At 64.9% G+C, this 227,107-nt stretch carries 209 protein-coding genes, 3 tRNA genes, 1 pseudogene and 1 riboswitch (2 of these 214 only partly in view); of the genes and pseudogenes, 114 read left to right on the top strand and 99 right to left on the bottom strand.

What is annotated here, in order from left to right; all coding sequences use genetic code 11:
• From KFK14_RS03625 to KFK14_RS03615, 3 genes are all read right to left on the bottom strand, one after another.
• Positions 1-968 carry the 5' portion of a homocysteine S-methyltransferase family protein gene (locus tag KFK14_RS03625; RefSeq protein ID WP_212611019.1) on the bottom strand. Its footprint begins 79 nt before the window's first position, so the window shows 968 of its 1,047 coding nt (coding positions 1-968); its start codon is at positions 966-968; its stop codon lies beyond the left edge, outside the window.
• A gap of 125 nt (positions 969-1,093) precedes the next feature.
• Positions 1,094-2,035, bottom strand: coding sequence for a methylenetetrahydrofolate reductase (metF, locus tag KFK14_RS03620; RefSeq protein WP_212609909.1), 942 nt, complete (start codon positions 2,033-2,035; stop codon positions 1,094-1,096).
• Positions 2,032-3,018: an ArsR/SmtB family transcription factor gene (locus tag KFK14_RS03615; protein ID WP_212609908.1), complete on the bottom strand. Its 987-nt coding sequence runs from the start codon at positions 3,016-3,018 to the stop codon at positions 2,032-2,034. Before KFK14_RS03615 ends, metF begins: the two co-directional genes overlap by 4 nt.
• Before the next feature lie 210 nt (positions 3,019-3,228).
• Between KFK14_RS03615 and KFK14_RS03610 the strand changes: the two genes are divergently transcribed.
• Both KFK14_RS03610 and KFK14_RS03605 read left to right on the top strand, forming a co-directional pair.
• Positions 3,229-3,432, top strand: coding sequence for a circumsporozoite protein (locus KFK14_RS03610; RefSeq protein ID WP_070157032.1), 204 nt, complete (start codon positions 3,229-3,231; stop codon positions 3,430-3,432).
• A gap of 112 nt (positions 3,433-3,544) precedes the next feature.
• Positions 3,545-3,742, top strand: a complete 198-nt coding sequence (locus KFK14_RS03605) for a hypothetical protein (RefSeq protein ID WP_212609907.1) — start codon at positions 3,545-3,547, stop codon at positions 3,740-3,742.
• A 56-nt stretch (positions 3,743-3,798) separates the two neighbouring features.
• On the opposite strand, the gene KFK14_RS03600 is transcribed toward KFK14_RS03605, so the two are convergent.
• Positions 3,799-4,215: a glycine zipper 2TM domain-containing protein gene (locus KFK14_RS03600; protein ID WP_070157034.1), complete on the bottom strand. Its 417-nt coding sequence runs from the start codon at positions 4,213-4,215 to the stop codon at positions 3,799-3,801.
• Between the two features lie 185 nt (positions 4,216-4,400).
• Here KFK14_RS03600 and KFK14_RS03595 point away from each other — a divergent pair, with 185 nt between their 5' ends.
• Complete coding sequence (locus KFK14_RS03595; protein ID WP_212609906.1) at positions 4,401-5,402, top strand: esterase-like activity of phytase family protein; 1,002 nt, start codon at positions 4,401-4,403, stop codon at positions 5,400-5,402.
• Between the two features lie 224 nt (positions 5,403-5,626).
• Here KFK14_RS03595 and rpmB read toward each other — a convergent pair whose 3' ends face one another.
• Positions 5,627-5,917, bottom strand: coding sequence for a 50S ribosomal protein L28 (gene rpmB / locus KFK14_RS03590; protein WP_070157036.1), 291 nt, complete (start codon positions 5,915-5,917; stop codon positions 5,627-5,629).
• 170 nt (positions 5,918-6,087) lie between these two features.
• Here rpmB and KFK14_RS03585 point away from each other — a divergent pair, with 170 nt between their 5' ends.
• Both KFK14_RS03585 and KFK14_RS03580 read left to right on the top strand, forming a co-directional pair.
• Positions 6,088-6,315, top strand: coding sequence for a hypothetical protein (locus tag KFK14_RS03585; RefSeq protein ID WP_070157037.1), 228 nt, complete (start codon positions 6,088-6,090; stop codon positions 6,313-6,315).
• Positions 6,316-6,361: 46 nt separating this feature from the next.
• Complete coding sequence (locus tag KFK14_RS03580) at positions 6,362-6,817, top strand: nucleoside deaminase (RefSeq protein WP_070157038.1); 456 nt, start codon at positions 6,362-6,364, stop codon at positions 6,815-6,817.
• Here KFK14_RS03580 and KFK14_RS03575 read toward each other — a convergent pair.
• Positions 6,785-8,668, bottom strand: coding sequence for a hypothetical protein (locus KFK14_RS03575; RefSeq protein ID WP_246524849.1), 1,884 nt, complete (start codon positions 8,666-8,668; stop codon positions 6,785-6,787). The genes KFK14_RS03580 and KFK14_RS03575 overlap by 33 nt on opposite strands.
• A gap of 67 nt (positions 8,669-8,735) precedes the next feature.
• Between KFK14_RS03575 and KFK14_RS03570 the strand changes: the two genes are divergently transcribed.
• Entirely contained in the window at positions 8,736-9,161 is a 426-nt protein-coding gene (locus KFK14_RS03570; protein WP_070157040.1) for a GtrA family protein, read from the top strand.
• 7 nt (positions 9,162-9,168) lie between these two features.
• On the opposite strand, the gene KFK14_RS03565 is transcribed toward KFK14_RS03570, so the two are convergent.
• The 4 genes and pseudogenes from KFK14_RS03565 to KFK14_RS23975 form a co-directional block, all read right to left on the bottom strand.
• The gene (locus KFK14_RS03565) at positions 9,169-10,080 is read right to left on the bottom strand and encodes an EamA family transporter (RefSeq protein ID WP_212609904.1); all 912 of its coding nucleotides are present in this window, start codon (positions 10,078-10,080) and stop codon (positions 9,169-9,171) included.
• 251 nt (positions 10,081-10,331) lie between these two features.
• A complete protein-coding gene (locus KFK14_RS03560) occupies positions 10,332-11,402 on the bottom strand; it encodes a phosphotransferase (protein ID WP_212609903.1) in 1,071 nt (356 codons plus the stop codon).
• Complete coding sequence (locus KFK14_RS03555) at positions 11,399-12,574, bottom strand: acyl-CoA dehydrogenase family protein (protein ID WP_212609902.1); 1,176 nt, start codon at positions 12,572-12,574, stop codon at positions 11,399-11,401. Before KFK14_RS03555 ends, KFK14_RS03560 begins: the two co-directional genes overlap by 4 nt.
• Before the next feature lie 11 nt (positions 12,575-12,585).
• A pseudogene (locus KFK14_RS23975) lies at positions 12,586-12,669 on the bottom strand (3-hydroxyacyl-CoA dehydrogenase); the annotation flags it as partial.
• A gap of 72 nt (positions 12,670-12,741) precedes the next feature.
• Between KFK14_RS23975 and KFK14_RS03550 the strand changes: the two are divergent.
• Positions 12,742-13,496, top strand: a protein-coding gene (locus tag KFK14_RS03550; RefSeq protein ID WP_425516635.1) for an IS5 family transposase whose coding sequence is annotated in 2 segments (ribosomal slippage) — positions 12,742-13,083 and positions 13,086-13,496 — 753 coding nt in all. Because the reading frame shifts where the segments join, the coding sequence is not laid out codon by codon here.
• Here the strand turns inward: KFK14_RS03550 and KFK14_RS03545 are convergent.
• Positions 13,480-14,187 carry an SDR family NAD(P)-dependent oxidoreductase gene (locus KFK14_RS03545; protein ID WP_212609901.1) on the bottom strand — a complete coding sequence of 236 codons (708 nt, stop codon included), beginning with the start codon at positions 14,185-14,187 and terminating at the stop codon, positions 13,480-13,482. The genes KFK14_RS03550 and KFK14_RS03545 overlap by 17 nt on opposite strands.
• Before the next feature lie 20 nt (positions 14,188-14,207).
• Positions 14,208-15,431, bottom strand: a complete 1,224-nt coding sequence (locus tag KFK14_RS03540) for an acetyl-CoA C-acyltransferase (RefSeq protein ID WP_212609900.1) — start codon at positions 15,429-15,431, stop codon at positions 14,208-14,210.
• 93 nt (positions 15,432-15,524) lie between these two features.
• Between KFK14_RS03540 and KFK14_RS03535 the strand changes: the two genes are divergently transcribed.
• A complete protein-coding gene (locus KFK14_RS03535) occupies positions 15,525-16,187 on the top strand; it encodes a TetR/AcrR family transcriptional regulator (RefSeq protein ID WP_212609899.1) in 663 nt (220 codons plus the stop codon).
• Here the strand turns inward: KFK14_RS03535 and KFK14_RS03530 are convergent.
• The gene (locus tag KFK14_RS03530) at positions 16,184-17,212 is read right to left on the bottom strand and encodes a COX15/CtaA family protein (RefSeq protein ID WP_212609898.1); all 1,029 of its coding nucleotides are present in this window, start codon (positions 17,210-17,212) and stop codon (positions 16,184-16,186) included. The genes KFK14_RS03535 and KFK14_RS03530 overlap by 4 nt on opposite strands.
• 193 nt (positions 17,213-17,405) lie before the next feature.
• On the opposite strand from KFK14_RS03530, the gene KFK14_RS03525 reads away from it, so the two are divergent.
• The 3 genes from KFK14_RS03525 to KFK14_RS03515 all read left to right on the top strand — a co-directional run bounded on the left by KFK14_RS03525 (position 17,406) and on the right by KFK14_RS03515 (position 22,117).
• Entirely contained in the window at positions 17,406-20,240 is a 2,835-nt protein-coding gene (locus KFK14_RS03525) for a TonB-dependent receptor domain-containing protein (RefSeq protein ID WP_212609897.1), read from the top strand.
• Between the two features lie 115 nt (positions 20,241-20,355).
• Positions 20,356-20,790, top strand: coding sequence for a protein tyrosine phosphatase family protein (locus tag KFK14_RS03520; protein ID WP_212609896.1), 435 nt, complete (start codon positions 20,356-20,358; stop codon positions 20,788-20,790).
• A gap of 136 nt (positions 20,791-20,926) precedes the next feature.
• A complete protein-coding gene (locus KFK14_RS03515) occupies positions 20,927-22,117 on the top strand; it encodes an MFS transporter (RefSeq protein WP_212609895.1) in 1,191 nt (396 codons plus the stop codon).
• Between the two features lie 65 nt (positions 22,118-22,182).
• Here KFK14_RS03515 and ppc read toward each other — a convergent pair whose 3' ends face one another.
• Complete coding sequence (ppc, locus tag KFK14_RS03510) at positions 22,183-24,864, bottom strand: phosphoenolpyruvate carboxylase (protein WP_212609894.1); 2,682 nt, start codon at positions 24,862-24,864, stop codon at positions 22,183-22,185.
• Between the two features lie 65 nt (positions 24,865-24,929).
• Positions 24,930-26,768, bottom strand: coding sequence for a methyl-accepting chemotaxis protein (locus tag KFK14_RS03505; RefSeq protein WP_212609893.1), 1,839 nt, complete (start codon positions 26,766-26,768; stop codon positions 24,930-24,932).
• 129 nt (positions 26,769-26,897) lie between these two features.
• Here KFK14_RS03505 and KFK14_RS03500 point away from each other — a divergent pair, with 129 nt between their 5' ends.
• Positions 26,898-28,355 (top strand): helicase HerA domain-containing protein, encoded by a 1,458-nt coding sequence (locus KFK14_RS03500; protein ID WP_212609892.1) that lies wholly within the window; start codon positions 26,898-26,900, stop codon positions 28,353-28,355.
• Between the two features lie 3 nt (positions 28,356-28,358).
• Positions 28,359-29,060 carry an NAD-dependent deacylase gene (locus KFK14_RS03495; protein WP_212609891.1) on the top strand — a complete coding sequence of 234 codons (702 nt, stop codon included), beginning with the start codon at positions 28,359-28,361 and terminating at the stop codon, positions 29,058-29,060.
• Between the two features lie 165 nt (positions 29,061-29,225).
• Here the strand turns inward: KFK14_RS03495 and KFK14_RS03490 are convergent, their stop codons facing one another.
• Genes KFK14_RS03490 through KFK14_RS03480 form a run of 3 tightly spaced genes read right to left on the bottom strand, consistent with a single transcriptional unit; the run spans position 29,226 to position 32,108 of the window.
• Positions 29,226-30,530, bottom strand: coding sequence for an MFS transporter (locus tag KFK14_RS03490; protein WP_070156744.1), 1,305 nt, complete (start codon positions 30,528-30,530; stop codon positions 29,226-29,228).
• Positions 30,531-30,586: 56 nt separating this feature from the next.
• Positions 30,587-31,585: a FecR family protein gene (locus KFK14_RS03485; RefSeq protein ID WP_070156745.1), complete on the bottom strand. Its 999-nt coding sequence runs from the start codon at positions 31,583-31,585 to the stop codon at positions 30,587-30,589.
• Complete coding sequence (locus KFK14_RS03480) at positions 31,506-32,108, bottom strand: sigma-70 family RNA polymerase sigma factor (RefSeq protein WP_070156776.1); 603 nt, start codon at positions 32,106-32,108, stop codon at positions 31,506-31,508. Before KFK14_RS03480 ends, KFK14_RS03485 begins: the two co-directional genes overlap by 80 nt.
• Positions 32,109-32,391: 283 nt before the next feature.
• Between KFK14_RS03480 and KFK14_RS03475 the strand changes: the two genes are divergently transcribed.
• From KFK14_RS03475 to KFK14_RS03455, 5 genes are all read left to right on the top strand, one after another.
• A complete protein-coding gene (locus tag KFK14_RS03475) occupies positions 32,392-33,573 on the top strand; it encodes a glycosyltransferase (protein ID WP_212609890.1) in 1,182 nt (393 codons plus the stop codon).
• Positions 33,574-35,184 (top strand): hypothetical protein, encoded by a 1,611-nt coding sequence (locus KFK14_RS03470; RefSeq protein ID WP_212609889.1) that lies wholly within the window; start codon positions 33,574-33,576, stop codon positions 35,182-35,184.
• A gap of 49 nt (positions 35,185-35,233) precedes the next feature.
• Positions 35,234-37,117, top strand: coding sequence for an ABC-F family ATP-binding cassette domain-containing protein (locus KFK14_RS03465; RefSeq protein ID WP_212609888.1), 1,884 nt, complete (start codon positions 35,234-35,236; stop codon positions 37,115-37,117).
• A gap of 39 nt (positions 37,118-37,156) precedes the next feature.
• Positions 37,157-37,924 (top strand): bestrophin-like domain, encoded by a 768-nt coding sequence (locus KFK14_RS03460; protein ID WP_070156748.1) that lies wholly within the window; start codon positions 37,157-37,159, stop codon positions 37,922-37,924.
• A gap of 212 nt (positions 37,925-38,136) precedes the next feature.
• Positions 38,137-38,784 carry a GNAT family N-acetyltransferase gene (locus KFK14_RS03455; protein WP_212609887.1) on the top strand — a complete coding sequence of 216 codons (648 nt, stop codon included), beginning with the start codon at positions 38,137-38,139 and terminating at the stop codon, positions 38,782-38,784.
• Here KFK14_RS03455 and queF read toward each other — a convergent pair whose 3' ends face one another.
• Positions 38,785-39,231 (bottom strand): preQ(1) synthase, encoded by a 447-nt coding sequence (gene queF, locus KFK14_RS03450; protein WP_212609886.1) that lies wholly within the window; start codon positions 39,229-39,231, stop codon positions 38,785-38,787.
• Between queF and KFK14_RS03445 the strand changes: the two genes are divergently transcribed.
• The 10 genes from KFK14_RS03445 (at position 39,230) to KFK14_RS03400 (ending at position 50,491) form a co-directional block, all read left to right on the top strand.
• Positions 39,230-40,555: a hypothetical protein gene (locus KFK14_RS03445; RefSeq protein WP_212609885.1), complete on the top strand. Its 1,326-nt coding sequence runs from the start codon at positions 39,230-39,232 to the stop codon at positions 40,553-40,555. The two genes, queF and KFK14_RS03445, sit on opposite strands and share 2 nt — an antisense overlap.
• 77 nt (positions 40,556-40,632) lie before the next feature.
• Positions 40,633-41,475 carry a 3-mercaptopyruvate sulfurtransferase gene (gene sseA / locus KFK14_RS03440; RefSeq protein WP_212609884.1) on the top strand — a complete coding sequence of 281 codons (843 nt, stop codon included), beginning with the start codon at positions 40,633-40,635 and terminating at the stop codon, positions 41,473-41,475.
• Positions 41,472-42,716 (top strand): cystathionine beta-lyase, encoded by a 1,245-nt coding sequence (gene metC, locus KFK14_RS03435; RefSeq protein WP_212609883.1) that lies wholly within the window; start codon positions 41,472-41,474, stop codon positions 42,714-42,716. The genes sseA and metC overlap by 4 nt, the downstream gene beginning before the upstream one ends.
• A 299-nt stretch (positions 42,717-43,015) precedes the next feature.
• On the top strand, positions 43,016-43,759 hold the full coding sequence (locus KFK14_RS03430) for a TorF family putative porin (protein ID WP_212609882.1): 744 nt from the start codon (positions 43,016-43,018) through the stop codon (positions 43,757-43,759).
• A 372-nt stretch (positions 43,760-44,131) separates the two neighbouring features.
• Positions 44,132-45,115: a sterol desaturase family protein gene (locus KFK14_RS03425; protein WP_070156755.1), complete on the top strand. Its 984-nt coding sequence runs from the start codon at positions 44,132-44,134 to the stop codon at positions 45,113-45,115.
• A gap of 128 nt (positions 45,116-45,243) precedes the next feature.
• Positions 45,244-45,903, top strand: coding sequence for a hypothetical protein (locus KFK14_RS03420; protein ID WP_212609881.1), 660 nt, complete (start codon positions 45,244-45,246; stop codon positions 45,901-45,903).
• A gap of 216 nt (positions 45,904-46,119) precedes the next feature.
• Positions 46,120-47,343, top strand: coding sequence for an IS256 family transposase (locus KFK14_RS03415; protein WP_066768497.1), 1,224 nt, complete (start codon positions 46,120-46,122; stop codon positions 47,341-47,343).
• Positions 47,344-47,976: 633 nt separating this feature from the next.
• On the top strand, positions 47,977-48,504 hold the full coding sequence (locus KFK14_RS03410; protein ID WP_212609880.1) for a sterol desaturase family protein: 528 nt from the start codon (positions 47,977-47,979) through the stop codon (positions 48,502-48,504).
• Between the two features lie 60 nt (positions 48,505-48,564).
• Positions 48,565-49,431: a prolipoprotein diacylglyceryl transferase gene (gene lgt / locus KFK14_RS03405; protein ID WP_212609879.1), complete on the top strand. Its 867-nt coding sequence runs from the start codon at positions 48,565-48,567 to the stop codon at positions 49,429-49,431.
• Positions 49,432-49,435: 4 nt separating this feature from the next.
• Positions 49,436-50,491: a class I SAM-dependent methyltransferase gene (locus KFK14_RS03400; protein WP_212611018.1), complete on the top strand. Its 1,056-nt coding sequence runs from the start codon at positions 49,436-49,438 to the stop codon at positions 50,489-50,491.
• Positions 50,492-50,656: 165 nt separating this feature from the next.
• On the opposite strand, the gene KFK14_RS03395 is transcribed toward KFK14_RS03400, so the two are convergent.
• The 3 genes from KFK14_RS03395 to KFK14_RS03385 all read right to left on the bottom strand — a co-directional run bounded on the left by KFK14_RS03395 (position 50,657) and on the right by KFK14_RS03385 (position 52,923).
• Positions 50,657-51,658, bottom strand: a complete 1,002-nt coding sequence (locus tag KFK14_RS03395; RefSeq protein WP_212609878.1) for an inorganic phosphate transporter — start codon at positions 51,656-51,658, stop codon at positions 50,657-50,659.
• A 13-nt stretch (positions 51,659-51,671) separates the two neighbouring features.
• The gene (locus KFK14_RS03390; RefSeq protein WP_212611017.1) at positions 51,672-52,787 is read right to left on the bottom strand and encodes a DUF47 family protein; all 1,116 of its coding nucleotides are present in this window, start codon (positions 52,785-52,787) and stop codon (positions 51,672-51,674) included.
• A gap of 62 nt (positions 52,788-52,849) precedes the next feature.
• Positions 52,850-52,923: transfer RNA gene (locus KFK14_RS03385), tRNA-Gly, on the bottom strand.
• Positions 52,924-53,165: 242 nt separating this feature from the next.
• Between KFK14_RS03385 and KFK14_RS03380 the strand changes: the two genes are divergently transcribed.
• Together KFK14_RS03380 and KFK14_RS03375 are read left to right on the top strand one after the other, a co-directional pair.
• Complete coding sequence (locus KFK14_RS03380) at positions 53,166-54,122, top strand: alpha/beta fold hydrolase (RefSeq protein WP_212609877.1); 957 nt, start codon at positions 53,166-53,168, stop codon at positions 54,120-54,122.
• 107 nt (positions 54,123-54,229) lie between these two features.
• The gene (locus tag KFK14_RS03375) at positions 54,230-54,451 is read left to right on the top strand and encodes a hypothetical protein (protein WP_212609876.1); all 222 of its coding nucleotides are present in this window, start codon (positions 54,230-54,232) and stop codon (positions 54,449-54,451) included.
• A gap of 5 nt (positions 54,452-54,456) precedes the next feature.
• On the opposite strand, the gene KFK14_RS03370 is transcribed toward KFK14_RS03375, so the two are convergent.
• Together KFK14_RS03370 and KFK14_RS03365 are read right to left on the bottom strand one after the other, a co-directional pair.
• Entirely contained in the window at positions 54,457-54,675 is a 219-nt protein-coding gene (locus KFK14_RS03370) for a hypothetical protein (RefSeq protein WP_212609875.1), read from the bottom strand.
• An 85-nt stretch (positions 54,676-54,760) separates the two neighbouring features.
• Positions 54,761-54,994 (bottom strand): hypothetical protein, encoded by a 234-nt coding sequence (locus KFK14_RS03365; protein ID WP_070156764.1) that lies wholly within the window; start codon positions 54,992-54,994, stop codon positions 54,761-54,763.
• A 225-nt stretch (positions 54,995-55,219) separates the two neighbouring features.
• Between KFK14_RS03365 and KFK14_RS03360 the strand changes: the two genes are divergently transcribed.
• From KFK14_RS03360 to KFK14_RS03295, 14 genes are all read left to right on the top strand, one after another.
• Entirely contained in the window at positions 55,220-56,704 is a 1,485-nt protein-coding gene (locus KFK14_RS03360) for a carboxylesterase/lipase family protein (RefSeq protein WP_212609874.1), read from the top strand.
• Positions 56,705-56,887: 183 nt separating this feature from the next.
• Positions 56,888-57,649 carry an SDR family NAD(P)-dependent oxidoreductase gene (locus tag KFK14_RS03355; RefSeq protein WP_212609873.1) on the top strand — a complete coding sequence of 254 codons (762 nt, stop codon included), beginning with the start codon at positions 56,888-56,890 and terminating at the stop codon, positions 57,647-57,649.
• Between the two features lies 1 nt (position 57,650).
• Positions 57,651-58,547, top strand: a complete 897-nt coding sequence (locus KFK14_RS03350; protein ID WP_246524844.1) for an ROK family protein — start codon at positions 57,651-57,653, stop codon at positions 58,545-58,547.
• A gap of 164 nt (positions 58,548-58,711) precedes the next feature.
• Positions 58,712-60,817 (top strand): TonB-dependent receptor, encoded by a 2,106-nt coding sequence (locus tag KFK14_RS03345; RefSeq protein ID WP_212609872.1) that lies wholly within the window; start codon positions 58,712-58,714, stop codon positions 60,815-60,817.
• A gap of 4 nt (positions 60,818-60,821) precedes the next feature.
• On the top strand, positions 60,822-62,225 hold the full coding sequence (locus KFK14_RS03340) for an FAD-binding oxidoreductase (RefSeq protein WP_212609871.1): 1,404 nt from the start codon (positions 60,822-60,824) through the stop codon (positions 62,223-62,225).
• A gap of 196 nt (positions 62,226-62,421) precedes the next feature.
• Positions 62,422-63,747 (top strand): MFS transporter, encoded by a 1,326-nt coding sequence (locus KFK14_RS03335; RefSeq protein WP_246524842.1) that lies wholly within the window; start codon positions 62,422-62,424, stop codon positions 63,745-63,747.
• 53 nt (positions 63,748-63,800) lie between these two features.
• Complete coding sequence (locus KFK14_RS03330) at positions 63,801-64,586, top strand: helix-turn-helix domain-containing protein (protein ID WP_212609870.1); 786 nt, start codon at positions 63,801-63,803, stop codon at positions 64,584-64,586.
• Positions 64,583-65,290, top strand: coding sequence for a FadR/GntR family transcriptional regulator (locus KFK14_RS03325; protein ID WP_212609869.1), 708 nt, complete (start codon positions 64,583-64,585; stop codon positions 65,288-65,290). Before KFK14_RS03330 ends, KFK14_RS03325 begins: the two co-directional genes overlap by 4 nt.
• A gap of 246 nt (positions 65,291-65,536) precedes the next feature.
• A complete protein-coding gene (gene kdpF, locus KFK14_RS03320; RefSeq protein WP_070156772.1) occupies positions 65,537-65,626 on the top strand; it encodes a K(+)-transporting ATPase subunit F in 90 nt (29 codons plus the stop codon).
• Between the two features lie 9 nt (positions 65,627-65,635).
• Complete coding sequence (gene kdpA / locus KFK14_RS03315) at positions 65,636-67,339, top strand: potassium-transporting ATPase subunit KdpA (RefSeq protein ID WP_212609868.1); 1,704 nt, start codon at positions 65,636-65,638, stop codon at positions 67,337-67,339.
• Positions 67,340-67,351: 12 nt separating this feature from the next.
• Positions 67,352-69,388 carry a potassium-transporting ATPase subunit KdpB gene (gene kdpB / locus KFK14_RS03310; protein WP_212609867.1) on the top strand — a complete coding sequence of 679 codons (2,037 nt, stop codon included), beginning with the start codon at positions 67,352-67,354 and terminating at the stop codon, positions 69,386-69,388.
• Positions 69,389-69,399: 11 nt separating this feature from the next.
• Positions 69,400-69,984 (top strand): potassium-transporting ATPase subunit KdpC, encoded by a 585-nt coding sequence (gene kdpC / locus KFK14_RS03305; protein ID WP_212609866.1) that lies wholly within the window; start codon positions 69,400-69,402, stop codon positions 69,982-69,984.
• Between the two features lie 116 nt (positions 69,985-70,100).
• The gene (locus KFK14_RS03300) at positions 70,101-72,653 is read left to right on the top strand and encodes a DUF4118 domain-containing protein (RefSeq protein WP_246525015.1); all 2,553 of its coding nucleotides are present in this window, start codon (positions 70,101-70,103) and stop codon (positions 72,651-72,653) included.
• Entirely contained in the window at positions 72,650-73,345 is a 696-nt protein-coding gene (locus KFK14_RS03295; RefSeq protein ID WP_212609864.1) for a response regulator, read from the top strand. Before KFK14_RS03300 ends, KFK14_RS03295 begins: the two co-directional genes overlap by 4 nt.
• Before the next feature lie 30 nt (positions 73,346-73,375).
• Here KFK14_RS03295 and KFK14_RS03290 read toward each other — a convergent pair whose 3' ends face one another.
• On the bottom strand, positions 73,376-73,777 hold the full coding sequence (locus KFK14_RS03290; RefSeq protein WP_212611014.1) for a hypothetical protein: 402 nt from the start codon (positions 73,775-73,777) through the stop codon (positions 73,376-73,378).
• A 103-nt stretch (positions 73,778-73,880) separates the two neighbouring features.
• Here KFK14_RS03290 and KFK14_RS03285 point away from each other — a divergent pair, with 103 nt between their 5' ends.
• Both KFK14_RS03285 and KFK14_RS03280 read left to right on the top strand, forming a co-directional pair.
• The gene (locus KFK14_RS03285; protein ID WP_212609863.1) at positions 73,881-75,320 is read left to right on the top strand and encodes an FAD-binding oxidoreductase; all 1,440 of its coding nucleotides are present in this window, start codon (positions 73,881-73,883) and stop codon (positions 75,318-75,320) included.
• Between the two features lie 78 nt (positions 75,321-75,398).
• Positions 75,399-75,938, top strand: a complete 540-nt coding sequence (locus KFK14_RS03280) for a hypothetical protein (protein WP_212609862.1) — start codon at positions 75,399-75,401, stop codon at positions 75,936-75,938.
• Between the two features lie 9 nt (positions 75,939-75,947).
• On the opposite strand, the gene KFK14_RS03275 is transcribed toward KFK14_RS03280, so the two are convergent.
• Positions 75,948-77,084, bottom strand: a complete 1,137-nt coding sequence (locus KFK14_RS03275) for a 2OG-Fe(II) oxygenase family protein (RefSeq protein ID WP_212609861.1) — start codon at positions 77,082-77,084, stop codon at positions 75,948-75,950.
• Between the two features lie 168 nt (positions 77,085-77,252).
• On the opposite strand from KFK14_RS03275, the gene KFK14_RS03270 reads away from it, so the two are divergent.
• On the top strand, positions 77,253-78,047 hold the full coding sequence (locus KFK14_RS03270) for a Rossmann-fold NAD(P)-binding domain-containing protein (protein ID WP_212609860.1): 795 nt from the start codon (positions 77,253-77,255) through the stop codon (positions 78,045-78,047).
• Here KFK14_RS03270 and KFK14_RS03265 read toward each other — a convergent pair.
• From KFK14_RS03265 to KFK14_RS03250, 4 genes are read right to left on the bottom strand one after another with little or no spacing between them, the layout of a single operon-like run.
• Positions 78,042-78,965, bottom strand: coding sequence for a DMT family transporter (locus KFK14_RS03265; RefSeq protein ID WP_246524840.1), 924 nt, complete (start codon positions 78,963-78,965; stop codon positions 78,042-78,044). The two genes, KFK14_RS03270 and KFK14_RS03265, sit on opposite strands and share 6 nt — an antisense overlap.
• A complete protein-coding gene (locus KFK14_RS03260; protein ID WP_212611013.1) occupies positions 78,962-79,963 on the bottom strand; it encodes a threonine aldolase family protein in 1,002 nt (333 codons plus the stop codon). Before KFK14_RS03260 ends, KFK14_RS03265 begins: the two co-directional genes overlap by 4 nt.
• A 59-nt stretch (positions 79,964-80,022) precedes the next feature.
• Positions 80,023-80,583, bottom strand: coding sequence for a peroxiredoxin (locus KFK14_RS03255; protein WP_212609858.1), 561 nt, complete (start codon positions 80,581-80,583; stop codon positions 80,023-80,025).
• Between the two features lie 34 nt (positions 80,584-80,617).
• Positions 80,618-81,007 (bottom strand): VOC family protein, encoded by a 390-nt coding sequence (locus KFK14_RS03250; RefSeq protein WP_070158175.1) that lies wholly within the window; start codon positions 81,005-81,007, stop codon positions 80,618-80,620.
• Between the two features lie 91 nt (positions 81,008-81,098).
• Here KFK14_RS03250 and KFK14_RS03245 point away from each other — a divergent pair, with 91 nt between their 5' ends.
• On the top strand, positions 81,099-81,713 hold the full coding sequence (locus tag KFK14_RS03245; RefSeq protein WP_212609857.1) for a hypothetical protein: 615 nt from the start codon (positions 81,099-81,101) through the stop codon (positions 81,711-81,713).
• A 176-nt stretch (positions 81,714-81,889) separates the two neighbouring features.
• Here the strand turns inward: KFK14_RS03245 and KFK14_RS03240 are convergent, their stop codons facing one another.
• Positions 81,890-82,027 (bottom strand): hypothetical protein, encoded by a 138-nt coding sequence (locus KFK14_RS03240; protein ID WP_171905947.1) that lies wholly within the window; start codon positions 82,025-82,027, stop codon positions 81,890-81,892.
• Positions 82,028-82,159: 132 nt separating this feature from the next.
• Between KFK14_RS03240 and KFK14_RS03235 the strand changes: the two genes are divergently transcribed.
• Positions 82,160-83,884: a tetratricopeptide repeat protein gene (locus KFK14_RS03235; RefSeq protein ID WP_212609856.1), complete on the top strand. Its 1,725-nt coding sequence runs from the start codon at positions 82,160-82,162 to the stop codon at positions 83,882-83,884.
• Positions 83,885-84,275: 391 nt separating this feature from the next.
• On the opposite strand, the gene KFK14_RS03230 is transcribed toward KFK14_RS03235, so the two are convergent.
• A complete protein-coding gene (locus tag KFK14_RS03230; protein ID WP_212609855.1) occupies positions 84,276-87,821 on the bottom strand; it encodes an autotransporter domain-containing protein in 3,546 nt (1,181 codons plus the stop codon).
• A gap of 119 nt (positions 87,822-87,940) precedes the next feature.
• Complete coding sequence (locus tag KFK14_RS03225; protein ID WP_212609854.1) at positions 87,941-88,744, bottom strand: SapC family protein; 804 nt, start codon at positions 88,742-88,744, stop codon at positions 87,941-87,943.
• Positions 88,745-88,953: 209 nt separating this feature from the next.
• On the opposite strand from KFK14_RS03225, the gene KFK14_RS03220 reads away from it, so the two are divergent.
• Positions 88,954-89,652 carry a GDSL-type esterase/lipase family protein gene (locus KFK14_RS03220; protein WP_212609853.1) on the top strand — a complete coding sequence of 233 codons (699 nt, stop codon included), beginning with the start codon at positions 88,954-88,956 and terminating at the stop codon, positions 89,650-89,652.
• 183 nt (positions 89,653-89,835) lie between these two features.
• Here KFK14_RS03220 and KFK14_RS03215 read toward each other — a convergent pair whose 3' ends face one another.
• The 4 genes from KFK14_RS03215 to KFK14_RS03200 form a co-directional block, all read right to left on the bottom strand.
• Positions 89,836-90,870, bottom strand: a complete 1,035-nt coding sequence (locus KFK14_RS03215; protein WP_212609852.1) for a sensor histidine kinase — start codon at positions 90,868-90,870, stop codon at positions 89,836-89,838.
• Complete coding sequence (locus KFK14_RS03210) at positions 90,870-91,313, bottom strand: response regulator (protein ID WP_070154432.1); 444 nt, start codon at positions 91,311-91,313, stop codon at positions 90,870-90,872. Before KFK14_RS03210 ends, KFK14_RS03215 begins: the two co-directional genes overlap by 1 nt.
• Positions 91,310-92,821 (bottom strand): sensor histidine kinase, encoded by a 1,512-nt coding sequence (locus tag KFK14_RS03205; RefSeq protein WP_212609851.1) that lies wholly within the window; start codon positions 92,819-92,821, stop codon positions 91,310-91,312. Before KFK14_RS03205 ends, KFK14_RS03210 begins: the two co-directional genes overlap by 4 nt.
• Before the next feature lie 146 nt (positions 92,822-92,967).
• The gene (locus tag KFK14_RS03200; protein WP_212609850.1) at positions 92,968-93,171 is read right to left on the bottom strand and encodes a hypothetical protein; all 204 of its coding nucleotides are present in this window, start codon (positions 93,169-93,171) and stop codon (positions 92,968-92,970) included.
• Between the two features lie 168 nt (positions 93,172-93,339).
• Between KFK14_RS03200 and KFK14_RS03195 the strand changes: the two genes are divergently transcribed.
• The gene (locus KFK14_RS03195; protein ID WP_212609849.1) at positions 93,340-93,585 is read left to right on the top strand and encodes a hypothetical protein; all 246 of its coding nucleotides are present in this window, start codon (positions 93,340-93,342) and stop codon (positions 93,583-93,585) included.
• A 342-nt stretch (positions 93,586-93,927) separates the two neighbouring features.
• On the opposite strand, the gene clpS is transcribed toward KFK14_RS03195, so the two are convergent.
• The 3 genes from clpS to KFK14_RS03180 all read right to left on the bottom strand — a co-directional run bounded on the left by clpS (position 93,928) and on the right by KFK14_RS03180 (position 97,205).
• Positions 93,928-94,263 carry an ATP-dependent Clp protease adapter ClpS gene (clpS, locus tag KFK14_RS03190; protein ID WP_425516679.1) on the bottom strand — a complete coding sequence of 112 codons (336 nt, stop codon included), beginning with the start codon at positions 94,261-94,263 and terminating at the stop codon, positions 93,928-93,930.
• Positions 94,264-94,476: 213 nt separating this feature from the next.
• Positions 94,477-95,322 (bottom strand): phasin family protein, encoded by an 846-nt coding sequence (locus KFK14_RS03185; protein WP_212609848.1) that lies wholly within the window; start codon positions 95,320-95,322, stop codon positions 94,477-94,479.
• Positions 95,323-95,441: 119 nt separating this feature from the next.
• Positions 95,442-97,205, bottom strand: coding sequence for a PHA/PHB synthase family protein (locus KFK14_RS03180; RefSeq protein ID WP_212609847.1), 1,764 nt, complete (start codon positions 97,203-97,205; stop codon positions 95,442-95,444).
• A gap of 123 nt (positions 97,206-97,328) precedes the next feature.
• Here KFK14_RS03180 and KFK14_RS03175 point away from each other — a divergent pair, with 123 nt between their 5' ends.
• From KFK14_RS03175 to KFK14_RS03165, 3 genes are read left to right on the top strand one after another with little or no spacing between them, the layout of a single operon-like run.
• Entirely contained in the window at positions 97,329-98,543 is a 1,215-nt protein-coding gene (locus tag KFK14_RS03175; RefSeq protein WP_212609846.1) for an LL-diaminopimelate aminotransferase, read from the top strand.
• 8 nt (positions 98,544-98,551) lie between these two features.
• Positions 98,552-99,031, top strand: a complete 480-nt coding sequence (locus KFK14_RS03170) for a DUF2721 domain-containing protein (RefSeq protein ID WP_070154417.1) — start codon at positions 98,552-98,554, stop codon at positions 99,029-99,031.
• Positions 99,015-99,476: a DUF4345 domain-containing protein gene (locus KFK14_RS03165; protein WP_070154415.1), complete on the top strand. Its 462-nt coding sequence runs from the start codon at positions 99,015-99,017 to the stop codon at positions 99,474-99,476. The genes KFK14_RS03170 and KFK14_RS03165 overlap by 17 nt, the downstream gene beginning before the upstream one ends.
• Here the strand turns inward: KFK14_RS03165 and KFK14_RS03160 are convergent.
• The 6 genes from KFK14_RS03160 to ptsP form a co-directional block, all read right to left on the bottom strand.
• Entirely contained in the window at positions 99,412-101,010 is a 1,599-nt protein-coding gene (locus KFK14_RS03160) for an amidase (protein WP_246524838.1), read from the bottom strand. The two genes, KFK14_RS03165 and KFK14_RS03160, sit on opposite strands and share 65 nt — an antisense overlap.
• Before the next feature lie 500 nt (positions 101,011-101,510).
• Positions 101,511-102,041: a hypothetical protein gene (locus KFK14_RS03155; RefSeq protein WP_212609845.1), complete on the bottom strand. Its 531-nt coding sequence runs from the start codon at positions 102,039-102,041 to the stop codon at positions 101,511-101,513.
• Between the two features lie 38 nt (positions 102,042-102,079).
• Positions 102,080-103,054: a tRNA lysidine(34) synthetase TilS gene (gene tilS / locus KFK14_RS03150; RefSeq protein WP_246524836.1), complete on the bottom strand. Its 975-nt coding sequence runs from the start codon at positions 103,052-103,054 to the stop codon at positions 102,080-102,082.
• On the bottom strand, positions 103,035-103,925 hold the full coding sequence (locus KFK14_RS03145; RefSeq protein ID WP_070154405.1) for a tol-pal system YbgF family protein: 891 nt from the start codon (positions 103,923-103,925) through the stop codon (positions 103,035-103,037). The genes tilS and KFK14_RS03145 overlap by 20 nt, the downstream gene beginning before the upstream one ends.
• A gap of 67 nt (positions 103,926-103,992) precedes the next feature.
• Positions 103,993-104,802: a helix-turn-helix domain-containing protein gene (locus KFK14_RS03140; RefSeq protein ID WP_070154403.1), complete on the bottom strand. Its 810-nt coding sequence runs from the start codon at positions 104,800-104,802 to the stop codon at positions 103,993-103,995.
• A gap of 108 nt (positions 104,803-104,910) precedes the next feature.
• Positions 104,911-107,184 carry a phosphoenolpyruvate--protein phosphotransferase gene (gene ptsP / locus KFK14_RS03135; protein ID WP_070154400.1) on the bottom strand — a complete coding sequence of 758 codons (2,274 nt, stop codon included), beginning with the start codon at positions 107,182-107,184 and terminating at the stop codon, positions 104,911-104,913.
• A gap of 126 nt (positions 107,185-107,310) precedes the next feature.
• Between ptsP and KFK14_RS03130 the strand changes: the two genes are divergently transcribed.
• Positions 107,311-108,486: a pyridoxal phosphate-dependent aminotransferase gene (locus KFK14_RS03130; protein ID WP_212609844.1), complete on the top strand. Its 1,176-nt coding sequence runs from the start codon at positions 107,311-107,313 to the stop codon at positions 108,484-108,486.
• Positions 108,487-108,532: 46 nt separating this feature from the next.
• Here the strand turns inward: KFK14_RS03130 and KFK14_RS03125 are convergent, their stop codons facing one another.
• Genes KFK14_RS03125 through KFK14_RS03115 form a run of 3 tightly spaced genes read right to left on the bottom strand, consistent with a single transcriptional unit; the run spans position 108,533 to position 111,823 of the window.
• Positions 108,533-109,540, bottom strand: a complete 1,008-nt coding sequence (locus tag KFK14_RS03125) for an NAD(P)H-dependent flavin oxidoreductase (protein ID WP_070154396.1) — start codon at positions 109,538-109,540, stop codon at positions 108,533-108,535.
• Positions 109,541-109,553: 13 nt separating this feature from the next.
• On the bottom strand, positions 109,554-110,513 hold the full coding sequence (locus tag KFK14_RS03120) for a hypothetical protein (RefSeq protein ID WP_212609843.1): 960 nt from the start codon (positions 110,511-110,513) through the stop codon (positions 109,554-109,556).
• Between the two features lie 56 nt (positions 110,514-110,569).
• Positions 110,570-111,823, bottom strand: coding sequence for an aspartate kinase (locus tag KFK14_RS03115; RefSeq protein WP_070154392.1), 1,254 nt, complete (start codon positions 111,821-111,823; stop codon positions 110,570-110,572).
• A gap of 94 nt (positions 111,824-111,917) precedes the next feature.
• On the opposite strand from KFK14_RS03115, the gene ubiG reads away from it, so the two are divergent.
• Together ubiG and KFK14_RS03105 are read left to right on the top strand one after the other, a co-directional pair.
• Complete coding sequence (gene ubiG, locus KFK14_RS03110; protein ID WP_212611010.1) at positions 111,918-112,658, top strand: bifunctional 2-polyprenyl-6-hydroxyphenol methylase/3-demethylubiquinol 3-O-methyltransferase UbiG; 741 nt, start codon at positions 111,918-111,920, stop codon at positions 112,656-112,658.
• Positions 112,659-112,661: 3 nt separating this feature from the next.
• Positions 112,662-113,258, top strand: coding sequence for a YdeI/OmpD-associated family protein (locus tag KFK14_RS03105; RefSeq protein WP_212609842.1), 597 nt, complete (start codon positions 112,662-112,664; stop codon positions 113,256-113,258).
• Between the two features lie 128 nt (positions 113,259-113,386).
• Here KFK14_RS03105 and ggt read toward each other — a convergent pair whose 3' ends face one another.
• Positions 113,387-115,090, bottom strand: a complete 1,704-nt coding sequence (gene ggt, locus KFK14_RS03100; protein ID WP_212609841.1) for a gamma-glutamyltransferase — start codon at positions 115,088-115,090, stop codon at positions 113,387-113,389.
• A 51-nt stretch (positions 115,091-115,141) separates the two neighbouring features.
• Positions 115,142-116,176 carry a quinone-dependent dihydroorotate dehydrogenase gene (locus tag KFK14_RS03095; RefSeq protein WP_212609840.1) on the bottom strand — a complete coding sequence of 345 codons (1,035 nt, stop codon included), beginning with the start codon at positions 116,174-116,176 and terminating at the stop codon, positions 115,142-115,144.
• A 437-nt stretch (positions 116,177-116,613) separates the two neighbouring features.
• Between KFK14_RS03095 and KFK14_RS03090 the strand changes: the two genes are divergently transcribed.
• The 3 genes from KFK14_RS03090 to sufB all read left to right on the top strand — a co-directional run bounded on the left by KFK14_RS03090 (position 116,614) and on the right by sufB (position 119,562).
• Positions 116,614-117,492 (top strand): helix-turn-helix transcriptional regulator, encoded by an 879-nt coding sequence (locus tag KFK14_RS03090; protein WP_212609839.1) that lies wholly within the window; start codon positions 116,614-116,616, stop codon positions 117,490-117,492.
• Positions 117,493-117,604: 112 nt separating this feature from the next.
• Positions 117,605-118,081 carry an RrF2 family transcriptional regulator gene (locus KFK14_RS03085; protein WP_070154382.1) on the top strand — a complete coding sequence of 159 codons (477 nt, stop codon included), beginning with the start codon at positions 117,605-117,607 and terminating at the stop codon, positions 118,079-118,081.
• Positions 118,078-119,562 (top strand): Fe-S cluster assembly protein SufB, encoded by a 1,485-nt coding sequence (gene sufB, locus KFK14_RS03080; protein WP_070154380.1) that lies wholly within the window; start codon positions 118,078-118,080, stop codon positions 119,560-119,562. The genes KFK14_RS03085 and sufB overlap by 4 nt, the downstream gene beginning before the upstream one ends.
• Positions 119,563-119,588: 26 nt before the next feature.
• Here sufB and KFK14_RS03075 read toward each other — a convergent pair whose 3' ends face one another.
• Positions 119,589-119,921 (bottom strand): SMR family transporter, encoded by a 333-nt coding sequence (locus tag KFK14_RS03075; RefSeq protein ID WP_070154374.1) that lies wholly within the window; start codon positions 119,919-119,921, stop codon positions 119,589-119,591.
• Between the two features lie 362 nt (positions 119,922-120,283).
• Here KFK14_RS03075 and sufC point away from each other — a divergent pair, with 362 nt between their 5' ends.
• The 5 genes from sufC (at position 120,284) to KFK14_RS03050 (ending at position 124,057) form a co-directional block, all read left to right on the top strand.
• On the top strand, positions 120,284-121,030 hold the full coding sequence (sufC, locus tag KFK14_RS03070) for a Fe-S cluster assembly ATPase SufC (protein ID WP_212609838.1): 747 nt from the start codon (positions 120,284-120,286) through the stop codon (positions 121,028-121,030).
• Between the two features lie 132 nt (positions 121,031-121,162).
• Entirely contained in the window at positions 121,163-121,915 is a 753-nt protein-coding gene (locus KFK14_RS03065) for a SufD family Fe-S cluster assembly protein (RefSeq protein WP_212609837.1), read from the top strand.
• A 116-nt stretch (positions 121,916-122,031) separates the two neighbouring features.
• Positions 122,032-123,216, top strand: a complete 1,185-nt coding sequence (locus tag KFK14_RS03060) for a cysteine desulfurase (protein ID WP_246524834.1) — start codon at positions 122,032-122,034, stop codon at positions 123,214-123,216.
• A complete protein-coding gene (locus tag KFK14_RS03055; RefSeq protein WP_212609836.1) occupies positions 123,213-123,698 on the top strand; it encodes an SUF system Fe-S cluster assembly protein in 486 nt (161 codons plus the stop codon). The genes KFK14_RS03060 and KFK14_RS03055 overlap by 4 nt, the downstream gene beginning before the upstream one ends.
• A complete protein-coding gene (locus KFK14_RS03050) occupies positions 123,698-124,057 on the top strand; it encodes a HesB/IscA family protein (RefSeq protein WP_212609835.1) in 360 nt (119 codons plus the stop codon). The genes KFK14_RS03055 and KFK14_RS03050 overlap by 1 nt, the downstream gene beginning before the upstream one ends.
• Before the next feature lie 107 nt (positions 124,058-124,164).
• Here the strand turns inward: KFK14_RS03050 and KFK14_RS03045 are convergent, their stop codons facing one another.
• Positions 124,165-126,456 carry a S8 family peptidase gene (locus KFK14_RS03045; protein WP_212609834.1) on the bottom strand — a complete coding sequence of 764 codons (2,292 nt, stop codon included), beginning with the start codon at positions 126,454-126,456 and terminating at the stop codon, positions 124,165-124,167.
• A gap of 108 nt (positions 126,457-126,564) precedes the next feature.
• Here KFK14_RS03045 and KFK14_RS03040 point away from each other — a divergent pair, with 108 nt between their 5' ends.
• The 5 genes from KFK14_RS03040 (at position 126,565) to KFK14_RS03020 (ending at position 133,525) form a co-directional block, all read left to right on the top strand.
• Positions 126,565-127,230 (top strand): pyrimidine 5'-nucleotidase, encoded by a 666-nt coding sequence (locus KFK14_RS03040; RefSeq protein WP_212611008.1) that lies wholly within the window; start codon positions 126,565-126,567, stop codon positions 127,228-127,230.
• A gap of 1 nt (position 127,231) precedes the next feature.
• On the top strand, positions 127,232-128,071 hold the full coding sequence (gene dapD, locus KFK14_RS03035; RefSeq protein WP_212609833.1) for a 2,3,4,5-tetrahydropyridine-2,6-dicarboxylate N-succinyltransferase: 840 nt from the start codon (positions 127,232-127,234) through the stop codon (positions 128,069-128,071).
• Between the two features lie 172 nt (positions 128,072-128,243).
• Entirely contained in the window at positions 128,244-130,073 is a 1,830-nt protein-coding gene (locus KFK14_RS03030; RefSeq protein WP_212609832.1) for an ABCB family ABC transporter ATP-binding protein/permease, read from the top strand.
• 252 nt (positions 130,074-130,325) lie between these two features.
• Positions 130,326-132,707 carry an HAD family hydrolase gene (locus KFK14_RS03025; protein ID WP_212609831.1) on the top strand — a complete coding sequence of 794 codons (2,382 nt, stop codon included), beginning with the start codon at positions 130,326-130,328 and terminating at the stop codon, positions 132,705-132,707.
• A 2-nt stretch (positions 132,708-132,709) separates the two neighbouring features.
• Positions 132,710-133,525 carry a class I SAM-dependent methyltransferase gene (locus KFK14_RS03020; RefSeq protein ID WP_212609830.1) on the top strand — a complete coding sequence of 272 codons (816 nt, stop codon included), beginning with the start codon at positions 132,710-132,712 and terminating at the stop codon, positions 133,523-133,525.
• Here KFK14_RS03020 and KFK14_RS03015 read toward each other — a convergent pair.
• Positions 133,483-133,680, bottom strand: coding sequence for a hypothetical protein (locus tag KFK14_RS03015; protein WP_212609829.1), 198 nt, complete (start codon positions 133,678-133,680; stop codon positions 133,483-133,485). The two genes, KFK14_RS03020 and KFK14_RS03015, sit on opposite strands and share 43 nt — an antisense overlap.
• Positions 133,681-133,747: 67 nt before the next feature.
• On the opposite strand from KFK14_RS03015, the gene recQ reads away from it, so the two are divergent.
• Both recQ and KFK14_RS03005 read left to right on the top strand, forming a co-directional pair.
• A complete protein-coding gene (gene recQ / locus KFK14_RS03010; RefSeq protein WP_212609828.1) occupies positions 133,748-135,514 on the top strand; it encodes a DNA helicase RecQ in 1,767 nt (588 codons plus the stop codon).
• A gap of 375 nt (positions 135,515-135,889) precedes the next feature.
• On the top strand, positions 135,890-136,201 hold the full coding sequence (locus tag KFK14_RS03005; protein WP_212609827.1) for a YdeI/OmpD-associated family protein: 312 nt from the start codon (positions 135,890-135,892) through the stop codon (positions 136,199-136,201).
• Positions 136,202-136,417: 216 nt separating this feature from the next.
• On the opposite strand, the gene KFK14_RS03000 is transcribed toward KFK14_RS03005, so the two are convergent.
• The 4 genes from KFK14_RS03000 to KFK14_RS02985 form a co-directional block, all read right to left on the bottom strand.
• Positions 136,418-136,957, bottom strand: coding sequence for a hypothetical protein (locus KFK14_RS03000; RefSeq protein WP_212609826.1), 540 nt, complete (start codon positions 136,955-136,957; stop codon positions 136,418-136,420).
• A gap of 102 nt (positions 136,958-137,059) precedes the next feature.
• Positions 137,060-137,206, bottom strand: a complete 147-nt coding sequence (locus tag KFK14_RS02995) for a hypothetical protein (RefSeq protein ID WP_212609825.1) — start codon at positions 137,204-137,206, stop codon at positions 137,060-137,062.
• The gene (locus KFK14_RS02990) at positions 137,196-137,912 is read right to left on the bottom strand and encodes a hypothetical protein (RefSeq protein ID WP_212609824.1); all 717 of its coding nucleotides are present in this window, start codon (positions 137,910-137,912) and stop codon (positions 137,196-137,198) included. Before KFK14_RS02990 ends, KFK14_RS02995 begins: the two co-directional genes overlap by 11 nt.
• Complete coding sequence (locus KFK14_RS02985) at positions 137,909-139,513, bottom strand: hypothetical protein (protein ID WP_212609823.1); 1,605 nt, start codon at positions 139,511-139,513, stop codon at positions 137,909-137,911. The genes KFK14_RS02990 and KFK14_RS02985 overlap by 4 nt, the downstream gene beginning before the upstream one ends.
• Positions 139,514-139,751: 238 nt before the next feature.
• Here KFK14_RS02985 and KFK14_RS02980 point away from each other — a divergent pair, with 238 nt between their 5' ends.
• The 9 genes from KFK14_RS02980 to KFK14_RS02940 all read left to right on the top strand — a co-directional run bounded on the left by KFK14_RS02980 (position 139,752) and on the right by KFK14_RS02940 (position 146,545).
• A complete protein-coding gene (locus tag KFK14_RS02980) occupies positions 139,752-139,979 on the top strand; it encodes a zinc-finger domain-containing protein (RefSeq protein ID WP_212609822.1) in 228 nt (75 codons plus the stop codon).
• A 172-nt stretch (positions 139,980-140,151) separates the two neighbouring features.
• The gene (gene tldD / locus KFK14_RS02975) at positions 140,152-141,594 is read left to right on the top strand and encodes a metalloprotease TldD (RefSeq protein WP_212609821.1); all 1,443 of its coding nucleotides are present in this window, start codon (positions 140,152-140,154) and stop codon (positions 141,592-141,594) included.
• A 178-nt stretch (positions 141,595-141,772) separates the two neighbouring features.
• Positions 141,773-142,345 carry a DUF924 family protein gene (locus KFK14_RS02970; protein ID WP_212609820.1) on the top strand — a complete coding sequence of 191 codons (573 nt, stop codon included), beginning with the start codon at positions 141,773-141,775 and terminating at the stop codon, positions 142,343-142,345.
• Positions 142,346-142,544: 199 nt separating this feature from the next.
• Entirely contained in the window at positions 142,545-142,883 is a 339-nt protein-coding gene (locus KFK14_RS02965; RefSeq protein ID WP_070154342.1) for a P-II family nitrogen regulator, read from the top strand.
• A 13-nt stretch (positions 142,884-142,896) separates the two neighbouring features.
• Positions 142,897-144,246: an ammonium transporter gene (locus KFK14_RS02960; RefSeq protein ID WP_212611007.1), complete on the top strand. Its 1,350-nt coding sequence runs from the start codon at positions 142,897-142,899 to the stop codon at positions 144,244-144,246.
• A 196-nt stretch (positions 144,247-144,442) separates the two neighbouring features.
• Entirely contained in the window at positions 144,443-145,222 is a 780-nt protein-coding gene (gene dapB / locus KFK14_RS02955; RefSeq protein WP_212609819.1) for a 4-hydroxy-tetrahydrodipicolinate reductase, read from the top strand.
• 4 nt (positions 145,223-145,226) lie between these two features.
• Positions 145,227-145,868, top strand: a complete 642-nt coding sequence (gene nth, locus KFK14_RS02950; protein ID WP_212609818.1) for an endonuclease III — start codon at positions 145,227-145,229, stop codon at positions 145,866-145,868.
• Between the two features lie 75 nt (positions 145,869-145,943).
• Complete coding sequence (locus KFK14_RS02945) at positions 145,944-146,357, top strand: hypothetical protein (RefSeq protein WP_246524831.1); 414 nt, start codon at positions 145,944-145,946, stop codon at positions 146,355-146,357.
• Positions 146,358-146,468: 111 nt separating this feature from the next.
• Positions 146,469-146,545 (top strand) — tRNA-Arg (locus tag KFK14_RS02940).
• A gap of 62 nt (positions 146,546-146,607) precedes the next feature.
• On the opposite strand, the gene KFK14_RS02935 is transcribed toward KFK14_RS02940, so the two are convergent.
• Positions 146,608-147,174 carry a DUF1993 domain-containing protein gene (locus KFK14_RS02935; RefSeq protein ID WP_212611006.1) on the bottom strand — a complete coding sequence of 189 codons (567 nt, stop codon included), beginning with the start codon at positions 147,172-147,174 and terminating at the stop codon, positions 146,608-146,610.
• Between the two features lie 222 nt (positions 147,175-147,396).
• Between KFK14_RS02935 and cobO the strand changes: the two genes are divergently transcribed.
• Together cobO and KFK14_RS02925 are read left to right on the top strand one after the other, a co-directional pair.
• Entirely contained in the window at positions 147,397-148,005 is a 609-nt protein-coding gene (gene cobO, locus KFK14_RS02930) for a cob(I)yrinic acid a,c-diamide adenosyltransferase (RefSeq protein ID WP_212609816.1), read from the top strand.
• A 157-nt stretch (positions 148,006-148,162) separates the two neighbouring features.
• Positions 148,163-149,182: a methyl-accepting chemotaxis protein gene (locus KFK14_RS02925; RefSeq protein ID WP_212609815.1), complete on the top strand. Its 1,020-nt coding sequence runs from the start codon at positions 148,163-148,165 to the stop codon at positions 149,180-149,182.
• Between the two features lie 8 nt (positions 149,183-149,190).
• Here the strand turns inward: KFK14_RS02925 and KFK14_RS02920 are convergent, their stop codons facing one another.
• Genes KFK14_RS02920 through KFK14_RS02910 form a run of 3 tightly spaced genes read right to left on the bottom strand, consistent with a single transcriptional unit; the run spans position 149,191 to position 152,540 of the window.
• Positions 149,191-150,174, bottom strand: coding sequence for a YihY/virulence factor BrkB family protein (locus tag KFK14_RS02920; protein WP_246524830.1), 984 nt, complete (start codon positions 150,172-150,174; stop codon positions 149,191-149,193).
• A gap of 51 nt (positions 150,175-150,225) precedes the next feature.
• On the bottom strand, positions 150,226-150,675 hold the full coding sequence (locus KFK14_RS02915; RefSeq protein ID WP_070156204.1) for a MaoC family dehydratase: 450 nt from the start codon (positions 150,673-150,675) through the stop codon (positions 150,226-150,228).
• Entirely contained in the window at positions 150,675-152,540 is a 1,866-nt protein-coding gene (locus KFK14_RS02910) for an acetyl/propionyl/methylcrotonyl-CoA carboxylase subunit alpha (RefSeq protein WP_212609814.1), read from the bottom strand. Before KFK14_RS02910 ends, KFK14_RS02915 begins: the two co-directional genes overlap by 1 nt.
• Positions 152,541-152,617: 77 nt before the next feature.
• Between KFK14_RS02910 and KFK14_RS02905 the strand changes: the two genes are divergently transcribed.
• The gene (locus tag KFK14_RS02905) at positions 152,618-153,040 is read left to right on the top strand and encodes an endonuclease domain-containing protein (protein ID WP_212609813.1); all 423 of its coding nucleotides are present in this window, start codon (positions 152,618-152,620) and stop codon (positions 153,038-153,040) included.
• 14 nt (positions 153,041-153,054) lie between these two features.
• Here KFK14_RS02905 and KFK14_RS02900 read toward each other — a convergent pair whose 3' ends face one another.
• Positions 153,055-154,656 carry a carboxyl transferase domain-containing protein gene (locus KFK14_RS02900; protein ID WP_212609812.1) on the bottom strand — a complete coding sequence of 534 codons (1,602 nt, stop codon included), beginning with the start codon at positions 154,654-154,656 and terminating at the stop codon, positions 153,055-153,057.
• Entirely contained in the window at positions 154,653-155,798 is a 1,146-nt protein-coding gene (locus KFK14_RS02895; RefSeq protein ID WP_212609811.1) for an isovaleryl-CoA dehydrogenase, read from the bottom strand. Before KFK14_RS02895 ends, KFK14_RS02900 begins: the two co-directional genes overlap by 4 nt.
• Positions 155,799-155,884: 86 nt before the next feature.
• Between KFK14_RS02895 and KFK14_RS02890 the strand changes: the two genes are divergently transcribed.
• Positions 155,885-156,787 carry a LysR family transcriptional regulator gene (locus tag KFK14_RS02890; protein ID WP_212609810.1) on the top strand — a complete coding sequence of 301 codons (903 nt, stop codon included), beginning with the start codon at positions 155,885-155,887 and terminating at the stop codon, positions 156,785-156,787.
• Here the strand turns inward: KFK14_RS02890 and KFK14_RS02885 are convergent.
• Together KFK14_RS02885 and KFK14_RS02880 are read right to left on the bottom strand one after the other, a co-directional pair.
• Complete coding sequence (locus KFK14_RS02885) at positions 156,760-158,454, bottom strand: M28 family metallopeptidase (protein WP_212609809.1); 1,695 nt, start codon at positions 158,452-158,454, stop codon at positions 156,760-156,762. The two genes, KFK14_RS02890 and KFK14_RS02885, sit on opposite strands and share 28 nt — an antisense overlap.
• Before the next feature lie 102 nt (positions 158,455-158,556).
• Complete coding sequence (locus KFK14_RS02880) at positions 158,557-159,747, bottom strand: GGDEF domain-containing protein (protein WP_212609808.1); 1,191 nt, start codon at positions 159,745-159,747, stop codon at positions 158,557-158,559.
• Positions 159,748-160,008: 261 nt separating this feature from the next.
• Between KFK14_RS02880 and KFK14_RS02875 the strand changes: the two genes are divergently transcribed.
• Both KFK14_RS02875 and KFK14_RS02870 read left to right on the top strand, forming a co-directional pair.
• Positions 160,009-162,135, top strand: a complete 2,127-nt coding sequence (locus tag KFK14_RS02875) for an autotransporter assembly complex protein TamA (protein WP_425516651.1) — start codon at positions 160,009-160,011, stop codon at positions 162,133-162,135.
• Positions 162,135-166,325, top strand: coding sequence for a translocation/assembly module TamB domain-containing protein (locus KFK14_RS02870; protein WP_212609807.1), 4,191 nt, complete (start codon positions 162,135-162,137; stop codon positions 166,323-166,325). The genes KFK14_RS02875 and KFK14_RS02870 overlap by 1 nt, the downstream gene beginning before the upstream one ends.
• A 557-nt stretch (positions 166,326-166,882) precedes the next feature.
• On the opposite strand, the gene KFK14_RS02865 is transcribed toward KFK14_RS02870, so the two are convergent.
• Positions 166,883-168,643: a DUF885 domain-containing protein gene (locus KFK14_RS02865; RefSeq protein WP_212609806.1), complete on the bottom strand. Its 1,761-nt coding sequence runs from the start codon at positions 168,641-168,643 to the stop codon at positions 166,883-166,885.
• A gap of 320 nt (positions 168,644-168,963) precedes the next feature.
• Between KFK14_RS02865 and KFK14_RS02860 the strand changes: the two genes are divergently transcribed.
• Positions 168,964-169,971: a helix-turn-helix domain-containing protein gene (locus KFK14_RS02860; RefSeq protein WP_246524828.1), complete on the top strand. Its 1,008-nt coding sequence runs from the start codon at positions 168,964-168,966 to the stop codon at positions 169,969-169,971.
• 58 nt (positions 169,972-170,029) lie between these two features.
• A tRNA-Val gene (locus KFK14_RS02855) sits at positions 170,030-170,105 on the top strand.
• A gap of 18 nt (positions 170,106-170,123) precedes the next feature.
• On the opposite strand, the gene glmS is transcribed toward KFK14_RS02855, so the two are convergent.
• The 4 genes from glmS to KFK14_RS02835 all read right to left on the bottom strand — a co-directional run bounded on the left by glmS (position 170,124) and on the right by KFK14_RS02835 (position 175,452).
• Positions 170,124-171,947, bottom strand: a complete 1,824-nt coding sequence (gene glmS / locus KFK14_RS02850) for a glutamine--fructose-6-phosphate transaminase (isomerizing) (protein ID WP_212609805.1) — start codon at positions 171,945-171,947, stop codon at positions 170,124-170,126.
• A gap of 112 nt (positions 171,948-172,059) precedes the next feature.
• Entirely contained in the window at positions 172,060-173,517 is a 1,458-nt protein-coding gene (locus tag KFK14_RS02845; protein ID WP_212609804.1) for a cobyric acid synthase, read from the bottom strand.
• On the bottom strand, positions 173,505-174,443 hold the full coding sequence (gene cbiB / locus KFK14_RS02840; protein WP_212609803.1) for an adenosylcobinamide-phosphate synthase CbiB: 939 nt from the start codon (positions 174,441-174,443) through the stop codon (positions 173,505-173,507). Before cbiB ends, KFK14_RS02845 begins: the two co-directional genes overlap by 13 nt.
• Positions 174,436-175,452 (bottom strand): aminotransferase class I/II-fold pyridoxal phosphate-dependent enzyme, encoded by a 1,017-nt coding sequence (locus KFK14_RS02835; protein WP_212609802.1) that lies wholly within the window; start codon positions 175,450-175,452, stop codon positions 174,436-174,438. The genes cbiB and KFK14_RS02835 overlap by 8 nt, the downstream gene beginning before the upstream one ends.
• Positions 175,453-175,542: 90 nt before the next feature.
• Here KFK14_RS02835 and cobU point away from each other — a divergent pair, with 90 nt between their 5' ends.
• From cobU to KFK14_RS02820, 3 genes are all read left to right on the top strand, one after another.
• Positions 175,543-176,055, top strand: coding sequence for a bifunctional adenosylcobinamide kinase/adenosylcobinamide-phosphate guanylyltransferase (gene cobU / locus KFK14_RS02830; RefSeq protein ID WP_212609801.1), 513 nt, complete (start codon positions 175,543-175,545; stop codon positions 176,053-176,055).
• A gap of 266 nt (positions 176,056-176,321) precedes the next feature.
• On the top strand, positions 176,322-177,014 hold the full coding sequence (locus KFK14_RS02825) for a Bax inhibitor-1/YccA family protein (protein WP_212611002.1): 693 nt from the start codon (positions 176,322-176,324) through the stop codon (positions 177,012-177,014).
• A 5-nt stretch (positions 177,015-177,019) separates the two neighbouring features.
• Positions 177,020-177,313 carry a TFIIB-type zinc ribbon-containing protein gene (locus KFK14_RS02820; protein ID WP_212609800.1) on the top strand — a complete coding sequence of 98 codons (294 nt, stop codon included), beginning with the start codon at positions 177,020-177,022 and terminating at the stop codon, positions 177,311-177,313.
• A gap of 134 nt (positions 177,314-177,447) precedes the next feature.
• Here the strand turns inward: KFK14_RS02820 and KFK14_RS02815 are convergent, their stop codons facing one another.
• The 7 genes from KFK14_RS02815 to petA form a co-directional block, all read right to left on the bottom strand.
• Positions 177,448-178,899, bottom strand: coding sequence for an efflux transporter outer membrane subunit (locus tag KFK14_RS02815; protein WP_212609799.1), 1,452 nt, complete (start codon positions 178,897-178,899; stop codon positions 177,448-177,450).
• Positions 178,896-182,072 (bottom strand): efflux RND transporter permease subunit, encoded by a 3,177-nt coding sequence (locus KFK14_RS02810; RefSeq protein ID WP_212609798.1) that lies wholly within the window; start codon positions 182,070-182,072, stop codon positions 178,896-178,898. The genes KFK14_RS02815 and KFK14_RS02810 overlap by 4 nt, the downstream gene beginning before the upstream one ends.
• Entirely contained in the window at positions 182,072-183,277 is a 1,206-nt protein-coding gene (locus KFK14_RS02805) for an efflux RND transporter periplasmic adaptor subunit (RefSeq protein WP_212609797.1), read from the bottom strand. The genes KFK14_RS02810 and KFK14_RS02805 overlap by 1 nt, the downstream gene beginning before the upstream one ends.
• A gap of 99 nt (positions 183,278-183,376) precedes the next feature.
• Complete coding sequence (locus tag KFK14_RS02800; protein ID WP_212609796.1) at positions 183,377-183,913, bottom strand: adenine phosphoribosyltransferase; 537 nt, start codon at positions 183,911-183,913, stop codon at positions 183,377-183,379.
• Positions 183,914-184,020: 107 nt separating this feature from the next.
• On the bottom strand, positions 184,021-184,884 hold the full coding sequence (locus tag KFK14_RS02795; RefSeq protein ID WP_212609795.1) for a cytochrome c1: 864 nt from the start codon (positions 184,882-184,884) through the stop codon (positions 184,021-184,023).
• Between the two features lie 15 nt (positions 184,885-184,899).
• On the bottom strand, positions 184,900-186,192 hold the full coding sequence (locus KFK14_RS02790; protein ID WP_070157657.1) for a cytochrome b: 1,293 nt from the start codon (positions 186,190-186,192) through the stop codon (positions 184,900-184,902).
• 11 nt (positions 186,193-186,203) lie between these two features.
• A complete protein-coding gene (gene petA / locus KFK14_RS02785; RefSeq protein WP_212609794.1) occupies positions 186,204-186,770 on the bottom strand; it encodes a ubiquinol-cytochrome c reductase iron-sulfur subunit in 567 nt (188 codons plus the stop codon).
• Between the two features lie 203 nt (positions 186,771-186,973).
• Between petA and KFK14_RS02780 the strand changes: the two genes are divergently transcribed.
• From KFK14_RS02780 to KFK14_RS02770, 3 genes are read left to right on the top strand one after another with little or no spacing between them, the layout of a single operon-like run.
• Positions 186,974-187,432 (top strand): tRNA (cytidine(34)-2'-O)-methyltransferase, encoded by a 459-nt coding sequence (locus KFK14_RS02780; protein WP_212609793.1) that lies wholly within the window; start codon positions 186,974-186,976, stop codon positions 187,430-187,432.
• Entirely contained in the window at positions 187,429-188,277 is an 849-nt protein-coding gene (gene hemF / locus KFK14_RS02775; RefSeq protein WP_212609792.1) for an oxygen-dependent coproporphyrinogen oxidase, read from the top strand. Before KFK14_RS02780 ends, hemF begins: the two co-directional genes overlap by 4 nt.
• A 6-nt stretch (positions 188,278-188,283) precedes the next feature.
• The gene (locus KFK14_RS02770) at positions 188,284-188,868 is read left to right on the top strand and encodes a GNAT family N-acetyltransferase (protein WP_212609791.1); all 585 of its coding nucleotides are present in this window, start codon (positions 188,284-188,286) and stop codon (positions 188,866-188,868) included.
• A 13-nt stretch (positions 188,869-188,881) separates the two neighbouring features.
• Here KFK14_RS02770 and KFK14_RS02765 read toward each other — a convergent pair whose 3' ends face one another.
• Positions 188,882-189,649 (bottom strand): DUF7847 domain-containing protein, encoded by a 768-nt coding sequence (locus KFK14_RS02765; protein WP_070157652.1) that lies wholly within the window; start codon positions 189,647-189,649, stop codon positions 188,882-188,884.
• Between the two features lie 95 nt (positions 189,650-189,744).
• Here KFK14_RS02765 and lipB point away from each other — a divergent pair, with 95 nt between their 5' ends.
• The 4 genes from lipB (at position 189,745) to KFK14_RS02745 (ending at position 192,174) form a co-directional block, all read left to right on the top strand.
• A complete protein-coding gene (lipB, locus tag KFK14_RS02760; protein ID WP_212609790.1) occupies positions 189,745-190,407 on the top strand; it encodes a lipoyl(octanoyl) transferase LipB in 663 nt (220 codons plus the stop codon).
• Between the two features lie 97 nt (positions 190,408-190,504).
• Positions 190,505-190,816 carry a hypothetical protein gene (locus KFK14_RS02755; protein WP_343227785.1) on the top strand — a complete coding sequence of 104 codons (312 nt, stop codon included), beginning with the start codon at positions 190,505-190,507 and terminating at the stop codon, positions 190,814-190,816.
• A gap of 200 nt (positions 190,817-191,016) precedes the next feature.
• The gene (locus KFK14_RS02750; RefSeq protein WP_246525013.1) at positions 191,017-191,673 is read left to right on the top strand and encodes a hypothetical protein; all 657 of its coding nucleotides are present in this window, start codon (positions 191,017-191,019) and stop codon (positions 191,671-191,673) included.
• A 117-nt stretch (positions 191,674-191,790) separates the two neighbouring features.
• A complete protein-coding gene (locus tag KFK14_RS02745; protein WP_212609788.1) occupies positions 191,791-192,174 on the top strand; it encodes a DUF2501 domain-containing protein in 384 nt (127 codons plus the stop codon).
• Positions 192,175-192,288: 114 nt separating this feature from the next.
• Here KFK14_RS02745 and dmeF read toward each other — a convergent pair whose 3' ends face one another.
• Both dmeF and KFK14_RS02735 read right to left on the bottom strand, forming a co-directional pair.
• A complete protein-coding gene (gene dmeF / locus KFK14_RS02740) occupies positions 192,289-193,269 on the bottom strand; it encodes a CDF family Co(II)/Ni(II) efflux transporter DmeF (RefSeq protein WP_212609787.1) in 981 nt (326 codons plus the stop codon).
• Position 193,270: 1 nt separating this feature from the next.
• Positions 193,271-193,546: a metal/formaldehyde-sensitive transcriptional repressor gene (locus KFK14_RS02735; protein ID WP_070157647.1), complete on the bottom strand. Its 276-nt coding sequence runs from the start codon at positions 193,544-193,546 to the stop codon at positions 193,271-193,273.
• 78 nt (positions 193,547-193,624) lie between these two features.
• Between KFK14_RS02735 and crtY the strand changes: the two genes are divergently transcribed.
• The 4 genes from crtY to KFK14_RS02715 all read left to right on the top strand — a co-directional run bounded on the left by crtY (position 193,625) and on the right by KFK14_RS02715 (position 197,934).
• The gene (gene crtY / locus KFK14_RS02730; RefSeq protein ID WP_212609786.1) at positions 193,625-194,803 is read left to right on the top strand and encodes a lycopene beta-cyclase CrtY; all 1,179 of its coding nucleotides are present in this window, start codon (positions 193,625-193,627) and stop codon (positions 194,801-194,803) included.
• On the top strand, positions 194,800-196,284 hold the full coding sequence (locus KFK14_RS02725; RefSeq protein WP_070157645.1) for a phytoene desaturase: 1,485 nt from the start codon (positions 194,800-194,802) through the stop codon (positions 196,282-196,284). Before crtY ends, KFK14_RS02725 begins: the two co-directional genes overlap by 4 nt.
• A 46-nt stretch (positions 196,285-196,330) precedes the next feature.
• Positions 196,331-196,912, top strand: a complete 582-nt coding sequence (locus KFK14_RS02720) for an LOG family protein (RefSeq protein WP_212609785.1) — start codon at positions 196,331-196,333, stop codon at positions 196,910-196,912.
• A 125-nt stretch (positions 196,913-197,037) separates the two neighbouring features.
• A complete protein-coding gene (locus KFK14_RS02715) occupies positions 197,038-197,934 on the top strand; it encodes a phytoene/squalene synthase family protein (protein ID WP_281417185.1) in 897 nt (298 codons plus the stop codon).
• Positions 197,935-198,024: 90 nt separating this feature from the next.
• Here the strand turns inward: KFK14_RS02715 and KFK14_RS02710 are convergent, their stop codons facing one another.
• The 4 genes from KFK14_RS02710 to mutY all read right to left on the bottom strand — a co-directional run bounded on the left by KFK14_RS02710 (position 198,025) and on the right by mutY (position 202,281).
• Positions 198,025-198,825, bottom strand: coding sequence for a 3'(2'),5'-bisphosphate nucleotidase CysQ (locus KFK14_RS02710; RefSeq protein WP_425516650.1), 801 nt, complete (start codon positions 198,823-198,825; stop codon positions 198,025-198,027).
• Positions 198,818-200,164 carry a TldD/PmbA family protein gene (locus KFK14_RS02705; RefSeq protein ID WP_212609784.1) on the bottom strand — a complete coding sequence of 449 codons (1,347 nt, stop codon included), beginning with the start codon at positions 200,162-200,164 and terminating at the stop codon, positions 198,818-198,820. Before KFK14_RS02705 ends, KFK14_RS02710 begins: the two co-directional genes overlap by 8 nt.
• A gap of 93 nt (positions 200,165-200,257) precedes the next feature.
• Complete coding sequence (gene nudC / locus KFK14_RS02700) at positions 200,258-201,172, bottom strand: NAD(+) diphosphatase (RefSeq protein WP_246525011.1); 915 nt, start codon at positions 201,170-201,172, stop codon at positions 200,258-200,260.
• Complete coding sequence (gene mutY, locus KFK14_RS02695; protein WP_212609782.1) at positions 201,172-202,281, bottom strand: A/G-specific adenine glycosylase; 1,110 nt, start codon at positions 202,279-202,281, stop codon at positions 201,172-201,174. The genes nudC and mutY overlap by 1 nt, the downstream gene beginning before the upstream one ends.
• A 26-nt stretch (positions 202,282-202,307) precedes the next feature.
• Here mutY and KFK14_RS02690 point away from each other — a divergent pair, with 26 nt between their 5' ends.
• The 4 genes from KFK14_RS02690 (at position 202,308) to KFK14_RS02675 (ending at position 207,869) form a co-directional block, all read left to right on the top strand.
• Positions 202,308-202,847, top strand: coding sequence for a DUF721 domain-containing protein (locus KFK14_RS02690; protein ID WP_212609781.1), 540 nt, complete (start codon positions 202,308-202,310; stop codon positions 202,845-202,847).
• A gap of 26 nt (positions 202,848-202,873) precedes the next feature.
• Positions 202,874-203,554: a DsbA family protein gene (locus KFK14_RS02685; RefSeq protein ID WP_212609780.1), complete on the top strand. Its 681-nt coding sequence runs from the start codon at positions 202,874-202,876 to the stop codon at positions 203,552-203,554.
• A 41-nt stretch (positions 203,555-203,595) separates the two neighbouring features.
• Positions 203,596-204,336 (top strand): DsbA family protein, encoded by a 741-nt coding sequence (locus tag KFK14_RS02680; RefSeq protein ID WP_212609779.1) that lies wholly within the window; start codon positions 203,596-203,598, stop codon positions 204,334-204,336.
• A gap of 92 nt (positions 204,337-204,428) precedes the next feature.
• Positions 204,429-207,869, top strand: coding sequence for an AAA family ATPase (locus tag KFK14_RS02675; protein WP_212609778.1), 3,441 nt, complete (start codon positions 204,429-204,431; stop codon positions 207,867-207,869).
• 155 nt (positions 207,870-208,024) lie between these two features.
• Here the strand turns inward: KFK14_RS02675 and KFK14_RS02670 are convergent, their stop codons facing one another.
• Together KFK14_RS02670 and ubiA are read right to left on the bottom strand one after the other, a co-directional pair.
• Positions 208,025-209,488 (bottom strand): phospholipase D-like domain-containing protein, encoded by a 1,464-nt coding sequence (locus KFK14_RS02670; protein ID WP_246524824.1) that lies wholly within the window; start codon positions 209,486-209,488, stop codon positions 208,025-208,027.
• Entirely contained in the window at positions 209,485-210,387 is a 903-nt protein-coding gene (gene ubiA / locus KFK14_RS02665; RefSeq protein WP_212610997.1) for a 4-hydroxybenzoate octaprenyltransferase, read from the bottom strand. The genes KFK14_RS02670 and ubiA overlap by 4 nt, the downstream gene beginning before the upstream one ends.
• Before the next feature lie 813 nt (positions 210,388-211,200).
• Here ubiA and KFK14_RS02660 point away from each other — a divergent pair.
• The 3 genes from KFK14_RS02660 (at position 211,201) to KFK14_RS02650 (ending at position 213,839) form a co-directional block, all read left to right on the top strand.
• Positions 211,201-211,539 (top strand): YciI family protein, encoded by a 339-nt coding sequence (locus KFK14_RS02660; RefSeq protein WP_212609777.1) that lies wholly within the window; start codon positions 211,201-211,203, stop codon positions 211,537-211,539.
• 81 nt (positions 211,540-211,620) lie between these two features.
• Positions 211,621-212,388, top strand: a complete 768-nt coding sequence (locus tag KFK14_RS02655) for a 16S rRNA (uracil(1498)-N(3))-methyltransferase (protein WP_212609776.1) — start codon at positions 211,621-211,623, stop codon at positions 212,386-212,388.
• A gap of 77 nt (positions 212,389-212,465) precedes the next feature.
• Positions 212,466-213,839 carry a glutamate--cysteine ligase gene (locus tag KFK14_RS02650; protein WP_212609775.1) on the top strand — a complete coding sequence of 458 codons (1,374 nt, stop codon included), beginning with the start codon at positions 212,466-212,468 and terminating at the stop codon, positions 213,837-213,839.
• A 138-nt stretch (positions 213,840-213,977) separates the two neighbouring features.
• On the opposite strand, the gene KFK14_RS02645 is transcribed toward KFK14_RS02650, so the two are convergent.
• Both KFK14_RS02645 and KFK14_RS02640 read right to left on the bottom strand, forming a co-directional pair.
• Positions 213,978-215,288, bottom strand: a complete 1,311-nt coding sequence (locus KFK14_RS02645; protein WP_212609774.1) for a methyltransferase family protein — start codon at positions 215,286-215,288, stop codon at positions 213,978-213,980.
• Between the two features lie 78 nt (positions 215,289-215,366).
• Positions 215,367-215,909, bottom strand: a complete 543-nt coding sequence (locus KFK14_RS02640; RefSeq protein ID WP_212609773.1) for a winged helix-turn-helix transcriptional regulator — start codon at positions 215,907-215,909, stop codon at positions 215,367-215,369.
• Positions 215,910-216,133: 224 nt separating this feature from the next.
• On the opposite strand from KFK14_RS02640, the gene KFK14_RS02635 reads away from it, so the two are divergent.
• Positions 216,134-216,511, top strand: a complete 378-nt coding sequence (locus tag KFK14_RS02635) for a VOC family protein (RefSeq protein WP_212609772.1) — start codon at positions 216,134-216,136, stop codon at positions 216,509-216,511.
• A gap of 3 nt (positions 216,512-216,514) precedes the next feature.
• Here the strand turns inward: KFK14_RS02635 and KFK14_RS02630 are convergent, their stop codons facing one another.
• The 6 genes from KFK14_RS02630 to KFK14_RS02605 form a co-directional block, all read right to left on the bottom strand.
• A complete protein-coding gene (locus KFK14_RS02630; protein WP_246524822.1) occupies positions 216,515-217,177 on the bottom strand; it encodes a DUF1345 domain-containing protein in 663 nt (220 codons plus the stop codon).
• A 110-nt stretch (positions 217,178-217,287) separates the two neighbouring features.
• Positions 217,288-217,623, bottom strand: a complete 336-nt coding sequence (locus KFK14_RS02625; protein WP_212609771.1) for a hypothetical protein — start codon at positions 217,621-217,623, stop codon at positions 217,288-217,290.
• 330 nt (positions 217,624-217,953) lie between these two features.
• Positions 217,954-218,607, bottom strand: coding sequence for a methyl-accepting chemotaxis protein (locus KFK14_RS24180; RefSeq protein ID WP_281417173.1), 654 nt, complete (start codon positions 218,605-218,607; stop codon positions 217,954-217,956).
• 86 nt (positions 218,608-218,693) lie between these two features.
• The gene (locus KFK14_RS02615) at positions 218,694-219,911 is read right to left on the bottom strand and encodes an argininosuccinate synthase (RefSeq protein ID WP_070157824.1); all 1,218 of its coding nucleotides are present in this window, start codon (positions 219,909-219,911) and stop codon (positions 218,694-218,696) included.
• 124 nt (positions 219,912-220,035) lie between these two features.
• Positions 220,036-220,611, bottom strand: coding sequence for a TMEM165/GDT1 family protein (locus tag KFK14_RS02610; protein WP_212609769.1), 576 nt, complete (start codon positions 220,609-220,611; stop codon positions 220,036-220,038).
• Positions 220,612-220,707: 96 nt separating this feature from the next.
• A riboswitch (yybP-ykoY riboswitch) is annotated at positions 220,708-220,820 on the bottom strand.
• Between the two features lie 286 nt (positions 220,821-221,106).
• On the bottom strand, positions 221,107-221,697 hold the full coding sequence (locus KFK14_RS02605; protein WP_212609768.1) for a TetR/AcrR family transcriptional regulator: 591 nt from the start codon (positions 221,695-221,697) through the stop codon (positions 221,107-221,109).
• Between the two features lie 73 nt (positions 221,698-221,770).
• Here KFK14_RS02605 and bdcA point away from each other — a divergent pair, with 73 nt between their 5' ends.
• Both bdcA and KFK14_RS02595 read left to right on the top strand, forming a co-directional pair.
• A complete protein-coding gene (bdcA, locus tag KFK14_RS02600; protein WP_212609767.1) occupies positions 221,771-222,487 on the top strand; it encodes an SDR family oxidoreductase in 717 nt (238 codons plus the stop codon).
• Positions 222,488-222,856: 369 nt separating this feature from the next.
• Positions 222,857-223,798, top strand: coding sequence for a DUF3011 domain-containing protein (locus tag KFK14_RS02595; RefSeq protein ID WP_212609766.1), 942 nt, complete (start codon positions 222,857-222,859; stop codon positions 223,796-223,798).
• Positions 223,799-224,038: 240 nt separating this feature from the next.
• On the opposite strand, the gene KFK14_RS02590 is transcribed toward KFK14_RS02595, so the two are convergent.
• The 4 genes from KFK14_RS02590 to KFK14_RS02575 all read right to left on the bottom strand — a co-directional run bounded on the left by KFK14_RS02590 (position 224,039) and on the right by KFK14_RS02575 (position 226,876).
• Positions 224,039-225,280: a murein hydrolase activator EnvC family protein gene (locus KFK14_RS02590; protein ID WP_212609765.1), complete on the bottom strand. Its 1,242-nt coding sequence runs from the start codon at positions 225,278-225,280 to the stop codon at positions 224,039-224,041.
• A gap of 4 nt (positions 225,281-225,284) precedes the next feature.
• On the bottom strand, positions 225,285-225,707 hold the full coding sequence (locus KFK14_RS02585) for a 23S rRNA (pseudouridine(1915)-N(3))-methyltransferase RlmH (RefSeq protein WP_212609764.1): 423 nt from the start codon (positions 225,705-225,707) through the stop codon (positions 225,285-225,287).
• Between the two features lie 138 nt (positions 225,708-225,845).
• Entirely contained in the window at positions 225,846-226,235 is a 390-nt protein-coding gene (rsfS, locus tag KFK14_RS02580) for a ribosome silencing factor (protein WP_070157428.1), read from the bottom strand.
• 2 nt (positions 226,236-226,237) lie between these two features.
• Entirely contained in the window at positions 226,238-226,876 is a 639-nt protein-coding gene (locus tag KFK14_RS02575) for a nicotinate-nucleotide adenylyltransferase (RefSeq protein ID WP_212609763.1), read from the bottom strand.
• A gap of 115 nt (positions 226,877-226,991) precedes the next feature.
• Here KFK14_RS02575 and KFK14_RS02570 point away from each other — a divergent pair, with 115 nt between their 5' ends.
• Positions 226,992-227,107, top strand: partial view of a M3 family metallopeptidase gene (locus tag KFK14_RS02570; RefSeq protein ID WP_212609762.1) — the start only. 1,900 nt of this gene lie beyond the right edge of the window; only the first 116 of its 2,016 coding nucleotides appear in the window; the start codon lies at positions 226,992-226,994; its stop codon lies off the right edge, out of view.

Raw genomic sequence — 227,107 nt, 5'->3', positions numbered from 1 at the left:
CCGGCGAGCGCCTTCGCCACCGCGCCGATATGCGCGGGCGTCGTGCCGCAGCAGCCGCCGACCATATTGACCAGCCCTTCGTCGACCCACTGACCGATCAGCTTTGCGGTGGTTTCGGGCAGTTCGTCATACTGGCCAAGCTCGTTGGGCAGACCGGCATTGGGATAGGCCAGGATCAGCGTGTCCGCATTCTTCGCCAGTTCACTGAGATAAGGGCGCAACAGGTCGGCCCCAAACGCGCAGTTGACGCCGATGGTCAGTGGCTTCAGGTGCCGCAGCGAATACCAGAAGGCGTTGACGGTGTGGCCCGACAGGTTGCGGCCGGACATGTCGGTGATGGTGAAGGACAGCATCAGCGGCACGGAGCGGCCTGACGCCTCCTCCGCCTCCCGCGCGGCCATTCCCGCCGCCTTGGCGTTCAGCGTGTCGAAGCAGGTCTCGACGAGGAGGAAATCGACGCCGCCTTCGATCAGCGCCTCGCACTGTTCGCGATACTGGTCCTTCAGCGTGTCGTAATCGACCTCGCGATAGGCCGGGTCGTTCACATCGGGGGAGATGGACAACGTCTTGTTCGTCGGACCGATGGAACCGGCGACGAAGCGCGGGCGACCGTCCTTCGCCGTGGCGGCGTCGCAGCATTTGCGCGCGATCCGCGCGGCGGCGATGTTCAGTTCCTTCACCAGATGCTCGCAGCCATAGTCGGCCATCGCAATACCGGTGGAGCTGAAGGTGTTCGTCTCGATCATGTCCGCGCCCGCGTCGAGATAGGCGGTGTGGATCGCCTCCACGATGTCCGGCCGGGTCAGGCAGAGCAGATCGTTATTGCCCTTCTGGTCTTTCTCAAGGTCCAGGTCGCCGCGATAGTCGGCCTCGCTCAACCCGTATTTCTGGATCGAGGTGCCATAGCCGCCGTCGAAGATCATGATCTTCTCTGCGGCGATTTTGCGGAATTGGTCTTCAGCGGAAATGGTCATCCTTTAAAACCCCGTTCGGGCTGAGCGAAGTCGAAGCCCCTGTCTGAGCGGAGGCGAAGACACCTCACTGCGTTCGGTGAAACCCTTCGACAAGCTCAGGGCGAACGGATGGGAAATGTTCATCCCGTCAGTTCCGGTGTCTGTACCCTCGGCCGCAGCCCAAGCAGGTGGCAGATCGCGTAGCTGAGTTCCGCGCGGTTGAGCGTGTAGAAGTGAAATTCCCGGACGCCGCCGGCATAAAGCTTGCGGCACAGCTCCGCCGTCAGCGTCGCGGCAACCAGTTGCCTTGCGCCGGGATGGTCGTCCAGCCCCTCGAACAGCCGGCCCATCCAGGAGGGCACCTCCGTATTGCACATCGCCGCCATACGCAGGGTGCTGGCGAAGTTGGACACGGGCATGATGCCCGGCACGATTTCCGCATCGATCCCCGCCGCGGCAGCCTTGTCGCGAAAACGGAAGAAAGCTTCGGGCGTGAAGAAGAACTGGGTGATGGCGCGGGTCGCCCCGGCGTCGATCTTCCGCTTCAGATTGTCGATGTCGCTTTGCGCGCTTTCCGCATCGGGATGGGTTTCGGGATAGGCGGCGACGGAAATCTCGAACGGGTGCAGGCGGGTCAGGCCCTCCACCAGTTCAGCCGCGCCGGTATAGCCCTGCGGGTGCGGCACGAACTTCGTGCCCGCCTCCGGCGGATCGCCGCGCAAGGCGACGATATGCCGGACGCCCGCCCGCCAATAGGCGTCGGCGACCTCGGCAATCTCATTCTTGCTGGCGGCGACGCAGGTCAGGTGCGCGGCGGCGGCAAGGTCCGTTTCCTTCGCGATGCGCGCGACGGTGTTATGCGTCCGCTCCCGCGTCGATCCGCCCGCGCCATAGGTGACGGACACAAAGCGCGGGCCAAGCGGGCTGAGCGTCTGGATGCTGTTCCACAGCGTCTCCTCCATCTTCTCCGTCTTGGGCGGGAAAAATTCGAAGCTGACCTGCGCATCGCCGGACAGATCGGCGAACAGCGGCGCATCCAGCGCCCGCCGGGCTTCCTCAAGCTGGGAGAGGGAGAAATTCATGCGCCAAGTCTTCCTTCAATCTGGCGTCCATCCATTGAGAGGACGCGGCCGCCGCGGCGGCGGCCAAGCCATAATGTCACGGTGAGTTCCCCGCCCGGCAATGTCTGGGCGCGTTCCAGGTCGAGACCGGCGGCGTCGAACCATCCGCCCATCTGATCGTCGGAGAAGCCAAGCCGGGCATGCTGGTCGCGCACGCGCAGCTCCTCCCGCTCATGCGGCGCGAAGTCCGCGATCAAGAGCCGGCCATCCACATCGAGCACCCGCGCCGCCTCCGCGATCACCGCCTCCGGGGCCTGCGCATAATGCAGGACCTGATGCAGGATCACCGTGTCCACGCTGTGGCCGCCAAGCGGAAGCGCCATGAAATCGCCCATGATCAGCGCATATTTCTCTGCGCCCTCATGCGGCAGCTTGGCGCGGGCGAGACGGAGCATTTCCGGGCTGCGGTCAATGGCCGTCACCTGATCGGCGTCCCCGCCGAAAAGCTGGATCATGCGGCCGGTGCCGGTGCCGATGTCGAGCAGGCGGCCGATATTCTCACCGGCCATAAGCGCCTGCATCGCCGCCTCCACCTCCGCTTCGGCGATGTGGAGCGACCGGATCGCATCCCACTCCCCGGCATGCTCGGCGAAATATTCCTCCGCCGCATGGGCGCGGTCATTGCGGACGGCGGCCAGGCGGGCAAGGTCCGCCTTCTGCCAGAGCGCTTCGCTTTCCGAAGGGGTTACGCGGTCGAACAGGTCCAGGAAGGGCGCGACAGGTCCCTTGCGGTCGATACGCAGGAAAACCCAGTTCCCTTCCTTGCGCTTTTCGATAAAGCCCGCCTCGACCAGAATGCGGACATGGCGGGATACGCGCGGCTGGCTCTGCCCCACGACCTGCGCAATCTCCCCCACGGCAAGCTCCATGGCGCGCAACAGGTGGACGATGCGCAGCCGCGTCGGATCGCCAAGCGCGCGGAATATGTCCAGGATCGGAGCCATGCAATTCATATAAAGATTTCTTTATATACGTCAATCGCAAAGACTTTCAAATGCCCGGCAAGTCTAAGATGGTTAACACTATCCCAAGCGTTATGATTGTCATTGCCTTACCTCAGTCAAAGCATTAGGAATGGAAGTGGCAGGCTTGACGGGGGTGAGCTGTTCTCCAAAGCATGCCTGCACCGGTTTTTCTTCTAGAGGGGTTTGCCCATGTCCAAGTCTATTGCTCTTTCGCTCGTTCTCGCCACGTCGCTCGGTCTGGCCGCCTGCTCGGGTGCCGCCGAAAACGCCGCCAACGCTGCGGCCAACGCCGCTGAGAGCGCATCGAATGCTGCAGACAACGCCATGGAAGCGGCTTCGAACGCCGCCGACAACGCCGCGAACGCTGCTTCGAACGCTGCGAACGCGATGTAATCTTCGGCTTTTGCCGAACGGGATTTGGGGGTCGTCCGGTTTGCCGGGCGGCCCCTTTCTCTTTTCAGGGAGCGTGAGAATGAACGCAGGACGTTTAAGCACAGGACGTTTATTGGCATCTGGTCTTGCCGGCCTCTGCCTGATCGCCGGCCTTGCCGCCTGCGGCCAAAGCGAGGACGGCGTTGGAGGCGTATCGGCCGACGAGGCGCGCGCGCTCAACAATGCGGCGGAGATGCTAGACAATCGCGGCGCCCCCCAAGCCTTCGATGCGGACGCGGAGAATGGCGCCAACGCCTTTGACGTTGATTAGCGAAAAGGGCCGGCTCTTTCGAACCGGCCCCTTGCGATTTTCATATCAGGACGATCTTAGCAGCGGCTGTTGCCGCGATCGATCGCGCGTCCGGCCAGAGCGCCTACGCCCGCGCCGACGATGGTTCCGGCGGTGCGGTCGCCACGGCGGCCGACAACTTCATTACCGAGCAGACCACCGGCGATGGCGCCGATGATGGTGCCGCCCGTGCCATTGTCGCGGCAACGATAGCCACTGCGATAATAGCGGTCGCCACGATAGTAACGGTCGCCGCGATAGCCGCGATCACCCCGGTAATAATTGTCGCCGCGATAATAGTTGCGGCCACCGTAATAGCCACGGCCGCCATAATAATCGCCACGGTCATAGCCGCGATGATGATCGCGCGCCGCTGCAGGGGTCGCGGTCGCCGCGAAGGATGCAATGCCCATCGCGAGCGCTGCGCCCATATTGATCAACATAGACTTCTTCATGGCGTTGCTCCTTGCCAATATCTTTTCGAACGGACCGTCGGGAATGAAGTTCCTTTCGAATGTGCCCCTTATGACCGAGTCGCGTTGAGCGGATGCTGAATGGGCATGTCAGCGGCCGTTCAGTTATTTTCCGTTCATAAAAAGCGCGTGGAGTTGCCCGCGCAAATCGCCTATCCGCCGCACCCATGCGCCGCATCCTGCTGATCCTCGCGATTTTCGCGGCCCTGCTGCCGCAGAGGCACACGGCGAAGGACGATCCGGTGAAGGCGGGGCCGCTGCTGGTGACCGCCGAACCGCTGCTCCTGAACGACGATGATCCGGCGCAGAAGGCGGTGGGACCGCTGCGCTGGCTGGGCAGTTGGGACATTCGCAGCAAGCAATCGGATTTCGGCAGCATCTCCGCCATGCTGGTGCAGCCCGACGGATCGATCCTGGGCCTGAGCGATTCGGGCACGCTGATGGGATTCCGGGTCAACGCCGCCGGACGCACCGATGGAGGACGGCCGTTCATCGCCCCGCTGCCGATCCAGCCGGAGGAGCGCGACTGGCCAACATGGCGCTGGGATTCCGAATCGATGGTGCATGACCCTGTGACGGACCGTTACTGGGTCGGCTTTGAGCTGCAGAACCGCATCTGCCGCTATTCCCCCGGCTTCGCGCGCGTGGAAAGCTGCGTCTTCTGGCCGGAGATGGCGGACTGGCCCAAGACCGGAGGGCCGGAGGCGATGGCGCGCCTCGCCGATGGACGCTTCCTGGTCTTTTCGGAAAAGGCGGAAGGGTTGGACGGGGGCAAGGATTTGCTGCTGTTTGACGGCGATCCGGCCGACCCGGACACGCCCCATCCGGTGCGCATGACGTACCGGCCGCCGCAGGGCTATATGCCGACGGACGCGCTGCCGCTGGGCGGAAACCGGCTGCTGGTGCTCAACCGGCGGGTGACGATGCATGAGGGGTTCACCGGCTCCATCGCGCTGGTCGAGATGCCGGAGTTGAAGGCGGGCGCAGTGCTGACCGGCAGGCAGATCGCCCGGCTGGCTCCGCCGGTCATCTCGGACAATTATGAGGCGCTGGCGCTGTCCTATGAAAAGGGGCAGCCGGTGCTGTGGGTAATGTCCGACGACAACTACCAGTTCTTTCAGCGGACCTTGCTGATCAAATTCGCGCTGCCGCCGGAATGGATGCGTTAGGGCGAACGTCGGTTAGTCAGAACTACCCCGCCTCCGTTCGGGCTGAGCTTGTCGAAGCCTTCCAACGAGCGCAGCGAAGTGACCTCCCTATCGGTCGGTCGAACCCCCTTCGACTTCGCTCAGGGCGAACGGTTCAGATTCCATTGTGCTGCTTCAACATTGTAGCAGACAAGAAAAAAGCGGCCCGAACAGGCCGCTTCCTTCGATCAGACTGGAACGCGCGCTCAGGCGGCGGTTGCCAGCTTCTTCTTGATGTCGCGCTTCAGACGGCGGGCCTTCAGCGAAAGCTGATCGTCGCCAGTCTTGAGCAGCCAGTTGTCCAGACCGCCGACATGCTCGACCGAACGCAGGCCGTGGGTCGAAACCCGCAGCTTCACGCCCTGCTCCAGAGCCTCAGAGATCAGCGTGACATTCTGCAGGTTCGGCAGGAACACGCGCTTCGTCTTGTTGTTCGCGTGGGAAACATTGTGTCCCACCTGACGGCCCTTGCCGGTCAGCTCGCAGATGCGCGACATAATAGATCAGCCTTGTAGTTCGGGTTTATCCGGAAAGCGGCGCGGATAGCGAGAATCGCCCGGCGCGTCAACCCGCCAACATGCGCGCGCCGGGGAAGATCGGTGCGCTAACGCAACCATCTGCTCCGGCCGGGCGTTTGCTTCTCCGATATGGTTTACAGGAGGTCAAGATGGTTCGATTTCTCGGCGGTCTTTTGCTGATAGGTCTGATATTGGTCGGCACGGCGTTCGCCTTCGGCCTGGTCAAAGTGCAGCAGACGCAGACAGCCACGACACCCAAAATCGCCGTCCAGCCGGGCACTTTGCCCGAATATAAGGCCGATGTGGTCAAGGTGAAGGTCGGCACCAAGGACGAGACGGTGAAAGTGCCCACGGTCGACGTCGAAAAGCCGGAATAGCGGCCCGCTTGTCGCGGGGGCGCTTGCGCGGGTAAGGCGTTGGGCCATGCCCGCCTTTCCCCTGCCCGATCCCATGCGTCGCGCGCTGGACCTTGCCCGCGCGGCGGAGGCGGCCGGAGAGGTGCCGATCGGCGCTGTGGTGGTGAAGGACGGGCGAATCATCGGCGAGGGCGAGAATCGCAACCGGCGCGACAATGACCCCACCGCCCATGCGGAGATGGTGGCGATTCGCGCCGCCGCCGCTGCGCTGGGCGATTTCCGGCTGACCGGTTGCGACCTGTGGGTGACGCTGGAGCCATGCCCGATGTGCGCGGGGGCGATTTCCCACGCGCGGATAGAGCGGCTCTATTATGGCGCGGCGGACCCGAAGGGCGGGGCGGTCGAACATGGTTCCCGCATCTTCGCCCAGCCGGAATGCCTGCACCGGCCCGAACATTATGGCGATATCGGCGCGGAGGAGTCTGCCGGACTATTGCGCGGCTTTTTCGCCGCCCGGCGCTGAATAATCGATCCGGTACAGGGTATAGGGCAGCGTCAGGCCGGTGCGCAAATGCACCGGAGACAGCCATGACGGGACCTTGCCCCGCATGAGCTGGGCATAGAGGCCGTTGGGGCTGCGCGCCTGATAGACCGTACCCTCCGGGAAATGGGGGCAGATCAGCAGATAGGCGGCATTATGCCGCTGCGCGATCGGGCGGAAGGCGTCCGGCGATCCGTCAAAGGCGTGATGGATGTCGAGTATGGCCGCGGCGTTGCGGTGATAGGGACCGGCAAGGGCGCTGTGATGCGTCGTCGCCAGCAGGCGCGGCCCCAGATCGACCATCGTGAAGATCACCGCCGGGGGAAGCTGGTCCAGCACCTCCAGCGCAGGCAGGGTGCGGCAGCGGCCGTTCGCCTTCCTGATCGCCTCCCGCCGCAGCTTCACCATCGGCCGGGTCCCGGCGACTTTCTCCTCCATGATGTCCGCGATCAGCATGTTGGCGCGCGGATAGAGCGGATAGGCGAGCAGCACTGCGGCCACCAGGACGGCGGCGGCGATCCCTGCGGCCCTGGCGAATCGCTTGCCCTCCCGGATGGCCATCAGCGCCACATAGGCGGCCCATGCCACCGCCGGGATGGCGAGGAGCTGCGCGGCGGGGCCGGCGCGCAACTGCCAGAACAGCAGGCCGAAGGCGACCAGGGTCATGATGGATATCGCTGCCCAGGCCCACAGCCTCTCCCTGTCCCGCCGGGCGGACCAGCAGCCAAAGGCGGAGGCGGCAATGGCGATCAGCGGCAGCGCGAGCAGCGGCACGGCGACGTTGCGCGCCTGCGCAGTGATCGGCTTTGCCTCGCGGATGTTGGCGAGCCAGAGCTTTTCCAGTTCCGGGGAGAGTTGGTAGGCTCCGGTCAGGCATTGCGGCCAGTTGAGCCAGGCAAACAATGCCACCGCGCCACCGACCACGACGCCAGCGCCCAGCCGCGCGGGCCAGGAACGCAGGGGCAGAAGCGTCAGCAGCAGCATGCCACCGGCCGCCATGCCCAGAATCCCGACCCAGATGGGCGACAGGGCGTCGCACATCGGTTGCCGGTTCGCATAGCTGGCAAAGACCAGAAAGCAGAAGGCGCTGCCGCTGCCCAGGCTGAGCGCATAGGGGCGCATCCGCTCCGCCGCGCCCTCGTCAAACACCCAGCGCAGGGCAATCAGCGCCCCTGCCGCCGCGAGATAGACGATCATCTCCATGCCGATCGCGATGGAAAGCGCGCTGGCGACCCCAGCAATCACCCCGCCGCGCCGCCGTTGCGGATCGAGCAGCCCGGCGATCATCGTCACGGTCAGGGCGAGTTGCCAGCCATGATGATCGATGCGCAGGGGCATGAACATGCCCAGCCCCATCTGCGCCGCCAGCGGGGCGAGAGCGGCGATGATCCAGGCGTTGCCGGGCGCAAGGCGGCGAGCGATGAAACCGAGGCTCAGCATCAGGAGCAGGAGCGGAAGCAGCGGCGCGATGGCGCAGGCCAGCCGGTCGGCCATCCCCGTGCCGACGAACGGCCGGAAGAACAGCATCAGCCCGGCGATCGGCAGGTCGACGATACGGGACCAGTGAATGTTCGCGCCGCCCGGCGGGTCCAGCCGGTATTGGCGCAGGTCGAACCAGCCCTGTCCCGCCAGCCAGTCCTTCACCTGCACATAGCGGATATTATCGTCCGTATCGCCCAGTGCGAACCATTCGATCGAGGGCCAACGTATCTTCAGGAAATAGACAACCAGCCCGACCCACAGCGCGAAGGTCGTCCATTTCCAATTGTCGCGAACCCAGTCAGCCAGATCCGCCACGGCAGGCGCGATGCGCGCGCGGAGCGTTGCCAACATCTTCTTGCCGCTTTCCAATGTCATCTGCGCGGATTAGACCAGCCGTGGCAAAGCGCAACGGGAACAAATGAAAATCATGGACGGCCTGCGGGCACCCTCCGCCCGGCACCGGGCGCTGTTCTGGCAGATTGTGCGGTATGGCGTAACCGGCGTGGCCGTGACGGCGGTGCAGGCGGTAATATACTGGATATTGGCGACCCATGCCGACTTCCATGTGCAGACGGCCAATCTGTGCGGCTATTTGGTGGCGGTTTGCGTCGGTTATCTGCTGCATGGGCAGTTCACCTTTCGCGGGCATGGCGGCCGCGACCGGCCCGCCGCGCGGGGTTTCCGCTTTGTCACGGTGTCGCTGGTCAGCCTGGGGCTGAACGCGGTCTGGGTGTGGCTGTGCGTGACGGTGGCGGGATGGCCCACATGGTCGCCGATCCCCGCCATGTTCTTCGTCACGCCCGCCATCGTGTTCGTGCTGAACCGGCAATGGGTGTTCCGCTGACGCCCGGTCAGGCGGCGGCTGCCTTATCCAGTTGATCCGGGGTTGCCCGCGCGTCGCGCCGGGCGGTCATCGTCACACCGGCGGACGCCAGGATGATGGTGCAGATCGCGACCCATTGCATCAGCGACAGCCTCTCACCGATCAGCAACAGCCCCATCAGCGCACCGACGGCGGGTTCGGCGCTGACCAGGATGCCGAACACTTGCGCGCGCAGGCGGCTGAGCGAGAACATCTCCAGCGAATAGGGCAAAGCGCTCGACAGGATCGCCACGCCCAGCGCAGGTCCCCAGATGGCGGGCCGGGCGAATGCGTCTATCCCCGCATGGGCGATGCCGATGGGCATGACCACCACCGCGCCGACGATGGTGCCAAGCGCCGCCGCCTGCACGCCATGTTCCGCCGCCGCCCGCTTGCCAGCGACGATGTAGATCGCCCAGCCGACGCCAGCGGCGAGCGCCAGGAACGCGCCGTGCGGATCGATTGCCGTCGATGTCTTGCGAAGCGGCAGCAGCAGAGCGAGGCCCGCAACCGCCAGCACGATCCAGAGAAAATCTATGCGGCGGCGGGAGGACAGGATGGCGACGGCGAGCGGCCCGGTAAATTCTATCGCGATGGCGATGCCCAATGGGATGGTCTTGAGCGAGGAATAGAAGCAGAGGTTCATCAGCCCCATGGCGACGCCATAGACCAGCACTGGCCGCCAGTTGCGCGCCGTCAACCGCACCCGCCACACCCGCAGCAGGACGGCGAGGATCACTGCGCCCAGAGAGAGGCGCAGCGCCGTCGTCCCCTCCGCCCCCACGAGCGGGAACAATAATTTCGCCAGCGATGCGCCGCCGGTCAGCGACACCATGGACAGGAACAGCGCGCCCACGGGGACGAGCGGGCTGGAGGCTGGCTGACCGGTTGCGGAAGACATCGGAGCGATCTTTGCTGATGCGGCGCGGAATAGCGCCAAGCCCAGCCTCTACGATCTTTCCCGTTCAAACAGAACTAGACTTTGTTCAGTTCAGACAGAGCCGTGCTCCTGCGCAGGCAGGAGTCCAGTTCAGACGGCGGGACTGGGCTGAAGCGAGGCACGTGACTCGCTTCAGTGCCGCGCAGGAGCACGCCGGGTGTATGGCTGATCTCACCTGTCCAAAGATATTCCGCCCAATGGGGATCAGCCGGTCAGGCCCCTGCCCGCTCCGCCTGTTTCCAGGCCAGTTCCATCAGTTCGGGAAGCACCTTCACCCGCTCCTGCGCCTGAGCGGAGGAGGCTGTGCCGCGGATGACCCGGCCCTTGATGCCGTGGAAGATGGCGGCGATGCGGAAGAAGTTGAAGGCGATGTAGAAGTCGTAGCCCGGCATGGAAGCACGGCCGGTGCGCGCGCAATAGGCCGCGAGATAGTCCGCCTCGCCGCGGATGCCGAGCGCCGCGATATCGGCTCCCGCAAGACCCGCCACGATATGCGGCGGCATGCGGTACATCATCGCATTATAGGCGAAGTCCGCGCCGGGATGGCCGAGCGTCGACAATTCCCAGTCCAGCACGGCAAGCACTTTCGGCTCGGTGGGATGGAAGATCATATTATCGATGCGGAAATCGCCGTGGGTCACGCTGGTCGCATCATCATCGGCCGGGATATTTTCCGGCAGCCATGCGATCAGCCGGTCCATATTGGGATCGCGCCCTGCGTCGGCATCCTCCAGATATTGTTTCGACCAGCGGCCGATCTGCCGCTCGAAATAATTGCCGGGACGGCCATAATCGCCAAGGCCCACGGCTTCGTAATCGACCATGTGAAGCTGGGCCATCGTCGCGTTCATCGCATCGAAGATGGCGGCACGCTCGGCATTGGAAACGCCCGGCACCGTCGCATCCCAGAAGATGCGGCCCTCCACCATGTCCATCACATAGAACCAGGTGCCGATGACGCTATCATCCGTGCACAGGCCGTGGACATGGGCGACCGGGAAATCCGCCTTCTCCAATCCCGTCAGCACCTTCGCCTCGCGCTCGACGGCGTGCGCGCCCTTGAGGAGCTGGCCCGGCGGTTTGCGGCGCAGGACATAGGATTTGCCCGGCGTCACCAGCTTGTAGGTCGGGTTGGACTGGCCACCCTTGAACTGCTCGACGGTCAGCGGGCCGCTGAAGCCTGCGACATTGGCCTGCATCCATGCCGCCAGCGCCGCCTCGTCAAAGGCATAGCCTTCGCGGACGGGCGTGGTTCCCACATTCGCGTCGGCGGTTCCGCTCACGCCGGATTGGCCTTCAGGAAGTCGCGCTTCACCTTCTTGGCGAGGCTCCATTTGTGGACTTCGGTCGGGCCGTCATAGATGCGGAAGGCGCGAATCTCGCGGAACACCTGCTCGACGATGGTGTCGCCCGAAACGCCGGTGCCGCCCATGATCTGCACGCAGCGGTCGGCGATGCGCATCAGCGCCTCCGATACGGCGACTTTCGCCATCGAGCTTTCCGCCGTGCCCAGCGATCCGCTGTCCAATACGCTTGCGCACCAGTCGATCATCAGTTCGCTCTGCTGGATGTCGATCAGGTTATCCGCCAGCATGAAGCCGACGCCCTCATGATCGACGAGCAGCTTGCCGAACGCCTGCCGCTTGCAGGCATAGGCGGTGGCGATCTCGTTCGCGCGGATGCACGCGCCCAGCCAGCGCATGCAGTGCGACAGACGGGCGGGCGACAGGCGTACCTGCGCATATTGGAAGCCCTCGCCGCTCTGGCCCAGCATCTGGTCGGCGGGCACGCGCAGATTGTCGATGGTGATGACGGAATGGCCACCCGGCATGGAGCTGTCGATGGTGTCGAGCACCCGGTCGATGCGGATCGCGGGATCGGGCAGGTCGACCAGGAACATGCAGGCGCCATCCGCCGACTTCGCCATGATGATGCCGACCTTCGCGCCGTCCGCGCCGGTGATGAACGCTTTCCGTCCGTTGATCACCCAATGGTTGCCGTCCTGCACGCAGGTCGTCTGCATCATGGAAGGATCGGAGCCTGCGCCGCCCTCCGCCGCAGGCTCGGTCATGAAGAAGGCGGAACGCGCCTCGCCCGCCACCATGCGCTTGAGGAAGCGTTCCTTGAGTTCCGGCGACCCGACCTTGCCGAGCAGGTACATATTGCCCTCATCCGGGGCCATGGTGTTGCACGCCAAGGGGCCAAGCGGCGACAGGCCGGACTTGATGAGGACCTTGGCAGTCTCGCGCTGCGAGAGATGCGACCCGTCAGGCAGGATATGCGGGGTGAGGACACCGGCTTCGCGCGCCTTGACCCGCAACGCCTGCACGAAATCGTCGCTGGGGCCGTGGCTGCTGCGCGGCGCACCCTGTTCAAGCGGGATCACCACATCCCGCACAAAACGCTCTACGCTGGCCGCTATCTCAGCCGTTCGTTCAGCACCCACTCCGACCATGACGATCTTCCCTATCTGGGGGCCATGCGAATCGCCCCGTCCAGTCGGATCGTTTCACCATTCAGCATCGGATTGGCGATGATGCTTTCTACTAGGGTCCGGACCCAATAAATTGGTTTCCTTGGACGCAACACCGTGATTCATTGCCTCTGTGAGGAGGCGGTGAGATGTCCGATTTCTTTTGGTTTTCCGACGCGCAATGGGAGCGGATTGCGCCGCTTTTGCCGACGGATGTGCGAGGCAAGAAGCGTGTCGATGATCGCCGGGTGCTGAGCGGGATCGTCCATGCGCTGCGCTGTGGCGGTCGCTGGGCGGACTGCGCCGATGTCTACGGGCCGAAGAAAACACTCTACAACCGTTTCGTCCGCTGGTCCGAGCGCGGCATTTGGGAAGGCATCTTCAGCGCGCTCGCAGGGGCCGAAGATGCGCCGGACCGGCTGTTCATCGACAGCAGTTGCATCAAAGTCCACCGCTGCGCGGGCGGCGGAAAAGGGGGGCCTTGGCTCATGGTATCGGCTTCACCAAAGGCGGGCGCAACACCAAGCTCCATGCCGTCTGCGACGCGAAAGGCCGTCCCGTCGTCCTGATCCTGACGCCCGGGAACGTCCACGATTGCAAGGTCGCCAAGCGCTGCATCGAGGCGATGCCGCCTTCGGCCAAACTCGTCGCCGACAAGGGCTATGACAGCCAGGCCCTGCGCGAGTGGCTCGACGAGCGCGGCACCGAGGCCGTCATCCCACCCCGCAAGAACCGCAAAATCCAGTACGACTACGACAAGGCCATCTACAAGCAGCGCAATGTCATCGAGCGCATGTTCTGCCGCCTGAAGGACTGGCGGCGCATCGCCACCCGCTTCGACCGAAACGTCAAAAACTTCATGAGTGCCATCGCCCTCGCCGCCGCCGTCATCTGGTGGTTGTGAGTCCGGACCCTAGTTTTGCATATTCTTCCGGCCTGCCCAGGCGGCTGGGATGCGGGACCTGCGTGCCCAGACTGTCCTGCGCGGCCTGCGGCAGACCCATCAGCATGGGGGTAAGGAAAATGCCCGGCGCGATGGTCATGACGCGAATCTTGTGCTGCGCCAGATCGCGCGCGACCGGCAGCGTCATGCCGACCACCCCGCCCTTTGACGAGGCATAGGCGGCCTGCCCGATCTGCCCGTCATAGGCGGCGACGCTGGCCGTGTTGACGATGACGCCGCGCTCCTCGCCTATCGCATCGGCGGCGGCCAGACGCGCAGCAAAGCGGGAGATCATCAGGAAGGTCCCAATCAGGTTGATCTCTATCGCCCGGCGATACTGGTCCATCGGATGCGGCGCATTCTCCTTGCCGACGGTCTTGATCGCCGGGGCGACGCCCGCGCAGTTGACGAGGATGCGCGCCACGCCATGCTGCGCCTCCGCCGCGTCCAGCGCAGCGGTGACGCTCGCCTCGTCAGAGACGTTCGCCTTCACGAATATCCCGCCGATCGCCCTGGCGTGCGCTTCGCCTGCTTCTTCGTTGAGGTCGAAGATCGCGACTTTCGCCCCGCCCTCTGCCAGCAGCTTCGCCGTCGCGCCGCCAAGGCCCGAAGCGCCGCCAGTCACGATGGCGGCCAAACCCTTCAATTCCATATCATCCTCCCTTTGTTCGATCAGGCCAGTTCGAGCGCGACAGCCGTCGCCTCTCCGCCGCCAATGCACAGGCTGGCCACGCCCTTCCTGCCCCCGCGATGCTCCAGCGCCGCCAGCAGGGTCGCGATGATCCGCGCGCCGGACGCGCCGATGGGGTGGCCCAGCGCGGTCGCGCCGCCATGCACATTGATCCTGTCATCGGGAATGGCGAGGTCCTTGGCCGCGATCATCGCGACGACGGCGAACGCCTCATTGACTTCGAACAGATCGACATCCGCCACGTCCCATCCCGCCTTGTCCAGCACCTTGCGGATGGCGGGGACCGGCGCGGTGGTGAACAGCGCCGGGGCATGGGCATGCGCGGCGGTCGCCACGACGCGCGCCACGACCGGCAGGCCATGCTTCCTCGCCACGCTTTCCCGCGTCATCAGCAGCGCGGCCGCGCCATCGGAGATGGACGAGGCGTTGGCGGCGGTGATCGTGCCGTCCTTCACAAAGGCGGGCTTGAGCGCGGGGATTTTCTCCGGCTTCGCCTTGCCCGGCTGTTCGTCGGTATCGACCACGGTGTCGCCGCCGCGCCCCGGAACAGTGACCGGCGTCACTTCCTTCGCAAATGCGCCGCTGGCAATGGCCGCGTTGGCGCGCTCCAGCGAGCGGATGGCATAGGCGTCCTGCATCTCCCGCGTGAATTGATAGTCGCGGGCGGTGTCCTCCGCGAATACGCCCATCGTCTTGCCCGGCTCATAGGCGTCCTCCAGCCCGTCCATCATCATCGTGTCGATGATCCGGTCATGGCCGATCCGCGCGCCGGAGCGATGCTTGGGCAGCGCGTAGGGGGCATTGGTCATGCTTTCCATGCCGCCGGCGATCACGACATCCGCCGTACCCGCCAGCAACGCCTCCTGCGCCATGATCGCAGCCTGCATGCCCGATCCGCACATCTTGTTGACAGTGGTCGCCTCAACCGACTGCGGCAGGCCAGCGCCCAGCGCAACCTGACGCGCGGGCGCCTGACCAAGCCCGGCGGGCAGCACGCAGCCCATATAGATACGGTCGATGGCGTCGGGCGATATGCCTGCGCGCTCCACAGCCGCCTTGACCGCCACCGCGCCCAGTTCCGTCGCCTTCACCCCCGCAAGCGCGCCCTGAAAGCCGCCCATCGGCGTACGGGCGTAGCTGACGATGACTACGGGGTCTGCGCCTGTAGAATCGGCGGCGGAATTGGCGGGGGAAGCGGTGGACATGATGATCTCCTGATCTGGCGGCGGGACTCGCGCAGCCAATTATCTACTGACGAGTAGATTGCATATTGATCGGTAGAATGTCAATGTGGGGCGATGACCAGTCCGACCGCCGCCACCGCCGCAAATGAACGCCCGTCCCCCTTCCGCAGCAAGGCGGAACGCGCGCATGATCGGGGCCAGAAAAGGGAGGCGGTGCTGCGTGCGGCGGTACGGATGTTCAATGCGCGCGGATTTCACGCCACCTCCCTGGACGATGTCGCCGCCAGCCTGCACATCAGCAAGCCGACCATCTATTATTATCTGGGCAACAAGGATCAGGTCCTGCTGGAATGCGTGACGCGGGGCCTTGGCGAACTGGCGGAGGCGGCGGAACGGGTCCGGGAAACGCCGGGCACGGGACTGGAGCGGCTGCGCGCCTTCCTGTTCCTCTACGCCAAGGTGAATATGGACGATTTCGGGCGTTGCGTGGTGCGGACCGGCGACGAATGCCTGGTGCCCAAAAACGCCGAGCGGTTCAGGATGCTGAAGCGCCGCATCGATGGCGCGATGCGCGCCCTGATCGAGGAGGGCATGGCCGATGGATCCATCGCGCCGGGCGATGTGAAACTGATCGCCTTCACGCTGGCGGGGGCGCTGAACTGGCCGGCCCGCTGGCATGATCCGGCCGGGCCGGAGACGCCCGACCATATCGCGGAGAAAATGGTCGGCATATTGACCGCCGGACTCGCCCCCCGGCCTGCGGAACGCCCGGTTTAAGCTTCCCGCGCGCCGATCCAGTGCATGGCCCAGCTTGCGCTGATCACCACCAGCGCGCCCACCGCCTGATGCAGCGCCGCCAGCGGCAGCGAAATGCCGCTGATGACCGTCGCGATGCCAAGCAGGATTTGCGTGCCCAGCGCGGCGTTGACGGCGATGGACGGCCCCCGTCCGCCCATCCGCTTCGCCCGGCGCGCCAGCAGGATCAGCGCGACCGCCGCTACCCACGCCCACCAGCGGTGAATGAAATGGACCAGATAGGGATCGCTGCTGACCGTGGCCCAGAGCGAACCGGCCCATGTCACGCCCTCCGGCACGAAATGGTCGTTCATCAGCGGCCAGGTGTTGGAGACATAGCCCGCATCGAGACCCGCCGTGAAAGCGCCGAACAGCAATTGCACGGTCAGGATCAGCGCAACGGCCAGCGAAAAGCCGGTAAGGCGCGCGGGGCGCGACGCAGGGTTGGCGGCCAGGGCGCGCAAGTCCAGGGCGGTCCACACAAGCCCGGCAATGATGAACAGCGCCGTCAGCAGATGAACCGCCAGCCGGTAATGGCTGACATCGGTCCGGTTGACGAGGCCGGACGCCACCATCCACCAGCCGATCGCACCCTGCAATCCGCCCAGCATAAGGAGAGCGACCAGCCGCCCGCCATATCCCTTCGGAATGGCGCGCCGCCATGCGAACCATGCCAGCGGCAGCGCGAAGGCAAGGCCGATGATCCGCCCCAACAGCCGGTGCGCCCATTCCCAGAAGAAGATGAACTGGAACGCCGACAGGCTCATGCCCCGGTTGATCTCCTTATATTCCGGGATCTGCTGATATTTGTGGAAGGCGTCGAGCCACTGTTCATGCGTCAGCGGCGGGATCGCCCCCGTCACCGGTTTCCATTCCGTGATCGACAGGCCGGATTCGGTAAGGCGCGTGACGCCGCCGACAACCAGCATGGCGAATACCAGCGCAGCCACGGCGAGAAGCCAGGCGGACATGGCCCGTGGCCGGGCGGTGGAAGGAAGGACGGACATCCGCGCCTATTGCGCCGAGCCGCGCGCACATTCAAGCCGGACCAAATGCCCCAGGCCGTAGCGGCAGGTTGTTGCACCGCAGCAACAGGTGCCCGCAATTGCGATAACTTGAGGCCAGTTCGGCCCATTAACCAATTGTACGCCCGCTACAAAGGCGTAACAATCCAGACATAATAGGCTCTGGGAGGTCATTATGTCATTGAAATCATTGCTTCTTGGCGGCGTTGTTCTGTCCACGCTCATCTTTGCGGAAAATGCCGCTAATGCGCAAACCGCCGCAGCCGATGAATCGGAGGCCATCATCGTCACCGGATCGCGCATCCGGCAGGATCCGCTCAATCAACGCTCCCCCGTCGTGACTGTTGATGAAACCGCGATCGACCGGACAGGGCTGACCTCGATCGCCGATGTTCTTCAGCGCATTCCTAGCGCTGCGGGCGGTCTGAACACCAAGACAAATAATGCAGGGAATATCGGCGGTCCGCCGGATGGCACTGGTGTCAGTTCCGGCTCAGCCGAAATCGATCTACGTTATTTGGGTGCGAAGCGGACACTCGTATTGGTTGACGGGATGCGCTACGTCAACGGCTCGGCGGCGGGCGGTATCCCCGCTTCGGTCGACCTCAACTCTATCCCCCAAAGCATGATTGAACGGGTCGAAGTGCTACAGTCTGGCGCTTCTCCGCTTTATGGTTCGGACGCCATTGCAGGTGTGGTCAACATCATCACCAAACAATCGCAACAGGGCCTGGACCTGTCGGGCCAGTTCGGCACTTTTCGCCACGGCGACGGCCATACTTATGATTTTAATGCCAGCTACGGCATCCAGTCTGATGTCGTTTCTATCGTATTCGGCGGCAATTATGTGAAGCAGGAGGGCGTCAGCACAGCAAATCGTGCGATCTCACAGGCTCCAACGCCGGGCTTTTCGAACTGCCTGGGCGGCGGCTGCTCCAGCGCTATCCCTAACGGCCGCTATGATGTGCAAGGCGAGAGCTTGACTCTGATCTCGCCGGTGATCGGCCGTGCACCAACTCTGGCCGATTATCGGGATTATGCAGGCGGCACAGTCGATGGATTCAACTTTGCGCCCTATAACTATCTGCTGACGCCATCAGAGCGCTACGGCGGATTCGTTAATTTCAAGGCGGAATTGAGCGACAATGTGAACTTCCGCACGCGGGTCGTTTATCAGCATCGCGGATCAACGACGCAGGCAGCGTTCCTGCCGCTGTTCATTGGTCCTGACGCCGGCAATGGCAATCTTCTCGATACCATTTCCATAGATGTGACCAATCCATATAATCCATTCGGCGAGACACTGTCGCCAGAGAATGGGAATTATTCGACGATACGACGGCGCTTTGTAGAGGGTGGCCCGCGCACCTTCACACAGAGCGTCGATACCCTGACTGTTGCCTCCACCCTCGACGGCTCTTTCGATATGGGCGATCACAAATGGTACTGGGACGTCAACGGCATCTACGGCATCAATGATGCTCACCAGATTTTCACCGGCAACCTTAATGCGGCGCGACTGGCGCAAGCGCTAGGACCGGTAGCCGACTGCACAGGGGCCTGTGTGCCGTTCAACATCTTCGGTGGTGTCGGGTCGATCACGCAGCCAATGCTCGACTATGTTACCTTCGATGAGAAGGACAAGAGCAAGCAACAGCTATGGGACTTTACCGCCAACTTGTCAGGCGACCTTTTTGACCTTCCCGCCGGAGCGGTGGGCGTTGCGATAGGGTATGAGCACCGAAGCCAACGGGCATCCTATGATCCTGATCCGGTCATCACAGCCGGGCTAGGGGCAGACGTACCGACCAGCCCATCTTTCGGCAGCTTTAATGTTGATGAATTCTACGGCGAAATTCGTGTTCCCATCCTGTCCGACACACCTTTCTTCCAGAAGCTAGAACTGGATGGCGCAGCACGCCACTCCAACTATTCCAGCTTTGGTAGCAACACGACCTATACGCTATCAGCCCTCTGGAAACCCGCCAGCGACCTCTTGCTCCGCGGGGGTTATGCAGAAAGTCTGCGCGCGCCGAGCATTGGCGAACTCTATGCTGGTCCGTCGCGTACCGACGCCACGGAAACCGATCCGTGCACCAGCGCAGCAGGCGGGTTGTTCACCACAAATGCCACTGTGCGAGCCAATTGTATTGCTAACGGAGTACCTGATCCGAGCAATCTCGCGCCGGGCCAAAACATATATGCTGAAGAAGTAAGCCAGATTGGCGTGTTTTCAAAGGGGTCAACCACGCTCAAACCTGAAACGGCGAAGACTTGGACAGCGGGTGCCGTTTACAGCCCCGCCTGGGCCCGCGAAAATTTTGCCAGCGCCTTCAGTCTGGAGCTAAACTATTATAATATTGAACTTAAGAATGCGATCGCGTCGGTTCCTGCACTGTTCACGCTCCAACGCTGCTATCTCAACAGCGACCCTCTCAGTTGCGCGTCGATTACCCGCACACCAAGCGGTTCTATCGCCAGCATCAGCGGCGTGCTGCAGAATCTGAGCGCCATCAAGACCTCTGGCCTTGATGGTACGCTGATCTATCGTTCTAAGCCGATCGGCGATGGCACGTTTGGCATCAACCTGAACGCCGCCTACCTGATCAAATATGACATCCTTCCTCCGGCCGATCTTAATGCTCCTACCCAGAAGTGCGTTAAGACGGAGCGTTGTACCGGCACGGATCAGGCTTATCCACGCCTCAAGCTAACCGGCACGGTCGATTGGTCGACAGAAGCTTACGGCATATCGTTCACCGGCCGCTACATCAGCAAGGTTGATGAGTTGGATGGCGTCCACGCCATGGGCAATGTTTTTTACGGAGACATGCAAGCCTATGTCGCGCCAGGCTGGATGGATAATCGCGCTCGTCTAACAATTGGGGTCAACAACATCTTCAACAAGGCTCCGCCGCCCTGCTTTACTTGTGACGGCGCAAACTTCGATACCACCACTTACGACGTTCCCGGCCAGTTCGGTTACGTCCGCCTGACCTATAAGATGTGAGTCGACGGGGGAAACGCCTCATCGGGCACCGATTGCCGAATATCGACTAAGCCGCTACAGCCCAGGCGATCACATATCGCCTGGGCTTTCCTTTTTCTTGCCAAGGATGACATCCATGTTCCGTCAGGTTACCGACACTTTCTTCGTCTCTCCCCAGATCACGGTCGAGGATGTGGCCGAGGCGAAGGCGTTGGGCGCGGTGATGGTGATCAATAACCGGCCGGAAGGCGAGGAAGCGGGCCAGACCCCGGCGGCCGACATAGAGGCGGCGGCGCGCGCGGCGGGCCTGGACTATGCGGAGGTGCCGGTGACCCATGCCGGTTTTTTCCCCTGGCAACTGGACGGCATGGCCGAGGCGCTGGCGAAGGCGGGCGATGGCAAGGTGCTCGCCTATTGCCGGTCGGGCACGCGCAGCACATTATTGTGGGCGCTGACCCAGGCCCGCGCGGGCGGCGATCCCGACGCGCTGGCGGCAAAGGCGGCGGGGGCGGGATATGACCTTTCCCCCATCCGCCAGATCATGGATGCGCTGGCCGCCGAGGGCAAATAAGCTTCGGCCAGCCCGGCTTGCGCGGCGCGATGCCGCGGATGCAGGAATAACAACCGGCTTTCGCGCGGCAGACGCTTGAGGCGGGCGGCCCGCGCACCTATCTGCGCAGCTTGTTTGCAGCGCAGCATGGAATGACATGACCGATATCAAGCCCGCCGTTCATCCCGCGCTGGTCCTGTTCGCGCTCGCCATGGGCGGCTTCGCGATCGGCACCACCGAATTTGCGGCGATGAGCCTGCTCCCCTATTTTTCGGCGGGACTTTCCATTGACGCTCCCACCGCCGGCCATGTCATCAGCGCCTATGCGTTGGGCGTTGTCGTCGGCGCGCCGATTGTCGCAGTGCTGGCGGCCCGGTTGCCGCGCCGTACGCTGCTGATCGGCCTGATGACGATGTTTGCGCTCGGCAACGCGCTGAGCGCGCTGTCGCCGACCTATCACTGGATGCTGCTGTTCCGCTTCCTCAGCGGTCTGCCCCACGGGGCCTATTTCGGCGTGGCCGCGCTGGTCGCGGCCAGCCTTGTCCCCGCCAATCGCCGGGCGCAGGCGATGGCGCGCGTCATGGCGGGGCTGACCATCGCCACGGTGATCGGCGTGCCCGTCGCCAACTGGCTGGGACAAGCGATCGGCTGGCGCTGGGGATTCGGCATCGTGGCGGCGCTCGCCCTGCTGACCGCGCTGCTGGTCTGGGCGTTCGCGCCGCGCGATCCGGCGCCGGAGGGGGCAAGTCCCCTGCGCGAACTGGGCGCGCTCAGGCGGCGGCAGGTCTGGTTGACGCTGGGCACCGGCGCAATCGGCTTCGGCGGATTGTTCGCGGTCTATACCTATGTCGCGTCCACGATGCTGGAAGTGACCGGCGTATCGGGCGACCTGCTGCCCGTGATCCTGGGCATTTTCGGGATCGGCATGACAGTGGGCAATCTGGGCGCGGCCTGGGCGGCGGACCGCGCGCTGATGCCGACGGCCGCGGGCGTGCTGCTGTGGAGCGCCTTTTCGCTGGCGCTGTTCCCGTTCGCTGCGGGCAATATCTGGGCGCTGTCGGTGGATATATTCCTGATCGGCCTGGGCGGCGGCCTCGGCGTCGTGCTTCAGACCCGGCTGATGGATGTCGCGGGCGACGCGCAGACGCTGGCCGCCGCGCTCCATCACAGCGCCTTCAACGTCGCCAATGCGGTGGGGCCGTGGCTGGGCGGCATGGCGATCGCGGCCGGCTATGGCTGGACATCGACCGGCTGGGTCGGTTGCGCGCTGGCGCTGGGCGGCCTCGCCATGTTGGGCATAGCCGTGCTGGACGACCAAAAGACGGAGCGCAGTCTGGCGACCTGCTAGAGATCAGCCTGTATTTCGGACTACAAGCGAACGGAGATTTGGAATATCCTTAGTGTGCCAATCCCTCAGCCGCTGTTGCGCAGCGCCGTGGCGATGGCGTTGATCGACAGCTCTATGCCTTCCTTGATGCGCGGATCGTCCTCGCCGCCGCGATGGCGCTTCAGCAATTCGATCTGCAGCAGGTTCAGCGGCTCGATATAGGGCAGGCGCAGACGGATGGAGGTTTCCAGCGCCGGATTCTTTTCCAGCAGGCGAGATTGGCCGGTCGCGGTGAGCAGGCCATCATGCGCCATGCCCCAGCCCTCGCGGATGCGGCCGAAAAGCTCCTCCGCCTTCGCCTGATCCTCCACCAGCGGCAGATAGCGCGCGGCGATGCCAAGGTCGGATTTCGCCAGCACCATTTCCAGATTGGCGAGCGCGGATTTCAGGAAGGGCCACACCTGCGCCATGTCGGTCAGCAGCGCCTTGTCCTCGAAACCCGCGAGCGCATGGCCGACGCCATACCAGCCCGGCAGCATCACGCGGGCCTGCGCCCAACTGAACACCCAGGGGATGGCGCGCAGATCCTCGATCCGGGTGCTCTTGGTCCGGCTGGCGGGACGCGAACCGATCTTGAGACCGGCAATCTCCTGAATGGGCGTCAGTTCGCGGAAGAATTCCTTGAACCCCTCCGTGCCGTAAACCAGGTCGCGATAGGCGGTGAACGCCGTCTGCGACAGGCTGTCCATCGCATTGGCGAAGCGGGCGGCGTCGCGCTCGGACAGCTTCTCCGGCTCCAGGCTGGCCAGCAGCGTGGCGCTGGTCATCGCCTCCAAATTGGTCATGGCGACGTCGCGCGTGCCGAATTTCGCGGCGATGATCTCGCCCTGCTCCGTCACCCGGATGCGGCCCTGCACCGTGCCGTGCGGCTGCGCCTGGATCGCGGCGAAGGCGGACCCGCCGCCCCGGCCGACCGCGCCGCCCCGGCCGTGGAACAACTGCATCGCGGCTCCGGCCTTTTCAAACACAGGAGCCAGCGCCGTCGACGCCTGGAACAAGCTCCATGTCGAGGTGATGTAGCCGCCATCCTTGTTGCTATCCGAATAGCCGATCATCACTTCCTGATGACCGCGCCCGCGCACCAGCCCGCTAATCTCCGGCAGGCCGAAATAGGCGGACATGACCTTGGGCGCATTTTCAAGGTCGCCGATGGTTTCGAACAATGGCACCGCCATGATCGCGGCATGGGGCGGTTCGCCATTGGCCGCGCGCCACAGGCCCGCTTCCTTCAGCAGGATATTGACCTCCAGCATGTCGGACACGCTCTCGGCCTTGCTGATCACATATTGAGTGATGCATTGCGGGCCGTAGGTGCGGTGCGCCTCCGCCGCCGCATGGACGATGGCCAGTTCCGACGCGGTTTCCTCGGAATATTCGGCGAAGCGCGATCCAAGCGGGCGGTTATTGGCAAGCTCCCGCCGCAGCAGCGCGATGCGGGCATATTCGTCCAGCCCGGCATAATCATCCTCGACGCCCGCAACCTTCAGCAGTTCAGCGACGACGCGCTCATGCACGTCGCTATTCTGGCGCATGTCGAGCGTGGCGAGATGGAAGCCGAACGTCTCCACCGCCCGGATCAGGCGGCCAAGCGCGCCGCCCGTGGACAGCGCCCCTCCGCCTTCGGACGCCAGGCCCTGCGCCACGGTGACGAGATCGCGGCGGAACTCGGCAGGATCGCCATAGGCGGTCGCGGCGAGCGAGGATGGGCGGGGCGGCAGCTTGCCCGTCAGGCTTTGATGCGTGGCGCACAGCCGGGCATAGATGCCGGAAAGCGCCCGGCGATAGGGTTCGTCCTGACGGCTGGGCGATGTGTCTCCGCTGCGGTCGGCCAGGTCGAGAACCGCCTGCGGCACCTTCGCCAGTTCGGTGGAGAGGGACAGTTCAGCGCCGAGGGCGTGAAGCGATTCCAGATAATAGCCGAGAGCCGCTTCGCACGCGCGGGCCAGCGCGAATTTGAGCTGGGGCGCCTGAACGAAGGGATTGCCGTCCCGGTCGCCGCCGATCCAGCTTCCCACGCGCAGGAAGCTGTGCGGCCGGTCGCCCAGCACCCGTTCCCACCGGGCATAGAGCGCCGGGAGGACAGGCAGGAACGTGTCGCGGAAATAAGCGAGCACATTCTCGATCTCGTCCTGGACATAAAGCCGCTCGCGGCGCAGCGGCCGCGTCTGCCACAGCAGCGCGATCTGGCGGCAGATCGCCTCGTCGATCTTCTCGCCATTGTCGGTTTCCTCAAGCCCCGCATCCTTCAGGCGCATCAGGTCCGAAATGCGGTTCTTGTGGTCGATCATGCTCTTGCGCCGCACCTCGGTCGGGTGGGCGGTGAGCACGGGGACGATCAGCGCCTTGTCGAGCAGGGCTTTGACGGCATCGCGCCCGATGCCGTGCGAATCGAGCGTGGCGATGGCGGACGCGACATCCGCTCCGGGTTCGGCGGCCACGCCCTGCCTGTCCTCCGCCAGGTTCGCGAGCATCGAGAACAGCATGAAGCCGCGTACGAAATCCAGCGTGTCGTCCAGGCTGAGCGCCTCAAGCCCGGTATCGACCAGATCCGCCCCATCCACCCCGCGCGCGCGATCGACGGAGGAGGAGCGGATATATTCCGTCTGCCGGTACAGCTTCTCCCCGCCATAGGCGCGGATGACATCCCCCAGCAGGCGGCCGAGGAAGCGGATATCCGGGTTTTGCGTGATCGGCGGTGCAGCGCTCATGACGCAATGCTGCAATGCAACAGCGTGCCGGTCAAGCGATTCCGGGCGGGAAACGCCCGATATTGCTACGCCGCCTTCAATGCCCCGATCAGCCGGGAAAATTCGGCCTGAAGCTGCTCTGCGCGCTGACGCACCGCCGCGCCGCTCTCCCGCGTCTTGGCGGCCGCCTCTGCGACGTCGCCGAAGGATTTGGAGATGGACCCGACCGCCTCATCCGCATGTTTGGCGTGGATGGCGACGCCGTGCGACGTGCGCTGGATTTCCTCTGCGGCGGCGAGCTGTTGATGGACGGCCGCGGACGCCGACGCGATCGACCCGCCAAGCTCGCCCAATATGCTGTCGACCGATTCCACCAGGCCGAAGGTGGATTGCGCGGCATTTTCTATGCCCGCGACGCGCGCATGAATGTCGCGCGTGGTCTGGCTGGTCTGGCCGGCGAGCGCCTTCACTTCATTGGCGACGATCACGAATCCGCGTCCCGCCTCCCCCGCGCGCGCCGCCTCTATGGTGGCGTTGAGCGCGAGGAGGTTGGTCTGTCCGGTGATTTCCGCGATCAGGTCCGCGGCATCGTTGATGGACGCGATATGATGCATCAGATTGTCGTTCGCGTCGCGCGCCTTGGCCGACTGGCCGCTGGCGGCGCTCGCCGCGTCGCGGATGCAGCCCGTCGCCATGTTGATCTCGCCAATCGAACTGGTGAGCGCATCGATGGTGGTTGCGATCGCCTGCGCCGCCTGCGCCGTGTCGCGCGAGCGGCCCATGACGATCTCCGCCTGTCCACGCTGCGCATTGATGGCGGCGAGCGTCTGGTCAGCGCTGCGCTCCAGTTCCGACGCGGTGGCCAGCATCTGTTCGACCAGCGACACCATCGACCGTTCCAGCGATTCCGCGACCTGCCGCCCATTGTCGCGCAATTGCGATTCGTGCCGGCGCTGCTCCAACACCTCCCGCTCCGAACTGGCGGCCGCTTCCCGGCGCGCCGCCTGGGCCTGGGTCAGCGCGACTTCCGCCTGTTCGGCTGCTATGCGGGAATCATCGGCCGCATCCATCGCCAGGCCGGTTTTCGCGACCAATGTGCAGTGCGCCAGATACACCACGCGGATCAGCCAGCCGGAAAAGGCCAGGAACAGCAAAGCCGATACGATGCCCACAGGCGCGATCTGACGCAGCGCATTTTTGCCCTGCGTCGGCTGGGGCCATTCGATGGCGCCCACTTTCCGGTTCATCCGGTCGAATATGGCGAGGCTCTGCATGCCATCATCGACCTGATCGTTGGTCCAGCGCAATCCGGGCAGACCGTGCGTTTCGGCAATCCGGGGGATGATCCCGTCATCAAGCGGCCGGACCATGAAGAAATAACGGGGAGCAAAGCCCGAAGGAACAGGATCGCGATAGGGGATGAAGGCCATGGCCGACATCAGCGCCGGCTTGCCCTGATACATGGTGATCTCGGCGACGCCATGTTTGCGCTTCACCGCCTCGGCCATTGTCCTGGGCAGCGCCGGAAGGATGTCGCGAAGGCCCTGCGGCGCGATCCGCTCCAGCGGGGGCGAGGGCCGGCCGTCCGGGCGGTTCGACCAGAGCGTGCGGCCGGACGCATCGACGACATAAGTGATGTGATGATTATAGTTGAGGTTGGTCGACGCCCATTTCGTGTCGATCGGTCCATAGACCGCCCGGACGGCATCGTCCCAGAGCGCGGGCGTGCTCACAGCTTCGACCGCGCCGGATACTTCCCGTTCGATAGAGCCGGAGACCATGCGGTACATATAATCTTCGGCATTGCGGTCCATCTGACGCGTCAGAAGCGTCGTGAACAACGCCAGGCTGATGACCGCAAGGCCAATCAAACCGATCAAAGGTGTCATCGTACCGGCCAGCCCCTGAAGGGCATAGCGGTGCATAACCGCCCGGATATCATCGATTTTCCACATGGTTTGAAGGTTAATGGCGGCAAAACATTGATATTTGGTGATCGAATTGCTCCGCTTACGCACTTGCCTCCACCCGCCCTGCTGGGCCAAAGGCAAGGGGTGACCGCAACCATAGATATCGGAACGGACAGCGCAGGCGCATCCGTCCCCATCGACATTGAGGAACTGCTGGCCACCCGCCTGTTGGTGCAGGGCAATAGCGGGTCGGGAAAGTCGCATCTGCTCCGCCGTCTGCTGGAGGAGAGCGCCCGGCTGGTGCAGCAGGTCGTGATCGACCCGGAGGGCGACTTCGTAACCCTGTCCGACGCCTTCGGCCATGTGGTGATCGACGCGGGCGACTATAATGAGCGGGAGATCGCCCGGATGGGCGCGCGCATCCGGGAACATCGCGCGTCCGTGGTGCTGTCGCTGGAATCGCTGGAGATCGATGCGCAGATGAAATGCGCCGCCGCTTTCCTCAACGCCCTGTTCGACGCGCCGCGCGACCATTGGTATCCTGCGCTGGTGGTGGTGGATGAGGCGCAGATGTTCGCGCCCGCCGCCGCCGGGGACGTGTCCGACGACGCCCGCCGCGTCAGCCTGGCCGCCATGACCAACCTGATGTGCCGTGGGCGTAAGCGCGGGCTGGCGGGCGTCATCGCGACGCAGCGGCTGGCGAAGCTCGCCAAAAATGTCGCGGCTGAGGCATCCAACTTCCTGATGGGCCGCACCTTCCTGGACATCGACATGGCGCGCGCCGCCGACCTGCTGGGCATGGAGCGGCGGCAGGCGGAGCAGATTCGCGACCTGGAGCGCGGCCGCTTCCTGGCGCTCGGCCCGGCCATCTGTCGCCGCCCGGTATCGGTCAGGATCGGCGCGGTGCAGACCAGCACCCGCATGGGCACGCACAAGCTGATGCCGATGCCCGCCGCCGGGGCGGAGAATGTTCAGGCGATGCTGTTCGCCGACATGGAGGCGGACGCCCCGCCGCCACGCCCGGAACCAAGGCCGCAGCCGGTCGCCGCCGAGGATCTGATGCGCAGCATAGCCGGGCCGGACCTGTCGATCCCGTCGCCGGAACGCGATGCGCCGCAGCCGGAGCAGGAGGAGGTCGACGCCGCCGTCATCGCCGTATTGCAGGAGATGATCGCCGACCCGGCCAGCGCCTTCCAATCGTCGGCGGTGCTTTATCAGGATTTCACCGTGCGGTGCCGGATGCACCGGCTGACCCGCGTGCCGATGGACCTGCCCGCTTTCCGCCGCCGCTTTGCGATGGCGCGCGCGGGCATGTTCGACGCAAGCGATCCGCGCTGGGCCGATGCCCTGCGCGCGGCGGGGCCGCTGCCGGAAGATATGCTGGCTCCCTTCCTGCTGATCGCGCATGCGGCGATGGACGGCCGCTCCTGCCCCGACGACGACGCCCTCGCCCGCGCCTATGGCACCAGTTCACAGGGCCGCGTACGCCGCCTGATCGAATATATGGAAAAACAGGGCGTGATCGTCGCGCGCGTCGATTTCGGCGGACGGCGATCGATCGGCATCCCGGAACTTGGGCTGAGCACGGCAGCGGGAGAGTAAGCGGTGCACGACATCCGCAACATCGTCATCCTCACCGGCGCGGGGATTTCCGCAGAATCCGGCCTTGCCACCTTCCGCGGCCCGGACGGGCTGTGGGAGGGGCATCGGGTCGAAGATGTCTGCACGCCTGAAGCGTTGCGGCGCGATGCGGCGCTCGTCCATCGCTTCTATGACGAGCGGCGGGCGAAGCTGGCGGAGGTTGCGCCCAATGCCGCGCATGAGGCGCTGGCGGCGCTCGACCGGGCATGGCCCGGCGATCTGCTGATCGTGACGCAGAATGTCGACGACCTGCATGAACGGGCCGGGGCGAAGCGCTTGCTGCACATGCATGGCGAGTTGAAATCGGCCCTGTGCGCCGCGTGCGGGAAAGCGGCGGCGTGGGAGGCGGCGATGCCTCCAGGGTCGGTGTGCGGCGGATGCGGGAAGCCGCGCCTGCGGCCCGACATCGTGTTCTTCGGCGAGATGCCCTATGAAATGGACCGGATCGACGCGGCGCTGCGCGAAGCGGACCTGTTCGTGTCCATCGGCACGTCCGGCGCCGTCTATCCGGCGGCGGGGTTTGTGCAGACGGCGCGCTATGTCGGCGCGCGGACGCTGGAGCTGAACCTCGATCCTTCAGCGGGCAGCATCTATTTCCACGAGACGCGCATCGGCCCGGCCAGCGAGCTGGTGCCTGCTTTTGTGGCGGATTTATTGGGTGATTGAGCCTTACGCATCAAAAGCGCATGTCCGTCCCTCCCATTCTCCGTCATCCCGGCGAAAGCCGGGACCCATATCTCTCCCATGCCAGACACCTGCCGAAGGCGAGATGGGTCCCGGCTTTCGCCGGGATGACGAATGGCAACATCAGGCCCCGTTAATGGCAGCCCTCTACCCCAGATCCCGATCAATCAAGCTGTGCCGCCGCGTGTCGCGCATCCACAGATAGGCGATCAGGGACACGCCGATCATGCCGGTCACATACCAGTAGAAGGCAGGCTCCATCCCCTTGTTCTTCAGGAACAGGGCGACATATTCCGCCGTGCCGCCGAACAGCGCGTTGGCGACCGCATAGGGCAGCGCCACGCCCAGCGCGCGGATATGGGCGGGGAACAGCTCCGCCTTCACCACGGCATTGATCGACGTGTAGCCGCTGACGATGATGAGCGAGAGCATGACCAGTCCGAACGCCTCCAACGGGCTGCGCGCGGTTTCGAGCGAACGGAATATCCACACTGTGCAGAGCACCCCGGCGATGCCGAAGCCGACCATCATCGGCTTGCGCCCGACAATATCTGACAATGCGCCGAACAGGGGCTGCATCAGCATATAGAGGAACAGCGCGGCGGCCATGATCAGCGTCGCCGTCTCGATGCTGAAACCCGCGGTGTTGACCAGGAATTTCTGCATGTAGATGGAGTAGGCGTAGAAGGCGAGCGTGCCCCCGGCGGTCAGCGCTAGCACCAGAGCCGCCTGCCCCGGATAGAGCTTCACCAGCGCGAACATGCCGGACTTGGGTTGATCCTTGGCCTGCGCATGCTCGAAGGATTCCGTCTCCGCGAGCCGCCGCCGCAGATAATAGACGGAGATCGCCAGCACGCCCCCGATGGCGAAGGGAATGCGCCAGCCCCAGGCATGCAGGTCGTCCTTGTCCATCACCGCCTGCAGGATCAGCAATACGGCGAGCGCCACCTGCTGCCCCATGATCAGCGTCACATATTGGAAGCTGGAGAAGAAGCCGCGATGCCGGCTGCTCGCCATTTCGGAGAGATAGGTGGCGCTCGCGCCATATTCGCCGCCGATGCTGAGGCCCTGCATCAACCGGGCGAGCACCAGCAGGGCGGGCGCGCCATAACCGATGCTGTCATAACCCGGCGTCACCGCGATCAGCATCGATCCCGCGCACATCAGGGTGATGGAGAGGGTGAGGCCCGCCTTGCGCCCCCGCCGGTCGGCATAGACGCCCATGATCCACGCGCCGATCGGCCGCATCAGGAATCCGACGGCAAAGATGGCCCCGGTATTCAGAAGCTGGGCGGTGCGGTCCCCGGCCGGAAAGAAGATCGGCGCGAAATAGAGGGCAAAGGCGGAATAGACATACCAGTCATACCATTCGACCAGATTGCCGGCCGACCCGCCGAAGATCGCGAAGATGCGATTGCGTGGCTGCGTTGTCCCGCCGGCCTGGGTCGTCATCTTATGGGGTTCCACTCTCCTGCCCTGCCCCTCCATCGGGGCAGGTAAGCCGGCCGTCAATCCTGCGGCGCGCTATCGTCCCGGTAGAGCAGCATGATTGATCCATCCTGGCCCGTCACGGCGCGGATGGGGAGGCTGACCTGCAGCGCCGCCAGAAACTCCTTGCTTTCCGTGGTGCGGAAGCGCCCGCCGATGCGCAGGGCGGACACGCGCGCGTCACCGATCAACATCGGTTGAGTCCGGTACCGGTTGAACTCGGCGACCGCCTGATCGATGGTCTCGCCATCCAGCTCGACCATTTTTTCCCGCCACGCCATGCGCTGGTTGATGACATTCTTGCCCAGATGGGTGAGCAGGATGGTGCGCGGCCGGATGACCGCTCCGCTGCCCGCGCCCACCCGATGCGGCGTCGCCGGGCCGGAGCGGACCTGCACCGTGCCCTGCGTGACCGTCAGCTCGACCAGCGTCTGGCGCATGCGGACGTTGAATGCGGTGCCGACAGCGCGAATCATCGCCGACTGCGCCTCCACGTCGAACGGCCGGGCCTTGTCATGCGCAACGTCGAAGGAGGCTTCGCCGCGCACGATATGCACCTTGCGGCCCGTGTCGGTATAGCGGACCTCCGCCGTGGTGCCGCTGTTCAGATGCATGCGGGAGCCGTCGTCCAGAACGACGTCCTTCACCTCGCCGATTTCGGTGCTGTATTTGTCGACATCGTTCAGCGTGCGGATGGTGACGCCGACGGCCGCAAGAAAGACGAACATCGCGATCATCGCCGCGGCAAGCATGCGATTCGATATGCCGGATGTCGAAAATTCGATCTGCGGCGGCTCTACCAGATCGGGATGATCCTGCGCGCTCGCCTTCAGACGGTCGGCGCACTCCCACGCGGCTTCAGCGCGGGCAAAGGCAATGGCATGGGCGGGATTGCTGTCTATCCAGCGGCAAATAGCTTCGCGTTCAGCCTCGCTTGGATCAAGGCTGAGCAGCACGAGGAGCCGAGAGGCTTCCGCCTCTATCCGCTCCCTGTCCGTTGCTGGCTCCGACCCTTGCACGTCCGTAGTCCGTTTCCTCGCGTTCCGACCAGGCCCGCATAACCAGCCCGATTGCTTTGGCCAGATGTTTTTCAACAGTAGAAACGGACAGCATCATCTCGTCCGCTATTTCGGACATCGATTTTTCCTGAACGCGGCGCAGCAGGAACACGCGGCGGCACTGACCAGGCAGCGAATCGACGATGCCCTCAAGCTGGCGCAGCGCGTCGCGCGCGATCAGTTGCGATTCGGTGCTGCCATCGGCCTGGAGCAGGTCCAGATCGGCGATGGTTTCAAAACTGACGATCTTGTTGCGGCGCGCATTGTCGATGACGAGATTGCGGGCGATGGTGAACAGGAAGGCGCGTCCAGCCGTGACATTCTGCCAGCTTTCCGTCGCATATGCGCGGGCCAGCACCTCCGCCACCATGTCATCCAGCTCATGATGCGAGGGCAAAATGCGTCGCAGGCGCGAACGCAGCGCAGCCTCGTTCGGTAAGATGACAGCCTTGAACCAATCCAGTTTGGCGCGAACCCGTTCCACTGCGACCCCCTTGTCGTTGTGCCGCGCCTCTCCCGCAGTTTTTATGTCTGCCATATTACAATCATGGATTCGGATGGCTGTCCAGCGCCGCAAGACTTTTAAAATGTCATTTTGTGAACAGTTGCCCCGTTGCCGCAGTCCGAAACGCGGCCGCCCGGCCAATGGAGCGGCGCAGAAGTTTTTCCATTACAGACTCGTATCGCTGTCATCGCTGTCATATGACCCTTGCGCGCCAGCGTCGGCAATCCGGCGCGATCGGCGCTGCTGGGACTTGGGGGAATGGATGGAAGGAGACTCGGCGCAGCGTGATTCCACCACGCCGGACGACGCCCCCCTCACCTCCTTCATCCCCACCATCTCGATCATTTCCCCGGCCTATGACGAGCGGCCGAACATCATCCCGCTGACCGAGGCGATTTCCCGGACGATGGCGGGAATCGCGTGGGAACTCATCATCGTCGACGATGACAGTCCCGATGGCACGGCGCAGGAAGTGCTGAAGGCGGCGCAGGCGGGCTTTCCGGTGCGATGCATCCGGCGCATCGGCCGCAGGGGCCTGTCATCGGCGGTCGTTGAAGGCGCGCTGGCCTCCAACGCCGAATATATCGCGGTCATGGATGCGGACCTGCAGCATGACGAAAGCATCCTGCCGGACATGCTGCGCCTGTTGCGGGACGGGAAAGCCGATCTGGTCATCGGCAGCCGTCAGGAGGCGGAGGGCGGTTTCGGCGGATTTTCCGGCAAGCGGCAAAGGCTGAGCGACCTTGGCGCGCGCCTGTCGGCGCTGGTGATCGGCAGCAAGGTCAGCGATCCGATGAGCGGATATTTCGCGATGAAGCGCGATACCTTCCACGCCTGCATCTACGACCTGTCGCAACAGGGCTACAAGATCCTGCTCGACATTCTGACATCCTCCCCCCGGCAACTGACCATCGCCGAAGTGCCCTACGCCTTCCGGTCGCGGTCGGAGGGCAAGAGCAAGCTGGATGTCATGATCCTGGCGGAATTTCTGTTCCTGTTGATCGAGAAGCTGACGCGCGGCCTCATCCCGCCGCGATTCGTCCTGTTCTGCCTGGTCGGCGGCCTGGGTCTTGTGTTTCATCTGCTGATCCTGCGGGTCATGTGGATGGCGGGGGCGGGCTTCATGTCCGCGCAGATCACGGCGTCCTATTGCGCGATGGCGCTGAACTATGTGGTCAACAACGCCGTCACCTACCGGTCGCAGCGGCTGAAGGGCTGGCGGTTCGTGCTCGGCTATTTTGTCTTTTCCGCGGTCTGCACCGTCGGCGCAGTCGCCAATATCGGCGTTGCCGACCTTGTGCTGGCCGGGGCGGGGAATAGCTGGCCGCTCGCCGGGATCGCCGGAGCGCTGATGGGCGCCGTGTTCAATTTCGGCGCGGCCACGAAACTGGTCTGGAGCCAGCGCCGCCGCCCGCGACCCGCCATCGTGAAGGCGATGACGTAGATGCCGGACGGCGCGCCCGGCGGCTGGCGCAGGATCGCATCATCCCCCGCACCCATACTGGCCGCCATATTGGCGAGCGCGATTCCCATCCTGTCTATCGCCCATCCGCCGGTGCTGGATTATCCCAACCATCTCGCGCGCATCTGGCTGCTGTCCGGCAAGGTGAACGAACCGCCGCTTTCCGCGATGTACGCCGCGGACTGGTCGCAGGCGTCCACCAATATCGCGGTGGATTTCGTGGCGTCGTCCCTTGCCCGCATCATGCCCATCGGCGCGCTGAACCTGCTCCTGCAGCTGGCGATGTTCCTGGGTCCGCCGGTCGCAGCCATCCTGCTCAACCGCGCGCTCTGCCGCACATGGCATATCTGGCAGGCGGCCACCCTGTTTCTGGCATGGTCCACCACCGCCATCGCAGGCTTCCTGAATTTTCAGATCGGGCTGGCGGCGGCGCTGATATGCGCGGCGTTGCTTCTCCCGACCGGAGTGGCGCCGGCAAGGCGGATGTTCGCGCTGCACCTCGCATCGGCCGCATTGCTGCTGCTTATTCATCCGTTCGCGCTGCTCTTCTATGCGGCCCTGGGTTCCGGCCTGGCGCTTGGCGACCGGCCCGCCATGCCCCGGTCAGTGCGCGACCTGGCCCTGCCGGGGCGGAAAGTGGCGGTGCTGGCGCTGGCCTGCATAGCGCCGCTGGCGGCGCTGTTCCTGTTTGCGCCGACACCGCCGGGCGTCCATGCGAACGGGACGAGCGCCATCCTCTGGTCATCGCCATCCAAGATGATCGATCCCCTGCGGATCGGAAAGGCTCTGGTATCCCCCATCCTTACCTATCGGGCGATGACCGACATCCTGCTTTTCCTGCCGCTGGCGATATGCCTGGGCTGGGCGGTGGCGTCGCGCCGGGTGCGCTTTCATGGCGGTTTGCTGATCGCGGGCATCGCCTTGGCCGCCCTCGCCTGCATCGCGCCGGAGGAAGTCGGCGACGCCTCATGGATACAGAGGCGGCTCCCGCCGATGGCGTTCCTGACCTTTGCGGCGGCGATCATGCCCGTGCAGCGGCAGCGTGTAAGAGCCGACATCATCATCGCCGCCGTCATCACGGCGACAATATTGCTACGCATCGCATGGGTGGAGAGGGTCTGGACCGACAGGCAAGGCGACTTCGCCCAACTTGGCGAAGCGGCAAAGCGCATCCCGACCGGCGCGGCGGTGATCGTCGTGCGGCTGGACTGGACCGGCGCGGCGCAATTTCCGCTGGGCCGCCTGATCGCGGGAAGCCCCGGCGCGCCCATCGAGACCGGCAGGCACGCCATCGCGCCCTTCGCCGTGCAGCGCGGCTTCTTCATCCCGACGCATTTCACCGTGCCGGGCCAGCAACCGCTGAGCGTCCGGCCCGCCTGGCGGTCGCGGTCGGTCTATGTCACCAGCATCCCCTATGCCAGCCATCTGGGCACCCGGAATCTCAAGGAACCCTATGTCCGCAACTGGCGCGCGGATTTCGACTATCTGCTGGTCATCAACGCTGACATGGGCGAACTTCCGGCGCGGGTGATCAGCCATGTGACGCCCCTGACCGGACAAGGTTTCGCGCGACTCTACCGGATCAGAAAATAGCCGCGCCGGTCATTCCGCATTGCAGCACTCTGTGCTATCGGCCCGCGCCATGCTGAATCTCAACGGAATCACGGTGCGCCTTGGCGGGCGTGTCATCCTCGACCGCGCGACCGCATCGCTGCCGCAGCGCAGCCGTGTCGGCCTTATCGGCCGCAACGGTGCGGGCAAGTCGACGCTGATGAAAGTGATGATCGGCCAGATCGATCCCGATGAGGGCGAGTGCGAGACGCCCCGCGCCGCGCGCGTCGGCTATCTGAAGCAGGATGCGCCGAGCGGCGCCGCAACGCCGTTCGAAACCGTCCTCGCCGCCGATGTCGAGCGCGACGCGCTGCTGGCCGAGAGCGAGACCTGCGAGGACCCGGACAGGCTCGGCGAGATCCACGAGCGGCTCAACACCATCGACGCCTATACCGCGCCCGCCCGCGCCGCGCGCATCCTTGTCGGCCTCGGTTTCGACGAGGAGATGCAGGGGCGGCCGCTCGACAGCTATTCGGGCGGGTGGAAGATGCGGGTGGCGCTCGCCGCCCTGCTCTTTTCCCAGCCCGACCTGCTGCTGCTCGACGAACCGTCGAACCATCTCGACCTGGAAGCGACGCTGTGGCTGGAGAATTTCCTCAAAACCTACCGCGCAACCATCGTCGTCATCAGCCATGAGCGCGACCTGCTGAACAATGTCGTCGACCATATCCTGCATTTGGAGGGCGGCAAGATCACCCTCTATCCGGGCGGTTATGACGCATTCGAGCGCCAGCGCGCGGAACGCCTCGCCCAGTTGGCGGCGGCGGCAGAGAAGCAGGCGGCGCAGCGCGCCAAACTGCAGGATTATGTGGCCCGCAACTCCGCCCGCGCCTCCACGGCAAAGCAGGCGCAGTCGCGCGCCAAGGCGCTGGCGAAGATGCAGCCCATCGCCGCCGCGATGGAGGACCCGACCCTGTCCTTCGCCTTCCCCAGTCCGCCCGAACTGCGCCCGCCGCTGGTGACGCTGGACATGGCGAGCGTCGGCTATGACGAGACGCCGATCCTGAAGCGCCTCAATCTGCGCATCGACCCGGACGACCGGATCGCGCTGCTCGGCCGCAACGGCAATGGCAAGACCACGCTCGCCCGCCTGATCGCCGCGCAACTTCCGCCGATGGAAGGGGCGATGAATAGCTCCAACAAGATGAAGGTCGGTTATTTCACCCAATATCAGGTGGAGGAACTGGACACGCGCGACACGCCGCTGGAGCATATGACGCGCCAGATGAAGGGCGCGACGCCGGGCGCGGTGCGTGCACAGCTTGGCCGCTTCGGCTTTTCCGGCGACCGCGCGATCCAGAAGGTGGGCAGCCTGTCAGGCGGCGAGCGCGCGCGGCTGGCGCTGGCGCTGATCACCCGCGATGCGCCGAACATGCTGATCCTCGACGAACCGACCAACCATCTGGACGTCGATTCCCGCGAGGCGCTGGTGCAGGCGCTCAACGACTATGACGGCGCGGTGGTGGTCGTCAGCCATGACCGTCACATGATCGAACTGGTCGCCGACCGGCTGGTGCTGGTCGATGGCGGTACGGCCGCCGAATATGCGGGTACGCTCGACGACTATACCGACCTCATCCTGCGCAAGGGCGGCGAGAACAGCGCGGGCAGCGGCGGCGATGCGCCCAAGACGGATCGCAAGGCCGACCGGAAGGCCGCGGCGGAAGCGCGCGAGAAAAACAAGGTGCTGCGCATCGCCGTCCATGACGCGGAAAAGGCGATGGAGAAGCTGACCGCCGAACGCAGCCGCATCGACCGCGCCATGTTCGACCCCGCCTCCGCCGGTCCGCAGGAAAAGGACCTGACGATGGGCGAACTGATGCGCCGCCGGGGCGATGTGGAGAAAAAGCTGGAGGCCGCAGAGGCGCGCTGGATGGAGGCCACAGAGGCGCTGGAGAGCGGCATGGCCGCGTGATAGTGTCGCTATCCTGACGGTCGACGGGGGGATGAGACAATGTCATGGTTTGAAAGCGCGCCGCTGCCTCTTGTCGCGTTCGTCATCTTCGTTGCATTTATCGCGGCGTTCGAACTGGGCTATCGCGGGCATGGCTGGCTGAAAGCCGATCGGGGCACCGGACGCAACGAAGGGCCGGACTATCTGCTCTCGGCGGTGCTCGGCCTTCTCGCCCTGCTGCTGGGCTTTACTTTTTCGATGGCGCTCAGCCGGTACGATGCGCGGCGCGATCTGGTAGTGCAAGAAGCGAATGCGATTGGCACGGTTTGGCTGCGCGCGCAATTGCTGAAAGAACCCGCGCGCGGGGCGCTGCGCCGCGAGCTTCCGGCCTATGTCGATACCCGCCTCGCCTGGTCGGAGAGTGCAGCCAGCGACCAGACGGCATTCAGCGCGACGACCGCCAGCCAGCAGCAATTATGGTCGGCGACCGGCGTCGCCATGCGTGGCGACTCCTCCGCGCTTCTGTCGCGTGGCCTGATGGATTCGGTGAACCAGGCGTTCGACATAGCATCCGCGCGGGCGGCGGCCCGGTCGGCGCATGTCCCGCAACGGGTGATGTCGGTGCTGATGCTCTACGCCATGCTGTCGGTGGTGATGCTGGGTTATATTCAGGCGGCGGGCGGACGCGCGCATCGCGTGGCGACGACATTGCTGCTCGTCCTGCTCACGCTCGCGCTGGTCGTGATCCTTGACCTTGACCGGCCACGGGACGGCGCGATCGAGGTTTCGCAACAGCCGCTGGAGGATCTGCGCGCCAGCATGCGGTGATGAGCAGCCTTTCCCAAAACTGTGCCTTTTTGGCGCGTTTACAGTTAGATACAAAGCCGACACTAACGAGATGACAGCCGGCGCTATCGGGCGTTCCTGGGGAACAGGGAGTCATGATGGGGCATCACCCACAATTGGGATTGGCCGGATATGAGCCGCTTCGGTCAAAGCGTCAGGCCCAAGCTCCCGCTTCATCTCCGGTCCGACGGGTTATGCCGCAACAGGCGGAACGGTCCGTCATCGGGCTTGGCGGCCGCCTCTCCTATCTGTTCGGCCGCGTCTGCAGCCGCATCCCCGGCATCGCCTATGTCCGTCACCGGATTGTGGCGGTGGATATTCACACCATGCCGCCCATGCCGCGCGGCTATTACGCGCGCCTGATCGGGCCGGGTGAGCTGGCCGGGCATCGCATCGATGCCTGCGCTGCGGTGCAGGCGGAGCGGTTCGCCGCCGGGATGCTGTGCCTGGGCGCGTTCAACAGCCGGGATGCGCTGGTCGGCGTGACCTGGCTCGATATGGAGACGCATGACGAGAGGGTGCTGGGCGTCCGCTTTCGCCTGCCCGCCCATGCGGCATGGGATGGCGGGCTGTGGATCGATGAGGAACGCAGGCTGAGCCGCGCCTTCGTCGCCTTATGGGCGGGCATCAGAGACTGGCTGGATGACCAGGGCCTGCGCCAGTCGATCAGCAGCATCGCCGATTATAACGCCGCATCGCTCGCGGCGCATCGCAGCCTTGGCGCCCGCGTGATCGGCCATGTCGCCGTGCTGCGGATCGGCCGCCACCAACTGACCTTCGGCGGAAAAGGGGGACGCCCGCGCCTCACCCGCGCCGGAGTTCGGCCGGAGATCAGGCTGTAATCACCCCCGCCCGCGATAGGTGGGCACGTCCTGCGGCGGCAGCCACAGCCCGGCGGGCGGCGCCCCCGATTGCCAGAACACGTCGATGGGTATGCCGCCGCGCGGATACCAATAGCCGCCGATGCGCAGCCATAGCGGTTTCATTTCCGCAAACAGCCGCTCGCCGATGCCGACCGTGCAATCCTCGTGGAACGCCGCATGGTTGCGGAATGCGCCCAGGAACAGTTTGAACGACTTGGATTCAACGATCGTGTCGCCCGGCGCATAGTCGAGCACGAGGTGCGCAAAGTCCGGCTGGCCGGTCACCGGACAGAGAGAGGTGAACTCCGGCGAGGTGAGGCGCACCAGATAAGGCTTGCCGGGACGTGGGTTGGGAACATAATCGAGCACCGCTTCCGCCGGGCTGGCGGGCAGCGTGCTTGTCTGGCCAAGATGGATAGGAGTCATGGGCGCTCATCTAGTGTATCGCACGGCGAATGTCATCGCCCGCCGCCATTCATCGGCGGTTAAGCGCATGACGCGCCTTCGCCATGCCATCATGGGGAGCAGACATCTATTATTGGCGGCGGGGGCCGCGATCGCTTTCGGTCCGGCAATGGCGATCGCGCAGGACGCCGCCCCCACCCAGCCGCCGCCTCCCGGCAGCCTGCAAGGTTTCCAGCTCGATCCTTCCCGCGATACAAGCAAGCCGCGCCCGCCGGAGCGCGAAGGGCCGGAGATAGAGAGCCGCCCCGCTGCGCCGCTCCCGGCCCCCGCGCCAGCCGTCACCGCGCCGCCGCCGGTCAGCCGCACGGTCCAGCCAACGCCCGCGCCGTCCTCCACGGCGCAGCAGCCCGCGCGCCAGCGGGAGCCGCAGCAATCCGCGCCGCAAACGCGCGGGGCGGCGGCTGCGCCCGTAGTCCAGCAACCCGCACCGGTTCAAACTGCGCCAGCCCAGCCTGCGCCAGTCACGTCTACACCCTTGGAAACCCCTCCGCCGATGGCCGCCGAACCGGCCGCGCCGGACACCCAGCTCCCGGCCGGCAATGTGGCGGAAACCGCCGCCGTCCCTGCCGAAACGCCATCCCGTTCCACCCTGCCGTGGATCATCGCCGCACTGGTTGTGGCCGGGATCGCGGCGCTGACCCTGGTCCTGCGCCGCCGGAAAAGGCCCGCCGAAGATTTTGCGGAGCCGGACATCGCCCCGGAAACCGCTACGCTCTCCGGCGATATCCCCCCATCCTCCGTCGACGCGCCGGAGGCCGCCGAGCCTGTCCAGCCCGCCCGGCCCAGCGCCGCCCTGGCCATCGAGTTTCACCCGCTTGGCGCGCGCCACACCTTGATCGGGGCGGCGGTCGGCTATCGCATAATCCTGCATAATGAAGGCGAGGTGGCGGCGGAAAATGTCGCCATCGCGACGATGATCGCCAATGCCGACGCGCGGCAGGAGCAGGAGCTTGCGGGCTTCTTCGCCCGGCCGGTGCATGCGCCCAGCCATTCGGCGGATCGCATCGAGCCGGGCTTTTCCGTGGAATTTACCGGCGAGCTGCGTCTGGCCAGCGATGCGATCGTGCCGATCAAGGTGCGCGACCGGGCGCTGCTGATCCCCCTGGTCGCCTTCAGCGCCCATTATGGCTGGGACGGCGGCAATGGCTACAGCGCCGCCGCCTTCATCGTGGGCGAGGAAAGCGATCCTCCCCGCGAACGCATGGCCCCCTTCCGCATCGATCAGGGGCCGAGGCAATATCGCTCCGTCGGCAGCCGGGCCGCCCGCACCGCGCTCGTCGGCTGACGCGCGCGGTTGAATCGCGCGCACCCGCTTCCCTCCCGGCTTTTCGCGCATTAAGGGGGTGCCAAAGGGAGTTGGGCATGGAATTGCTGGTATCGACGGAATGGCTTGCGGGGGAATTGGGCGCGAGCGACCTGCGCGTGGTCGACGCGACATTGTTCTTGCCCGGAAGCGACCGCGATCCGGCGAAGGAATATGAGGCCGGACATATCCCCGGCGCTTTCTTCCTGAACCTGCCCGAACTGATCGACAGCAACGATCCGCGGCCCGGCATGCTGCCCCCGCCGGAAAAATTCGCCAGCCGCATGCAGGCGCTCGGCCTGGGCGATGGCAGCCGCGTCGTCGTCTACGACAACAGCCCGCTGCGCACCTCCGCCCGCGCCTGGTGGATGTTCCATGTGTTCGGCGCGCATAATGTCGCGATCCTCGACGGCGGCCTGCCGAAATGGGTGGCGGAGAAGCGCGAGCTGGAAACCGGCCGCCCCAAGACCCGTCATCGCCACTTCACCGTGTGGAAGGACGAATCGATGGTCCGCACCAAGGCGGACATGGTCGCCAACCTCAAGAGCAAGGCGGCGCAGGTCGTCGACGCGCGCAGCATGAGCCGCTTTACCGGCGAGGACCCGGAACCGCGCGCGGGCATGGCGTCGGGTCATATCCCCGGTTCCGTCTGCCTGCCCTACAGCCGCCTGTTCAACGCCGACAATAGCTGGAAGCGCGGCCATGAGCTTCGCGGCCTGTTCCATGAGGCGGGGATCGACCTCAACCGTCCGCTGATCGCGACCTGCGGCAGCGGCGTGACGGCGGCCGACATCCTGTTCGCCGCCCGCCTGCTCGGTAAGGAGGACGTGACCCTCTATGACGGAAGCTGGGGCGAGTGGGGCGCGGATGCGGACACGCCAAAGGCCACAGGCGGCGCATGAATGAGGGCGGCGAAGGCGAAGGGGAAAGCGAGGGTATCGGACGCCCCGCGCCGCGCCCTCTGACCCATCTGGCGCAGGCCGGACGCCGCGCCGAATGGACCAGCATGCCGGGCCAGCCGGGCGGCATCGTCAACCCGCCGGTCTGGCGCGCCTCGACCATCCTCTATGATGATGTCGCGCATCTGAAGGCGGCATCCGGCCGCGATCCGCATGAGCGGCTATTCTATGGGCGCAAGGGCACGCCGACCGCCTGGTCGCTGGCCGATGCGCTGACGTCGATGGAGCCGGGCGCCAAGGGCACGATGCTGTTCCCGTCCGGCGTCGCGGCCATCGCCTGCTCCCTGATGGCAGTGCTGAAGCCCGGCGACCAGTTGCTAATGGTCGACGCCGCCTATGATCCCACGCGGGGCTTCTGCGAACGGATGCTGAAGCCGCTGGGGATCGAGACGATCTATTATGATCCCACGATCGGCGCGGACATCGCCGCCCTGTTCACGGACAGGACGAAGGCGATCTTCCTGGAAAGTCCCGGCAGCCTGACGTTCGAGGTGCAGGACATCCCCGCCATCACCGCGCTGGCGAGGGCGCGGGACATCGTCACGCTGATGGACAATACCTGGGCGACGCCGCTCTATTTTCAGGCGCTGGCCAAGGGCGTCGACATCTCCATCGTCGCCTGCACCAAATATATTGTCGGCCATAGCGACGTGATGATCGGGTCGGCGACCGCCACGCCGGAGCTGTGGCCTGCCCTGCGCAGCAGCGCCTATCTGTTCGGGCAGATGACCAGCCCCGACGACGCCTGGCTCGCCGCGCGCGGGCTTCGCACCCTTGGCGTGCGGCTGGCGCAGCATCAGGCGGGCGCGCTGCAGGTCGCGCAATGGCTGGCCGACCGGCCGGAGGTGGCGCGCGTGCTGCACCCTGCCCTACCCGGCTGCTCCGGCCATGACATCTGGCTGCGCGACTTTTCCGGCTCCACCGGCCTGTTCACCTTCATCCTGAACGGCGGCGGCGACAAGGCGCGCGCCGCCCTGATCGACGGGCTTGCGCATTTCGGCATCGGCTATAGCTGGGGCGGGTTTGAAAGCCTGGCTCTGCCGGTCGACCCGGCGCGCTATCGCAGCGCAACGCGCTGGGAAGCGGAGGGCCCCGCCATCCGCCTGCATATCGGCCTGGAGGACCCGGCCGACCTGATCACGGACCTTGACGCTGGCCTCGCCAGATTTCGTGCATCCGCCTGAAAATCAGGCATTCCCAATATGATGGTTAACGGGCGCGCAATTATGCTGCGCGCCTGCGCCGTATAAATATCAGCGGACGGAAATTATCGTTTTTCCGGCCCGCGGGAGAGCTGCAAATTGTTGCATAGCAGCAACATATAGAAATCAAACAGACAATGAGAGCCATAAATTTCTTGTGCGCTGCCACATGGCAGAGCATTGGGATGCCATTGCCGATCACGCAGTCCCGCCCGGAAAGGGTCGAGAGACGAGGATCGTAACGCAGGTGGGACGACCGCACGAACCATAAGGGGAATATCATGCGTAAGTCCGTACTCGGCCTCTCGGCCGTCCTTCTTTCCACGCTCGCCGCAGCGCCGGCATTCGCACAGGATGAGCCGACACCGGCCGTCACTGTCACTGCAAACGCCGCCGTCGTCAGCGACTATCGCTTCCGCGGCATCTCGCAGACCGACAAGCGTTTCGCGCTGCAGGGCGGCATCACTGTCTCCCATGAATCGGGCTTCTACGTGTCGGCCTGGGGTTCTTCGATTGACGATTATGTCGCCGCGGGCGGCGACCAGGAACTCGACCTGATCGCCGGTTTCTCCAAGACGGTCGGCGCAGCGACGTTCGACGTCGGCGTGCTCTATTACTACTATCCCGGTTCGGGCGGCGCCAACACCGACTTCATCGAGCCCTATGCGTCGATCAAGGGCACGTTCGGCCCGGCCACAGCGAAGCTGACCGCCAACTATGCGCCGAAGTCCAGCGCCCTGTCGGTCGGCAACGGCAAGGAAGACAATCTGTATATCGCGGGCGACCTGTCGGCGACCCTGCCGGACACGCCCATTGGCTTCACCGCGCATCTCGGCCACAGCTTCGGTCCGAGCTACCTGACGATCGGCAAGGAATACACCGACTGGAACGTCGGCGCTTCCTACACCTGGGATCATCTGACCTTTGGCGTCGGCTATTTCGACACGAACAAGAACGCCTATTCGCCGACCGGCCGCAACATCAGCAAGGCGGGCGTCGTCGCATCGATCACCGCCGCTTTCTGATCCGATTTCATGGCAGGAACAGGGCCGCGATCCTCCGGGTTCGCGGCCCTTTTCTTTTGGGCGTCCGGCCTGGTGAAGCCGGGAATATCGGCGGGGCGGACAGGATATGTCTGCGGCCCGCGCCCTACAGGAGTCGCGCGCCTATGCGTCGCGCGATTCGGCGCTGCGACGGAACCCCGGCGCTCACCCCCCTTCTTAACCATGCCCCGTTCCGCGCACTGAATGGCGGGCGGACGGGAAAATCCGCCCATTTTCCAGTAAAGACGGGGGATCGCTGCACTATTGCTGTAGACAGGGCGCGCATTATGATATTACGTTAGCGAAAATTAGTATTACCGGAGAGGGCGACCAGATATTGCAGGGGCAGGCGATATGGATGGAGTTCGCGTAGGTAAAAGGGTGATCGGTGCACAGGCGCCCGTAACCATCGGTTGGGAAAACATCCCCAGGGTGCAAGGCGGCCCGGTGAGGCAATTCATCTTCACCTGGTTCCAGCCCACCATGCTGTTCGCGCTGATCGCGTTCTGGTATTACGCGCCCAACTCCATCGCCAAGGCGTCGACAGCCATCGGCATCGGCATCGGCTTTCGTGTGCTGCTGCTCGCGCTCGAATGGGTGAACCCGCGTTTCGATAGCTGGCGCCTGACCTGGAAGGAGCTGGTTACCGACCTGTTCTATGTCGGGCTTGGCTATACGGTGCTCCGCCTGGTCGACGGCTTTATCGGCGACGGCGCGATGATCGAGGCCATCCAGCATTCCCTCAATTGGGAAAAATTCATGTGGTTCATGGCCTTGCCGCTGCTGGTGCAGGCGTTCCTGATCTCGTTCATCTTCGATTTCGGCCAATATTGGATGCATCGCGGCATGCATAATTGGTATCCGCTGTGGCTGACCCACGCGCCGCATCACTTCATCACGCAGCTCAACATCAATAAGGGCGCGGTCGGCAACCCGGTCGAACTGTTTCTGATCGGCCTGGGCATTGGCGGCTTCTTCGACTTCCTGCCGCGCGCCGCTTTGCTGGCGGGCACCTTCGGCCTGGCGGTCGCGAGCTATCAGCATATCAATGTCCGCTTCAACTCGCCCCGCTGGTGGCGTTTCCTGTTCAACACCACCGAGCATCACAGCCTGCACCATTCGCAGGATTATGAGGCCACCCGCAGCAATTATGCGGGCACCTGGGTCATCATCGACCGGATGTTCGGCACCTGCGTCGATGGCGAGGCGGAACTGCTGGGCATGGAGGGCGGACGCAGGATGTCGATTCGCGAGACGATGCACTATCCCTTCACCGAGGGGTGGAAGACGATCAGGGAAAAATTCGGCAGGCCAGTGGCGGCGGTGCCGGCCGAGTGATCGCCCGGCTTCGCCCGCACATCTCCTTTCGTCCATTCGCACTATTCAGGTTGGGACCGCCATGGGCGGCCCCGATTGAGCCTTAGCGCCCGGAACGGCCGCGAAAGGCGCTCTCAAAAGGAAATCATGTGAGCCTGCGCTTCATCGACTGGATCTGGCATATCCGGGGCAGCCTGGCGCTTGCCCCCGGGCAATCGAGCGATGACGCCTTTGACCGGCTCGATCCCCTGTTCCGTCAGCCCAATACCAGCCACGAACGGACGGGCGACGCGCTGACCTTCAACAAGAAGGATCAGGCGGCGCAGGACAAGATGTCCATTTTCGACGATGGCGTGCTGCGGATCGAAAAGGGCGCGGCCGGGTCTGTGCTGCGTTATGACTTGACCAGCCGGGCATTGCTTTACTGCTTTCTCGCGCCGCTGCTGTTTCTGGGCTTTGCGCAACTGACCATCGCCGTGGGCCAGTTCCAGAAGCCGTCGACTGAAGCGGCGGAAAAGGCGAAGAAGGAAGACAAGAAGAAAGCGGAACTGCCGCAGCATTGGATCGACAAGGCCCTGGGCGCGCCCGCACCCGAAAAGCCCAAGAAAGACGACGAGGACAAGAAGAAGGGCGAAAAGGGAAAGGGAAAAGGCAAAGACAAGGATAAAGAGAAGGAGAAGGACGAGAAGCCTTCCCCGACGCCCGCCTATGTCTTTGCGGCGATCTTCGCCACGCTCTATGTCGCCGGGCGCATCCTGGAAGACAGGCTGATCAAGGCGCTGTTCAAGAGGCGCTTGTTGAAGCCATAGCCCATTTGCCGCCCGCACGGGGAGGATCGGCGCGGGGGATTGGGTGGAAAGCGAAACCTCTGCTTTTTGCCGTCACGCCAGCGGAGGCCGGGACATCAGGCCCGGCGGCGCATCATCTTCTGACATGGCGAGGCGAAAAGGGTGCGTGGCGGACATCATGGGACTGTCAGGATTTCCGTGTGTGGGCGGGCATAATGGGCAAGAAGGAGTCCCACTATGTCCCGACGCAAGGAGCCGGTAATTCCGGCTGATTTACTGGATCAACTTCTGGCTGGCGGCGATGCCACGGCAGCCCTTCAGCAGGGTGGCCTTCTGGATTCGCTGAAGAAGGCGCTGGCCGAACGCGCCCTCAATGCTGAGATGGATCATCATCTTGGGCACGGCGACCAGGCCGGCAACAACCGTAATGGCTATGGCCGCAAGACGGTGGTCACGGACACCGGCAAGATCGAGATCGAGGTACCCCGCGATCGGCAGGGCAGCTTTGATCCGCAACTGATCGCCAAGTACCAGCGCCGGTTCCCCGGCTTCGACGACAAGATCGTGTCGATGTACGCGCGCGGCATGAGCACGCGGGAGATCACCGGGCATCTGCGCGAGCTATACGGCATCGACGTTTCGCCGGACCTCATATCGACCGTCACCGACGCCGTGCTCGAGGAGGTCGCCGCCTGGCAGGCCCGCCCGCTCGATCCGGCCTATCCGCTGGTTTTCTTCGACGCCATTCGGGTCAAGATCCGCGATGAGGGCATGGTCCGCAACAAGGCGATCCACATCGCGCTGGGTGTGCTGGCCGATGGCACCAAGGTCGTTCTGGGCCTGTGGATCGAGCAGAACGAAGGCGCCAAATTCTGGCTGCGCGTCATGAACGAGCTGAAGAACCGTGGCGTCGAGGACATCATGCTGGCCGTTGTCGATGGCCTCAAGGGCTTCCCTGACGCAATCACCGCCGTGTTCCCAGAAGCCGTGGTCCAAACGTGCATCGTCCATCTGCTGCGCAACTCAATGGACTTCGTCTCCTGGAAGGACCGCAAGCCGCTGGCCACGGCACTGAAGGGCATTTACCGCGCCGTCGACGCCAAGGCCGCCGAGGAAGCACTCACGGCCTTCGAGGACAGCGAATGGGGGCGGCGCTACCCTGCAATCGGCCAGAGCTGGCGGCGGGCGTGGAGTGAAGTTATTCCCTTCTTCGCCTTCCCCGACGAGGTCCGCAGGATCGTCTACACCACGAATGCCATTGAGGCCCTGAATGCCCAGCTCCGGCGGGCGGTCAGAGCCAGAGGACACTTTCCCAACGACGAGGCCGCGACCAAGTTGCTCTATCTGATCTTGAACAGATCCGAGAAAGAGTGGAAAATGCCGCCGCGTGAGTGGTCCATGGCCAAGGCCCAGTTCGCCGTCCTGTTCGGCGAACGCTTCATCAAGGCCATGGCGGCGTAATGTTTAACCGCCCGCCCACACACGGAAATCCTGACAGTCCCGACATCATCGCCGCAATACGCTAGCGCCATCGCGAATAGCTGCCGTCATCCCGGACTTGATCCGGGATCCATGAGCGCAAGCTTCTGTGCAGTCATGCCGGCGTGGAGCCAATGGAGCCCGCATCAGGTGCGGGATGACGGAACGGGAGAGGCGGACTGCCGCTTTTTTAATCCTCCCCTTTGAGGGGAGGTGGCATTCCGCCGGAATGACGGAGGGGTGCCGCCCTCACGATAGCGCGCCACCCCTCCACCAGCTTCGCTGGTCCCCCTCCCCTTGCAGGGGAGGATTTTTCAGGCCCCGAACTAGCCGGAGAGCACCTCCCCTTTCGTCATTCCAGCGCAGACGGGTGGATTTTGGACGACAGCTTTTAGCCCTCTCCCGTTTACGGGAGAGGGTTGGGTGAGGGTTTTACTAGAGGCGCGGGCCTTCGCTTCGCTTGCTCTCATCCAACTGCGCCCAGTCCGCTGCGCTCTCAAGGCTGCATATCCTTCTCCCGCCTTCGAGAGAAGGGTTCAACAACCACTATCGCTCGCCAACCGCCATCAAAACCATCCGGTTCCCTCCCCTCTCCATCATCGCTATACCACCCCCATGTCCTTTCCCCTGCTCGCCCTGATCTTCCTTGCCACCGTCATGGCGATGGAGGGGTTTGCCTATGTCATGCATCGCTGGGTGATGCATGGGCCGGGCTGGGTGCTGCACGCCAGCCACCACCGGCCGCGCACTGGCTTCTGGGAATTGAACGACCTGTATTTTGTGATCTTCGCCACGCCATCCTTCCTGCTCCTGCTGGGCGGGGTGCAGCTTGGCTGGGGCGGCTGGGCGACGGCGGTGGGCGCTGGCGTCGCGGCCTATGGTGCGATCTATCTGGGCTTCCACGACATCATCGTGCATCAGCGGGTGCCGCATCGCTATGTCGCGCGGTCCCGATATATGAAGCGCATCGTCCAGGCCCATCGCCTGCACCACGCCGTCGAAACCAAAGAGGGCACGGTCAGCTTCGGCTTTCTGGTCGCGCCCCGGCCGGAAGCGTTGAAGGCGGAACTGGCGCGGCGCGGCCGCGCCGGCGTCCGCATGCCCTCCGCCACTGCGGCGAGCCTGCGCGAAACCGACGTCTGAAAGCCGCTTGGTATCGCCCGGCACTTCCTTTATGCAGGCGCAAAATAGCGAGGAAACGCCTTGATCCTGACCATTGCGGCCGCCGCCGCTTCGCACATCCGCTTCGAGGATCTGGGCCTCAGCCCGGTCGCGCTCGACCTCGGCTTCTTCACGCTGAAATGGTACAGCCTCGCCTATCTGGCGGGCATATTGATCGGCTACTGGTATCTGCTGAAGCTGATCCGCCAGCCGGGCGCGCCGATGGCGCGCCGCCATGCCGACGACATGATCTTCTATGCGACGCTGGGCATCATCATCGGTGGGCGGCTGGCCTATGTGCTGTTCTACCAGCCGGAAATCCTCCAGCATCCGCTCGACATCTTCAAACTGTGGAATGGCGGCATGTCCTTCCATGGCGGCGTGATCGGCGTGTCGCTCGGCATCCTCTATCTCGCCCGCAAGGAGGGGCTGAGCTGGCTGCGCGTGCATGATTATGTCGCCTGCTGCGTGCCCTTCGGCCTGTTCTTCGGCCGCCTCGCCAATTTCGTGAACGGCGAATTGTGGGGCAAGGAAACCGATGTGCCCTGGGCGATGGTCTTTCCGACCGGCGGCCCCTTCGCCCGCCACCCCAGCCAGCTTTACGAAGCTGTGCTGGAGGGGCTGCTGCTGTTCCTCATCCTCTGGTTCGCCTTCTGGAAAACCAAGGCGCGCTATCAGCCCGGCAAGCTGGTCGGCATCTTCCTGCTCGGTTACGGCCTTGCCCGGTTCAGCGTGGAATTCTTCCGCGAGGCGGACGTGCAGTTGCTGGAATTCGCGCACCGCACCGGCCTGCACATGGGCCAGTGGCTGACCCTGCCGATGATCGTGGGCGGCCTCTACCTGATCGCCACGGCGAAGGGCCGGCGAGTCCGCGTGGAGCCCACCGCCGGAAGCGCGAGTGTCTCCTGACCAGATGACGCTGGGCCAGCGGCTGGCCCGGCAGATCGAGGCGGGCGGGCCAATCTCCATCGCGCATTTCATGGGCGAGGCGAACGCCCATTATTATGCGGGCCGCGATCCGCTGGGCGCGGCGGGCGATTTCATCACCGCGCCGGAAATCAGCCAGATGTTCGGGGAACTGGTGGGCCTGTGCCTCGCCGATGTCTGGATGCGGACCGGGCGGAAGGGCGATCCCCTCTATCTGGAGCTGGGGCCGGGGCGCGGCACGCTGGCCGTCGATGCGTTGCGGGCGATGGCGTCGGCGGCGCTCGCGCCCAAGGTCCATTTCGTCGAGACCAGCCCCACCCTGCGCGACCGGCAGAAGGCCGCCCTGCCCCATGTGATATTCCACGACGATCTGGCCGATGTGCCCACGACCGGCCCGCTGCTGGCCGTCGCCAACGAATTTTTCGACGCGCTTCCGGTCCGTCAGGTCGAGCGGACGGAACAGGGCTGGCGGGAACGGGTGGTGATCGGTGGCCTAGGCGAACCCGGCGAAAGCTTCATCCCCATGCCCGGATACCGCCCGATGGAATCCGCCGTGCCGGAGGCTCTGCGCAACGCGCCGGCCGGGTCTATCGTGGAAACCTCCCCCGCCTCCGCCACGGTCGCGCTGGAGCTGGCGCAGCGCATCGCGCGGCAGGGCGGATGCGCGATCATCATCGATTATGGCTATGAGGGGCCAGCGGTCGGCGACACGCTGCAGGCGGTGCGCGGGCACCAGATGACCGACCCCTTCACCCATGTCGGGGACAGCGACCTCACCGCCCATGTCGACTTTACCATGATCGGCAATGTCGCACGGCAGGCGGGCCTGCGCGTGCATGGCCCGGTGGGTCAGGGCGCGTTCCTGACGGCGCTCGGCATCGATGCGCGGGCCGCTTCTCTGTCGCGCGGATCGCCGGAACGGGCGGCGGAACTGGAGCAGGCGCGGGACCGGCTGACGTCGGCCGCACAGATGGGCGAGTTGTTCAAGGTGATCGCGATTTGCCACCCCGACTGGGCCACGCCGGAGGGGTTTGGGGGGTAATTACCTGGCTCTCAACAGTCCGTTCGGGCTGAGCCTGTCGAAGCCTTGCCCTTCTTCAGGGCGTGCTCCTGCGAAAGCAGGAGTCCAGTTCGGAGCGTGGGCCCGGGCTCCTGCTTTCGCAGGAGCACATCATCTTTAGCAGCACACAGCCCGAACTACCCTGCTCTAAAACAGCCCCGCCAACGCATAGAATCCCGCCCCGATCGCCGCCGCCGCGGGCAGCGTCACCACCCAGGCGACGATGATGTTGGATGCGACGTTCCACCGCACCGCGGACAGCCGCCGCGATGCGCCGACGCCCACAATGGCCCCGGTGATCGTGTGCGTCGTCGACACCGGCACGCCCAGATGCGTCGCCATGAACAGGGTGATCGCGCCGCCGGTTTCCGCGCAGAAGCCCTGCGCCGGGGTCAGCCGGGTGATCTTTGATCCCATGGTATGGACGATCTTCCATCCGCCCATCATCGTGCCCAGCGCCATCGCCGCCTGACAGGACAGCACCACCCAGAGCGGCACATGAAAGCCCCCCTGCAATATCCCTTGCGAATAGAGCAACACGGCGATGATCCCCATCGTCTTTTGCGCGTCATTGCCGCCATGGCCGAGCGAATAGAGCGAAGCCGACACAAGCTGCAGCTTGCGGAACCACTGGTCGGCCCGCTGCGGCGTGAATCGCACGAACAGCCAGGAGATGAGCAGCACCAGCATCAGCGCCAGGAACAGGCCGATGGCCGGCGACATCACGATCGCCGCGCTGGTCTTGAACACGCCGCTCCACACCACCGCCGACAGCCCGGCCTTGGCAGTGCCCGCCCCCAGCAGGCCGCCAATCAGCGCATGACTGCTGCTTGACGGGATGCCCAAAACCCAGGTGATGACGTTCCAGCTTATCGCCCCCATCAGCGCGCCGAAAATCACCTGCGCGTCGATGACGTTCGCCTCGACAATGCCCTTGCCCACCGTCTCCGCGACATGCAGGCCGAAGAACAGGAAGGCGATGAAGTTGAAGAAAGCGGCCCAGGCGACGGCGAACTGCGGTTTCAGCACGCGGGTCGACACGATGGTCGCAATCGAATTGGCCGCGTCGTGCAGGCCGTTCAGGAAATCGAACAGCAACGCCACGCCGATCAGCGCGACGAGCAGGGGAAAGGCGATGTGCGCGTCCATCGGCCGGGCGCGATCAGGCGTGGTCGATCACGAGACCCTGGATCTCGTTGGCGACATCCTCAAACCGGTCGGTCACTTTTTCCAGATGGCTGTAGATTTCATTGCCGACAATGAAGTCCATCGGATTGCCCTTGCGCGCCGACTGGAACAGCGCCTTCAGCCCGGCCTCGTGAATCTCGTCCGCATGGCCCTCCAGCTTGACCAGCCGCTCCGTCAGATCGTGCAGGCGGGGACCGTTGATGCTGATCGAGCGCAGCAGCGGCATCGCCTCCGCCGTGATCCGCGCCGCTTCGACGATGATGGCGCTCATATCCTGCATCTGCGGCGTGAAGCTGGTCAGCTCGTACAGTTCCACGGCCTTCGCCGTCTGGTTCATCTGGTCGATGGCGTCGTCCATGACGCCGATCAGGCCGGTGATCGCGCTGCGGTCGAACGGCGTCACGAAGATGCGGCGCACATCCTGCAGCACCGCGCGGATGATGTCGTCCGCTTCATGCTCCCGGTCGCTGATCTCGCGAATCCGGTCGGCCATGTCCGGCCCGCCCTTCAGCAGACGGCTGAGCGCGTCCGCACCGGCGACCAGCGTTCCGGCATGCTCCTCAAACTGTTCGAAGAAATTTCCCTGCTTGGGCATCAGGGCCTGAAACCAGCGCAGCATGGGTATCCTCTCTCCAGACCTCTCGCGCAGCCACAGCACCGCGCGCAGGAATATACCGGGTTCTTTAGGGGGTTCGCGAAAAGCCGCAATGATCGATTTCAGGTCCGGTTCGGCCACTGCCTGGGCCGCATCGGGAACGGAGAACCAGCGCAATTCCCGTTCGCCACGCTCCGGCCAGTCCGCCACTTGCCCGGTAACGGCCAGCGGATAGACGTCCACCGTCGCCCGGCGCGTTTCCCCGTCCCGCCGCGTCTTGGCATAAGCGTAGCGGCCGAGCGGCGCTGGGCAGGCGACGCCCTTGATCCCCGCCTCCTCAAACGCCTCGACCTCGGCGGCGCGATGCGCGGCCAGCCCCTTGATCCGGTTGCCCTTGGGAATCACCCAGCGCCCGGTGCCGCGCGACGTGATGAGCATGACCTGCATCACGCCATCGGCATCGGTTGTATAGGGAAGGGCGGCGACCTGGCGGATGACGGGATTCCTGCAGGGATTGGGGACGCGGCCATCAAATCCCGGAATGTTTGCGAAAAGTCTGGAGCGGGTAGCGGGGATCGAACCCGCATCACAAGCTTGGAAGGCTAGTGCTCTACCATTGAGCTATACCCGCAAACCATTCTGAACATTGAAGAAATCGGAAAATTGCAGATCATCTGCCGCCGCTTTGCTCCAATGCGTTCGCGCCAGTGCCACAATCACCGGCATATCGTCAACTTATGGGTGGCGAATTTGCCTTCGCCAGCACGCCAGGCACACGATGCGCGGGCAGTCCGGCAATTCCTCTCGACCTGTATTCTGGATACACTTATGCACATGGTGTGACCACATGCGGATAGAGGAAAGGCCATCATTATGACCAGCGCGCTATTGGCCGGAGAAAGGATTTCCGGGTTCGGGTCGGTGCATGACGCGCCGGAACTGCCCGCGGGCTTCACCGACATGTTCGAAAGCTATCGCATAAGGGCGGGGGACGTCCGCCTGCATGTGGTGATAGGCGGGGACGGCCCGCCGCTGCTGCTGCTCGCCGGCTGGCCGGAATGCTGGTATGCGTGGCACGCACTGATGCCGGCGCTGGCCCGCAACTTCACGCTGATCGTCCCCGACCCGCGCGGGTCCGGCCTCTCCGACAATCCGGATCATGGCTATGACGGCGATACGATGGCTGGCGACATGTTCGCGCTGATGGATGTCCTGGGGCATACGCGTTTCGCCATGGTCGGCCATGACATTGGCGAATGGACCGCCTTCGCCATGGCCTCGCTGAAGCCGGAGCGCATCGTCCGGCTGGCGATCGGCGAGGCGATGGTTCCGGGCGTATCCCCGTCCCCGCCGCTGGTCAGTGACGACAGGCAGATCAGCGATTTTCTGTGGCATAAGAATTTCAACCGCGCGCGGGAGGTGAATGAGAAGCTGGTGTCGGGCCGGGAGGAGATTTATTTCGGCCATCAATTCGCGTCGAAGGCGGCCTCGCCGGACGCCGTTCCCGCCCATGCCCGGCAATTCTACATCCAGTTGATGCGCGATCCGGCCAATCTGCGCAGCAGTTTCGAATATTATCGCGACCTTGACCTCACCATTCCCCAGAACAAGGCGCATGTCGCGCGGGGGAAATGGCCGATGCCGGTGCTGACTTTCGCGGGGGCCTGGGCGTGCGGCGACCTGATCGCGCAGGAAATCGCGACGATGGCGGACGACCTGACATCCGCGGTGGTTCCCGAATGCGGGCATTTCGTGCCGGAGGAGAAGCCCGCCGCGCTTCTGGCCGCGCTGGAGCCGTTTCTGGAGCCATATGCCCGCGGCCAGGACTGATCACAGGACTGGCCCCAGCACTGACCATTGCCGGATGGCGTAACGGAACGATAAGGTCGCTGCGGACTTCTCAGACTGCGGGACATCATGCCATCGGGGGAGACATTATGAAGGGTCTGCTGAAATTAGGGGCGATCGGGCTGTTCTCGGCCTACCTGTTCCGCCTGCTCAACAAGGTGAGCGAGATGGCGGAGGAGCCGAAGCCCTATCCGTCGATCCGCGACGCCGGGCCGGAATATCAGGAAGGGATAGACCCCAAGGACTGGGATCTGGTCGACGAGCAATCGGACGAATCCTTTCCGGCCAGCGATCCGCCCGGAAATTACTGAACCAGCTATTGAACGTCGCGCGAGGGCGCCATGGCCTGGCGCAGCGTGCGCAGGTCAAGCACGCCCTGTCCCTGGCCCGGTTCGCGGCGGCGGCGCATTGCCTCCACCCGGTCAATCAGCGCGCTGATCGGCTGCGCGGGGGCGGCCGCCTGCCCCGGATTGAGCAGGAGCTGCCGGTGGATATTCTGGCTCACATGAAACAGCGCGTCCTGCAGATAATCCATGATCGCTCGTCCTCTGGATGATGGACGATCTTTAGCGAAACCATGGTTAAGCAACGGTTAGCGCGCTGTCCCCGGCAGAGAGGAATCAGTCGCGCGGACGGCGCTTTTTCTTGCCGTCATTGTCGCCGATGATCGCCCCGGCGGTACCGCCGATGATCGCGCCTTCGGTGGTGCCAAGGCCGGTCGCGCTCCCGACGACCGCGCCGCCCGCGCCGCCGATCAGGCCGCCGCGCGTCGCCCCGCGCGAACAGGCGCTAAGGGCCAGGGCGGAGCCCGCGATCACGGTTATCAGGACAAGCTTGGATGAAATGGGGCGCATAGAGTGTCTCCTTCGATCCTGACCGAACGGCTTCCCGCCACGCGCGTTCCCGTCCCGCCTGTTACATTTGATTGCCGGTCTCCGCGCTCGTCCCTGACCTCGCCCCTGTCCCTGCCCCTGCACCTGCTCCTTCCGGCAACGATGGAGAGCCGGGATGCAAAGCCAACGGCATCGCGCGGGTGCCCCGCGCCGCCTATCATCGGCAAAACTGAGTCTGGAGCTGGAATGCCTGAAGCCCTTGCGCAAACGACCGCTGGTCCGGTGCGCGGCACGACCGGGGGAAGCGTCACCCGCTTCCTCGGCATCCCCTATGCCGCGCCGCCGGCCGGTCCGCTGCGATTTGCAAAGCCGCAACCGCCCGCCGCATGGGCGGAGGTGCGCGACGCCACCACTCCCGGCCCCAACGCGCCGCAGAAGATCAGGGGCGTGCCCGGCCTCGACGTTATTCCGTTGGTCGGCGGCGGCTGGCAAGCGGGCGACGACTATCTGACGCTCAATGTCTGGCGTCCGGCGGCAGAGACCAGCGGCGCGCCGGTGATGGTGTTCATCCATGGCGGCGGCTTCGTGCTGGGCAGCAAGGATGCAGCGGTTCAGGACGGATCGGCCTTCGCCCGCGACGGCATACTATGCATCGCGATCAATTACCGGCTGGGGACGGAGGGGTTCCTGCCCATTCCCGGCATCCCCACCAATCTGGGCCTGCGCGACCAGATTGCTGCACTGGAATGGGTGCAGCGAAATGCCGCCGCCTTTGGCGGAGACCCGGCCAACGTCACCGTCTTTGGCGAATCCGCCGGGGCCATGTCGGTCGCCAATCTGGTGGCGTCGCCGCTGGCCAAGGGGCTGTTCCGCCGGGCCATCGTGCAAAGCGGTCACGGCGGCATGACCCGCGACATCGATGTGGCGCAGCGGCTGGTGCGCAAGCTGGCGAAGCGGCTGAAGGTTACGCCCGACCTTGCCGGGTTCGGCAGCATCGCACCCGGTGACATGCTGGACGCGCTGGAGAAGGTTTCCGCGCCCACCGCCCGAATCGACCTGCGCGACGCGGACGGGCGGGAGCCGGTGTTCGGCATCAGCCGCTTCGTGCCGGTGCATGGCGACGATGTGCTGCCGGTCAAACCCCTTGCCGCACTGGCGGACGGCGCGGGCGCGGATGTCGACCTGCTGATCGGCACCAATGCGGAGGAAATGAATCTCTATTTCGTGCCGACCGGCGTGAAGGAGAAAATTGGCCGCCTGCTCGCAACATATGTGATCCATCGATCCCAGCCCCAGGCGCGCAAGGTGTTGAAAGCCTATGGCATGGGGGCAAAGGGCATGAAGCCCGGCCATGCCTTCACCCGCGCACTGCATGATCTTGTGTTCCGCTGGCCCGCCCGCCGCTTTGCGGAGGAGCATCGGGGCCGCACGCATATGTATGAGCTGGAATGGCGTTCGCCGCGCTACGGCGGACAGCTTGGCGCATGTCATGCGATGGAATTGCCCTTCATATTCGACACGCTGGCCAGCGTGACCGGGCCGGAAGGATTAGTCGGCGAAAACCCGCCGCAGGGCCTGGCCGACCGGGTTCACCGCATATGGGTCGACTATGCCCGGACCGGCGCGCTCCCCTGGGCGGAGTTCACGCGGGACCAGCGCACTGTCTACCAGCTCGAACGCGGCGAAGCATTGCAGGAGCCGGTCATGCCGGCGGCGCCCTTCCTACCGTAATTCACGCCGTTCGGGCTGAGCCTGTCGAAGCCTCTTTGGGAGTTCGCCTTGATCAACCGAACACGAAACGTGCTCCTGCGAAAGTAGGAGCCCAGTCCCGCCGTCTAAACTGGGCTCCTGCCTTCGCAGGAGCACGCGTTGATCTGAATGGCGCAGACGAATGCAAGTCATAAGGACCGTTTTATGTACCTGAACCGCCTCAAGCTCACCGGCCGCACCGCACTGGTTACTGGCGGCGCGAGCGGCATCGGCCTTGCCTGTGTCGAGGCGCTCGCGGAGCTTGGCGCGCATGTGACCATCGCGGACCTGAACCCCGCGACGATCGACGCCGCGAAACGGCAGATGGCAGCGAAGGGCTATGCCGTGGACGGCGCCGTCATGGACGTCACCGATTCCGCCCGCGTTACCCAAGTCGCAGACCAACTCGGCGCGATCGATATCCTCGTGAACAATGCCGGCATCGCCCGCAGCGAAACCCCGGCCGAGACGGTCGCCGACGAACATTGGCTCAACGTCATCGACGTAAACCTCAACGGCACTTTCTGGTGCGCGCGAGCCTTTGGACGGTACATGCTGGCGGCGGGCCGGGGCAGCATCGTCAATGTCGGATCGATGAGCGGCTTCATCGTCAACCGGCCGCAGGAACAGAGTTACTACAACGCGTCGAAAGCGGCGGTGCATCAGCTTACCCGTTCATTGGCCGCCGAATGGGCGAACCGTGGCGTGCGCGTCAATGCGGTCGCGCCGACCTATATCCGCACGCCGCTCAACGAATTTGCGGACAAGGAAGGGGCGATGTATCGCCGCTGGATCGATTCCACGCCGATGGCGCGGCTGGGCGAGGTGGAGGAAGTGGCGTCGGTCGTCGCTTTCCTCGCTTCCGATGCCGCCAGCCTGATGACAGGGAGCATAGTGCTTGCAGACGGCGGTTACACCTGCTGGTGACATGAGCGATGGTCAGACCCCGCTGCTGGCGGGCGTGGAGCTTGGCGGCACAAAGATCATCTGCATCCTGGGCGCGGGGCCGCAGGATGTGCACGAGCGGGTGGAACTGCCGACCGAAGCGCCGGACGCGACGCTGGCCGCCATCGCCGATGTGCTGGCGCGCTGGAACCATGTCGCGCTCGGCATCGGCAGCTTCGGTCCGGTCGATCTTGATCCCGCCTCGCCCACCTACGGCTTTATCACCAACACGCCCAAGCCCGGCTGGCAGGGCACGCCCCTGCTTGGCCTTGCCTCCGGCCGCCCGATCGCCATCGACACGGACGTCAACGGCGCGGCGCTGGCCGAGGGTCTGTGGGGCGGCGCGCAGGGGCTGACGAGCTGGGCCTATATCACCGTCGGTACCGGCATCGGCGTCGGCAGCATCGTCGCGGGCCAGCCGCTCCGGGGCCTTGGCCATTCGGAGGCGGGGCATGTCCGCGTCTCCCGCGTGCCGGGCGACAGCTTTCCCGGCACCTGCCCCTTCCACGGCGATTGCGTCGAAGGTCTGGCGAACGGCCCGTCAATAGAGGCGCGCGCCGGGATGCGCGGCCGCGATATTCCCGGCGACCATCCCGCATGGGCCTTCGCCGCCGATGCGCTGGCGATCCTGTGCCACGGCCTCGTTTTCACCAGCCTGCCGGAGCGAATCCTGATGGGCGGCGGCGTGGCGATGGGCCAGCCGCAGATGCTGCCGATGATCCGCGCCCGCCTGATCGAGAGCCTGAACGGTTACTCCGCCGCCGCGCAGATTGCGGACAGGATGGACGATTATCTGGCGCATCCCGCCCTTGGCGCGGACGCCGGACCATTCGGTACGCTGGCCCTTGCGCGGCAGGCTCTCGCCCGATCGGCCAACTGATCGCGCCGAACTGCACACCGGTTCGGACCCTTTTCACCTTTCGGATAGGTTTGACCTGTCATATAGGTTCCTCCCTGACCAGTCCGGCATGGTCCGCGCTGGCGGGTACGAGAGTTGAGCGGCGATCCGATGCAAGCGGACGCGATATGCTCCTGGGAGGATGTATGAATTTCAAGACTTTGCTCGTCGCCAGCGCTGCGTTCGTGAGTGCGATGCCCTTCGCCGCCGTGGCCCAGAGCGCCCCGGCCGGAGAGGAAGCGTCCGCCGACGAGATCGTCGTCACCGCCCGCAAGCGGCAGGAAAGTCTGCTCGATGTGCCGATCGCCGTGTCGGCCGTGTCCGGCGACACGCTGGCGAAGCGCAACATCAATTCGGTGCGTGAGGCCGCCGTGCTGACGCCGGGCCTCAACATCTCCAGCGACGGAGCGGGCCGCGCCTTCGTCTCCATTCGCGGCGTCGGCGTGACGCTGGTGCAGACGGTGCAGCCGGGCGTCGGCCTGTTCATCGACGGCATCTACCGCCCCAACACCGCCTATCTCAACAACCCGCTGCTCGACGTCGAGCGGATCGAGGTGCTGCGCGGACCGCAGGGCACGCTCTACGGCAAGAATACGCTGGGCGGCGCGATCAACGTCATCACCCGCCAGCCCGGCAATGATTTTGAGGCGCGCGGCCAGGCAAGCTATGCCGGACCGGACGATAGCTGGCTGGTCTCCGGCTCCGTGTCCGCGCCCATCGTGCAGGACAGACTGGCGATCCGCATCGGCGCATCGCATCGCCAGCAGCAGGGCTTCATCAACAATATCGTCGCTGGCGGCAAATCGAACAGCTTCAACACGGATTCGGTCAGCGGCACGCTGCGCTTCACGCCGGGCAATGATGTCGTCGTCGCCGTGAACGGCTATTATGACTGGGTGAAGGGCCACAACACGCCCTATGCCCGCGTCACTGGCCCGACCGACTACCAGCGCACCAATCAGTTCAACACGACCGGCACGACCACCTACAAATATCGCGGCGTCAACGGCCGGATCGAAGCGCCGATCGATGCCATCAATACCAAGGTGACTTTGCTCGCCGCCTATGACGCGCGCGACACCAATTCGCCCAATTCGGATGGCGACTTCGGCCCGCTGGACGCCGTGCGGCTGAGCGGTACGGACCGGCTGCGCACCAAGACGGTCGAGCTGCGCTTCGACACCACGCTCAGCGACACGCTCTCCACTCTGTTCGGCCTGTTCTACAGCCGCGAGACGTTCGACGCCAATGCGCTGACCAACATCCTGCTCCTGAACCGCTCGGTCCGCCAGATCGACCGCCGCGTCGGCGACACCTATGCCACCTTCGGCACCATATTCTGGAAACCGAACCCGGACTGGGAAGTCGCGCTCGGCCTGCGGTACGATCATGAGGATCGCAAGGCGACCGGCACCGTCGCGGGCTTCGCCATTCCGCCCGCGGCCATCAAGTCGAACGAGGTGGAGCCGCGCCTGTCCATCACCCGCCATTGGAACCGCGAGTTGATGAGCTACGCCTCGGTCGCGCGCGGCTATCGCGGCGGCGGCTTCAACGCTCCCAACGCGCCGCTGCGCACCTATCAGGGCGATTCCGCCTGGACCTATGAGATCGGCACCAAATATGCCTCGCCCACCTTCAATCTGTCGGGCGACATCTTCTACAGCGATTATAAACATTATATCGGCCTGAACTCGATCGCGCCTGCGGTGCCTGCGGGCCTCGTCACGGTCGACCTCAACGCCGGCAGCGTCGAAAGCTATGGCGCGGAGCTGGAGGCGCTGGTCCGCCCGACCAGCCAGTGGTCGGTCTCGGCCGGTCTCACCTATATGCACGCCCGCCTGACCGACTCTTCGGAATATACGGCGGTCACCGGCCGCACCCTGTCGAGCGATCATCTGACTTTCCAGCCCGACTGGATGTATAATGTCAGCACGGATTATGTCGTGCCGCTGGGCGACAACAAGATCACCTTCAACGCCAGCCTGAACGGCAAGGGCAAGCGCCTCGCCGCCACGCTCAACCAGACGACGCCGACCTTCCTGAAGGGCTATACGGTGGTCAACGGGTCGATCACCTTCGCCACGGCGGGCGGGATGGAGTTCGCCGTGTTCGGCAACAACCTGTTCAACAAGAAATATTATGAAAGCTATATCGAGCGGACGACGCTCGCCCTCGCCGGCCTGCCCGCGTCCGACCTGGGCATCATAGGCGATCTGCGCCGCTACGGCGTCCGCGCCAGCTTCCGGTTCTAGGCCGATGTCCGCCCATCATCAGCCGCAACCGCGCAAGCCGCTGCCGGACGGGTTTCTCGACGATGTGCGCGCCCTCCTTGGCGACCGGCTCCAGCTTGGCGAGGCGATCCGTGCGCAGCACGGGGCGAGCGAAACGCATTTCGAACCTGCCCTGCCCGACGCCGTCGCCTATCCGCACTCGACCGAGGAGGTCGTTGCGCTGGTGAAGCTCTGCGTCGCGGCGGAGGTGCCGCTGATCCCCTTCGGCGCTGGCACCTCGATTGAGGGGAACACCATCCCCGTGCGCGGCGGCATCACCATCGACCTCAGCCAGATGGACGCGATCCTGTCGGTCAATGCGGAGGATTTCGACTGCACGGTGCAGGCGGGGGTCCGCCGGGAACAACTGAACGAACATCTGCGCGATGTCGGCCTGTTTTTCCCGATCGATCCCGGCGCGAACGCCACGATCGGCGGCATGGCCTCCACCCGCGCATCGGGCACCAACGCCGTGCGTTACGGCACGATGCGCGACGCGATCCTGTCCCTGCGCGTGGTGACGCCGGACGGGCGCGACATCCGCACCAGCCGCCGCGCGCGCAAGTCCGCAGCCGGTTACGACCTCACCCGCCTGATGATCGGCAGCGAGGGGACGCTCGGCATCATCACGGAAATCACCCTGCGCCTGCACGGCATACCGGAGGCGATCTCGGCCGCCGTCTGCAGCTTCGACACGCTGGAGGGCGCGGTCGATACAGTGGTGCAGTCGATCCAGATCGGCATTCCGCTCGCTCGCGTCGAGATTCTTGACGACCTGCAGATGCGGGCCTGCAACCGCTGGTCCAAGCTCGACTATCCAGAACTCACCACCTTGTTTTTCGAATTCCACGGGTCGCAATCCTATGTGGAGGAGCAGGTTCGAACAGTGAAGGACATCGCCGACATGAACGGCGGCGGTGAATTTCGCTGGTCGAACCTGCCCGAAGAACGCTCGAAATTGTGGAAGGCCCGGCATGAGGCCTATTATGCCGCCGTCAACCTGCGCTCCGGCGCGATCGGCTGGGCGACGGACGTATGCGTGCCGATCAGCCGCCTCGCCCAATGCATTACAGAGACGAAGGCGGACCTCGACAAGTCCACCATCCCCGCAACGATCCTGGGCCATGTCGGCGACGGCAATTTCCATGTCGTCTTTTCCATCGATCCCAACGCGCCGGAGGAAATGGCGGAGGTGGAAACGATCAACGCCCGGCTGGTCGAGCGCGCGCTGGCGATGGACGGCACGTGCACCGGCGAACATGGCATCGGCATCGGCAAGCAGGAATGGCTGGTCGCGGAACTGGGCGACGCGGTCGACATGATGCGCATGATCAAGCGGGCGCTGGACCCCAAGGACCTGTTCAATCCGGGCAAGATCTTCGCGCTCTAGCGTGTCGTTTGTGAAACAAAATCCGTTCGCCCTGAGCTTGTCGAAGGGCTGCCCTTCTTCAGCGTGGAGAAGAAGGACAGGGCTTCGACAGGCTCAGCCCGAACGGTGGAGATGGCCCTGATTTAACGCCGGACTCTACCTACGAACCAACTTGCTTCGCCCCCTAAACCACCCAGCAAGGCAGTAAGGAATTGCAATGAACAGCCCCTGCTCCGTCGCCATGCCCTTGGGTGACGAGGTCGAACCCTCTTTCCCGCGGTCGCTCGTCCCGCTGCTCATCCTCGCGCTGGCGATGGCCTCCGGCTTCACGATGATGACATCCTTCAGCCTGGTGCAGGAGGCCGCCAAGGCGGAAATGCGCCTGAGCGATCAGATATTGGGGATCGTGCAGGGCGTGTCCGCCGCCGTGCCGCTGGTGCTGTTCTCGATACCCATCGGCATTCTCGTCGACCGCACCAATCGCGTCCGCCTGCTGATCGGCCTGGGGATCATCTGGACATTGGGAACATTCCTGACGGCGGTGGCGCATAGCGTGCCCATGCTGTTCATCGCGCGGATGCTGGCGGGGATCGGCACGACCGGCGGACTGACGGCGGCCCTGTCGCTTATCGCCGACCTGTGCATGCCCGCCCAGCGCGGCCGGGCGCTGCTGATCGTCACGCTCGGCAAGAGCCTTGGGCAAGCGGCCGCCTTCGCCCTTACCGGCTGGCTGCTCGGCCTGTTCCTGACCCAGAGCGCGCCCGCATGGTTCGGCGGCATGGCCCCGTGGCGCAGCACCCATATGGCGCTCGCCCTGATCAGCATGGCGGCGATCCTGCCCCTGCTCCTCATGCGCGAACCCGCCCGGCGGGAGGTCGCGGCCAGCACCCACGCCCCATTCAAGGTGGTCGCGCATGAACTCTGGGCGCGCCGCGCCTTCCTGATCCCGCTGTTTCTGGGGCAGGTCAGCGTCGTCATGGCCGATGCCGCCGCCGCCATCTGGGCGTCGCCCGTCTTGTCGCGCAGCTACGGCCTCGCGCCGCAGGATTTTGCCGGATGGATGGGCGTGCTGATTTTCCTGACCGGCGTGCTCGGCGCGATACTGGGCGGCTTCGTCGCCGATCTGGGGCAGAAAAGCGGGCGGCGCGGCGGCCTGCTGATCGGCGCGGTCGCGGCTGCGGGCATCGGCATTCCCGCGGCGCTTTACCCCGTAGCGCCATCGGTGCCCCTGTTCGGCATCGCCCTTGGCCTGATGATCCTGTGCGGGACGATCACCGGTCTCTGCACCTCCGTCGCGCTGACGGTGTTCATGCCCAATGAAGTGCGCGGCCTGTGCATCGGCGCGTTCATCGCCATCGCCGGGCTGATCGGTTTCGGCATCGCGCCGACGCTGGTGACATGGGTGTCCGCCCTGCTCGGCGGGGAAAGTCATTTGGGGCAGGGCCTCGCCATTGTCGGCGTGATCGTCAGCGCGATTTCCCTCGCCGCCTTCTTTATCGCCATGCGCCGCGCCCCGGTCGATGCCGTTCACGAACCTATCTGATAGCTATTGCAATAGCTATCAGATAGGTTATGCTCGCCCAAAAGGAGAGAGCAATGGACGCAATCACTGTCATGGACAGGATAGACGTATCCCCGGAAATGATCAGCCTGATCGGATCAGGCTCTGTCGGCCCCGATATTCCTTGCGCTGACACCGTCGCGTTCCTCATCGCTTTTGGCGTCGCAGAAGCGCCTCCAACCCTCTGCTTCCATGCCCGCCCGGCCCGCAAAATTCTGGACGCGGATCTCGGTAATCGCTTGATCCTGATCGTAAAAAGCGATGCTTGCCTGCGCATATTGGGTCACCCGCTTTCGTTGCGCGACGGCGGCGCCTATCACCTTCCCGCACCTCTCAGGGCCATCGCATTCACCATTCGCGATTGCGGCTTGCCGGAGGGCGCGCGCACCCCCTACCGCCTTGCCAAAAGCATCGAACTGCTCTGCGACATATTGCGCGCCCATGCCGATGGCGCAGTGATCCCGGTGGGCGCGGACGGCGTCCTCACCCACGCCGACAGCCAGCGCGTGCTGGCCGCCCGCCGCCTGATCGACGAGCGCTGGTCCGAAAAGCTGACGCTCGACATGATCGCGCGCTCCTGCGGCCTCAACCGGGCGAAGCTGACGCGCGGATTTCGGGACATGTTCGACTGCAGCGTGGCGGACGCGATTTCCGACCAGCGGCTTGGCGAGGCCGGACAAATGCTCATAGCGACCGACCTGCCGGTTTCGTCGATCGGCTACAAATGCGGCTATCTCAACAATGCCAGCTTCACCCGCGCCTTCGCCCGGCGCTTCGGGCTTGCCCCGACGCAATATCGCGCGCACAGGCTGGCGGCATGAGCACCAGGCCAACCGATGCGGGCGGATCGCTCGTGCATCAGGCGGTGCAGGCGGTGCGCAGCCACATCCGCCTTCATGACATGAAGGTGGGCGATACCCTGCCCGGCGAGGGGCAGTTCGCCACTGAACTGGGCGTCAGCCGGGCGGTGATGCGGGAGGCGTTCGGCGCTCTGGCCGCGCTCAAGCTGATCGATGTCGGCAATGGCCGCCGCGCGCGGGTCGGCGCAATGGACGGGTCGGTCATCGGCGCGTCGCTCGATCACGCAGTCTCCACTGCGCAGATCAGCGTTGCGGAGGTTTGGGACGTGCGCCGCACGGTCGAGGTGCGCATCGCCGCCCTCGCGGCGGAGAAAAGGACCGATGCGCAGGCGGAGCGCATCCTCAGTCTGGCCGAGGCGATGGCTGGCGCAATGGATGACCAGCAACATATGATCCAATATGACATCGCCTTCCACGAGGCCATCGCACAGGCCGCAGGCAACGCGCTGTTCGCGCAGATCGTCCAGTCCTTCGCGCCGCTGATGGAGGTCGCCGTGCCGCAGGCGTGGCGCACCCGCACCAGTCAGGAGCAGAAGGACAATACGATAGAGCTGCACCGCGCGCTCGCCCGCGCGATCTTCGACGCTGATCCCGCCAAAGCCGCCGCCGCGATGGAGGCGCATTTCGTCACCTCCATCGGCGACATGCTGCGGGGCCAGGGGTAAGCCGGAGGCGACATCGCCCCTGTGATCGGGCCAAACGCCAAAATCATATGAAAACACTATGCGGATGGCCGCCCGCCAATCTCGCATTCAAATGACCGTCCCGCCTACATGACCCTCCGCGGCCGACCCCCCGGCCGATGGAGCATGACATGCAGGATCTGGTCTGGATCAGCGCCCTTCTGGGGCTGTTTATGGCGAGCTTCGCCTATCTTCGCCTCTGCGGCGACGCTTGAGGGAGGCGCGGCGATGACCCTCGACCTCTGGCTCGGCGCCATCACGGCCTCCGGGCTTCTCATCTACCTGACCCTGGCCCTGTTCCGGCCGGAACGCTTTTAGGAGGCCGGGATGACATTCCAGGGATTCCTGCTGATCGCCGCTTTCGTCGCGATCCTGCTGCTCATCACCAAGCCTGTCGGCCTTTGGCTTTTCGCGCTTTACGAAGGGCGGCGCACGCCATTGCACACAGTCCTCGGCCCGGTTGAGAACGGCTTCTACCGGCTTGCCGGGATCGACCCGGCGGCGGAACAGGGCTGGCGGCGCTATGCGATCCACATGATCGCCTTCAACGCGGTCCTGTTGCTGCTGATCTACGCCATATTGCGGCTGCAGGGCGTGCTGCCGTTCAACCCGCTGCACTATCCGGGCGTATCGCCGGACCTGGCGTTCAACACCGCGATCAGCTTCACCACCAACACCAACTGGCAGAGCTATGCCGGGGAATCGACCCTGTCGAACCTCAGCCAGATGCTGGGCCTGACCATCCACAATTTCATTTCCGCGGCGACCGGCATTGCGCTCGCCTTTGCGCTGTTCCGCGGCTTCGCCCGGCGCAGCGCAAAGACCATCGGCAACTTCTGGGCCGATGTGACACGCATCACCCTCTATCTGCTGCTGCCCGCCTGCATCCTCTATGCGCTATTCCTGATCGCCAATGGCGTGCCGCAGACGCTGGCCGGGTCGGTCGATGTCACCACGCTGGAGGGCGCGAAGCAGACGCTCGCCCTTGGCCCCGTCGCCTCTCAGGAGGCGATCAAGATGCTCGGCACCAATGGTGGCGGCTTCTTCAACGCCAACAGTGCGCACCCGTTCGAGAACCCCAATGCGCTTACGAATTTCGTGCAGATGCTGTCGATCTTCGCCATCGGCTTCGGCCTCACCTGGACCTTCGGCAAGGCGGTCGGCAACACGCGGCAGGGCTGGGCGATCCTCGCCGCCATGCTCGTCATCTTCCTCGCCGGCGTCACCGTCACCTATTGGCAGGAGGCGGCGGGCAATCCCGTGCTCCACGGCCTGGGCGTCGCCGGCGGCAATATGGAGGGGAAGGAGGTCCGGTTCGGCATCGCCGCCTCCGCCTTGTTCTCGGTCGTGACGACAGCGGCGTCCTGCGGCGCGGTCAACGCCATGCATGACAGCTTCACCGCGTTGGGCGGCATGATCCCGCTATTCAACATCCAGCTTGGCGAAGTCGTGGTCGGCGGCGTCGGGGCGGGCATATATGGCTTCCTGCTGTTCGCCATCCTCGCCGTGTTCGTCGCGGGCCTGATGGTCGGCCGCACCCCGGAATATGTCGGCAAGAAGATCGAGGCGCGGGAGGTGAAGCTCGCCATCCTGGCCATCGCCGTCCTGCCGCTGGTGATCCTGGGCCTCACGGCTGTCGCATCGGTCACGCAGGCGGGCCTTGCCGGGCCGCTCAACAAGGGACCGCACGGCTTTTCGGAAATACTCTATGCCTTCACCTCCGCCGTGGGCAATAACGGCTCGGCCTTTGCGGGCCTGACCGCCAACACGCCCTTCTACAACGGCCTGCTGGGCGTCGCGATGTGGGTCGGCCGCTTCTTCATCATCATTCCGATGCTGGCGATCGCGGGCAGCCTCGCCGCCAAAAGCTACACGCCGGAAACCGCCGGGTCATTCCCGACCACGGGCGCGCTGTGGACCGGACTGCTGGTCGGCATCGTGCTGATCGTCGGCGGCCTCACTTTCCTGCCCAGCCTCGCGCTCGGCCCAGTCGCCGATCATCTCGCGATGATCCGTGGCCAACTCTTTTGACGAGGGCATCCCATGTCTCGCTCTAACCAGCCATCCCTGTTCACGGCCGACCTGATCACCGCCGCGCTTGGCGATGCAGTCCGCAAGCTCAATCCGCGGCAGCTCATCCGCAATCCGGTGATGTTCACCACGGCGGTCGTCGCGCTGCTGCTGACCCTGCTGCTGTTCGCCGGGCAGGACAGCCTGGGCATCGCCTTCAAGCTGCAGCTTGTCATCTGGCTCTGGCTGACCGTGCTGTTCGGCACCTTTGCCGAGGCGCTCGCCGAAGGACGCGGCAAGGCGCAGGCGGCGTCCCTGCGCGCCACCAAGGCGGAGCTGACCGCCAAGCGGCTGAAGGGCGATGGCGACGCCTATGAGGAGGTTCCGGCGACCGCATTGAAGGTCGGCGACCTGCTGCTGGTCGAGACCGGCGACCTGATCCCGTCCGATGGCGAAGTGGTCTGGGGCGTCGCCTCCGTCAACGAAGCGGCGATCACCGGCGAGAGCGCGCCCGTCATCCGCGAGGCGGGCGGAGACCGGTCCGCCGTGACCGCAGGCACCCGCATCCTGTCCGACCGGATCAAGGTGCGCGTCACCGTCAATCCGGGCGAGGGCTTCCTCGACCGCATGATCGCGCTGGTCGAGGGCGCGGCGCGGCAAAAGACCCCGAACGAGATTGCGCTGACGATCCTGCTCGTCGGCCTCACCATCATCTTCCTGATCGCGGTCGCGACGATCCCCGCCTTCGCCAGCTATGCGGGCGGCGGCGTCCCCGTCGCGATCCTCGCCGCGCTGCTGATCACGCTGATCCCCACGACCATCGCCGCGCTGCTTTCCGCCATCGGCATTGCGGGCATGGACCGGCTGGTGCGGTTCAACGTGCTCGCCAAGTCGGGCAAGGCGGTCGAGGCGGCAGGCGACATTGACACGCTGCTGCTGGACAAGACCGGCACCATCACTGTCGGCGACCGTCAGGCCAGCATCTTCAGGCCGGTATCGGGCGCGACGCCGGAACATCTGGCCGAGGCCGCCCTGCTCGCCAGCCTTGCCGACGAAACGCCGGAGGGCCGGTCCATCGTCATCCTCGCCCGCGAAAAATATGGCGTCCGCGCGCAGGCGCTACCCGACAATGCGGAGGTGATCCCCTTCACCGCGCAGACCCGCATTTCCGGCGTCACCGTCAACGGATCGACGATCCAGAAAGGCGCGGTGGATTCGATCCTGAACGCCAATCCGGATCTTGCCGGAACGGCTGCGGCCACGGAGCTGCGCCGCGTTACCGACGAAATCGCGCGGGCGGGCGGCACGCCGCTGGCCGTCGCGAAGGATGGCCGCCTGCTGGGCGCGATCTTCCTGAAGGATGTCGTGAAGGCGGGCATACGCGAACGCTTTGGCGAGTTGCGGGCGATGGGCATCCGCACGGTGATGATCACCGGCGACAATCCGCTGACCGCCGCATCGATCGCCGCCGAGGCCGGGGTCGACGATTTTCTGGCCCAGGCGACGCCGGAGGACAAGCTGGAGCTGATCCGCAAGGAACAGACCGGCGGGCGGTTGGTGGCGATGTGCGGCGACGGCACCAATGACGCCCCCGCGCTGGCGCAGGCGGATGTCGGCGTCGCCATGAACACCGGCACGCAGGCGGCGCGCGAGGCAGGCAATATGGTCGATCTGGACAGCGACCCCACCAAGCTGATCGAGATTGTCGGTCTGGGCAAGCAATTGCTGATGACGCGCGGCGCGCTCACCACCTTCTCCGTATCGAACGACGTCGCCAAATATTTCGCGATCATCCCGGCGATGTTCGTCTCCATCTATCCGGGCCTTGGCGTGCTCAACGTCATGGGTCTCACCACGCCGCAATCGGCGATCCTGTCGGCGATCATCTTCAACGCGCTCATCATACCGCTGCTCGTGCCGCTGGCGCTGCGGGGCGTCACCTACCGGCCGATCGGCGCGGGTCCGCTGCTCGCCCGCAACCTCGCCATCTACGGCCTGGGCGGCCTGCTCGCCCCGTTCGCCGGCATCAAGCTGATCGACCTTGTGGTCGGCGGCCTCGGCCTCGCCTGAAGGATATTGCCATGACCAAGGATTTCATCACCGCTCTCCGCCCGGCGCTCGTCATGACCGCGCTGTTCGCGCTGCTGCTGGGTCTCGCCTACCCGCTGGCGCTGACCGGCATCGGACAGGCCATCTTTCCGACGCAAGCGAACGGCAGCCTGATCGAACAGGATGACCGGATCATCGGCTCGGCCATCGCCGGGCAGAATTTCACGAGCGACCGCTATTTCCATCCCCGCCCATCCGCCGCGGGCAAGGGCTATGACGGCCTCGCCTCCTCCGGCTCCAACCTCGGCCCCACCAGTCAGACCCTTGCCGACCGGGTGAAGGGCGATGTCGCCGCCCTGCGCGAACCAGGCCGTCCCGTTCCGTCCGACCTGGTGACTGCCTCCGCATCGGGGCTTGACCCTCATATCAGTCCCGATGCGGCTTTTTATCAGGCCGGCCGGGTTGCGCAGGCGCGCGGCCTGCCGCCGGAAACGGTGCGCGCGCTTGTCGAACAGAGCGTGGAGCGACCCCTGTTCGGCTTTATTGGCGAGCCGCGCATCCATGTTCTGAATCTCAATCGACGGCTCGACCGGATAGGCGCTAATAGGGGCCAGTGAACAGCGTCCCGGACCGCCCCGAACCCGAAGCCCTGCTGCGCCAGGCGAAGCAGGAGGGGCGCGGCCGCCTGAAGGTGTTCCTCGGCGCCGCGCCGGGCGTCGGCAAGACCTATGAGATGCTGCTGGACGGCAAGCAGCGAATCAAGGCCGGGGTCGATGTGGTGGTCGGCGTGGTGGAGGCGCATGGGCGGCATGAGACCGAGATGCTGCTCCACGGCTATGAAGTCATTCCCCGCCTCAGCATCGCGCATCAGGCCCATACCCTGCTGGAAATGGACATCGACGCCATATTGGCGCGCCGCCCCGCGCTGGTGCTGGTGGACGAGCTGGCCCACAGCAACGCGCCGGGCAGCCGCCATCCCAAACGCTATCAGGATGTCGAGGAGCTGCGCGATGCGGGCATCGACGTCTATTCGACGATCAACATCCAGCATATCGAGAGCCTGAACGATGTGGTCGCGTCCATCACCCGCGTACGGGTGCGCGAAACCGTGCCCGACTCCATATTGGAATCGGCGGAGATCGAGGTCGTCGATATCCCGCCGGACGAGCTGATCGAGCGCTTGAAGGACGGGAAGGTCTATATTCCGGCCGAGGCCAGCCGGGCGCTCAACCATTTCTTCTCCAAGTCCAACCTCACCGCCCTGCGCGAACTGGCGCTGCGCCGCGCGGCGCAGGCGGTGGATGCGCAGATGCTGGACTATGCGCGGGCGCATGCGCTGGCCGGGAATTTCGCGGCGGGCGAGCGCGTCATCGTCGCCGTCAGCGAACAGCCCAGCGCGCCCGGCCTCGTCCGCGCCGCCAAGCGGCTGGCCGACGCCCTGCGCGCGCCATGGACCGCCGTGCATATCGAAACGCAGAGGAGCCTTCAGCTTGGCGACGCCGACCGGCAGAGGCTGTCGGACGCGCTCGCCCTCGCCTCGCGCCTCGGCGCGGCGACCGCCAGCGTCCCGGCGACCAGCGTGGTCGAGGGGTTGCGCAGCTTCGCCGCTGACGCCCGCGCGACGCAGATCGTCATCGGCAAGTCCGCCCGTCCCTGGTGGTTCGAACTGCGCCATGGGTCAGTCGTGGACCGGCTGGTGCGTGGCGTTGACGACATTGCCGTGCATGTCCTGCCCGGCGAAGGCGAGAAGCCGCAGGCGGCCCCCGGACATCGCGACGCGCGGCGCGATCCCGTCGCCCTGTCAGACTATGGCTGGACGCTGCTGTCCATCGCCGCCTGCACGGCGCTCGGCCGGTTGCTGGTGGAATTTATCGCCATCGGCAATATCGCGCTGCTGTTCCTGATCCCGGTGATGTTCGCCGCGGCGAGCTATGGCCTTGGCATCGGCCTGTTCGCCGCCGTGGCCTCCTCGCTCGCCTATAATTTTTTCTTCCTGCCGCCGACCGGCACGCTGACCGTCAGCAACCCCGAAAATATCATCAGCATATTCGTGCTGCTGGGGGTGGCGTTCGTGACCAGCCAGTTCGCCTCCCGCGTCCGGGCGCAGGCCAATCTCGCCCAGGCGAGCGCGCGGCAGAATGCGGCCCTCGCCGGTTTCTCCCGCCAACTGACCGCAACCTCCAGTCAGGAGGAGCTGATGCACATGATCTGCGCGGAGGTCGCCCGGCTGTTCAACCTGCGCACGCTGCTGATGCTCCCCTCGCGCGATGGTCCGGTCCTGCGCGCCGCCTATCCCCCGGAGGACCGGGTGGGCGAGATCGAACGGGCGGCAGCGCAATGGGCGATGGACAATCAGCAGCCTGCCGGGCGCGGATCGTCCACGCTTGCCGCGTCGGAATGGCTGTTCCACCCTCTGCAGACCAGCCGGGGCGTGCTGGCGGTGCTGGGCCTCGCCCGCGACGATGCGGGCGAACCGCTGCGGCCGGATCAGGCGCCGCTGCTCATGAGCCTGCTGGATCAGGCGTCCATCGCCTTCGACCGGATGGCTCTGGAGGAAGGGATGCAGGACGCGCGGCAGCTTCGCGAACGCGACCGGCTGCGCTCTGCGCTGCTGTCCTCAGTCAGCCACGATCTGCGCACGCCCCTGACCGCCATCGCGGCGGCCGTGCAGGAATATCGGGCGCATCCCGACGCGCAGCTTGTCGACGCCATCGATGTGGAGGCGCAGCGGCTGAACCGCTTCGTCGCCAACCTGCTGGACATGGCGCGGGTGGAATCCGGCGCGCTGGCGCTAAAGACCGAGGCGACCGACCTGACCGACGCGGTGGCCGCCGCCGTTCATGACACCCGCCGCATTCTGGCCGGCCACGCCATCGACCTGCAGCTTCCCGCCGACCTTCCCCTCGTCCGGGTCGACCCGCGCCTGTTCCACCACTGCCTCATCAACCTGCTCGACAATGCCGGGCGCTATGCCGACCCCGGCACGCCGGTCACGATCCGGGGCAGGAGGACCATCGACGGCATAGACCTGTCGATCATCGATCAGGGTCCGGGCATCCCGGACGGCAAGCAGGACGAGATATTCGACACCTTCACGCGCATCGACGGATCGGACCGGTCGAAGGGCGGGACGGGTCTTGGCCTCGCCATCGTCAAGGGGTTTGCCGAAGCCATGGGCCTTACCGTCAAGGCGGCGAACAATAGTGATCCGCTGGGCGCGATATTCACTATCCATCTGCCGGCGGATGCGATCATCAGCGGCATCGATGTGGAGGATATCGCATGACGTTACGCCACAAGGTGCTGGTCATTGATGACGAGCCGCATATCCGCAGGCTTCTCCACACCGCCCTGACGCGCGGAGACTATGCCATTGCCGAGGCTGCGGACGGAAAGGAGGCGCTGGCCAAACTGGGCAGCGAGAATCCGGACGTCACGCTGCTCGACCTTGGCCTGCCGGACCGCGACGGGCTGGAGCTTGTGCCCCTGATCAAGAAACAGTCGCAGACGACGCTGATCGTCATATCAGCGCGCGAGGCGACGGAGGAGAAGGTCGCTGCGCTTGATCTTGGCGCAGACGATTATCTGACCAAGCCGTTCGATACCGATGAACTACTCGCCCGCATCCGGGTCGCCATGCGCAACCGCATGACCAAGGATGGCGGCGTTTCCAGCATCAGGGCCGGAGACGTCGAAATCGACCTGATGATGCGGCAGGTGCGCAAGGGTGGCGAGGAAGTCCATCTGACGCCCAAGGAATATAGCGTGCTGGCGCAACTGGCGCAGTTCCCCGGCCGGGTGATCACGCACAAGCAGATCATGAACACGGTATGGCCACGCGAACTGGAGCATCATGTCGAATATCTGCGCGTGCTGGTGAAGGGCCTGCGCCAGAAGCTGGAGACAGAGCCGCAGCATCCGCAGATCATCGTCAATGAACTGGGCGTAGGATACCGGTTGCGGCCGAACAGCGATTAGGCTGGACAGCGCTTAGCCGGAAAGGGGCGATTATTCGTCGTCGGCGACCAGCCGGCGGAACGTGTCAATCTCGCACTCCGTGCCGCCCCGCGCCTGGATCATGTCGCGGCCGGAGCAGAGCGATCCGTCCCTGGTCGCCTCAACATAGAAGCCCGACCAGAAGTCCACGGCCCGGCACCCGCGCTCCAGACGCGCCCGATAGCGCTCGCCGTTGATCAGCGTCATGTCGATGCTGTTCTTCGCCGTGACGGACGCGCCGCGGATCGACCGGATGGCGAGGCATTTGGGGCCTTTTTTCTCCTGCCATTCGACGGGCGACTCCACCTGCGCAGAGCGTTGCCGGGCGAGAGGCACACGGATGATGACCCGCTGCTCAATCGTCACCTGCGCAAGCTGGACAGGCCCCGACGCGGACGCCGGGGCAAGCAGCATGGACAGAAAAATGACGGATGAATGCAAAACCAACCCCTCTGGGGACAAGGGCATTAGCGCCTGCCTGTTGAACAGTCGATGAATTCCGGCGCATAAGGCCGGGATGATCGACACCGAAACCCTGCAGAAGTTCCGCGATATTCTTGGCCCGAAGGGCTTTACCGATGATCCGGACGATATCGCGCCATGGACGAGCGACTGGCGGGGCCGTTATCACGGCACGGCGGCAGCCATCCTGTCGCCCGCGTCCACGCAGGAGGTTTCGCAGGTGCTGGCGCTGGCCAATAGGCTGGGCGTGGCGGTCGTGCCGCAGGGCGGGAACACCTCCATGGTCGGCGGCGCGACGCCCCCGATGGACGGCAGCGCGCTGATCCTTTCCCTGCGCCGCATGAACCAGATCCGGTCGCTATCAGCGAAGGACAATCTGGCGGTGTGCGAGGCGGGCGTGATCCTCTCGACGCTCCACGATGCGGCGGCGGACGCGGGACGCCGTTTTCCCCTGAGCCTTGGGGCCAAGGGATCGGCGACCATTGGCGGCCTGATCTCCACTAACGCCGGGGGTACACAGGTGCTGCGCCACGGCACCATGCGCGCGCTGGTGGACGGGATCGAGGCGGTGCTGCCCGACGGGAGCATCTATGAGGGGCTGGATGCGCTCAAGAAGGACAATCGCGGATATGACCTGAAGCAATTGCTGATCGGTGCGGAAGGAACGATCGGCATCGTCACCGCCGCTTCCCTGCGGCTGGTGCCCGCCATCGCCGACCGGGCGGTGGGCTGGGTCGGCGTCGAGACGCCGGAGGACGCGCTGGCGCTGCTGCGCATGCTGGAAAGCCGGCTGGGCGGCATGGTCGAGGGGTTTGAGATCATCGCGGACGATGGCCTGGGCCATGTCCTTTCCCACATCCCGTCCACGCGCAGTCCCATCGAAACGCGCACGCCCTGGCATGTTCTGATCGAGGTCGATCTGGATGAGCAGACCGAGCCGAGCGCCGCCGAGCGGCTGGAGGGCGCGTTAGCGGAAGCCTTCGAGGCGGGGCTGGCCAAGGACGCCGCCGTCGCCGCCAGCGAGGCGCAGGCGGAAGCCTTCTGGAAGATCCGCGAATCCTTGTCGGAAGCGGAACGGGCGCAGGGTCCGGCGCTGCAATATGACGTCAGCGTGCCGGTGGCGCGCATGCCCGCCTTCATGACGCAGGCGGCGGCGGCGGCGCAGCAGGCGTTCCCCGGCACCACGGCCTCCTCCTTCGGCCATCTGGGCGACGGCAATGTCCATTTTCATGTCCGGGCGCCAAAGGGCACCAGCGACGGCCCCGCCTGGATCGCGGCCGATGGCGGGCGGATCAATGCGTTCGTCCATGACGCGGTGGTCGCTGCGGGCGGGTCGATCTCCGCCGAACATGGCATCGGGCAGATGAAGCGGACCGAACTCGCGCGGCTGGCCAGCCCTGCGCGGATCGCCACCCTGCGGGCGATCAAGGCCGCCTTCGACCCCAGGGGGATCATGAATCCGGGCAAGCTGGTGCCCCTGGACGGCGAAGGCTGACTTATGCAGCTTTCCATTGCCACGGCCGGGCAAGCTGATAGCGTAACGACGTCCGCGACTGTGCGGTAAGGAGAGGCGATGAAGCATTACGCCCTTGCAGCCCTGTTACTGGTCTGCGCTTGTTCATCCGGGGACGAGGCCCAGAATATGGCGGACAACGCGCAGGACAACGCCGCCGACGGGAACGCCGCGGCTGTGCCGGAGGACTTTTCCATCCATTGCAAGGGCGCGATTACCGAGGTGATGAGCTCCAGCGGCGGCTCCGCCACGAAAGAGGAAGGTCCGGGAACAGATGTCACCTATCGCTGGGACCGGCCGGAAAAGATGCTCTATCTGGAAAAGGTCGGGACCGCCGAAGCCCCCTATTGCGAGGCGGGCGCGAAGGGCTGCTCCGTCGAGATCGACGAGAAGCATATCCTGGCGCAGAAGCAGAGCGAGACCAGCGGCGACGCGGATGGCGCCCTGATCGCCCGGACGGAGCGGGTGGAGATCGACCTGACGACCCTGACGGGCAACAGCGTCGTCCGCACCAGCAGCGGCGCGCTTCAGGCGGACAAGACGCCGGCCATCGCCAAAAAGACGGTCAATGCGCCGCTGAATTGCGAACGGTTGTTCTGATGTGAAGGCTCAGGCCGCCCTTGCGGGCGTGTCCGTGACTGACGCTACGACCTGCTCCCGCAGGATCGGGTCCTGCAGATGCTGCGCATTGGCCAGGCGGATCGCTGCCCCCGCCTCATCATAGAGGAAGGGCAGCACGCAATAGCGCTGACCGCTGACGATGGGCGTCGCCTCATGCAGCAATGAGCAGGAAAAGACGATCGCGCCGCCAGTCGGCGCGCGATAGGTCCGCATGCCGAATTCGGGGAAACGCAGGTCGCCGCCCTCATAATCCTCCGCATTCAGGTTTATGGTGACAGCGAAGCGGCGATGGGCGGTGCCGAGCGTCGTATTATCCTTGTGCGGGCGGAAATAGCCGCCGGTCTGCGCGTCGTAGCAGGCGACGATATAGCGCTCCATGCGCGTCACCTTGAACTGGAACGCCCGCTCGATCTGCGGCGCGAGGCGGCGGATCACCCGCGCCTGGATGGCGTCGCGAAGCCCGGCATCCTCTATGTTGCAATCGCTCCGCCGCTTATGGCCGTGATCGACGACCATCATCGTCTCGCCGGTCGCGGGATCGGTTTTCATATAGCCGCTGTCCTGCGTGCCTGTCTCCCGCGCATAGGCGATCAGGCGGCGGCAAAGCTCCGGCTCGAACAGATTGGGCACGCGCAGTACCGGGGCGCAGCCGTCCATATCGGCGGCGGGAGAAGCAAGGCCGGACAGGCGTTCGGTAATCTGCGCCAGATGGGTGGACGCATCATCCACCGGAATCACATCCAGCACGCGCAGGCCGGGATCGAGTATCCAGGTCATCAGCGACAGGCGATCCACGCCATTCCCCGCGTCCTGCGCGCAACCGAACAGGCGGGCGAGTTCGCGGTCATGATCGCGCACCACGCGAATACCGGGATAGCGGTCGCACAGCGAAGGTTCGGCCTGATCGGCGGGATCGCAGGTGATGACGAAACAACATGCGTTGAGGTCGTCGAACGGATCGGCGCTGGCATAGAGTTGCCGCAGCATGTCGACGACGCCGGGCACGCGCAGGCCGCCCACAAACATCATCACGACATGGCGGCCAGCCACGCTGTCGAGCGCATAGCGCGGATTGGCATCCGTGCGGAGGTAAAGGGACGGGATCGGATCGCCGGGGCCGAGCATGGATCGTGGCTATCGGGTCATGGTAAAAAAGGGGTTAATCCGGCGGGCCACGCTGCAAGACCTTGTTCGATTTTGATTGATCAAAATCGCGGTCTTTTCCTTTGTTTGAGCGTGATTTCCGGGCCGTGAAATGTTCCATTTCCCTCGAAATCACCTTAGGGGGATGGCATGGCGCATATGCTAATCCTTGGAATGGGCTATACCGGCGAACGGCTTGCCGCGCGGCTGCGCACAGAGGGCTGGCGGGTCAGCGGCGCGCGGCGGACGGGCGGCGACGGCGTGATCAGCTTTGATGATCAGGCCGGCATCAGACAGGCGATCGCAACGGCCACGCACATCCTGTCGAGCGTGCCGCCGGGCGAGGATGGCGATCCGGTGCTGGCGGCCTATGGCGCGGACATTCGGGCGAGCGGTGCGCTCTGGACCGGTTATCTTTCCTCCACCGGCGTCTATGGCGATACCGGCGGGGCCTGGGTCGATGAGAGCGCGGCCATTGGCGGCGGGCGGCGCAGCGCACGGGCGAAGGCGGACGCGGCGTGGTCCGCATTGCGCCCGGACGTCAGGATATTCCGCCTGCCCGGCATATATGGTCCCGGCCGGTCGGCGCTGGACCGGGTGCGCGAGGGGCAAGCGCGGCGGATCGATGTGCCCGGCCAGATATTCAGCCGGGTGCATGTGGACGATATTGTGTCCGGGGTGATCGCGGGCTTTGAGGGGCCGCCGGGCGCGTATAATCTGGCGGACGACCTGCCCTGCCCCCAGAACCGGATCATCGAGGCGGCGAGCGCGATGCTGGGTGTCGCGCCCCCGCCCCTGCAGACATTGGAGGAAGCCGCCCTGTCGCCGCAGGCGCGCGCTTTCTATTCGGAGAACCGGCGCGTCGCTAACGGGAAGGCGAAAAGGGCGCTCGGCTGGACACCGCTTTACCCGACTTTCGCGGAAGGGCTTGCCGCCTGCCTATGAAGCGGTCTTGGCGCGCATCGCGACGACCATGCCCAGCAAGGCCAGCGCCGCCCCGGCAAGCGCGAGGGGAGACCAGCGATACCCCTCAAACAGCGTCGAGAGCAGCATGGCGATGATCGGGATCAGCACGCTGCTATAGGCCGCGCGCCCTGCGCCGAGACGCTGGATCAGCCGGTAATAGAGCGGGAATGTCACCACCGATCCGGCAATGGCCAGATACAGCACCCCGGCCAGATAGGTGGGCCGCGTGTCGATCACCGGCGGGCCATGCAGCGCCCAGGCGACCACCGCATCGGCCAATCCGCCCAGCAGCATCCCCCATGCCAGGGTGGAGGCCATCGGCAGGCGGCGGGCGATGCCGCTGCCCTGCATGACGTTCGCCACCGACGCCGCCAGCGTGCCGCCGATGCCCAGCGCCATGCCCAGCAGGACCTGATCCGGCGCGACGCCGGACATGCGATATTCATGCAGGAACAGCAGCGCGATGCCGCAGATCGCGATGAACGACCCAAGGATGAAGGGGCGGCTGACCGCTTCCCGGAAGGCGACCCAGCTCAACAGGCTGTTGGGCACCAGCAACAGGGCGTAGAGCATGGCCACCAGCCCGGAGGTCAGGTGCATCTCCGCCCGGTAGACGAGGTTGAAGTTCAGCACGAACTGCATGACGCCAAGGAAGGCCGCGAAGGCCATGCCGGGCCAGCCGAGCCACAGCGGCACGCGTCGGATGCGCGCGAGCAGGAACATCGCCGCCGCCGCGATCAGGAAACGGTATGTGACCGACCAGCTTGCCGGAACGTCGCTCACCTGATCGCGGATGACCAGCCAGGTCGAACCCCAGATGAAGGTGACGATCGTAAAGGGGACCAGCACCTTCGCATCGAAGAAATGCGCGCCGCCGCCGGGCCGTGCGTCCGTCACAGCGCGGCGATGGCGTCGGCCAGCGGTTGCACATCCTCCGCTTTGTGATGCCATGCGGTCACGAGCCGGGCCGCGCCCTCCCCCCAATCGTAGAAATCATAGCCCAGCGCCCGCAGGCTGGCCGCCTCCGCCGCTGTCACCCGGATGAAGATTTCATTGGCCTGCACCGGATGGAGGCAGCGATCGCCAGCGGCGTCCGCGACCCGCTTTGCGGCGGCATTGGCGGCCGCGCCATTCTTCAGCCACAGATCGTCCGCGATCAGGGCAAGGAGCTGGGCGGCGAGGTAGCGCCCCTTGGACAGTAGATGCCCCGCGCGCTTGCGCCGCCGTTTCGCCTGATCGACAAGGCCGGGCCGGAAATAGACCAGCGCCTCCGCCGACATGCCGCCATTCTTGGTGAAGCCGAAGGACAGCGCATCGACCCCCGCCCGCCAGGTGAGATCGGCGGGAGAGCAGCCAAGCGACGCCACCGCATTGGCGAAGCGCGCGCCGTCCATGTGGAAACCGATATTCCGTTCGCGGCACAGATCGCCCAGCGCCGCGACCTCTGCGGGCGTGTAGACCAGGCCATATTCGGTCGCATTGGTGATCGTCAGCGCATGGGCCTGCACCTGATGCACATCGTCCCGGATGGTGGCCAGTTTCGCCCGCAACATGTCCGGCGCGACCTTCGCGCCTTCGCCCGGCACAGTCATCAGCTTCGCGCCGTGGGTGAAGAATTCCGGCGCACCGGCCTCGTCCATCTCGACATGCGCCTCCTCATGACACAGCACGCCGCCAAAGGGCGGGCATAATGTCGCGAGCGCCAGGCAATTGGCGGCGGTCCCGGTCGGCACCCAGATGGCGGATACCTCCGTTTCGAACAGCGCGGAGAAGGCCGCGTCCAGCCGCCCGCTCCATGCGTCGCCATCATAGGCGGTGTCGAGCGTGTCGGCCGCCATGATGGCCGTCATTACGGCCGGGGAAACGGGGGCGGCGTTATCGGAGAAGAAGCGCATGGATGATGGAGATGCGGCCCCATCACCCATGCGTCAACGGCCAATCCCGAAGGACTGGACTATTTCGCGGACTTCATCGCCTGCACCGCCGCCAGCGTGTTCTTCACATGGTCGGCATAGTTCATCTCGCTATGGACATAGGCGATGCGGCCGCTGGGCGCGATGACATAGGAGGTGCGGTTGGTGAGGCCGGCGGGCATGTTCGGCATATTGGGCATGGGCGGCAGCGCGACGTCATAGCCGGAAACGACCGAAGGCCCGGCGGATGCGACGGCGAATTTGTTGGCGCAATCCTGCTTGGAGAAGTCGGCGAGCTTCGCCACCGGATCGGCGGACATGCCGATCACCTCCGCCCCCGCCTTCTTGAACTCGTCAATATGTTCAGCGAATTCGCGCGCCTCGGCCGAGCATCCCTTGGTGAAGGCGGCGGGGAAGAAATAGAGGACGACCGGTCCCTTCTTCAATTCCGTCGAGAGGCGGATCGGGATGACCTTCCCGGCCAGCGCGCCGCGCGTGGCGAAGTCGGGCGCCTTTGCGCCGACGGCGAGCGCGGCGTTGGCGGGGGAGGATGCGAGGGCAAGGGCAGCGGCGGCGGCGGCCGCAAGGTGGAGGCTTTTCATGGGGGGTGTCCTCTGTTCAGGGTTGGGGGGAGTATCAGGATTGCGGGTTGGGGGGTTCCCACAATTCTATGGCGTTTCCTTCGGGGTCGTGGATGCGGGCGAAGCGGCCGGTATCGGGATGATCCCATTCCGCCTTGGTGATGATCGCAATGCCGGCGGCGCGCAAGTCCGCAAGCAGGCCGTCCAGATCGCTGACCCGCAGGTTGATCATGAACGCCTTGTCCGCCGCGAAATACTCCGTGGTCGCGGCGAAGGGCTGAAACACCATCGGCCCGCCCTGCACCATCCAGACCCATTCATTGGCCTGCGCCGCCGGGTCCGACACGCACCCCGCGCCGACGCCCAGATGCGCCTTGTACCAGGCGGACAGGGCGTCCGGGTCGTTCGCGCGAAAGAATAGTCCACCCATCCCAAGAACCGGCATGGCCATTTCCTTTTCGACATCCTACTGTCCCTCTATCATGCGAACAGAGGATGGTCATCGGGAACCGCATCATGATCCTTCGGGTTCCCGAATGATGCGCCTATTCCCCCTCGCCCTTATGCTTGCCCTCGCCGCGTGCGGGCAGCAGGACCGGTCGAACACATCGGATTCGCTGAGCACCGCGATACCCGCGAGCGAGGACAATGCCGGTAATGCGGCCATTGCCGACGACGGCAATGCGTCGAACGCGCTGGACAAGGAAGATAGCGGCTATACCGGCGGCGGTGGCGGCGGATATGCCGGCGGCGCGGCCGGAGCCGGTTCCGCAGGCGCGGCAAAGCCGGGCGCGGCGCAGTCCCGCCCCGCGCGCCCTTCACAGACGGCCGTAACTGCGCGGGACATATTGCCGCCGGGATTTCGCGGTTACTGGGCCGGGCTGAACGAGGATTGCGGCAATCAGCGGTCGGACCTGCGCCTGGTCGTTCTGCCCAAGGAACTGCGCTTCTACGAAAGCGTGGGTAAGGTCACGGCGGTCGAACAGGCCGGGCCGCTGGCCGTGATGGTCGGCGCCAATTTCGAGGGCGAGGGGCAGAACTGGTTCCGCTGGCAGAAATTCACCTTGTCCGCCGATGAGAAGCGGCTGACCGTCACATACCAGAATAATGCCGTCATACGGAAACGCTGCCCCGGAACCGGCGCTTTCTAAAAGCGTGGCCATCGGCCGGAAACGGCCCGGCGATCGCGGGTCGGCGATCGCGGAAATGCGACAACAAACGCGACGGTGTCCGCCATTTTTGCGAAACGCGAGATTTCGATCAATATATTGATATATAAGTATTATCTGATTTTTGGAATCCAACGAAGTCGAAGGTTCCAACAGCTTTAGTCAGGTTGCGACTGCTGCTCCGCCGCCTTCTTGCGATAATGGCGCGCGGCCACCGCCGCCCCCAATATCATCCCGCCGGGGACCAGAAGCATGACGGCCACCCACCCGGCCTTGCGAAGATTTTCCTTTGACATGTTGGTAACCATAATCGGCAGAACTGAACATCAGGTTTCCAACCGGCCGATTTTTCGCGAAATAGTGGACGGGGCGCGGAGATTTCTTCTACACCCCTGCCAGTCCCATTCCATCCTGTTCGCGAGATCGTGATGCACCGTCGCCGTCTGGTATCGATTGCCGTCCTGGCCGTGGCGTCGCCGCTGATCAGCTCCGCGAAAGCGCCAACGCCATCGGCGCCGGGCATGATGCGGCTGGACCCCGCTAGCCTGATGGCGACGGCGTGCGGGTTCCTGGCGCCCGCGGGGGAGGCTTCACCGGCTGGCGCGGGCGCGTTTCCCATGCCGCTGATCCCCGGACTGGCGCCGATCCATTATCCCATCGCCACGGCGTCGGCCGAAGCGCAACAATATTTCGATCAGGGCATGGCCCTGCTCTACGGATTTGAGTTCGCTAAGGCGGAGCGCAGCTTCAAGGCGGGCCTGTCCCGCGACGCCAATTGCGCCATGTGCATGTGGGGGGAGGCGCTGGCCATCGGTCCCTATCTCAACAGCGGCCCGTCCGGCGACCAGAGGATCGCGGCTGCGCGGGCGCTGACGGACCGGGCACTGACCGCATCCGCCGCCAATGAAAAGGAGCATGCGCTGATTTCCGCGCTCGCCGTCCGCTATGCGCCGGGCGGGCCGAACCGGGAGAAGGGCGTCCACGCCATCGCCTTTGCCGACGCGATGCGCGACGTGTCGGAACGCTATCCCGACGACGACATGATCATGGTTCTGGCGGCGGAGGCCGCCATGAATGTGCAGCCATGGAATTACTGGAAAGAAGATGGCCTGACGCCGCTGCCCTGGGCGGCGCGCGCGATCGCGCTGGTCGAGCGGGTGCTGGCGCGCAACCCCGACCAGCCCGAAGCGCAGCATCTCTACATCCACCTGACCGAAGCGTCGCACACGCCCGGCCGGGCGGAGGCGGCGGCCGACCGGCTGCTGAACGAAGCCCCGGCGTCCGCGCATCTGGTCCATATGCCCAGCCACACCTATTACCGCATCGGCCGCTTTGACGATGCGATCAGCGCCAATGAGCGGGCGGTCGATGTCGATGAGGCCATGGCCCGGACATTGCGCGAGGACCCGAAATTTTACGGCTATTTCGTGCATCACAACCATTTCCTGACATCGGCCGCAGAGCAGATCAGCGACCGGACGGTCGCGCTGCGCTCCGCCGCCAATCTGGAAGCGGCGATCTCCCCCGATCAGGCGGCGAAATCCGCCTATATCGAGGCGCGGTTCATCACTGCGTTGCAGGCGCGGGCGCAATTCGCCGGAGACCTGGCCGCGTTGATGGCGATGCCCGCGCCGGACGCGCGCCTGAAAACGGCTGGACAGGTGTGGCGGGCCTTGCGCGCGGAGAGCCTGGCCCGCGCTGGCCGGACGGCGGACGCCAAGCGTGAGATCGCCGCCATGCGTCAGGCGCGCAAGGGCGCGAAGATCGACCGGGAGCTGCAACCGCTGATCACGCTTGCCGAAACCATCGCGCTCTCGCGGATAGCGGAAAGCGCCGGAGACGGCAGGCGCGCCATCGCCCTGCTGCAGAAGGCCGAGCGGATCGAAACCAGCTTCGATTATAACGAGCCGCCGCTATGGCATCAGCCGGTCGGCCTGGCGCTGGGCGGGCTGTTGTTGCGGCGGGGCGACGTGAAGGGCGCGAACGCCGCCTTTGACCGGGCGCTGGCGCGGCGGCCCGGCAATGGCTGGGCGATGTGGGGCAAGGCGCAGGCGCTGGCGGCGGCGGGCGACGCCGAGGCGAGCCGGGCTTTGCTGGAGAAGCAGCGGAAGGCGTGGCGGGGAACGGAAGCGCCGACGCTGGCGCGGCTTTGAGATAGGCCATCTGGAAGCGGCTCATAAGATAGTCCGTTCACCCTGAGCGAAGTCGAAGGGTTGAAACGAGTCACGCGCCTCTTTTCAACTGAGCCGCGGGCGAAGCCACTTCGCCTTCGGCTCAGTGAAGGGCTTCGACTTCGCTCAGCCTGAACGGAATGAGTTACTGTGCGGGATGCCTCGGATGTCCCAAGATATACCCCAAAGCACCACGTGCTCCTGCGCAGGCAGGAGCCCAGTTCGGACGGCGGGACTGGACTCCTGCTTTCGCAGGAGCACGCTGTATTGAGATAATCTGTTCGGGCCGAGCCTGTCGAAGCCCGACCCTTACTTCACAGAAAAGGACAGCCCTTCGACAGGCTCAGAGCGAACGTATTTTTGGGCTGGCGGGTCAGAAGCCCACCCGGATCCCCACGTTGAAGGCCGCGCCCTGCTGGCCGCCGCCGGTCGAGTAGAAGCCGCGGGCGAAGGCCGCCGTCTTGTTGCCGATCTCCGCGGCGAGGCCGGCGCCGAATGTCCAGAAGGCGTCGGGGTCGGAACCCTGCAGGCGGAAGATCGTCGTGGGATCGGCGATGAAGGCCATGTCGCGGCTGCCGCCGACGCCGCCGTGCAGCGTGTAGGATACGGACGCTTCCGGATGCAGCGTCGCACCGCTGCTTTCCATATTGCCGACTAGCCGTGCGCCGACCTCCGGGCTGAAATAGGTGTGCGAACGCTTTTCGACGATCAGGCCGATGCCGCCCGCGCCGGTCTCCGTAAAGCCGTCGAAGCTGTAGTGGCGGACGTCGCCGCGCAGGAAGGGTGCGATGTCCATGCCGCCCAGGTCGAACACATGGCTGATCTCACCCAGGATGCGCAGTTCGGTGCTGTCGAACTTTGCCTGCCCCGTGCGGCCGAGCAGCGGCATGGGCCGGGATACGGTCCAGTCGCTCCAGCCATAGACGACCTGTAGCCCCATGTTCATCGCGCCGACCGGTCCCTGCGCGAAGCCGCCGACCATATAGGTGTTGGCGTCGGCCCGTTCCGGCGTGCGGCGGGCGTTGATGTCGATGTCGCCATAGCCGAAGCCAAGGCCCAGGCTGACGCCGCCCGCCGTGGTGGTGCCGAGGCCGACCGAGCCGCCATAATTCTGCGTCCGGGTCGCCGACGCGCCATAGGGGACGTTGCGGCCGTAGCGGACGAAATTGCCGTTGGGGCTGAGCCAGATGTTGAGGCCGCCCTTGCCCATCGCGCGCGGCAGGTAGCGGGTGAAGTCGCCGAACGGATCGGTCGTGCGGATCGCAGCGATGGAGCCGTAGAACTCACCGCTCGCCAGTTCCTGCATCGCTTCGGCGATCTGATCCTCGTCAAGCTGCGCGTCGAGGGCGTTCAGCACATCAGCCATGTCCTGAAGATTGGAGACTGCCGCTGCATTGGCGGGGTTGCCGGTGAAGGCCGGGTCTTCCAGACGGGCGAACACGGTCGGCAGGATGGCGTCCAGCGCATGGCCGACCGCCACGACATTCAGGTCGGCTGCGTCGGTGGCGTAGGATTGGCGCTGCACCTCCACCGAGACGATCGTGCGTCCGGGCGCGCCGGCGCGCTCGCGGAAGATCAGGTCGAGGAAGGGCGAGTTGACGCCATTGGCGATCGCATCGGCCGTCACCCCGACAGTACCCGACACATCGAACAGGTCGGCGCGCGTGCCCGCGATGAAGCGGCCGTTGCTGCCCGTCACCACATTCACCGTGCCGGCGAGCGAGAGATTGCCGTCAACCGTGATGAAGCTGGGCGAGGAATAGACTATGCCGGGCGTGATCGCGGGAACGACCTGCGCCAGCGCGACGCCGCCCGAAGTGCCGGAGGTCTGCACGACCGGGGTGACGCCCATGACCAAAGTGCCGGAGGCAGACTGGGCGAAGTTGCCGCGGACATAGGCGCTGATGCCGTCCACCGTGGCGATGCCGTTGGCGTTGGCGGATTGCAGGCGGCCGACGACCAGCGTCGCGCCATTGGAGACATTGCCGCGAATGCCGAACAGGTTCGACCCGCCATTGACGTCGAGCTGCACGGCGCCCTGATTGATCGCGAAATTGCCGACATCCATCGTCCAGGTCGGCGTGCCGCCCGGAACAAAGGCCGCGCCGTTGATGACGAAGGTTCCCGTGCCGGTCTTTGCCACTGTGTCGACGCCCAGGATGCGCGATCCGGCGGTCAGGAAGCTGGCCCCAGACAGCGTGGAGGCGACGTCCGTTGTGTTCAGCAGCGGATCGGTTGCGGCGAAGGGCGCGAGCGCGGCGGCGCTTTCCTGCCGCCGGGCGCTGTCGGCGTTGGACAGGCCGAGATAGCCGTTGCCGTTGAGGTTCAGCGTGGTCTGGGTATAGCGCGCGCCGGTCGCGGCGTCATGTTCGGCCGAGACGTTGCCGACCGTCACCGACCCCGCGTTCAGGTTCAGTGTCGCGACGATGGTGTTGCTGATCAGCGGGCCGCCATTGGGGATCAGCGCGCTATCGACGCCATAGCTCGACCCTTCGATCGCGCCGCGCACGAGGATGGCGTTGCCGCCGTCCGCGCCGCCGACGAAGCCGTTCTGGGCGAAGCTATAGGTCTGCACCAGCGGCGTCGCGCCCAGCGCGGTTATGACATTGTCCACCGCCGTATAATGCTGCGCCGAGGAGCCGAGATAGACGCCGCCGCGGATCACGCCGCTGTTCGTCGCCGTGCCCTGCGTCGCGGTCATCGTAGCATTGCCGCCAACCAGGCCGCTGTTGACGAAGGAGGCCGGGGCAGCGGTCTTTACATAGACTTCCGTCGTCTGGTCGACCTGCGTTGGCGGGTTGTTGGTGCCCGTGCTCTGGATCACGCGGCTGTAGGTGCCGCCCAGCGCATACACGGCGACGTCGCCATAGATGGTGCCGCTGTTGGTCGCCGTGGATTGCGTGGCGCTGTCGACATAGACTTCCACCGGCGCATCATAATAGCCACCGGTCAGCGTCGCGCTGGCCCCGCCGACGATGCCCGCATTGGTGAAGGTCGAGGGACCGCCGACGGCGCGGGCGAAATAGTTGCTGGTCGCGCTGCCCGTGCCGGACGGGTCGGATGTAGCGCTCTGCGTGATGTCGTACATGTCGGCGCTGAGGCCATCGAGGCCGATCGTGCCGCCAAGGCCGGGATCGGTGAGGACGCGGCTGCCCGCGCTGATCGACACGGACGATCCGGCGCGGCCCATCGCATAAATGTCGCCGGAAACGACGGCGGGGGTCTGCGCGGCGGTCATCGCGGCGGACGACTGGATAACGATGGAGGCCGTGCCGCCCGTGATGGTGTAGGTGGAAACGCTGCCGTTCGTGCCGCGGCTGATGGCGGAGACGCCTTCGCGCGCTTCGCCGGTCAGGGTGACGCTGCTGTCGCCGAGCGCGGAGCGAAGGTCGACGTCGCGCGTCACGATGCCGTCGATCGCGGCGCTGACGGCGCCCTGGCCGGACAGGTCGATACGGCCGCTGACCGTTCCCGCATTCTGGAAGGAGGTCGCGCCGCCGACGCTGTCCACCAGCACGTCGCCGAAAATCTCCGCGCCGGTGCTGTTGATGCCGGTAAAGCTGTTCGTCGCCGTGGCGGTATCGCCGGTGTAGCGGAAATCGACGGGATTGACGTTAGTGCCGACAATGCCGCCATTGGTGAAGGTGACCGCGCCGGTATAGGCCGGGCCGACGATGATCGCGCCGGGGCCGTCATCGACGACGGTAGAGCCAGCCGACAGCACGAGCGAGACATTGGGAGGGGTGATGGAGCCGACGGCCGTGTTCACGCTGGACGCGGTGTTGCCGGCGGCGGTGCAGGTGACGGTGTTGGGATCGGTCGCGCAAGCGGCCTCGGCAATGGAGGGATGGGCGAGGGCGAAAACAACCGCGCCACTCATGATGCCCGTCGACAGCCGGACCTTGTTGCGGTTCATCATATAACTCCACCCCTATTGAAAAGTCTGTGTTGGGCGATTGCGGCTAATGCCCGACCCTTAAGATTCCGCGACCAGGCCGTTTGCGATTTGTGAACGGGTTCGCCAGCCCGCCACGGATATCAGGCGACATTCGCGATCCTGACCGCCGATCTCAGCGCCCTGGCGATGCGCGCGGGCCTCCGCCCGCGCCGCTTTCCGTAGAGCGTTTCCATAAGGTCCAGCGACTTCAGATGGTCGTGAATCCATTGCAATGTCCCGTCATGCGCCATGTCGCGCAGGCGGGCGGGCGCAAGGTCGAGCAACCGCGCGCCATCGACGATCCGGAACCCCGCATAGGCGGGCGCATGCGCCAGCATTTCCGTGCGGATATCGAGCGCCGCATCCTTGAGCAGATCAAGCTCCATCAGATGCCTGACCAGATTTTCGGTCCGGGCGGCGGCGGCCTCAAAAGTGTGGCAGAAGGCGATGATCCGGGACAGGGCCGGGCTGGGGCCGCCGTCAGCGAACAGGGGATAACCGCCCTTGCCCCCTGCCCGGACGACGCCGGATGACGGATCGAAGCACAGGATGAGTTCCCCGTCCCCCGGCCTGTGCGCCAGGAGCCAAGGGTAACGGCGGACATAGGCGGGGACGTAAAGACCGCGCGGGAAGGCCCCGGTCTGCGCATCGACAAAGCGGTTCTCGCCAGTGTCGAGGCCCATCACCGCAATCGGAACCGGCCTGTCGCCGGAGGAGAACACGACCGGATAGAAGCGGCCGGCCGGCGCAAATTCCTCCCCCAGCAGGGGCACGACATTCTGCCGCGAAAGGTCGGCCGGGCGCCTGACCGGTTCAAACCGGAACCCGTCATGCACGACGCTGTCCAGAGCCGCGAGCTGATTATAGAATAGCGGCAGGCTGACGGTATCGACGATCGACTGCATCGGCATATCCCCCTCGGACCCCCGACTGTCCCGCAGGCACTATGTACCGATTTGGGACAATTGGGAACATATAGGGGAAATTCAGGATGCGATAGAGTCGAATGCGAAAGGGAAATATCCATGCTGGGCCGATAAATCCCCTGCCTTTAAATCCCATGCCTTTCCGCCCGTTATCGTGCTATGACCACGATGTCGGACGGGGCACAGGCATGAGATATTTTCTGACCGCGATGATGCTGGCGATACCGGCCGCAGCCATTGGCGGCGTTCCGGCGGCGGACGGCTTTGCGCGCTTCGCGCCGGAGATCGAGGCATTTTCGCGCCAGCAGGCCGCGGGACGGGCGGCGGACGACGATGCGCTGTTCGTCGGCAGTTCCAGCATCCGCCTGTGGAATGTCGCGCGCAGCTTCCCCGACATCGATGCGGTCAATCGCGGCTTTGGCGGCGCGACGACGCCCGATGTCCTGCACTATTATCCCCAGGTGATCGCCGGGTGCCAGCCGGAGAGCGTTATCGTCTATGTCGGCGAAAATGACATCGCCGCAGGAAGAAGCCCCGATCTGGTGGCGGCCGATGTGCTGACCTTGCTGGGCAAGATCCGGACGGACTTCCCGCACGCCCGCATCGCCTATCTTTCCATGAAGCATAGTCCTTTGCGCGAGGATCTGTGGGCCAGGATGGCGGCGGTGAACGCAATGGTGAAGGCGCGGGCGATGACCGGCAAGAGCTTCGACTTCCTCGACGTCAGCAAGTCACTGCTGACCAACGACGGCCTGCCCGACAAGCAGTTCTACACGGTTGACGGCCTACACATGAATGCGCTCGGCTATGCGCGATGGACGGCGATCGTCGACGCCTATCTGGACGCCGCCCATTCGCCAGTTACGGGGAAGCTGGCTTCTTCCTGATGATTTACAGGTCGGCTCATTCGAGCGGCCGGCAACCAAAACCGTCATGCCAGCGAAGGCTGGCATCTGGGGCAGCTTGGTGCATCCTCGCCTGAGATGCCAGCCTTCGCTGGCATGACGATGGAAACAAGCGGGACCCCGGATCAAGTCGGGGGTGACGAAACTGGGGACCGAGCAGCTCGCCTAAAGCCCCGCGACCAGCGACACCCGCGTGCCCGGCGCGCCGGTGTCGAACTCTATCGCGGTGCGCAGCGTGTCGGCCATCGCCCGCACGATCTTGGAGCCAAGCCCGGTGCCGATAGCAACTCCATCGGCGGGCATACCCCGCCCGTCATCCTCCACCCGCAGGCGGAAGCTGTCCGGCGTCTCGCGGCTCAGCAGCACGCGGACCTCGCCGGGTGTCGTGCTGTCATAGGCATATTTGCAGGCGTTGCTGACCAGCTCATTGACGATGATGCCCACCGCGACCGCTTTGTCCGTGGCGAGTTTCAGCGGTTCGGCGACAAGCTGCAGAGTGCGGCGGGACAGCGGCGTCGACCAGGTTTGCTCCAGCTCCGCGATCAGCGCGCCGAGATATTCCTCCATATCCACGGTCTCGACGTCATCGGTGGTGTAGAGGCGCTTGTGCACCTGGGCGATGGCGGCGATGCGGCGCTGCGTATCCTCCAGCGCGGCGCGGGCGTTATCGTCGGCAAGGGCGCGCGCCTGCATATGGACGAAGGCGGACACAAGCTGGAGACTGTTGGCGACGCGGTGGTTCACTTCCCCCAGCAACGCCTGGAGCCGGTCGTTGCTGGCGCGAAGCTGCGCCTCCGCCTGTTCCTTTTCCACGCGCAGCCGCACGGCGACCAGCGCCTGTTGAATGGCGCTGGCGAGCAGGTCGAAGAAATCCTCGCCTACCGTCTTGACGACATAATCGACGGCCCCGGCCTTCAGCGCGGCGACGGCGATCCGGCCTTCCTCCGACCCGGTGACATAGATGACCGGCGGCGGGGACGGCAGTGCGCGGAGCTGCGCCAGGGTGGCGAGGCCGTCCTGCCCCGGCATATAATGATCGACGGCGACAAGATCGAAGGCGGTTTCCGCGGCCATCGCCACACCCTGCGCGCCGCTTTCCGCCAGTTCCACGCGATAGCCGCGCCGTTCCAGGACACGGCGCGTCAGCCGCCGCAAACCCTCGTCGTCGTCAATGTAGAGGATGTGCGGCGCGTCAGCCATTAATCGGAATCGAGATCCGGCACCTGAATGACCGAAAGGAACAGGCCGAGCTGCTTGATCGCATCGGCGAAGCTTTCATAATTCACAGGCTTGGTAATGTAGACATTGCAGCCCAGATCGTAGCAGCGCTGGATTTCGATCTTGTCGTCCGTGGTGGTCAGGACGACGACGGGCGTGCGCTTCAACGGGCCTTCGCCCTTGATCTTCGCCAGGATGTCCGTGCCGCTCATGTCGGGCAGGTTGAGGTCGAGCAGGATCAGCGCCGGGCCGTTCAGTGCGGGGCCGCTGCTATCCTCATACAGATATTTGAGCGCGGAGGTGCCGTCCACGAAATGGCGGATCGCGTTGGAGATGCCGGCGCGGCGAATATTCTTTTCGATGAGGCGGGCATGACCCTCATCATCCTCGATCATCACGATGTTGACCGGCTGTTGACCGTTCATCTGTCTTTCTCCCCGGCGCCGGCGAATACCGCCGGCAGATTGACTTCAAACACCGCGCCTTCCCCCAGTTGCGAGGCGACGGTTATGGTTCCGCCGAGGCGATAGGCCAAAGCGCGAACATGCGCCAGTCCGATCCCCTCGCCCGGCTGATCCTGCTCCCCCGACCGGCGGAACAGATCGAACACCCGTTCATGGTCCTTTGGATCAATTCCCCGGCCATTGTCCTTAATCTGGTATAAGACGCGAAGGCCGCGCCGCTGCCCTGTGACTTCTATTATGCCCGGCCTGTCCCGGCGCAGATATTTCACGGCGTTTTCGACAAGGTTGGATGCGATCTGCTCCACGGCCAGACGGTCGCTGACCATCGGCGGCAGATCATCGGCGATCCTGATGGTCGCGCCGACTTCCTCCGTCCGGTGGCGCAACGTGTCGGCGACGCCCTGGAACATGCCCACCATGTCCAGCGTCTCGGGCGCGATCGTGCGGCGGCCCTCGCGGGACAGGCGCAGGATCGCGTTGATCAGGCGATCCATCTTCTGCGTCGATGTGCGGATGAAGCCGATGGCTTCGGGCAAGTCCTCCCGCGCGGCGAGGCGGGCTTCCTCCGTCACAATGGCGGGCGCTTCGGCCTCCGCCCGGTCGATCAGCGCGCGGAGCGAATGGGTGGCCGCGTCCAGTTCCGCCGTGAAACCCATGACGTTGACCAGCGGCGAGCGCAGATCGTGCGACACGATATAGGCGAAGCGCTGGATTTCATCATTGGCGCGCTGGAGGTCGATCGTGCGGACGCGCACCGCCCCCTCCAGATCCTCGTTCAGCACGCGCAGTTGGTTGCGGGAGCGCATGAGGCCGGAGGTATAATGGCGGATCGTCGCCACCGACCCGATCGCCACAAAGAAAAGCAATATGCCGCCCAGGCCGAGCGCCCAATAGAACAACGTGATGCTCGATTGCTGCGCCCGCACGCGCTGACCCAGCAATCTCTGCTCCTCGGCAAGCATCGCGGCGGTCGCTTTTTGAATCCGCGACGACACGTCGGCGGAACCGGCATCGCCCGCCCGCCGGCCGATGCCCGTCATCCGCCCGGCATCCGCCTCCGCCATGGTGAACAGCAGCATGGCATCCATCTCCCGCGCGAGCGCGCGGACTTGCGGGATGAGCCGTTGCTGCATGGCGTTGTCGCGGGTCAGTTCAGCGACGCGATCAATCGCCCGCTGCAGATCCCCCCGCGCCTCGGCATAATCCTCCCGGATGGCCGGGCGGCGATCCAAGAGATAGCCGCGCCGGGCGAAACGCATGCTCTGCACCGCTGAATCCACGCGGCCGATGGCGCGTTCGACGTCATAGGTGTGGATGAGCCAGGCGGTATGTTCGCTATTGCGTTGCACGGCGAACGCCGCCGCCAGCCCGGCGGCGAAAATGGCGATGAATCCGACGCTGACGAAAATGATGACAAGCCGCCCGAAATGCTTGTCCTTGTCCAAGGGTAACAGTGTCGGGGCCTTCATCACCCGATCCTTAAGGCAAGAAAATGCCAAAGGGGAAGCCTATTCGTATGCGGATCATCCAGACCTTAACCTGGATAAGATATATGCCGGTTTCCGGGGGCATTGGCGGCGATTTTCCGGCCTCCGCGCGCCCTGCAGCCGCCCGGTCATCCCTCGGTCAGGTCGAGAAACGCCACCACGTCATTTTCCGTCGCCAGATAAAGACCGGCCTGCACCTCCTCCGGCTGTTGCGCGGCAATCTCCAGCGCCTCGGCCAGCGGGCCGTAGAATAGCGTGTAGGCAGAGCCGCCCTCCCCGCCATCGTCGAGAAAATAGAGCCGGACGGAAGCCTGATCGAATGTCGTGCGCATAGCCGCAGAATGCCGCCGATCACCGGAAAGCACAATGGCGGGACCGCCGGTCCTGAGGTGGGCGATGCGAGTCGGAAAATTTTGCAAGAGAAAATGCATTTCGTCCGCGACTTTCCTTCAGAGACGCGCTACATTTGTGAAATCTTGCAGAAAAGGGGGAGTGGCACCGTGACGATCATGACATTTCCCGACCTGATCGACCTGCAAGACGGCCCCGTCGTCACCGTTGACGGGCTGGAACCGCGCATCGGCGAAAGCTGGCGCGCATATAATGACCGCGCCATCGCATGGATCGAAAGCGACCCGGATTTCACCGTTGGGGAATCCCGCTATCCGCTGCGCCAGCTCGTCACCGAAGCGCTCGCCTATCTGTCCAGCATGGCGGCCGTGATCGTCGCGACGGTCTTCTGGTAAGCTCCCGTCTGCCCGTCCGGGCGGGCCGCAGCCTTCACGGCACAGCAATATAGTTGCCCATGGACCGGACGTAGCAGGTCTCCCGGAACGCTCCGGGGGCGCCGGGTCCATGAACGGCCCTACTGCTGACAATTCAGCAGCCTATGCGCCCGCGATCAAGGACTCGTACGAGACCTGTGCGAAAAGGGAGGGAAGGTCAGCCTTTGCCCGTGCGGACGGGTGCGTGCTTCCGCCTGCGCAGGAACACGCTATATCTGTAGCCGATCAGGACAGGCTCTGGACGGAAGCCGGAGGGTGTTCCGGGTAAATCCCGACTTTCGTCAGGATGACGGCCCAAAAAGGTCAGGCCTTTTCCAGCGTGCACTGCAGGGGATGCTGGTTCTGCCGGGCGAAGTCCATCACCTGGTTCACCTTCGTCTCCGCGACCTCATAGCTGAAGATGCCGCAGACGCCGACGCCGCGCTGATGGACGTGAAGCATGACGCGGGTCGCCTCCTCCATATCCATGCGGAAAAACTGCTGGAGGACATGTACGACAAATTCCATCGGCGTGTAATCGTCGTTCAGCATCAACACCTTGTAGAGCGACGGCTTCTTGGTACGGGCGCGGGTGCGCGTGGCGATGCCGACGCCGGGACCGCCAGCGCCATCTTCGTCGTCCTTGCGCTCCGCCATCATCGCGAAGCGGCCGTTATTGATGCCAATGCTGTTCATGCCGGACAAGAATATGGCAAGTCATGGGTGAGGCGCAAGAGGCAGCGCACGCATTTCACCCGCTTAATCCGACCCGTTTCCCGTATAGTCGTGCCGGTTCGGAACGCACCGGACGCAAAAGGGCGGCCGTCCCGTCGCCGGGAGGCCGCCCCTTCGTCAATATGGAAAGTCCTGCGATCAGGCCGCGAGCGACTTCACCTTTTCAGTGACGAGCGAAACGCGCGTGCTGATCGGCTGGGCGACGTCGCCGGCCAGCTTCAGCATGGCTTCGCTGTTCTTCGCGGTCTCCTTGGCGAAGGCGTCGAAAGTGGTCGACAGCAGTTCGCTCTGAAGCTGGAAGAATTCGGTCGGCGACTTGACGGAAGCGAAGCTCTTCATCGTCGCAGTGGCCTTCTCGAAGCTCTTGCGGCCATATTCGGCGGCGTCCTGGCCCATCGCCTCAACACCCTTCGCAGCGATCTTGCCGGATTCGACGAACGCTTCGACATTGCCCTTGGTAATGTCGCTCAGTTCACCGAGCGCCTTGGTCGACTTTTCAACGCCGGCCTTCGCCTTCTGGTTGAATTCGGCGAATGCGCTCTCAAGCTTCGCCTTCGCTTCGTCGGTGATCTTCTTCGTCGTTTCAATAACGTCCGTCATCATCGCATTTCCTTCTGCTTGCACCAGAGCGGCTTCTACGACCGGTTCCGGGGTCTTTTCTTCCTGGAGTGGCGCCGCCACGGCGGGAATGTCCGTCGGTGCAGCAATCTTGGGTTCCGGCGCAGCCTTCGCCACGGCAGGAACGGGAACGACCTTCCGAGTATAGGTCCTTTTGGGCTTGGGCGTCGGCGTGACCGCCTCACCCGTCGCGGCGGCGGCGGCGTTCAACGCCTGCGTCGCGGTCAATACAGCCGGTTCAGGCGCAGGGGCGGACGCGGCGACAGCCTGTTTGCGCGCAACGCTGACCCGCGGCTTGACGATAGGCGCCTTGGCCGCGCGCTTGGCGACGGGACCAGGTTTGGAGCTTTTCGGTTGCTTGGCCACGACGGTCCTCACCTTTGTTGCGTTGCACAATAGCCGAGTCGTAGGGTTAATGCAAGTCTTTATTGTGCAGTGCAGCAAAATGGGCGGCGGCCCCTGCAAGCCGTTATGGAAAGGGGGTTTTACCGCGTCTTGACATAGCTTCCGGGGGCATCCTCCAGCGCCTTCAGCTTGCCCTTGCCCGGCTTTCTCGCGCCCTTTGCGGGAACCTTCGCCGGGGTCATGTCCTCAATCCACGCCAGCCAGTCCGGCCACCAACTGCCCTTGGTTTCTTTCGCACCCGCAACAAAATCGTCCAGCGTCGCCACCGGCGCGTCATTGGTCCAATATTGATATTTGCCCAGCGACGGCGGATTGATCACGCCCGCGATATGGCCGGACCCGGCCAGCACGAAGCGCAGCGGACCGGAGAAATGCTCGGTCAGTTTCCAGACGCTGGAGACCGGGGCGATATGATCTTCCTGCCCCGCCTGAATATAGGATGGCGTCTTGATCCGGTGCAGATCGATCGGCGTGCCATCCACCGTTATGCCGCCCGGAACCGCCAGCTTGTTGTCGCGATACAGATCCGCAAGATAGGCCTTGTGCCATTTCGCGGGCAGGTTGGTGGTGTCGCCATTCCAGAACAGCAGGTCGAACGGCGGATAGTCCTGACCCAGCAGATAATTGTTGATCACATAGTTCCAGATGAGGTCGCGGCCGCGCAGCAGGTTGAACGTCGCCGCCATATAGCGCCCGTCGAGATAGCCGGGCGACGCCAGTTGATCGACGAGCTTCAGTTGCTCGTCGTCCACGAACAGGGTCAGGTCGCCCGCCTTGCTGAAATCGACCTGGGCCGTGAAATAGGTGGCGCTCTTTACCTTCGCCTCCTCACCCCGCGCGGCGAGCAGCGCCAGCGTGGCGGCAAGGGTCGTCCCCGCGACGCAATATCCGACGGTATGGACGCTCTCCACGTCCAGCAGGTCGCGCACCGTATCGATGGCGTCGATCTGGCCCTTCAGGATGTAATCGTCCCAGATGACATCCTTCATCGTCGCGTCGGCGGATTTCCACGACACGATGAAAACGCTGATCCCCTGCTCCACCGCCCAGCGGACGAAGCTTTTTTCCGGCGAGAGATCGAGGATGTAGAAGCGGTTGATCCAGGGCGGGAAGATGACCAGCGGCGTTTCCAGCACCTTGTCGGTCGTCGGCGCATAATGGATGAGCTGGTAGAGCGCCGTTTCCTTGATGACCTTGCCCGGCGTGGACGCGACATTGCGGCCGAGTTCGAACAGGGAGCCGTCGGTGTGGGTAAGCTGGCCCTTTTCCATGTCGGCCAGCATATGCTTCAGGCCCTTGAGCAGATTTTCGCCGCCCGTCTCCAGCGTCTTGTCCAGCACCTTGGGATTGGTCAGCGGGAAATTGCTGGGCGACATGGCGTCGACCAGCCCCTGCGTCGCGAAGCGCAGTTGCGCCTTCTGCTTGGGATCGACGCCATCCACGGCGTCGGACAGGCGCAACAGATAGTCCGACGCCAGCAGATAGCTTTGGCGGATAAGGTCGAACAGCGGATGCTTCGCCCAGGCGGGATCGGAAAACCGCCTGTCCTTGCGCGCGGCGATGCTGTCCGCCGGTGCGGGCGCCGGCTCCTTCGCCATCAGGCCGCCGCTGTCCAGAAAGCGCTGCCACAGGGCCATGCCCTCATTGGCGAATTCCGATTGTATGGCCGCAACCGTCTGCGGATCGAAAGGCATGGGATAGCCGGGGACATGCGCCGGGGCGTCCGAAACCGCCTGGCTGGCGCGTTCCAGCATCATCTGCTGCGCCCGGCCGATCACCCTGGTCCAATGCTGCATCTGGTCGAGAGAGGGGAGTTCCAGGGTTTCGCCGTCACCTTGCGCCATAATCGTCTCCCCTGTTCTCCCGTCCCTCTGGCAAGGAGTCCTCCCCCGGTATATAGGCCGTTTGCCGTCACATAAAGCGGCGTCGCAACTTCCGTTCCATTCATGGAGAGATCGAGAGAGACAATGTCCGAAGAATTTTACCGCATGAAGCGCCTGCCCCCCTACGTCATCGCCGAAGTCAACGGCATGCGGGCGGCTGCGCGAGCGGCGGGCGAGGACATTATCGACCTCGGCATGGGCAATCCCGACCTGCCGCCGCCCGACCATGTGATCGACAAGCTGGTGGAAGTCGCGCGCAAGCCCAACGCCCATGGCTATTCCCAGTCGAAGGGCATTCCGGGGCTGCGCAAGGCGCAGGCCAATTATTATGGCCGCCGTTTCGGCGTCGATGTCGACCCGGAGACGGAAGTCGTCGTGACCATGGGGTCGAAGGAGGGGCTGGCCAGCCTCGCCACCGCGATCACCGCGCCGGGCGATGTCGTGCTGGCGCCCAACCCCAGCTACCCGATCCACATGTTCGGCTTCATCATCGCGGGCGCAACCATCCGGTCGGTGCCGACGACGCCGGACGAGAATTATTTCCGCGCGCTCGACCGGGCGATGGCCTTCACCGTGCCGCGCCCGTCGATCCTGGTCGTCAACTATCCGTCCAACCCGACGGCGGAGACGGTGGACCTGGCCTTTTACGAGCGGCTGGTCGCCTGGGCGAAGGAGAACAAGGTCTGGGTCCTGTCCGACCTTGCCTATTCCGAGCTCTATTATGACGGCAACCCAACGCCCTCCATCCTGCAGGTGCCGGGCGCGAAGGACATTGCGATCGAGTTCACCTCGCTCAGCAAGACCTATTCGATGGCGGGCTGGCGCATCGGCTTCGCGGTCGGCAACAAGCAGTTGATCGCGGCGATGAGCCGGGTGAAATCCTATCTCGATTATGGCGCGTTCACGCCGATCCAGGCGGCGGCCTGCGCGGCGCTCAACGGCCCGCAGGACATCGTGCAGAAGAACCGCGAACTGTATCATAAGCGCCGCGATGTGCTGGTGGAGAGCTTCGCCCGCGCCGGGTGGGACATTCCCGCGCCCAGGGCGTCGATGTTCGCATGGGCACCCCTGCCGCCCGCGCTGAAGGATATGGGCAGCCTGGAATTTTCCAAGCAGCTCCTGACCCATGCCAAGGTCGCGGTCGCGCCCGGCGTCGGTTATGGCGAGGATGGCGAGGGCTATGTCCGCATCGCCATGGTGGAGAATGAGCAGCGGCTTCGCCAGGCGGCGCGCAATGTGAAGCGCTATCTGCAATCGATGGGCGTCAACACTCCAGACGGAAAGGCGTTGGCGGGCTGATCATCCCCATGATCCCGATACCGCAAGTGGCACAGGTGGCGCAGGTCATTCAGCTTGCGCTGGCGCCGGTGTTCCTGCTTGCCGGTATCGGGGCGTTCCTGAACGTGTGCACGGGGCGGCTGGCGCGCGTCATCGACCGCGCGCGGGTGATCGAGGACCGCATCCTGCATACGCGCGGGCGGGAGCATGACAGGATGGTGAGCGAGATCCGGGTGCTCGACCGCCGGATATCCGTGGTGAACGCCGCCATTTTCCTGACCGTGGCCAGCGCCTGCGCCGTGTGCCTGGTCGTCATCCTGCTGTTCGCATCGGAATTGATGGGCGCGCATCTGGGCACCGCGATCGCCCTGCTGTTCATCACGGCGATGTTGCTTCTGGCGACGGCTTTCGGCACCTTCATCATAGAGATCGCGCTGGCGTCGCGGACAATCCACATCCGCAACGAAGTGCTGTTCCACGAGGCGGAGGCCGATGAAACCACACACTGAAAAGCGGCTGCTTCAGAGCGTGGTTGCGATCGCCTGCGTCGTGCCGGTCGCGGCGGGCATGGCCGGGCTGATCCTGGGGGCCGAGTGGTTCAGGGGCATTGAAGCGCCGCCGATCGACCTCGACAGCCACCTGCGCTACCTGAGCGGGATATTAATCGCCATCGGGATCAGCTTTGCGCGCTGTATCCCGGATATCGAGATCAAGACGGAGCGCTTTCGCCTGCTCTGTTTCCTGGTGATTTGCGGCGGGCTGGCGCGGCTGGTGTCGATGGTGATCGACGGGCTGCCCTCGGAGGGCCATATATTCGGCCTGATCATGGAACTGGGCGTCGTTCCCCTTCTGATGGTCTGGCAGGGACGGCTTGACCGGCGCTTCCAGACTATCGTGCACCCTCCAAGGGAGACCCCGCATCCACTGTTGGGGAAAAAGAAGGTTTCACCCTGATCTTCGCCGCCTGTTCATAGGCGTAACCGGCATTCAGCACCGTCTGATCGGCATAGGCCGTCCCGACGAAACTCAGGCCCACCGGCAATCCGCGCACCAGCCCCATCGGGACGGTCAGGTGCGGATAGCCCGCAATCGCCGCCGATCCGGTGGAACCGCTCGGCCCCTCATATTGATCGCCCCACACCGTGTCGGATGGCCATGCGGGGCCGTAGCTGATCATCGCCAGCAGGGTTAGCCGGTTGGCCGTCAGCATCGCGTCAATGCCTTCCTTGCCCGCCAGCCGCAGCGACTTTTCCCGCGCGGCGCGATAGGCCGGATCATCCAGCCCGCCCTTCGCCTGCGCCATTTCGAAGATGTCCTGGCCGAACAGCGGCATTTCCCTTTCCGCCTCCGCCGTGTTGAAGGCGATCAGGTCGGCGAGTGTCCGCACCTTCACCTTTTCCGGCGAAGTCGTGGCGAGATAGTCGGCCAGGTCCGCCTTCAACTCATATTTCAGCACGTCATAGCTGGCGTCGCCCATCCCCTCCGCCTTGGGCGGCGTGATCTCCACCAGTTCCGCGCCCGCAGCCTTCAAGACGTCCAGAGCGGATTGGAAGCGGGCAAGCAGTTCCGGCTGCGCGCCCCTGCGGATCACGCCAATCCGCATGCCGCGCAGGGCGTTGGCGTCGAGCGCGGCGGCATAGTCATGCGCGTGGGCCATGGCGTCTTTCGTTGCGGGGTCGGCGGCATCGCTCGCGATCATGGCGGACAGGAGGATGGCGGCGTCCCGCACCGTTTTCGCCATGGGGCCGGGCGTGTCCTGGCTATGGCTGATCGGGACGATATGAGTGCGGGGAATGAGGCCCAGCGTGGGCTTCAACCCCACAAGACCGGTCATGGAACTGGGGCAGATGACCGAACCATTGGTTTCGGTGCCGACAGCTCCCGCCGCGAAGCCCGCCGCCACGGCCGCGCCGGAGCCGCTCGACGATCCGCAGGTCGTCCGGTCCAGCGCATAGGGATTGCGGGTCAGGCCACCGACGGCGCTCCAGCCGCTCATCGAGCGTTCCGACCGGATATTCGCCCATTCCGACAAGTTGGTCTTGCCCAGGATCAATGCGCCCTGCGCCCGCAAGGCCGCCACGACGGGCGCGTCGCGGCCATTGTCATTCTGCGCCAGGGCCAGCGACCCCGCCGTCGTCGGCATGCCCAGCGTTTCGATATTATCCTTGATCAAAATCGGCACGCCGTGGAGCGGTCCGCGCAATTTTCCGGTCTTGCGCTCCGCATCCATTGCCCGCGCCTGCGCGATCGCATCGGGGTTCAGGGCGATGATGCTGTTGAGCCGTGGCCCCTTGCGGTCAAGGGCGGCGATACGCTTCAGATAGGCGCGGACGGCCTTTTCGCTGCTTGTCCGGCCCGCCGCCATATCGGCGGACAGGTCCGAGATCGTTTCATCGGCAATATCGGGCGGAGCCGCCTGCGCAGCCGCCGGGATGGCGGCCGGAACAGCGGAGGCCAGCATCAGAAAGATCGGCAGCGAAAGGCGCATGGTCGCGGTCTCCAGACATGAGAGGGGCCGCCGGAACATATGTTCCGACGGCCCGTCAATTGCATGGTCAGCGGCCGGAAGCGCCGCCCAGGGGAAACGTGTATCGCGCTATCTTCCAACGGATGACGGCGGGATCTGAGCGATCCGGGCCTGTCTCGATTTTTGGAAGGTTCGACGCTTCGGCGTCGCTCAGCGGCGCGTTTCCCGAATGGACTTGACCGACCCCATTGCTGAACCATGAGACATCGGATCACCTCCTTTCGCGTTGTTGAAACTGCGCGGACCGGTTTTTGGCGGTGGCCTTATCCGTCCACAGCCAATTTGTGAATCAATTAGGGGGACGGATCAAGGCTTGTAATATTCTTTTTTCGAATCATAATCATGCGCTCGCGTCGGCCGCCGGGAACGCAAGGCCGATCCGCAAGCCCCGGCGCTGGCCATGCGCCATTCCCCATTTTTGAAGCGTTCCCGCCACTTTCCGGCAATGCCCTTTCCGGGCTTCAGCCGCGGCAATCCTCGATCACGCGCGTCACCTCCGGCCAGGAAGGCAGCACCAGCGTCGGCAGGCCGGACGTTTCTATGGCGAAGCGGCCGCGGCTGAAGGCGATCTGGTCAAGCGCGGCGTCCCCGGCGGAACGCGCCGCGATGACATGCGGCACCGAAGCGCCGTCGTTCGATGCAGGCCATTGCACAGCGCCGAAGGTGGTGCGCACGGTCATGCCGCCGCCCGATGCCGGAACGGTTCCGGGGCGGGAGAACAGAATCCGGCGGCCGCCCAGATCGCACCGCACCGTCAGCGCCGCCTCGCTCGCCGGGGGACCGAACAGCGCCACGGACCCGCCCTGCTCAACGCGATAGCTCCAGTCGCCCAGCGTCAGTGGCCGCTCCTGCCAGTCGCCGGTGGGTTCCGGCGCGGGCGGCGGCGCCGGGGGCGCAGCGGGCGGAGGCGGCGGCGCTTCCACCGGTTTGGAGGCTGGAACGCATGCGGCAAGCGCAAGCGTGATGAGCGAAGCGGTAATCGGGAAACGCATCAGACGTTTATGCCCAAGGGGACTCCGGGTCTCAACCGCTATTCGTCATCCATAGCGACGGAGCTGCCTCGGCGCGGCGGCGCAGGGCGGAGAGACCAGCGGGAGCCACCTGAAAGCAGCCAGTCGCCAAGGCTCACCTTGCCCCCCTGTTCCAGACGCGCCAGCGCATCGTCCAGCGTGTCGCCGCGCGGCGGCTGCGCCATGCCGCCAGCCTCTGCAATCATGCGAAGGACCAGCCTGCGCTGCACCTCTCGCGGGAAATCGGTGGATTGCAGGATGATGGCGTCGCCATCCTTCACGATATGGCGGGCGGCAAGTTCGCTGACCATCCAGTTCAGCGCCTCCTCCGATTCCGCAAGCGCGGCGGCGCTTTTCGCCGCGGCGACGGGATCGAGCCAATCGGCGCCGGCCAGGTGGCGGCGCATATTGGCCCGGTCGAACCGGGCGTCGCTATTGCTTGGGTCCTCGACAAAGGGGAGGCCAGCGTCATGCGCCAGGGCGATCAGTTCCGCCTTCCGCCAGCCGAGCAAGGGGCGCAGGACCGCGCCATTGCGCCGCCGCACCCCCGCCAGACCAGCGACGCCCGCGCCGCGATTAAGCCGCATCAGGATGGTTTCAAGCTGATCATCGGCATGGTGGGCGGTCATCAGCCAGTCGATGCGCCTGTCCACCCGCCATCGGTCCAGCAGGGCATAGCGGGCCGCGCGGGCGCTGGCCTGCAGGCTGCCCGTGATCGGAACATCGGGCGTCAGGATGCTGTGCGGGATGCCCTGCGCGCCGCACCAGTCCGCCACCATGGATGCTTCATCACGGGACGCGGCGCGCAAGCCGTGATCCACGGTCGCCGCCTCCACCCGGCCGGGAAATGCCTGCGCCGCCAGAAGGAGCAGGGCCATGCTGTCCGGCCCGCCGGATACGGCAATGCCGTATCGCGCATCGGCGGCAGCGCTGGAAAGCCCCTCTACCTCGTCCCTGAAACGTCCGGCAGCGGCGTCAGGCGCCGCATTTCGCACGGGTCCTGCCCTTTTCCATCATGCCGCGAAGCGTGGCGGACAGGGTCGATCCATAATCCTGTTCAAGCTGGCTATAGACCTTGCAGGCATCGGCGGGTTTCTTGAGCTGGATCAGCGCCTCGCCAAGCCAGGTGAGGCTGTCGGCGGCGCGGTCGCCCTTCGGGCGCTTCTGATAATTCTCATAGAAAGCGACCGAGGCCAGCGCGGGCTTTCCATCGTCCAGATAGGCGCGGCCGAGCAGGTTCGAGATACGGCTGGCGAACCCCGACGAAGCATATTTGTCCAGCGCGGATTTCAACTGGGCCTGCGCCTCCGGGTAGAATTTGGCGTCCCACAAGCGGAAGCCATAAGTATAGGCGTCACCCGCCGCATCGCCAGTTTCCGGCCGTTCCACCACCGCGACGGCATTTCTGCGCGCATCGCTGGCGGCGGGCGTGGGCGTCACCTTCGGAGGAGCCGACGCATTGGCGGGCGTGGCGGCAAGCGGCGGCGGCGAAACCGTGGATGCCGTCGCGGCCGCCATGTCCGCCTTATATTTCGCGAAGGCGTCCTCAAGCTGCTTGATCTTGTAGGCGTTCTGTTCGGTCTGGCCGGTGAGGGACGCGAGCTGCCCCTCCAGCGCATCGACGCGGGCCATCAGGTCGGACAAGGGCGTGGACGCGGGCGTGCCGATCTGCGCCGGCGCGGCCGGTTGCCGGGTGATCTCCGGCTCTATCGGCGCGCCGCCGGGGAACACCTTGCGCTGTACCGCCCGCACTTCCTTCTCAAGCCTGTCCACCCGCGTTTCGATAGGCACGGACTGCGCGGTCGCGGCGGATGCGATCGGCAGCATCAGCGACAGGGTAGAAACGGCGAGAACGGCGTGGCGCATGGAAATCCTTCTGCTCGAAGATCGGCCGCTAACCATAATGGCTTTCGTCATCACGTAAAGCGCGCCTTTACGGAGCGGGCGAGGAAACGGCCGGTTTTGGCGGAACGGGCGGGCGCGCCAGCAGCGCCGCGGCACTGATCGGGAAATCCGAAATCGTCTTTACCGCCGTGCCCAGAGGCGGCACCGGACGGCCGCCCACGGTCACGGCAAGCGCGTCCGGCCTGCCCGTCAGGATCATCGGATTATTGGCGTTCGGCGGAACCGTGAAGCTCTCACCCTTTTCCATCTGCTTTTCCAGCAACCGCTCGCCGGCCTGATCGTAAATGCGCAGCCAGATGGTGTCGGTGGCCGTCAGAACGACCGGACCGTCCGCCGGAGCCTGCCGCGCCGCCGCCGGCCGGACAGCGCCCGATGCGGCGGGAGGCGGAGCCTCCGCCGCCGCCTGCACATCGGCCTGCGGCGTATAAAGCTGTGTCCGCCACACGCCATATCCAACCATCAGCAGCAGGGCGATGAGGCCAGCGGTCCAGGCCAGGGCGCGCGAGGGCACTCGTGCGGGGTCGGCGGGCTGAAACGCCTCATAGCGCGCCGCCTGCATGTCCGATCCAAGTTCGGCGCGGACGTCGGACGCTATCGCGACCTCATCCATATCGACCGCGCGGGCATAGGCGCGCGCAAAGCCGACGGCATAGGGAATGCCGGGCAAGGATGTAAATTCGTTGCGTTCAAGCACCTCAAGCTGCCTGATCGGCACGCGGGTCCGGGTCGCCACCTCCTGCAGCGAAAGCCCAAGCGCCTCGCGGCCCCGGCGCAACTTGTCGCCCGGCCTGTCCATGTCCAGCGTACCCTGATCTTTTGTTTCTTTTTTTTCAGCCATGCCCCGTACCCCAGGGAGCCGCCCGTGCGACCGACCGCCTTGTTTCACTCACAAGCACATCCTGTCAACGCCCCTGCCGGTGAAATCATGAGCATCAACAGCCCATCGCTAACTAAGGTCTATCTGTCGCTCATTCGCCCAATTTTCCAGCGCCTGCCGCGCATTGGCGGTGCCATCGGTCAGCAATCGCTGCATTTCCTTCTGCAGCGGTTCGAGTTCGAGAGTGCGGATCATCGCCTTCACCGGTCCCACCGAGGCGGGCGTGATCGACAGGCGGCGAATGCCCAGGCCGATAAGCGCCATCGCCTCCAGCGTGCGCCCGCCCATCTCCCCGCAAATGCCGACGGGCACTTCATATTGGACGCACGCCTTCTGAATCCGCGACAGGAAGCGCAGGATCGCGATCGACAGCCAGTCATAGCGTTCGGCGAGTTTGGGATGCGCCCGGTCCGCCGCAAACAGGAATTGCGTCAGGTCGTTCGTGCCCACGGACAGGAAATCGAGCTTGGGCAGCAGGATGTCCAGCACCTCGGCAAGCGCGGGCACCTCCAGCATCGCGCCGTAGCGGATGGCGTTGGGCAGCTTCTTGCGCTGACCGGCGAGCCATTCGCGCTGCCGTTCGATCAGCGCCTTAGCATCGTCAAATTCCCAAGGCTCCGAAATCAGCGGGAACATGACATAGAGGGTCTTGCCCGCCGCAGCCTCCAGCAAGGCGCGGGCCTGCGCCTTCATCAGGCCATCGCGATCCAGCGCCAGCCGCAGCGCGCGCCAGCCCATCGCCGGATTATCCTCTATGGCGTCCTCATCCTGCCGCATATAGGGCAGCGCCTTGTCGCCGCCGATATCGACCGTGCGGAAGATGACCGGATGATCGCCCGCCGCGTCCAGCACCTCTTTATACAGGCGCTGCTGCCTTTCCCGCTGCGGCAGGGTGGCGGACACAAGGAACTGGAACTCCGTACGGAACAGGCCGATGCCGTCCGCACCCACCAGGTCGAGCGCCGAGGCGTCGTCGCGCAGCCCGGCATTCACCATCAGCTCTATCCGGGTGCCGTCCTTCGTCACGGACGGCAGGTCCCGCATCGCGGCGAAGGCGGCGCGGCGCTTCTGCGTCAGGGCCAGCTTATTCTCGAACGCCTCCTCCATATCCGGGGTCGGGCGCACGAACAGGCGGTTTTCGGTGACATCCATGAGGATCGGCTCGCCCTCATTCACCAGACGCCGGATATCGCGGATGCGGCCAAGCACCGGCACGCCCATCGCCCGCGCAACGATGGTGACATGTGCGGTCAGCGATCCTTCCTCTAGGATCACGCCCTTCAGCCGCCGCCGGTCATATTCCAGCAATTCGGCAGGCCCCAGGTTGCGCGCGATCAGAATGGCGTCCTGCCGCAAACCGAGTTGCGCCGCCGTGCCAAGCTGGCCCGACACGATGCGCAGGAGGCGGTTCGCCAGATCCTCAAGATCGTGCATGCGGTCCTGAAGCAAGGGATCGTCAATCTGGCGCATGCGCATGCGGGTGCGCTGCTGCACGCGCTCGATCGCCGCTTCGGCTGTCAGGCCGCTGTCGATCGCTTCGTTGATCCGGCGCGCCCAACCCTCGTCATAGGCGAACATCTTGTAGGTTTCGAGCACCTCCTGATGCTCGCCGTCGCCGCCAAATTCGGACGCGCCGGCCATGCGCTCAATCTGCTCGCGCATCTTGGCGAAGGCGGAATAGACGCGCTGCCGCTCCGCCTCCACATCCTCCGCCACTGTATGCTCGATGGTGATGCGCGGCTGGTGAAATACGGCGTGGCCCCGCGCCATGCCCATAACGATCGGCAGGCCGGACAGGATATTCGACCCGGTTTCCAATACGCGGCCGTCGAGCGGATTTTCATCGGCCAGGCCCGCATTGGCGATCAGCTCCGCCAGAACCATGGCGACGGTCTGCAGCGCCTCTATCTCGATTTCTTCGTAGCGGCGCGGCTCCACATGCTGCACGCACAGCACCCCGACCGACTGCTGCCGCCGGACGATCGGCACGCCGGCGAAGCTGTGGAACAATTCCTCGCCCGTCTCCGGAATATAGGCGAAGTCAGGGTGCGTCGCCGCTTCATCCAGGTTCAGCGTCTCGACATTGGCGGCGATGGTGCCGACCAGCCCCTGCCCCATGGCGAGCTTCGCGACATGCACGGCCTCCTGCTTCAGACCGCGCGTCGCGAACAGTTCCAGCACGCCCTCGCGCAGCAGATAGATGGAGCAGACCTCGCTCGACAATTCCTCGCCGATGATCTCCACCACCTTGTTGAGCTTCTGTTGTGCAGCGAACCGCGACGCCATAAGCTCGTGCAGACGATTCAATATCTTGCGGGCTGCGATGGCGGGTGAGGTGGACATAGAGCATCGCTAACAGAAAGGCGCTGCGCTTTCCAATGGGGATAACAGCCATATTGGTGGCGGGAACCGCCTCCCCGCTCGTTAAGACTATTCAGCCATATTGGTTATGACCGAGGGGACGTGGATATGAGTATTGCCGTATTGACCGAAGAAGCCCGCGACGATCTGCTCGCCCGTGGTTATTCCCGCCGCCAGTTGGGACGGATCGGAGCCTTGCTGGGCGCGGGCGCCGTGCTGAGCCAGTTTTCCAACCCTGCGCAGGCGCAGAGCCAGGCCGCAAAGGCGCTGATCGGCGGAACGCGCATCGGCGCGAACGAATGCTGGACCGGGCCGCTGGCTCCGGGCGCGCAGGCCGGCGCAGCCATCGTCGCCGAGGGCAACCGCTACAATACCGCCGAAGCCTACACCGCCCTGATGGACGCCGTGTCGAATGTGGAGAATGTGCCGGTGGACCGCATTCTGGCATGGGCGGGTTCCGGCCCGCCGCTGGCCCGCACGGTGCTCGCCTTCTGTTCGCCTGAGCGTGGCGTCGTGACCGGCGATCCGACGTTCGAAACCGTGTGGGGCATGGCCGCCGCCACCAAGACCAAGCTGAGCAAGGTGCCGCTGACCGCCGATTATCGCCATGACGTGAAGGCGATGCTGGCCGCCGATCCGACCGCCAGCTTCTTTTACATCTGCACGCCGAACAACCCGACGGGCACGGTCACGCCGCTGGCCGATGTGGAATGGCTGGTCGCCAACAAGCCGGCCGGTTCGGTCGTCGTCGTCGACGAAGCCTATCTGCACTTCTCCGAAGCGCCGTCGGCAGTGAAGCTCGCCGTGACGCGCGACGACGTGCTGATCCTGCGCACCTTCTCCAAGCTGTTCGGCATGGCCGGCATGCGCCTCGGCCTCACCATCGGCCACCCGGACCTGCAGAAGAAGCTGATGATGTACGACCGGGCGCCCGACCTTTCGGTGACGGCCGTGGCTTGCGGCACCGCCAGCATAACGCAGGCGGACCTGATCAAGGCGCGCCGCGCGGAAATGATCGCCGTGCGCGAGGAAACGCTGGCGCATCTCAAGAAGCGCAAGATCGCCTACATCCCCGGCTCCGAAGCGAACATGTTCATGATCGACTGGAAGAAGCTGTCGCCGGACGAAAAGCACACCAAGAAGATGCAGAACGCCTTCCTGGCCGAAAACGTCCAGATCGGCCGCGCATGGGATATCTATCCGTCGGTGTCGCGCGTCAGCGTCGGGTCGAAGGAAGACATGCAGAAATTCTGCGCCGCGCTGGACAAGATCCTGACGGCATAAGCGTTTCGGGCGTCCCGGTTCATGCCGGGACGCCAAAGCGGAAAGATCAGGCCGCGCGCCGCTCCAGGGCGGCCGCGGCCTCTTTCATGAGGGTCGCGATGATTTCCGTGACCGGTTCTTCCTTCGTGACCATGCCGACGGACTGGCCGGCCATCAGCGAGCCGCCGTCCACATCGCCATCAATAACGGCGCGGCGGAGCGCGCCCGCCCAATAATGTTCGATCTGAAGCTGCGCCTCGGTCATGTCGACAGCGCCGCTGTCCAGAAGGTTGGCGACCTCCCGCTGCTTGGCGGTGAAATTCTCCGTACCGGCATTTTTCAATGCGCGCACCGGGATGACCGGCAGGCGCGGGTCGATCTGGACGCTGGCGACAGCATCACGGGCCGACGCGCGCAGAAACGCCTTCTTGAAATTGGGGTGCGCAATGGATTCGTTGGCGCATACGAAGCGCGTGCCAAGCTGCACGCCGGACGCCCCCATTTCCAGATAGGCGGCGATCGCTTCGCCCCGGCCAATGCCGCCAGCGACGAACACCGGAAGCTGCTCCGCCATTTCGGGCAGGATTTCCTGGGCCAGCACGCTGGTCGCGACCGGGCCGATATGGCCGCCCGCCTCCATGCCCTCCACCACCAGCGCGTCGACGCCCGACCGCGCAAGCTTCTTCGCCAGCGCCAGCGCGGGCGCAAAGCAAATCAGCTTCGCGCCGCTTTGCTTGATCGCCTCGATGCTGCCCTTGGGCGGCAATCCGCCGGCGAGAACCACATGGCCGACATCATGACGCGCGCAGACCTCTATCAGATCGAACAGCAACGGATGCATGGTGATGAGGTTCACGCCGAACGGCTTATCCGTCAGCGCCTTGGTCGCGATGATCTCCGCATCCAGCAGATCGGGCGTCATCGCACCGCAGGCGATGACGCCGAAACCGCCCGCATTGGAGATGGCGGAGACCAGATTGCGTTCGCTGACCCAGCTCATCGCCCCGCACAGGATCGCCGTCTCGCAGCCGAGAAATTCGACGCCTCTGGCCATGAGGGACGTAAGCTTGGTCATGCGATTTCCTATTTTATTGGCCGCGGACGGCGGCCAGATTGGCGACAATGGCGGCGTTGTAGGCGCGATAGGCGCTTTGCACCAGCGCAGTCCAGCGTGGCAGATCGACAGCAATGGCGCCGCTTTCGGACGGGTTCCACGCGCCATAATCGCCAGCGGTCGACATGGAGGACACGCCGCTGGACGCCGTGAAGGGCGCATCAATGACCACATCCTTGGCCAGCATCATGGTGCTGGGCGCGGCGATCCCCGCCGCCTGGCCGACCTGAATATTGACGGGAGACGGCAGGCGGATCGCGAACTGGGTGTCGATATCGACGCTTGCGCGCTTCGCCCCCGCCAGCGTCCGGCTGGTCTTTGCGTCAGTGTCGGCAAAGTCGATGGTGAGCGAAGGCGAGACGAAGGCGGCCCCCATCGCCAGCGCCGGTTTGCTGAGCTTGTTGCCCTTGCCGAAACTGCCCAGCATGCCGAAGCCGCCGACCTTGCCAGCCGCCTGGTACAAGTCGGTGAGCGGCGCGGCGTCGGCGCCCACGCTGACATAGGCTTTCTTGACGCCCGACCCGATGACCATACCGCCGTCGCGATTTTCCTCGATATTGCCTGGGATCAGGACAACCCCCGCCGTCCGCGCGGTGTCCGTCACGGTCGCGTCGTCGATCAGGGGGATGTTCGCGGCGGCGAGCTGCGCCTTCAAATCCGCATGCGCCTCATTGGCCAAACGCCGCATCACCGACTCATCCACGCCGCCCAGGCTTGCGCCCGCGCGCGCCTTCGTGCCGACGCTGGCGTTGGCGGACGCCCGCTGCGCCGTGACGAAGTTGATCGAATAGGACAGGACAGCGATCTTCACGCCTTTCAAGCCATAGGAATTGGGCTTGGACAGTTTGACCGGTGGAACCGCCACGTCCTGCGCCTGGGCAAGAACAGGCAAAGTCGCCAGAAATAGTGCAGACACAATCGATAGATTACGCATGATGAATCCTCCCCTCCACAAGAGGATTTCGGCAGTCTAGCGAAATAGCGTGCAGGTCAAGCCGCTGGCGCGTCGAGTCCATAGGCAGTGTGCAATACTCGGACAGCCAATTCCGTCTCATCCTCGTCGATGAGAACGCTGACCTTGATTTCGCTGGTCGAGATCGCTTCGATGTTGATGCCGCGATCGGCCAGCGTCTTGAACATCGTGGCCGCGACGCCCGCATGGCTGCGCATGCCGACGCCCACGACGCTGATCTTGGCGACCTCCGCATCGGTGATGATCCGGCGGAAGCCGATCGTTTCCTTCAGCGCCTCCAATATGTCGACGCTGCGCGCGAGGTCGGCGCGCGGCACAGTGAAGGTGACGTCCGTCTCCTCCGAATCCTTGCTGTCATTCTGGATGATCATGTCGACGTTGATCGCCGCGTCCGCCAGCGGGCCGAAGATGCTGGCCACCGCGCCCGGCTTGTCGGGCACGCGGGTCACGATGATCTTCGCCTCATTCTTGTCATGGGCGATGCCGGTGATGAGCTGACGTTCCATCTTGCTGTCCTCAATTTCTTCTTCGCTGACGATCAGCGTGCCGGGCAGGTCTTCCTGGGTGGGGTCGTCGAAGGAGGAGAGCACCTGAACGCGCACGCCTTCCTTCATGGCGAGGCCGACGGATCGGGTCTGGAGCACCTTGGCGCCGACCGAGGCCAGCTCCAGCATTTCCTCATAGGTAACGAGATCGAGCTTGCGGGCGCGGGCGACGATGCGGGGATCGGTCGTGTAGACGCCATCGACATCGGTGTAGATGTCGCAGCGGTCCGCCTTGATCGCCGCCGCCACCGCGACCGCCGAAGTGTCGGAGCCGCCGCGGCCGAGCGTCGAGACGCGGCCATCGTCCATCATGCCCTGAAAGCCGGGGATGACCGCCACCTGCCCGCTCGCCATCGCGGCCAGCAGGTCGTCGGTCTCAATGGTCGATACGCGCGCCTTGGCATGCGCCTCCACCGTGCGGATGGGAAGCTGCCAGCCGAGCCAGCTCCGCGCTTCGACGCCCATGGCCTTCAGCGTCATGGCGAGGAGGCCGCTTGTCACCTGTTCGCCCGAAGCGACGACGACATCATATTCGGCGGCGTCGTAAAGCGGCGAGGCTTCCTTGCAGAAGCCGACCAGCCGGTCGGTCTCACCCGCCATGGCGGACACGACGACGGCCACTTCATTGCCCTGCGACACGACATGTTTCACGCGCGCCGCGACGTTGCGAATCCGCTCCATGCCCGCCATGGAGGTGCCGCCAAACTTCATCACGATGCGCGCCATAATTGCTGTAAGCCCTGAATTTTCGTAACACTATGTCGGGAAAAGGCCCCGCCCTGTTCAAAGAGCGGCGTCCCTATAGTCAGCAAGGACCATGATGGCAAGCAACGCAAATACCACTATCGATCCGCGTGAAGCTGCGCATTTCGGGACGCTGGCGGCGGAATGGTGGGACCCGAAGGGCAGCAGCGCGATGCTGCACAAGCTGAACCCCGTCCGCCTGCGCCATGTCCGCGCGGCCATCGATGCGCATTGGGGAACCGGCAACCGGACGATGCGGCCGCTGGAAGGCAAGCGGGCGCTGGACGTCGGCTGCGGCGCGGGATTGCTGACCGAACCGCTGGCCCGAATGGGTGCGCAGGCCATGGGCATCGACGCCGCGCCGGAGAATATCGCCGCGGCGCAGGCCCATGCCGGGCAGATGGGCCTGACGATCGACTATCGCGCCACCGGGATCGAATCTCTCGACGCCGGCGCGTTCGATCTGGTGACCAGCATGGAGGTGATCGAGCATGTCACCGATCCCGCGCTGTTCGTTCGCGGGCTTGCAAAAGCGCTGGCTCCCGGCGGCCTCATGATCCTTTCAACGCCCAACAGGACAAACCTGTCCCGCTTTGCGATGATCACCATCGGCGAGGGGCTGGGCCAGATTCCGAAGGGCACGCATGACTGGAGCCGTTTCCTGAAACCGGAGGAACTGGAGGCGCTGCTGGCCGAGGCCGGACTGGTCGTGACGGAGACGGTCGGCCTGTCCTTCAGCCCGGCCAAGGGGTTTATCCTGTCGGAGAATCAAGCGCTCAACTATCTGATGACGGTCGTCCACGCGCCGAAGGAGTAAGCCATGCCGACCGCCGATCCGCGCATCGACGCCTATATCGCGCGGCAGGCGGCCTTTGCCCGGCCCATGCTCAGCCATCTGCGCGCGCTGGTGCATGCCGTGTGCCCGGATACGGTCGAGGCCGTCAAATGGGGCATGCCCTTCTTCACCTACAAGGGGAAGAATCTCTGCCAGATGGCGGCGTTCAAAGAGCATATGTCCTTCGGCCTGTGGCATGGCGGCGACCTTATGGGACCGAAGGCGGAAGGGTCCGGCATGGGACAGTTCGGCAGGATCGCGGCGCCGGAGGATTTGCCGGACGACGCCATGCTGACCGGCCTGATCCTCAAGGCGATGGCGCTGATCGATGCGGGTACGATAGCGACGCGGATGCAACGCAAGGCTCCCCGCCCCGCATTGCCGGTGCCTGCCGCATTGCAGGCGGCGATTGACGCCAATCCGGCGGCGGCAAAGGTCTGGGCGGAGTTTTCGCCGGGGAAGATCCGCGACTATGCCGAATGGATCGGGGACGCCAAGCGCGCGGAGACGCGGGACAAACGCATCGCCGAAGCGGTAGGATGGATCGCCGAGGGCAAGGACCGGAACTGGAAATACCGGTGAGGACGCGGGGTTAGCGCTTCCGCCGCCATGCGATTGAAGTGTGGCGGAAAGCGTTGAGAGACACTTGCCGGGGACGTTCTTCCGCGAAAGTGGCGCGCTGTATCGATGCGGGTTGCTCCTGCCGAAGCTCACTCCTGCAGCGACACGCCGGGACTGCGCGGGTCCGCCGCGCCGATCCATTTGCCATCGGGCAGGCGTTCCGCGGCATTGGCCTTCAAGCCCATCTTCGCCACGCTGACCGTATGGCCCAGCTTTTCCAGCGCCGGTTTCATCGGCTCCAGATTGGTGCCCTGTTCAAGCACCAGCCCATCCTTGTTGAAGAAGATCAGCCCCATCGCGATCGAATCCTGCGCCGATATCCCCCAGTCGAAATGGGCGATCAGCGCCTTGGCGACCTGCATGATGATTGTCTTTCCGCCCGCCGCGCCAACCGTGAAGATCGGCTTGCCCGCCGCGTCATAGACAATGACCGGGGACATGGACGACAGCGGACGCTTGCCCGCCTCCACACGGTTGGCGACCGGCGCGCCGTCCTTTTCCGGCGCGAAGGTGAAATCGGTCAGTTCATTGTTCAGGCTGAAGCCGTTGGCGACAAGCTGGCTGCCGAAGAAGCTTTCGATCGTGGAGGTCATCGACACGATGTCGCCATCATGATCGATCGCGACGAAATGGCTGGTCCCCGCCACTTCGGACGAGATCGCGGCGGTGCGCGGCTCCGCCCCCGGAGGCGTGCCCGCCTCATAGGAAGGCAGCGTTTTGGTCAGCGAGATGAGCCGTGAGCGCCGCGCCAGATAGGCCGGGTCGATCATGCCCGCGATCGGCATCTTCACGAAATCGGGGTCGCCCAGATATTTTTCCCGATCGGCATAGGCAAGCTGCATCGCCTCCCCAATCACATGCCAGGACAGCGGATTGTCCTTGCCCCATTTTTTGAGGTCGAAACGCTCGACCATGCCAAGCACTTCCAGCACCGTCACGGCGCCGGACGATGGCGGCCCCATGCCGCAGATCGTATAAGCGCGGTAATGGCCGCAGATGGCGGGCCGCTCCTTCGCCCGGTAGGCGGCAAGGTCAGCCTCCGTCAGCGGCACGGGGTTTTTGGGCGCGTTCGTCACCGCCGCGCTGATCGCCCTGGCGTTTTCACCCAGATAGAAGGCGTCCGGCCCCTCGGCCGCGATGCGCCTGAACAACGCGGCCAGCGGCGGATTGCGCAGGATCGTCCCAACGGGAACCGGCGCGCCATCCTTCCAATACATCTTCTGGATTTCTGGGAAGTCCTTCCAGATTGGCTCGACCGCCTTCAACGCCGTGTAGAGCCGCTGCCTGACTTCAAAACCGTCCTCCGCCAGACGGATGGCCGGACCGAACAGATCGGCCCAGGGCAGCTTGCCCCATTTTTCATGCGCCATGGCCGCGAGGCGCAGATTGCCCGGCACCCCGACCGAATATCCGCCCGGCCATGCCTGAATGAAGGGCAGCGGCTTTCCATCCGGTCCCATGAAGCGATCCGGCGTTGCAGCCGCAGGCGCGGCTTCCCGCCCGTCGATCGTGTCGAGCACGCCCGTCTTGCCGCCATGGTGGAGCAGGAAGCCGCCGCCGCCAATGCCGCTATTATGCGGTTCCACCACCGTCAGCGCGATCATCATCGCCAGAGCGGCGTCCGTGGCGTTGCCGCCCTTGCGCAATATCTCCTGCCCGGCGGCGGCGGCGCGCGGATCAGCGGACGATACGACCCCGGCGGACGCGACGTCCGGCTCCCGCGCGGACACCGCCGGAGGAAGGAAGGATGCGGACAGGGCAAAGGCGACGAAAGCGAGGGTGCGGGATATCATCCCGCAAGACTATCGACCGGGTTTCCTCCCGCAACCTTTTTGTTGCAGATGCTAAGCATCCGCGCCGACAGCCTGCGCCACATTGGCGAAGCCATCCCGTGCCAGCAGGCGTTTCAGCCCCGCATTGATCCTGCGCGCCAGCCAGGGGCCTTCATAGACCATCGCGCTGTAGAATTGGACCAGCGCCGCCCCGGCCCTGATGCGAGCATAGGCATCCTCTGCATTGGCGATGCCGCCCGCGGCGATTAACGGTATTGCGCCGCCCGTGGCCGAACGGAAATCGCGCAGCCGCTGGTGCGCCAGATCGCGAAGCGGGGCGCCGGACAGGCCGCCTGTCTCGCCCGCATGGGCGGAGCGCAATGCAGGGCGGGATATGGTGGTGTTCGATATGATCAGCGCATCCAGCCCATGCGCGATGCCAAGGGCGGCGATATCGTCCACATCGGCAGGCTCCAGATCCGGCGCGACCTTCAGGAAAATGGGCGTGCGATCATCCCCCCGCGCGCTCATCACGGCGGAAAGCAGGTCGTCCAGCGCGCCCTTGTCCTGCAGCGCGCGCAGGCCCGGCGTATTGGGCGAGGAAATATTGATCGTCAGATAATCGGCGAAGGGCGACATGCGGCGCACGCCAGCGGCATAGTCTGCGATCCTGTCGCTGGAATCCTTGTTCGCGCCGATATTGACGCCGATGACGCCGCCATGCCGGCCAAGGCCGGAAAGCCTGCGCGCCGCGCTTTCCTGCCCGCCATTGTTAAAGCCCATGCGGTTGATGACCGCCCTGTCCTCCACCAGCCGGAACAGCCGGGGCTTGGCATTGCCCGCCTGCGGAAGCGGGGTCAGCGTGCCGAGTTCCGCGAAGCCGAAGCCCAGCGCATGCATCTTGTGCGCGACCTCGCCATCCTTGTCGAACCCGGCGGCCAGACCCACCGGATTGGGGAAGTCGATGCCCGCCACATGGCTCGCCAGAACAGGGTCCGCAGGCCCCGGATTACCCGCCGGCATGGCCCTAAGCGCGGCGATGGTCAGCCGGTGCGCCCGCTCGGCATCCAGCAGAAACAGCACAGGGCGGAAAAAAGGGTAAACCATGCTGTCCTTTCAGACGGCTTAATGGAAAAAATTAGAACCAAAACCGTTGGATTCTGTCACAAAAGCGCCAACTCATGTGCCGAAGTGACACGTAAAAGCAACTATCCTTCGCTGCACTGCACATTTTCGGTTCGCATTGGCCGCAAATGTCGAATCCATCCAATAAAAGTGAGAATCACCTGCAGTAGAGCGCTGCTGCGACCCGAAGGGCTCTTGGTCACCCGACTAAAGAGACCTTTTACTTGGCCCGGATGGCTCCATGCCCTCCGGGCCATTTTTTTTCATGTGTTTTCGGATAATTACGCGGCCGAACCCGGCAAAGCGGCAGAACACCTTGCGAATCCTCATTACGCCGCGCAATGTTCCGCTTGGGAAACATGGTTAATTTTCAAGTCTTCACAGAGCAGCAACACGCCATTTCCTTTCGGAAATATTAGATGCAGCATTATTTCCCTGATCCCAACCCCGCTGGTCTTACCGACCTTACCTATTTCCCTCCGCCAGCGGCGCTGAAAAGCCGCTTTGGGCCGTCCTATCTGTTCACGGCGGACCAACCGCTGGTGTCGGACGTCACCCGCGCCGATTTTCCGCAGTTCCGGTTCATGATGGCCGGGATGGGCGATTATCATTTTCAGGACGGGACGAAGGCGCAAACGCCAGAATGCTGCCTGCTGGGCACCACGCTGGGCGCGACCCGGATGATCGTGAACGGTCCGCTGCAGGCATTCGGCGTATCGATCCTGCCGCTGGGCTGGATCGCCCTGGGGCTGAAGGACGCCAATCTGCTGGCGGACCGGGTTGCGGACATGGCGGATATCTTTGGCGAGGAGCCGCAGAATCTGCTGCACGCATTCCGCGAGATGGACGACCCAGCGCAGGCGGCGGAAATGCTCTGGACCTTTCTGGCGGCGCAATTGAAGCCCCCGCCGCCGTCCCATGTCGCCTTCGTCACCCAGTGCGACGCCTGGCTGGCCGGTGATGCGTCACCGCGCGTGGAGGCGCTGTTCGAGGCCACCGGGCTGTCGTCGCGTCAGGCCGCGCGCCTCGCCAACCGGCTCTATGGCGCACCGCCCAAATATCTGGCGCGCAAATTCCGCGCGCTGCGGTGCGCGGCGGAACTGGGGCTGGACCATCAGGACTGGATGGAGATGGTGGAGGGCGCTTTTTACGACCAGTCCCACTTCATTCGCGAGATCAAGCATTTCATCGGCTTTACCCCGCATCAGCTCAAGACGGACCCGTCGCCCGTCGCCCGGTTGACCCTGCAGCGGCGCGCGATGATCGGCGCGGTGGCGGAAATCAACCGTATAAGCTGATAGCTCCGCTTGGCCCCGCGCCACCGTAAACAGTCTTGATTTTCCGTGCCTTCGAGACCAGATGCGTAATCGGATTGATTCGATCCGATTTGAGAATGGTTTGCAGTAAGGCATGAAGCTTTCCAGTTTCGCAGATTATGCCGTGGTGCTGATGTCCGCCGCCGCGCGCCATTGCGGCGGCGCCCGGATGAACGCGACCACGCTGGCCGCAGAAACCGGCATCCCCCTGCCCACCGCGCAGAAGCTGGTGAGCCGGCTGTCGGCGGCGGGCCTGTTCGAATCGAGCCGGGGCACGGGCGGCGGCGTGCGGCTTTCGCGCCCGCCCGCAGCCATCACGCTGGCCGATGTGGTTGAGGCGGTCGAAGGGCCGATCGCCATGACCGCCTGCAGCGACCATGGCGCGCATGACTGCAATATGGAACAGGACTGCCGCGTACGCCCGCATATGAGCGCCGCAAATCATGCAGTCCGCGCCGCGCTGGCGAGTGTGACGATCGCCAGCCTTTCGCGGGACGTGCCCGCCGCGCCGACGCCATCCTTTACCGGCGCGGGCGAAATCGAAACGCCAGCAGAACAGATAGCTCTATGACCGACGACAGCACCACATTCCGCAATCGCGAGGCGCAGGAAGCCGCCGACCGCGCGTCGGTCTATGAGCATGGCTGGTCGTCCGCCATCGAGCAGGATTTCGCGCCCAAGGGCCTGACCGAGGATACCGTCCGCTTCATCTCCGCCAAGAAGAAGGAGCCGCAATGGCTGCTCGACTGGCGGTTGAAGGCGTTCGCCATGTGGCAGAAGATGGAAGCGCCGGACTGGGCGAAGCTCAACGTCCCGGCCATCGATTATCAGGACGCCTATTATTATGCCGAGCCGAAGAAGAAGGCGGAGCTGAATTCTCTCGACGAGGTCGATCCGGAAATATTGGCCACCTATCAGAAGCTGGGCATTCCCATCGCCGAGCAGGAAGTGCTGGCCGGGGTCAAGGGCAGCCGCAAGATCGCCGTGGACGCGGTGTTCGACAGCGTGAGCGTCGCCACCACCTTCCGCAAGGAGTTGGAGGAGGCGGGCGTCATCTTCCGTTCGATCAGCGAGGCGGTGCGCGAATATCCCGAGCTGGTGAAGAAGTGGCTGGGCAAGGTCGTGCCGATGCACGACAATTATTTCGCCACATTGAATTGCGCCGTCTTTTCCGACGGCACCTTCGTCTACATTCCGGAGGGCGTGCGCTGCCCGATGGAACTCAGCACCTATTTCCGCATCAATGCGGAGAATACCGGGCAGTTCGAGCGGACGCTGATCGTCGCCGACAAGGGCAGCTATGTCTCCTATCTGGAGGGCTGCACCGCGCCGATGCGCGACGAGAACCAGTTGCACGCCGCCGTGGTCGAGCTGGTCGCGCTGGACGATGCGGAGATCAAATATTCGACCGTCCAGAACTGGTATCCGGGCGATGCGGAGGGCAAGGGCGGCATCTATAATTTCGTGACCAAGCGCGGGCTGTGCCAGGGGAAGAACAGCAAGATAAGCTGGACCCAGGTGGAGACCGGCAGCGCGATCACCTGGAAATATCCGTCCTGCGTGCTGGCGGGCGAGAACAGCGTCGGCGAATTTTATTCGGTCGCGCTGACCAACAATATGCAGCAGGCCGACACCGGCACGAAGATGATCCATCTGGGCAAGGGATCTCGGTCGACCATCGTGTCGAAAGGGATCAGCGCGGGCCGCAGCAACAACACCTATCGCGGACTGGTCCGCGTGGCGGCGTCGGCGGAGGGCGTGCGCAACTTCACCCAGTGCGACAGCTTGCTGCTGGGCGACCGGTGCGGCGCGCATACCGTGCCCTATATCGAGGTGAAGAACCCCAGCGCGCAGATCGAGCATGAAGCGACGACATCGAAGATCAGCGATGATCAGTTGTTCTACGCGATGCAGCGCGGGCTGGATCAGGAGAGCGCGGTCAGCCTGATCGTCAACGGCTTCGCCAAGGAAGTGCTGCAGCAACTGCCGATGGAATTTGCCGTCGAGGCGCAGAAGCTGCTCGGCATTTCGCTGGAGGGATCAGTCGGATGATCCCCCAGACAGCCCTAAATGCGAGCCTAAATGCGGGAGGCCAGCGCAAGCATGACGCCCGACCCGGCAAGCAACGCCAGCTTGGTCGGCGGCACATTCTCCTTATAGAGCAATATGCTGACGGCGATCGACCCGATGGTGAGGACCAGCGTGTTGAGCGGGATCAGCATGCTGAGCGACATGCCGGATGCGATCAACCGCGCCAGGATCGCAAACCCGATGCCAAAGCACAGGAACATGATCACCGAGGGCACCGGCACGGTCAGCCCGCGCGACGCCGGCAGCAGGGTCGTGCCGATCATCTGCAAAACCGTCGCGCCCAAAAACAACAGCACCCCATTTACGGTAATTCCGCCCATCGCTCTCTCCATTGTGATTTTGGCAGCAAGGGTGTGACATGCGCCCGCCCCAGCAACAAAGTGCCGATGCGCGGCAAGCTGCTTTGCATTTCGCAGGAAGGATGCGTGGGGTCGCTGACCGCAAATGGGTTTGCGAAGGTTAGGGAGCAGCAACGGCCGATGCGGTCCATCATCGAGCGGCAAAAGCGGCTCGGAAGCGGCTTTGTGGGATCGGTTGGATGAGTCTCATCGCTTTCACCCCCGTCATGCCGGACTTGATCCGGCATCCCGCTTCCTCATGCACAGCCACAGAGAATAGCGGGACCTCGGATCAAGTCCGGGGTGACGCAATTGAAGACATTATTGCGGAACTGAGAAGCTGAATGCTCAAAATCACCAACCTCACCAACGCCATTGACGGCAAGGCCATCCTGAAGGGCCTGACGCTCAGCATCAATGCGGGCGAAATCCATGCGATCATGGGGCCGAACGGCGCGGGGAAATCGACGCTGGCCTACACGCTGGGCGGGCGGCCCGGTTATGACGTGACTGGCGGATCGGCGACGTTCGACGGGCAGGATCTGTTCGAACTCGACCCGCATGAGCGCGCAGCCGCAGGGCTGTTCCTGGGCTTTCAATATCCGGTCGAAATCCCCGGCGTGTCGAACCTGCAATTCCTGCGCGAGAGCCTGAACAGCCAGCGCAAGGCGCGGGGCGAGGCGGCGCTGTCCGGCGGCGAGTTCATCAAGATCGCCAAGGAGAAGGCGGGCCTGCTCGGCCTCGACATGGACATGCTGAAGCGTCCGGTGAATGTCGGCTTTTCGGGCGGCGAGAAGAAGCGGAACGAGATGGTGCAGATGGGCATCCTCGACCCCAAGCTTGCGATCCTCGACGAGACCGACAGCGGCCTCGACATCGACGCGCTCAAGACCGTGGGCGCGGGGATCAACGCGATCATGAGGAAGCCCGACAAGGCCGTGCTGCTGATCACCCATTATCAGCGCCTGCTCGATTATGTGCAGCCGGACTTCGTGCATGTGCTTGCCGGCGGGCGGATCGTGAAGTCCGGCGGGCCGGAGCTGGCGCTGGAGCTGGAACGCGAAGGCTATGCCGAGGTGCTGGCGGCGTGAGCATTCCATCGCCCACAATCCACATCGTCATCCCGGACTTGATCCGGGATCTATTGGTTCTCCCTCGCATGGCCATGATATGCTTGCGCTCATGGATCCCGGATCAAGTCCGGGATGACGGAGGAGTGGGCAGTGAATAGCCTCGCCCTCCCCACCCGCCGCGACGAGGCGTGGCGGTACAGCGACCTGGACGCCGTCAAGAGCGTGTGGCCCATTGCGCCCGCGACGCAGATCGACGTGGCGGCGGGTGAGACCGCGCATCATCACCTGCTGCAGGATGCCGCCGATACGGACGTCGCCATCCATGACTATGTGATCACGGTCGCCGATGGCGCATCGTGCCATTTCCATATCCTCAACAGCGGCGGACGGCTGGGCCGGGTCACGCTGGACGTCACGCTGGGCGATGGCGCGCATTTCGAGCTGGGCGGCGCGATCATCGGCGGGGGCAGCCAGACGCTGGAGATTGTCACCACCGTCACCCATGCCAAGCCCAATGCGACCAGCGTGCAGACCATCCGGTCGATCCTGGGCCAGACCGCCACGGGCAGCTATCTGGGCAAGATCGCTGTCGCGCGCGACGCGCAAAAGACGGACGCGGCGCAGTCGGTGAAGGCGATGCTGCTGGACCGCACGGCGACGGCCAATGCAAAGCCGGAACTGGAAATCTACGCCGACGACGTGAAATGCGCGCATGGCGCGACGGTCGGCGAACTGGACAAGGCCGCCCTGTTCTACATGGCGTCGCGCGGCATGGAGCCGGCCGTGGCGCAGACTTTGCTGCTGCGCTCCTTCATCGCGGGCGTGTTCGACAGCGTGGCGGACGAGGGCGTGCGGGAGACGCTGGAAACAGCGGCGCTGGCGCGGCTGGAGAAGTTGGCGTGAGCGAGAATATGTCTCCTCCGTTCGGGCTGAGCCTGTCGAAGCCCTCCACTGAGCGCAGCGAAGTGCCTCACTCTGTTCGGCAGAGCCCTTCGACTTCGCTCAGGGCGAACGGAGTTATGGATTACCGCGCCGATTTCCCCGGTATCGCCGACTGGCATTATCTCGATACCGCCGCCACCGCGCAGAAGCCGCAGGCCGTGATTGACGCGATCGCGCGGGCCTATGGCGCGGACTACGCCACCGTGCATCGGGGCGTTTATTCCCGGTCGGCGAACATGACGCTGGCCTATGAGGCCGCGCGGCGGAAGGTTGCGCGCTTCATCGGTGCAAAGTCCGACGCCGAGATCGTGTTCGTGCGCGGCGCGACCGAAGGCATCAACCTAGTCGCGCAAAGCTGGGGCGGCGCGAACCTGAAGGCCGGGGACCGCATCCTGCTCTCCGTGCTGGAGCATCACAGCAATATCGTACCCTGGCAGTTGATCGCGGAAAAGACAGGCGCGCAGATCGATGTCGTGCCGCTGACGGAGGACGGCAAGATTGACCTCGACGCGATGTCGGCGATGATCACGCCAGCGCACAAGCTGGTCGCACTGGCCCATGTGTCGAACGTGCTTGGATCGCCGCTCGATGTCCGGCGCGCGGCGGAGATCGCGCATGGCGTTGGCGCGAAAATCCTGATCGACGGGTGCCAGGCGGTTCCGCGCCTTGCCGTGGATGTTACGGCGCTCGGCTGCGACTTTTACGTCTTTTCCGCGCACAAGCTTTACGGTCCCACCGGCATCGGCGTGCTGTGGGCGCGGCAGGAAATCCTCGACGCCATGCCCCCCTATCAGGGCGGCGGGTCGATGATCGACAAGGTGACGTTCGAAAAGACGACCTACGCCCCGGCCCCGACCCGGTTCGAGGCGGGCACGCCGCATATTGTTGGCGTGGTCGGCCTTGCCGCCGCCATCGATTATGTCGAGGCGATCGGGCTGGACGTCATCCACGCCCATGAATGTGCTCTGGTCGGGCAGGCGCGCGATGCGCTGCACAAGCTGAACTCCGTGCGCGTGTTCGGGCCGGAAGATTCGTGCGGCATTCTGTCTTTCGAGATCGAGGGGGTGCATCCGCACGATGCAGGCACCATATTGGATGAGGAAGGCGTCGCGATCCGCGCCGGGCATCATTGCGCGCAACCGCTGATGCGGCATCTGGGCGTTGAGGCGACGGCGCGCGCGAGCTTTGGAATTTACAGTGATGAAAGCGATGTCGCGGCGCTGGTGCGCGGGATCGAGCGAGTGAGGAAGATCTTCGGATGAACGGAGAGGGAAAGATCATCGTCGAGGAAGTCGACGGCGTGGAAGCGCCGCCCAAGGCGCGCGTCGACGCCGTGGACACGGCGCACGAAACGCCAAGGGAAACGATGGAGCGCAAGCGCGATTATCTCGACGGCTTCCTGAACCAGAAGCCCGCGACCGCAGCCCAGGGAGAGCCGGGCGGCGATGTCTATGAGGGCGTGATCGATGCGCTGAAGGAAATTTTCGACCCGGAAATCCCGGTGAACATATATGATCTCGGCTTGATCTACGGCGTCGACATCACCGAGGGCGGACATGCGGTCGTCACCATGACGCTGACGACGCCGCACTGCCCGGTGGCGGAATCCATGCCTGCCGAGGTGGAATTGCGCGTTGGCGCGGTCCCCGGCGTCGGCGATGTCGAGGTCAATCTGGTCTGGGACCCGCCATGGGACCCGGCGAAGATGAGCGACGAAGCCAAGCTTGAACTGGGGATGCTGTGATGAGCACCGAAACCAAGACCCGCGCCCGCCCCGCCGCCGTCATCCTGACGTCCAGCGCGGAGCAGCGCATCGCCGACCTGATGGCGAAGGCCCCCGCCGATGCGATCGGCGTGAAGCTGTCCACGCCGCGCCGAGGCTGTTCCGGCCTTGCCTATTCGGTCGACTATGTGACCGAGGAAGCGAAGTTTGACGAGAAGATCGAGACGCCCGGCGGCACCTTCTACATTGACGGCGCGTCGGTGCTCTATCTGATCGGGTCGACGATGGACTGGGTGGAGGATGATTTCACCGCCGGGTTCGTGTTCAACAATCCCAACGCGAAGGGAAGCTGCGGCTGCGGCGAGAGCTTCACGGTTTAGGCTTTACCCGTTTTATCGGGAGGCGTGTTCCTGCGTAGGCAGGAACCCAGTCCCGGCGTTTGAACTGGACTCCTGCTTTCGCAGGAGTACGCAATTCCCAGACCCTCCTAGAATTCCATCACGTACCGCAACGCGCCGCCAATCTCATCCGGAAACCAGGCGAGGTTGCCGCTGTCCTTGCGCCAATAGGCGTTGGTGGTGATCCATCCCATGCCGAGCCGACGGGCATAGACCGTTTCCGCATCGATCTGCCGCCCGCGCGGGGCGAGGCTGATCGTTTCCATCGTCCAGGTCGCGCTGTGCGTCGCATAATCATATGAGGTTGGCAGGCGCAGGCCGATGCCGCCGGATTCCACCCGCAGCGGCTGGGAGATGCGCACCGCCAGCCGGTCGTCGCGATCCAGAACCCCGCGCTTTTCGCCATCGATCGACCAGGCATTGGTGCGCAGGTCAGCCCCGCCGCCGCTCGTAAAACCCTGCCGGAACATGGCGCCCAGCCGCCAGCCATTGCCGGGTTCCAGCGCGACGCCGCTGTCGAGGAACAGGCTTTTCCCGGCGGCGGCTCCGATCAGCGAGGAGAAGCGCGCGCCCAGCAGGGTGCCCTCCTCCCGCATATAGGTTGCGCCAAAGGACAGGCGCAGCGCCCCGGCGCGCTTTTCCGCGCTGGCCCCGAACGCGGTATAGCCGTCATTGCGGCGCTGGTCCCATGGCGTTTCGACATCGCGATAGGCGGTGCGCCATGCATGCCCCTGCTCCGCCGTCATCGTCAGCGCCACGCCGCCGCCGACATCATGCCGCACGGCAAAGCCGCTGCCCGCAACACGGTCGAAACCCAATGATCCCCGCGTTCCGTTCGCCACCAGAAAGGCCGGACCGCTTGCGCCGTCGACCCGCGCGGTCAAGCTGCCCGCGCCTTCCGAGAAACCCAGCGATATGGTTGTCGCCTGCCCCATCCGCATCGTGATCGACCCGGAAAGCGCCCGCGCCCTTTGCGTGTCCTCCGGTGAAAGCATCAGGCGGCTGGCCTCCGCCGCGCTGCCGCGCCCCGGCGCGATGTTCATGGCGACGGACACCGGGCCGCTATCGGCGGTAAAGCTGCGCTGCCTGATCTGCAGCGCGGGGGCGAGGGTCAGGTCAGGCGTGTCGCTGCGGAGCGATGGCTTGAAATCGATCGTATAGGCCCGGCCGAGACTGTCGAGCGCGACCGCATTCATGCTGCCGACCTCCGAAGCATCGCCCATCGGCGCGGACAGCGATCCGTTGGCGCTGAGCGACACCGGCGTCGCCGATCCTGCAAGGCTGGTCGATCCGACGGGCGAAAAGGCCCTGGCGACATTCAATATGCCCGCGCCGAACACCGAGTCCGCGCCGGATGCGCCCGCATCCGTGGCGCTGGACATCAGGAGCTGCACGATCTGGGCGGCCGAGAGATTGGGAAAGGCCTGCGCAAGCAGCGCCGCCGCGCCGGCGATCTGCGGCGCGGAGAAGGATGTGCCGTCGAACAGATAGTTCACGCCATTCTGATCCTGCGACAGCACGCTCTTGCCAAGGGCCGACAGGGTTGCGGTCTCATATCCCTGTGCGCCGTTCGAAAAGCTGCTGTGCGCGCCATTGGCGTCCACCGACGCAGCGATAATCACCTGCCCGCGCGCAATGGCAGGGTTGACGAAGGACGCCGCAAAGGCGTCCGGCGCGGCGCGCCCGTCATTGCCCGCCGACACCACGATCACCATGCCCGCGGCCGTCGCGCGATCAATGGCTGCGGCAAGGGTCGGCGGCGCGCCGCTGTCGCCGCCCAGCGAAATATTGACGACCTTCGCGCCATTCACCCGCGCATGGTCAAGCGCCTGCGCAATCGCCGTGGTGCTGTGGGAACAGCCCGAATCCTGCGAACCCGATCCGATGGAATTGCAGGTGTTTGGCGTATCGGTCCGCAGCGCCAGAACCGTTGCGCCCCATGCCATGCCCATGATCAACCGGTCGTTGCGCGCGCCCGCCAGGACCGTCGCGACGGCGGTGCCGTGGCCGCCCTGGTCCTGGACCGTGCCGCTTCCCCCGAAGTCGCGGGAGGCGGAGCTGATCCTGCCGGTAAATTCCGCATTGGCCGTGGCGATGCCGCTGTCGATGACGCCGACCGTGACGCCCGCCCCGCTCGCGCCGGCCTGATAAGCGGTGATGGCGCCATGTACGGAGGGGCCATCCGACCGCCGATATTCACTGGTGTCGAAATTGGTGGCCGTCGGAGCCGGGGTTGGGGCAGGCGTAGGTGTGGGTGTCGGCGTTGGAGTGGGCGTCGAATTGACCGCCCCGCCCCCTCCACCACAGGCGGACAGCGCACATGTCGCCAGCATCGCCGCGAGAACGGAATAACGCCTGGGGAAACGATGGCTGTTCGGCATGAATGTCAGTTCCGTTCGTGATGGATGGCGTTTCCCTAACGCCAAATGCTGAAGAATATTTTGCGCTTCTCGCTTGTCCTGCGCGGCATGCGCGGATACCGCGCCGCCATGCGCGCAGACCTCGCCCATATCGACGCCTGGGTCTTCGACCTGGACAACACGCTGTATCCGGCAAAGGCGGACCTGTTCGGCCTGATCGACGTGAAGATGGGCGAGTTCATCCAGGGCCTGCTCGGCTGCGACCCGGTTGAGGCGCGCGCCGTCCAGAAACGATATTTCATGGAGCATGGCACGACCCTGTCGGGGCTGATGGCGCATTACGGCACCGATCCGCGGGAATTTCTGGAATTCGTCCACGATATTTCGCTCGACCGGCTTGAAGTAGATCCCGCCCTGAACGCGGGCATCGCCGCCCTGCCCGGCCGCCGCCTGATCTTCACCAATGGCGATGAGCCTTATGCCCAGAGGGTGCTGGACAAGCTCGGCCTGTCCGGCGCGTTCGAGCTGATCCACGACATCCATGCCTGCCAATATATCCCCAAGCCCGACCCGTCCGGCTATGCCGCCCTCTGCGCGACCCACGGCCTTGACCCTTTCAGATCGGCGTTTTTCGAGGATATGGCCCGCAACCTGAAACCCGCCAAGGCGATCGGCATGACCACCATCTGGGTCAATAACGGGTCCGAGGCCGGCACCGTGGACGCGCATCCCGACTTCATTGATTTCGAAACCGACCATCTGACGCCGTTCATCGGCGATATCACCGGAGCCTGACATGACCGATTCCCTTATCACCACTCTTGAAGCCGCATGGGAAGACCGCGCCAATATCGGCCAGTCCACGCAGGGCGCGGTACGTGAAGCCGTGGCGGAGGCGCTGAACCTGCTTGACGCGGGCAAGGCGCGCGTCGCCGAACAGGTCGATGGCGGCTGGCAGGTGAACCAGTGGCTGAAGAAGGCCGTGCTGCTGTCGTTCCGGCTGAACGACAATGCGCTCATCCCCGGCGGACCCGGCGGCTCCTTCTGGTGGGACAAGGTCCCCTCCAAATTCTCCGGCTGGGGCGAGACCCAGTTCCGCGCCGCCGGTTTTCGTGCCGTGCCCGGCGCTTTCGCGCGTCACGGCGCCCATATCGCCCGCAATGTTATCCTGATGCCCAGCTTCGTCAACATCGGCGCGTTCGTCGACGAGGGCACGATGGTCGATACCTGGGTGACGGTGGGAAGCTGCGCGCAGGTCGGCAAGAATGTCCACCTGTCGGGCGGCGTCGGCCTTGGCGGCGTGCTGGAGCCGCTACAGGCGGACCCGGTGATCATCGAGGATGACTGCTTCATCGGCGCCCGGTCCGAAGTCGTGGAGGGCGTGCGCGTGGGCAAGGGATCGGTGCTCTCCATGGGCGTCTTTATCACCAGCACCACCAAGATCGTGGATCGCACCACCGGGGAAGTGTTTATCGGCGAAGTGCCCCCCTATTCGGTCGTTGTGCCCGGCAGCCTGCCCGGAAAGCCCCTCCCGGACGGCACGCCCGGCCCGAACCTGGCCTGCGCCGTCATCGTGAAGCGGGTCGACGCGCAGACGCGATCCAAGACGGCGATCAACGACCTGCTGCGGGATTGAGAAAATCGCGCTCTTAAGATTGCCCCAATCTCGGCGTGCTCCTGCGAAAGCAGGAGCCTAGTCCCACGGTCCGAACTGGACTCCTGCTTTCGCAGGAGCACCTCCGTTAAACCTGTTGATAGGGCGCATGACAAAGGTTGGATTTATTGCCCCGGTAACCTAAATCCCCCCAATGCCTCCCGATCAGCCAGATACCGATAAGGCCGCACCGCCGGCGTGGGCGACGCTGCGCCGTTTCCTGGTCTATCTCTGGCCGAAGGATGCACCGGCGCTGCGCCGCCGGGTGGTGTTTTCCATGCTGCTGGTGCTGGCGGCCAAGGCCACCAGTCTCATCATGCCCTTCGCCTACAAGGCGGCGATCGACCGGATGGCGCCGGGCATGGAGCCGGGGGCGGCGCTGGCGATCGCGCTGGTCGCGGCCTATGCGGGCGCGCGTTTCGCCGCGGTCGCGTTCGACAATATCCGCAATGTGGTGTTTGAGCGTGTCGGGCAGGAAGCGACGCGCCGCCTGTCGGAACATGTGTTCGCGCACCTCCATCGCCTTTCCCTTCGCTTTCACCTCAATCGCAAGACCGGCGGCGTCACCAAGGTCGTGGAGCGCGGCACCAAAAGCATCGACACGATGCTCTATTTCCTGCTGTTCAATATCGCGCCGACGATCGTCGAACTGCTGGCGGTCTGTGCGATCTTCTTCGTGAAGTTCGGTCCGGGACTGGTCGTCGCGACGCTGGTGATGGTCGGCCTCTATATCTGGTTCACCCGGATGGTGACCGAATGGCGCAACCAGCTTCGCCGCGACATGGTGGACCTGGACACCGGCGCGGTCGCCCATGCCGTGGACAGCCTGCTGAATTTCGAGACCGTCAAATATTTCGGCGCAGAGGACAGGGAGGCGGCCCGTTACGGCAATTCCATGCGCCTCTACGCCAAGGCGGCGGTGAAGTCGGAGAACAGCCTGGCATGGCTGAATATCGGCCAGTCCCTGATCACCAACCTGATGATGGCGGGCGCGATGGGCTATACCGTCTGGGGCTGGAGCCGGGGCATGTTCAGCACCGGCGACGTGGTGCTGGTGAACACGCTGCTGTCCCAGCTTTTCCGGCCGCTGGACCTGCTCGGCATGGTGTACCGCACGATCCGGCAGGGCCTGATCGACATGGAGGCGATGTTCAAGCTGGTCGATACGCCCCAGGAAGTGACCGACCGTCCCGGCGCGCCGCCATTGCAGGTGACGTCCGGCGAAGTGCGGTTCGACACTGTGCTGTTCGGCTATGATCCGGGGCGGACCATCCTGAAGGGCGTGGACATCACCATAGCAGCCGGAAAGACGCTGGCCGTTGTCGGCCCGTCGGGCGCCGGCAAATCGACCATCGCGCGGCTGCTGTTCCGTTTCTATGATGTGACGAGCGGCCGCATCCTGATTGACGGGCAGGATATAGCGGCGGTAACGCAGGACAGCGTGCGCGACGCCATAGGCATCGTGCCGCAGGACATGGTGCTGTTCAACGACACGATCGGCTATAATATCGGCTATGGCCGCGCGGGCGCGACGCAGGCGGAGATTGAGGAGGCGGCGAAGGGCGCGTCGATCCACGACTTCGTCCTCTCGCTGCCCGAAGGCTATGAGACGCGGGTCGGCGAGCGCGGTCTGAAACTGTCGGGCGGCGAGAAGCAGCGCGTCGCCATCGCCCGCACCCTGCTTAAAGATCCGCCGATCCTGATCCTGGACGAAGCCACCAGCGCGCTGGACAGCCGGACCGAGGCGGCGATCCAGGAGGTGCTGGGCGAGATCAGCCGCCGCCGCACGACCATCGTGATTGCGCATCGGCTGTCCACCGTCGTCGAGGCGGACGAGATCGTCGTGCTGGATCAGGGCGTGGTCGTGGAGCGCGGCACGCATGCGCAATTGCTGGCGGCGGACGGCCTCTATGCAACGATGTGGCGGCGGCAGGCGGCGGAGCGCAAGACCGAGGGTCTGGGCGTTGAGGATGTGCTGGCTTAGCCACCTCCGTTCGCCCTGAGCGAAGTCGAAGGGCCACACTGAGCAACGCGAAGTGCCTCACTTCGTTCGGCAGTGCCCTTCGACTTCGCTCAGGGCGAACGGAGATAAAGTCATTTACTTCACTAAACTCCGAAGGAATTTGCGCCAAATCCGCGTGGCATTAACCATTTCATAACCCTGATCTTCAATACTCCCTGAACCATGCGCGATGCCGGGACGCCCGCATTTGCGCCTGCCAGGGGACTGAGATTGATGAAGACCGCCGTCCGTGCCGCCGCGCTGCCCAACCTGTTGGCCGACGCGCCGCCGACCATTCGCATGCTGTCGCTTGACTGTTTCGACACGCTGATCTGGCGCAACGTCAACCTGCCCGTCGATGTATTCGCCGACCTGCCCTTTCCGGGCGGCGGTATCGAGGCGCGCACATGGGGCGAGATCAAGGCGCGCAAGAGCCTGCCCTTCATCAATGGCCGCGATGAAGTCACGATCGAGGAAATCTACGGCGCGTTGATGCCGGACGCCGACGACGCCGCGCGCGCCGCCGCCATCGAGGCCGAACTGGCGGCCGAGGCGCATCACTGCTTCGCCTTCGCGCCGACCCGCGACCTGATTGTCGACGCCAAGCGGCGCGGGCTTCAGGTCATCATCGTGTCCGACACCTATCTCTCCGAACCGCAGCTTCGCGCGCTGATCGCGTCGGCGGCGGGCAAGCCGGTCGCTGACATGATCGATCGCATCTTCTGCTCCTGCGAATATGGGGTCAGCAAGGCCGGTGGCCTGTTCACCCATGTCCTCGCGGACCTTGGCATTTCGCCATCGGCCATCCTGCATGTCGGCGACAACCATATGGCCGACCGCATCGCGCCTGCGAAGCTGGGCGTGAACACCGTCCATCTGGAACAGTTTGACGATGTGGCGGAGCAGCGCCTGCGGCTTGAAGCCGTCGCGGCGACGATCCTGGACCCGGCCGTCCGGCACAAGCATCCCGCCCTGCAGCCGCATCGTGCGCAGATTTCCCTGCGCGACGAATGCGACGCGGTGGAAACGCTGGGCCATGACGTTCTCGGCCCGATCATGCACAGCTTTGCGCTTTGGCTGCGCGAGGAGGCCGACGCGATGGCCGCCGCCACCGGCCGCCCGGTCAAGCTGCTGTTCCTGCTGCGCGACGGCCACCTGCCCGCGCAGGCTTTCGCCGCCGCCTTCCCCGACTGGGCGGACCGCATCGCTTCCGTCGAACTCAGCCGCTTCACCGCCACCGCCGCCAGCTTCACCGACGCCGCGGCGATCGAGCGTTATCTGGCGCCGGAGATCGACACGGCGCAGTTCGCGACCTTCGCCAAGCAGATGCTGTTCAATCGCGATGAGTCGACCAAGCTCTGCCGCAACGCCAGCAAGCGCGGTTTCCTGAAAAGCGTGCTGGAGCCGTCCAACGTCCGCAAGATCGTCAACCGCTCCGGCGACTTCGCCAAGCGGCTGTTCGCGCACCTCGCCAGCCACGGCGTCGAGCGCGGCGATGCGGTCATGCTGGTCGATCTTGGCTATAACGGCTCGGTGCAGAACGCTGTCGAGGCGGTGCTTCGCCAAGGCATGGATCTGGAAGTATCCGGCCGGTACCTGCTGCTGCGCGAGACCTTCCTGTCCGGCCTCGACAAGCGCGGCTACATGGACACCCGAAATCACGATTCCAAGGCGCTGCACGCTTTGTCCGAATCCATCGCCATCGTCGAGCAGCTCTGCACGCTCGCGCAGGGGTCTGTCGTCGATTACAAGCCGGACGGTTCGCCGGTCCGCAGCGCTGCAGGCGTCAAGGGCGCGCAGAGCGAGAATCGCGACCGGGCGCAGCGCGCCTGCCTGGAGTTTGTGCGCGGCGTAGGGACGGGGCTGGTGAAAGCGCCGATGTCCGATGACGCCGAATGCCGCCGCCGCATGGCCGGCGCGGCGCTCGCCCGCCTGCTGTTCCTGCCGATGGAAAGCGAAGTCGCGCTGCTGGAGACATTCCATCATGACGTGAACCTTGGCACCAAGGATATGGTGAGCTTCGTCGATACCGCAGCCGCCACCGAGGGTCTGCGCCGCCGCGGCATCTTCTATGTGAAGAACGCGATGCGCGCCTATCTGCCGGGTGAATTGCAGCGGCACGGCCTGCCGCTCAACCTGTCCATCTTCTCGACCCGCCGTTTCGGCCTCGACCTGCGCAAAGCGGATTTCGACGTCGGCGCGATGAAGCTGCCGGTGATCCTGATCGACCAGACCAGCCATGCGCAGATCGAAATCGACGCCTATCCCACCAGCGAGGGCTATTATCAGGCGATGATCCCGGTCGGCGAAGGCCAATATAGCGCGGGCATCCAGCTCGGCCAGCATTTCGAGTGGGTGCAGGTGGAGGAAGCCAGCTTCCATTATGTCGATGATTATATGAAGCCCAAGGCCGCCGAAGGCGCGATCGCCGCCCATCCGCTGTTCGACGCGATGGAGGAAGTGTCCGCCGGACTGTATCGCTGCCAGTCGGAAGCCGGGTTCATGCTGATCCAGCCGCCGATCAGCGCGCCGGGCCGCAACCTGCTGCTCAGCATCGTGTTCCGCCCGGTCGTATCGCGTCCCGCTCTATCCAACGCCATCCAGAAAGCAGCCTGACCATGCCCAATCTCCTGATTCACAGCATGTCCGAATTTTCCGACATCATCGTCGAGGGTCTTGCCCTCGCCCATGTTCAACGCATCTGCGAGATTGGCGCGGAATTCGGCGGCATGTCACAAACGCTTGCCGATTTCGCATCGGAGGCGGGTGGCGAGTTGATCAGCATCGATCCTTCGCCAAAACAGGAGTTCCTCGATTGGGTGAGGGGCGCCGAACATGTCCGGCACATCGCCAAGCCCAGCCTGTCGGCATTCGAAGACCTTACCGATGTCGACGCATGGATCATCGACGGCGACCATAACTGGTTCACCGTCTATCATGAGTTGAAGAATGTGGACGCGCTGTGCCAGCGCGACGGCAAACCAATGCTGGCATTCATGCACGACGTCGCCTGGCCCGCCGGGCGTCGCGACATGTATTATGCGCCGGAGCAAATCCCCGCCGAATATCTGTTACCCCACAATTATGAGGGCGGAACGACGCCGGGGGAATCCGACCTTCTGCCCCATCGCGGTTTTCGCGGCATGGGCCAGTTCGCTATGGCTCTGCATGAAGGCGGCCCGAAGAACGGCGTCAAGACGGCGGTCGAGGACTTCATCGCCGAGCGCAATGCAGACGGGCGCGAACTCGCCTATGCCGAAGTGCCCGCGGTGTTCGGGCTAGGCGTATTGTTCGATCTCGACGCGCCCTGGAGCAATGCGCTGGCCGATCTGGTCATTCCGTATCACGAGAACCGGCTGATCGCTTCGCTGGAGGCGAACCGGCTCGCAAATTATCTGACCGTGCTGGACTTCCAGGACCGCAACGCCGCCTGAAGATCGGGCGTCAGCATCCGTCTCGCCCTGATCCGGGCATCGATCCGCGCGTCGGCGCGCTTGGCCTGCTTCAGCACCAGCATGATGCCCATGCCGGATATGCCGCCGATGACGTAGCATGAGACAGATAGAAGGATAATCGCCAGGTCGCTCATCGTCCTCACCCTATTTCGTTGTCGAAGCCCTTTCATCTTGCCGCCATCGCGGTCTAAAGCCCCGGCCATGAGTCCGGACATTGGAACAATACTCAAGGACAGCTTCGGGTTCCCCGGATTTCGCGGCGTTCAGGAACAGGTCGTCTCCCGCGTGATGGCGGGGCTGCGCACGCTGGCGATCATGCCGACCGGCGCGGGCAAGTCGCTCTGCTATCAATTGCCCGCCATCGCGCTTCCCGGATGCTGCGTCGTCGTCTCGCCGTTGATCGCCCTGATGCACGACCAGTTGCGCGCGGCGAACGCCGTGGGCATCCGCGCCGCCAGCCTGACATCGGTGGATGCCGACTGGCGCGAGACGCAGGACAGATTCCGCGCGGGCGACCTCGACCTGCTCTATGTGGCGCCGGAACGGGCGAGCGGCGAGGGGTTCCGCGCCTTCCTGCGCAGCGCGCCTTTGTCGCTGTTCGCGATCGACGAGGCGCATTGCGTGTCCGAATGGGGCCATGATTTCCGGCCCGACTATCGCCTGCTCCGGCCCCTGCTGGACGAGTTTGCCGATGTGCCTCGGCTGGCGCTGACGGCGACGGCGGACGCGCACACGCGCGAGGATATACTCGTACAGCTCGGCATTCCGCATGAGGGGATGATCGTCGCCGGGTTCGACCGGCCCAATATCCGCTACACCGTCCAGCCGCGCGACAGCCTGTCCCGCCAGATCGCCGATCTGGTCGCGGCGCAGCCCGGCCCCGGCATCATCTACGCCCAGACGCGCGCAGCGACCGAGAAGATGGCGGCGTCCCTCGCCACCGGCCGCCGGGAAGCGCGCGCCTATCATGCCGGGCTGCCGCCGGAGACGCGCGCCGCCAATCAGGCCGCCTTCATCGCGTCCGAGGACATGATCATGGTCGCGACCGTGGCGTTCGGCATGGGGATCGACAAGCCGGACGTGCGGTTCGTGGCGCATGCGGGCCTGCCCAAATCCATCGAGGGCTATTATCAGGAAAGCGGCCGAGCCGGGCGGGACGGCGACCCGGCCGAAGCCTTCCTGTTCTGGGGCGCCGACGATTTCGCCCGCGCCCGCCAGCGCATGTTCGAGGTGGAGGCGGCGCGCCAGCCGGGCGAGCGGGCGCGGATCACGGCGCTGGGCGCGCTGGTCGAAACCGGGGCGTGCCGCCGCGCGATATTGCTGCGCCATTTCGGCGAGAACCCGCCGCCAAGTTGCGGCAATTGCGACAATTGCCTGAACCCGCCCGCCAGCATCGACGCCACGGAGACCGCGCGCAAATATCTGTCCGCCGTCTACCGCACCGGACAGAGTTTCGGCACCGGCCATATCGAGGCGGTGCTGACCGGCGCGACCACCGACAAGGTGCGCCAGCGCGGGCATGACCGGATATCGGTGTTCGGCATTGTCGAGGGGGAGGAGACGGCGCTGCTCCGTCCCGTTTCCCGTGCGTTGCTCGTCCGCGATGCGCTGGTGCCGAACGAGCATGGCGGGCTGGAGCTTGGCCCCAGCGCCCGGCCGATCCTGCGCGGGGAGGAGCAGGTCTCGCTCGTCCTGCCGCCCCGGCGCGAACGGCGGCGGCGCAGCGACAAAGGCAGCGAGGCCAATCCGGTTGGCGATCCCCTGTTCGAAGCGCTGCGCGCCTGCCGCCGGGAACTGGCGCAGGAGGCGGGCGTGCCGCCCTATGTCATCTTCCACGACAGCACCCTGCGCGAGTTTGCGGAGCGCAGGCCGGCGACGCTGGGCGAGCTGGGAGAAATTACGGGCGTCGGCATGAAGAAGCGGGACGCATTCGGGCAGGCGTTTCTGGACGTGATCCGCAATTATTAGCGTTCCGGCCTTGTCCGCCGGGCGAAGGGCCGTCCGGCAACGGCTGCTGAAATATAAGTGACAGGCGACCGAAGTTGCGGAAGTTGCGGGTTGTGCGCGGTTTTGGCCGGGAAGTCGCATATAGGTCGCACAAAAGTCGCATGTTGGTCTCACCTGCGTCGCATGTGCGTCTCATCTGCGTCGCACCCAGGTCGCACCTGAGTCTCACATGCGTCGCAGTCGGGACTCCTCTAAAACATTGGCGGGATCGTCGCGACGGCATGATGCGCGGCGGGGGCAGAATGCTGTTCCATGTGCGGAAGTAGAGCATGGACGCCGCGATGTAGGACAGAAATTGGTGGAGCTTTGGCGGGCAAGCACTATCAAGAGCGTCCCATGACCGATTTTCTTCACGGGACTGTCCATGAAACGCCTGAGGATTTTCAGGCGGCCCTGCGTTCGGACCCGGCGGTCCTGACGCTATGGGAAAATCTGACGCCGCTCGGCCGGAACGAATTTATCTGCTGGGTCGAGGATGCGAAACAGCCTGCGACGCGGCAGCGCCGCATCGCGCGGAGCCGCGAGGAAATGCTGGAGGGCAAGAAGCGGCCATGCTGCTGGGCGGGCTGCATTCACCGGACAGACAAGGCGCCGAGCCGGTGGCAACAGGCGGTGCTGATCGACAAGAAGGCGAAGGAGGGAGCCTAAAAGCTGCCCTGAGCGGATTGAGGAATAGCCGACCGTCCCTTCACACCCGCTTCGTCATCCCGCACCGGATGCGGAATCTATTGGCTCTACGACGATGTGACTGAGCAAACGCTTGCGCTCATGGATCCCGGATCAAGTCCGGGATGACGGGATAGGGGATAGGCCCGCCATTCCCCTTCCCCGCCCTCGACCTCGCCTGATCGGCCCCATCAAACCCTATCCCACCGGCGGCGCTGGGGGCGGAGCGAGGTCGCCCTGAAGGCTGGTGTCGGTAAGCTGGACAGGCTGGTCGACATAGACGTCGACCTTCGTTCCGGCGGGAATTTTCGCCTCCTTGCCCTTCACCACGATAGCGAGCGGCAGGAACACGACGCCTGCGCCGACCGCGCCGATCGTTCCAGCCTTGCCCTTGGCGTTCTGCTGACCGCGCAGGGGAACGATGCGGCCGTCGGCCGACACCTGAGTCACCTCTATCTCCAGCTTGCCCGACCGGCCGAGCAGGCCATTGTCCCGCGCGCGGGAAATCTCTCCGGTGGCTGGCGCGCCGGCCGGGATCACCGTCACGCCGTTCACGATGACCGGTTCCGCAACCGTCAGTTCCACCTTGTCGCCCTTGCGCGCGTCCTTCGACGACAGGTCGTCCCGCGTCTGCAGATGGACCGGCGTGCCTTCGGGCAGGGTCAGGCTTTGCGCGAATGCGGCCCCCGACATGGCGATCATGGCCGCGGCGCTCATCATTCCGGTCAACAGCTTCATCGCGATCTTCCTTCCCTATCCATAGGAAGGGAGAACGTGATCGCGCCATTTTGGTTTCAGTAAGGCAACGACAGACAGCGCCGTTCAGATAGCCGGGGCCGTTCAGATAGCCGGGGCCGTGCGCGCCATCGCGGGCGCACGGGCGAGCGATCCGACGCCCGGTCCTTCCGCCGGGCAGGATTTGCAGCCGGACAGCGCAACCACACAGCCCAGGGTGAAAATGGCGATACCGCGCAGGTCAGGGCGCATTGCAGCCCTGCCCCGCATAGGCGGCCGTCCAGACAATCTGCTGCCCATGATAATAGTCGATGACCTCCGCCTCCGGCGTTATGGTGCATGGGCCGCTGGTTACTGGGCCGAACTCGATTTCATGGCTGCCATCGCTCAGGGAAGCGGCGGTCGCGCCGCTGTCGCGCCAGTTGCCCTCCCCTTTGACGCGCCACTTGCCGCCGCCGCTGACCGCGGCGGCCGGGGTGATGTTCACCGTCAGCCCCGGCGCGGAAAGCGCCTTGACCGCGGAGGCGTTCGCGGTCGCCGCGCCATCGCATCTATAGGTACCCACCCCCAGGATCGACAGGTTCGGCCGGACATAGATGCGCTGCGCGACGGGCGGCTTGCAGGGCGATGCGGGCGCGGTCGCCTGCACGTCGAGAAATTCCACGACATGCAGCCCGTCCGGCACGGCATTCAGAGCCTCGGCGCTTTTATGCCATGCCTTTTCTACGACCGGATTGTCGATCTTGGTCAGATCGGGCGATCCGGGCGGCAGCACGTCATCGGGCAGCGGCGGCGGGATCGGCAACCCGTCATTGATCCGCCAGCGCGCCTGGTCGAAATTCGCTTCCTCCGGCTCCAGCCGGAACGCAACCTTGCTGTTCTCATTCGCCTGCGCCTCCCTATGCGGGACGGGCAGCGGCAGCACGGTCAACAGAATGGCTAGGCGAAAAGCGGTCATAGCGCGGCTCCCAGCTTGGCGGTGGACGGTATGGTCACATCGGCCGTGACCTTGCAGGTCGAATCGTCGGTATCTGTCTTGAGCTGGAATTCGCCGCTGGGACCGCCCGTGACGGTGCGGTTGATTTCATTGGCTTCCAATATGTAGCTTTGCCCGCCCTCCGACACGATCACCCGGCTGTTATAGGTGCAGGACTTGATCGTCGCTTCGGCCGGGATGTTCGCGGCCTTGTAATCGAAGCTATAGGATGTCTGCGGCACCGACGGGGCGTGCGTCACCGTGGGCAGCGGCGTGTCGATCCGGGTGCGGTAGCCTGTATAGAGATCATACCCCAGCCAACCCCTTCCCCGGCAATTGCAGATGCCAAGGAAGCAATCCCGCCCCTTGCCGCCGATCATGGCCTCCACCAGCACGCTGTAGGGGCCGGAGCCGACCGTGCGGATGATGTAGGAATTGCCGTTCTGATTATTGACCGAAACGCGCCAGTCGATCGCCTCCGCAGGCGGACCCAGGGAATAGATGCGGTCGGCGCGATAGCGGTCGTTACAACTGTCGCTGCCCTTCTCGTAGAAGGAAAAGACTTTCTCACCCGTGCTCGGCACTGATGCGATCGGTGTGATGCTGGTTGCGATCGCATAGGTCAGGGGCGGCAGCACCTCCACCTGCACCTCGCTCTGCGCGGTCAGCGCCTCCCCCTTCTTCACGGTGCAACGGGCAAGATCGGCGGTGATGAACAGCCGCGTCGGGCGGCTGATCGCCTGCAGTTCCTTCACCGTTTCCTCGGAAGGGATGACCGTAAATTCATTGTGGTTGAGGCCGCGGACCGTTGCCGGGCGGGAAACACCGTCCCCGCCAACCCGCACCGTGACGATGGGCATGCCGATCGCGAGGAAATTGCCGCGCACCGGCAGGAACAGGTCGCGGCTGCGGCCGCCCTGACCATTGTCGCCTTCCGTCGATGGCGCACCCGCATCCGCCCAGATGCGCATCTTGCGCGTGGTCGGATAGACGAGCCGGGCGGGCTTGTCCCGGCAAGGGAGGGAGTAGCTGGTGTTCCAGGCGAGAATATCGGCTTCGTACAGGCTCCGCTCGGCAGAATCGAGCAGGCCGGCGTTGACGAGATCGGCCGAACTTTTGATCTGCGCGGTCAGCGCCTGCGTATCCTCAAAGATGCGGCGCTCCTGCTTGTCGAGCCTGTCGAACGTATATTGCAGCTTGTCCCCAAGCGCGTAGTTGGCCTCATTTAGAACCTGCGATGCGCTGGTCTGCAGATTCAGGATCGCCGTCCGGGTTTCGCCGCCCACCTGACCAACCATGTTGGAAAGCTGAGTCACCATATTGTTGAGTTCGCCCAGCACCGCCGCGACCGGAATGGCGGGCAGCGCCGCGACGTTCAGCTTCTCCGCACCCGGCGTCGTTCCGTCCTCCTTGCGGGGAACGGCATAGACGTCCTCCTTCGGCAGTCCGGCGGGCTTCTCCGCCTCCGGCACGGGTTTGTAGGGACTGTCGAGATCGCATGTCGTGCAGGTGCAGCCGGACAGCGCGAACAGGGCAAGGGCGGCGCTCCACAGGCGCAGCCGGTAAGGAACAGGCTTAAGCATCGGACCCCCAGACGACGCCCGCAACGGAGGGGCGCGTGGGGGCATGTCCTCATGGAATGGCCCGGGCGCTCAAACCCAAGCTTATCCGAATTGGAGCGTCCGGCGGGCGCGCATTGTTTTGATTGGGACGATCGAGAGCGAAATGAATGAAGTTTGTTAACCACGATATCGTTTCGCGCCGGATCAACGGGCAAACGGCCATATTGCGGTGCGGTGGGGGCGCTGCTAGATCGGCGCAATGATTCAGCCGCCAGAAATCATCCGCACGCCCAAGTCCCGCGTTTCCTGCGACGGATCGGGCGACATTCCCGCCGCGCTAGGCCATCCGCGCGTGTTCCTGGAAATCGACGAGCATGGCTATGTCGATTGCGGCTATTGCGACCGGCGCTTCGTGCTGGTCGGCGGGCCTGCGGACGCAGCGGGTCATGACGGTGGGCCGGATATCGCTTCAGGCGCGAGTCTTTAATTCCTTCCGTTCAGTCAGCCGTTTGAGTGGAACGGAGGCAAGCCCTCGTATGAGCGTAGGCTAAGACACCTCGCTACGCTCGGCGGACCCTTCGACTTCGCTCAGGGCGAACGGCTGAAGGAAATTTAAGCCAGGGTTGGTTTATCGCCAGCCTAGCACCTATATCGGCTCCATGACCGACATCAGCTCCCACTTCACCGACGCCCGCGGCCTGCTCTATCGCGATGGGCTGCTCACCCCTGACGCCGCCAAGCGGCTGACCGCGCAGGCGCTCGCCAATTGCGACGATGGCGAACTCTATCTGCAATATCGCGCGTCGGAGGCGTTCGGCTTCGACGATGGACGGCTGAAAACGGCGGACTATTCGACCGACGCCGGATTCGGCCTGCGCGGCGTCAGCGGAGAGATGACCGGTTTCTCCCACGCGAACGACATCAGCGAGGCCGCGATCCGGCGGGCGGCGGAGACGCTCTCTCTGCTCGATCCCGCCAAGGCCCCGCCCGCGCCGCCGCCGCAGCGGACCAACCGGCACCTCTACACCGACGCCAATCCGCTGGAGATCGTGCCCTTCGCAGAGAAGGTGGCGCTGTGCGCGCAGATCGACGCCGCCGCCCGCGCCCGCGACCCGCGCGTCGCGCAGGTGTCGGTGGGCCTGAACGGTAGCTGGTCAGTCGTCGAAATCGTCCGCGCGGACGGCTTTGTGGCGCATGACATCCGTCCGCTGGTGCGCCTCAACGTCTCTATCATCCTGGAGGATGGCGGGCGGCGCGAGTCCGGCAGCTTCGGCATTGGCGGGCGCTATCTCTACGATCAGGTGATGGCGCCGGACATCTGGAACCGCGCCATCGACGAGGCGCTGGCGCAGGCGGACGTAAACATGCGGTCCGTCGCCGCGCCCGCGGGCGAGATGACCGTGCTGCTCGGCCCCGGCTGGCCCGGCGTGCTGCTGCATGAAGCCATCGGGCATGGGCTGGAGGGCGACTTCAACCGCAAGGGGACGTCCGCCTTCTCCGGCCGCATCGGGCAGCGGGTCGCCGCACCGGGGGTGACGGTGGTGGACGATGGCAGCATCATGAACCGGCGCGGGTCGCTCAGCATCGATGACGAGGGCACGCCCACGCGCGAAAATGTGCTGATCGAGGACGGCATCCTGAAATGCTATATGCAGGACCGGCTGAACGCGCGGCTGATGGGCGTTGAGGCGACGGGCAACGGTCGCCGGGAAAGCTATGCCCATGCGCCGATGCCGCGGATGACCAACACCTTCATGCGCGGCGGCAATGACGATCCGGCCGAGCTTCTTTCGCGCGTCAAGAAGGGCATTTTCGCCAAGAGCTTCGGCGGCGGGCAGGTCGATATCGTGTCGGGCAAGTTCGTCTTTTCCTGCACCGAGGCCTATAAGGTCGAGAATGGCAAGCTGGGCGATCCCATCAAGGGCGCGACCCTGATCGGCGACGGCCCCACGGCGCTGACCCGCGTCATCGGCATCGGCAACGATATGGCGCTGGACGAGGGCGTCGGCATGTGCGGCAAGGGCGGACAAAGCGTGCCCGCAGGCGTTGGCCAGCCGACATTGTTGATGGATGGCCTGACGGTGGGCGGTACGGCCGCCTGAGTTATTAGTTCGAAATTCTCTCCGTTCGGGCTGAGCGAAGTCGAAGCCTTCCGCTGAGCGAAGCGAAGCGCCTCACTGCGTTCGGCAGAGCCCTTCGACTTCGCTCAGGGCGAACGGAAATAAGCAAGCGCTGTGCGCAGTCTGGGAACCCCCGCCCTCCTCCACGGATATTGCCATCATGACCGACACCCGAGATCCGCATGAAGCCGTCACCGCCCCCTGGGCGCGGGACATATTGGATTTCTGGTTCAAGGAGATTGGCGAGGGAGGATGGTGGGGGCAGTCCGAGCGGACGGACGCGGCCTGCCTGCGCTACGAACCGCTGTGGCGGGACAAGCGCCATGCGCCGGCGGAAGCGTTTCTTGACCGGGCGGACGAAGCCCTGGCGGCGATCATCCTGTTCGACCAGATCCCCCGCAACCTTTTCCGGGGAACGGCGGACGCCTTCGCCACCGACTCCCTCGCCCGCGACATTGCGCGCGGGGCCGTGGCCAAGGGGTATGACGTGCAGATCGGCGGAGCGGGGCGCATGTTCTTCTACATGCCGTTCCAGCACAGCGAGGCGATGGCGGATCAGGACGTCTCGCTCGTTTTCTTCCAGGCCTATGGTGATGACAATGCGCTGGAGTTTGCAAAGAAGCATCACGACATGATTGCGCGATATGGCCGCTTTCCCCATCGCAACGCTGCGCTGGGCCGCGCGGATCGCCCGGAAGAAGCCGAGGCCATCGAAGCCGGGAACCATTGGTGAAGCGCGACAGAATGATTCACGCGCGGAATCGCTTTTGAAATTAAATGTCGCGCCTATTTTTTAGGCAGAATCCATAACGTGCCCATTTTTTCGGCGCTGCGCGGGTGGTCATGCCCGCAAAACCCCGCGTTAACGCTTGATTAGGATTCTGGCACGCTCTTTGCTGTAATAGCCCCGCACACCATTAACAGGGGGCGACATGAAACTAGTCATGGCTATCATCAAGCCGTTCAAGCTGGACGATGTCCGCGAGGCCCTGTCCTCGCTCGGCATCGCTGGCATGACGGTCAGCGAAGTGAAGGGCTTCGGACGCCAAAAGGGGCAGACCGAAATCTATCGCGGTGCCGAATACAGCACCAACATGGTTCCGAAGATCAAGATCGAGGTGGTCTGCGATGACGATCTCGCCCCCCGCGTGGTGGAGGCTGCTCAGCAGGCCGCCAACAGCGGCGCCATCGGCGATGGCAAGATTTTCGTCCTCGATGTCGGTCAGGCCGTGCGCATCCGCACCGGCGAGACCGGCGAAACCGCACTGTAAGAAGGGGGGAATGATGACGCTTTCCAAGAAACTCTCCGGCGTGTGCGGGGCCGTCGGCCTTTCGCTCTTCGCCGCTATGCCCGCCTGGGCGCAGGAGGCGGCGGCCGCCGCTGCTCCCGTGCCCGACAAGGGCGACACCGCATGGATGATGGTATCCACCGTTCTGGTTCTGGCGATGATCCTGCCGGGCCTCGCCCTGTTTTACGGCGGCCTGGTCCGCACGAAGAACATGCTGTCCGTGATGACGCAGATCGGCGCCGTCGCCGCTCTCTCGATGATCATCTGGGTGATCTACGGCTACACCATGGCTTTCGGGCCGGACGCCTCAGACGGCCTGAAGCCCTTCATCTCCAGCTTCGGCAAGATGTTCCTCGCCGGAATTACTCCGGACACGACCGCCGCCACCTTCACCGATGGCGTGGTCATCCCGGAATATGTGTTCATCTGCTTCCAGATGACCTTCGCCGCGATCACCGTTGCGCTGGTGCTGGGTTCGGTTGTCGAGCGCATCAAATTCTCGGCGGTCATGGTGTTCGCCATCGTCTGGCTCACAATCGTTTACTTCCCGATCGCGCACATGGTGTGGGCGGCCGGCGGCCTGTTCTTTGAAATGGGCGCGCTGGACTTCGCGGGCGGTACCGTGGTGCACATCAACGCCGGCGTCTCCGCGCTGGTGGCCTGCATCATCCTGGGCAAGCGTATCGGCTACCCCAAGGAGCCGATGCCGCCGCACTCGCTGGTCCTGACCGGCGTCGGCACCGGCCTGCTGTGGGTCGGCTGGTTCGGCTTCAACGCCGGTTCGGCCCTGGAAGCCAATGGTTCGGCCGCTCTTGCGATGCTCAACACCTTCGTCGCCACCGCTTCGGCAGGCCTGTTCTGGATGCTGGCTGAGAAGTTCAGCGGCCACAAGGGTTCCGCCCTCGGCTTCTGCTCGGGCATCATCGCCGGCCTCGTCGCCGTCACCCCGGCCGCTGGCAACTCCGGTCCGTTCGGCGCCATCGTGCTCGGCGCGGTCGCCTCGATCATCTGCTTCTTCGCCGTTGCGAAGCTGAAGCCGATGCTCGGTTATGACGACTCGCTCGACGCCTTCGGCATCCACGGCATCGGCGGCATGATCGGCGCCATCGGCACCGGCATCGTCTACGCTCCGTCGCTCGGCGGACCCGGCGGCGACGACTATGCCATCGGCGGTCAGCTCGTGACCCAGGTTCTGGCGGTTCTCGCCACGATCGTCTGGGCCAGCATCGGTACGGCCATCGCGATCTTCATCGCCAAGGCGATCACCGGTCTGCGCGTCAGCCCCGAAGTCGAGCAGGAAGGCCTCGACCTCGGCGAGCACGGCGAGCGCGCCTACAACTACTAAGTTTCGGCAGGGCGGGCCGGAAAGAACGGCCCGCCCGCCACACGATGTTCCTCCTGCGAACACACCTGGGGCCGGTGCGAAAGCATCGGCCCGATTTTTTGTGGCGCAGGGTCCGCCCGTCTGATCCATCCATCAACGGGATGACAAGTGCGCGGCCGTCTGGCATCGGCGGATGGAGCAGGGAGCGCGTAAGGACATGACTGGCATCGGTTTGGGCATCGGCATATTCGGGGCGGCGGGCCGCATGGGCCGGGCGATTGCGACGGTCGCCGGCGAAGCGGGCATGACGCTGGCCGGGGGCACCGAGCGGAACATGGACGGCGCTTTGCCGGACACCGGTTTGCCACTGTTTCCAGACCCGCTGGCGCTGGCGCAGGCGAGCGACGTGCTGATCGATTTTTCTAGCCCGGCGGCACTCGCCGGTCATCTCGACGCCTGCATAGCCGCGCGCAAGCCGATCGTGATCGGGACGACAGGGCTTGAACCGGAACATCATGCGCTGATCGATCGGGCCGCTGGACAGATAGCGATATTGCAGACCGGGAACACATCCCTTGGCGTCAACCTGCTGGCGGCGCTGGTCGAGGAGGCTGGGCGGCGGCTGGGCGATGACTGGGATATTGAGATCGTCGAGATGCATCACCGACACAAGGTCGACGCGCCCTCGGGCACGGCCCTGCTGCTGGGCGAGGCGGCGGCGCTGGGGCGTGGTATTGCGCTGGCCGATCACAGCGAGCGCGGGCGGGACGGCATCACCGGCGCGCGCGGCGTTGGGACGATTGGCTTTGCCTCCCTGCGCGGCGGGTCGGTGGCGGGCGACCATCAGGTGATCTTGGCGACGGAGGGCGAGCGCATCGAGATCGCGCATCGCGCGGAAAACCGCATGATCTTCGCGCGCGGGGCGATCAAGGCGGCGGCATGGCTGAAGGATCAAGCCCCCGGCCGGTATGACATGAAGGCCGTTCTGGGCCTGTGACGCGGTGAAAAAAGCCGACATCTTCGAATTTTACAGCCGTCTGGCGGAGCATAATCCCGCGCCCCGGACGGAACTGGAATATGGCAACGACTATCAACTGCTGGTCGCGGTCGTGCTGTCCGCGCAGGCCACCGATGTCGGCGTGAACAAGGCGACGCGCGCGCTCTTTCGCGACGTGACGACGCCCGCGCACATGGTGGAACTGGGCGAGGAACGGCTGAAAGGCCATATCAAGACGATCGGCCTGTTCAACGCCAAGGCGAAGAATGTCATCGCGCTGTCGGAGATATTGGTGCGCGATTACGGCGGCGAGGTGCCGCAGGATCGCGACATACTCACCATCCTGCCCGGCGTCGGCCGCAAGACCGCCAATGTGGTGATGAACACGGCGTTCGGCGCGGAGACCTTCGCCGTCGACACGCACATCTTCCGCGTCGGCAACCGGACGGGACTTGCGCCGGGTAAGACGCCGCTGGCGGTCGAACTGAAGCTGGACAAAGACACGCCCGCGCCCTTCCGCCGCGATGCGCATCACTGGCTGATCCTGCATGGCCGCTATGTCTGTAAGGCGCGCAAGCCGGAATGCTGGCGCTGCATCGTTGCGGACCTGTGCCGGTACAAGCCCAAAACGCCCGCCCCCGCCTGATCATGGCGCCGGAAAGCAGGACGACGGGTACGGCGCGGGGCCTGTGACTCCGTCAATGGGATGACGGAGGATGTTATGAGAACAACATATACGAAGCGCGCATGCGCCGCCCTGATCGCACTGACTGCCATGGCCGCCGCCGGGTTGATCGCGGACAGCGCATCCGCACGAAAGCCCGCCAAGGATGACGGCCGGGTCGCGGTAGGCGAACCGGTGGACTGCATCATGCCCAACCGCCTGCGCAACACCAATGTCCGCGACGACAGCACCATCGATTTCGTGATGAACAATGGCGATGTCTACCGCAACACGCTCCCCAACAGTTGCCCCAGCCTGGGGTTCGAGCAGCGCTTTTCCTACCGCCTGAGCACGTCGCAGCTCTGCTCGGTCGATATCATCACCGTGCTGCAGACCGCCGGCGGCAATTATATGCAGGGGGCCAGTTGCGGCCTTGGAAAATTCCAGAAGATGTCGAAGCCCGCCAAATAAGCGCACCGGCGCCAGAGCGATAAGGCCGGGCGGGAAATCCGCGCAAGAAATCCGCGCAAGAAATCCTCTGGCGCCTGCCCCCCGCCTTTGCTAAGCGCGCTGTCTCTCCCGGCACCCGTAGCTCAGCTGGATAGAGCGCTGCCCTCCGAAGGCAGAGGCCAGAGGTTCGAATCCTCTCGGGTGCGCCATTTTCAACCGTTGGAAAACGCCTCAAGCTCTGGCTGGCCCCGTCCCGCCAGAATCGGGCCGTTCATTGCGCGGGCATTGTGCCGGGGCGCAAATAGGCGAACATGTGGGTGACATAGTCGGCCTTGCCCAGATCAACCCCCTGGTTCCGCAGGATCGCGTATGCGGTCATGATGTGAAAATAAAATTGGGGCACCGCCCAGTCGCGCACATATTGTCCGGCCGACAGATCGAAAATCATGCCCGCCGGAAGCGCGTGCGCAATCGGCCTTTCCGGGTCCGGGTCGAATGCGCCGGAGGCCAGTGATTCCACCAATGCGATGGTCTCGCCGATCCTCGCCTGCGCATCGGCGAGCGATCCCGGTTGCGCGACGGCATTTCGCCCTTCGTTCAACAGAATGTCTATCGAGCGCGGAAACGGCTGCCCTTTCAGTCGGAACATGCCCTCCTGCGCCTGCACGCACGCAAAGCGGATCTGCGTGGACAAGGGAAACATGTCGGGCGCGAGACGCGCGGAAAGCAGCGCATCCGCGCCGCCGCCCGGCATCTGCGCCTCCGCCTTGCCAAGCCAGCCCGACAGCGCTTTCAGCATCTGCAGATAGGTTGGGATAAGAATGTCCGTAAGCACGATGACGGCCCCTTTTCTAACCAGAAAACAAGCCGATCCCGCCTGCTTACGCGGCTCTATAGGTTTTGCGGGGAGCCTGCGCCAGAGATACGCAATCGGCGCGAAGCCCCGTCTGCGTTTGCGCCGGACGGCCATGCGGCTTGTCCGACCGCGTGAAGGCGGCCTATGGAAATTCCGGCCAAAGGATGCGGGCGTCCCGTTCGCGACATTTTCAGGAGCATGATCGTGACGGAACGTACGGAGGCGCAGCATACCGAAAAGATGAAGAAAAGGCAGGCCGCGCATAACCGCATCGTCGCCTCCAAGACCGTCGAGAAAGGGTTGCTGATCGTTCATACCGGCCCCGGCAAGGGCAAGACCAGCGCCGCGCTGGGCATGGCGGTCCGGGCGATAGGCCATGGCAAGAAGGTCGGCGTGGTGCAGTTTGTAAAGGGCGCGATGCAGACCGGTGAAAAGGCCGTGTTTGACCGTTTCCCCGACCTGATCGAGTTCAAGCCGATGGGTGAAGGCTTCACCTGGGACACGCAGGACCGCGCCCGCGATATCGCCGTTGCCCGCCTCGCCTGGGAGGAAGTGAAGCGGATGATCGCCGACACACGCTATGCGATGGTGATCGCCGATGAACTCAATATCGTCCTGCGCTACGATTATCTTCCGCTGGACGAGGTGGTCGAAGCGCTGGCGGCCAAACCGGCCATGACCCATGTCATTGTGACCGGGCGCAACGCCCCGCAGGCGCTGATCGACATGGCGGATCTGGTGACGGAGATGACGCTGGTCAAACACCCCTTCCGCGACCAGGGGGTGAAGGCGCAGGCGGGCATAGAATTTTGACCCTCAACCCCGCCGGTTTCGCCGATCGATGCGAAATCGAAACAAATTGAGTCGCAGGGGCGCAAAGCGGCTTAAGGTTAGCATCATATTAACCTTAAGTTTCTAGCGATTCCGGGGTGTATGAACTCGGTCATGCACATCCGATCGGGTCCCACACGTGCAAGACGACATATTGAAACTGGCGTTCGAAGTGCATCGCGCCACCGAAGAAAAGATCGATGTCATCGACGCACTGACGCGGCGCACCAAGACGCTGGCGCTCAATGCCCGGATCGAGGCGGCGCGCGCGGGACAACAGGGCGCGGCCTTTGCCGTGGTGGCGCAGGAAATGTCGGATTTCGCCAGCGAAGTCGCGCATCTCGCCACCGAACTTCGCAGCGTCATCGCATCCAACATCACACAGATCGAAACCGCCGGGGAGAAGATGGTGCTGGACTTTCGCGGGGCGCGCTACGCCGACCTGTCAAGAAATGTCGTCGAGATCATCGACCGCAACCTGTATGAGCGGTCCTGCGACGTGCGCTGGTGGGCGACCGACAGCGCAGTGGTGGACGTGGCGTCCGGCCTGACGGACAATGACGCCGCGCGCGAACGCGCCAATGAGCGGCTGGCGACGATCTTGCGATCCTATACCGTCTATCTCGACCTTTGGGTGGCGGACATTAACGGCCGGGTGATCGCGCAGGGCCGCGGCAACCGCTATCCCGGCATCATCGGCAAGGATGTGTCCCAGAGCCTGTGGTTCAACAAGGCGTTGCAGACCACGTCGGGAGACGCCTTCGCCGTGTGCGACATTGCGCGCGAACCTTTGCTGGAGGACGCCGCCGTCGCAACCTATTCCACGGCGATCCGCGCGGGCGGCGAAGTGCTGGGGGAGCCGATCGGCGCGCTCGGCATCTTTTTCGACTGGGAGCCGCAGGCGCAGTCCGTCGTCCGCGACGTCGCCCTGACCGAAGAAGAACGGCGCGCCTGCCGGGTCATGCTGCTGAATTCCAATTTCCAGGTCATCGCTTCGTCGGACAGCAAGGGATTGCTGACCGAACGCTATCCGCTGGACATCATCCAGCCGCAGCGCGGTTTCTATCGCCAGCGCGACAAGCTGATATCCTACGCCCTGACGCCGGGATATGAAACCTATCACGGCCTTGGCTGGTATGGCTGCATCGAAAGCCGCTGATACCGCCGTCAGGACGCCGCTTCGTCCGCTGTGAGCGCGGCGCTCATATCCGCAACCACCGCGCCACGCTGACCCATCGGCCGTTCCCGCCCTGTCGTCGTGTCGCGCGCCGTCTGCCGCTCCGCCTCCGCATTGACCAGCGCGCCAAGCAACGTGGCGTAAGCGGATACGTACAGCCACATGAGCAGCACGACCACCGCGCCCAGCGACCCATAGGTCACGTCATAATCCCCGAAACGCGCGGCGTAGAAGCCAAAGCCCAATGTCGCTGTGAGCCACAGCAGGGTGGCCAGCACCGATCCGACGCTGAGCCATGACCAGCGCGCATCCGCGCGATCCGGGGCGAAGCGGTACATGGCCGCCATCGTCATGCAGCAGAGCGCCCCCGCCGCAATCCATGTCGCCGCGCGGACGATCCCCGTGGCGACCGGCCCTATGCCCCCGATCAAATCCTGCGCATAACCGAGCATGGTCGCGGAGAGGACGCCGATGATCCCGATCATGATCGCCCCGACAATCAACACAGCGGAGGTCAGGGTGCCCTTTATCAGTCCCCTGCGATCCTGTTCCTCGTAGATCACATTGAGCGCCGTAATCAGCGCGTCCGATGCGCGGGTCGCGCCATAGATGGAAACGGCAAGCGCCACCAGCAGGCCAAGCCCCTTCTTGCCCGCCGCCGCGGTCGTAAGATTGGTAAGCTGTTCATAGATCAGCCGAGCGGCGTCGGCCGGGACCAGTTCTATGATCATCCGCATATGATTGGCGACGATCGCCGGGTCCGCGATCAACCCATAGCTCATCAACAGCGCGCCAAGCAGGGGCACGAAAGACAGGAAGGCGTAGAAGGCGACGCCCGCCGACATCAGCCCGACATTATGCCGGCCGATATTCGTCCAGACCCGCTTGAGGATTAGCCACCAGGCGCGCAGCGAAAGCTGGGCCGGGGAATTCGCCTCCGCCCCATGCCGATGTCCCTCCATATCGTGCTGCATGCATGCCTCCTGAAAGGAGAACGCATGCCGGGGCGACAGGCTCCGGTCCTTTCAGGCGGACTTTTTGATCAGCGCCGTGCGCAGGCACTGGCAGACCAGCTCATCCCGCTGGTTCAGCAATCTGTGGGTGAAGGTGACAATGCCCGCGCCGGGCCGCGATCTGCTTTCCTTGAGATCGGTGATTTCCGTCTCCGCCCGGAGCGTATCGCCGATGAATACCGGCTTGGGCATGACCAGCTTGTCATAACCCAGATTGGCGACCAGCGTGCCGAGCGTAGTGTCGCCCACCGACAGCCCGACCATCAGCGCGAAGGTGAAGGTGCCGTTGACGAGGATCTGGCCAAATTCCGATGCCCTGGCGGCCTCCGCATCGATGTGCAGCGGCTGCGGATTATGGGTCATGGTGGAAAAAAGCAGATTGTCCGTCTCCGTCACCGTCCGGCGAATCTCGTGGACCAGCGTTTCACCGATGGACCACTGGTCGAAATATTTGCCAGCCATCAGGCCTGATCCCCCTTCTCGATCTTCGCAAGCAGCGCGCCTTCGCTGACCTGCCCGCCCTCGGCCGCCTTCAGTTCGGCGACGATGCCGTCAAACGGAGCGACAAGACTGTGCTCCATCTTCATGGCCTCCAGAGTCAGGAGCTTCTGGCCTTTCGTCACGCTCTCGCCCGCCGTCACGGCGACGGCAATGATGCGGCCGGGCATGGGCGAAAGGATGGCGCCATCCGACGCGCCGCCCCCGACGCTGCCCTCCACGCGCCATTGCGACAGCCGCCACACCTGCCCATCTTCCGCGATCAGGACGGCATCCTCTCCGTCGCCGCCCACCGCATCGCCATCTACCGCATCGCCGCTGTCCCGCCAGTCCACCGTCAGCGGTTGACCGTCCAGCAGGAACAGCGCTTCCCTTTTGGGCGGCGCATTCAACCGGAAGCCTCCAGTGCCGCGCCCCGGCATCAGCGCCTGCGCCGCGTCGGCGAGAGCCTCCGCCGAGGGTCGCTCCGGCGGCATCAGCGCATCGCCCTCTCGCCCGATAAGACCCGTGTCGAGGATTGCGCCGGCAAAGGCCGGATGCTCCAGCGCCTTGACCAGAAAACCGGCATTGGTCTTGACCGGCCAGACCGCCGTGTCGGCAAGGGTCGCCGCCAGGGACCGGCGCGCCGCATCCCGGTCCGCGCCCCAGGCGATGACCTTGGCGATCATCGGGTCGTAGAAAGGCGATATTTCCGCCCCCTCCTCCACACCGGTATCGATGCGATAGGCGTCACCCAGATCGAATGTGTCGAGCAAGCCGATCGAGGGCAGGAAACCCTTTAAAGCGTCCTCAGCATAGAGGCGCGTTTCCATCGCCCAGCCGTTGATGGACAGATCATCCTGCCGTTTCGGGAGCGGTTCCCCGCTCGCCACGCGCAACTGCCATTCGACCAGATCCTGCCCGGTGATCTCCTCCGTCACGGGGTGTTCGACCTGCAGGCGGGTGTTCATTTCCATGAACCAGATGCGGTCGGCGCGCAGCCCCTCCGATCCGTCGGCGATGAATTCGATGGTGCCCGCCCCGACATAATCGACGGCCTTGGCGGCGCGCACCGCCGCCTGGCAGATCGCCTCGCGCGTTTCCGCATCCATGCCGGGCGCGGGCGCTTCCTCGATCACCTTCTGGTGGCGGCGCTGGAGCGAACAGTCGCGTTCGAACAGGTGGACGACATTGCCATGGGTGTCGCCAAACACCTGCACCTCGATATGGCGCGGGTTGGTGACCCATTTTTCCAGCAGCACCTGATCATTGCCGAAGCTGGACGCCGCCTCGCGCTGGCAGGAGGCGAGCGCGTCGAGGAAATCGCCTTCCGCATCGACCTTACGCATGCCCTTGCCGCCGCCGCCCGCGACCGCCTTGATGAGGACGGGATAGCCGATGGCGTCGGCCTGCTGCTTGAGGTGATCGGGCCTCTGATCCTCACCGAGATAGCCCGGCGTGGTTGGCACGCCCGCATCCTGCATCAGTTTCTTGGCCGCGTCCTTCAGGCCCATCGCGGTGATGGAGGCGGGATTGGGGCCGACCCAGATGAGACCCGCGTCAATCACCGCCTGCGCAAATTCGGCATTTTCGGACAGGAAGCCATAGCCGGGGTGGATCGCCTGCGCTCCGGTTTCCTTCGCGGCGGCGATAATCTTCTCACCGACCAGATAGCTTTCGAGGACGGGGGAAGGACCGATATGCACGGCCTGATCCGCCTGCCGGACGTGCAGCGCCCTGGCGTCCGCGTCGGAATAAACAGCGACCGTGCGGATGCCCAGCCGGCGGGCCGTGCGAATGATCCGGCAAGCGATCTCGCCCCGGTTGGCGATGAGGAGGGACTGGATCATGAGGAAAGCTCCGAATTCCTCCCCGAGCTTGTCTCGGGGAGGGGGACCATGCAAAGCATGGTGGAGGGGAAAAGCACATGCTCAGGAACATCGCGCCGAGGGCTGAGAACGGAACGACCGGAAGAGCGCGAACCTTGCGTCGCCAAATGACGCTGCCGGAAGTTCTCCTGTGGCGTGAATTGCGCAAACGACCGAGGGGACTCAAATTCCGACGTCAGCATCCGAGCGGCGTCTACATTCTGGATTTCTTCTGTAGCGATGCGCGGCTGGCCATCGAGGTCGATGGAGAGACGCACGCGACGGCGGCGGAACGCGATGGGGTGCGCGACGCCTGGTTTGCCGCCACCGGAATCGCAACGCTGCGGATTCCAGCGCGCGATGTTCTTGGAAATCTGGACGGTGTGTTGATGGCGGTCATGGACGCTGCGGTTGCGCGTCTGCCCCTCCACCACCCTTTGGGTGGTCCCCCTCCCCGAGACAAGCTCGGGGAGGATTTCTAACACCAGCCCTGACATCACATCCGGAACACGCCGAACGCTGCGCGTTCGGGGATGGGCGCATTCAGTGTCGCGGCGAAGGCGATGCCCAGCACGTCGCGCGTCTGCGCCGGGTCGATAATGCCATCGTCCCACAAGCGCGCAGTGGCGTAGTAGGGATTGCCTTCTTCCTCATATTTTGCGCGGACGGGCGCCTTGAAGGCCTCCGCCTGCTCCGGCGTCCAGCTTGCCGCATCGCGATGGACCGTCGCCAATACGCTCGCCGCCTGCTCGCCGCCCATCACGCTGATCCGCGCATTGGGCCAGGTGAACAGGAAGCGCGGGCCGTAGGCGCGACCACACATGCCATAATTGCCCGCGCCAAAGCTGCCACCGATCAGCACGGTGATCTTCGGCACGCTGGCGGTGGCGACAGCAGTGACGAGCTTTGCGCCATTCTTGGCGATGCCCTCCGCCTCATATTTGCCGCCGACCATGAAGCCGGAGATATTCTGAAGGAACAACAGCGGAATACGGCGCTGGCAGGCGAGTTCGATGAAATGCGCGCCCTTGAGCGCAGACTCGCTGAACAGCACGCCGTTATTCGCCAGGATCGCCACCGGCATGCCCCAGATATGCGCAAAGCCGCAGACAAGGGTCGTGCCGTATAGCGCCTTGAACTCGTGAAATTCGCTGCCGTCGACGATGCGCGCGATCACTTCGCGCACATCATAGGGCGCGCGGACGTCATCGGGGATAAGACCGTATAGTTCCTGCGGATCATATTTCGGCGGACGCGGATCGCGCAGATTGACGTCGGGCGTCAGGTCCGGCTGCAGCGTCGATACGATGTCGCGCACGAGGGTCAGCGCATGTTCGTCATTTTCCGCGACATGATCGACCACGCCGGACCTGCGCCCGTGGAGGTCGCCGCCGCCCAGATCCTCGGCGGTGATGACTTCTCCTGTTGCGGCCTGAACCAGCGGGGGACCGGCAAGGAAGATCGTGCCCTGATTGCGGACGATCACCGTTTCGTCCGACATGGCGGGGACGTATGCGCCACCGGCTGTGCAGCTTCCCATCACGCAGGCGATCTGCGGAATGCCCTTTGACGACATCTGCGCCTGATTGAAGAAGATGCGGCCGAAATGCTCGCGATCCGGAAACACCTCCGCCTGATTGGGAAGGTTCGCGCCGCCGCTGTCGACGAGGTAGATGCAGGGCAGGCGGTTCTCCAAAGCAATCTCCTGCGCGCGGAGATGCTTCTTCACCGTCATCGGATAATAGGTGCCGCCCTTCACCGTGGCGTCGTTGCAGCCGATCATCACCTGACGGCCCGACACCCGGCCGATACCGGAGATGAGGCCAGCGCCGGGAATATCCTCGCCATAGAGACCATTGGCCGCAAGTTGCCCGATCTCAAGGAAAGGCGATCCGGGGTCGAGCAGGCGTTCGACGCGCTCACGGGGGAGCAGCTTGCCGCGCGCTGTGTGCTTCTCCCGCGCCTTTTCCGGGCCGCCGAGCGCCGCCTGCGCAACGCGGGCGTGGAGTGCATCCCGCAGCGCGCGGTTATGCGCATCGGCGCGGCGGAACGCTTCGCTGTCCACCTGCGCCTTGGTGTCGAGAACCGGTGCGCTCATGCCCCTATCAACTCCCGGCCGATCAGCATGCGCCGTATCTCATTCGTGCCTGCGCCAATGTCGAGCAGCTTGGCGTCGCGCATATAGCGTTCCACCGGCCAGTCCTTTGTATAGCCAGCGCCGCCCAGCGCCTGCACCGCCTCCAGCGCGACCTTCATCGCATTCTCGCTCGCCAGCAGGATCGCCCCGGCCGCGTCGAAACGCGTGGTCTTGCCAGCGTCACAGGCGCGGGCAACGGCATAGACATAGGCGCGGGCGGAGTTGAGCGCGACATACATGTCGGCGACCTTCGCCTGCATAAGCTGAAACGCGCCGATGGGCTTGCCGAACTGCTTGCGCTCCCGGACGAAGGGAATGACGGTGTCCAGACAAGCCTGCATGATGCCAAGCTGAATGCCCGCCAGCACCGTCCGCTCATAATCGAGGCCGGACATCAGCACGCCCACGCCGCCATTGAGCGGCCCCATGACATTCTCCTCCGGGACTTCGCAATCGTCAAACACCAGCTCCGCGGTTGGGGAACCCCGCATGCCCATCTTGTCGATCTTCTGCCCGATGGAGAAGCCCGGCATATCCTTTTCGATGATGAAGGTGGTGATGCCCTTCGATCCCTCACCGGTCTTGGCGTAGACGACCAGCGTATCAGCATAGGCGGCGTTGGTGATCCAGAATTTCGTGCCGTTGAGGACGTAGCGGTCGCCCTTCTTCTCCGCCTTCAGCTTCATCGATACGACGTCGGACCCAGCCCCAGCCTCCGACATGGCAAGGCTGCCGACATGTTCGCCGGAAATCAGCTTCGGCAGATATTTGGCCTTCTGCGCGTCATTGCCCCAGCGGCGGAGCTGATTGACGCAGAGATTGGAGTGCGCGCCATAGGACAGGCCGATCGAGGCGGACGCCCGCGCCACTTCCTCCTGCGCGACGACATGTTCCAGATAGCCAAGGCCAAGCCCGCCAAATTCCTCCTCGACCGTGATGCCGTGCAGGCCGAGTTCGCCCATGGCGGGCCATAATTCACGGGGAAACCAGTCCCTGGCGTCGATCTCGGCAGCGAGCGGCGCGATCTTGTTCGCGGCAAACTGTGCGGTGCTTTCCCGGATCATGTCCGCATTTTCGCCCAGCGCGAAATCGAAATCACTCATGCCTTCTCTCCTATGACGGATCGGAATAGCGCAACCGGATGCAATAGAAAAATTGAAAGACGCCAAGCATTGTATAGATAGCGTCTATGCTTGACCGTTACCTTCTCCGCTATTTTCTGGCCGTGGTGGACCAGGGCAATTTCTCCCGCGCCGCTGCGCAGTGCAATGTGTCGCAACCTACACTGTCCGTCGGCATAGCCAAGCTGGAGCGGTCATTGGACGCCTCGCTCTTTTCCCGGTCCAGCCAGCGAGTGCAACTGACAGAGGCCGGAAACCGTTTCCTGATCCATGCACGGCGCATAGAGCGGGAGTTCAATCTGGCGCATCAGGCGATGGCCGGCGCTAGCGCGGCCCCCGTGCTGCGGATCGGCATATTGCACAGCATTCCGGGCGCGACGGTCGCCGCCGCCATACGGGCTGCGCGCGGGCAGGACCCGGACGCCATCGTCGAACTGGTCTATGGCAGCGAACGCGAACTTGTGGGCCATCTGGCGCGCGGCCGCATCGAGGTTGCCGCGACGCTGGTGGAGCGCGGCTCCGACAGGTTTCTGGAACAGCCTCTGGCGACGGAGGGCTTTGCCCTCGCCATGGGCAGGGAGCACCGGTTAGCCGCGCGCACCGACATTGCGGCAGAGGAACTGGCGTCGGAGGTGATGATCGTGCGCCGCCATTGCGAGGCGCTGTCCGAAACCAGCCGCTATTTCACCGAGAGAGGCGTGCGCCCGCATTTCGCGCTGCGCTCCACCAATGACGAGCGTGTGCTGCAAATGGTGGCGGCGGGACTGGGGATAACCGTGATGCCCGAAAGCTATACGCATGAAGCAGTGGTGCGGCCGAAACTCGCCGGTTTCGAATTTCAGCGGACGCTGGGTTTTGCGTTCGGCCATGATGCCGAACCGCTGCGCGCGCAGCCGACGCCGCTTCTGGATGCGCTCGGCAAAGCGCTGGCGACGCGCGCCGGTCAATCCCCTGCGGCGGCGCCCTTCTGACGCAGTTTTGCAAATTCGGAACCGCTGTTCCACTCCGGCCAGCGATCGCTGTTCGCCAGTTGCCCGCCGATCATATGGAATAGCGCGACATCCTGCGTCGCGCCGGTCAGATCCCAGTCGGGCGACCAGCTATCGCAATCCTGATGATAGCAGTTGGCCGTGTAGTCGCTCACCCATTTGTCGCCCGCCGCCCGGCCGCCGGAGACCAGATCGGCGCCGCCGCCGATCGCCATCAGCAGCAGGGTCGGCACGCCACGCCGGGCGAGGGAGAAATGATCGGCGCGGTAGAATAATCCGCGTTCGGGCCGGGCGTCCGGCGTCACCGTCCGCCCCTGCGTCTTGGCGGCATCGGCGAGATAGCGTTCGAGCTGGTTCTGTCCCGCGCCGATCAGGACAACATCGCGGGCCGCACCGGCCGTCTGCAACACGTCCAGCGTCATGTTCGCGACCATCCTGTCCGCCGGGTAGAGATTGGACCGGGCGAACCATTCCGACCCCAGCAAGCCCCGCTCCTCCGCCGTCCATGCGGCGAATATAAGCGTCCGGTCGGGCCGCGGCCCGGCCGCGAAAAGGCGCGCCAGTTCCAGCACGCCCGCGACGCCGATGGCGTCATCGACCGCGCCACGCCGGATCGTTCCCTTCTTCGGACCTGGTTTCGGGTCTATGCCATAGGCGTCCCAATGCGCGGCGAAGGATATGGTCTCATCCGGGCGCGTCCTTCCGGGAAGCCTGGCGATCACATTGCGGCTTTCGATACGTTCGCGCGTGACGCCGATATCCGCCGACAGCGTGGACGAAAGGGCGACCGGTTTGAAGCCCCGCCCGCGCGCGGCAATGCGCAGCGCAGCCAGATCAAGGCCGGAGTCGGCGAACAGCCGCGTGGCGGCTTCCCCGGAAAGCCATCCCTGCAAAGCTAGCGCCTCCGGCGCGCCAGCATCCCGCACCAGACCGAAATTCTCGCCGCCCGGCGCGATCACCGTATTCCATCCATAGCCCGCACCCGGCGTATCGTGGACGATCAGCGCGGCAACCGCGCCACGGCGGGCCGCCTCCTCATATTTATAGGTCCAGCGGCCATAATAGGTCATGGCCCGGCCGCCAAAGGCCCCCGCGACCGGTTCGCCCGCTTGCGCATCGAAATCCGGATCGTTGACCAGAAAGACCGCAACCTTGCCCTTCAGGTCGATACCCTTGAAATCATCCCAGTCCCGTTCGGGCGCGGTTACGCCATAGCCCACGAACACCATGGGCGCGGCGGACAGTTGCACATGGTCCGCATCGCGAAGCGTGCTGATGTAGATGTCCCTGCCCTGCGCCAGCGCCTGATCAGCGCCCTTGAGCGTCATGGTGACAGGGCGCGACTGGTCCAACTGCGTGCGGAGCAGCGGCACGGTCTGGGTCCAGCCGCCCTTGTCCCCGCCGGGTTCAAGCCCCAGGCCCTTAAACTGTTCGACGAGATAATCGACGGTCCGGGTCTCGCCTGCCGATCCCGGTGACCGGCCCTGAAACGCATCGCTCGCCAACATCCGGGTGATGGAGGAGAGCCGTTCCGGGTCTACAGCCCCGGCAGCCTTGCCGGTTTGTGGCTCACCTGCCTCGGACGGCAGGGAGGTGCAGCCAGCCCCCAGCAGCAGGACGCCGATAATCGTCGCCAGTTTCGCCTGCATCTTCCGTTCCTTTGCACATGCGCCATCCCCGCGCGTCCTGCCGGGCCGGACGCGGATTAGGGCATAATCCCCTTCGCCTTCAATGGTTGCGATGAACCCGCGCTATCCGGCGATCAGGCGCAGTTGGGGGGCCGGCGCTTCCGGAACCATGTCGCCGGTTCCGTTGGACTTCATGATCCGCACCTTGTCCCGGCCCGCCAGTTTCGCTTCGTACATGGCGAGGTCGGCGCGCTCTATCGCGACTTCCAGCGACGAATCGTCCTCCAGATATTCGGACAGGCCAAAGCTTGCGGTCAGCGGGTAGGAAATGCCCGTGCCGTCCCAGTCCGCGCCAGCGAAAGACCGGCGCACGGCCTGCGCAAATCCGACGGCTTCGTCCGGCCTCGTCCGGGGCAGGTGGATCAGAAACTCCTCGCCACCGAACCGTGCGGCGATCGCTCCGGGCGGAAGGTCGGCGCGGATGGTGGCGGCGAAGGCGGTGATCACCGCATCGCCCACCGCATGGCCATGGGCGTCATTGATACGCTTGAAATGGTCGATGTCGCAGATGACCACGCAACCCGGCACCTTGCCCCGCCGTTCGCGCAGGGCCACCGCATCCCAGAAACCGCGGCGGTTGAGCAGCCCGGTCAGCGGATCGGTGAAGGCGTCGCGCTGATAATCGGCGACGACGCGCGAGACGCTTGCCGCCAATGCGGTGAGCGCCATCACTGGGGCGAGCATGCTCGCCAGCACCTGCATGAGAAAGGCATAGTCAGTGGACAGGAACGCCGCCCGCTGATCCGACGGCGTGGTCAGCATCACGGTCGTTCCGCGAGAGAGCGTGTCGAGCGCGACAAGGCTGACGGCCGCGAACAGCGCATGGTCGACCTTTCTGCGCATCCGCCGGGCCATGACGCCCAAAGGCAGGGCGATAAGCAGGAAGCAGCCAAGATCGGACGCGGCAAGTTCCAGCCGCAGGCTGTGCGATCCGAAAATCGCGAACGCGCAAAGGCCCACGGAGACAGCCCAGATCGCCATGCGGACAAGGCGCATATCCTTCGCGCCCGCATGCTGAAGGATGCCCTGACCATAAAGGTAGAAGGAGGTGGCAAAGAGGGCGTCGGCAAGAAGCGCCCAGAAGCGTGATGGAAAATATGGCGCTATCACGGGAATGCAGAATGCGACCCCGCCGCATAGATAACCGGCGCCCCACGGCAGGGCGTTCCGTGCGCCCCAGCGCCAGGCGAACAGGAATGCGCCACCGAAAACCGCCATGATGATCGGCAGGAGAAAGGCGAAATGTTCGTCCAAAATGTCCCCGGTCCTGCACCGGCGGAGAGTTTCCACCATGCGCCGCAAAGCGCTGCATTACGGTGCGGGGCGTTAAGATTTCATCGCCATCGCCCTTAATTTTCAACGCTTTTCACGTTTCCCGATTGATGTCCGGTAATGATGAGCGGCTTTTCTTTGGGAACTAACGTGCCTGCCGGAACGTATCCCTTTCACGTTTTCCCGGCATTGCGTCGAGCCTCTGCCCGAAAAACGGGACAGCATGGGGGCGTTTCGCGAGCGATGCGGATTATTGATGCCGGGCTAGGCACCTGCATTGCGGTGGCGATGGCGGGACAGGCTTGTCCGGTGCACGCGCAGGATGCGCCACCGCAGAACGGGGCATCGTCCCCGGCCGTGGACGAAACGCCGATCATTCCCAACGACAGTTTCGAGCAGCGCCTGCCGCCGATCAGCGACGGTCAGGAGACGCCCCTGCCCAGTGTCGATGAATTTATGGACAAGGCGGCCGCCGATACGCCGCCCGCGCCCACGCTTCCCCCCGAAACCGCGCCGCCGGAGGATATGGAGCTGACCAGGCCGCTCGCGCCGCTGAACGGGTTCGACGTGACGCCAGTCGAGGTCGCCGCCGATCCAACGCCGGATGCGCCGGACGCCATCGCCTACACAATAGCGATCGAGGGCTTCAAAGGGACCGGGCTGGAGGATGAGTTCAACGAGTTGAGCGCCCTGCGCAAGGGCAAGGGGAAGGCGGATACCGCCGCGATGGTGCTGGCGCGAGCGCGGGAGGATGAGGCGCTGGCCATACGCCTGCTACACTCGGCGGGCTATTTCGATGCGTCGGCCCTGTCCACAGTCGATCAGGCGACGGCGGACAAGTCCAAGGGAGGGCCCTCTCCTGTCAATCCACCGCTGAACGCCATCGTCACGGTGACGCCGGGCAAGCAATATGTGCTGGGCGAGATCGTCGTGCAGGCGCAGGCGACGGAGCCGCCGGACCTGATCCGCAAGTCGCTGCCGCTGAAATCCGGCGACACGATCACGACCGAACGGATCGAGGGAGCAGAGGCGAATGTTAGCCTGCAATTGCCCCGGCAGGGCTATCCCTTCGTCAAGCTGGGCGACCGGGACATCGCGCTGGACGGGCAGACGCTGACCGGGGACTATACCCTGCCGGTCGACACCGGGCCGCGCAGCAGCTTCGGCGGCATCACGACCAGCGGCGACCTGGCATTTGATGCGGAGCATATCGGCGTGCTGGCGCGGTTCGACCGGGGCGAACTGTACGACAGCCGCAAGGTGGACGACCTGCGCAAGGCGCTGGTCGCGACCAGTCTGTTTTCCAGCGTGTCCGTCGAGCCGAAGCCGACCGGCCAGCCCGGCCCGGACGGGACCGAATATGTCGAGCTGCAGGTGGAGCAGGACGCCGGACCCGCGCGGACGCTCGCTGGCGAGGCGGGATATGGCACGGGCCAGGGGTTCCGCGCGCAGGGAAGCTGGACCCACCGCAACCTGTTCCCGCCGGAAGGCGCGCTGATCCTGACCGGCGTCGGCGGTACGCAGGAACAGGGGATCGGCGCGACGTTCCGCCGGGCGAATGCGGGCAAGCGCGACCGGACGGTGCAGGCGGGCGTCAACCTCAGCCACCAGAATTATGCGAGTTACGAGGCGTTCACCGCCGGGATCAGCGGCAGCATATCCCGCGCCTCCACGCCGATATTCCAGAAGCGGTGGACATGGTCCTATGGCTTCGAGATTCTGGGATCAAACGAAACCACGCTGAACGAGACGACCGGGGAGACGCGGCGGCTGACCTACCTGATCGGGGCGCTGCCAGCGCAGATCGGCTATGACCGGTCGGACGACCTGCTCAACCCGACGAAGGGGTATCGCGCTACCCTGCGCGTGTCGCCGGAGGCATCATTGCAGGGCAATGTCTCGCCCTATGTCCGGGCGATGTTCGACCTGTCGGGCTATTATCCCGTATCAGAGAGCATAGTGATCGCGGCGAGGACGCGGGTAGGGACGATCACCGGCGTCAGCCGCGCGGACATCGCCCCGTCCCGGCGCATCTATGCGGGCGGCGGCGGATCGGTGCGCGGCTTCGGCTATCAGGAACTGGGGCCGAAGGACGCGAACAACGATCCGATCGGCGGCCGGTCCGTCAATGAGTTCGCGCTGGAGGCGCGCTACCGCTTCGGCAATTTCGGAATCGTGCCGTTCGTGGATGCGGGCCAGGTCTATGATTCCAGCATGCCCAAATTTTCCGATATCCGTTTCGGCGCGGGCATTGGCGGGCGTTTCTACACCAATTTCGGGCCGTTCCGTGCGGACATCGCCATGCCGATCAACCGCCAGCCGGGCGAGTCCAAGTTCGCGCTCTACATCGGCATAGGGCAGGCCTTCTGATGGCGGAGGAAAAAGCCATCGCGGAACGCCCCGCGCCGGACAAGCCGCCGCTATGGAAGCGGATCGCCAAATGGGCGGGCATCGGCGTCGTGAGTCTTGTCGTGCTGATCGGCCTGATCCTGCTTGGCCTTAACACCGCGCCGGGCAAGCGTTTCCTGGTGCGGGAGATCGGGGCGCTGAAGCTGGAATCCGGCATGGCGATAGAGATCGGCCGGATCGACGGGTCGATCTACAGCGACATGACGATCCGCAACCTCATCCTGCGCGATCCCAAGGGCATATTCGCCGTCAGCCCGCAGGTGAAGGTGGTGTGGAAGCCCTTCCGCTACCTCAACAACCATATCAGCGTCAGCGAATTGACCGCGCCGCTGATCGCGGTCTCGCGCCTGCCGCAGTTCAATATGGTGGAGAGCGACCCCAATGCGCCGCTGCTGCCCGACCTCGACATCGACGTCGACCGGCTGACGATCGACCGGCTGATCCTGGGCCGGGCGGTGACGGGCGAGCGGCGCATCGTCGCGATCAGGGGCAGCACCCATGTCGCGGACGGGCGCGCGCAACTGGAGACGAATGCACGCGCCGACAGTGGCGACCGGCTGACAGCGAAGCTGGACGCCGTGCCCGCGCAGAACCGGCTGGCGATGCAGGGCGAGCTTTATGCGCCCGCAGGCGGCGTGGTCGCGCGCATGGGCGGCCTGACCGACGAGATGACGGTGAAGCTGGACGGCAAGGGAAGCTGGCAGAGCTGGGCCGGGCGGCTGGTCGCGACATCGCCGAAGGGCGAGCTGGCGTCGGTGGCGCTGGTGGCGCGGGACGGCACTTTCACCGCGAAAGGGCCGCTTCGTCCGGGCCTGATCATGGAGGGGCCGGTCCAGCGGCTGACCGCGCCGGCGCTGGACGTGGACATGACGGCCGCGCTGGCCGAACGGCGGGTCAATCTGCGCGCGTCGCTCAAGTCCGACGCGCTGGCGGCGAGCGCGAACGGGCTGATCGACCTTGGCCAGAGCAAGTTCGGCGCGCTGAAGATCGACGCGCGGCTGCTGACCCCCGGCGCCATCATGGAAAAGGTGCGCGGGCAGGATGTGCGGGCGTCGGTAATCCTGGACGGGCCGATGGCGACGCCGTTCATCGACTATGACATTTCAGCGAGGCAGATCGCCTTCGACGCGACGGGGATCGAGAATCTGAAAGCCAGCGGCCGCGCGGTGATCGACGCCGACCGCATTCGCATCCCCGTCAACGCCACCGCCAGCCGCGTGACCGGGCTGAACGCGGCGGCGGGCGGGCTGCTCACCAATTTGCGGGTGAAGGGCGATTTCGCCTATGCGGGCGGCAAGCTGATCAGCGACAATCTGAAGATCGACAGCGACAAGATCGACGCGACCGCCCTTGTGCTCGCCGATATTCCCAACGCCCTGTATCGCGGCGCGCTGAAAGGTCGGGTCAATGATTACCGGATCGACGGGGTAGGTATCGTCAACCTGACGACCGACGCGAAGCTGGAGCCTGGTCCCAAGGGCGGGTTCGGCATCAGCGGGCGGTTCGGCGTACGCACGTCGCAGCTTGAAAATGCGTCCTTCCGCGATTTTCTGGGCGGCAATGCAATCTTCAGCGGAAAGGTCGGCATGACGCCGGAGGGCGACTTCACTCTGGCGGAACTGAAGGGCGGCGCGCCCAATTTCACAATCCTGTCCGGCAGCGGGCGATATGAGACTGACGGCGCGATCGCCTTCGATACCGCCGCCAATTCCCGGCAATATGGGCCGCTGGCGCTGACGGTGCGCGGCACGGTCGACCGGCCGCAGGCAGTGCTGCGCGCCGCCCGGCCCAATGTCGGCGTCCAGTTGACCGATGTCGTCGCGAAGCTGAACGGCGAAGCGGCCGGATACCGGCTGGAGGCGACCGGCGGGTCGGAATATGGGCCATTCTTCGCCAATATATTGGTTCGCACGGCCAAGGGGCCATTGACCATCGACATCAGCCGCGCGCGTTTTGCCGGCGTCGATATGGCGGGCACGCTGCAACAGACGCAGGCGGGACCGTTTGCGGGCAGGCTGAGCCTCAACGGATCGGGGATCAACGGCGCGGTGCAACTCGCCAGCCTGTCCGGCAAGCAGAGCGCGACGGTGAAGGCGACAGCCAGCAATGCGAAGCTGCCCGGCGACAATGACGTGGTGATCGGCCGTGCGCTAATCGATGCCTCGGTCATATTGTACGACACGCCGCAGGTGGTGGCCGACGCCCAGTTCGCCAACACCCGTTATGGCGGTCTGGTCATCCGACAGGCGCGCGGCAAGGTGAATTATCGCGGCGGGCGCGGCACGGCGCAGCTTGTCGCGGACGGCAATAGCGGGGTGCCGTTCACCCTGGCCGTGAACGCCGCGCTACGCCCCAACCTCTATGCCGTAGCGCTGAACGGCCGCGCCGATCGGATCGACTTCCGCCTGGCCAAGCCCGCAATCATCCGCAGCAGCAGGGACGGATATAGTCTGGAACCCGCGCAGATCGTCACGCCGCAGGGCACGATCGACATTGCCGGACGGTTCGGCAACAGGACGGAGGCGCAGGCGCGGTTCAAGGATTTCGACCTGGCCGTCGCCAACATCTTCACGCCGGGCCTGGGGATCGGCGGCAAGGCGACCGGGACCGTGGATTTCGTACAGAGCGGCAACGCCTTCCCGGCGGCGACCGCGCGCCTCAACATCGCGGACTTCACCCGGTCCAGCCTGACGGCGGTGTCCGACCCGGTGGCGATCAGCGTCGAGGGCAAGCTGCAGCAGAATGGCGCGGACCTGCGCGCGCTGATCCGTAAGAACGGCACGGCGCTGGGGCGGCTGGTGATGACGATGCAGCCGGTGGGCAGCGAGGGGAGCTGGACGGAAAGGCTGATGGCGGCCCCGCTGGGCGGCGGCGTGCGCTATAACGGCCCGGCGGATGTGCTGTTCTCCTTCGCCGGACAGCCGGACCAGCAACTGACGGGCGGGATCGCGCTCGCCGCCGATTTCAGCGGCAGGGCCAGCGACCCGCGCGTCAACGGCCTGATCCGCGCCAATGCCCTGACATATGAGAATGAGACGTTCGGGACCAAGGTGACGAACATGCGGCTGGACGGGCGTTTCAGTAACGACCGGCTGGAGATACGCCAGTTCAGCGGCAAGGCGGGCGAAGGCACGGTGCAGGCGAGCGGCACCGTCGGCCTCGCCGCCGCAAGCGGTTTCCCGATGGACATCAATGTGACGCTGGACCACGCCCGCCTCGCCCGGAGCGAGTCCCTTGGCACTATCGTCAGCGGCAAGATGGCGATCACCAACAGCCAGGCCAACGGTGCGCTGGTGTCCGGCGATCTGCGGATACCCGAACTGCGCTATCAGGTCGCCTGGCAGGGCGGCGCGCAGGTCCGCGACCTGAAAGGCGTGCGGCGCAAGGACCAGCAGGTGGACATCACCGCACGGCCCGCCGCCGCCGCGCCGCCCAGCCTGTTCAAGCTGGACATCCGGGTGCGCGCCGACAACCAGATCTACGTTTCCGGCATGGGGCTGGAATCGGAATGGAAAACCGACATGCGCGTCACCGGCACCACCGCCGATCCGCGCGTGGTGGGCAAGGTGCAGATCGTGCGCGGCACCTATACCTTCTCCGGCAAGCGGTTCGAACTGACGCGCGGCGAGATCGACTTCACCGGCGGAGCGATGACCAATCCGGCGATCTTCATCACCGCCACCACCAATGTCGAGAAGGTCGTCGCCGCGATCAACGTGACCGGCACCGCGCAGAACCCGGAAATCGCCTTCACCTCCGTACCCAGCCTGCCGCAGGACGAGGTGCTGTCCCGCATTCTGTTTGGCAGCAATGTCAGCAACCTGTCCGCGACGCAGGCGATCCAGCTCGCCGCCGCGCTCAACGGCCTGCGCGGCGGGGGTGGCGGGTTGAACCCGCTCGGCAAGCTGCAGGGCGCATCCGGCGTCGACCGCCTGCGCATCCTCGGCTCCGACAGCGCGACGGGGCGCGGCACGGCGCTGGCGGCGGGGCAGTATCTGACCAACAATGTCTATGTGGAGATCATCACCGACGCGAAGGGCTTCACCGCGACGCAGCTTGAGGTGGCGCTGTCCAAGGCGCTCAGCATCCTGTCCCAGACCGGCGGCACGACGGGCACTTCGGCCAATCTGCGCTATTCGAAGGATTATTGAGAGGCGGAGCTCCGGTTACATGATGACGTGCTCCTGCGCAGGCAGGAGCCCAGACCCGCGGTCTGAACTAGGCTCCTGCTTTTGCAGGAGCACGCTGACCCAAGTTCACCGCTGCTCAGGATTCCTTCCCGTTTTTTCGATGCTTGGTGTCACACCGGCACGGAAACTTCCGCCTGTTGGCGTGTTAGCATGGGGAGAGAAAAGGACCGGCCTTGAACATCCAGACATGTCCCGCGCCCACGCGCAAATCCCGACCCCCGGCCGCTGGCCACACCATCCTCTATCGCAAGGCTGCGTCTAACCCCTGCCCCGGTTGCGGCAAGAGCCAGTGGCTTGTCGGCAGGGTTGTGGCGGAATGCGCCGTCTGCGAGACCGCGCTGCCGCTGGAACATGGGTTCCGCTTTTCCGGGTTATCGGTGGGTTGAGCAGATTATCTCAATTCCGTTCGCCCTGAGCGAAGTCGAAGGGCTCGCCCGAACGTAGTGAGGGCACTTCGCTACGCTCAGTGGAAGGCTTCGACTTCGCTCAGCCCGAACGGAGCGGGGGACAATACTGGCCTAAAGCTGCTTCCGCCCCACAATCCACGCGTCGATCCGGCCGCTCAGCACGTCGAGGGGCACCGATCCCTGCGCCAGCACCGCGTCGTGGAAGACGCGCAGGTCGAATTTCGGACCCAGCGCCTCCTCCGCCTTCGCCCGCAGCTCGCGGATGCGTATCTCGCCCAGCTTGTAACCGAGCGCCTGCCCCGGCCAACTGATATAGCGGTTCACCTCCGCATCGATATTCGCTTCGGACAGCGCGCTATTCTCCTTCATGAAGGCGACGGCCTGCGCCTTGGTCCAGCCCTTCGCATGGATGCCGGTGTCGACGACCAGACGGCAGGCGCGCCACATCTCATAGCTCAGCCGCCCCATCATCTTTTCCGGCGTGTCGTACAGGCCCATCTCCTCACCCAGATATTCGGTGTAGAGCGCCCACCCCTCGACATAGGCGGTGAAACCGGCCGCGTGTTTGCGGAAATCCGGCAAGTCCAGTTCCTGCTGCAAGGCGATCTGGTTGTGATGGCCCGGCACAGCCTCATGCGCGGTCAGGGCCGGCAATTCCCACAGCGGACGCTGGCTCAGCTTTGACGTGTTGACGAAATAGGTGCCGGAAATACCGCTTTCCGGCGCGCCCGGCCCATAATAAGCCGTGGTCGTTCCTTCCGCCGTTTCCGCCGGGATCGCCCGGACGCCGTAGGGCAGGCGCGGAAGCCGCCCGAAATAGCGGGGCAGCATGCCGTCGATCGTCTTGGCCTGCCACGCAGCCGCGTTCAGCAGTTCCTGCGGCGTTTTGGCATAATATTTGGGGTCGGTGCGCAGCGTGGCGATGAAGGCGGCGCGGTCGGCATATCCCGCCTTCTTCGCAACCTCATCCATGCGCAGCAGGATGCGCTTGACCTCCGACAGGCCGATCGCGTGGATCTGATCCGGCGTCAGGCCGGTCGTCGTATGCGCCTTCACCTGCGTCGCATACCAGGCCGCCCCGCCCGGCATGGCCGACGCGCCGTCCGTCTTGCGGCAATGGGGGACATAATCCTTCGCGATATAATCGTGCAGGCGGACATATTCAGGCGTCACCACGTCGCGGATCACCGTGACCGCGCGCGCCTTCATCGCCGTCCAGTCCGCCTCGCTCATATCGCGCGGGCGGTTGCGCAGGAACGGACCGTAGAAGCGCGTGTCCTCCGGCTTGCCTGCTACGGTGGCGCTGATCGTGTCCGCAAAGCCGCCAAGCACCGAACAGGGCTGGACATAGCCCTCCTTCACCGCACGCTTCGTGATGGCGATGCCCTGCCCATTCTGCGCCGGGAATAGCGAAAGGCGCTTCAGATAGCTCTCATAATCGGCGCGGGTGTAGAAAGGCAGATTGTCGGCCATGTCGGCGAAACCCTGCTGCCAGCCATAATAGGTGGTGAACAGCATCATCCGCTCGCCATGGCGATTGGCCTCTATATCGTCGCCGAGCATCCAGGAGAGCACGGCCTTGTTCGTGCGTTCGTCGGCGCTGAGGCCCGAATCGGGAATGGCCTCCAGCCGCGACAGGAAAGCCTTTTCGGTCTTTGCATTGGCGTCCCGCGCGGCAAGGCTCAGGTCGTCGATGCGATCATCATAGTCCCGCACGCCAAGGCCGGTCGCCTCCACCGGATTGACCGAAAGCCACCAACGCCAATGATCCTCGATCACGCCCTTGAGCGCGGGAGAGCCGCCTGATCCGGTCTGGGCGACGGCGGGAAGCGTTGCACCGGCGAGCAGGAGAGCGGCGACGATTTTGCGCATGACGATACTCCGTAGACAGCGCGGTATCCTCCTCCTCCATGCTTTCGCGGGCAAGGCGCAATTGATCATCGACAGAAGGAAAGAAAGAACATATAAGGAACATTGTCCATATTGGAGAAGATATTCCCCACCGCCATTCTGGATGGATTTGGGGAGGTTAGAACCGTTACGGACAGGAACAGGCCGCATTTCACTCACCCTTTCCGGGTCCGGGGCGGTGCTGTTCCTCCATTATGGAGGAGGCGGTTTGCGACGCCGGGCCGCGTTCCTTCCATAATCGATCGAAAGCGGATGGCGGATCTGGATCGGGGGGTACGGGCATGAAGGGCGATGAGATATTGCTGCCGGCGGATCATCCCGCCGCCCGGTTCATGACGCAGGATATCGCGCTGTGCGCCGACGACCGGCCCACCCTGTTGATGATCGCCGAACCCGATGCATGGGGATGCCTGGAGGCCGCCGCGACAGCGGTTGGCGCGCGCCTGCTGGGGTCGGTCTGCATGGATGAGGCGGCGATCCGGCTCGACCGCATCGCGCATGTCGACATGATCGTCCTGTGCTGCGCGCGGCCGCATGCGGCCTTGCCGGGCCTGCTGACAAGGCTGGATGCGATGGCGGCGGCGAACGACGCCGCGCTGGTGATGGTGACCAGCATGGATTGCCTGGACATCGCCTATGCCCATCATCGCGCGCCTGCGACCCAATGGCTGTGCGATCCGCGCGACACGGAACTGGCCGCCGCGATCACGCTGGGGCTGAGGATGCGCGAGCGCGATCCCCTGTTGCGCGACATCGGGCGTGAGGGCGATTCCGCACGGATCGACCGGCTGAGCGAGGAGGTTGGCCGCATCGCCCGCGCGCTGGATGTCCTTACCGAACGCAGCGAGGCGTCGCAGCGCCCGGAGGGAAGCTGGCTGGCCGAACGGCAGGGCGGCTATGTCGCGCAGCCCGCCGCCGCATCGCTGGCGCCGATGGGCGACGAGCTGACCGCGGGCCATATCCGCGCTCTGTTGCGCACGCGGCGATTGCGCGACCATTTCCTACCGCCGGACATGTTCGCCGACCCCGCCTGGGACATGCTGCTCGACCTGATGGCGGCGCGCCTTTCGGGGGAGCAGGTGTCCGTGTCCAGCCTGTGCATCGCCGCCGCCGTCCCGCCGACGACGGCGCTGCGATGGATACGCCAGCTTACCGACCGGGGGATTTTCCTGCGGCAGGCCGACCCGGCGGACGGACGACGGGTGTTCATCGCCTTGTCGGATGACGCGGCCGCGGCGATCACCCAATGGTATGTGGCGCGGCGGCGGATACTGCGTGACGAACTGTAATCCCGCGCACTCGGCGCTTGACCCGACGGCGCTTTGCCTTAGATAGCCAGTGCCCTGGGGGCGATTAGCTCAGTTGGTAGAGCGTCTCGTTTACACCGAGAATGTCGGCGGTTCGAGCCCGTCATCGCCCACCATTCCCCTATATCGATGGCCTATTCCACCGTCACCGACTTGGCGAGGTTGCGGGGCTGGTCGACGTCCGTGCCCTTCGCCACCGCGACATGATAGGCGAGGAGTTGCACCGGCACGGCATAAACGAGCGGCGCGATCAGCGGGTGGACCTTTGGCATGGTGATGGTGGCAAGGCAACCGTCGCCCGCCGCCGCGATCCCGTCATAGTCGGAGATCAGCACGACCTTGCCGCCGCGCGCCTGCACCTCCTGCATGTTCGACACGGTCTTTTCGAACAGCGGGCCTGACGGCGCGATGACGATCACCGGCACGGCATCGTCGATCAGCGCGATTGGGCCATGCTTCATCTCGCCGGCGGCATAGCCCTCGGCATGGATATAGCTGATCTCCTTGAGTTTCAGCGCGCCCTCCAGCGCCAACGGATAATCGGGACCACGGCCGAGATACAGCACGTCGCGCGCGCCGGCGATGACGCCCGCCATGCTTTCGATCGCCTCGTCATAGGCAAGCGCGGCGTTGAGTGCGGCGGGGGCCTCCGCAAGATGACGAACGACCTTCTTTTCCTCTTCCGGGCTGAGCCTTCCCTTCGCCCGCGCCAGGTTCGCGGCGAGCGCAGCCAGCACGGCAAGCTGGCAAGTGAACGCCTTGGTCGAGGCGACGCCTATCTCCGGACCGGCATGGGTCGGCAACAGCAGGTCGGCCTCGCGCGCCATCGTGCTGGTGGGGACGTTGACGACCACGGCGATCTTCTGCCCCTCCGCCCGCGCATGGCGCAGTGCGGCAAGCGTGTCGGCGGTCTCGCCCGACTGACTGATGAACAGCGCCAGCCCGCCCGGCTCCAGCACCGGCTCGCGATAGCGAAACTCGCTCGCCACATCGATGTCGACGGGGATGCGGGCGAACTGTTCGAACCAGTATTTCGCGACCATGCCCGCATAGAAGCTGGTGCCGCAGGCGACGATCGTCACCCGGCGGATCGCCGACAGGTCGAAGTCCGGGATCGGCAGCGACACCTGATCGTCGATCCGGCGCATATAGGAACGCAGCGTCTGCGCCACGACCACCGGCTGCTCGTAAATCTCCTTGAGCATATAGTGGCGATGATTGCCCTTGGAGATGAGTTCGCCGGTCACGCCGGAGATCGTCACCGGGCGTTCGACGGAGTTATTGTCCTTGTCGAAAATCTCCGACCCTTCGCGGGTGATGACGACCCAGTCGCCTTCCTCAAGATAGGCGATGCGCTGGGTCAACGGCGCAAGGGCGAGGGCATCCGACCCCAGATAGGTCTCACCGTCGCCATAACCGACGACCAGCGGTGAGCCGAGACGCGCACCGATCAGCAGATCGGGATGACTGCGGAACAGGATGGCGAGCGCGAAAGCGCCGTGGAGGCGCGGCAGCACCTGTGCGACTGCCTCCTTCGGCGACGCGCCCTGCTCCACCAGTTCGCTCACCAGATGCGCGACGACCTCCGTATCCGTCTCGCTGGCGAAGGTGCGGCCACGGCCGATCAGCTCGTCTCGCAGCGGCTTGAAATTCTCGATGATGCCGTTGTGGACCAGCGCCACTTCATTGGTCGCGTGGGGGTGCGCATTGCTGGTGGTCGGCGCGCCGTGGGTTGCCCAGCGGGTATGGGCGATGCCGATGTCGCCGGGCAGCGGATGGCCCTCCAGCACCTTGACCAGATTGGCGAGTTTGCCCTCCGCGCGGCGGCGTTCGATCGCGCCTTCGAACACGGTTGCGACGCCCGCGCTGTCATAACCGCGATATTCGAGCCGCTTCAGGCCATCGACCAGACGGTCGGCGACGGGGGAATTGCCAACGATTCCGATAATACCGCACATGGAAGGGAGCGCCTCGCAAAGTTGGGGGCAGGGATTTGGATGCCTCTATCTCCGCGCATATGCACGAAGGCTTAATCGACGGCCAGCCCCCCGCCCGTTCCTGACCTTTTTGTCATGCCGCCTTCATGGACAGTGCGAGGATGGCGTCGATATCGGCATGGGTTTCCAGCGTGGCGGCGATCTCGTCCAGCGCGGCATCGACAGAGCCGCGATAGTCGGTCCCGGCGGAGGCTACGCCGATGCGGGAGAGCCATGCGCGCCGTTGCGCGGAATGCGCGAACAGGCCGTGGATATAGGTGCCCGCGACACGGCCGTCGGCGGAGATTGCGCCATCCTCCTGCCCGCCGGAGAAGCGCGCGGCGGGGCGGGCGGCATCCGGGCCAGTGGTGACGCCCATATGCATCTCATACCCCTCGAACGGTTCGCCAAGCGCCTCGCCAGTTACCCGTTCCAGCGTCTTGGCGCCGCTGAGGCTGGTTTCGACGTCGAGCAGGCCAAGCCCCTCGACCGTTCCGGCCGGTCCTTCGATGCCTTCGGGATCGGCGATGGTCCGGCCGAGCATCTGATAGCCGCCGCACAGGCCAAGGATGTGCCCGCCGCGGCGGTAGTGCGCGCGGATGTCGATGTCCCAGCCCTCCGCGCGCAGATACTGCATATCGGCGATCGTCGCCTTTGACCCCGCCAATATGATCAGCGACGCCTCCGCGGGAATGGGTTTTCCCGGCGGGACCATGACAAGCTCCACGCCCGGCTCCAGCTTCAGCGGGTCGAGATCGTCGAAATTGGAGATACGCGGCGTGATCGGGCAGGCGATCATGATCCGGCCAGACGCCCGCTTTGCCGCCCGCTCCAGCACGACCCCATCCTCGCTGGGCAGGCGGGACGCGCCGGGCAGCCAGGGGATGACGCCCAGCCCCGGCCAGCCGGACCGCCGCGCAATCTCCTCATAGCCGTCCGTGAACAGCGCGGGATCGCCCCGGAACTTGTTGATCAGGAAACCCCGGATCATCGCTGCGTCGTCCGGGTCGATCACCGCGCGGGTGCCGACGACCGCCGCGATCACGCCGCCCCGGTCGATGTCGCCGACCAGCACCACCGGCACATCCGCCGCCCGTGCGAAGCCCATATTGGCGATGTCCCCGGCGCGCAGGTTGATCTCGGCGGGCGATCCCGCACCCTCTACCACCACGACATCGCAGGCGGCGCGCAGGCGGCGATAGCTTTCCATCACCTCGCCCAGCAGCGCGCCGCGCGCCATGCGGAAATTGCCCGCGCCCAGCGTGCCGCGCACCTTGCCGTGGACGATGAGCTGGGAGGTGTGATCGGCCTGGGGCTTCAGCAGCACCGGGTTCATGTCGACGATCGGCTCCGTCCGGCAGGCGATCGCCTGCAGCGCCTGCGCCCGGCCAATTTCTCCGCCATCGGCGGTGACGGCGGCGTTGTTCGACATGTTCTGCGGCTTGAACGGCAGAACGGTGAGGCCGCGATTGGCGAGCGCGCGGCAAAGCCCCGCCACCAGCACCGACTTGCCGACATCCGACCCCGTGCCCTGCAGCATCACAGCGCCCATGCGACACCCCCGGCGATGATCCATAGCAGCAGGCACGCGGTGCGATAGATGCGCAGCGACCGGCGCAGATCGGCGGTCGAGACATCAGCGCCACCCTCACCGATCCACGGCTTGGCGTGCGTCACCCCGTCATAGCTGACCGGCCCGGCCAGCCTTACCCCCAGCACGCCCGCCATCGCCGCCTCCGGCCAGCCCGCATTGGGTGAGGCATGTTTGCGGGCGTCGCGGAGCATGATGCGCCACCCGCCCCGGCCAGCGATGCAGATCAGCAGCCCGGCGAGCCGCGCGGGGATGAGGTTCGCGACATCGTCCGTCCGCGCCGCCGCCCAGCCGAAAGCGCGCCAGCGGGGTTCATAATGACCGATCATGCTGTCCGCCGTATTGATCGCCTTATAGGCCCACACGCCCGGCAGGCCGAGGACGAGCAGCCAGAAGGCGGGCGCGACGATGCCGTCGCAGAAGCTTTCGGAGAGGCTTTCTATCGCCGCGCGCGCGATGCCCGCTTCATCCAACGCAGCGGTGTCGCGGCCGACGATCATGCCGACCGCCGTGCGCGCTTCCTCAAGCCTCCCTGTCTCCAGCGGGCGGGCCACGGCTGCGACATGATCGTGCAGGCTGCGCTGCGCGATTGCGGGAAAGGCGAGGACTCCAACAGCCACCCAGGACCAGCGGCCAAGCAGGTGCCGGGCGGCCTCCTGCACGACAAAGGCGATACCGAATGCGAGGGTGGTCAGCCCTATCAGCGTCACCACGCCAAGCGCCCTGCGCGCGCCGTCGGACAGGCGATTATCGTTCCAGCGGCGTTCGCAAAATGCGATGACGAAAGCGAAGGTCCCAACGGGGTGGCCGATGCGCCGGTAAAGCGCCTGCGGCCAGCCGATCGCGGCATCCAGCACCAGCGCGCACAGGGCAACGGGTTCAGCCATCGGCCAGCGCCGCCCCAAGCGCCGCGTCCAGCCGGGCGTAGGCGGCGTCATCGGCGGGCAGGCCCATGCGCAGCCAGTCCGGCGCATAGTCGAACGGACGGGTTAGGACGCCGCGCCGCGCCAGACGGTCGAACAGCGCGCCCGCATCCTCCAACCGGATCAGCCGGAACAGGGGGCATAAGCCCTGCGGGTCCAACCCATGTGCGTGGAGCAGGGCATCCAGACGGGCGGCGTCCTTCAAAAGTTGCGCGCGCATGTTGGCGATCCATTCCGCATCGCGATAGGCGGCCGTTCCGATGGCGATGGCGGCCGCCGACACCGGCCAGCTTCCCAGCCGCCGCCGGAGCGGCGCGAGGCGCGCGGGCGCGGCGACCACGAAGCCAAGCCGCAGCCCGGCCAGTCCGAAAAATTTGCCGAAGGAGCGCAGGACGACAAGCCGGTCATCCACTCCGCCGCTCAGCAGCGACGCGCCTGGAACGGCATCGGCGAAGGCCTCATCGACGACCCGCGTTTCGCCTTGCGCCATCAAGGCTTTCAAGCGTTCGGCGGGCAACAGGCGGCCGTCGGGATTATTGGGGTTGGCCAGCAGCAGCGTGCCGTTGCCCGCCCCTGCTGCGTCCTGTGCGACGGCGATACTGCCCGGCAACGCCTCCGCATGCGTGCCGTAGCTGGGGGCCATGTGCCGGTACGGCTGCGGCAGGTCGAGAATGTCCAGCATCCGCAGAGCCATCTCGCTGCCCGGCACGGCGCAGACGGACGCTGCATCCACGCCGAAATGCGCAGCCGCCGCGCTTTCGAGGGCCGCCAGCGCACCCTCGTCCGGCAGCCTTATCCAGTCGACCGGCCCCGCCTGCGTCACATCCCATGCATGCGGGTTGATGCCGGTGGACAGGTCGATCCATGGGCGCGGCGCGTCCGGGAAGGCGGCCTGCGCCTCCCCCAATCGTCCGCCATGCACCCACCATGGTTCCAACGCCTGTCCTTTTGCCCGTCGCTTTGTCTGTCGCATTTGTCCGCCAAGCCCTTTACCGGCAGCGGAAGGCAGCGCCAGTTTATTATGGGCCAGTTTATTACGGGCCAGCCAATGATGGAGCACGCGATGAAACCCCGCACCCTGTTCGTCACCGGCGGCGCGCGATCCGGCAAGAGCAGCCATGCGCTGGCCGAGGCGGAGAAATCCGGCCTGTCGCCGGTCTTTATCGCCACGGCGCAGGCGGGCGACCCGGAAATGGCGGCGCGCATCGACCGGCACCGGGGCGAACGCGGCCCGCAATGGACAACGATCGAGTGCCCGGTGGCGTTGGCGGACCTGATCGCGGAACAGGCCGATCCCTCGCGAATCCTGCTGATCGACTGCCTGACGCTGTGGACGTCGAACCTGATGTTCGGGGGGTATGACATAGCGGCGGAGACCGCCCGGCTGGCGGCCGCAATCGAACAGGCGAAGGGGCCGATGATCCTCGTCACCAATGAGGTCGGGCTGGGCATCGTGCCCGACAATGCGCTGTCCCGCGAATTTCGCGACGCGGCCGGGCGCGTCAATCAGGCGGTGGCGGCCGCATGCAGCGAAGCCGTGATGATTGTTTCCGGCCTGTTGCTGCGCCTTAAATAATAAGCCGAATCGGCCGCAGAGTTCCGCCAAGGGACCCTTTGCCCCTTGAAAAGCGCCATCGACTTGCCAATACTATGGGAGCGGGCCGGGCCCCTCTGGCGGCTGGCGGCGTTCTGCAGGACAGGGCGCACCAGACGTGATGTCGGACCGCATCGAGTGCGCTCGGTGCAGGTTGCGAGGATTTACCCCCCAAATTCTCCCCTCCCGGACGTACTCGATCCTTAGTTTTGACAAGGACGGAGCGTAGAGTGAACAACCCCTATCCCATGCCGGGCTATTCCCGCGCAGACGCCGCAACGGTCGACGCCGGCCTGCGCAGCCATATGCTCGGCGTTTTCCGCAATATGGGCATCGGCCTGATCATCACCGGCATTGTCGCCGCAGTGATCGGCAACACCCCTGCCCTGTATCAGCCGATCTTCGGCACGCCGCTGAAGTGGGTCGCGATCTTCGCGCCGCTGGCGTTCGTGTTCTTCTTTACCTTCCGCATCGACAAGATGACGGATGCGGGCGCGCGCACCGCCTTCTACGCCTTTTCGGCGGTGATGGGCGTGTCGCTGGCCAGCATCTTCATCGTCTTTACCGGCGCGTCGATCGCCCAGGCCTTCTTCGCCGCGGCGGTGATGTTCCTGGCGATGGCCCTGTGGGGTTACACCACCGGCCGCGACCTGACGAAGATGGGATCATTCCTGATGATGGGCCTGATCGGCATCATCGTCGCCAGCCTGGTGAACCTGTTCCTGGCCTCGTCGGCGCTGCAGCTTGTCGTGTCGATTTTGGGCGTGGTGATCTTCACCGGCCTGACCGCATGGGACACGCAGCGGATCAAGTCCGACTATCTCCACTATGCGGGCACGCAGGCGACCGCGAAGCTGGAGGTTATGGGCGCGCTGTCGCTGTACCTGAACTTCGTGAACCTGTTCCAGCTTCTGCTGAACCTGATGGGCGAGCGGGAATAATCGCGATGCGCGACCCGCAAGCCGTATCCTCGATGCTCTGCCCCGTCTGCAGCACTGGCCTGGCCATGTCGGAGCGGCAGGGCGTCGAGATCGACTATTGCCCGCAATGCCGGGGCGTGTGGCTGGACCGTGGCGAGCTCGACAAGATCATCGAGCGCAACTGCGCCCAGCCCGCCCCCCAGGCCATGCCGCAGGCGGCGCCCCAGCAAAGCTATCGCCCCGACCGGGGTTATGGCGGGCAGGACGGCTATTATGGGAAGAAGCGGAAGAAGAGCTTCCTGGAGGAGCTGTTCGATTAGGGGGTGAGGCGAAGATTAGAATATCTCCGTTCACCCTGAGCGAAGTCGAAGGGGCTACCAGAGCGTAGCGAAGGCACTTCACTTCGTTCAGTGGAAGGCTTCGACTTCGCTCAGCCCGAACGGAGTAAAAGAGCTTACTCCTCCCCCGCCGCCGAGATCGCCGTGGGAACCGGCGCGCCTTCCCAGCCTCCGCCAAGCGCCTTGAACAACGCCACCTGCGCCTCCGCCCGGTCCGATTGCGCCTGGGCCAGCGCGGCGCGGGCATTGGCGCGGTCATTCTGCGCCACCAGCAATTGCAGGAAGCTGTCGGAGCCGGCGTCGAACCGCTTTTCAGCGATGAAGGACGCGCTGTTCGCGGCGGCCATCGCGCGGGACAGGGACGCCTCCCGGTCAACGGCGCCTTTCAGCCGCGCCAGCGCCTGCTCGGTTTCCTGCAACGCGGTCAGCACCGCCTTGTCGAAACTCGCCAGAGATCCTTCGGCAATCGCCTTGTTCTGACGCACCCGCGCGCGCGCCGCACCGCTGAACGGGAAATTCCAACTGAGCAGCGGCCCGACCGAATAGCTGATCGAATCGCTTTTCGTGAGGTCCGATACCTGGGTGCCGCCGACGCTGATCGACCCCAGCAGGGTGATCGAGGGATAGAGCGCGGCCGTCGCCACGCCGACCCGCGCCGTGTCCGCCGCCAGCGTCCGCTCCGCCTCCCGCACGTCGGGGCGGCGGGCCAGCATCGCCTTGCCATCGCCCACCGGAATGGGCTGCTTCACCGTCGGCAGCACAGTGCAGGCGGCAATGGCGGCCTCTGCGCTGGCGGGCGGTTCGCCGGTCAGCACGGCCAGCGCATAGAGCGCCGCGCGATGCTCCGCCTCAAATGTCGCCGCCTGCGCGCGCGCCTGTTCCACCAGGATCGTCGATTGATCAACGTCCCGCTGCGTGCCGCGTCCGCCGGAGAGCAGGCGCTGGGTCAAGTCAAGCGTCTTGGCCTGCAGCTCCACCGTCTCCCGCGCTGTCGCCGCCTGCGCGCCGAAACCGCAGGCCGAGGCGTAAGTGCGGGCGGTTTCCGCCGCGATAGAGACCCGCGCCGCGTCCAGCGCCGCCTGCGCCGCGCCATAATCGCCGCGCGCCGCCTCTATCGACCGGCTGACGCCGCCGAACAGGTCAAGCTCATAGGAAGCGTCAAATCCGGCGGTGTAGAAATCGGTGCGGATCGGCCCGCTCAGCCCCTGCATCTGCGGATTGCCGATGCCGATCTGCTGATAGGTGCCCTGCGCGCTGACATTGGTGGTCGGCAGACGGGCGGCCCGCGCCTCGCCCAGCACCGCCCGCGCGCGCTTGAGGTTGGCGGCAGCGACGCGCAGGTCGGTATTATGCGCCAGCGCCTTTTCGACCAGCCCGTCAAGCGTAGGATCGTCAAACAAACGCCACCATTTTTCGGGCAGCGGGTCGACCGAGAGGGTGGCCCCCGCCGTCGCTTCCTTCAGGTCCGTCTGCGCGGGGGCGAGCGGCTTGGGCGCGTGATAATCCGGCCCGACGGCGCAGGCGGAGAGCGCCAGAACGGCGCTGGCGGAAAGCAGGAGACGCCTCATGCGCTTGCCTCCCCGTCCGGCGCGCGCCTGCCGCGGCGTTCCCGCACCCATGTGCTGACCTTTTCGCCCAGGCTGCGGCTGATCACGTAGAAGGCGGGCGTGAACAGCAGGCCGAAGAAGGTGACGCCGATCATGCCGAAGAACACGGCGATGCCCAGCGCCTGCCGCATTTCCGCGCCCGGCCCGGTGGAGATCACCAGCGGCAGCACGCCAAGGATGAAGGCGATGGAGGTCATCAGGATCGGGCGCAGGCGCTGATGCGCGGCGCGTTCCGCCGCCTCGCGCATGTCCAGCCCCTCCTCCTCGCCCTGGCGCGCGAACTCCACGATCAGGATCGCATTCTTCGCCGCAAGGCCGATCAGCACGACCAAGCCGATCTGCGTCAGGATATTATTGTCGCCGCCCATCAGGTTGACGCCAAGGATAGCCGCCAGAAGGCACATCGGCACGATCAGGATCACCGCCAGCGGCAGCATCAGGCTTTCATATTGCGCGGCGAGCAGGAGGAACACGAACACGACGGCAAGGCCGAAGGCGATCATGCCGGTATTGCCCGCCCGCTGCTGTTCATAGGCGATTTCGGTCCATTCATGGGAGAAGCCCGCAGGCAGGATCTTCTGCGCCAGCCCCTCCATCGCCGCGAGGGATTGGCCGCTGGAAAATCCACGCACGGTTTCACCCTGCAGTTCAGCAGAGGGATAAAGATTGTAGCGGAATACGCGATAGGGGCCGCTGTCGTTACGCAGGGTCATGACCGATGCAAGCGGGACCATCGTGCCGTTCGCCGAGCGGGTCCGGAGACCGCCTATATCATCCACATCATCCCGATGCGGCGCATCCGCCTGCGCCGTCACGCGGAAGGTGCGGCCCAGATAGTTGAAGTCATTCACATAGGACGACCCCAGATAGGTGCCGAGCGTGGCGAAGATATTGTCGACTGGAACGCCCATCTGCTCCGCCTTCTGCCGGTCGATCTCCGCATAGAGGCGGGGCGTGCGGGTGCTGAATGTCGTGAAAACCGACGTCAGACCCTCCGTCTGGTTGGCCGCCATCATCATTTGGAAAGTGGCCGCTTCCAGCGCCTTGTACCCGGCGCCGCCGCGATCCTCGATGATCAGCTTATAGCCGCCGCCCGTGCCCATGCCGCGAACCGGAGGCGGGGAAATGACGAACACGCTGCCCGCCGTGATCTTTGAGAAAGCCTGCATGAGTTCACCGGCGATCTGGGGCGCGGGCTTGCGTTCGGAATGCGGCTTCAACGGCACGAAGATGGTCGAAGCGCTCGGCGATTGCGTAAAGGTGGTCCCGTCCAGACCGGCAAAGGCGATCGTTCCCTTGACCGAGGGATTTTTGGACAGGTCGGTCAGAATCTCGCGCGTCGTCTCATCGGTGCGCTGCAGGGCCGCGCCGGGCGGCATTTGCAGAACGGCGATCAGATAGCCCTGATCCTGGGCGGGAATGAAGCCGGTCGGCGTCTGTGTGAACCGCCATCCCGCGAGCAGCAGGAGCAACGCATAAGACACACCGATCAGCACCAGCGCGCGTACGGTCCGCGCCGTGAGCCGCCCATATCTGTCGCTGAGCATCGAAAAGCCGCGATTGAAGCCGCGAGCGAACCGGCCCGGAAGGCCGCGCCACCCCTCAGCCGGTTCGGTCTCATGCTTGGGCTTCAGGATCAAGGCGCCAAGCGCGGGCGAAAGCGTCAGCGACACGAAGCAGGAAATGGCCGTCGCGCCAACAATGGTCAGGGCGAACTGCTTATAGAACTGGCCGGAAATGCCGGGAATGAAAGCCGTGGGAATGAACACGCCGCAAAGCACGAGCGAAATCGCGATCAGCGCCCCGGACACTTCATCCATCGTCTTATGCGCGGCGGTAAGGGGCGAAAGCCCCTCCTCCTCCATCAGACGCTCGATATTTTCCACGACCACGATCGCATCGTCCACGACGATGCCGATCGCAAGGACGATCCCGAACAGCGACAGGTTGTTGAGAGAGAAGCCGAAGGCCGCCATCACCGCAAGGCTGCCGATCAGCGAGACGGGAATGGCCAGGATGGGAATAAGCGCCGCGCGCCAGCTTTGCAGGAACAGCAGAACGACCAGGGAGACGAGGACCAACGCCTCAAACAGCGTATGTTCGACCGCCTCGATAGATGCGGTGATATATTCCGTCGGATCGTAGGGGATCGTATATTCCATCCCCGGCGGGAAATTTTTGGCGAGGGAAGCCATCTCCGTCCGGACGGCGTCCGCCGTTTCGAGAGCGTTCGACCCCGGCAACTGGGTAATGGGAATGCCAATCGACGGCTTTCCATCGACATAGCTGTTGATGAGATAATCCTGCGCGCCCAGTTCGATCCGGGCGACATCGCGCAGGCGCGTCAGGCGGCCCTGACTGTCCCGCTTGACGATGATCTGGCCGAATTCCTCCGGCGTCGTCAGGCGGCCCTTGGTCTGGATGTTGAGCTGAAACGCCGTACCGGCGGCATTGAAGGGCGGCTGACCCACCGACCCCGCGGCCACCTGCGCGTTTTGCGACCGGATCGCCGTCGTGATCTCATCCACGGTCATGTTGCGCGCAGACGCAAGATCGGGATCGATCCAAATCCGCATATTATAGTCGCGGGCGCCGAACGCCTGAATGCCGCCGACACCGGGAATGCGCGCCAGCCGATCCTTGATCTGCAGCGTGGCGTAATTGGAAATATATTGGGTCGATAGTGAGCCATCGGTCGCGTGGAGACCTATGGCCATGAGGAGATCCGGTGAATTCTTGCGGACGGTGACGCCGATCTGGCGCACCTCCTCCGGCAGGCGCGGTTCCGCCGTGGAAACACGGTTCTGGACCAGCACCTGCGCCTGATCGACGTTCGTTCCCTGCTTGAAGGTGACGGTGATCTGCAGGGAACCGGACGCGGTGGAGGAGGAGGACATGTAGATCATGTCCTCCACGCCGTTGATCGACTCTTCCAGCGGCGCCGCGACCGTTTCCGCCAGGGTTTCGGCCGATGCCCCCGGATAGCTCGCCTGCACGACAACCGTGGGCGGCGCGATTTCCGGATATTGGCCAACAGGCAGGGTCGGATAGGCGACCAGGCCCATGATGATCACGAGGATCGACATCACGGCCGCGAAGATCGGCCGATCAATGAAGAAATGCGGGAAACGCATCAGCGCGCGCCTTTTCCGTCCGTAGAGGGTTTGGCTGCGTCAGACTGAGGCGCCTGCGAAGGATCGGATGTCGGCACCACATTATTACGCGGCGCTATCTTGCCCTCGCGCGGTGTGACGGCCATGCCCGGCTGCAGCCTGGCCAGCCCGTCGATAATGATCTTTTCTCCGGGCTTCACGCCTTCCTTGATGACGCGCAGTCCCTCCACCATCGGTCCGGTTTCCACCGGACGGGCAATGGTCTTGCCATCCTTGCCGACCAGATAGACCAGCTTGCGGGTCTGATCGGTGACGATGGCCTCATCAGGAACCAGCAGCGCCTTATAGGTGCCGGACCCCAGCAGGCGGGCGCGGCCGAACATGCCGGGCACCAGAAAACCCTTGGGATTGGGCACTTCGGCATGGGCGCGGATCGTGCCGCTGTTGTTGTCGATGGCGTTGTCGACGAAGATCATCCGGCCATGCCAGTTATAGCCGGTTTCGTCGGCGAGCTGGATGTCCACCGGATTGGCGGCGTAGCGGGACGAGGCGCGTTCGCCCTTCGCCGCCTGGCGGATATATTTGAGGTAGAAGCTTTCCGCGCCCTCAAAGCTGAACCAGATGGGGTCGACGGTGACGACCGTGGTCAGCAGGGTCTGGCCCGCCGTCACATAATCGCCGATGGCGACGCGCCGGTCGGACACACGGCCGCTGATCGGCGCGCGGACGGAGGTGAAGCTGAGGTCGAGGGCGCGGGCGTCCGCCGCCGCCTTCGCAGCCGCGAGATCGGCCTGGGCGGAGCGCAGGGTCGCCAGCTTGGTTTCATTCTCCTCCTGGCTCACGGCCTGGAACTTGCGCAGCTCCTCCGACCGCTTCATCTCGCTCTGCGCATTGGCCAGCGCGGCCTGCGACCGCAACACCTGCGCCTTCGCCTGCTCCAGCGCGGCGCGATACGGGCGCGGGTCGATCTGGAACAGTAATTGGCCGGACGGCACGCTCAGCCCGGCGCGGAAATTGATGCTGGTGATCTGCCCGGAGACGCGCGGCATCACCTCGACGCCCTGCACGGCCTCAAACCGGCCGACATATTCATCCCAATCCGTCACCTCGCGCTGCAGCGGCGTGGCCAGCGTCACGCCGGGCGGCGGCGGAGCGGGAGGCTTTCCTCCAGAGCAGGCGGCCAGGAGGGTCGCGGCGATCGCCGCGGAGAGGATCGAGAAACGCATGGCGGCTATTTGTTGCGGCGCAATAAGGATTGCAAGATGCAACGCATATAATTTCCCCTCTGGTAGGGCACAAATTTGTGCGTGTAATCTTTCCTTACATCAATGCCCGGCAAAATCCATAAGCGCGGACGCCGCGACGCCGTCCGCCTTCAGGGCGTTCATGCCCCCTAATTCAGGCAAATCGATCGCGAACAACGCCATTTCCACGGCCGCACCCTGTTCGCGGAGCAACTGTGCCGCCGCCAATGCCGTTCCACCGGTCGCGATCAGGTCGTCGACCAATATCGCCCGCGCGCCAACCGGCACCTGGCCCGCATGGATCTCCAGCCGGTCGGTGCCATATTCCAGCACATAATCGATGCCCACGGTCTTGCCGGGCAGCTTGCCCGCCTTGCGCACCGGGACGAAGCCCGTGCCCAGCGCGACGGCCAGCGCCGCACCCAGAATGAAGCCCCGCGCCTCTATCCCGACGACTAGGTCCGCATCGACAGGCCGGGCGATCGCTGCAAGGCCGTCTATCACCGCCTTCAGCCCGGCGGGATCGGCCAGCAGAGTCGTGACGTCGCGAAATTGGATGCCCGGCTTTGGAAAGTCGGGGATCGCCCGCACCAGCGATTTCAGTTCATCGGGTGTCATCGGCCAGTCCCTTCTCGGCCAGTCCCTTCAAAGACAAACGGCGCGGTTCGCATAAGGAACCGCGCCGCTCGACTTGTCACATGCCGCTCGTCGCCGGGCGGCCGGCATCAATGCTTCTTGTCGGCCCAGATGTTCCGGTAGGACAGATAGGCAAGGCCCGTGGCGATCAGCAGGAAGAACAGCACGGCCATACCGGTGCTCTTGCGGCTTTCCAGCTTCGGTTCGGCGGTCCACATCAGGAATGCGGAGACGTCGGTCGCCATCTGGTCCACGGTCGCCTTGGTGCCGTCGCTGTAGCTCACCTGGCCTTCGGCCGAGAGCGGCGGCGCCATCGCCAGGTTCAGGTTGGCGAAATAGGGGTTGAAGTGCAGGCCCTCAGGCGTCTTGGAGTCCGGGAACTCCTTCAGCAGCTCCTTACCCTTGGCATTCTTGAAGCCTTCCTGGCTCTGGAAGCCGGTCAGCAGCGAATGGATATAGGCCGGGCCGTCATGCCGCGCCTTCGCCATCAGCGACAGGTCAGGCGGAATGGCGTTGTTGTTTGCCGCCGCCGCCGCGACATTGTTCGCGAAGGGCTTCGGGAAATGATCCGCCGGAACCGGATCGCGGGTCGAAGGCTCGCCGGTCTTGGGATCGACGTCAGGCGCCTTGATCGTCCACTGCTTGGCGATCGCCTTCACCTCTGCCTCGGAATAGCCGAGCTGCTCCAGATCGCGGAAGGCGACGAACTTCAGGCTGTGGCAGGCCGAGCAGACCTCCTTGAACACCTGGAAGCCGCGCTGAAGCTGCTGCCGGTCATAATGGCCGAGCGGGCCATTGAAGGAGAAGTGCACTTCCTTGGGATGAAGGTGGAACTCCTCCTCCGCCGTCGGCGCCGCCGGGTCGGTCAGATAGGCATAGGTGCTCGCCCCGAAGGAGTAGAGCATCATGCCGGAGAAGAAGACGCCGATGGCGATCAGGATGGCGCGAAGCATGTCCGGTGGGTCCCCTTATTCGGCCGGTACGGCGGCGGGCTCTTCGCCCTGCAGATTATGTTTGGCCAGCACCGCCTCTGTGATCGAGTTGGGCAGCGGCAGCGGCTTTTCGAACATCGCGATCAACGGCAAGATGATCAGGAAGTGGGCGAAATAATAGGCCGCCGCGATCTGGGAGATCATGACATAGCCCGCGGTCGCCGGTGCGCCGCCGCACCATCCCAGGATCAGCACGTCGATGCACAGCACGATGAAGAACTGCTTGAACACCGGGCGGAACTTGCCGGAACGTACCGGCGAATTGTCCAGCCAGGGCAGGAAGAACAGCAGCAGGATCGCCGCGAACATCGCCAGCACGCCGAGCAGCTTCGCCGGAACGAAGAAGAAGTCGAAGGTGAAGGCGCGCAGGATCGCGTAGAAGGGCCAGAAATACCATTCCGGCACGATGTGCGCAGGCGTCGAAAGCGGGTTCGCCTCGATATAATTGTCCGGGTGGCCCAGGAAGTTGGGCGCGAAGAACAGCAGGATCGAGAACAGGATCAGGAACACGCCCGCCCCGAAACCGTCCTTCGCCGTATAATAGGGGTGGAAAGGCACAGTGTCCTGCGGACCCTTCACATCAACGCCGGTCGGGTTGTTGGACCCCGGAATATGCAGCGCCCAGATGTGCAGGATGATGACGCCCGCAATCACGAACGGCAGCAGATAGTGGAGCGAGAAGAAGCGGTTGAGCGCGGCGTTGCCCGGTGCGAAACCGCCCAGCAGCCAGGTCTGGATCGGCTCGCCGACCACGGGGATCGCGCCGAACAGGCCGGTGATCACCTTCGCGCCCCAATAGCTCATCTGGCCCCAGGGAAGCACATAGCCCATGAAGGCGGTGGCCATCATCAGCAGGTAGATGACGAGGCCGAGCAGCCACACCATTTCGCGCGGCGCCTTGTACGATCCGTAGAAAAGGCCGCGGAAGATGTGGAGATAGACCACGATGAAGAAGAAGCTCGCGCCGTTGGCGTGGGCGTAGCGGATCAGCCAGCCGCTGTTCACGTCGCGCATCACATGCTCGACCGTGCCGAACGCGACCAGATCATTGGCGGCGTAATGCATCGCCATGATGATGCCGGAGACGATCTGGATGACCAGTGCGAGACCCGACAGGACGCCGAAGTTCCACATATAGTTCAGGTTGCGCGGAACCGGATACCCGGCGCCGATGCTGTTATAGACAAGGCGCGGGAGCGGCAAACGCTCGTCGATCCACTTCATCAGCGGCGCCTTGGGGGTGTAATGTGCTGCCCAGGGGAAACTCATGGATCTTTACCTCAGCCTACGAGAATGGCGGTGTCGGACGTGAACTTATACTCCGGAACCTCAAGGTTCAGCGGAGCAGGTCCCTTGCGAATACGCGCCGCCGTATCGTAGCTCGATCCGTGGCAGGGGCAGAAATAGCCGCCATATTCGCCGCGAACCTCACCCTCGCCCGCGCCCAGCGGCACGCAGCCCAGGTGGGTGCAGACGCCCATGGTCACGAGCCACTGCTTCTTGCCGTCGACGGTGCGCTCCTCCAGCGTCTGGGGATCGCGCAGGGTGGAGGCGTCGACCGCATCAGCCTCGGAAATTTCCTTCGGCGTCAGGTGACGGACGAACAGCGGTTGGCTGCGGAAGGTGGTCTTGATCGCCTGACCAGGCTGAATGGCGGACAGATCGACTTCGCTCGACGCCAGAGCCAGCACGTCCGCGCTGGGATTCATCTGGTTGATGAGGGGAAGCACTACCGCAACTGCGCCAACTCCGGCGAAGCTGACCGCCGCGATATTGATGAAGTCGCGCCGCCTTACACCGTCCCCCCCGGATAGACCTTCGGTTCCCGTATGTTCAGCCGTCGCCATGCAATGACCCCTCTTAGTCGTCCCTGTAACCGCCGCCTTGCCTTGATCGGCCATGATTTTCAAGAGATTCGGGCAGCCGAAAACACGGCACACCCCCATCCCCCAGGCGCGGTTGGGGCGGCTGTAGCGTTCCAATATAGGTTTTGCCAACAGCTATTTGGTGTTGGCTATGACAATTTGCCGCACTGCACTATGGGCGGCGCATGCGACTAGCCCTTTACCAGCCCGAAATTGCCGGAAATGTCGGAGCCATCCTGCGCCTCGCCGCATGCTTCGCGACGCCGGTGGATATCATCATGCCCTGCGGATTCGCCTTCTCCGACGCGCGCCTGAAACGGGCGGCGATGGATTATGGAAAGGCGGCGGATGTCGTAAAACACGCCAATTTCAGCGATTTCCGGGAGGATTGCGTCGCAAAGGGCCGCCGCATCGTGCTGCTGAGCAGCCATGCCTCCAGCCACCTGCCCGACACCCGCTTCCTGAACGACGACGTGCTCCTGATGGGGTCGGAGGGGGCGGGCGTGCCCGACGACGTGCGCGATATCGCCGACCTGCGCGTGCGGATTCCCATGGCGGCGGGTTTTCGGTCCTTGAACATCGCCGTGTCTGCGGGCATCGCGCTCAGCGAGGCTTTGAGACAGACGGGACAATATCCGCAATGATCACATTGGACGGGGAACAGAGCGAAGCGCGCGCCTGGTTCGAATCGCTGCGCACCCGAATCTGCACCGCCTTCGAGGAGATTGAGCGGGAAGCCGGGAGCGACGCCTCTTTCCTGTTCACCCCCTGGGACCGCGAGGCGGAGGGCATGGCGCCCGGCGAGGGCGGCGGCGGCGTGCGCGGCGTGATGAAGGGCAAGGTGTTCGAGAAGGTCGGCGTGAACGTCTCCACCGTCGGCGGCGTCTTTGCCCCGGAATTCGCCAAGACGATCCACGGCGCGGAGAATGATCCGCGCTTCTTCGCCACCGGAATCAGCCTAGTCGCCCATATGGCCAACCCGCATGTGCCCGCCGTCCATATGAACACGCGCTTTTTGGTGACGGAGAAGCGCTGGTTCGGCGGCGGCGCGGACCTGAACCCGCCGATTCCCTATGCCGAGGACACGGCGGATTTTCACGCGGCGTTCAAATCCGCCTGCGACGCCCATGACCCGTCCTATTATGACAAGTTCAAGGCGTGGGCCGACGACTATTTCTACATCCCGCATCGCAAGGTGCATCGCGGCGTCGGCGGCATATTCTACGATCATCTGACCGGCGATTTCGATGCGAACTTCGCCTTCACGAAAAGCGTGGGAGAGGCATTCCTCGCCGCCTTCCCGCCGATCGTCCGGCGCCGGATGAACAGCCCATGGACCGAAGCCGACAGGGCGCAGATGTTCGAATGGCGCGGGCGTTATGCGGAGTTCAACCTGGTCCATGACCGGGGCACGCTGTTCGGCCTCAAGACCGGCGGCAATATCGAGGCGATCCTGATGAGCCTGCCGCCGATGGCGAGCTGGAGCTGACCGCCCATGTCGCTGACCCCCGTCGATCCGCGCCAGATCGCGACGATCGTCACCCATCTGGAAATGCGCGAGAAGCCGCGGCCCGCACCGATGGCCACGTCCGCCCTGCGGCTGGTGCGCTGGCAGGAACCGGCGCTGGAGAAATATCGCGCCCTGTTCCGCCGCGTTGGGGAGCCGTGGATGTGGTTTTCCCGGCTGGTCATGCCGGACGCGCGGGTGACGGACATCATCCACGACCCGGCGGTCGAGATATATGCGGTGTGCGACCCCAAGGGGATAGAGGTCGGCATCATCGAGCTGGATTTCCGCCAGATGCCGGACTGCGAACTGTCCTTCTTCGGCCTGATCCCGGAACTTGCCGGAAAGGGTTTCGGGCGCTGGATGATGGCGCAGGCCAGGTCGCTGGCGTGGCGCAAGGGGGTGGAGCGTTTCTGGGTGCATACCTGCACCCTCGACGATCCCAGGGCGCTCGGCTTCTATATCAAGTCGGGCTTCACACCCTTTTACCGGGAAGTCGAGATATTCGACGACCCGCGCGTTTCGGGCCTGATGCCGCGCGAAGCGGCGCCGCATATCCCGATATTGGCGTGAAAGGGGCCGGCGCTCAGCCGTGCAGTTGCCGGTAGATGCGGGCGAGCATGACCTGCAGATAGACCTGGATCACCGCCGAACAGGCGGCGCCCGCCACATCGCCCGCCGCCTGCGCGGCGGCCGGTCCTCCGGCAAGACCGGCGATCACGCCGAATACAGCCTGCACCGCCATCTGAATGACGGACGAGATGATCAGAAGCACGGCGAGAAACGCGGCCAGCCGCCAGAAATGGCCGGAGGTCAACGCCCAGGCCGCTTTCAGGCTCTGCACAATGCCGCCCGGCCGGTCGATCACCACGGCGTTGAGCAGCAACAGCCGCGTCGCCAGATACAGCATGCCCAGCAAGGTGGCGACCGTCGCCAGGCGCATCGCGCCAGCCAGGCCGATCACCGCCGCCAGCAGGCCGGCGATCAGCGAGATGCCAAGCAGGGAGGCGGTTCCGACGATGAGCATCGCACCCAGCAGCACCGGCAGGCGTTGAACGCCCAGCCTGATCGCTTCGCCGACGCTGATTCCCGGCTTGAGCGCCAGGGCGAAGATGGTCAGCGACCCGGCAAGGGTGATGACCGCGGTGATCATCATGCCGAGTTTCACGGTTCCGGGCAGCGGCGGCATCTTCTGCCCCGGCGTCATCTGAAGAAATTCGGGCGGCATCATCTGGAACAGGATGGCGACCGGCACCGCGAGGAACAGCAGCGCCACGGGAAAGAGCAACTGCCCCTCCCGCTTGACGAAGGCGGTGCTTTCCTCCCACGCCTTGCCGATCGAGAGCGCAGCCATATCTTCCTTCCAGACCCTTTGCCGTCCCATTGCAGTCACGGGCGGCGTGAAGCGGCAGACTTGATCGCTCGCCTTTCCCAAGTCAAGGAAACGCCATGAACAGCATAGACGGTTTCGAATGGCGGCGGGACGAAGCGCAGGTGCCCTATCCAGAGGCGCTGGCGGACATGGAGGCGCGCGCCGCCGCCATCGCCGCGGGCGAGGCTTCCGAACGGATATGGCTGCTGGAGCATCCCCCGCTCTACACCGCCGGGACAAGCGCCGATCCGGCCGAGATGCTGGACAGGCGCTTTCCCGTCTATGACGCCGGGCGCGGCGGCCGCTACACCTATCATGGGCCGGGCCAGCGGGTCGGCTATCTGAGCATGAACCTCGCCACGCGCGGCAAGGACATCCGCAATTTCGTGCATAATCTGGAAGGCTGGGTGATCGACAGCCTGGCCGATTTCGACATCGCCGCGCGCCGGGCGGAAGGGCGGATCGGCATATGGACCGACGATCTGCAGGGCCGCGAGGCGAAGATCGGGGCGATCGGCGTGCGCGTGCGCAAATGGGTGACGCTGCATGGATTCTCAGTGAATGTCGCGCCGGACCTCACACATTTTGGAGGCATCATTCCCTGCGGAATCGCCGAATATCCCGTCACGAGCATGCAGGCTCTGGGCAAGGATATAGGGATGCGCGAATTCGATACGGCTCTGGAACGACATTTCCCCGCGTTCCTCGCACGGCTGGGCCGATGCGCGCGCGCGGCGTAAGCGAAGGCTTGCGTCCGGTTAACCTTTCCCGCATCTGGTTTTCAGTCAAAAGCGCATGACAAGCGCATAATCGGGTCCGTCATATTTGGAGATCAGGATGCGTTCATCCTCCACCGCCACCCGCCGCATGACCGGCGCCCTGTGCCTGGCAGCCGCGATGACGCTTTCGCTGGCGGCATGCAGCAAGGGCAATGAGGGCGGCAACGCCACGATTGCGATGAAGGATATGGAAGTGGTGGACGGCACCACGAGCGACGCCATGACCGACCTGGACGGCGTACGCACCGAGGGGACGGCGATGGCCCCGGTCGCGGCCAGCAACGCCACAGCGCCGCGGGCGGCGGCCGATAGCGACGCCAACAGCGCCGCCCCGGCGGAACAAAGCGCCGAAGTCGTTTCAGACCAATAACGACCCCCCGGTTCATCTCTCATACAGCGCGGTTCATCGACAAGCGGGGGCGGCGTCACACGCCCATGCTAAGCCGCACAACCCGCTACCCGAAGGGCCGCCGCCTCACCGGGTGCGGCAGCTCCGCCTTGTTTAAGGAAACGCGCACCGTGATCCGTTCCGCCCTCTGCCGGGTCGCCCTGACCGTCCTGCCATTAACCATGTTCGCGGCGCCCGCAAATGCGCAACTTTTCTGGAATCCGCCCGATCTTTCGACGCCGCCGGTGACTGGCGCGGAGCCTGACCTGAAGCTGGGCCTGCCGGGCGCGACGCCGGAGGAACTGCGCGCCGGGTTGGTGTGGAACCTGCGCGCCGCGCTCAATGTCGCGGCGCTGCAATGCGAGTTCGAGCCGACGCTGCTGACCCGCACCAATTACAACGCGATGATTGCGCATCATGACAGCGAACTGGCCAGCGCGCTGGAGACGCTCAACGGCTATTTCCAGCGGACCGTGGGCAAGGGCAAGGCCGGGCAGGCCGCGTCCGACCAATATGGCACGCGCATCTATTCCACCTACTCCACGGTGCAGGCGCAGCGCGGCTTCTGCCAGATCGCCGGGTCGATCGGCCGGGATGCGATCTTCGCGAATCGCGGGCATCTTTATGAGGTCGCGCAGAAGCGTATGGGCGAGCTGAAAAAGTCGCTGATCCTGTCGGGCGAGCAATATTTCGGCACGCCTGGATACAGCTTCCGCGCCAGCCTGCCGCCGCTCGACGACAAATGCTGGAAGGTGAACAAGAAGAAGGGCGACCTTCTGCTGTCCAGTTGCAAGGCGCGGTGGGAAGCGGAGGCGCAGGCGGCCAAGCCAACGGGCTGACCGCTCATCAAGAGGTCCCATTGGCGATAGTCCCATTGCCGTTCCGGCAAGTTGGGCGCAATATCCACATGCAGGAAGGCCCGCGATCATGGCCGGCCGCCCCCGGAGGATATGCCCATGCCCCATGCTTTCATCCGCACCGCAACGATCGCCCTGTTGCTGACCACCGCAAGCGCCGCGCCTGCGCAGCTTTCCGGCCTGGGCCAGTCGGGCCTGCTGGGCGCGATCCTGCCCAATGTCGCATCAGTGGGCGCTGGCAATGCCGCCGGCGTGATCGGCTATTGCCTGAAGAATAAATTTCTGGGCGGCACCAACGCCAAATCCGTGCTCGGCAAGCTGACCGGCCAGGGCGGCGTCAAATCGTCGGACGGCTATGCCAATGGCCAGAACGGCCTGTTGCAGATGGACGGCGGCTCCTCACTCTCCCTGGGGAGCCTGAAAGCGAAGGCGAAAGCGAAGGTATGCGACGTGGTTCTGCAGCACGCGCAGTCGTTTCTTTAGGATAACCTTCCGCAACCGTTCGGGCTGAGCCTGTCGAAGCCCTGCACTTCTCTTCAGGAAAGGGCAGCCCTTCGACAAGCTCAGGGCGAACGGAAGAGGGGGATATCTATCACCCTAACGGCACTCCACCGTTACATGCTCCAGCCCTGAAATATCCGACAGCGCCGTGCGAACCGCCTGCGCGTCGCCGCCGGGGACGCTGAGGATCGCGGCATGCGCTTCGGGGCCGATGCGCCAGACGTGCAGGTCCGCAATGGTCGCGCCGGTGCGCTCCGCCTTGGCGCGGATCGCCTCCAACAGCGCGTCGTCCGCCGTGTCGAGCAGCACCGCCGCCGAATCGCGCATCAACATCACGGACCAGCGCGCGATGAGGATGGCGCCCGCAAGGCCGGTCACCGCGTCCAGCCAGACCCAGCCCGTCATCCGCGCCGCCACCAGCGCGATGATCGCCATCGCCGATGTCACGGCGTCGGCCACCAGATGCAGATAGGCGGCGCGCAGATTATTGTCCTGACCCGCGACGCCGGGCGCATGATCATGGCTGTGCGCATGATTATGGTCATGCCCGTGATCATGATCGTCATGCGCGTGGCTGTGGCTGTGACCATGCCCCGGCCCGTGCACATGGCCGCCATCCTTCATCAGCAGCATGGCGCTGCCGACATTCACGACCAGGCCAAGGATGGCGACGATGATCGCCTCATCATAGCGCACGGTCAGCGGATAGATCAGCCGCAGGACCGCCTCCACCGCTATGCCGATGGCGGCGAGGCCAAGGATGATCGCCGAGGCGAAGGCCGCCAGATCCCCGACCTTGCCAGTGCCGAAGGTGAAGCGCGCATTATGAACGTGCCGCCGGGCATAGGCATAGGCGATGGCGGCCACCGCCAGCGCGCCCGCGTCAGTCGCCATGTGGAAGCCGTCAGCCAGCAGCGCCATCGACCCGGTGATCCATCCGGTGGCGATCTCCACAACCATCGCCAGCGCGTTCAGGATCATCACGATCCAGGTGCGCCGGGCGTTCCGGTCATGCGCCGAACCCAGATAGGCATGCTCATAATAGTGCCGGGGATGGCCCTTGCCCTGCTGCGCCATATTATTTCCCGTACCGCCGGATGAGGGCCAATAATTCCTCGGACGCCGCCGCCCGTTCGCCATCCGGGATGCCGGGCGGGGCCACATGCTCACGCACATGGCTTTCGATCAGTTCCTCCATCAACCCGCCAACCGCGCCGCGCACCGACGCGACCAGTTGCAGGGTCGCCGAACAGTCGGCATCCCCCTGCAACTGCCGTTCCACGGCGGCGACCTGCCCCGCGATGCGGCGAACCCGGTCCAGCAACTTCTGCCGGTCTGCAACAATATGCGCCATAGCATACCCCCCTACCCTATATGAGCGCATTGCTCAAGCCTCTATCCCCGCCGGGCCTGCGCGGCTAACGAGGGGGGCGTGAGCAACACCATTCCCTGCGATCTCGCCATTGTCGGCGGCGGACTGGCCGGCGGCCTGATCGCCCTCGCCTTCGCCGCGCGCAGGCCGGAGGCGCATGTCCTGCTGATCGAGGCCGGGCAGACGGTGGGCGGCAATCATGTCTGGTCCTTCTTTGACGGCGACGTCGCCGCAGCCGACCGGTGGCTAGTCGACCCGCTTGTCGCGCATCGATGGAATGCGGGGCATGACGTGCGCTTTCCCGGCATCGCGAGGACGCTTACCGCGCCCTATAACAGCATCACGTCGGAACGGTTCGACGCGCACCTGACCGCAGCGCTTGGCGACCGGATCATGCGCGCCATGGCGGTGAGCGATGTGGGACCGGGCAACGCCCTGCTGTCCGACGGGCGGATGGTCGTCGCCAAGGCGGTGGTCGATGCGCGGGGCGGTGGGGATTTGTCTGCGCTGTCCTGCGGCTGGCAGAAATTCGTGGGGCAGGAATTGCGCCTGGCCATTCCACATGGCCTGATCCGCCCCATCATCATGGACGCCACGGTGGAGCAGATCGACGGATACCGCTTCGTCTATGTGCTGCCGACCGGCAAGGATACGGTCTTTGTCGAGGATACCTATTATAGCGACGGACCCGAGCTGGATGCGGAAGCCATCCGCGGCCGGATCAACGCCTATGCCCGCGCGCAGGGGTGGCGGGTGGAGGCGGTGGAGCGCGAGGAGACGGGCGTGCTGCCAGTGGTGATGGGCGGCGATTTCGACCGTTTCTGGCCCGGTGATGCGATAGCCGCACGCGCCGGGGTCCGGGCCGGGCTGTTCCATCCGACCACTGGCTATTCCCTGCCCGATGCCTTGGCCTTCGCCACCTGGCTGGCAGAGGCGTGGCCGATGGACGGCGCGACGCTCGCCAAGGCAAGCCGCGCCCGCGCAAAGGCGCACTGGGCCAGGGGCGGATATTATCGCCTGCTCGACCGGATGCTGTTCCGCGCCGCAGAGCCGAAGGAGCGCTGGCGCATCTTCGCCCGCTTCTATGGCCTGTCCGAACCGCTGATCGGGCGCTTCTATGCCGGGCGCTCGACCGTATATGACCGGCTGCGCATCTTGTGCGGACGCCCCCCGGTGCCCATAAGGAGCGCCATGCGCGCGCTGACAGATAAGTCGATTACCGGCGGAACAAGGTCTTGACCAAAAAGGCGATCGTCATCGGCGCGGGCTTTGGCGGCCTTGCCCTGGCCATCCGCCTGCAGGCGGCGGGCGTCGAAACCACGCTGGTCGAGGCGCGCGACCGGCCGGGCGGGCGCGCCTATGTCTGGCACAGGGACGGGTTCACGTTCGACGCTGGCCCCACCGTCATCACCGATCCGCCCTGCCTTGCCGAGCTGTGGCGGCTGACCGGGCATGACATGGCCGACGATGTGAAGCTGATCCCGGTGTCGCCCTTCTACCGGCTCAACTGGCCGGACGGCACGAATTTCGACTATTCCAATGACGAAGTGGGCCTGCGCCGGGAGATCGGCAAGCTCGATCCCGCCGACATCGCCGGATATGAGCGGTTCATCGATTACAGCAAGGGCGTGTGCGAGGAGGGTTATCGCAAGCTCGGCTCCGTGCCCTTCCTCGACTTTGCGGCGATGGTGAAGGCGGGACCGGCCCTGGCCAAATATCAGGCGTGGCGGTCGGTCTATTCGATGGTCTCCAGCTTCGTGAAGAATGAGAAGCTGCGCGAGGCGCTATCCTTCCACACGCTGCTGGTCGGCGGCAACCCGATGAGCACCAGTTCGATCTACGCCCTTATCCACACGCTGGAGAAGGAGGGCGGCGTCTGGTTCGCGCAGGGCGGTACCAACCGGCTGGTCGCGGCGATGGCTACGCATTTCGAGCGGATCGGCGGCACATTGCGGCTGGGCGATCCGGTCGAGGAGATCGAGACGATCGGCGACCGCGCGACGGCGGTGCGGACCAAGGCGGGTTGGCGCGGCGAGGCGGACGCCGTCGCCAGCAATGCCGACCTGATGCACAGCTATGGCAAGCTGCTCAGCCATCATCCGCGCGGGCAGAAATATGCCGACAGCCTCAGCCGCAAGCGCTGGTCGCCCAGCCTGTTCGTCGTGCATTTCGGCATCAAGGGAAGCTGGCCGGGCATCCCCCACCATATGATCCTGTTCGGCCCGCGCTATGAAGGGTTGCTGACCGACATCTATCAGCATGGCGTGCTGGCCGGGGATTTCTCGCTCTATCTGCATCATCCGACCGTCACCGATCCAGCGATGGCGCCGGAGGGCTGCTCGACATTCTATGCGCTGGCGCCGGTGCCGCATATGGGCAAGCTGCCGATCGACTGGGACCGGGTCGGTCCGGGCTATGCCGAGCGTATATTGTCGGAGATCGAGCGGCGACTGATCCCCGACATTCGCGACCGCATCGTCACCCAGTTCCACTATGCCCCGCCGGACTTCGCCAGTGATCTGGGCGCGCATATGGGCAACGCCTTCAGCCTGGAGCCGCTGCTGACCCAGAGCGCCTTTTTCCGAGCGCATAATCGCGACGATGTGATCCCCAACCTCTATGTGGTGGGCGCAGGCACGCATCCGGGCGCGGGCATTCCGGGCGTGGTGGGCAGCGCGAAGGCGACGGCGACGCTGATGATGGAGGATCTGAGCCGATGACGAGATCCATGAGAAAGCCCCTCCCTGGAAGGGAGGGGATGGAAGAATGAAGCGCCTGGCGGTTTACTGCGGGTCGGCGACCCCGGCCGATCCCATCTATATCGAGTGCGCGCGGATGGTCGGGCGGACGCTGGCCGGACGCGGCATCGGTCTGGTCTATGGCGGCGGGCGGCTGGGCCTGATGGGCGCAGTGGCCGACGCGGCGCTGGAGGCGGGCGGCGAGGTGATCGGCGTGATCCCAGAAGCGCTGGTCAACGCCGAGGTCGCGCATCGCGGCTGCACGGAACTGCATGTCGTGGCGAACATGCACCAGCGCAAACAGCTTTTCACCGACCTGTCGGACGGGTTCGTCACCATTCCGGGCGGCGTCGGCACGATGGACGAACTGTGGGAAGCGGTGAGCTGGTCGCAGCTTGGCTATCATGACAAGCCGGTGGGGCTGCTGAATGCCGGGGGATATTACGACCATCTGATCGCGTTCAACCGGCACATGATCGAAACCGGCTTCATCCGGGCGCAGCATGCCGGGATTTTGATCCACGCCGACAATTTCGACACGCTGCTGGAGCGGATGGCGGCCTATGAGCCGCATGACACCATCTTCCGCATGAAGGCAGCAAACCTGTAATCCCCCTCCCGCTTGCGGGAGGGGTCAGGGGAGGGCATGTCGGCAGAGTGAGCAAGATTTCAGTCCCTCCCCCAACCCCTCCCGCAAGCGGGAGGGGGGCTTTAGTAGCCCATGCCCGCGAGAGCATCGCGCGTGGATCGAAATCCTTCGCCATGGCGTCGAAACTGTTCGACCCGGTGACGCGCGAACGGGCGTGGCTGCTCTATGGCTGGTGCCGCGCCTGCGACGATCTCGCCGATGGCCAGGATCATGGCGGGGCGATGCGCGCGGTCGCGGACGCACAGGTGCGGCTGTCGACCATCCGCACCCTGACCGATGCAGCCCTGCGCGGGGAAGCGACCGGCAATCCGGCATTTGAAGGCTTCGGCGTGGTCGCGGCCGAATGCCGCATCCCGCATCGCTTCGCCCATGACCTGATCGAAGGCTTCGCACTCGACGCGCGAGAATGGCGGCCGCGCACGCAGAACGACTTGCTGCAATATTGCTATCATGTCGCGGGGGCGGTCGGCCTGATGATGGCGGTGGTGATGGGCGTCGATCCGGCGGACGAGGCGACGCTGGACCGGGCATGCGACCTGGGCCTCGCCTTTCAGCTCGCCAATATCGCCCGCGACGTCAGCGAGGATGATGCGGCCGGGCGCTGTTACCTGCCGGTCGAATGGCTGGTCGAGATGGACATACCGCCCGGCGAAGTGATGAAGCCGTGGGTGCGGCCAAGGCTCGCGGTGCTCGGCAAGCGGCTGGCGGCGATGGCGGCGGCCCATGAGGAGAGCGCAAGGCACGGCACAGGGGCGCTGTCTTTCCGCTCCGCCTGGGCCGTGCTGGCGGCGGCGGGCATCTATGGCGACATCGCGCGGGAAGTGGCGCGGCGCGGAGAACATGCCTGGGACCGGCGGGTGATCACGCCGAAGCGGGAAAAGCTGGGCTGGGTGGCGCGGGCGTTCGGGCAGAGCGTAGGGCGGAAAGCGCGATGGCCGGAGGACGCAAGGCCGGTGGAATTATGGACGCGGCCGGGGCGGTGACGGTCATTCCGGATCGCTCGTAGTGTCGTGTTCCTGCGACCCGAAGGGCGGCGAAGCCAACGCAGGAGCACTAAGATCGACAGCCGGAATCTATCTCCCGGCAGAACCGCCCAATAGCTCCCGCGCGCGGGGTTGCAGCCGCTCCATGGCGGCGTCGTGGATGGCGGGCGCGCAGCACAGCACGCCGAAGGCCGTCGGCGTCTCCCGGTTGAAGGCGAGCCGCTGGCCCAGCGCGTCCGTAACGGCGGCCCCGGCCTCTTTCGCGATCAGCGCAGCGGCGGCGATGTCCCATTCATTGCCCCAGCGGATCGTCGCAACCAGATCGGCCTCGTCGGCGGCGACCATCGCCATGCGCAGCGCGATGCTGTTCGGGCGGGGAACAGGGGTCAGGTCGCGATCCGCCTTCGGCAATGTGTCAGCGGGGACCCGCGCGCCGGGCAGGCCGCTGCGGCGGCTGGCGGACAAGCGGTGGCCGTTGCGGGTCGCGCCCCGGCCGATCTCCGCGATCCATAATTCGTTGCGCGCCGGGGCGGCGAGGACGCCGAAGCGCGGCAGTCCCTGCTCGATCAGCGCCACCGACACCGCCCATCCCGGCCGGCCGCGCAGATAATCGCGCGTGCCGTCGATCGGATCGACCACCCACACCCGGTCAGCGCCGAGCCGGTGGTTGCTGTCCGCCGTCTCCTCCGACAGCCAGCCCGCGTCCGGGGCCAGTTCCGTCAGCGCCGCGCGCAGCATGCCATTCACTTCCAGATCCGCCTCGCACACCGGATGGCCGGGGACCTTTTCCCACTGCCGCACCTGCGTCCTGCCGCCAGCCCAGAGGGTCAGCGCATGGTCAGCAGCGGACGACACGACATCGACAAGCCTGCGGAGGGAGACGTCACCCACCAGCGATGGTCATCCCGTCGACACGAATGGTGGGGGCGTTGACGGCATAGCGGAAATGCAGGTCGTTCGCCGGGATCATCGCGCGGAACATATCCTTCAGATTCCCCGCAATCGTGATCTCCGCCACGGCCCGCACAACCGCGCCATTTTCAATCAGGAAGCCGGATGCGCCACGGCTGTAATCGCCGGTGACGCCGTTGACGCCCATGCCGATCAGTTCAGTGACGTAAAGGCCGCGCTTCACATCCGCCATCAGGTCGCCGGGCGTGATCTTGCCCGGTTCCATGTGCAGGTTGCTGGCCCCCGCCCCCGGCGCGCCGCCAACGCCGCGGCTGGCGTGACCGGTCGGCTCCAGCCCAAGCTGCCGCGCCGACGCGCTGTCGAGCAGCCAGCCGGTGAGAACGCCCTTGTCGATGATCGCGCGGCTCTTGGTCGGCAGGCCCTCTCCGTCGAACGGGCGGGAGCGCAGGCCGCGCGGGCGGTGCGGATCGTCCATGATCGTGACGCTGGAATCGAAAATCTGATCCCCCAGGCTGTCCAGCAGGAAGCTCGACCGGCGGGCGATGCTGGGGCCGAGGATCGCGCCGAGCAAGTGCCCGATCAGGCTGGACGCCACGCGCGGATCGAAGATCACCGGCATGGCGCAGCTTTCGATCTTCACGGGGTTGAGGCGCGCGACCGCGCGGTGGCCCGCGCGATGGCCGATCGCCTCCGCCTCATCCAGATCCTCCAGATGGCGGACGCTATGGCTGGCATGGTCGCGCTGCATCGCCGACCCTTCGCCCGCAAGCACGCTGGTGAAGGTGCCATGAGAGGTGGCGGCATAGCCGCCCGCAAAACCGTGGCTGGTGGCGAGCGCGATCTGCGTCCGGCCGCTGGATGCGCCCGCGCCCTCGCTATTGGTGATGCCGGGGACCGAGCGGGCGGCGTCCTCCGCCTCCTCCGCCCGCGCGCGCAGGGCCGCGGGTTCGGGATCGCTGTCGTCAGCGAGATCGAGCAAGGCGGGCCGCTTGCGCAGCAGCCTGTCCTCCGGCGCGAGGCCGGCAAAGGCGTCCTCCGGCGCTTCCCGCGCCATCGCGACCGCGCGCTCGACCAGCGAATTGAGGCTGGCGGGGTTCATGTCGGACGCGGAGACCGTCGCCGACCGCTGGCCGACAAATACGCGCAGGCCGATCTCCTCACCCTCCGACCGGTCGACATCCTCCAGCGCGCCAAGGCGCACGGACACCTGCGTCGAGGCGTTGCAGACATAGATCGCATCGGCGGCGTCAGCCCCCGACTTCCGGGCGGCGGCAACGAGATTTTCGGCGCGATCCTGCGCTTCTTCTAGGGTCAGCATTGGAGGAAAGGGACTCGCTATCGGGGAAAGCCCTGCGCCTTACCCCTGTGGTGACTGTGGCGCAATGTGCGGGGCAGGCCCCGATAGATGGGGTCAGCCCCCGACTTTTTCCAGCCAGTGCAGAAACAGGTGATGGGCAACGGCCATGACCGGCGGCGCAAGGAAGGGCGCATCGGGATCGCCGTTCAGCGACGCGCGCACGCCAGCGGCGTCGACCCAGAAGGCATCCTCTATCTCCGTTTCGTCCAGCGTCAGCCTGTCGTCCACCGCCTGCGCCATGCAGGCGACCATCAGCGAGGAGGCGAAGGGCCAGGGCTGGCTCATCACATAGCTGACATCGGAGACGCGAATGCCCGCCTCCTCCCACAATTCGCGGGCGACCGCCTCCTCCAGCGTCTCGCCCGGCTCGACGAAGCCGGCCAGCGCAGAGTAACGGCCCGGCGGCCAGCGATGCTGCCGCCCGATCAGCACCTTATCGCCATATTCGGCCAGCATGATCGTGACCGGATCGACGCGAGGGAAATGTTCGGCGGAACAGTCCAGCCCCTTATGATCCAGGCATTTGCGCGCCCAGCCCGCCTTGTGCATGCCCGTCTCGCCGCCGCAGACCGCGCAGAAGCCATGCCGCGCATGCCAGTCGACCAGGCTGCGCGCGGTGCCATAGATCGCCAGCGCATTGGCGGACAGATGGGGCGCGACCTCCCACACCTTGGGCGAGAAATTCGCGGCGTGCGGCGCGGCGGGGTTCATCCGCACGAACAGCGGGCCATTATCATCCTGTCCCAGCAGGATGAAGTCCGCCGGGTCGGAACCGGATGGCAGCGGTTCGATGGCCAGCGTGTCGCCCGCCACCACGGGGTCAAGGCCATCGAGCGCCAGCACCCCGGCGCGCGGATCGGCAAAGGCCCTCGCCAGCAGGGCGGGATCGCTGCGTATCTGGTCGGCGCGGTCAAGCGTGCCGCCGACAAATCCGGGCCTTGGCCCCGGTTTCGGCTTCGCAACATCTATCAGGGGCAAGGAAGTTCCTCTCTCATTGCGGCGGCTGCAACCTTGCCGAACAGGGTGGGCAGCCCCGCCGACGCCAGATCGGCTTTCGGCCACCATTCCCCGTCCCGCCCCGCCATGCAATCCCTTTCGGCGCGGACGGTGTGAACCGTGAGGGCAAGCGAGAAATGGGTGAATATATGAACGACCGGATCGGACAGGGCCGTCCAGCGCCCGGCAAAGGGATAGTCCGGGGGACTGTCGCCTTCCCCGCCCCCCGCAACACGCCACACCGATGTCGGCACGCCGCGCATGCCGCCAAGCAGGCCCTTGTCCGGCCGCCGTTCCAGCCAGACATCGCCGCCATTTTCGATCCACCAGGCATGGCCGGTGCGGTGCGGCTTCGCCTTTTTCGCGGCCTTGACCGGGAAGGCGGCGGGGTCGGCGGTGCGGAAGGCGGCGCAATCCTCCCGCAACGGACAGATGCCGCAGGCGGGCTTGCGCGATGTGCAGATGGTCGCGCCCAGATCCATCATCGCCTGGGTGAAGTCGCCCGCCCGCGCATCCGGCGTGATGCCGTCGGCGGCCGCGTCGATTTCGCGCCTGCCGCCAGGCAGCGGCGTATCGATAGCGAACAGCCGCGCCACGACCCGCTCCACATTGGCGTCCACCGCCACCGCCCGCCTGCCGAACGCGATCGCCGAAATGGCGGCGGAGGTATAGGCGCCGACGCCGGGCAGGCTGCGCAGCGTGTCCGCGTCCGGCGGGAACGCGCCGTCATGATCGCGCACCACCGCCCGCGCGCAGGCGATCAGGTTGCGGGCGCGCGCATAATAGCCAAGGCCCGCCCATGCGGCCATCAGCTCCGCCTCGTCGGCCGCCGCCAGCGCGGACACGTCGGGCCAGCGGGTCGTGAATTTCTGAAAATAGGGGATGACCGCCGCAACCGTCGTCTGCTGCAACATGATCTCCGACAGCCAGACGCGATAGGGGTCGGTCGCATTGGCCCCCGGCGGGGCGCGCCATGGGAGCGTGCGGGCGTGCCGGTCATAATGAGCGAGCAGTTTTCCGGCGATCTGTTTTTCAGGGATCAGCTTTTCGGATGAGGCTGTCAGCTTGCTATCGACGGGCATGGCCACCCTATGCCATTAACCACCGCATGACGGAACGCCCGGCCCCCGCAAAAAACAGCAAGAAGGTTGCGCCCGAAGAACGGCCGCGCGTGGGCGCGCCCCGCGCCATAGCCGACCTGATGCCGGACATCGGCCGCGCGGCGTTCCGCAAGTTCGGTTTTGTCCAGTCGAGCGTCGTCACCCGCTGGCCCGATATTGTCGGCGCGAAATATGCCGGAGTCTCCGCGCCCGAATCAATCCGCTTCCCCGCCGGGCAGAAAGCGGGCGGGACGCTGCACCTGATCGTCGCCAGCGGCTTCGCGCCGATGATGCAGCATGTCCTGCCGGAGATTATGGAGCGGGTGAACCGCTTCTTCGGCTATGCCGCCGTGGCCAAGGTCGCGATGCGGCAGGGCGAAGTGGCCCCCGCCGTAACCGAACGCGCCCCGCCGCCGAAGAATCTGAAACCCGTGCCGGTGGAGCTGGGCGATTCACTGCGCGACATCGGCGATCCCGAATTGCGCGCGGTGCTCGAATCGCTGGCGCAGGGCCTTGCCAATTCCAGCGGTTTGCCCAAGATCGGTTGACCCGAAAGACGAAGAAAAGACAGCCCATGCATTTCAAGCGCGCCCTCCCCATCGGTATCGCCATTGCCCTTTCCATCCCCGCCGCCGCATTCGCCGCGAAGGCGGTCGACTGGACCAACCGGGTCGTGCTCTCCAGCGTCGGCGGGCACCTGACGGGCAATCCCGCCGCGCCGACCAAGCTGATCGAATATATCAGCTACACCTGCAGCCATTGCGCGCATTTTGTGGCGGAGGGCACGGGACCGCTGAAAACCGGCTGGGTGAAATCCGGCAAGGTCAGCGTCGAGATCCGCAACGCCGTGCGCGACAAATATGACCTGACCGCCGCCCTGCTCGCCCGATGCGGCGGCAAGGACAAGTTTCTGGGCAATCATGAGGCGCTGTTCGCCAACCAGAGCGCCTGGATGACGCAGCTCATCGCCTATGACCAGCAGCAGCCCAAGCCGACGGAGGAACAGGCCGCGCTGAAGGAGATCGCCGAAAAGACCGGCTTGATCACCCTGATGTCCAAGCGCGGTTTCACTCCCGCGCAGCTCAACGCCTGCCTTGCCGACCCGGCGGCGATGAAAACGGTGCTGGCGATGACGCAGGATGCCTGGAGCACGCAGAAGATCACCGGCACCCCCTCCTTCCTGATGAACGGCAAACTGGTCGAGGCGCATGACTGGAATGCGCTGAAAGCCGCATTGCCCGCCCCCGCCAAGTGATTTAGACCGCCCCGAACGCCCCCAACAAGACGGTATCCCCCATGAAACTGCTCCCCGCCTTCTCCCTCGCCGCCATTGCCCTGTCGCTTGCTTCGTGCGGCGGCAAGGAGGGGGACAACGCCTCCGCCCCCAGCGGCGAGCCGGTCGCCGCCGTCCCGGCGCCCGCGGGCACGACATGGGCCGACACCATCTCGACCAACGCCGATGGCGGTTTCATCATGGGCAACCCCAATGCCGCGATCAAGGTGACGGAATTCGCATCCTACACCTGCAGCCATTGCAAGGATTTCGCCACCGAATCCGCCGAGCCGATGAAGGAGCTCGTGAACAGCGGCAAGGTCAGCTACGAATTGCGCAGCTATGTGCGCGACCCGATGGACATGGCGATGGCGCTGCTGGTCCGGTGCAGCGGCAAGGAAGCCTTCTTCCCCCTGAGCGATCAGTTCTTCGGCAATCAGGCGGCGATGTTCGAGAAGATCCAGGCGCTGGGCGACCAGCAATATCAGGCGATCATGTCGCAGCCGCCCGAAACCCGCTTCATCAGCCTGTCGAACGCAGCGGGCTTCATCGATTTCGTCAAGCAGCGCGGCATTTCCGAGGATCAGGCCAAGCAGTGCCTGGCCAATCAGGACGAGGTGAAAAAGCTGGCCAAGGGCGTCGAGGACGCAACGGCGAAATATAACATTACCGGCACGCCGACACTGCTGATCAACGGCCGGGTCATCGAGAATACGACGACCTGGGACGTGATGCGCGGCAAGATCAAGGAAGCAGGGGCCTGATTGGCGCGGGGGGCGGACAGCTTCCTGACTGACGCCCCGCTGGTTTGCGGGCGGGGCGAGCGCGGGCGGGGCAAGTTCGCATCGGGCGCGCCATGCAGATAAGGCGGCTCAAGCTCTCCGGCTTCAAGAGCTTCGTCGATCCGGCCGAGTTGCGGATCGAGCCGGGGCTGACCGGCATTGTCGGTCCCAATGGCTGCGGCAAGTCCAACCTGCTGGAAGCGATCCGCTGGGTGATGGGCGAATCCAGCGCCAAATCCATGCGCGGCGGCGGCATGGAGGATGTGATCTTCGCGGGCACCGCCACCCGGCCGCAGCGCGATTTCGCCGAAGTCTCCCTGCTGACGATACAGGAGCAGGGTGAGCTTTTCCCGTCCGTCGAAGTGGGCGCCGACGGCGAACTGGAAGTCATGCGGCGGATCGAGCGCGGCACGGGCAGCGCCTACCGCGCCAATGGCCGGGACGTACGCGCCAAGGATGTCGGCCTGATCTTCGCCGACGCCGCCACCGGCGCGCACAGCCCGGCGCTGGTCAGCCAGGGCAAGATCGCCGCCGTCATCGCCGCCCGCCCGCAGGAGCGGCGCGCCATGCTGGAGGAAGCCGCCGGGATCGCCGGCCTGCATGTCCGCCGCAAGGATGCCGAGCAGAAATTGCGCGCGGCCGAGGCGAACCTGGCCCGGCTGGACGACATATTGACCGACATGGACGCGCGCGCCAACGCGCTGCGGCGGCAGGCGAAGGCGGCGGAGCGCTATACCCGCCTGTCCAGCGACATCCGGCTGGCGGAGGGGCGCGCCATCTTCGCCCGCTGGCGCGAGGCCGCCGCCGCCGCCGATGCCGCCCGCGCGGAGGCCAAGGCGGCCGAACAGGCGGTGATCGACGCGCGCGAGGCGCAGGAGGCCGCCGCCGCCTATGCCCGCGCCGCCGTCGATGCGCTGGCCGGACGGCGGGCGGAGGCGCAGACCGCGCGCGAGGCGGCGAGCGAGGCCGGTCATCGGCTGACGGCCATGACGGCGGAGCGGACGGCGGCCGTGCAGCGCCTGGCCGACCTGTCCGCGCAGGCCGACCGCCTGATCGAGGACCGGGCGCGCGAGGGGTCGCTGGCCAATGACGCGGCGGAGGCTATCGAGCGGCTGACGGCCGAGGCGGCGGCCCTGAAGAAGCGGATCGCGGAAACCGAGGCGGGCCGTCCGCATTTCGCCGAACGCATGATGCAGGCGGAGAGCGCCGCGCGGGATGCCGAACTGGAACTGGCCAAGGCCATGGCCAAGCAGGCGGGCGAACAGGCCGAACTGCGCGTTGCCGAAGCCGCGCTGGTATCGGCGCGCAGCCGCCTGGAACGGGTGGAGCGCGAGGTCGCGCGGCTGGAGGGAGAGCGCAAGACCCTGCCCGATGAGGAGCCTTTGAAGGCGAAGCAGGCCGAGGCGCTTGCCGGACAGCAGGCTGCGCAAACCGACCGGGAAAGCGCGGAGGCGGCGATTGCGGAGGCGGAGGCCGCGCGGCAGGCGGCGGCCGAGGCGCGCGCCGCATCGGAATCCGCCCTCTCCTCCGCACGGGCGGCGCTGGCGGCGATCGACAGCGAGATGGCGGCGCTGCGCAAGGCGGTGGACATGGGATCGGGCAAGGGCCGTGCGCTCGACCGGCTGAAAGCGGCGCCGGGATATGAGCGCGCGCTGGCGGCTGCGCTGGGCGACGATCTGGAGGCGGCGGTCGGCGCGGAGGGCAAGCGCCGCTGGGCGGGGGCCGCGCCGCTGGACGGCGACCCGGCGCTCCCGCCCGGCTGCACCCCGCTCAGCGCCCATGTCACCGCCCCGGCCGAACTGGCGCGCCGGCTGGCGCAGGTCGCGGTGGCGGAGGCCGATACGGGCGCTCCGCTCGCGGTCGGCCAGCGCCTCGTCACCCTGTCCGGCGAACTTCGCCGCTGGGACGGCTATGTCGCGATAGAGGGCGGAGCGGCGGCGGCGGAACGGCTGATCCGCCTCAACCGGCTGGAGGCGATTGAGCAGGCACGTCCCGCCCTCGCAGCGGCGGTGGAGGATGCGCAGACGGCGCTGACAGGCGCGGACCAGGCGGGCAAGGCTGCGGCGGAGCGGCTGGCGGTAGCGCGCAATGCGCTGGCCGGGGCGGACCAGCGGCTGCGCACATCGCTGCGCGCGGCGGATGAGGCAGCAGGCGCGCTCGAACGGCTCAGCGAACGGCGCGCGGCGCTGGAGGGCCGCATCGCCGAGACGGACAAGGATTTCCAGGCGGCAATGGCCGACCATCGCGCGGCGGAAGAAACGCGCGCCGCCATCCCCGACGGCGGCGAGGTGCGCGCCCTGGTCGCGGCGTTATCCCAGGCCAGCGACAAGGCCCGCGCCGCCGCCAGCCAGTTGCAGGCCGATCAGGCGCTCACCGACCGCGCGCTGGCCGCCGACCGAGAGCGGCAAAGCGCCGCCGAAGCGGAAGTGCGAAGCTGGCGCGGACGCGCGGGCGAGGCGGCCAAGCGCATCGCCGGCATGGCCCAGCGCGAGGAGACCATCGCCACCGAACGGGCCGCGCTGCACGACAAGCCGGACGCGCTGGCGGCGGAGATCGCCGGACTGACCGAGGGCAATGCAAAGCTGTCCGAAGCGGCCGCCATCGCCCAGACCGCCGAGCGCGAGGCCGAGGCTGCGCTGCGCACGGCCGAGGCGCAATCCAACGCCACGACAGAGGCATCCTCCCGCGCCCGCGAGGCACGCGCCGCCGCATCCGCCCGCGCCGACGCCGCCGACGAACGCCGGGTCGAGACCGGCCGCCTGTCCGGCGAACGCTTCGAATGCCCGCCGCCGGTCCTCCCCGAAAAGCTCGGCTTTGACAGCGCACAGGTCCGCATCGCGCAGACCGAGCAGGCGGAAATGGAACGGCTGACCGCAGAGCGCGAGCGCATCGGGCCGGTCAATCTGGTCGCCGCGCAGGAACTGGCGGAGCTGGAGGGCGATCAGGAAAGGAGCCGCGCCGAGAGCGAGGAACTGACCCAGGCGATCAACCGGCTGCGCGGATCGATCGGCAGCCTGAACCGGGAGGGGCGGCAGCGCCTGATTGCGGCGTTCGAGGCGGTCGACGGCCATTTCCGCCGCCTGTTCACCACCCTGTTCAATGGGGGCCAGGCGCATCTGGAGCTGATCGATAGCGACGATCCGCTGGAGGCGGGGCTGGAGATCATGGCCCAGCCGCCGGGGAAGAAGCTGTCCGCCCTGACGCTGCTGTCCGGCGGAGAGCAGGCACTGACGGCCGTCGCCCTGATCTTCGGCCTGTTCCTCACCAACCCCGCGCCGATCTGCGTGCTGGACGAAGTCGACGCGCCGCTCGACGACGCCAATGTGGAGCGCTTCTGCGACCTGCTCGACCGCATGGTGGAGGACACCAAGACCCGTTACCTGATCGTCACCCATAATGCCGTGACGATGGCCCGCATGCATCGCCTGTTCGGCGTGACGATGGTGGAGCGCGGCGTCAGCCGTCTGGTATCGGTGGACCTTGGCGGCGCGGAGGAATTGCTCGCGGCGGAGTAGTTTTTGTAACTACAATAATTGACCGTGGGATGTGAGGACGGGCCTGTCCGGTTGAACGGAAAACGTGCTCCTGCGAAAGCAGGAGCCCAGATCGGACGGCGGGACTGGACCGCTGCTTTCGCAGGAGTACGCGGCTTATGCAGGTAGTTTGCCCGCTACCCCCGCTTCAGTCCCGCCTTCATCCGCCGGAACAGTCCGCGTTTCGACAGCGCCTCGAACATCTCGTCCGGTCCCTCCGGGTCGAGCACTTCATTGTCGGCCAGCCATGCCTCGATTTCCGACAGGTTAGGCGTTTCATAGGGGCGCAGGTTGCGGCGTTTGCCGCGCGCCTTGCCCTTGAAGCGCAGGCCCTCAATGGTCGCGATCAGCGACCCGGTTTCAGCGAGCCTGTTCTTCACCGTCTCCGCCTTGCACCCCAGATGCTCGGCGATCAGGTCATTGCGGATCGTTGCGATCTGGGCATCGAAACCCTTATTAGCGGGGAGCGCCGTGTCGATGGCCACGTCGCATTCCGTGTCCAGCCGCATCGACCGGTTGTTCATGTTCGATGATCCCACGCGCAGGATCGTGTCATCGACGATCAGAATCTTGGCGTGGACATAGACAGGCGCGCCGCCCTTGGTGAAGGGGTGGTAGATGCGGAAGCGGTCATGCTTGTCCCGCCGCCGCAGCGCCTCGAACAAGCGCGCCCGCGCCGTGTCCATGGCGATGGGTTCCAGCCAGCCCTGCGCATGTTCGGGGTTGATGATGACGATTTCCGGCCCGTCCTTCTCGCCCAGCCGCCGGGCGATCGCCTCCGCGATCCGGCGGGAGGCGAAATATTGGCTCTCGGCATAGATATAGCGTTTCGCGCGGGCGATATGGTCGAGATAGAGATTCTCGATCTCGATCACCTCCCGCTGCCCCTTCATCCTGGGCGCGGTGCGGGCAATAGCGACATCGGCATTTTGGAACTGTACCGGCAATTCGTCCGGCCAGCAGTCGGTCTTGCCCCGAACTGCGCGCAGGGCGTCGCCGCCTGCCTGCCGCCAGCGTTCCCGCGCATGCTTGCCCAGCGCCGCCGCGACCGGCCCCTGCAATGCGGTCGTCGCGTCATGCCATGGCTTGTAGGGGGTGCCGTCGGGATGCTTGCGGCCCGGCTCGCCATCCTTGTGCGCCCGCGTGTCCCACCGGTCGCCGGTCATGTCGATGCCGCCGCAAAAGGCGAAGCAGTCGTCGATCACCACGATCTTCTGATGATGCGAGGCCCCGACCGGATGATGCTTGTCCAGCTTCAGCGTGATGCGCGGGTGCATCATCCATTTGGCGACAGTGACCAGCGTGTTGCCGCGGAGCAATGACTTCATCGCCCCCATGTCCCAGCGGAGCAGGAACACCTCCAGATGCGGATTCTGCTGGACCAGCCAGTAGATGAGGTCGCCGACCGTCTCCGGCGCGCCGTCGTCCGCCTCATCGCTGCGCACCAGATCGATCCGGGCGTCGAAATCCCAGCCGATCAGCATGATCCGCCTGCGCGCCTTCATCATCGCGGCGCGGGCGAAACGGAAATAATCCTCCGCATCGACGATGACGCAGGCGCGGTCGGCCCTCTCCACTTTCCAGTGCGTCGCGCCGGTCACGCGGTGCCCACCACGAAGCAGGCGAGGAACATCAGGAGGCCCGCAAAACGGTTGGAGCGGAACTTGACCAGCGGGTCGGCGCCATCCTCCTTAAGCGTCGCGACCTGCCAGAGCAGATGCGTCGCCACCGGCAGCAGCGCGACCAGCGCCAGCCCCTGCGGCCGCGCCTGCCAGATCGCCGCCGCCCACAGGGCCAGCGCAACCGCATAGAGGATCGCCACGCCGGGCCTCACATGCGCGCCCATCCGCAGCGCGCTCGACCGTATGCCGACCAATGCGTCATCCTCCTTGTCCTGCAGGGCATAGATGGTGTCGTAGCCGATCACCCAGAACACCGACCCTGCATAAAGCAGCAGGCCGGGCAGGGTCAGTTCCCCCGCCACCTCGCTCCACCCGACCAGCGCGGCCCAGGAAAAGACGAGGCCAAGCCATGCCTGCGGCCACCAGGTGATGCGCTTCATGAAGGGATAGGCGGCGACGAGCGCGAGGCTGAGCACCGCGACGATCATCGCATAGGGACGGAGTTGCACCCAGACGACCAGCCCGATCAGGCACAGAAACAACAGCCAGCCCCAGGCGGCCTTTAGCGACACCGCGCCGCTCGCCAGCGGCCGGGCGGCGGTGCGCGCCACCTGCCGGTCGAGATCCCGGTCGATAATGTCGTTATAGACGCACCCCGCGCCGCGCATGGCGATGCTGCCGAGCAACAGCCATGCGATCAGGTCCCAGCGCTCCACCGCCCCGCCCGCCAGCGCGACGCTCCACGCGCCCGGCCAGAACAGCAGCCACCAGCCAATCGGCCGGTCGAACCGGGCCAGCAACGCAAAGGCCCGCACCTTGCCCGGCAACCGCGCGACAAGGCCGCGCGCTTCGCTGTCGGGGACGATGCTGTCAGTCATGATGACGGCATTAGGGGGAGCCGTGCGGCGTGGGAAGATGGTCCGCATGCTCGCTTCCCTCATTTCCGGCGAAATTCGATATTTTATTGTGCGGGAGTGATTTTTTGAGAAGGAAGGCCGGTCTGACATGGGGAAAAGCGGCTGGAGCTTAGCGCTACATTGGCGGTGTAGGACAGAATGATGGCTGACGGCCACTAGCGGATGTCAGGTTTACGTGCTCAAAAGTGTCCATGCGACGTCCGCAATCCTGGGCACATACGTTAACCGCAGTCACGGTTCTGCTGCTGCTTGGCGGCTGCGACAGACCCATTTTCCACATGATGAAGTTGCAACGAGTAAGAACGGAAGCGCTATCTTTAATGAAGGCGAACCCGGTTGTTCCGCGCGCTGGTTGGCGGAACATCCCCAAAGCAGAGTGGCCGCCAACGATCGCGAGCCTTAACCCAGAATCGGTCAAGGTTAGCTCGGATAGTGTCGACATAGTGACCAGACCGTTCTCCGACGGGGGATGGGGCTACAATGTACCACGCGGCAAGAGCGGCCTTCCTATGCCGGTAAAGTGCTATTCAGAGCCGAGCCAAGGCGTCTTTTGGCACGGGCCTTGCTGACGACCGATCCACCCATTTTTTGCCATCTCCGCACAGACGGAAACCCAATTCGCCTTCTACACTCCATGGAGATGAGGAGAGATGGATTCCCGCCTGCGCGGGAATGACGAAGGGGGAACCGGCTGTCCCATAACCACCCCCCGCAGCATCCAGGGAGGCTTCCCATCCGCTTGCCTATGCCGCTCCCCCGGAGCATCATCGCGGCATGACCAAATATCTCATCTCCTTCCCCAGCGAAGCCATGGTGCTCACCGATGAGGAATTTCCCATCGTTGTCGCGGAATCCCATGCAGTGATCGAGGAGGCCAAGGCGGCCGGCGTCTATGTGTTTGGCGGCGGGATCAACGAGCAGATCGCTCCGGTGCTGGTGTCCGGCGACGGGTCGCTGTCCTCCGAGATATATCCGGGCAGCGTGTTGAAGGGCGGGTTTGCAGTGCTGGAGATACCGACACGCGAGGAGGCCGTGGAGTGGGCGAGGAAGATCGCCGCCGCCTGCCGCTGCGCGCAGGAGCTTCGCGAATTCATGTACGACCCGGCAAGTTAGCGCGCATGGCGGGCCAGATACCAGACCTGGCCCCCAACCTCCTCCCTCGACTTCCCGCGCGCATCCCGGCATGAGGCGATCATGCCCGCAAACCCCGCATGGCCACCGCAGAGCGCGCCCCGCCTTTATGTCGATACGGCGCTGGGCGAGGGCGTGGCCGTGGCGCTGGACGGAAACCCTGCGCACTATCTGATCGCCGTGATGCGGGTGAAGGCGGGCGACACCATCCTGCTGTTCGACGGCAAGTCCGGCGAATGGGCCGCGACCGCGCGCGACATCCGCAAGCGCGACCTGGTGCTGGACTGCGTGGCGCAGACCAAGCCGCCCGAACCCGTCCCCGATTTCTGGCTGTGCGCCGCGCCGATCAAGAAGGGGCGGATCGACCTGATCGCGGAAAAGGCGTGCGAACTGGGCGTCGCGAAGCTGCAGCCGGTGCTGACCCGGCGCGCGGTGGTGGACAGACTGAACCTCGACCGCCTGCACGCTCATCTGGTCGAGGCGGCGGAGCAATGCGGGCGGAACATGCTGCCGGAGCTTGCCCCGATGGTGAAGCTGGACGCCCTGCTGCGCGACTGGCCGGACGGGCGGCATCTGTTTTTCGCCGATGAGACGGGGGGAGCGCCCATCGCAGAGGCGCTGACGGCGCATCCCGGCCCCGCCGCTTTCCTGGTCGGGCCGGAGGGCGGTTTCGACCCGGAGGAACGCGCCGCGATCCGCGCCCACCCCGCCGCCGTGCCGGTTTCGCTCGGCCCCCGCATCCTGCGTGCGGAGACCGCCGCCATCGCCGCCACGGCCGCCTGGATGACTCTGAATGGCGATTGGAAAGGTTTCGATCCGCAATCGGATTGAAGCCTTCATAGAAGCACCTTATGTGGGGGCCGTCGCGCTCTATTTGACCTGCGCGGGGGAACAGTTAAGGGCGGGGCATGAGCACCAGAACAGACTCAGGGGGGATCGATCCGGTCATTGAGGGCCGCGATCAGCTTATCGCCGCCTTCGCGAAGGGCGAGAAGCCGCCGGAACGCTGGCGCATCGGCACCGAGCATGAGAAATTCGTCTATTCGATGAAGGATCATCACGCCCCCTCCTATGAGGAGAAGGGCGGCATCCACACGCTGCTGATCGGCCTGACCCGCTATGGCTGGACGCCGGTGTTCGAGGGCGAGAATATCATTGCCCTGTCCGGCGCCGACGGCACGATCAGCCTGGAGCCTGCGGGCCAGTTGGAGCTGTCCGGCGCGCCGCTGGAAAATCTGCATGAAACCTGCGCGGAGACCGGCCGTCACCTGGAGCAGGTGAAATATGTCGGCGACATGCTGGGCATGGGCTTCCTGGGCCTCGGCATGTGGCCGGACAAGGCGCGCGCGGACCTGCCGATCATGCCCAAGGGCCGGTATGAGATCATGCTGCGCCACATGCCGCGCGTCGGGTCGCTGGGCCTCGACATGATGCTGCGCACCTGCACCATCCAGACCAATCTGGACTATGGTAGCGAGGCGGACATGGCGAAGAAGTTCCGCACGTCACTGGCGCTGCAGCCGCTGGCGACGGCGCTGTTCGCCAATTCACCCTTTACGGAGGGCAAGCCCAACGGCTTCCTCTCCTTCCGCAGCCATATCTGGTCGGACACCGACCCGCACCGCACCGGCATGCTGCCCTTCGTGTTCGACGAGGGCTTCGGATACGAGCAATATGCCGACTATGCGCTGGACGTGCCGATGTATTTCGTGTTCCGCGAGGGCAAATATATCGATGCGTCGGGCCTGAGCTTCCGCGATTTCCTTGAGGGCAAGCTGAGCGTCCTGCCCGGCGAGAAGCCGACCGAGAAGGACTGGGAGGATCATCTGTCCACCGCCTTCCCGGAGGTGCGATTGAAAAGCTTCCTGGAGATGCGCGGCGCGGATGGCGGGCCGTGGGGGCGGATATGTGCGCTGCCTGCTCTATGGGTGGGCCTGCTCTACGACAATGGCGCGCTGGACGCGGCATGGGATCTGGTCAAGGGCTGGAGCATGGAGGAGCGGCAGGTGCTGCGCGATTCCGTGCCGAAGCTGGGCCTGGACGCGCCGATAGGCGGTGGCCGGACGCTGCGCCATATCGCCGCCGAAGCGCTGGAGATTGCGCGGAGCGGTCTTGCGGCGCGCGGACGGCTGAATGGCGCAGGCGATAATGAGACCGGCTATCTGACGGAACTGCATGAGATTGTGGCGAGCGGCAAGGTCCCGGCCGAGCGGCTGCTGGAGCGCTATCATGGCGAGTGGAAGGGCGATCTTTCCAGGGTGTATGCGGAGCAGAGTTTTTAGGTCAGGCCTGAACCAAATTCCGTTCGCCCTGAGCGAAGTCGAAGGGCTTTGCCGAACGGAGTGAGGCGCTTCGCTCCGCTCAGTGGAAGGCTTCGACTTCGCTCTCCTGAGCTTGTCGAAGGGCCGAACGGATGTTGGTCATTCCGCCGGCTGCAACACTGCGGGCCGCGCCTTCCGTCCCGTCACCGCCGCGACCAGCCTTGGCACCCATCCGTTCCGCGCCATCCAGTCGCTATAGTCGCGATAGGCCGGGTCGCTGCCCAGATGCTGCTCCTCCGTCCGCGCGCGCCAGTAATAGACGCCGCTGACCACCGCCAGAGTCACGGTGTTGCGCACCATGTCGATCAGGCTGTCACTGGTGACGAGGAAAGGCACGGTCGAAATCCACCAGAACAGGTTCTTCGACAGATAGGCCGGGTGGCGCGTCCAGCGATAGGGACCGTGCGTCAATATGCCCCGGTGCGTAAGATTGGAGAAACGCAGGCCGAACGCCACCGTCGCCCAGGCGTAAATGCCGGTCAGCGCGACCAGAATACCGCCGACCAGCCACTGCCCGGCGCTGTTGCCCGCTAGCCAGTAGCTCCATTCCGCCGTGCCATGATGATAGTCGAGCGGGCCGCCCGGCCCCATCAGCACGAAGGGCGGATAGCAGATCAGCGCCGCGACCCAGCCCGCCATATAGGGGTTGGCGGTGCGGATATGCGCGTCAAGCGGGCGCATCGTCAGCATATAGCCGACCGTCGCAAAGGCCACGTCGATCAGGAACATGGCGGTGATCAGGAAATTGGCGAGGTTCACCGGGTTCGCGACGACCTGCGCCGGGTTCCAGTGGATCACATTGGCGAAATTGGCCGGCACGATGGAGATCATGAAGGCGAGGAAAAAGCCCTTCACACCCCAGGCGCGCAGATGGTTGGCGACCAGGGCCTTGTCCGCCCGGCCCGCCGCGCCGCCGATGACCCACTGGCCAAAGGCATAAGCGGCGTCGCGCGGTTCCACCAGCCTGCGGTCCAGCCACAGCACATAGGGGATGGAGAGCGCCAGCAGCCAGGGGGCGGCCGCGCCGAACATCTGCATCGCGAAACGATAGCCGCCGTCCCAATACCAGCGCGCCACGCAATAGAGGATCGCCAGCCCGCCCCATGTCGCCCACAGGCCGGTCAGCTTCACCAGGCTGATGTCGCTTATGTCCCTGAGCGGCCGGGGCGTCCCGTCCCAGTCAATGCCGGTCGTCGGGTTGCGATGCACCCTGTCCACCAGCAGCGACCACAGCACCATCGGGATACCGCAGGCGAAGATGGCGGTCATCCCCGCATAGGGACCGTCCATGCCATAATGCCAGCCAAGAAGCGTCCAGGCGACGAGGCCCAGCAGCCCGGCAAGGCCGACGCCATGGCCCACGGCCGACTTCGGACAGGGATCGCCCAGAACAGGATGCGGCTTGTTCATGCCCAGCGGCATAGCGGGCAATGGTAATCAAGCGGTGAAGGCGACGGGGAATGCGAGGGTGTCCGGCCTCTATGCGGATCAGGCGGCGAGGCGTTCCAGGGCGTCGGCCAGCATCACGCCACGGCCGGTCAGCGCATAGTCGCTGGCGGGGGGAAAGCCGTCCGTGACGCGCCGGTGCAGCACGTCATGGCCCACCAGCGCCTTCAGGCTGCCGGTCAGGGCGCGGGGGGTGACGCCCTCCAGCCCGCGGGCGATGGCGTTGAAGCGGTTATGCCCGTCCGCGACCAGCCGGATCACCGGCAGGCTCCAGCGGGTGAGCGCGTCGGGCGGGAGGCCGGCGGCGGCTTGCGACAGGATGACCGCGCGGCACCCCTCCCCAACGCGCGCGCCGTCGGCCGTCAGCACATAGTCCGGCCGCAGCGGGTGGCCGTGGCCGGGATTGCGGATGACCCAGCCCGCAGCAACCGCCGCCTCCAGCGTGCGGGAGAGGCTTTCGCGCGGGATGCCCATGCTGTTGGCCATATGCACGAACCGCCCGCCGCCATGGGTGGCGAGGAAGGCCAGCAAGGGAACGGTCCAGCGATAGCGGCTCAGCTCGGAAATCGTGGTGATTGACGGCATTTCATATCAACTATACTTTCATGACTTAGGATGCAAGAGACTCGGAGAAACCGGGGGTGTGAAGCTGAAATGGGCGCATGCGGGTGGGCGCTGGCGCCAGTGCACCGGCATCAGCGCACGGAGATCAGCGCACGGCATGGATGCCTGCGCTCGGACGGGCGTCAGTGCGCCGCCGGGGCATCCGCGGTGCGTAATGGCGCATTTGGCGAAGGAAGGGACGGGAGATGGTGGGATTGAACTATGATGGCGGCCTGACGCTGGCGATGAGCGCGACCAGCCTGGACCGGACGATCGCTTGGTATGAAAGCGTGCTGGGCTTCACCCTGCTCTACCGGATGAACGACATCGCCTGGTGCGAGATGCAAAGCCCGGTCGCGCGCGTGAATATCGGCTTCAGCGAGGTGGAGGCGGTGACGCCGGGCGGCGGCGCGGTGCCGACCTGGGGCGTCAGCGATATCGAGGCGGCGAAGGCCGCGCTGGCCGCGCAGAACGTGCGCATGGACGGGGACATCATGGTGATCCCGGATATGGTGAAGCTGCTGACCTTCTTCGACCCGGACGGCAACGCCCTGATGTTCTATCAGGATATGGCCGCCGCCTGACGCCTATCCGCCCAGCACGTTAATGGTGAAGGCCAGAATGCCGAGGTTGAATATGAAGGCGGCGAGGCAGTGGAAGATGGCGACCCGCCGCACCTTCACCGTCGTCATGCCGACGTCGGACGTCTGGAACGTCATGCCCAGCGTGAAGGCAAAATAGATGAAGTCCCAGTATCCCGGCTCTTTCGTGGCGGGAAAGTCGATCCCGCCGCTATCCTTGCCGCCCGCCCCGGCGACGTAGAAGATATGGGCATAATGCAGCGCATAGATCATGTTGGAAAACAGCCATGCGATGCAAAGCGTCGCCAGCAGCAGCGCCGTGGCGACAGGTGTCGGCGCACCCTTTCCGGAAACAGCAACGCCCACCGCCACCAGGATCACCGCCATGACAATGCCGGTGATCGCCAGCATGCCCGCCCGGTTGGCGTCATTCTCCTTCGCATTCCGCCGCATCCGCTTCGCGTCGGCATCGAGCAGTGCGCGCAGGCTGGCGAGGAAGCCCAGCGCCGCAATATCGAACCCGCCCATCACCGCCTCATGCCAGGGCAGAAACAGGCCCAGCGGCGCGGCCACGGCCAGAAGCGCCAGGAACATGCCATAGCGCCAGGGGAAGATGGGGGTGCGGCTATGGGCGCGATCCGGCATGGCGGGATTTGGCGCGCTTCGCATGGGCGGCGCAAGGGGTGTGTGTCGGGCGCGCGCTGTGGTGAGGCGGCGGTTCAGCGACGGGCAGGTGAAGCTGTTGGTGGGTCACAGGGCGATGGGTCGGCTAACGATCATTAGTTGCCGTCGGCACGGGTCGACAGATTGCCATAAAGCGGCCTTTCGTTGACCCAATCATCATGGCTCAAATTGCTTCTCATTCTGCCATCGAAATCCTCGACAGTGATGGCTGAAATCAGCAGGGCCTGCTCGCCGCGTTCTGCTGCCTCTCTAGCAAGACATGATACAGCTTGGTGAAACGACCATCCGCCCACCTGAAGCCATTCATCGTCCCCAAATCGTTCTTCCAGCGGCCAGTAGATGTCGTTAACCGCGTTGCTCGATGTCGAGATTTTAGCAGGCCAAAACGCCCTCACACGCTCGAACAATTCTGATGGCCGGATCAACGTCATGGCAAGTCTCGCGGCGATATGCCCGCAACCTTTATGTCAGCTATAGCTCAACAGTCCACTAGTACCCGACGGTCCGCTCTCTACACGTTCCGTCATCCGGGACTGATCCGGGATCCATTGGCTCCTCGTAAGCTTGGCTGCACAAGCGCCTGCGCTCATGGATCCCGGATCAAGTCCGGGATGACGGCACCGGGATGATGGCAGTTATTGGGGATGACGGCAAAAAAAGCAGAGGCGGCCGGCCTCCGCTCGGGCGCCGCGCGCAAACGGTAGCGCAGACCCTTGCCCAACCCTCTCTCGCATGCGGAGACGGCTAAAAGAGCGCATCGCCTAACAGGCGATCAACCCCCGCGCGCGGCTGGTGGCGGTCTGGGTGTCGACGGCGAGTTTCTTTACTTCCGCCGCGACCACGGAGAAGCCCTGCCCAGCTTCCCCGGCGCGCGCGGCCTCTATCGTGGCGTTGAGGGCCAGCAGGTTGGTCTGGCGGGCGATCGCGTCGATGGAATCGACGATGGACACCACCTGGCTCAATACCGCCTCGGTGTCCGCGCGCCGCTCCATCTCCTTGGATCGCAGCGCCTGTTCGGCCTGCGCCTTCGCCTCCATGGCGAATTTTTCGGCGCTGATGTCATTGGCGAACTTCACGATGCCGATCAGTTGCCCATCCGCGTCATGCAATGGGTTGTAGCTGCCCCGTATCCAGATCGGATCGCCCTTGCTGTCGACCCGGCGATATTCGCTGGTGTCGAACCGGCCGGACCGCAACTTGTCCCAGAAACGGCGATATTCAAAAGATTCGGCATAGCCCGGCTCACAGAATAGCCGGTGATGCCGCCCGGCAATGTCGCTATAGCGGTAGCCAAACAACGCCAGGAAATTGTCGTTTGCCCCGGTGACGCATCCGTTCATGTCGAACGTGATGACCGCCGCGCTCCGCTCTATCGCCTGCCACATGGCGGCGGGATTAATATCCAGCCCGTGCATCCCCGTCCCACTCCAACCAAAATGGATATATGAGCTGTTTCGGGTAAAAAGCAGGTTAACTCTGTGCGCCAATCTCGCGCCGCGCATTAGCGGTCGCGGCGGCCCAGCAGGCGCAGCCGCAGGGCGTTGAGCTTTATGAAGCCCGCCGCGTCGCGCTGGTCATAAGCGCCGGCATCATCCTCAAACGTCACCACCTTCTCGCTGTAGAGCGAGTAGGGCGATTTCCGGCCGATGACATAGACGCCGCCCTTGTAGAGCTTGAGCTTTACGGTGCCGGTCACCTTCTCCTGGCTGTAATCGATCGCCGCCTGCAGCATCTCGCGCTCCGGCGAGAACCAGAAGCCGTTATAGATGAGTTCGGCGTAGCGCGGGGCCAGCTCATCCTTCAGGTGGGCGGCGCCGCGATCCAGCGTCAGTTGCTCGATGCCGCGATGGGCGAGATGGTAGATGGTGCCGCCCGGCGTTTCATACATGCCGCGCGACTTCATGCCGACGAAGCGGTTTTCCACCAGATCGAGGCGGCCGATGCCATGCTTGCGGCCATAATCGTTCAGCGTTTCCAGCAGGGTGGCGGGCGACATCGCCTGACCGTTGATGGCGACGCCGTCGCCCTTCTCAAAATCGATGGTGATGATTTCCGGCGCGTCGGGCGCATCCTCCGGGTTCACGGTGCGGGAATAGACATAATCGGGCACTTCGCCCCACGGGTCCTCCAGCACCTTGCCCTCCGACGAGGTGTGCAGCATGTTCGCGTCGGTCGAGAAAGGGCTTTCGCCGCGCTTGTCCTTGGCGATGGGGATCTGGTTCTGTTCGGCGAACTCGATCAGGCGGGTGCGGCTGGTCAGGTCCCATTCGCGCCAGGGCGCAATGACCTTGATGTCGGGCGACAGCGCATAATAGCCCAGCTCGAAACGGACCTGATCATTACCCTTGCCGGTCGCGCCATGCGACACCGCGTCGGCATTGACCAGTTTCGCGATCTCGATCTGACGCTTGGCGATCAGCGGCCGGGCGATCGACGTGCCGAGCAGATACAGTCCCTCATAGAGCGCATTGGCGCGCATCATCGGGAACACATAGTCGCAGACGAACTCCTCGCGCAGATCGTCGATGAAGATATGTTCGGGCTTCACGCCCATCAGCTCGGCCTTCTTGCGCGCCGGCTCCAGCTCCTCGCCCTGGCCCAGATCGGCGGTGAAAGTCACCACCTCGCAATTATAGGTCTGCTGCAGCCATTTGAGGATGACGCTGGTGTCGAGGCCGCCCGAAAAGGCGAGGACGATGCGGTTGATCTTGTCGGACATGGACGGGCTTCCTGAACGCGCGGGTTACGGGCGCGCCGGTATCAGGCAGGGGGGCCAAGCGCAATGCCCCCTGCCCGATAGCGGCGCGGAATATCTCCCGCGCCGGAACGGTTTTCCGATATCGTCAGGCCCAGCCCAGCAGCCCGGCCAGCATCCACAGGCCAAGCAGCAGGAACAGCAGCGCCGCGCCGACCTGAAGCGCGCGCATCGGCACCCGCTTCGCCAGCGCCTCGCCGCCCAATACGGCGGGGACATTGGCGATCATCATGCCCAGCGTCGTGCCCGCCGTGACCGCGTAGACATTGGCGAACCGCGCGCCCAGCGCCACAGTCGCCACCTGCGTCTTGTCGCCCATCTCCACCAGGAAGAAGGCCACCAATGTCGTCACGAAGATGCCCGCGCCGGAGGGAGCCTTCAGCGGCGCATCCTCATCGATCTTGTCAGGGATCAGCGTCCATGCCGCCATCGCGATGAAGCTGAACGCCACGGCGTAGCGGAACCAGGGCGCGTCGAGCAGCCCGGCGGCCTGATGCCCGACCAGAGCGGCGAGGAAATGATTGACCAGCGTGGCCGCGAATATGCCCGCGATGATCGGCAGGGGTTTACGGAACCGGGTGGCGAGCAGCATGGCGAGAAGCTGCGTCTTGTCGCCCATTTCGGCGAGGGCGACGAGCGCGGTGGAGGTCAGCAAGGCTTCCATGAGACATGTTCCTGGGCCGGGCTGGTTAAAGACGCAATGCCACCGCGCCTCCCCGCCCGGCCGGACAAGGGGGTCGCGATGCCATTGGTCTCGCCCGGAACGGATGTCCGTTCCCCATGCGCCACGGCCTCTCGGCCAAATATGTTGACGCATGGCCCGCCCGGCGTCCGGACGGCTGGCTACTCCCCAGATGACGCCGCCTGCCTAGGCGGATTCGGCGCGGAAAACAAGGCGGCTACCCAATGCGAGGGCGAAGGGTAAGGAGCGCGCATTTACGCCTTTCCGCTTACGACGAATGTCTAATTGCCCGAATCCCGCGACTTACAGTAGTTAATGGCCATCCTTCCTCGGGTCGCAGCCGGTGAAGGTCGTTGCCGGGGCCGGGGGGTTTGGCGGCAGCGATTGGGTCGAACTTTTGACCTTTTGTGTGTGTGGCGCGCTCCTCAAGCGCTTGCCTTCTCCGCCGGCGTTCCCAACGGGACGCCGGCGGTTTTTTTACGCCAGCATCGCGGCCAGCAGCGGCGCGCTCATCCGGGCGACCGCACCCAGCCGTTCCGCGCTCCACCCTTCCCGCGCGCCCGCCGACAGGCCGGACATCATGCTGACGACATAATCGGCGACCAGATCGGCCATCCCGGCATGGGTCCGCGCCACGAAAGCGCGCACATGATCCCGGCTGGCGGACTTCAGCGCCTGCGCCTTGGCGGCGCTGTGCGGATCGCCGGACGCGCGCGCCGATTCCAGCACCAGACAGCCGGTGGTATGCGGATCAGCGGCATAGAAGCGCGCCGCCGCCTCCAGCAACTCGGCAAGCGCCTCGGCTGGCGGCCGCCCCGGCGCAAGAATATCCTCCAGAGGCAGGGCGCAGGCGGAGTAGCGCTCCAGCACCTGTTCGAACAATCCGGCCTTGCTGCCGAACGCCGCATAGAAGCTGGGCGGGTTTATCCCCAGCGCCTCCGTGATGGCGGCCACGCCCACCGCGTCATAGCCATGTTCGTGGAACAGCGCCTGCGCCGTGCCCAACGCAGCATCCACATCAAAGCCCCTTGGCCTGCCCCGGCCCTTCGGATTTATTTTAGCAATCATTACAAAAATCCTTGACGTGCCCTTTCTCCGTATTATGTAGCACTCATTACATATTCATGCAAGGAACATCGCCATGAGCAGCCACTTCACCCATCAGAAAGTCCTCGTCATCGGCGGCAGCCGGGGCATCGGCGCGGCCATCGTCCGCCGGTTCAGCAAGGAGGGCGCGGATGTCGCCTTCACCTATGCCGGGTCGAAGGACGCGGCGGATGCTCTGGCCGCCAGCACCGGCGCGACCGCCATCCGGTCCGACGCCGCCGTCCGCGACGAGGTGATCGGCGTGGTGAAGGCGCAGGGACCGCTGGATGTGCTGGTCGTCAATGCGGGCGTCGCCGTGATCGACGATTCGCTGGCCATCGACCCGGATGCGGTGGACCGGATGATCGACATCAATGTGCGCGCGCCCTATCACGCCGCGGTCGAAGCCGCCCGGCAGATGCCCGACGGCGGCCGCATCATCGTGATCGGATCGGTCAATGGCGACCGCATGCCCTTTGCCGGCGGGGCGGCCTATGCGCTGACCAAATCAGCGCTGCAGGGCATGGCGCGCGGCCTGGCTAGGGACTTCGGCGGGCGCGGCATCACCGTCAATGTGGTGCAGCCCGGCCCGATCGACACCGACATGAACCCGCATGACGGCCCGATGAGCGGCGCGATGCATGATTTCATGGCGATCAAGCGCCACGGCACGGCGGACGAGGTGGCGGGTATGGTCGCCTATCTGGCGGGACCGGAGACGCGCATCGTGACCGGCGCGATGCACACGATCGACGGCGGTTTCGGGGCGTGAGGGTGCGATAACATCTGGAATAGCGCGCCCGTTCGGAACCGGAGATGAGAAGGTTCACCGGGACCGTTATGCCCGGGCTGCGCGGGGTTCAGGCAGAGGTGTGCTCCTGCGAAAGCAGGAGCCCAGGCCCACGCTCCGGACTGGGCTCCTGCCTTCGCAGGAGCACGGCGCGTTTCGGGCTGGTCAGTACCGAGCTGACGGAGCCTGGAAACAGCCACGCCCTAACCGAATCCCTATGGTTAATTTCGCCACGTCCTGTATCCTGTAACAGGGTCGAAACGATGCTGTCAGACGCTGCCGGAGGAGGCCGCGCGGTGGCGCTCCGGCGGGCCGTTCCGGCGGTCCCGCCTGTTTCGTGGGAGAACAGGGATGACTCGCAGGTTCGTTTCACTGACCGTCATGATCGCGCTTTCGGCCACGGCCATCACGCCGCTCGCCGCCCAGACCCGGCCGACGCCGATTGAGAAGCCGCAGATTCTCCCCGTTCCCGGCGGACCCGCCGTCCAGCCCCCGCGCCCGACCTATCCGGGCGGCCCGGTGATCCAGCCGCCAAAACCCACCTACCCCCAACGACCGCAGCCGCCCGGCAACAATTATGGCCGCACGATCCGATGCGAGTCGGTCCGGCACAAGACGGAGCGGTGCGCGGTGCGCACGGAGAACCGCGTGCAGCTTGTCCGCCGCCTGGGCGGTTCCTGCGTCCAGAACCGGACCTGGGGCTTTACCAAGAGCAATATCTGGGTGTCGAACGGCTGCAGCGCGGAATTCGCCTATGGCCGCTGGGCTGGCGGGGGCGGCCAATATCCCGGCAATCCCTATCCCGACCGCCCCTATCCCCAACCCTATCCCGAAAAGGAGAAGGACAAGGGGCCGAGCACCGGCGCGGTCATTGCGGGCGTCGCGGTCGCGGGCGGGTTGATCGCCCTGCTCGCCAGCAACGCCAGCAAGAAGAAGAAAGAAAAGGAAGCCGCCGAAGCCGCGAACGCGGCGACGCCTGAGCCGGAAGCCGAGGCCCCCGCCACCTTCCCGCCCGGCCCGCCCGCCGCGCTGGTCGCCGACCTGTCGCCCCTGCCCGCCGCCTCCCGCCCCTCCGTCCAGACCTGCCTCTACGAAGCGGCGCGGCAGATCGGCGCGACCGGCGGCACGCGGCTGAGCTATGACAAGCTGACCTCGCTGGAACAGGGCAATGGCGGCTGGCGGTTCGGCGCGTCGCTGACCGCGACCTACCCGGATGGCGAGCGCACCCTGCCGCTCTACTGCCGGGCGACGCCGACCAAGGTGATCCAGTTGGATTTCGCCAGCGGGGGGTGAGGGCTTCAACCACCCTCCGTTCGGGCTGAGCTTGTCGAAGCCCTGTCCTTCTTGAAGAAAAGGACAGCCTTTCGACAGACTCAAGGCGAACGGAGGTTGGCCGGATGACGGCGAGAATTTATCCTGATTAGCCCGATATGCTGCGTGCTCCTGCGAAAGCAGGAGCCCAGTTCTGACGGCGGGACTGGGCTCCTGCTTTCGCAGGAGCACGACGCCTTTTAAACATGATAAGGGAGGAGCCTAACCCAGCCCGACCAGCGGCACGATATCGACCGGCCGGCCGTTGCGACGCAATTCTATCGTCACCGTGGGCCTTGGCGCGCCTGCGGTGCCGATGGGGTCGCCCTGACCAACGCCCGTGCCGACATCGACGGACAAATGGTTGAGGCCAGTGATCAGCGTCGTCCAGCCCTGCCCATGATCGATGATCACGATCTGGCCGTAACCCCGATAATGGCCCGCAAAGGCGATGCGCCCGGCCGTCGGCGCAACGACCTGCGCGCCGGGCTGGGTCGCGATGGTCAGGCCGCGCGCCCGGACGCCGCTGTCCGACAATTCGCCCATGCCCGTGACCAGCGCGCCAATGACGGGCAGGCGGTAGGGGGGCAGCCCAGCATTCGCCGTGGCGCGTTCCGGCGCGGGCGCGCCCGCCGCGCCGGGCTGGCTTGGCCGGGGAACAGGGCCGGGCAGATTGGCGAGTTCGCTGCGGATGTCGCTGGCCACCGCAAGCTGGTTCATCAGGTCGACGATATCGCGGGCCTGTTCGCCTAGCGCCACCGCCCGGTCCGCCTCCAGCCCGGCATTCGCCTGATAATCGCGCGAGGCAAGCCGCTTGGCGGTTTCCATGCGGCGCAGTTCCTGCTGGCGGGAGGCAAGCTGCGCCCGGCTGTCGCGCAGGGAGGCGGCGGCCTGTTCGGCGGCGGCGCGGAGCTGGCGGCTGCGGGCGAGTTCGGTGCGGAGGCCAGCCGTACGCTCCTGAATGACCGGCATCACCGTCCCCAGCACGGCGCGCATATGGACCGCGTCGGAAATCGACCCCGGCTGCACCAGTGCCAGCGCCGTCGGGCGGCGGGCGAGAATCTGGAGCGCGGCGGTGAGGCGCACGATCGGCTGCTGCTTTTCGGCGAGGCGGGCGTTCTGCGCGCGCTGAAGCCGGGCGACGATGGCGATGCGCGCCTGCGCCGCCTGAATATCCGCCTCCGATTCCTGGATGCGGGCGGCGAGCGCGGCGGCCCAGCGGCGCGCCTTTTCCGCGTCCTGCGTCGCGCGCTGCGCCTGGACCTGCAACCGCGCCGAACGGTCCTTCGCCTCCGCCGCCTGTTTCCTGGCGGCAAGCAGCGCCTGCCTTTCCTGCGCGAGGCTGGTGGGCGCTACGCCGGGGAGAGCGACATCCTGCGGCGCATTGGCCTGCGCGAACACCGCCACCGCGCCGCCGCCCAGCGCCGACGCGATCAGCGATGCGATGATGATCCCCCGTCTCACGGGACTATCCTTCGCGATGATAGGGGTGATTGGCAAGGATGGAGGTGGCGCGCCACAATTGTTCGGCCAGCATCGCGCGGGCCATCATGTGCGGCCATGTCATCGCGCCGAAGGCGATCAGCAGGTCGGCATTGCTCCGCTCCGCCTCGTCAAAGCCGTCCGCCGCACCGATCAGGAAGCGGCATTCGCGGGCGCCGCCGTCGCGCCAGCCCTCTATCCGGCGGGCGAAATCCATGGAGGTGAGCTGCTTGCCCTTCTCGTCCAGCATCACCGTGACGGTGCCGGGGGAGACCGGGGGCAGCTTGCCGCCGCGATCGGGCAGTTCGGTGACCTTGTGCGGCAAGGTCACGCGCTTCAGGTACCGCTCGACCAGTTCGGCTTCGGGCGAACGGCCGATCTTTCCGCGCGCGATGATGTGCAGCAGCATTCCCCGCCCCTAATCCGTTCGGGCTGAGCGAAGTCGAAGCCTTCCACTGAACGCAGTGAAGTGGCTTCGCCTATGGCTCAGCAGAACCCTTCGACTTCGCTCAGGGCGAACGGTCTCTAGGAAACAGCTATCGCCTACTCAAGCCGTGCCAGCCACCGGCATGTCGACGAAGCCCCACATCCGTTCCAGATTGTAGAAGCTGCGCACTTCCGGCCGGAACAGGTGGACGATCACGTCGCCCGCGTCGATCAGCACCCAGTCGGCGACCGGAAGCCCCTCGATCCGGGCGTTGCGGCCGGTCTGTTCCTTGATGCGCTGGGCGAGCTTCTGCGCCATGGACGCCACCTGGCGGGACGAACGCCCGCTGGCGATGACCATATGGTCCGCAATGCTGCTCTTGCCTTCAAGGGGGATGGTGATGGTTTCCTGCGCCTGGTCGTCGTCGAGCGACTGCATGACAAGGGCGTGCAGGGCGGCCACGGATTCGGCGTCATGCGCCGTATCGTTGGCGGGTTGAGGTCTGGGCAATGCTACTCCTTCAGGGTGATCAGGCGACGCGTCAGCGGGTCGCGCACTTGCCGCGCTTCATATTCGCGATGCCAGAGGGGATCGACCTGCCTCAGCAGAGTCGCCGATCGTGGATCAGGGCGAAAGCGCAACAGCACGAGCGCCGGCGGTCTCCATTCCGTCCAGTCACTGCTCTGGCGCGCGGGCCGGACGAAGCGCCGCAGCCATGCCATGGAGGGTGAACCCAAGGCCACATCATCATAGCCCGGCCGGGCGATCACGGCAATGGGCATCATGCGCGCGATGGCGCGCCAGTCCTTCCACTGGTCGAACTGCGCCAGATTGTCCGCGCCCATCAACCAGATGAAGCGATGACGCGGGTAGCGGCGGACAATCGCGCGGAGGGTATCGACGGTGTAGCGGGTGCGCAGGTCCCGCTCGATCGCCGTGGGGCGGATGGGCGCGCGGCGCGCCTGACGCCTGGCGCTTTCGAGTCGGGCGGGCAGCGGCGCCATGCCCTTTGCGGGCTTCAGCGGATTGCCGGGCGAGACCAGCCACCACAGCTCATCGAAACCCAACGCCTTCGCCGCGAACAGCGAAATGGCGCGATGCCCGCCATGCGCCGGATTGAAGGAGCCGCCGAGAAGTCCGATGCGCCGCATGGCATGGCTTTGGCAGCATATGCCCCGCGCGGCAATCCGAGTCCGATTCCCATTGCGCCTTGCGATTGGGCAAGCATATTAGGCGCATAATACAGCTTTTAGGGAGTTCCCCCACATGCCCTTCTCCTTCCGCGGGCCGATCGCCGCGACCCTGCTCGCCGGCACATCCTTTTCCGCCCAGGCCGCCACGACCCCGCTCGACAAGGAAGCGGACGCTTATCTGTCCGCCCT

This window comes from Sphingobium phenoxybenzoativorans (assembly GCF_018286635.1).
Classification (GTDB): Bacteria; Pseudomonadota; Alphaproteobacteria; order Sphingomonadales; family Sphingomonadaceae; genus Sphingobium; species Sphingobium phenoxybenzoativorans.
Note: the sequence above shows the minus strand (reverse complement) of the source record. Positions and strands in the feature narration are given on the sequence as shown.

Bases quoted from the DNA above. Each gene is read 5' to 3' on its own strand.
- cbiB (WP_212609803.1), bottom strand. From the start codon at position 174,443: ATGGCTGAACCCGTTGCCCTGTGCGCGCTGGTGCTGGATGCCGCGATC.
- KFK14_RS02615 (WP_070157824.1), bottom strand. From the start codon at position 219,911: ATGTCCGACAAGATCAACCGCATCGTCCTCGCCTTTTCGGGCGGCCTC.
- KFK14_RS03155 (WP_212609845.1), bottom strand. From the start codon at position 102,041: ATGCGTTTCCCGATTACCGCTTCGCTCATCACGCTTGCGCTTGCCGCA.
- KFK14_RS03295 (WP_212609864.1), top strand. From the start codon at position 72,650: ATGACGTTACGCCACAAGGTGCTGGTCATTGATGACGAGCCGCATATC.
- KFK14_RS03335 (WP_246524842.1), top strand. From the start codon at position 62,422: ATGAACAGCCCCTGCTCCGTCGCCATGCCCTTGGGTGACGAGGTCGAA.
- KFK14_RS03465 (WP_212609888.1), top strand. From the start codon at position 35,234: ATGCTGAATCTCAACGGAATCACGGTGCGCCTTGGCGGGCGTGTCATC.
- kdpB (WP_212609867.1), top strand. From the start codon at position 67,352: ATGTCTCGCTCTAACCAGCCATCCCTGTTCACGGCCGACCTGATCACC.
- KFK14_RS03580 (WP_070157038.1), top strand. From the start codon at position 6,362: ATGCCCGCCTTTCCCCTGCCCGATCCCATGCGTCGCGCGCTGGACCTT.
- KFK14_RS02990 (WP_212609824.1), bottom strand. From the start codon at position 137,912: ATGACCGCTTTTCGCCTAGCCATTCTGTTGACCGTGCTGCCGCTGCCC.
- KFK14_RS03095 (WP_212609840.1), bottom strand. From the start codon at position 116,176: ATGGTTTACCCTTTTTTCCGCCCTGTGCTGTTTCTGCTGGATGCCGAG.
- ppc (WP_212609894.1), bottom strand. From the start codon at position 24,864: ATGAGCGCTGCACCGCCGATCACGCAAAACCCGGATATCCGCTTCCTC.
- KFK14_RS03205 (WP_212609851.1), bottom strand. From the start codon at position 92,821: ATGAAGGCCCCGACACTGTTACCCTTGGACAAGGACAAGCATTTCGGG.
- KFK14_RS03325 (WP_212609869.1), top strand. From the start codon at position 64,583: ATGAGCACCAGGCCAACCGATGCGGGCGGATCGCTCGTGCATCAGGCG.
- KFK14_RS02815 (WP_212609799.1), bottom strand. From the start codon at position 178,899: ATGAGGCGTCTCCTGCTTTCCGCCAGCGCCGTTCTGGCGCTCTCCGCC.
- KFK14_RS02845 (WP_212609804.1), bottom strand. From the start codon at position 173,517: ATGGGCGCTGTGATGCTGCAGGGCACGGGGTCGGATGTCGGCAAGTCG.
- KFK14_RS02685 (WP_212609780.1), top strand. From the start codon at position 202,874: ATGCATTTCAAGCGCGCCCTCCCCATCGGTATCGCCATTGCCCTTTCC.
- sseA (WP_212609884.1), top strand. From the start codon at position 40,633: ATGGAATTGCTGGTATCGACGGAATGGCTTGCGGGGGAATTGGGCGCG.
- KFK14_RS03300 (WP_246525015.1), top strand. From the start codon at position 70,101: ATGCTGCTGGACGGCAAGCAGCGAATCAAGGCCGGGGTCGATGTGGTG.
- KFK14_RS02765 (WP_070157652.1), bottom strand. From the start codon at position 189,649: ATGGCTGCGCTCTCGATCGGCAAGGCGTGGGAGGAAAGCACCGCCTTC.
- KFK14_RS03610 (WP_070157032.1), top strand. From the start codon at position 3,229: ATGTCCAAGTCTATTGCTCTTTCGCTCGTTCTCGCCACGTCGCTCGGT.
- KFK14_RS03000 (WP_212609826.1), bottom strand. From the start codon at position 136,957: ATGAAGCTGTTGACCGGAATGATGAGCGCCGCGGCCATGATCGCCATG.
- KFK14_RS02605 (WP_212609768.1), bottom strand. From the start codon at position 221,697: ATGATTGCTAAAATAAATCCGAAGGGCCGGGGCAGGCCAAGGGGCTTT.
- KFK14_RS02745 (WP_212609788.1), top strand. From the start codon at position 191,791: ATGCCCCATGCTTTCATCCGCACCGCAACGATCGCCCTGTTGCTGACC.
- KFK14_RS03585 (WP_070157037.1), top strand. From the start codon at position 6,088: ATGGTTCGATTTCTCGGCGGTCTTTTGCTGATAGGTCTGATATTGGTC.
- KFK14_RS03090 (WP_212609839.1), top strand. From the start codon at position 116,614: ATGCAGCATTATTTCCCTGATCCCAACCCCGCTGGTCTTACCGACCTT.
- ptsP (WP_070154400.1), bottom strand. From the start codon at position 107,184: ATGTCCACCTCACCCGCCATCGCAGCCCGCAAGATATTGAATCGTCTG.
- KFK14_RS03520 (WP_212609896.1), top strand. From the start codon at position 20,356: ATGTTCCGTCAGGTTACCGACACTTTCTTCGTCTCTCCCCAGATCACG.
- KFK14_RS02625 (WP_212609771.1), bottom strand. From the start codon at position 217,623: ATGACGTTGATCCGGCCATCAGAATTGTTCGAGCGTGTGAGGGCGTTT.
- KFK14_RS03555 (WP_212609902.1), bottom strand. From the start codon at position 12,574: ATGGTCGGAGTGGGTGCTGAACGAACGGCTGAGATAGCGGCCAGCGTA.
- KFK14_RS03400 (WP_212611018.1), top strand. From the start codon at position 49,436: ATGACGCTGGGCCAGCGGCTGGCCCGGCAGATCGAGGCGGGCGGGCCA.
- KFK14_RS02865 (WP_212609806.1), bottom strand. From the start codon at position 168,643: ATGCGCAAAATCGTCGCCGCTCTCCTGCTCGCCGGTGCAACGCTTCCC.
- recQ (WP_212609828.1), top strand. From the start codon at position 133,748: ATGAGTCCGGACATTGGAACAATACTCAAGGACAGCTTCGGGTTCCCC.
- KFK14_RS03030 (WP_212609832.1), top strand. From the start codon at position 128,244: ATGCCTCCCGATCAGCCAGATACCGATAAGGCCGCACCGCCGGCGTGG.
- KFK14_RS02835 (WP_212609802.1), bottom strand. From the start codon at position 175,452: ATGCGACAGACAAAGCGACGGGCAAAAGGACAGGCGTTGGAACCATGG.
- ubiA (WP_212610997.1), bottom strand. From the start codon at position 210,387: ATGACTGACAGCATCGTCCCCGACAGCGAAGCGCGCGGCCTTGTCGCG.
- KFK14_RS03365 (WP_070156764.1), bottom strand. From the start codon at position 54,994: ATGCGCCCCATTTCATCCAAGCTTGTCCTGATAACCGTGATCGCGGGC.
- KFK14_RS03575 (WP_246524849.1), bottom strand. From the start codon at position 8,668: ATGTTGGCAACGCTCCGCGCGCGCATCGCGCCTGCCGTGGCGGATCTG.
- KFK14_RS03570 (WP_070157040.1), top strand. From the start codon at position 8,736: ATGAAAATCATGGACGGCCTGCGGGCACCCTCCGCCCGGCACCGGGCG.
- KFK14_RS03005 (WP_212609827.1), top strand. From the start codon at position 135,890: ATGACCGATTTTCTTCACGGGACTGTCCATGAAACGCCTGAGGATTTT.
- glmS (WP_212609805.1), bottom strand. From the start codon at position 171,947: ATGTGCGGTATTATCGGAATCGTTGGCAATTCCCCCGTCGCCGACCGT.
- KFK14_RS03235 (WP_212609856.1), top strand. From the start codon at position 82,160: ATGCACCGTCGCCGTCTGGTATCGATTGCCGTCCTGGCCGTGGCGTCG.
- lipB (WP_212609790.1), top strand. From the start codon at position 189,745: ATGAACAGCATAGACGGTTTCGAATGGCGGCGGGACGAAGCGCAGGTG.
- hemF (WP_212609792.1), top strand. From the start codon at position 187,429: ATGATCACATTGGACGGGGAACAGAGCGAAGCGCGCGCCTGGTTCGAA.
- KFK14_RS03475 (WP_212609890.1), top strand. From the start codon at position 32,392: ATGGAAGGAGACTCGGCGCAGCGTGATTCCACCACGCCGGACGACGCC.
- KFK14_RS03180 (WP_212609847.1), bottom strand. From the start codon at position 97,205: ATGGCGCAAGGTGACGGCGAAACCCTGGAACTCCCCTCTCTCGACCAG.
- KFK14_RS02660 (WP_212609777.1), top strand. From the start codon at position 211,201: ATGACCAAATATCTCATCTCCTTCCCCAGCGAAGCCATGGTGCTCACC.
- KFK14_RS03200 (WP_212609850.1), bottom strand. From the start codon at position 93,171: ATGCGCACGACATTCGATCAGGCTTCCGTCCGGCTCTATTTTCTCGAC.
- KFK14_RS03600 (WP_070157034.1), bottom strand. From the start codon at position 4,215: ATGAAGAAGTCTATGTTGATCAATATGGGCGCAGCGCTCGCGATGGGC.
- dmeF (WP_212609787.1), bottom strand. From the start codon at position 193,269: ATGGCGCAGCAGGGCAAGGGCCATCCCCGGCACTATTATGAGCATGCC.
- KFK14_RS03160 (WP_246524838.1), bottom strand. From the start codon at position 101,010: ATGCGCCTTTCGCTGCCGATCTTTCTGATGCTGGCCTCCGCTGTTCCG.
- KFK14_RS02705 (WP_212609784.1), bottom strand. From the start codon at position 200,164: ATGCTGACCCTAGAAGAAGCGCAGGATCGCGCCGAAAATCTCGTTGCC.
- KFK14_RS02970 (WP_212609820.1), top strand. From the start codon at position 141,773: ATGACCGACACCCGAGATCCGCATGAAGCCGTCACCGCCCCCTGGGCG.
- KFK14_RS03120 (WP_212609843.1), bottom strand. From the start codon at position 110,513: ATGCGTAATCTATCGATTGTGTCTGCACTATTTCTGGCGACTTTGCCT.
- KFK14_RS03125 (WP_070154396.1), bottom strand. From the start codon at position 109,540: ATGACCAAGCTTACGTCCCTCATGGCCAGAGGCGTCGAATTTCTCGGC.
- KFK14_RS03330 (WP_212609870.1), top strand. From the start codon at position 63,801: ATGGACGCAATCACTGTCATGGACAGGATAGACGTATCCCCGGAAATG.
- KFK14_RS03130 (WP_212609844.1), top strand. From the start codon at position 107,311: ATGAGTATTGCCGTATTGACCGAAGAAGCCCGCGACGATCTGCTCGCC.
- KFK14_RS03455 (WP_212609887.1), top strand. From the start codon at position 38,137: ATGCCGCAACAGGCGGAACGGTCCGTCATCGGGCTTGGCGGCCGCCTC.
- KFK14_RS03050 (WP_212609835.1), top strand. From the start codon at position 123,698: ATGAGCACCGAAACCAAGACCCGCGCCCGCCCCGCCGCCGTCATCCTG.
- KFK14_RS03460 (WP_070156748.1), top strand. From the start codon at position 37,157: ATGTCATGGTTTGAAAGCGCGCCGCTGCCTCTTGTCGCGTTCGTCATC.
- KFK14_RS03565 (WP_212609904.1), bottom strand. From the start codon at position 10,080: ATGTCTTCCGCAACCGGTCAGCCAGCCTCCAGCCCGCTCGTCCCCGTG.
- KFK14_RS02825 (WP_212611002.1), top strand. From the start codon at position 176,322: ATGCCGGGCTATTCCCGCGCAGACGCCGCAACGGTCGACGCCGGCCTG.
- KFK14_RS03285 (WP_212609863.1), top strand. From the start codon at position 73,881: ATGATCGACACCGAAACCCTGCAGAAGTTCCGCGATATTCTTGGCCCG.
- KFK14_RS03040 (WP_212611008.1), top strand. From the start codon at position 126,565: ATGCGCGCAGACCTCGCCCATATCGACGCCTGGGTCTTCGACCTGGAC.
- KFK14_RS03595 (WP_212609906.1), top strand. From the start codon at position 4,401: ATGCGCCGCATCCTGCTGATCCTCGCGATTTTCGCGGCCCTGCTGCCG.
- KFK14_RS02980 (WP_212609822.1), top strand. From the start codon at position 139,752: ATGATTCAGCCGCCAGAAATCATCCGCACGCCCAAGTCCCGCGTTTCC.
- KFK14_RS02800 (WP_212609796.1), bottom strand. From the start codon at position 183,913: ATGACACCCGATGAACTGAAATCGCTGGTGCGGGCGATCCCCGACTTT.
- KFK14_RS03525 (WP_212609897.1), top strand. From the start codon at position 17,406: ATGTCATTGAAATCATTGCTTCTTGGCGGCGTTGTTCTGTCCACGCTC.
- KFK14_RS03045 (WP_212609834.1), bottom strand. From the start codon at position 126,456: ATGCCGAACAGCCATCGTTTCCCCAGGCGTTATTCCGTTCTCGCGGCG.
- KFK14_RS03115 (WP_070154392.1), bottom strand. From the start codon at position 111,823: ATGGCGCGCATCGTGATGAAGTTTGGCGGCACCTCCATGGCGGGCATG.
- KFK14_RS03170 (WP_070154417.1), top strand. From the start codon at position 98,552: ATGATCCCGATACCGCAAGTGGCACAGGTGGCGCAGGTCATTCAGCTT.
- KFK14_RS02805 (WP_212609797.1), bottom strand. From the start codon at position 183,277: ATGCGTTTCTCGATCCTCTCCGCGGCGATCGCCGCGACCCTCCTGGCC.
- kdpA (WP_212609868.1), top strand. From the start codon at position 65,636: ATGACATTCCAGGGATTCCTGCTGATCGCCGCTTTCGTCGCGATCCTG.
- KFK14_RS03425 (WP_070156755.1), top strand. From the start codon at position 44,132: ATGGATGGAGTTCGCGTAGGTAAAAGGGTGATCGGTGCACAGGCGCCC.
- KFK14_RS03540 (WP_212609900.1), bottom strand. From the start codon at position 15,431: ATGTCCACCGCTTCCCCCGCCAATTCCGCCGCCGATTCTACAGGCGCA.
- dapB (WP_212609819.1), top strand. From the start codon at position 144,443: ATGACTGGCATCGGTTTGGGCATCGGCATATTCGGGGCGGCGGGCCGC.
- KFK14_RS03020 (WP_212609830.1), top strand. From the start codon at position 132,710: ATGCCCAATCTCCTGATTCACAGCATGTCCGAATTTTCCGACATCATC.
- KFK14_RS03360 (WP_212609874.1), top strand. From the start codon at position 55,220: ATGCCTGAAGCCCTTGCGCAAACGACCGCTGGTCCGGTGCGCGGCACG.
- KFK14_RS03270 (WP_212609860.1), top strand. From the start codon at position 77,253: ATGGCGCATATGCTAATCCTTGGAATGGGCTATACCGGCGAACGGCTT.
- KFK14_RS03280 (WP_212609862.1), top strand. From the start codon at position 75,399: ATGAAGCATTACGCCCTTGCAGCCCTGTTACTGGTCTGCGCTTGTTCA.
- KFK14_RS03165 (WP_070154415.1), top strand. From the start codon at position 99,015: ATGAAACCACACACTGAAAAGCGGCTGCTTCAGAGCGTGGTTGCGATC.
- KFK14_RS02635 (WP_212609772.1), top strand. From the start codon at position 216,134: ATGGTGGGATTGAACTATGATGGCGGCCTGACGCTGGCGATGAGCGCG.
- KFK14_RS03470 (WP_212609889.1), top strand. From the start codon at position 33,574: ATGCCGGACGGCGCGCCCGGCGGCTGGCGCAGGATCGCATCATCCCCC.
- KFK14_RS03340 (WP_212609871.1), top strand. From the start codon at position 60,822: ATGTCCGCCCATCATCAGCCGCAACCGCGCAAGCCGCTGCCGGACGGG.
- KFK14_RS02780 (WP_212609793.1), top strand. From the start codon at position 186,974: ATGCGACTAGCCCTTTACCAGCCCGAAATTGCCGGAAATGTCGGAGCC.
- KFK14_RS02630 (WP_246524822.1), bottom strand. From the start codon at position 217,177: ATGCGAAGCGCGCCAAATCCCGCCATGCCGGATCGCGCCCATAGCCGC.
- KFK14_RS03105 (WP_212609842.1), top strand. From the start codon at position 112,662: ATGCCGACCGCCGATCCGCGCATCGACGCCTATATCGCGCGGCAGGCG.
- KFK14_RS03275 (WP_212609861.1), bottom strand. From the start codon at position 77,084: ATGCTCGGCCCCGGCGATCCGATCCCGTCCCTTTACCTCCGCACGGAT.
- KFK14_RS02895 (WP_212609811.1), bottom strand. From the start codon at position 155,798: ATGAGTGATTTCGATTTCGCGCTGGGCGAAAATGCGGACATGATCCGG.
- sufB (WP_070154380.1), top strand. From the start codon at position 118,078: ATGACCGACGACAGCACCACATTCCGCAATCGCGAGGCGCAGGAAGCC.
- KFK14_RS03245 (WP_212609857.1), top strand. From the start codon at position 81,099: ATGATGCGCCTATTCCCCCTCGCCCTTATGCTTGCCCTCGCCGCGTGC.
- KFK14_RS02640 (WP_212609773.1), bottom strand. From the start codon at position 215,909: ATGCCGTCAATCACCACGATTTCCGAGCTGAGCCGCTATCGCTGGACC.
- KFK14_RS02650 (WP_212609775.1), top strand. From the start codon at position 212,466: ATGAGCACCAGAACAGACTCAGGGGGGATCGATCCGGTCATTGAGGGC.
- KFK14_RS02875 (WP_425516651.1), top strand. From the start codon at position 160,009: ATGCGGATTATTGATGCCGGGCTAGGCACCTGCATTGCGGTGGCGATG.
- KFK14_RS03380 (WP_212609877.1), top strand. From the start codon at position 53,166: ATGACCAGCGCGCTATTGGCCGGAGAAAGGATTTCCGGGTTCGGGTCG.
- KFK14_RS03395 (WP_212609878.1), bottom strand. From the start codon at position 51,658: ATGGACGCGCACATCGCCTTTCCCCTGCTCGTCGCGCTGATCGGCGTG.
- metF (WP_212609909.1), bottom strand. From the start codon at position 2,035: ATGAATTTCTCCCTCTCCCAGCTTGAGGAAGCCCGGCGGGCGCTGGAT.
- KFK14_RS02675 (WP_212609778.1), top strand. From the start codon at position 204,429: ATGCAGATAAGGCGGCTCAAGCTCTCCGGCTTCAAGAGCTTCGTCGAT.
- KFK14_RS03345 (WP_212609872.1), top strand. From the start codon at position 58,712: ATGAATTTCAAGACTTTGCTCGTCGCCAGCGCTGCGTTCGTGAGTGCG.
- ubiG (WP_212611010.1), top strand. From the start codon at position 111,918: ATGGCAAGCAACGCAAATACCACTATCGATCCGCGTGAAGCTGCGCAT.
- KFK14_RS02795 (WP_212609795.1), bottom strand. From the start codon at position 184,884: ATGCTTCGCGCCATCCTGATCGCCATCGGCGTCTTCTTCTCCGGCATG.
- KFK14_RS03615 (WP_212609908.1), bottom strand. From the start codon at position 3,018: ATGGCTCCGATCCTGGACATATTCCGCGCGCTTGGCGATCCGACGCGG.
- rpmB (WP_070157036.1), bottom strand. From the start codon at position 5,917: ATGTCGCGCATCTGCGAGCTGACCGGCAAGGGCCGTCAGGTGGGACAC.
- ggt (WP_212609841.1), bottom strand. From the start codon at position 115,090: ATGATATCCCGCACCCTCGCTTTCGTCGCCTTTGCCCTGTCCGCATCC.
- KFK14_RS03210 (WP_070154432.1), bottom strand. From the start codon at position 91,313: ATGAACGGTCAACAGCCGGTCAACATCGTGATGATCGAGGATGATGAG.
- KFK14_RS03240 (WP_171905947.1), bottom strand. From the start codon at position 82,027: ATGTCAAAGGAAAATCTTCGCAAGGCCGGGTGGGTGGCCGTCATGCTT.
- KFK14_RS03250 (WP_070158175.1), bottom strand. From the start codon at position 81,007: ATGCCGGTTCTTGGGATGGGTGGACTATTCTTTCGCGCGAACGACCCG.
- KFK14_RS02720 (WP_212609785.1), top strand. From the start codon at position 196,331: ATGAAGCGCCTGGCGGTTTACTGCGGGTCGGCGACCCCGGCCGATCCC.
- KFK14_RS03415 (WP_066768497.1), top strand. From the start codon at position 46,120: ATGTCCCGACGCAAGGAGCCGGTAATTCCGGCTGATTTACTGGATCAA.
- kdpF (WP_070156772.1), top strand. From the start codon at position 65,537: ATGACCCTCGACCTCTGGCTCGGCGCCATCACGGCCTCCGGGCTTCTC.
- KFK14_RS03175 (WP_212609846.1), top strand. From the start codon at position 97,329: ATGTCCGAAGAATTTTACCGCATGAAGCGCCTGCCCCCCTACGTCATC.
- KFK14_RS03015 (WP_212609829.1), bottom strand. From the start codon at position 133,680: ATGAGCGACCTGGCGATTATCCTTCTATCTGTCTCATGCTACGTCATC.
- KFK14_RS03225 (WP_212609854.1), bottom strand. From the start codon at position 88,744: ATGCAGTCGATCGTCGATACCGTCAGCCTGCCGCTATTCTATAATCAG.
- KFK14_RS03220 (WP_212609853.1), top strand. From the start codon at position 88,954: ATGAGATATTTTCTGACCGCGATGATGCTGGCGATACCGGCCGCAGCC.
- KFK14_RS03505 (WP_212609893.1), bottom strand. From the start codon at position 26,768: ATGCACCGCTATGCCCTTCAGGGGCTGGCCGGTACGATGACACCTTTG.
- KFK14_RS24180 (WP_281417173.1), bottom strand. From the start codon at position 218,607: ATGCACGGGCTGGATATTAATCCCGCCGCCATGTGGCAGGCGATAGAG.
- KFK14_RS02790 (WP_070157657.1), bottom strand. From the start codon at position 186,192: ATGAGTTTCCCCTGGGCAGCACATTACACCCCCAAGGCGCCGCTGATG.
- KFK14_RS02965 (WP_070154342.1), top strand. From the start codon at position 142,545: ATGAAACTAGTCATGGCTATCATCAAGCCGTTCAAGCTGGACGATGTC.
- kdpC (WP_212609866.1), top strand. From the start codon at position 69,400: ATGACCAAGGATTTCATCACCGCTCTCCGCCCGGCGCTCGTCATGACC.
- KFK14_RS03375 (WP_212609876.1), top strand. From the start codon at position 54,230: ATGAAGGGTCTGCTGAAATTAGGGGCGATCGGGCTGTTCTCGGCCTAC.
- KFK14_RS02585 (WP_212609764.1), bottom strand. From the start codon at position 225,707: ATGCTGCTGCACATCATCGCGCGCGGAAAGATCGGCCGTTCGCCCGAA.
- KFK14_RS02595 (WP_212609766.1), top strand. From the start codon at position 222,857: ATGACTCGCAGGTTCGTTTCACTGACCGTCATGATCGCGCTTTCGGCC.
- KFK14_RS03230 (WP_212609855.1), bottom strand. From the start codon at position 87,821: ATGATGAACCGCAACAAGGTCCGGCTGTCGACGGGCATCATGAGTGGC.
- KFK14_RS02770 (WP_212609791.1), top strand. From the start codon at position 188,284: ATGTCGCTGACCCCCGTCGATCCGCGCCAGATCGCGACGATCGTCACC.
- KFK14_RS03085 (WP_070154382.1), top strand. From the start codon at position 117,605: ATGAAGCTTTCCAGTTTCGCAGATTATGCCGTGGTGCTGATGTCCGCC.
- KFK14_RS03515 (WP_212609895.1), top strand. From the start codon at position 20,927: ATGACCGATATCAAGCCCGCCGTTCATCCCGCGCTGGTCCTGTTCGCG.
- KFK14_RS03215 (WP_212609852.1), bottom strand. From the start codon at position 90,870: ATGGCTGACGCGCCGCACATCCTCTACATTGACGACGACGAGGGTTTG.
- petA (WP_212609794.1), bottom strand. From the start codon at position 186,770: ATGGCGACGGCTGAACATACGGGAACCGAAGGTCTATCCGGGGGGGAC.
- KFK14_RS02820 (WP_212609800.1), top strand. From the start codon at position 177,020: ATGCGCGACCCGCAAGCCGTATCCTCGATGCTCTGCCCCGTCTGCAGC.
- KFK14_RS03140 (WP_070154403.1), bottom strand. From the start codon at position 104,802: ATGGCTGAAAAAAAAGAAACAAAAGATCAGGGTACGCTGGACATGGAC.
- KFK14_RS03145 (WP_070154405.1), bottom strand. From the start codon at position 103,925: ATGCGCCACGCCGTTCTCGCCGTTTCTACCCTGTCGCTGATGCTGCCG.
- sufC (WP_212609838.1), top strand. From the start codon at position 120,284: ATGCTCAAAATCACCAACCTCACCAACGCCATTGACGGCAAGGCCATC.
- KFK14_RS02810 (WP_212609798.1), bottom strand. From the start codon at position 182,072: ATGCGTTTCCCGCATTTCTTCATTGATCGGCCGATCTTCGCGGCCGTG.
- clpS (WP_425516679.1), bottom strand. From the start codon at position 94,263: ATGATGGCGGAGCGCAAGGACGACGAAGATGGCGCTGGCGGTCCCGGC.
- KFK14_RS02910 (WP_212609814.1), bottom strand. From the start codon at position 152,540: ATGATCCAGTCCCTCCTCATCGCCAACCGGGGCGAGATCGCTTGCCGG.
- mutY (WP_212609782.1), bottom strand. From the start codon at position 202,281: ATGCCCGTCGATAGCAAGCTGACAGCCTCATCCGAAAAGCTGATCCCT.
- KFK14_RS02995 (WP_212609825.1), bottom strand. From the start codon at position 137,206: ATGCGCCCTGACCTGCGCGGTATCGCCATTTTCACCCTGGGCTGTGTG.
- KFK14_RS03355 (WP_212609873.1), top strand. From the start codon at position 56,888: ATGTACCTGAACCGCCTCAAGCTCACCGGCCGCACCGCACTGGTTACT.
- tldD (WP_212609821.1), top strand. From the start codon at position 140,152: ATGACCGACATCAGCTCCCACTTCACCGACGCCCGCGGCCTGCTCTAT.
- KFK14_RS02575 (WP_212609763.1), bottom strand. From the start codon at position 226,876: ATGCGGCGCATCGGACTTCTCGGCGGCTCCTTCAATCCGGCGCATGGC.
- KFK14_RS03445 (WP_212609885.1), top strand. From the start codon at position 39,230: ATGGGCGCTCATCTAGTGTATCGCACGGCGAATGTCATCGCCCGCCGC.
- KFK14_RS02900 (WP_212609812.1), bottom strand. From the start codon at position 154,656: ATGAGCGCACCGGTTCTCGACACCAAGGCGCAGGTGGACAGCGAAGCG.
- bdcA (WP_212609767.1), top strand. From the start codon at position 221,771: ATGAGCAGCCACTTCACCCATCAGAAAGTCCTCGTCATCGGCGGCAGC.
- KFK14_RS02680 (WP_212609779.1), top strand. From the start codon at position 203,596: ATGAAACTGCTCCCCGCCTTCTCCCTCGCCGCCATTGCCCTGTCGCTT.
- KFK14_RS03025 (WP_212609831.1), top strand. From the start codon at position 130,326: ATGAAGACCGCCGTCCGTGCCGCCGCGCTGCCCAACCTGTTGGCCGAC.
- KFK14_RS03370 (WP_212609875.1), bottom strand. From the start codon at position 54,675: ATGGATTATCTGCAGGACGCGCTGTTTCATGTGAGCCAGAATATCCAC.
- KFK14_RS03060 (WP_246524834.1), top strand. From the start codon at position 122,032: ATGGATTACCGCGCCGATTTCCCCGGTATCGCCGACTGGCATTATCTC.
- KFK14_RS02915 (WP_070156204.1), bottom strand. From the start codon at position 150,675: ATGGCTGGCAAATATTTCGACCAGTGGTCCATCGGTGAAACGCTGGTC.
- KFK14_RS02985 (WP_212609823.1), bottom strand. From the start codon at position 139,513: ATGCTTAAGCCTGTTCCTTACCGGCTGCGCCTGTGGAGCGCCGCCCTT.
- KFK14_RS02610 (WP_212609769.1), bottom strand. From the start codon at position 220,611: ATGGAAGCCTTGCTGACCTCCACCGCGCTCGTCGCCCTCGCCGAAATG.
- KFK14_RS02690 (WP_212609781.1), top strand. From the start codon at position 202,308: ATGACGGAACGCCCGGCCCCCGCAAAAAACAGCAAGAAGGTTGCGCCC.
- metC (WP_212609883.1), top strand. From the start codon at position 41,472: ATGAATGAGGGCGGCGAAGGCGAAGGGGAAAGCGAGGGTATCGGACGC.
- KFK14_RS02890 (WP_212609810.1), top strand. From the start codon at position 155,885: ATGCTTGACCGTTACCTTCTCCGCTATTTTCTGGCCGTGGTGGACCAG.
- KFK14_RS03260 (WP_212611013.1), bottom strand. From the start codon at position 79,963: ATGCGCTTCTTCTCCGATAACGCCGCCCCCGTTTCCCCGGCCGTAATG.
- KFK14_RS02885 (WP_212609809.1), bottom strand. From the start codon at position 158,454: ATGCAGGCGAAACTGGCGACGATTATCGGCGTCCTGCTGCTGGGGGCT.
- KFK14_RS02945 (WP_246524831.1), top strand. From the start codon at position 145,944: ATGAGAACAACATATACGAAGCGCGCATGCGCCGCCCTGATCGCACTG.
- KFK14_RS03075 (WP_070154374.1), bottom strand. From the start codon at position 119,921: ATGGGCGGAATTACCGTAAATGGGGTGCTGTTGTTTTTGGGCGCGACG.
- KFK14_RS03350 (WP_246524844.1), top strand. From the start codon at position 57,651: ATGAGCGATGGTCAGACCCCGCTGCTGGCGGGCGTGGAGCTTGGCGGC.
- KFK14_RS02920 (WP_246524830.1), bottom strand. From the start codon at position 150,174: ATGCAGCACGATATGGAGGGACATCGGCATGGGGCGGAGGCGAATTCC.
- dapD (WP_212609833.1), top strand. From the start codon at position 127,232: ATGACCGATTCCCTTATCACCACTCTTGAAGCCGCATGGGAAGACCGC.
- KFK14_RS03530 (WP_212609898.1), bottom strand. From the start codon at position 17,212: ATGTCCGTCCTTCCTTCCACCGCCCGGCCACGGGCCATGTCCGCCTGG.
- KFK14_RS03290 (WP_212611014.1), bottom strand. From the start codon at position 73,777: ATGCTGCTTGCCCCGGCGTCCGCGTCGGGGCCTGTCCAGCTTGCGCAG.
- queF (WP_212609886.1), bottom strand. From the start codon at position 39,231: ATGACTCCTATCCATCTTGGCCAGACAAGCACGCTGCCCGCCAGCCCG.
- KFK14_RS03535 (WP_212609899.1), top strand. From the start codon at position 15,525: ATGACCAGTCCGACCGCCGCCACCGCCGCAAATGAACGCCCGTCCCCC.
- KFK14_RS02735 (WP_070157647.1), bottom strand. From the start codon at position 193,546: ATGGCGCATATTGTTGCAGACCGGCAGAAGTTGCTGGACCGGGTTCGC.
- KFK14_RS03055 (WP_212609836.1), top strand. From the start codon at position 123,213: ATGAACGGAGAGGGAAAGATCATCGTCGAGGAAGTCGACGGCGTGGAA.
- KFK14_RS02750 (WP_246525013.1), top strand. From the start codon at position 191,017: ATGTTCGCGGCGCCCGCAAATGCGCAACTTTTCTGGAATCCGCCCGAT.
- KFK14_RS03255 (WP_212609858.1), bottom strand. From the start codon at position 80,583: ATGAAAAGCCTCCACCTTGCGGCCGCCGCCGCCGCTGCCCTTGCCCTC.
- KFK14_RS02655 (WP_212609776.1), top strand. From the start codon at position 211,621: ATGCCCGCAAACCCCGCATGGCCACCGCAGAGCGCGCCCCGCCTTTAT.
- KFK14_RS02645 (WP_212609774.1), bottom strand. From the start codon at position 215,288: ATGAACAAGCCGCATCCTGTTCTGGGCGATCCCTGTCCGAAGTCGGCC.
- KFK14_RS02870 (WP_212609807.1), top strand. From the start codon at position 162,135: ATGGCGGAGGAAAAAGCCATCGCGGAACGCCCCGCGCCGGACAAGCCG.
- KFK14_RS02960 (WP_212611007.1), top strand. From the start codon at position 142,897: ATGACGCTTTCCAAGAAACTCTCCGGCGTGTGCGGGGCCGTCGGCCTT.
- cobU (WP_212609801.1), top strand. From the start codon at position 175,543: ATGAAACCCCGCACCCTGTTCGTCACCGGCGGCGCGCGATCCGGCAAG.
- KFK14_RS03430 (WP_212609882.1), top strand. From the start codon at position 43,016: ATGCGTAAGTCCGTACTCGGCCTCTCGGCCGTCCTTCTTTCCACGCTC.
- KFK14_RS03545 (WP_212609901.1), bottom strand. From the start codon at position 14,187: ATGGAATTGAAGGGTTTGGCCGCCATCGTGACTGGCGGCGCTTCGGGC.
- KFK14_RS02860 (WP_246524828.1), top strand. From the start codon at position 168,964: ATGAAGGGCGATGAGATATTGCTGCCGGCGGATCATCCCGCCGCCCGG.
- KFK14_RS03490 (WP_070156744.1), bottom strand. From the start codon at position 30,530: ATGACGACCCAGGCCGGCGGGACAACGCAGCCACGCAATCGCATCTTC.
- KFK14_RS03410 (WP_212609880.1), top strand. From the start codon at position 47,977: ATGTCCTTTCCCCTGCTCGCCCTGATCTTCCTTGCCACCGTCATGGCG.
- KFK14_RS02755 (WP_343227785.1), top strand. From the start codon at position 190,505: ATGCGTTCATCCTCCACCGCCACCCGCCGCATGACCGGCGCCCTGTGC.
- KFK14_RS02905 (WP_212609813.1), top strand. From the start codon at position 152,618: ATGCTCAGGAACATCGCGCCGAGGGCTGAGAACGGAACGACCGGAAGA.